The sequence below is a fragment of the Nitrobacter sp. CN101 genome, assembly GCF_055390255.1.
In genome coordinates, this window is sequence record NZ_AP038833.1 from 1,970,697 (window position 1) to 2,192,447 (window position 221,751).

Genomic DNA, 221,751 nt, shown 5'->3' on the forward strand with positions numbered 1-221,751 from the left:
ACCATCGGCGATGTCGCTGCGCGCGGCCGCCACGAGATCGCCGCTCGTTTTGGTATCGCTTTCACAGCGCTCCTGGAACAGGCGCTGGGGCAAGGCGATACGCCAATTAATCCACGCAAGCCGCCGCCGGATTATATCGTCGAGAAGCGGTTTGCCGAGCCGATCACCACCGACGGCGCAATCGCGATGACGCTGGCAGGTCTTGCGCGCACGCTCATCGCCGCGATGGAAAAGCATGGCAAGGGCGCGCGGCATCTGGAAGCGAGTTTTTTCCGCACCGACGGCGCGGTGCGAGTCGTCGCAGTGGAGACCGGCCGTCCCGTTGCGCGCGGCGAAATCGTCGATCGCCTGTTCCGCGAGCGGCTCGATGCGCTGATCGATCCGCTCGATCCTGGTTTCGGATTCGATCTGGTGCGGCTGTCCGCAGTGCGAACCGAGTCCGTTGTGCAGGAGCAGCGCGACCTCGATGCGCATGTTCAGGACAATGACGAAGTGTCGGCGCTGATCGACCGCATTGCCGCGCGCATCGGCAGCCATCGCGTCATCGTGCATCTGTCACAGGATACGCATATTCCCGAACGCGAGTCGCTCTCATTACCGGCGCAACAGCATTTCGTGACGGCCATGCGCGCCGAGTGGCCCGCACGTATCGGGAACGAGCCGCCGCTGCGGCCATTGCGGATGTTTGCGCGGCCGGAGCCGATCGAGGTGAAGTTGGCGGAGGTGCCGGACAAGCCACCGCGTCATTTCATCTGGCGGCGTGTCACTCATACGGTGGTTCGTGCCGAAGGTCCCGAGCGCATCGCGATGGAGTGGTGGCGGACGCAGGAGGCAAGGCCGACGCGGGATTACTTTCGCGTCGAGGACGAAAGCGGATTGCGGTTCTGGCTCTATCGCGATGGTCTTTATGAAGCGGCTGAGAACGGCGATACCGTACCGCCAAAATGGTTTGTCCACGGGCTGTTCGCATGAAGCATCCGCGCGACATTCCACCCTATGCCGAAATCGGCATTGCCACCAACTTCTCGTTTCTGTACGGCGGGTCGCACCCGCAAGAATATGTGCATCAGGCGAGCGAGCTGCGGCTGCCTGTCATCGGCATTGCCGATCGCAACACGCTGGCGGGGGTGGTGCGCGCCTATACGGAGCTGGGAAACCCCGAGGTTCGTTATAAGCCGCGGCTGCTGATCGGATCGCGTCTCGTTTTCATCGATGGGACGCTGGACATCCTTGTCTATCCCAGTGATCGCAACGCCTATGGCCGGCTCTGTCGGTTGTTGACCCGCGGCAAGCGGGCGGCGGAGAAGGGCGAATGCCATCTGAGGCTGGATGATCTGCTGGAATTTTCCGAAGGCCAGCTTTTGGTTCTGATCTTGCCGCATCGTTTTGAACCGGCGAAAGTCCTGAAGGTGCTGGACCGGTTGCGGCAGAGTCGCGCGGACGGTGTCTGGCTCGCGGTAAGTCTGCTCTATCGCGGTGACGACCGGCGCCGTTTGCTGCGATTGCAGCGGATCGCGGCTGCCGCCCGCGTGCCGCTGCTTGCGACCAACGAGGTGCTGTACCATCACCCTGCACGCCGTCCGTTGCAGGATGTCCTCACCTGCATACGCGAAAAGATCACGATCGATGCCGTCGGACGACAACTCGAAGCCAACGCCGAGCGGCATCTGAAACCGGCGCATGAGATGGCGCGGCTGTTTCGTGATCTCCCGGAAGCGATCGCCGAAACGGTGGCGTTCGCCGCGCGCATCGCATTCACCCTCGATCAGCTTCAATATCAGTATCCCGACGAACCGGTGCCGCCCGGAAAAACGGCGCAGCATCATCTCGAGGATCTGACCTGGGCGGGCGTCTCAAAATATTTCCCGGAAGGGGCGGACGAGAAGTTGCGTGCGGTGCTGCGCAAGGAACTCAACCTGATCGCCGAACTTAAATACGCGCATTACTTTCTCACCGTGCATGACATCGTGCAGTGGGCGCGCAGCCAGAATATCCTGTGCCAGGGGCGCGGCTCGGCGGCGAATTCGGCCGTGTGCTATGTGCTCGGCATCACCGCGGTTAATCCGGCTGAGACCGATCTTCTGTTCGAACGGTTCATCTCGAAAGAGCGGCTGGAGCCTCCGGACATCGACGTCGATTTCGAGCATTCGCGCCGCGAGGAGGTGATGCAGTATGTCTATCGCCGCTATGGCCGCCATCGCGCCGCGATCATCGCCACCGTCATTCATTATCGGCCGCGCAGCGCCATCCGCGATGTCGGAAAGGTGCTGGGGCTGACCGAGGATGTCACGGCGGCGCTCGCCGACACGGTGTGGGGGAGCTGGGGCGATGATGTCAGCGACATGCAGATCAGGCAGGCCGGGTTCGATCCACAAAACCCGATGGTGCGCCGCGCCATTGCGCTTGCTACCGAGTTGATCGGATTTCCGCGTCATCTATCGCAGCACGTCGGCGGCTATGTGCTGACGCAGGATCGGCTCGATACCTACGTGCCGATCGGCAATGCCGCGATGGACGACCGCACCTTTATCGAGTGGGACAAGGACGATGTCGACGCCATGCGGATGATGAAGGTCGACGTGCTCGCGCTCGGCATGTTGACCTGCATCCGGAAATGCTTTGATCTGATCGCCGAGCACAAGGGGAAGCGTTACGAGCTTTCGGACATCAGGTCGAAGGATGACGACGAAGTCTATCAGATGTTGCAGCGAGGTGAATCCCTCGGTGTGTTCCAGGTCGAAAGTCGTGCCCAGATGAACATGCTGCCGCGGCTGAAGCCGCGCACGTTCTATGATCTCGTGATCGAGGTCGCCATCGTCCGTCCCGGGCCGATCCAGGGCGACATGGTGCATCCCTATTTGAAGCGGCGAGCCATGAAGCCGGAGGATATCGACTATCCCTATCCGAAGGGCGGCGACAGGAATGAACTGCGCAACGTACTGCACAAGACGCTCGGCGTGCCGTTGTTTCAGGAGCAGGCGATGCGGATCGCCATCGAAGCCGCGAAATTCACATCTGAGGAGGCCAATGGCCTGCGTCGCGCCATGGCGACGTTCCGCAACGTGGGGACCATTGGCTCCTTTCAGGAGAAGATGGTCGGCAGCATGATTGCGCGCGGCTACGATCCGATATTCGCGAAAAACTGTTTCGAACAGATCAAGGGATTCGGGTCTTACGGCTTCCCCGAGAGCCACGCGGCGAGCTTCGCGCAGCTCGTCTATGTCTCGTCATGGCTGAAGTGTTTCCATCCCGACGCGTTTTGCTGCGGTCTATTGAATTCGCAGCCGATGGGCTTTTACGCGCCGGCGCAGATCGTCGGCGATGCTCGCAAGAACGGCGTCGAGGTGCGGCCGATCGACGTCTCGTTCAGCCATTCGCAGAACACTCTGGAAGAGCGTGTGGGCGCGCATCATGCGGTGCGGCTCGGATTCCGTCAGATCGACGGATTCAAGTGGGTTGATAGGGATGAGGAGTATTTGAAACGAGACAAGATTCGGTCCCGGAATAGCGAGTTAGACGACTGGGGCGAGCGGATCGTCGCCGCGCGGCGGCACTGCCCCTTCGCCTCCATCGAGGATTTTGCCCGCGACACCAAACTGCCAAAGCGCGCGTTGATCCTGTTGGCCGATGCCGATGCTTTTCGCTCGCTCGGGCTCGACCGTCGTGCGGCGCTGTGGGCGGTGCGCCGCCTGCCGGACGACGTGCCGCTGCCATTGTTCGAAAGCGCCGTCGCGCGCGAGCTGCCGGACGAACATGCCGCGCCGTTGCCCGGGATGCCGCTGCCGGAGCAGGTGGTTGCCGATTATCAGACCGTGCGGTTGTCGTTGAAGGGCCATCCGATGGAATTCCTGCGCGCGATGTTCACCCGCGAACGCCTGGTGAGTTGCGCCGAGATTTGCCATGCCAATGACAGGTGTCGCGTCAAATGCGCGGGCGTGGTGCTGGTGCGGCAGCGGCCGGGCAGCGCCAAGGGCGTCGTCTTCATGACGCTGGAAGACGAGACCGGAATTGCCAATATCGTGGTGTGGCCGAAGATCATGGAGCGTTACCGCAAGGAGGTGATGGGCGCGCGGCTGATCGAGGTGGAAGGCCATATCCAGAGCAGCCCGGAGCAGGTCGTACATCTTGTCGCAAGCAAGCTGACCGATCGCTCAACCGAGCTGATGCATCTGGCGAACGATGCGCTCGTGCCCAGACATCCGCTGCCGCCGCCGGTCACACCGGCTGAGCCGCTCAACGACGACCGCCGCGAACACCCCAACAATCCGGCACAGAAAGTTCGTCACCCGCGCAACGTGCGCATCCTGCCGCGCTCGCGGGATTTTCATTGAGCTATTCGTTATGCCGGGCATAGCCGCCCGGAAGGAGAACGACGTTGCTTCGCTTGCCTATGACCCCGGCATCCATCATATGGATTTGCCGCTTCAAGTTCGGCAAATGACGGCCTCAAGCCTGATCGTGCCCTCACTCCACCGACGCGCCGACAGGCGGTCCGCCCGGTGGGCGATGCAGGAAGGTGATCGTCGCGAATGCGCCGAGCCGGGAGCCGACCGCGGCGAAGGCCACATAGACCCAGTTCTCTGTATAGCTGATCACGGCGAAGGACGAGAGCAGGTACCAGATGCTGCTCCAGGTCGCCGCCGGAACGCGCCGTCGCGCCACCACGGCCGAGGTGAACATCACATAAACGGCATCAGTCGCCGCGGTAGCGAGTACGACACCCACGGCGGTCAAGGGATCAATAGCGGCCATGACAGCTCCTTCCATTCGCATAAACATGAAATAGGGCGCGGTGCGCTGTCCCGCGCCGTATCGCATCGGCAGTTGACGTTGGATGGCAAATATTAATGCGCCGGTATGCATTTTTCTGGAAATCAACGTTGCGATCGGCGCCGATATTATCCGTGTCTCTATGATCCGGCTGAGAACGTTATTGATTATCGTCCGCCTTATGCCGGAAAACGAAGACGCTGCCGGTACAAATAACGTATTTCATTTCTTGCGACGGGTGACATAACCCGCAGTCGGACCATTTACGGAGAAGCAGGTATGAGTGAGGCGGAGCAGGGCAAATCCATCGGAATGGCGGAACTGAAGGCTGCCGCCGCTCGGCTCGCCGGACGAGTGATTCGTACGCCGCTGGTTCATTCGCGCACGCTGTCCGAAATCACCGGGGCCGAGGTCTGGCTCAAGCTGGAAAATCAGCAGTTCGTCGCCTCTTTCAAGGAACGCGGCGCGGCCAACAAGCTGCTCACGCTGTCACCTGAGGAGGCGCGCCGCGGCGTCATCGCCATGTCCGCCGGCAATCACGCCCAGGGCGTTGCCTATCACGCTCATAATCTCGGAATCGCCGCCACGATCGTGATGCCGAAATCAACGCCTTTTGTGAAGGTGTCGCGAACCAGGAAGCTCGGGGCGCGGGTGCGGCTCGAGGGCGAAATGCTGGCGGAGTCCGCCGCGTTTGCCCGGCAACTGGCCGCGGACGAAAATCTTGTCTTTGTCCATCCCTACAACGATCCGGCCGTGATCGCCGGGCAGGGCACGGTGGCGCTCGAGATGCTGGAAGATAAGCCGGCGCTGGATTGTATCCTTACGCCCGTCGGCGGCGGTGGACTGGTCGCGGGTTGTGCGATCGCGGCGTCGGGTCATGCGTCGGCGGTCGAGGTGATCGGCGTCGAGGTGGAGTCGTATGCTGCTGTGGCGCAGCATCTCGCCGGGCATCCGATCTCGGTCGGCGGCGCGACCATCGCCGAAGGCATCGCGGTGCGAGACGTCGGTTCGCTGCCGCTGGCGATCCTGCGCGAGTATGGCATCGAGGTGATGACGGTGGCGGAGCGTTTGATCGAGAAGGCCGTCATCCAGATGCTGGAGATCGAGAAGACCGTGACGGAAGGAGCGGGCGCGGCCGCGCTTGCGGCGCTGATGAGCGATCCCGGGCGGTTCGTCGGGCGCAAGGTCGGCTTGATCGTCTCCGGCGGTAACATCGATACGCGGACACTTGCAAATGTGTTGATGCGCGGGCTGGTGCGCGACGGCCGGCTGATCGATCTCGTTGTGGAGATTTCTGATAAGCCCGGAGCGCTGGCCGAACTCGCGTGCGTCATTGCCGAACTCCGTGGCAACATCGTCGAGGTGCAGCACCAGCGTCTGTTCAGCGCTTTGTCCGCCAACATGACCGAGGTCGAGCTGGTGATCGAGGCGCAAGACACCGCGCACGGCAGCGCCATCGTCGCCGGCCTGGAAGCCAAAGGCGTGAGAGCGCGCCGCCGCGACCGGCTGGTGCTATCAAGGGATTGAGAACGCCATTACATTGGATCGTTGCGGCCTGCACCAGAACATGGAAGTGCATGGAGGCGTATCATACATGACGGACGTGCGGACGACGGTCTGATGCCCAGGATTTTCACCGATCCCGCCGCAATTGTTGATGACATCATCCGCGAGAACGGTTCTCGTCTGGTGGTGGGACTGCCGCTTGGGCTCGGCAAGGCCAATCACATCGTCAATGCGCTGTATCGCCGGGCGGAAGCCGATCGCAATCTCGACCTCACATTGTTCTCGGCGCTAACGCTGGAGAAGCCGCGGCCATCGAACGAGTTGGAAAAGCGTTTCATTACGCCAGTGATCGATCGCCTGTTCGACGATTGGCCGGACCTCGATTACGCCGCCGCTTTGCATAAGGGTGCGTTGCCGCCGAACGTCAAGGTCACCGAGTTTTTCTTCCTGGCAGGAAAATGGCTGCGCAACAGCTATGCCCAGCAACACTACATCGCCGCCAATTACACTCATGCCGCATCCTATATCCTCGACCGCGGCCTCAACGTCATCACTCAACTCGTGGCGAAGCGCGTCGTCAACGGCGAGACGCGCTACAGTCTGAGCAGCAACACGGATACCACGCTCGACCTTCTGCGCGCACGCGCTGCGGGCCGCGCGTCGTTCAAACTGGTGGGACAGGTCAACTCGCAATTGCCGTTCATGCCAGGGGCGGGAGATTTGCCGGCCAGTGAGTTCAGCGCGGTCCTCGATAGCCCCGCCACCGACTTTCCTCTATTCGCGCCGCCCTCCGAGCCGGTATCCGACACCAAGTATGCTATCGGCTTGCACGCGGCCGGGCTGATCAAGGATGGCGGCAGTCTGCAGATCGGCATTGGTCAGACTGGCGATGCGCTGGCGCAAAGCCTGATCGTTCGTCACCGCGACAACGCGCGCTTTCGTGAGATCGCCGCACGGCTTGCGCCGGACAGTGCAATGGCGGAGACCGCGCCGTTTGCAACTGGCCTTTATGGCGTCAGCGAAATGGTTTTCGAGGCGTTTCTCGGGTTGATTGCAGCGGGCGTATTGAAGCGCGAGATCGACGGCGCGGTGCTGCACGGCGCGTTCTTTCTTGGACCGCAATCGTTCTATCGCGCGTTGCGCGAGATGACACCGGACGAGCGCGCCCGCATCCAGATGACAGCGGTGTCCTTTACGAATGAACTTTACGGCGATGAGGCCGCCAAGCGTCGCGCCCGCGTTGACGCGCGCTTCGTCAACAACGCGATGATCGCAACCTTGATGGGGGCTGCGATCTCCGATGGTCTCGACAACGGTCAGGTGGTGAGCGGCGTCGGTGGACAATACAATTTCGTGGCGCAAGCTTTTGCGCTCGAGGGCGCGCGCTCGATCCTCACTCTGGAATCGACCAGACGAGAGAAGGGCGGCGTGGTGTCCAATATCCGCTGGACCTACGGCCATGCCACCATTCCGCGCCACCTGCGCGATATCGTCGTCACCGAATATGGGGTGGCGGACCTGCGCGGAAAAGCCGATGCCGATGTGATCGCGGCGATGCTCAACGTAACCGACTCGCGTTTTCAGGATCAGTTGATGCGGCAGGCGATCGACGCCGGAAAACTGCCGCGCGATCATCGGATTCCCGCAGCGCATTGCGACAACACGCCGGCGCGCATCGCAGCCGCGCTGAGCCCCGCGCGCACCGCTGGACTGCTGCCGTCGTTTCCGTTCGGTAGCGATTTCACCGAGGTCGAGCAGCGGCTGATACCGGCGCTTGAAATGTTGCGCGACGCGTCACGCTCGCCATTGACGCTTATCGGGTTGCTGATGAAAGGATTGCGCCCCGGCGATGCATCGGTGCAACCGGCGCTTGCGCGTATGGGGCTTGATCATCCGAATACGTTTTCGGATAGGCTTTATCGTGCGCTTCTCAACGGCGCGCTGAAGGAGAGCAAGAAGTAAAACACAGCGCCACCATCGTCTCGCACCGAGCGATGACGCTGGGTCATCGGTTCTTGTTGTTCGGCTTGCGCTTCTCGATGAACGCTGCCATGCCTTCGGCGCGATCTTCCAGCGCGAAGGTCGAACGAAACAGGTCGCGCTCGACGTCCACGCCTTCCGACAGCGTCGTCTCGAAGGCGCGATTCACGGCGTTCTTGGCCATCGCCGCGGCAGGACGCGACATCGAAGCGATTTTTTTCGCCGCAGCCATCGCCTCGTCCATCAGTTTGTCAACGGGCACGACCCGGCTGACGAGGCCCGAGCGCTCCGCCTCGGCAGCGTCCATCATTCGGCCCGTGAGGCAGAGGTCCATCGCCTTCGCTTTGCCGATGGCGCGGGTCAGGCGCTGCGTGCCGCCGATGCCGGGAATGGTGCCGAGCGTAATTTCGGGCTGGCCGAATGTCGCGGTGTCGGAGGCGATGATGATGTCGCACATCATGGCAAGCTCGCAGCCGCCGCCGAGCGCATAGCCGCTGACCGCCGCGATAGTGGGCTTGCCGCAGGTGGCGATGCGGTCGCCCCCGATCGCTTTGAAGTCTTCGTTGAACATGTCGATGAAGCTTTTCGGCTGCATCTCCTTGATGTCGGCGCCGGCGGCAAAAGCCTTTTCGTTGCCGGTGATCAGGATGCATCCGATTTCGCATTCGGCTTCGAATTCATCTACCGCAGCAGCGATTTCGCGAAGCACCGCGAACGACAGCGCATTGAGCATTTTCGGGCGGTTCAATCTGATGACACCGACCTGGTCCTTACTCTCGACGATGATGTGTTCGAAACTGCGCATGGTCCGTCCCGCGTTGTCATTAGCCGGTCGTGAGGGGACGCGGCGGCTGACAATGTGCCTGCGCTCCAGTCGCGCGGCAAGCTTGCGGCAGCGAACACGAGGTCCACACCACCAGCAGGTCAATATACGCCGGCTTGAAAATCGGCGGCCCGCCGTCGGGACGACGGACCATAAAGTCTCGGAGAACGGAATCCTGGCGGCTGTATGTCGGATCAGGCCATAAACATCCGGGCGGCGGACCCGATCGTGAGCAAGCCGCCGAAGGCGATGAAGATCTTGCCGATCAGAGAGGTATGGTTCCAGGCGGAGCTGTCGCTTGATGCCGCCTGGCCGGTATCGCCACTAGAGGGCGACGTGATGTCAATCGAGGCCAATGCCAGGCGAGGTGCGTCCTCATGGCTGTCGGCCAGGGCGCGGTCAATTTCGTTGAGTTCATCTGAGGGAACGATATCCACGGCGGCCGCAAGGGAGGGGGTGTTGTCGGCATGTGACGCTGCATCCCCCTGATTAGCCAGCATCTCGCCGGCGCTATTGGCTAGTGCGCTCGCTGGGACTTTTGGTGACTCGTCCTTGGACAAATCTTCCGTGGTGCCAGGGGAGATATTGGTGCTGGCGTTTGCGTTGGCGACCGTCGGCGGCAGCGGTATGTGCTTGTTGCTATCCTGGATTGCAGAGGCAGTTGATTCCTCCGCTTTTTTATCGGTTTTTGATTCGGGCTTGGTCGATTTCCGCGTCCGTGTGGCTTGCCGCTTGTGCGATGGGTGTTTGGCAAGTTTGCCGGACTTGACCGGCGCCACCGCTTTTTCGGTTTGGGCGGCGGCTACTCCGGCGGGTTCCGCCACGCCGTCTGTCGCGCGCATTGGCCCTGCGAAACCAAGTAAAAGTCCGGCTGCGATGATCAACGCCGAGCGCCCGCTAGCCCCAATGCTCATGACGATTTCTCTCCGGTTTGTCGGTTCCCTGACCGGCAAAAGAAACGTCCGGAGTGGCCACACCGGGGCAAAAAAAGGGAATTTTTCGACCACAAAGGCCAAATCGCGGTGAAACCACCAAAATGAGGTGGCGGATGCCTGTTTTTGGCCTTGGGGCCCGCGGCAGGTGCGCCCGGTTATCGGTCTGGCTGGCCGTGTATCCCGGAAGAAGGAACCGGCTTTCGGATACTCGATCAAAGGATACGGGTATCGAAGATACGGCTAAAGATTAACGCAACTCTATCCGGTTCTAGCCGTCCGCAGCGGCCGCTTGTTGCGTTCGATGAAAGCGCAGTACCTGTTGCGCAGTGGACAGGCGCAGACATTCATAGGTCCGCTTCGCTGCATCGATGTCCGTCATCTCAACATGAGTCAGATCGCGGCGCATATCGATGATGGTTTTCACTGTTGCCCAGGAGAGGCCGCCTACCTTAGCCAGAATAAGTAAGCCCTCGGTTTGGGATTCGATCATCATTTTTTCGGCGTCTGCGATTGAGACATTGGCGAGACAGGCAATGGCGGCATTCGTTTCATCGAACTTTCTGGCTTCCGCAAACGAAGCGACTTCGTGCTCGTCCAGCCTCCCATCTTCGTACAGCGACCTGACCAGCCCATGTGCGATCGTCGTTTCCCTGCTGATGGCCCCGGGCGCCGAGCGTGCTCGCCGCGTTACCTCGCTAACGGCGACCGAAACGTCGTTTGCCCGATCTGGGTTAGCCGCCGCGAGACGCGCCCGCACCGCGGCGGAGGCCTTCGCGATCAGCTTCAAATAGTGATGCCGCGGGATCGACCGCCGCATTCCGACGCAGGTGGCGATGTCGTCGTTGCCTTCGGCGCGTTCGACCAACTGCGTGAAGCCAAGTTCGGAAAAATCAGCGCCCGGATTGCTAACGGTGCTTTTGACGACTTCGTCGTTGCCTCGCTCGATCAGAATATCGGTGACCGCGACGCTTAAAACCCTCCGCGTGGAGATCGCCAGCAAATGAGCCTGGCTTTTGCTGCGGACGCTCTCGATAAGCACCTCATCGCTGAGCCGCTCGGATTGCGACAGCACGGGTGCGGCGACTTCGATCAGATCGTCGAAGGCGAGGACGTGAATGATCTGCGGCGGAGCCTTGGCGACGGGAGCCAGGCGTCTGGCAAGTAGCGCTTTCGCCGAACTCTCGATGTGATGAATCAAGCAATTAAAAACGTCATCGAAGAGCGTGATTTGATCGTCGGAATAGTCGACCGTGTTGTTCAGGAAAAGGTCGGTGACTCGCTGCAGTGTTTCGATCCGCCGCGCGATTGTGCCATGGGTGAGAACGGTCTGGAGTTCCTCGAGCAGATTTGCCGACCCCGCCGACTTGGAAAGCATGGCTCTATCCTAGAGTTCTGCAGTGACGTTCCGATCGCGCTGATCCAGGATGGCTGCCGCGGCAGACCACTGCGGAATCGAGCGATCGGAGCCAAACTATTCAAATGGCCCGTCGATGAGTAGCTGGGCGGGGAATTTACGGCGAAAAGCCTTTAAGTTTGGTGTGTTTTTTTAACGGGATGTGGCTCGGGCAGGTTGTTCTACACGGAACGCTGCTCTTTATCAGATACCCATGGCGCTTGCCCTTTTCACCGATTCGGGCACAACCTAGCCGCGGCCGAACGGCTGATTGCTTGTAATTTGAGAAGATTTTACTTTGCCATTCGAACCTTCTTCCCCGCGAACCCGACCAATTCTACGAGACGGCAAGTGAGTACGACTCAGGCGGCTTCCGATGAAGCTCTAATTGCCCGGATCGCTCAAGGCGACCGCCTCGCCATGCAGGTGCTGTACGGGCGTCATCACGTCAGGGTCTTTCGTTTTGGACTGAGACTCGTGCGGAACGAACAGATCGCCGAAGACCTTATCAGCGAGGTTTTTCTCGATGTGTGGCGTCAGGCCGGCAAATTCGAAGGGCGATCCGCGGTCTCCACCTGGTTGCTGGCAATCATGCGATTCAAAGCCCTCTCTGCGCTTCGCCGCAGGAAGGATGCCGAACTCGATGATGAGACGGCCAATGAAATCGAGGATCAATCCGACGATCCGGAGGTGACGGTACAGAAGAAGGATACGGGAAACGCGCTCCGCAAGTGTCTGATGCAGCTTTCAGCCGAGCACCGAGAGATCGTCGATCTCGTCTACTACCACGAGAAATCGGTGGAAGAGGTCGCTGAGATTGTCGGAATACCCGAGAACACTGTTAAGACGCGACTGTTCTACGCGCGCAAGAAACTGGCCGGTCTGCTGAAGGCAGCCGGAATCGAACGAGGTTGGCCATGACAGCGGCGAAGAGGGTCACGGACGACGAGCCGGGAGATGTCGAGGCGCTGCTACCGTGGCATGCTGCCGGCACGCTGAGCACGCGTGACATACGCCGGGTTGAGGAAGCGCTCGCGCGCGATCCCGATTTGGCGAAGCAATATGCGGTGATCCGGGATGAATATGTTGAAACCATTTCACTCAATGAAAGCCTCGGCGCTCCGTCTGTAGGCGCGCTGCAAAAACTGTTCGCCGCAATCGACGCCGAGCCGGCACTGAGCGTTCCGATAGCGCGCCTCGGCCTGTGGGCGCGGGTTTCGCAGTTCTTTAGCGACCTGTCGCCGCGCACATTGGCGGCGGCTGGTGCGGTCGGAGCGCTCGTGGTTGTGCTCCAGGCCGGCGTGATCGCCGCGATGCTGGCGAAGGACGATGGCGGCCAATCGTTTCGCACAGCGTCTCACAGCGCGCCGGATGCACCATTGACCCGCGGACTGGCCGTGGAAGCGGGACCGAAGGCGTTGGTACGGTTCGCGCCGGATGCGCGCATGTCCGACATTAGTACTTTCCTGGACACCTACCAGGCCACGATTGTTTCGGTGTCCCGCAACGGCCTGTTCCAGCTGCGCTTCGATCAGCACAAGGATTTTCCTGGCCTGTTAGGCAAGCTCCAGAGCGAAGCGATCGTCAATCTGGCGGTTCCTGCCGAGTAGTGGACGTGAACTTTTTCTGACCGCACTCGGTTTCCGCTTTGCGACGCCAGGGGAGCTACAATGGAGCGCAGTGCGATGCGCCAGCGCATGACGGGCATAACGAAATGGCGCACCGCGCTCTTAGCCCTCACAAGCCTTTGCTGGATCGCATGCGATGCTTCGCCGGCACATGCGCAAGGTTATATGCAAGGATCCAGGGGCTCTCCGGGCTTCGGTACGCAAGGGCGCGCGCCGATGCCCTCGCCGGGCGGTGGACCGCGTGGCATGGGGCTAGGCTCCGGCCTGGGCTTGGGCTTGGGTTACGGGCTAATGCTCGGTGCTATCGGGACTCCCAGCAGGGCACCTTATGTCGAAGCACCTTACCGTGCCATCGAGCGCGACGGCGGTGTGAACAGCCGGCCATCGCGGCCCCGGCCCCGCAAAACAGTTATCCGTGAAGAGAAACCGCGGAAGCCGGTCATCGGGGTCACGGCGTCAGGCATTTCCTATATTCGCTACGCGCCTAATACATTTCCGGTTTGCACAGGCGGCAATGGCGCGATGAGCGGCGATTGCAACGGCCGTCCGCTCGTGGCCGACCTCGGAGGCAATGGTCCGCCAGCCCAGAGTCAAAACAGCGGGCCTCGCCGCAATGCGAGTCAGGCCGCAGTGACGCGCAACTATCTGCCCGGCGAGATTGTTGCTGAGACGGCCGCGATGCCGGATGCGCAACTCACCGCGCTGGCGCGGCGGCATCGATTGCAGCGTGTCTTCTCTCAGAGTTTTTTACTGACGGGCAGTACGGTCAGTCTGTTCCGCATCGTCGGCCGCCGGCCGGTCGAAGATGTGCAACGTGAACTGCGCGCCGATGCGGCCGTGCGTTCGGCGCAGCCAAATTTCCGTTATATTCTCCAGGATCAGAAGACGGCGGGAGTGACCGAAGGCGATCCTGCGCAGTATGCACTGGCAAAGCTGCGGCTGCCGGAAGCGCATGGGTTGGCACACGGCAACGGCGTCATTGTAGCGGTGATCGATTCCGCAATCGATGCGGATCATCCAGAACTCGCCGGTTCGATAGCGGCGAGTTTCGATGCACTCGACAGCAAGGGCGAGCCGCACGTGCACGGCACCGGTATTGCCGGCGCGATCGTCGCCCACGCGCGGCTGATGGGGAGCGCTCCGTCCGCCAAGATTCTCGCGATCCGTGCCTTCGGTGTGACGCAGGGCACGGCCGAGAGCGCCTCGTTCACCATCCTCAAGAGTCTTGACTACGCGGCGGCTCATGGTGCGCAGATCATCAACATGAGTTTTGCCGGCCCGAAGGATGCGCTGGTCTCGCGCGGCATTGCTGCGGCCGCGGCGAAAAGCATCGTCATGGTGGCCGCGAGCGGTAATGCTGGTCCGAAATCACCGCCGCTCCATCCGGCCGCCGACGCGCAGGTGATCGCGGTGAGCGCGACCGATGCCGACGACCGGCTGTTCGCAGCCTCCAATCGTGGCAGCCACGTTGCAGTCGCTGCCCCCGGCGTTGATATTTTTCTTCCTGCACCGAACGGCAAATATCAGATGACGTCGGGGACTTCGTTCTCCGCAGCTTACATCAGTGGTCTCGCGGCACTGGTTCTGGAGCGTCGTCCAACGCTGACACCCGCCGAAGTCCGCGCCATTCTGACGACAAGCGCGCGCGATCTCGGTGTGCCTGGCCGTGACGATCTGTTCGGTGCTGGTGAGGCGGATGCGTGTCGCGCTGTGCAAGCTGTTCCGGAAAACGCGGTTCCGACCGCTGACAAAACCGCGCCCGTCACGGCCGTGTCTGATCCGGTGCCTGCCGCATCCAGTGCTGTTCCTGTGACGACCAGTGAGGCCGCGCCTTCAAGCGAACCGCAGCCAGCGCCGGCGAGTACGAATCCAGGCGACACTGATTCGCCCGCGAAATAGCTAGAGCGTTTTGAGCGAATGTTGGTTCGCGTGAAGAACACGCGTCAAATCAAAATCATAAAGCTCTGCTTCTGATTCCATCAGAGTCTTTCCAGATCGTTAAAAAAGTTTCTGTCTTCCTTGAACGTTTTCAGGGGACTCGACGACAGAATGAGTGTGGGAGGCCAAACTCCCCTGAGGCTATATTAGGCGCGAGCGCCCATCCACCCCAGCGCCCATATGGCTTGACCCGCCCGGTTGTCCCCCCGGGCGGGTCTTCTCATTTCTGTGTCCTTTTGATCTGCCTGTGTTTGTTCTGCTCTCCTATGCACAAAAGACACATAGGAACGGTCGAGTTGTTTCCGCGTTTCACCCCCGCAACAACAGGAGATTTGCGATGGATTGGAACCGTGTCGAAGGAGGCTGGAAGCAACTCAAAGGTGCGGTCAAGGAGCAATGGGGTAAGCTGACCGACGATGATCTTGATGTCATCGGTGGTAGGCGCGAACAGCTTGAGGGCAAAATTCAGGAACGCTACGGTTATCAGAAGGACCAAGCGAAGAAGGAAATCGATGATTGGTACGGTCGCCAGAAGTGGTGATCCTCAGCCCCGCCAAAAGGCGGGGCTTTTTGTTGTGATCAGCGTTTCGGCGTGGGTCGGCAGCTGCCATTCATCGCCGGAGCGAGCACAGTTTGTTTCGATCGCACGTTTGTGATCCCGCCACGTAGCATCTCCTTGCCGTTTGCGAGGCCGCCTGTAACACCCGTCCTGTGGACTGCTTCCACAATGGCGTCATATTCACGCCACAAAGCGCTGGACTTCGCACAGGTTTTCCACAGAATATCCCGCAAGCTTGAATGATTCGTTCGTTGCGTCTGCGTCCGTTTCCCTCCCTGCGGACTGTCCCCCAATGACTCAACGATACGATGCCGGGCGTGCGCCCGACCACGCTCAAGATGTCCTCAATCGCTGGTGTGTACTTGCCGAACAGCGGCTCGATTTTCTGATTGAGCTTTATGAAAGCGGCAGGTGGCGACGTTACCATTCCGAAAATGCTTTCATGGAAAACTTGCGGGAGGCAAAGACCGTCGTCGAAGTCTGGCGAATGCTGGCGCGGCGTGAAGCCATGCCGGATAATCGGGCAGTCGACTGGTCGTGGCTCAATCGACCCTCGGACTCTCCCGTTATTCAGGGTAACACCGGGCAGTCGCCGGCTGGAGCTGCGGTGCCGCATGCAGCGCTGGCGATTGCCGAATCACAAGACGACTCGATGCTTCGAGCGAACAACGATGTGCCGGCTGGAAAAGCGGCCTAGAGCCTTTCCGTTTCTGTTGGAATCAGAAGCGGGGCTCTGAGGTGAGACTTACCGAGGCACGTGTGGCTTGAATCGTCGCCATCACCGCTTCGTTTGCCATCTCGATTTCAACGCACCGCGTTGGCGCCGATAACGATCTGCGCGTATTTCGCAGCGCCATTGGCTGTGAGGTCAGGCGTCACGGGCTTGGCGTGGTCAAGTCCCACCACCGCGCCGCGCGGCGTGTCCGAAATCACATTGGTGTTGACCAGCGCGGTACCAGCGCCGTCCGCGACCGAGACTCCGATGCCAATGAAGGTTTTGCGGATCACGTTGCCTGTGATCGCGACATCGCGAAGATATTTGCCCCAGCCTGCCATGATGCCGAACGACGGCGCGTTCTCGATGACGTTTCCGGTCACTGACGTATCTGCCTCGACGTAGATGCCGATGCCGGCATCGTCGTCAGGGGCGGTGCCGATCGGACGCTTCGGCAACAGGTTGCGGATGATGTTGCCCTGAACGACCGCAAGCCGTCCGCCCTCGTTGAAGTTGCAGACGGAGACGCCGACCGCCGCGCCGTCCACGGTGTTGTTGGCGATCACGGCGCCCTCGAAGGCAAACTCGGAGTACAGTGCCACCTCTCGCACACCGGTGATGCTGTTGCCGGTAATTTGAATGTTCGATGCCGAGTTGCCACGCACGGCGGAGTAATCGCAGTCGCTGATGCGGTTGCCGCTGACAATGACATTGCCGGCCCGGAACGCGTTTATGGCGTTGCCGTACTGGCCGGAGCCGCCTTTACCGGCCTTGATGTTTTCGATCCGGTTGCCGGTGACGATCGAACCGTCGTCGCCGATGGCCGTGCGCAGGATCTCGATGCCGTTGTCGTTTGTCCCGAGAATGGTGTTGCGCGCGATCGTCAGCCCGAGCGCGTCGAAGGAGACAATCCCCGTCGTTTCAATTTTATCGATGACATTGCCGCTAATCTCACCGGCGACATTTTCGAGCCAGATGCCGTTGCCGCCGCTGCCGGTGATTGCGCAATCCAGAATCCGGACATCGCGCCCGCCAAGGCAATGGATCAAGCCGCGCCGCCCGGGGAGGGGAATGCCGTCTCCATCAAGGGTGAGGTTGCTGAGGCCGATGTGGTCGGCACCCTCGGCTGCCAGCAGCGAAGCGCCGCCGGAGAACATCAGTGTGGTCGCGCCGCGCACGCCGATGAGTTGCGAGCCTTTGGCAAGTTGCAGCGGTCCGGTGCGGTAGACGCCGGGGGGCAGCGCGAGCGGCGCGTTGGCGCGGGTCGCCTCATCGATCGCCCGTTGCAGCGCGCGGGTCTGGTCGCCGGTTGCGTTCGGCCGTACGCCATAATGAGTGGCGTCGCGCCCGAGCGTCGATGTCAGCGGTGCCGCACGGACTGCATCCGCCGGTATCGCCACTGCACCGGCGACGCCCGCGGCGGAAGCTCCGAGGATATGGCGGCGATGGATATCCATGGGTTGCTGATCCCTTTGAGCCAAGCAAACGCTCTAGAGCGTTTTCGAGCGAAGTGGATACCGGTTCGCGTGAAGAAAACGCGTCGAAATAACAATCCAGAGCTTCGTTCTGATTCAATCAGAAGCGAAGTTGCTCTGCGTCTGGATGTAACCCGGAAAACGGGGATGACGGCTGGCGGGCGACGACGAAGGTGGGCGATTGTTGGCGACAGGGTTAATGCGGCGGCGTCGGGACCATTGGATTGTGCGGCACGAACAATCGTCCGCGCTCGACGACGACCACCACGACGAAAGCGGCGATTGTGCAAAGGAAAGCGCCGGTCGCGAACGGCAGCATAGTGCCGTTGAAATCCTGCCCGATCAGGGCGCCGACGCCGCTGCCTAACAACGTTGTGATCGAGCCGAACAGGGATGATGCGGTTCCCGCGATATGGCCTTGCGGTTCCATCGCGAGCGCGGTGAAGTTCGAGAACATCAGCCCGAAAGCAAACATCGTCCCGATCGCGAACATCATATAGATCGGAAACGACAGCCAGCCCTGCCACGCGGTGAGCAGCGTCAGCGCTGCGATCACCACCGATCCCGTCAGAGCGCCGTGCGAGATCACCCGCATGCCGAACCGGCCGACGATGCGCGCGTTCAGGAAACCCGCCGCGGCAAGGCCGGTGGCGATGGCGGCGAAGGCGAGCGGAAAAGAGTCGCCGAGGCCGTAGATTCCGGTGAAGATCTGCTGTGAGCAGAACACATAGGCGAACAACACGCTCTGGATGCCGCCGGCGGCGAGTGCATATCCAATGGTCTGCCGGTTGGTTACAGTCTGGCGGAATGCGTCGAACACGCTTGCAGCGGTCAGCGGCTTGCGTCCCGCGGCCGGCAGGGTCTCCGGCAATCGGATTGCGCACCACGCCAGGGCGAGCAAACCGTAGGCGGTCAGCACCACGAAGATGCCGCGCCACTCTGCGAACAGCAGAATCGCTTGACCGAGTGACGGCGCAAGGATGGGCACCGAGATGAAAATCATCATCGCCAGCGACATCACGCTCGCCATGCGCCGTCCGGCATAGCAGTCGCGCACGATCGAGGTGGCGATGACGCGGCCGGCCGAACTTCCAACGCCCTGCAGCACCCGCGCCAGCAGCATCATTTCAAACGAGGATGCGATCACCGACAACAGGCCCGCGGCGCTGTAGAGCAGCATTCCACCGATCAGGATCGGACGGCGGCCGAACCGGTCAGACAGCGGCCCCATGATGAACTGGCCTGCGCCGAAGCCGGCCAGATACACCGAGATCACGGCCTGGACGTGGTTGGGATTGGCGATCCCGTAGGCATTGCCGACGTCCGGCATCGCCGGCAACATCATGTCTGTCGCAATTGGATTTAGCGCCATGATGCAGGCGACGAGGGCGACAAACTCAGGAAACCCTCTCGGCTGATGGGCTTGTGATACCCACCCGTCCATATCGGTGTCGGTCATCGATTTGTCTCGGGAGATCGGTAAGCAGCCATATCGATACCGCTGTTGCGCTGCACAATGCCCGTTTCGGACATGGCTGTCCATCGCCGAACGCAGGGGACCATGAGTTTTCGAGATTTACGCGCGGCGTACCTCCTTCACTAGCTCCAGCAATATAGCCTCGCCGGCATCGGCCAGATGCTCCAGCGTAATGCCGCCGGGGACGCGAGCCGAGCCGTCGCGCTTCAGCGGTGGAACATGAATGAACGCAGCGAGGCGCGGTCCCGTTTGATGATCGGCGGCCTCGATGGCGCGCCAGCAGAGGTAATTGCAAACATAGCTGCCGGCATCGCGCGAGGCGCGGGCGTCGATACCGGTCAGGCGTGCCGCGCGCAGCAGTCTGAAAACATGCGGTCCGAACGCACGCGCATTCGCTATGCCCGCGATCGAGCCCTTACGAACCCGCGTGCCGCGCCGGTCCGGCCAGATCGTCGTCACCGCGTTTCGCGCGCGCGTTTCGATCCGCAGCCAGGGTGTGCGCGCCGCGAGACCGAACATCAAGAGCGCGTGCGGACGATGCGTTGCAAGAAGCTGCGGCAGTTCAAGATCCACCGCGGCGTACGCGACATCGAAGACGTGGGTTGTGATCGTGACGTCGCTCAGCGCGGATCGACGCAGCTTTGCGAGTCGTTCGACCAGCGGTGGGGTTGGATTGAAGGGCGCGCCCGGAAACGGGCCGAATCCGGTGACGAGAATGCGGAGACCTTTGCTCATTCCAAACCGGGTCCATTTGTTCTTTTCCTTCTCTCCTGCGGGAGAGGGTAATCCGTCATCTCAGCAGTTCCGCGATCTGACTCGCCCCCAGCCCCGGCGTGACGCGACCTTCGGCGACCGCGGTCTCGGTCGCCTTCACTTTTGCGCGGACCGAAGCATCATTGCGCAGGCGCGTTGTCATGCGATCCTCGAACATCGACCACATCCACTTCACCTGTTGCTGGCTGCGCCGCTGCGTGAACTCGCCGGAGGCGTTCATCGCGGCGCGGTGCTCGACGATTGTCTGCCACAGCTCCGGGATACCTGACCCGGTCAGCCCCGAGTACGTCACGACCGGCGGAGACCAATGCTGTGAGCGGGGCGCGAGAATTTTCATCGCGGAACGGTAGGACGCGGCCGCGGCATTGGCGCGCGGCAGATTATCGCCGTCGGCCTTGTTGATCGCGATCATATCGGCGAGCTCGACAATGCCCTTCTTGATGCCTTGCAATTCGTCGCCGGCGCCGGGCAGCATCAAAGCGAGGAAGAAGTCCGTCATGTCGTACACGGCGGTTTCGGACTGTCCGATTCCCACCGTCTCTACCAGGATCACGTCGAAGCCCGCCGCTTCGCACAAAAGCATCGCCTCGCGCGTCCTCGCCGCAACACCCCCAAGCGTTCCCGCGGCGGGCGAGGGCCGGATGTAGGCCGCCTCGCATGCTGCCAGTCGCGCCATCCGCGTCTTGTCGCCCAAAATCGAGCCCCCGCTGCGCACCGAGGACGGATCAACCGCCAACACCGCGATCCGGTGACCACGCGCGATCAGGTCCATGCCGAGCGCGTCGATGGTGGTGGATTTGCCGACGCCGGGTGAGCCAGTGATGCCGACGCGAAGGGCATTGCCGGTCGCTGGCAGAAGTTCCTGCACCAGTTCGCGCGCGGTGGCCTCGTGATCGGCGCGACGGCTTTCGATCAGGGTGATGGCGCGCGCCAGCGCTGCGCGATTGCCGGCGCGGATGTTGGTAGCGAGAAGCTCGGGATTTCCGGCTAAGTTCATCCCGCGAGTCTATTCGCGCGGTATGAAGCGATTGGGAATGCGTTGGCGCGGCAACATTTCAAACATCCGGTTTCGCACGATGGAGGAGAGAATCCACTACGCGCTCCAACGGATCAAGATCGTCTGTGTAAATCGCCCATAAAACGTCGAGGTCTATTCGATGATAGACATGGCGGATAAAGTTGCCGAGATCGGCAACTTGTCGCCACGGAATATCCTGATGTTCACTCTTCCAGTTTTCGGGAATGTGACGCGATGCCTCGCTGAGTATTTCAAGGAATCGTTCGAATGCTGCACGTGTTGCCATATCTGTGGCGACAGCATCGGGAGTCTTGTCGGTTAACAGTTTCCTGATTTCCAGAATTGCATTCTTCATATCCATCAGGCGCCAATAAGTCCGGTCAGTCATTGAATACCTCAATGATTTCCGGTCGAATGGTATTTGCCAGTCCGGGCTCTAAGCTGCGCCGCATAAACATATTTGCGGAGAGACCAAGTTCGTCGCCGATGATATGCGATATACCGACAAGATCGATTAACGAAAACTTCGTCTCGGGTTTGATATCGACGAGAACGTCAAGATCGCTATCGGGCCTGGGGTTGCCTCGTGCACGTGAACCGAAGATCGCTAGGCGGCTTATCCCACGCTCCCGGAGCTGCGGTTGAAGCCTTCTTAGGCTAAGGATAATTTCTTCGCGATCGATCTTCGATACTGTGTTCATTTCACTCGTTTATCACGATTCCGCTGAATCGTCTCCCTCACTCCGTCGTCGCGCTATGGCCGAGCCGCGCGGTGAGCTTGCGGATCAGGTCTTCGGCGGCGTCTGCGATCACCGTTCCGGGTGGGAAGATAGCCTCCGCGCCGGCCTGGTAGAGCGCATCGTAATCCTGCGGCGGCACCACGCCGCCGACGATGATCATGATGTCGTCGCGGCCGTGGCTTTTCAGTGCGGCTTTCAATTCCGGCACCGTAGTCAGGTGCGCGGCGGCGAGCGAGGACACGCCGAGAATGTGCACGTCGTTTTCGACCGCCTGCCGCGCGGCTTCTTCCGCTGTCGCAAACAACGGTCCGATATCGACGTCGAAGCCGATGTCGGCGAACGCGGAAGCGATTACTTTCTGGCCGCGATCGTGGCCGTCCTGGCCGATCTTGGCGACGAGGATGCGCGGGCGGCGTCCCTCGGCCTCATCGAAGGCGTCGATAAGCGCCTGCACCTTTGAAACCTTGTCGGACATGGCGGCAGCCTCGCGCTTGTAAACCCCGGTGATGGACCGGATTTCGGCGCGATGCCGGCCGAACACCTTCTCCATCGCGTCGGAAATTTCGCCGACGGTTGCCTTGGCGCGCGCCGCGTCGATGGCGAGCGCCAGCAGGTTGCCGTTGCCTTCGCCGGCCGAGCGCGTCAGCGCCGCGAGTGCGGCATCGACATCCTCCTGCCTGCGCTCGCCGCGCAACCGTTTCAGCTTCTCGATCTGCAAGCCACGCACCGTCGAGTTGTCGATCCTGAGCACGTCGATCGGCGTCTCGTGTTCGGGCTTGTACTTGTTGACACCGATCACAACCTGCTTTCCGGCATCGATCCTGGCTTGCGTCCTGGCGGCCGCTTCCTCGATGCGTAGCTTGGGCACGCCGGCCTCGATCGCCTTGGCCATGCCGCCGAGTTCCTCGACTTCGCGAATGTGGCCCCAGGCCTTCATTGCGAGATCATGCGTGAGCCGTTCGACGTAATACGAGCCGCCCCAGGGATCGACGATGCGCGTGGTGCCGCTCTCCTGCTGCAGGAAAAGCTGAGTGTTGCGGGCGATGCGGGCAGAGAAGTCGGTCGGCAGCGCCAGGGCCTCGTCGAGCGCGTTGGTGTGCAGCGACTGGGTATGACCTTGCGTCGCCGCCATTGCTTCGATCGTGGTGCGGATCACGTTGTTGAAGACATCCTGCGCGGTCAGCGACCAGCCGGAGGTCTGGCAATGGGTGCGCAAGGAGAGCGAGCGCGCATCTTTCGGATTGAACGGCTTCATGAGCTTGGCCCACAATAGCCGCGCGGCGCGCATCTTGGCGACTTCCATGAAGAAGTTCATGCCGGTCGCCCAGAAGAACGACAGCCGCGGCGCGAACCGGTCGATGTCCAGGCCGGCCTTAAGGCCCGCGCGGACATACTCGACGCCGTCGGCGAGCGTATAGGCGAGTTCGAGGTCTTGCGTCGCGCCTGCTTCCTGCATGTGGTAGCCGGAGACCGAAATCGAATTGTACTTCGGCATCTTTTTTGAAGCGTAGGCGAAGATGTCGGAGACGATCCGCATCGAAGGCGCGGGCGGATAGATATAGGTGTTGCGCACCATGAATTCTTTGAGGATGTCGTTCTGAATGGTGCCAGAGAGTTTTTCCGGCGGCACGCCCTGTTCTTCGGCTGCCACAACGAACAGTGCGAGAACCGGGAGCACCGCGCCGTTCATGGTCATCGACACGCTTATCCGGTCGAGCGGGATGCTGGCGAATAGCGTGCGCATGTCGTAGATGGAATCGATCGCCACGCCCGCCATGCCGACGTCACCCGAAACGCGAGGATGATCCGAGTCATAGCCGCGGTGGGTGGCGAGGTCGAAGGCAACCGACAGCCCCTTCTGGCCGGCGGCAAGATTGCGGCGATAGAAGGCGTTGGAATCCTCCGCCGTCGAGAACCCGGCATACTGCCTGATGGTCCAGGGCTGGTTGACGTACATGGTCGGGTAGGGGCCGCGCAGGTAAGGTGCGATGCCGGGCCATGTGTCGAGGAAGTCGATGCCGTCGAGATCGGCTTCGCTGTAGGCGGATTTGACTGGAATGCCTTCTGGGGTCAGCCAGAATTCCGGAGATGGTTCGAAGCTGCCAGCGACAAGAGGCGCAACCGGCGCGAACGCGACGTCGGCGAAATTGGGGATGCGGGTCATGAGTGACCTTCCTTCAATTTCGCAATTCGCGCCTCGCAATCGGCGAGACGCCGACGAGTCTCAGTTTCTCCAGCCGACGGTCTGCCGGGACTCAGAGTAATGATCGCAATCACAGGAATGGTAATACCGAAAACCGTTACCTTTCGTGTGAGAATGTATCCCGAGAGGCCAACGAGCCCTATGAATAAAATCAAGCCCGAAACGGAGTTTTGAACGGAAGCGATAGCCGCCACGGTATAAATCACGCCGCCGCCCAATAACCCGAGCGCAGCCACCTTAAGCCACGGCGGAGACAGTGGCCGGTTGTGATAGGCAATCATCGACAGCAAACGCGCACGCTCTGCTTCCAGTCCGGCAAGTTCATCATGATCGGTCATATCTTAGACCCATGATATCCGTTCCGATCTGGTCATACTCAGTCTTGGTCCGGGTGCTGGTGGCTGATAATGGTCGCCATCTTTTCCGGTCCGTAATTTTCGGTCGTGGTATGGCTCGGCAGGTTGACGATGGTCGCAATCCAGCCGAGCCGGGACTCCGTTCCGTATTGTCCGGTCGGCATCAGCAGGTCGGGCCGGTCGAATGCGCCGGTCATGATCTCGATGCAAGGACCGCCGATGCGGCTGAAACCCAACGGTGTGCCGCAGGCGGCGCAGAAAGCGCGCTCCGCGATGGAGGATGACCGGAACGTCGCCGGAGTACTCTTGGTCCAGCGAAAGTTCTCGCGCGGGATCTCGGCAAAAGACGCAAATGGCGCGCCGGCGGCTTTCTGGCACATGCGGCAGTGACAAATGCTGATGCGCACCGGGGGGGCCGTCAGCGCGAAGCGGATGGCGCCACACTGGCATCCGCCGGTCAGCGACGGTTTCATCTTCTCGGCCATGATCGCTCCAATCGCAGCCAGACGTCGTTCAGCGCCGCCAACGCATTGGTCCCCGCGAAGATGAAATCGCACGCGCCTGCCTGGCGCAAGGCGGGTTCCAGCTCGTTTGGTTGGCCCGCCAGATAGATATGGCTTGCACCTGCGGCATGAAAGGCCTGCACCGCGAGAGCAGCCTGTTCGGCATAGACCTGATCCGAGGAACACAGGCAGACCATTTGGGCTCCAGACACCTTGAAGGCTTCGGCGAGCGGATCTTTTGCGTTCCCTCCGGCCAACCCTGAATCGACCGCCTCGATGCCGCCGGCCTCGAAGAAGCTTCGGGCGAAGGTCACGCGCGCGGCGAAGTCGGCAGGGGCGCCGAGAGTGGCGAGGAAGATTTTCGGTCGCGCGCCGGTGGCCGTGAGCCAATCGTCGGAACGGTCGCGCAGCTTTTCGAAGGGGACAGCGAGTCGTATCGGCGCCAGCGCCTCGAAGATAATCCCTGCCTTGCCGCAAGGCTTGGGCGTGACCGGCCTGAGGTCGAGCACGTCGGCCGGCTTCTCATGCAGGTTAGGAAATTCGCTGGTGCCGGTGAGCACGTCGCGCCGTTTTGCGACATTCATTTCGCGTGCAGCGCGCGTCATGGCAACGCTGCGCTGGATCAGGTTTTGTTCGAGGGCGGCGAAACCTCCGCCGGCTTTCTCGATGTCCTGAAACAGCGCCCAGCTCCTCTGACAAAGCTGCTGCGTCAAGGCTTCGATGCCGCCCGAGCCTGCCGCCGGATCTGCGACTTTGGCGAGGCTAGCTTCCTCCAGCAGGATGAGTTGCGTGTTTCGCGCTATGCGTCGCGCGAAGTCATCGGGCAAGCCGAGTGCTTGCGTATGCGGGAGCACACAGACGCTGTCAGCGCCGCCGAGACCTGCCGAAAATGTTGCGACGGTAGCACGCAGCATATTCACGTAAGGGTCGCGCCGGGTCAGCATCCGCCATGCGGTTTCAGCGGCGATGAGCAAGGGCTTTGGCATGAGACCACAAGCCTGCTCGACCCGCGCCCACAAGAGCCGCAGCGCGCGGAACTTGGCCAAAGTCAGGAATTGGTCGGCATCGGCGCTGAGCCGCGCGTAGATCAGGCAGCGCGCCTCATCGAGGGCAATGCCGGCGCTTTCAAGAGCCCGAAGATAGGCCACCGCAGACGCCAGGACGAAGGCAAGCTCCTGAGCTTCCGATCCGCCGGCGTCGTGGATCACACGGCCATCGGCGACAAAGAATGGCCCCTTGAAGCCCCTGTCGGCGAGCATCTTAGCGGCATCCGTCACCGCCGGAACGATCTCAACCCACGCGCCCGTGCTGAATCCGGATGTCGCGCAGGCGCCGAGCGGATCGAAACCAAAGCGGATATAGCAAGTGGTCGGACTCATTCCCTTCGTTCTGATGTAGTCCGCGATTTGGAACGCGACCGCGCGCGATTGCGGGCCGATCTGCAACTCCATGGAGATGCCTGCATCGAGAAAAACACCGTCCAGCACCTTGGCAACAGCTTCTGCGGTCGGCGGCAGTCCGAAGCCACGCGCGCCGTTGGCGCCCGCGAACACCAGCGTCAGGCCGCCAGCGCCGTTTTCGAGGTCATGCAGCGCCTGTGCGTTGGCCTGTGCGGGATCAGGATGATCGATCCGCTGCATGATCTGCCATGGTGCCGCCGCGGCGCGGCCGCCAATCGCGGACGCGCCTTTCGCCCGGGTATAGAGCGGTTCGATCCTAAGACCGTCATAGGTCTTTCCAACCAGCTTCTCGAAGGGTGTGCCCTTCAACACGTCATCGACCAGCTTGCGCCAATCGGCTGCTGTAGCCGGCGCGAAATCGGCTGCCAGCGGCAGATTGGTGACCTCGTCGTGAGCAGCGGGCATTCGTGTGCTCGTTTCCGAGAAATCTACAGCGTTTTCGAGCGAAGTGGATACCGGTTCGCGTGAAGAAAACACGTCAGAACAACATCTAGGCTCAGGACCCATTAAATCTGTTGCGAGAGGACTGGCGGGTTGATTCAATGGCGATGTTTGGGGGACATCGCCATGGCCGATTTGTTGTTGCTGTCGGAGGCTTAGATGCGCCGGATTGAGCCGTATTTTCCGCTGTCGCACGGGATTGCGAGGGTTGACGATCGACGGGTGATCAGCGGCATCGTCTTCGTCATCAGAAACGGTCTGCGCTGGCGCGATGCGCCGCCCGGCTATGGTCCGCATAAGACGATCTATAACCGGTTCGTGCGCTGGAGCCGGCTCGGCGTGTTCAACAATATCTTTGCCGAGCTGGCACGCAAAGGTGGCAAGCCCTCTCTCCTGATGATCGATGCGACGCATCTGAAGGCGCATCGCACCGCCGCCAGCCTTTTAAAAAAGGACCTGTTCCCCGATGTATCGGGCGCACGAAGGGCGGCTTGAACTCCAAGCTGCACGCCGTCTGCGACGGTCAGGGACGCCCTGTCATCATGCTGCTCAGCGAAGGCCAGATGAGCGATTATAAGGGGGCGGCCTTGATGATCGATGCGCTGCCGCCCGGGAAGCAGTTGCTTGGCGACAAGGGCTACGACGCCAACTGGTTCCGCCAGCCGCTCGCGGCCCGCGGCATCACGGCCTGCATCCCATCGAAGGCCAGCCGCGCAAAGCCGATCGAACATGACCGCATGCTCTATCGCCAACGACACAAGATCGAAAATGCGTTCGGCAGGCTCAAGGACTGGCGCCGCATCCACACCCGCTACGATCGATGCTCACATACCTTCATGTCTGCCATCTGCATCGCTGCAGCCGTCATCTTTTGGCTCTGATCAATGAGTCCTGAGCCTAGAGCTTCGCTTCTGATTCAATCAGAAGCGAAAATGCTCCGGGTTTTCAAAATGCCACGCGGCGGCTGACAAGCCAAACGGTCGTTGCGGATCGGTCAGTGGAGGTCGGGGAGGCGCTCGATTCCGGCGGTGGATATGTTGGCCAGCTCCGTAGCCGCCGTTCGCCCTGCAATCACGCGGTCCGGCGCGATTTCGGCAAGCGGAACCAGAACGAAGGCGCGCTCGAACAGGCGAGGATGTGGCAGCGTCAGTTCCGGTTTGTCGAGGACGGCGTCGTCATAGGCGATCAGATCGAGATCCAGCGTGCGCGGTCCCCAGCGCTTTTCGGTGCCGCGGTCGCGACCGAATTTCTTCTCGATCTTGTGCAGCGTGAACAGCAGCGCGTGCGGGTCGAGGCGGGTGTCGATCTCGATGCAGGCGTTGATGAAGTGAGCCTGGTTCTCGTCGCCCCATGGCGGCGTGGTGTAGTCGGACGAACGGGCAAGAAGTTCGGCCTGCGCCATGCCGCAGATGTTGGCGATGGCCTTGCGAAAGGTCTGTCGCACGTCTCCGACGTTTCCCCCGAGTGCGATCAGGACACTGGCCATCGCGACAGCTATTCCCTGCTGCGAGTGAGCGAAATGCCGACGTCGTCGAAAATCGCCGGGATCGGCGCGTGCGGCTTGTGCACGGTGATCTTGATCGTGATCACGCGCGGAAAAGCAGCCAGAACTGCATCGGCAACGGCCCCTGCGGCACGTTCGAGCAGCTTGTAGTTGGCATCCTTGAACGCGGCGCTGGCTGTTGCCACCACGCCGGCATAGGACACCGTATCGGCGAGACGATCGGTGCGGGAGGATTCGGAAAGATCAGTCGATAGTTCGATGTCCATCACGAAGCGCTGGCCGACTTCGGTCTCGTGCTCCATGACGCCATGCTGCGCGTGAATTACGAGGCCGCGGATAAAGATCGTGCCGGTCATGGTCCGGTCATCCCGACTGTTGTGGACTCGATGGCGTGCGCCACCCGCAGCGCCTGCACCGTGTCCGCCACGTCATGTGTGCGGATGATGCGCGCGCCGCCTCTTGCCGCGATCAGATGCGCCGCGAGCGAGCCGCCTAGCCGTTCGTCCGGCTCTGACGGTACCACCGTGCTGATGAAGCGCTTACGGGACGCGCCCACGAGAATCGGCAGGCCGAGCGTCCGCAGTTCGTCGAGCCGGGCCAGAGTAATCATGCTCTGTTCCGGCGTTTTGCCGAAACCGATGCCCGGATCGAGGACGATGTGGCCGGCAGGTATGCCGGCTTTCGCCGCGATCTCCAGCGATCGTTGGAAGAACGCCGCGATGTCCTGGATGATGTCGAGCGTATCGTCGGGCTTGTCCCGGTTATGCATGACAATGACGGGCGCATTATGCGTGGCGACGACGCGGGCCATGTCCGGATCGCGCTGCAATCCCCAGACGTCGTTGGCGATTGCGACCCCGTTCTCAAGCGCCCACTCGACCATCGAGGACTTCATGCTGTCGATGGATATGGGGGCTCCAAGCGCGACCACTGCCGCGAGCACCGGCTTCAGCCGCCGCATCTCCTCATCGTGCGAGACCGGCTGAGATCCGTAGGGGCGAGTGGATTCCGCGCCGATATCGATGATGTCGGCCCCTTCCGCGATCATGCGGCGCGCCTGCGCCAAGGCCCGGTCGGGCGTCATGAACTGACCGCCGTCGGAAAATGAGTCGGGGGTGATATTCAGGACCCCCATGACCGCCGGATATGGCCGCGACAGGAGCGCGTCAAGCATAGGATGACGGGTATCATCCGCCACAGGTCTGGACATTGAATCTGCCGACGCCATGCGGTGGCTTTGCGCGGTCCAGCACATGCTGTCAAGGCGCGAAAAGCCCCTTCAGAGGGGCGGGCCGTGCAGCAGCGGGCGGCTTAATAGGTGATCTTGAGTGGAAGCTTCCGCGCTTGCGCAATCAGCGTGCCGATCGACTTCTCCGAAGGAAGAACGCTGACAAGTCTGCGCTTGGTATTCACATCTTTCATGGCTTGAGCCAGACGGGCCGGGTTACGATGCGTCAATTCCCGCACAGTGGTAACGCCGGCCGCGCGCAGCAGCTTGGTCTTCCCGTTGCCCATCCCCGGAATACGCATGTAGTCGGCAAGATTGGCCCACTCCAGGAGCTGCTGTTCGCTGATGCCGGTCTTGGCGGCAAGCGCCTTGCGGCCTTTCGGCGTGCGCGCCGCTTCGAGGTAGGCATCGGTCGTTCTAATGCCGATAGATCTCAGCTTTTTGGCGTCGGGGGCGCTCAGCCCTTCGAGCTTGGAGATTGGATATGTCATGACGTTCGGCGGTCTAACGGTGCGTATTGAGGGCTGGCGAACGCTGAGCGGCCTATCCAGTTACGGGAAACCACAATCGAGCTTTTCGTGTCGGTTTTCGTAACGACCGCTGATAGAACCTTGTCGCCAGCCCCTTCTTTGCTGCGAAAGTCCGGGATCGTGCCGACGACTGCTTCCGCGACAGCGGTGCCAACTGTCGCGGCACGCCGCTCCACCAGTTCGTTCATGGTACCCCGCCTCCACCGGTTGCTCGCCGGCTCGTTATTTATGCTTTCATCTTGATACCGTCGGGATGCGAAAGACAAGTCAGCAGGCAGAACAAACGCTCGTTGATCTGCAATCGCACGACGAGTGTTGCCGAGATGCAAGACCTGCGTACTCGATTATGCCGAAAACATCGCGATCGCCGGTCATTTGCGAGTTAGAAAGCTTCTGCTCCGTTGGAAGATTTCGAGCGCCGCGTTGGGGTTCGCCGGTTTCAATCGGCGCGGAACTTGAAGTAGAATGATGGTTCGACGACGGGATCACGAAGAGGTGCTCATGGCGAAGACCGCGACCGGGATCGGCGATACCGATCAAGGTATCTTCATCGGCAAAGGTGAGCAGCCGGTGTGGCTGACGCTGGGCCTCGCCAACCGACACGGTCTTGTCACCGGCGCCACTGGAACTGGAAAAACCGTGTCGCTCCAGGTGATGGCGGAAGGATTTTCTCGCGCGGGTGTGCCGGTATTCGTCGCCGATATCAAGGGCGATCTGTCCGGCATTTCAGAGCCTGGCGTAGCCAAGGACTTCATACTCGAGCGCGCCAGGACGATGGGCCTTGGGTTCCAGCCTGATCAGTTCTCGACAATTTTCTGGGATGTTTTCGGTGAGCAGGGCCATCCGGTACGCGCCACCGTGTCTGAAATGGGTCCGCTGCTGTTGTCCCGCATGATGGATTTGAGCGAGGCTCAGGAGGGCGTGCTCAACATTGCCTTTCGGGTCGCGGACGAACAGGGGCTGCTTCTGCTCGATATGAAGGATCTTCGTGCCATCCTTTCCTTCATTGCCGAACATGCGGCAGAATTGACGACGCAGTACGGCAATGTGTCGAAGCAAAGTGTGGGAGCCATCCAGCGCCAGCTTTTGGTGCTCGAAAATCAAGGCGGCGACAAATTTTTCGGTGAGCCGGCACTGGATTTGAACGATTTCATGCGCACCGATCGCGACGGCCGCGGCATGGTCAACATCCTGGTCGCCGATAAGCTGATGCAGAGCCCGCGGCTTTATGCGACGTTTCTGTTGTGGATGTTGTCGGAGCTGTTCGAACAGTTGCCAGAGGTCGGCGATCCGCCAAAACCGAAGCTTGTGTTCTTCTTCGACGAAGCCCACCTTCTGTTCAATGATGCGCCCAAAGCGTTGATGGATAAGATCGAGCAAGTGGTGCGGCTGATCCGCTCCAAGGGCGTCGGGGTTTATTTCGTCACTCAGAATCCGATCGATGTCCCGGACAAGGTGCTGGCCCAACTAGGAAACAGGGTTCAGCACGCGCTGCGCGCATTCACGCCCCGCGACCAGAAGGCCGTCGCGGCCGCGGCGCAGACGTTCCGGCCAAATCCGAAGCTGAACACGGCGCAGGTCATTACCGAACTCGGCAAGGGCGAGGCTCTGGTGTCGTGCCTTGAAGGCAACGGAACGCCGGCTATGGTCGAGCGTGTGATGGTACGGCCGCCGTCTGCGAGGATCGGTCCGATCACTCCTGAAGAACGTAAAGCGATCATTGCCGGCAGCCCGGTGAAGGGAAAGTACGACACCGCGATCGATTCCGAATCGGCTTACGAGATGCTTCAGAAGCGGGTCGGGGGCACCGCGGCGACTACGGATGGATCGAACGGCGGCGTTCTTGATCAGATCGGATCGATCGTCGGCAGCGTATTCGGGACCAACACGCCCCGCGGCAGATTGTCGACCGGGCAGGTGATCGCACGCAGCGTCACCCGCTCCGTCACCAACAAGGTTGTCGGGGGGGTCGTGGCTGATATCGGCAAGTCGCTCGGCGGCTCGCTTGGCGGTTCGGTCGGTCGTGCGCTGGTGCGCGGTGCGCTCGGAGGGCTGCTGCGGCGGTGATCGCCCAGGCTGCTCTCTGGCTTTATGGTTGCGCCTTGGCAGGAGTGCGAGACAGTTTGCAGCCTGAAGCTCATCTGATAACGCAGTGAGCGCGGACGATGCCGCCGCGTGACAACGGAAAAATGCTCGTGCTGAGATGGCCATCGCTGCGACGCCCGCTGGATGTCCTGTTTCTCGTGGCCTGCATCCTGCTGACTGCCGACGTTCTTGTTCCGGAAATCTGGGGACACGGCAAGACGAAGGATTATTCGTTGTGGTACTGGGCCGGGCAGCAGATACTGCACGGCGGCGATCTGTATCCGCAAGGGCCGAGCGAGGGCTTCGCCTTCCTTTACCCGCCATTGTCGGCCATTCTGCTTGCCATACCGAGCACCTTCGGAAAGATTCCGCTGTATCTTGGACTGTGCCTTCTCAATGCCGTCGCATGGTGGATGACGGCGCAGCTCTCCAACGCGATGACAGGGGCGGGCACGACGCCTGGTCCTTGGCTCGAGGCGTTGCCGGGCATCGTGACGATCCCCTTCGTCTTCGATATGTTCGATCTCGGGCAGCCCAACCTCGTTCTTCTCGCGGTGATGCTGTTCGGATTTTGGTGTCTGTGGCAGGGGCGCGGGTGGCTGTCGGGAAGCATGTTTGCGCTCGCGGCGGCCATCAAGGTCTTTCCCGTCGCCGTGCTGCCGTATCTGCTTTGGCGCCGTCATTGGACGAGCGCGATAAGCATGGTCGCGTTCCTGGGCGTTTTGCTTTTTCTGGTGCCGGCTCCGATCCGTGGCTTCGACCGCAATGTTTCTGAGCTGACCACGTGGTACCGCGGAATGATCGGATCGAATTCGGAGCATGGGTTCGGGCAGCGTGACGCCCAGAACTGGTCCTGGGTCAATCAGTCCATCATTGCCGTCACGCATCGGCTTGTGCGTCCGGTCAATTATAACCAGATCGATCCCGCCAAACCGGCGCAATACATGAACGTGGCCAATGTCGATTACAGGACGGCGAACGGAATCGTGCTGGCTGTCTTCGCTGCGATAGGGCTGGGCTTTATCGCCATCATTCCGGCGCGGGCGAAAATGACGCAGCGATCGATCGCCGAGGAGGTCGGGATTCTGTTCTGCCTGATGACGCTCGCATCGCCGCTGGCTCGTCAGTACTACTTCGTTTGGCTGTTCTTTCCATTAACGATTCTGTTTCATCGTGCCGCGCTCGATTTTCGGCCAAAGGCGCGGGTGATCTCGCGTCTGGCGCTCGGCGCATCGTTTGCGCTGATGGCGCTGTCGTTGCCGGTGTTTCCGAAAATTCTTCAAGCCGCCGGAAACAACCTCGCGGCGACGTTCATACTGATCGCCGCATTGGCGTGGCATATCCGTCACCCGTCACTGGCGAGTGGTCCGCATTCGGTCGCTCCGCCAGAAAAAGTTTGAACGGTCGTTTAACCCGCAACTCAGGGGACAACAAAAATGTCCGGCACGCCGCAACTGCAAGCCATCCTCGATCACATCGACGCCGACTTCGACAACAGCCTGAACCGGCTGTTCGCGCTGCTCCGCATCAAATCGATCTCAGCCGATCCGGCATTTGCCAGCGATTGCAAGGCGGCGGCCGATCATCTCGCCGCCGATATCGCGACACTGAAATTTTCCGCGGAGGTCCGCCCGACGGCTGGCCATCCCGCGATCGTCGCCAAAAGCAACGGCAACACCGGATCGCGGCCGCATGTTCTGTTCTATGGCCACTATGACGTTCAGCCGGTCGATCCGCTGAATTTGTGGCATCGGCCGCCGTTCGAACCGGTGGTGACGAACCACGCGGATGGCCGGAAGATTATTGTGGCGCGCGGCGCGGAAGACGACAAAGGTCAGTTGATGACGTTCGTCGAGGCTTGCCGCGCCTGGATGTCGGTGACCGGTTCGTTGCCGCTCGACGTGACGATCTTGATCGAGGGCGAGGAGGAGGTGGGCTCGAAAAACTTCGTGCCTTTCCTCGAGCAGAACAAGAAGGATCTTGCCGCGGATTTCGCTTTGGTGTGCGACACCGGCATGTGGGATCCCGACACGCCGGCGATCACCACGTCGCTGCGCGGTTTGGTCTATGAGGAAGTGATCATCAGAGCCGCGAACCGCGACCTGCATTCCGGCCTTTTCGGCGGCGGCGCTCAAAACCCGATCCGGGTCCTGACCCGAATCCTTGGCGGCCTTCATGACGATGACGGCCGCATTACACTTCCCGGTTTCTACGATGGCGTGAAGGATTTGCCGTCCGACATCCGCGCTCAGTGGGCTCAGCTCGATCTAACGCCAGATCGATTCCTGAAACCGATCGGACTCTCGATTCCTGCCGGTGAAAAGGATCGTTTGCTGATCGAGCAGGTCGTGTCGCGACCGACCTGCGACATCAACGGAATTGTCGGCGGCTACACGGGAGAGGGGTCCAAGACGGTGATTCCGGCGCAGGCGTCGGCGAAAATTTCGTTCCGTCTCGTCGAGGGTCAGGAGCCCAAAAAAATACGTGACGCTTTCCGTGCGTTCGTGAAGGAGCGCGTGCCGGCGGACTGCTCGGTCGAGTTTCTCGATCATGCCGGCGCGCCCGCGATTGCGCTCGACTGGAACATGAAGCCGCTCGCGGCCGCGAAGCAGGCGCTGACCGATGAATGGAATAAGGAGGCGCAGCTGATCGGCTGCGGTGCGTCAATTCCGATCGTTGCCGATTTCAAGACCTCGCTGGGTCTCGACACGGTGCTAGTCGGTTTCGGCCTCGAGGACGACAATATCCATTCGCCCAACGAGAAATACGACCTGAAAAGTTTTCACAAAGGTATCCGGTCGTGGGCGCGGATTCTCGCTGCGCTTGCGGAAGCGCCGCGCTGAAGCCAGCTTCGGCCTTCATGTGCAAACGCCGCCCGGAATTGAGCGGCGTTGGATTGAGGTGTAGAGGATGATGACTAAGCCTTACACCAAATCCGACGTCAGACAAGTTCGAACAGATCTGCTGGCCTGATCGCTGGATTCTAGCGCTCCTTTGCCGTTGAATTGAACCATTTCCGTCGTTTGCAGTTGACCTCATCGCCATCGTGTTGTCGGTAATGGGGGACCGAATTGGCGGGCGGCGAGGCCGGATAGCTTTGCTATCAGGCGCTGTCGTCTCCTTTGGGGGGCGGAGCTTTTCGATGAGCGTGCTTTTAGTCGCCGGGTTCGTTGTATTCGTGGCCGGTCTGGTGACGATCGCCTTCGGGATTCCCATCAAGGAGTTCAGCTTCGGCGATACCCTGGTCGTATCCGGCGCGGTCGTGACCTGCACTGGCCTGATTATGATCAGTCTGTCGGTCGTCGTCCGCGAGTTGCGAAGGGTCGCGGACCAACTCGGCTCCGGAGCGGTTGCCGATCGCGATGATAGTGCCCACACGCCCATTCTGTCGGGCAGGCACATCGAAGAGCGCCCACTTCCGCTGCCTGACAGCGATCGGGTTACGCCAAACCTGGGAAGCGATCGGAACGCCACGCCCTCTGTCCTTTCGCCACGTCGGCAAGCGGACGTGTTCGACCGTGACCGCGAGACCGTTGTCGCGGTCGAGGATGCGGAGTTTCCGGCATCCTCCGACGAGCCATCGCAGCCGAAACCACGACGCAATCTTCTGTTTGCGTCCATGATGAAGGAGCGCGAGCGGGTGGTCGTGGACCAATCCGGGCCGGTCGGCTCCTCCGCGTCTGCGAGACATGCTCGTGATCCTGAGGCGCCCCGGCCAGCATCGAGAGCCGATCGCCCGTCCGCCCCTCCGGATCACAACGCGTCCTCCGTCACCGTGCTGAGGTCCGGTGTGGTCAACGGAATGGCCTATTCGCTTTATTCCGACGGTACGATCGACGCCCAACTGTCGGAGGGCACGATGCGCTTCGCCTCGATTGATCGACTGCGCGCCCATCTCGATCAAGGCTCCGACCGCCCGTCTCCCAAATAAAGTTCCGCGTGCGCGCCCTCCGTTCTTGTCATGCCGGCAGCAATCCGGTCATATTCCTTGGGGCGCAAAGGCCGATTCTGATCGCATTCCGAGCGTATCGATGCTTTACGATCCGGAAAATTTGAGATCATGAGCGATTCAGCGGGTAAAAGTTTTCTCGACCTCACGGCGGAGATCGTGTCCGCTTATCTTAGCAACAACACGACGCCGGCCTCGGAAATTCCCGCCCTTATCAGCCAGGTGCATGCCGCGCTGTTGCGCGTGTCGTCCGGGCGGGGCGAATTACCGTCGGAACCGACCAAGCCCGCCGTGCCGGTCAAGAAATCGATGACGGCCGACTACCTGATCTGCCTGGAGGACGGGAAGCGCTTCAAATCGCTCAAGCGCCATCTGCGGTCTCAGTACAACATGAGCCCCGAGCAGTATCGGGACAAATGGAAGCTCCCCGCGGATTATCCCATGGTGGCCCCCAACTACGCGGTCACGCGGTCGCAACTGGCCAAGAACATGGGCCTTGGCCAACAGCGCCGGCGCCGAAAATAGCGCGAGCGGTTGAAAGGCGTTTATCAGCATTGCGGTGAACAACATCTGCACCGCTACCTTGCCGAGTTTGATTTCCGTTGCAGCACCCGAATTTCAGTTGGTTACAACGACACGATGCGCAGCGAAGCCGCGCTTAAGGGTATCGTTGGCAAACGCCTAATGTATCGCAGACCTGACGAAGCCAAGATGTCGTAAGCAGATGGCGCTAAAGTTTTGGCGGTAGCGAAAAGCAAAGGGATAATATGCGCTATCTTGTTATTGTTCAGCTTGGACAGGCAACCGTCTCTCACGTCTCCAATCTGGTTCCTAGTCTGCAAGCCGAATTAGGTGCGATGTCAAAGGAGCCTGTTGAACTCGCTTTTCGGTCGGCTACAGCAGACTTATTCGGCTTTTTTGTCGATACCGACTTGGCACCACAGCAAATCAGAGCGCGCATTGAGTCCCCCGGAGGAGTTTCATCTTTAACGAGCAAAATGCCAATATTGGAGGGCAATGACGCGCTGCTAATAATCCAACTCGGCGCGGAGGCTGACAGCACCAAGGGATTTACGCGCGCCTTGACGTGGCTTCAGCGTCACTAAAGATCGCGGCCACTTGTTTTTTCTAATCCATATTTCGATTGTGGCTATCGCTACTGCAAAGGGAGAAAACAGTAGCCATTGCCGCATTCAGGACGCCCCTCTCTTAAGGACAGATTTTCTTGCTGGCTTAGCTGGCGGCTTGGTCGCCGTATGAGGCTTCGGCTTCATCTTGAGCATCCGCTTCAAGACTTCATCCCGTTCTCTTTATTTTGCTTCGTTCCCGTCAAAAACCTCTGGATTCCAGTAGCAAGCAGGCTCTGTCGTTTGCCCGCGTTTTTGGTGTTTTTTTCGGGAATTACCCCGGGAAACTGGCGGGATTGGTTTTTGCGAATCGTCTCGGGAGCCCTACAATATGAATTGTCAGAGAAAAGCGGGACCGATCCGCCCTCGAAAAGTAGATCGGCCCTGCAACATCTTCTGACTGGCGATCCCTCCGGTTCGAGCCGGGGACCACACCATCCTCGCAGTTCGAAATGCGAGGCTCGAAGCAAAGGCCGTTTCCGGGTCCAGCCGGGGCGGCCTTTGTGATTCTAGGACTCATCATCCTCAAAAGAGGATAAATCCTATTTCACGTTTTGTGAACTTCCAAAGCCTTTGGAAGCTCAACTCTCAACTGTGTTGCTGCCCTGTCACGGACCCACGACATACTGATCAATAGAATGGTACTTCAAGTATAATTAGGAATATTATCCAAATCCATTCCCCGACGATACCCTGAGCTTCAAATTTTGCTAAAAAATGCTATCCCCGGGTAGAGAACAACCTCTAGGATATGTGATTATTTTCCTAGAGGGGCCTGTTCCATGCTTCTGATCTATCCGTCCACTTTACCCGCATCCCGCCGGCGGTCGCGAACCTCGGCAAGGCTGGTCTGTCACGATATCGCGCGACTGGTCGCCGGAGAGTTTGGTCTCGATGCTGCGGCGATGATATCGCCGACCCGCGGTGCGCCGCACGCCGCCTATGCCCGGCAGGTCGCCATGTATCTGGCGCACGTCGGTTTTGCGTTGAGTTTCGAGACAATCGGCCGTGCCTTCGATCGTGATCGCACCACGGTCTCGCATGCATGCCGCGTCGTGGAGGACAGCCGCGATGACCTTAGACTTGATCGCCGGCTCGCAGCGCTCGAAGCGATGTGCACGGTTTGCGGCGAACGACTCGATGGACCATCCGATGATGGCCTCTAATCGCGGCGGCCCTAAATCGCCGCGTCGCCCGAAAGAGCGGCCGGTTGAAATCGTGGACCGGTTTCGCGCGCAGCATCTCTCGCTTGCCGAGCGCGAGATCGTGACCGACGCAGGCGTTGCGACCGTGATGGCCAATGACAGCGAGAGCCCTCTCGCCTGGCTGGCGCGGCGCAAGGGTCGCGATGGACGCGCCATGATCAGCCCCAATCAGTTCGCGGCCGGCGAAAGATTGCGCGCGGATTTTACGCGGGGGAATCTCACGCCGCGAGTGACCTCGAACTGGTCGGCGCCGACCGGAGGACGCGGGTCCGGAGCCGGCGCCTGTGAGATGACCGATCTGATCGTGGCAGCGCGGCAGCGCGTACGGCTGGCGCTGGAAGCGTGCGGACCGGAATTTTCCGGCCTGTTGATGGACGTCTGCTGCTTTCTTCGCGGGCTCGAAGATGTCGAGCGTGAACGCGGGTGGCCCCCGCGATCGGCGAAAGTCGTGCTGCAACTGGCGCTGGACAGGCTGGCGAGGCACTACGGTCTCCACGCGCGTGCGGAAACGAGTGCCCAAGTGCGGACGTGGCTGGCAAGCGATGCAAGGTTCACGAGCGGCTAGAGCGTTTTTGGAATCCGTTCGCGTGAAGAAAACGCTCCAGGTGGGATCGCGCGTCGTTCGCGCGACCCACATTCCCTCTTGCCCGAAACTCGAAAGGCGAAAACCAGCCTCAGGCTGCGGCAGCCAGCGCTTCGCGCGCGTCCCTGCGAATGCGCTCAACCATCGCGCGCAGCCCGTTGGAGCGTTGCGGCGTGAGATGCTCGCGGAAGCCGAGGTCATCGAAGACGGCGATCGCGTCGGTGTCCAGAATGTCCTGTGGCTTTCTGCCGGAAAAAAGCGTCAGCAGGATCGCAATCAGCCCGCGCACGATATGCGCGTCGCTGTCGCCGACATAGGTCAGCACCGGGTGGCTGTCAGCGCCGCGACCGGCTTTGAGCGACAGCCAGACCTGACTGGCGCAGCCCTGCACCTTATTCGCCGCGGAGTGCTCGGCCTCGCTCATGGGCTCAAGGGTGCGTCCGAGTTCGATGACGTACCGGTAGCGGTCGTCCCACTCTTCCAGAAGCTCAAAGTTGTCCCTGATCTCGTCGATCGTCGTCATCACGGCTCATGTGTAATGTGTCCCAGCTGGCTAATATAAGGCCATGGAGACATAAAATCGATATGGACCCGGCGATCTATGGGAATTGTTCCGGGACGGTTTTCGGAGCAGCGAGACGCCATTCCGCCTGCAGATCCGCCGGCGTCAGGGTGTCATGCTGCGTGTCGCCGGAATCCGCCGTTTCGACGGAGGGAATGCCGTCGATCGACCCCGTATGGTCGGGAGGGCGCTTCTCGGTGATGATCCGGTAGAGTTTTCTCGCGCCGTCCTGCGCGCGCTGGCCGATTGCGGAGGCAGCCTGGCCCCCGACCTCGCAGACGCCCGGCTGACGTGTGCAGAATTGACTCATGTCCGATACGGCGGCTGTGGCGGCCGATACGGCGTCGGAAGCCCCAATCTTGGGTGCCTTGTTCGCCTCGGGCGCCTCATCCCTCGGCAGCAGCACGAGCACGAGCCCGAGCCAGAATGCCATGCGAAGCAGGAAAAACATGTCGCGTCCCTATGCGTTTTTGATCTTCGTCACGTTGCGTTGAATTCCGCAATCTGTCCTTTCCCTATCAAATGGTCCTGAATCCCCCGTATGCTCGGCGCCTTCGGGCAAACAAAATCCCGCAAAACGGCGGCCGAATTTGATTCGGCGTAAATTTTCGATTGATGCGTGTTGCGGACCGCGGTCGCCGACGCGACGCCGGTCCTCGGCGTCATCGGTATATGGTGGCGGAAACCTTGCGTTCACCATTCGCACCGATGACGGCGTTGCAAGGCGACAAAGAGCCATCCGTGTGTGCTGTTTCGTGACGAAGTGAGCTTCGCCTTAGCGTTCGCTTAAGTTCACTCTGACACGTTGAGCCCGCAAATGGAGGCGTTCCGGCGCGTCGGATACGACGTTAGCTGAAGCGCAAGCAACGTGACCGCATTGACCATCATCCAGGACCGTCTCGACGCGTTGCTGCATCCATCGGCGCGATACGACGCGTTGACGCGGGCACGCCATCGAACCTTCATGGGGCCGCGGCTGCTCGGCAGCCTCGTCGCGCTCGCGGCGTTTCCGATGTATCTGGCGATCCGCGGTGCACCGACGGCACTGGAAGTGGTGGCTTTCGCCTGGCTCGTCGTGCCGATCTTGCTGTCCTATTTCCTGTCACGCACCGGCCGCTACGAAGGCGCCCACGTGCTGTCGTCGATCGCGCTCGCCGGTCTCGTCATGATGATCGCGCTCCCGACCGGCGGGATTGAATCGTTCGCTGCCGTCTGGCTCGTTGTGATTCCGCTGGAGGCGGCGCTGTCCGCGTCCCGCCGTGTCGTCGTCTTCGCCGCGATGCTTGCAGTGTCGTGCGTGCTCGCGCTGATCGCGATGAGCTATTTTGATGTTGTGCCACTGCCCGATGCCGGCGCGGCGGCGCATAGCGTCTTCATGGCGTTCGGTATTGCGTCCGCCATGCTCTATGCCGCCGGGGTAGCGTTCGGTTACGAAGCGCTGATGCGTACCGGCGCCTCACTGCTGAATGTCGAGGAAGACCGGTATCGTCTGCTGGCGCGCCACATGTGCGACGTGATTTCGCGTCACCGGCGCAATGGCGCCGTGCAGTTCATTTCGCCGGCCGCGGAAGCCCTGCTTGGCGTGCCGGTGTCGGAGTTACAGGACCATGGTCTGTTCGACCGGGTCCACGTCGCTGATCGCCCGGCCTATCTCACTGCGCTCGCGGCGGCTGCACTTGGCAAGGATGCCCAAAGTGTCGAATTCAGACTCAGGCGCGAAGTCGCATCTGGTGCGAAATCAGAGGCGCGGTCTTCGGGGGATTTCATATGGGTGGAAATGCGGTGCCGACCGCTTGAGCCGTCCTCCTTGGCCGAACCCGAAGTCGTCGCGGTGATGCGGGACGTCACCGACCGGAAGCAGCAGGAGCACGCGCTGGATCTGGCGCGCACCACGGCCGAACGTGCTGACGCTGCCAAGACACGGTTTCTCGCGACCATGAGCCACGAACTGCGAACGCCGCTCAATGCCATCATCGGATTTTCAGAGATGATCGTTCAGGAAGCGACGCTGCCGCTCGATGCCAAGCGCCGCAAGGAGTATGCCCAGCTCATTAACGACTCCGGCCAGCATCTATTATCGGTGGTCAACAGCATTCTCGATATGTCGAAAATGGAGTCCGGGAATTTCGAGATATTGCCCGAGCCGTTCACGCCGCGCGAGGTGCTGCTCAACGGGAGCAATCTGCTCGCGCTCAAGGCGCGCGACAACGGTATCGAACTGGTCACGCGTGTTCCGGAAAATTTGCCGCAGATGATTGGCGATCCGCGCGCGTTCAAACAAATCGTTCTGAATCTGGTATCGAATGCCATCAAGTTCACGGAGCGGGGCGGCCGCGTTACGATCTCGGCCCGCGTCGAAGGATCGCGCATGGCGCTGCGCGTGATGGACAACGGTGTCGGCATCGCGCAGGAAGATCTTAAGCGGATCGGGGACCCCTTCTTCCAGGCGGGGAAAACCTATCAACGACGTCAGGAAGGGACTGGACTTGGATTGTCGATCGTCAAGAGTCTGGTTGCGTTGCACCAGGGCGAGATCGACGTGCAGAGCAAGGTAGAAGAGGGGACCACGGTAACCGTCATGTTGCCGCTGATACTCGTGCCCGACGCGGAGTCGTCATCGAATAACATCGCGACGCTGACGCCGGCCTCCCGCTCCGGCAAGCAGGATCAAGATTACCGGGTGAGGAAGAGTGCCTAGAAAAATTGTTGAAGAGGGCGTGATGCGGCCACGCCGTCGCAGCGTGGCAACCAGGAAGAGCGAAGTTGACGAGGAGCGCGGTCTCGCGATGCGCGTGCTCCTGCATAGCCCGAAAGATCTCGTTGCCGGGTGCCTAGCTTTTACCGCCATCGGTGCCATCGTCACGAACGCCATGTTCATGCAGGCCGGCCATCATCCGTCGCCGATGTTCGGATCGGCTGTCACCATGCCGCTGGTGCAACAGAGCAATCCGCTGCCGCGGCCTCGACCGGTCGAGGCGGATCAGACGGGGGCGACAGAACAGCACGCGAGTGCGGGAGAAGCGCCCACCAATCCTGTCAAAACGACTGGGTCGCATAGCGATCCCGTGGCCGATCTTATCAATGCGAATCGTCGCGTCGCCGCCGTGCAGCGGATATTGACGGAATATGGCTATGGTCAATTTAAGCCGACAGGAACGGCCGGACCCGAAACCCAGGCAGCGATCCGGAAATTCGAGCAGGCTCGCCGGATGCCGGTGACCGGCCAGATGTCCGACCGTCTCGTGCGCGAGCTCGTTGCCCTGACCGGACGGCCGATCGATTAGACTACAGCGTTTCGAGCGAAACATATCCTCGGGCTTGACCCGAGGATGGATGACCTGTTCGCGTAAAGAAAACACGTCAAAACAAAAAGCTAAAGGCCCGGCTTTGATTCATCAAAGCCGGAAATAGCTTTAGCGAGCTCTTTTGTTGCGTGGACTCGCGCTGCCTTCCACTTTTCTCCGTCGGGGAGAGGTCAAGAACTATCGCACCCCGTAACTTGCCACCCGGATGCCGCCAAAAATCGCGAGGCCTGGCGCAAGGAACCCGGTCGGGTTTTGGTAGCGGGCATCAAAGAGATTATCGATCCGCCCGAATATCTTGACCTGGTCATTGACGGCGTAGTCGCCACGCAAGTTCACCAGCGTATAGCCCGGCGCTACAATTCCGGAGATTGAACCGTCGCGGGTGACATCAATCCAGTCGTTGACGCGGAGCACGGTCGCCGACAGTGTCAGTGCATCGAGGGGGAGCCAGGTCGCGGTTGCGCTCCACTTTTCCTTCGGTCGGCGCAGCAGCTGCATACCGGTGGCGGCATTGACGGCACGGGTAAAGGTGTAATCTGCGCGAATTCCGAAACGCTCGGTGATCTGTGCCGAAACGAAAGTTTCGGTGCCTTCGGTCGTCGCACTGTTCACGTTCACCAACGATGTGAACGTGGCATTGTAGTCGATCAGGTTGGTGATGTCGTTATGGAAGTAAGTCGAGCCGAACCGTACGCGATCGTTGAACAGAGGTTGCTCGAAACCGGCATCGTAGCCGCGGCTATCTTCCGGTTTCAGGTTGCGATTGGCGAAGAAATTGAAGGTTGGAAAGTCCCGGAACAGCTGGCTCAGCGAAGGCGCCTTGAATCCCGTGCCGTAGCTTGCTTTCAGTTTCGTTTCCGTGATGGGAACAATGATCGCCGGCGCGACCCGGTAGGTCATACGCTCGCCGAACAGGTCGTTGGAGTCTTGGCGGACATTCGCAACGAGGAAAAGGCGGTTCGCGAGAGCTGATTGCAACTCGATGAAGCCTGCCTTGTTGCCGTTCTTGGCGGCAAGATCGGTGGTGTCGATGCGATCGGTCTGATGCTCGGCGCCGAAGACCAGATGGTTGTCACGCGCAATTTCGGCCACCGTGCGCCAGTCAAACTTGAGGCGCTCGCCCGTGGTGGTCGTGACCGGACTGCCGGGACCTGCGTCGTAGCCTCTGCTGTTGGTGTAATTGACACCGAAGTAGCTCTGGACGCGCCCGTCGAACAGAGACCATACGGCTTCTTCGCGGTTGAAGAGTTGCTGGACGGCGTGTGTGCTCTGGGTGGCGTTGGGAGTGCTTGGAAATCCACCGTCGCCCGTGAACAACAGCGTCGCGTCAGTATAGCGGACCACCGAATTGACGGTCAGATTCTCATTGAGATCGACGCCGAGCTTGGTCGAATAGGTCATGTTGTCATAGTTGTTTCCGATCGCTTGCCGTCCGGGCGGGAGAAGCTCCGGCGGTGTGACAGGAACATCTCCGGCATGGAGATGGGCGACGTTGACCGCATAGTTGAAGTTCTTTTCGGAGCCGCTCAATCCGAGGGTCTGGTTGAACGTTTTGAACGAGCCGGACTCGATTGACGCGGTAGCGCGCGGCGGACCTTCGCCCTTTTTTGTAATGATGGAGATCACTCCGCCGATTGCGTCGGAACCATAGAGTCCGCTTTGCGGACCCCGGAGAATTTCCATCTGCTGAATGTCCGCCGCAAGAAGATGCGCATAGTCGAATGCGCCATTCGCGTTGCCGGGGTCGCCGATGTCGATTCCGTCGAGGATCACCTTGGTGTGGTTGGCGTTCGTGCCTCGCATGAAAACCGAAGTCTGGGCGCCCGGTCCGCCGGCTTGCAACACATTCAGACCGGGAGCCGTCCTCAGGATATCCGGAACGGTGCGGTACTGCTGGGTCTGTATATCCTTCTCGGTGACGATGGTGATGGAGCTTGCCAATTGCCTTGCAGGCGTCACAACCCCCGTGGGGCTGACCACGGTCGAACCCATCGTGCCCGGAACAGGAGTCTCAGTGACAGGAGGTTGTCGAGGAGCGGAACGGGCCGCACGGCGCGATCGCGACGCCGCGCGGTGCGATGGCGGCCGTGAATCTGTTGTTCTATCCGGCGGCGGCGCGATCCGGATCGGAGGCAGCAGATTGGGAGAGGCGGATTGTTGCGCGTTCGAAGGCGTAGTCAGGCCGACCGATCCCAGCGAGGCGAGGACGGTGGATGCAAGCAGGCTTCTGCGATAAACCCCGGACAAGGAGGAGCCAAACATTAAGAAAACCTCGGCAGGACGTCGGTGGCACGTCACAGCGAACGAGGTTTCACGGGAGCCTACGTTGGCGCCGATGAAGCGGATGTCTGTAGTCCCCGACTGACATCTTCGCGTGTGACCACGGGTTGACGGCAGGTCTCCTGGCTCGCGGGTCGTTACCTGGCGTCGCCTTCCCGGGGCCGAGATATCCCAGTGGCGTGTGACGCAGATTCACCGCTTACAGTTGCGGGGGCAGCCGTGGCGTTAGGATGATCCCGCACCACGTTCCCTTTTGATCTCCCGAGGGAGAACCGTCGCCGATCTGTTTGGGGGGGAACAAAGTCGATGTCAATCGACGGAACGACTCAGCTACGGCTTTTCCTCGTGGCGTTGCATATCCGCAGCAACAAGTTGCCGCCGGCGAGATATGCTTTGTCTGCATTCTCGAGGCTGTATGTTGCCGATGCGAGCAAGCCGCCGGGGCAGGCGGACTTGCAACCTTCCTGCTCCGGGCGCGGGCGAGAACTATACGCTGCCGGTACCGGCGTTTGCGTCAGACCACCTCGCCGCGCGCTGCAGCGGCGGCGTTGCGGATCGCGTCCATGTTCGCCTTGTAGGACTCCATGGTGCCGCCCTTGAAGACCGCCGACCCTGCCACGAAGGCATTGGCGCCGGCGGCGCCGAGTTCGCCCGCAACGTCGGGGCCGACTCCGCCGTCAACCTCAATGTCGATCGGTCGCCCTGCGATCATCGTACGCAAATCCCGAATCTTGCCGACCGCCGAGGAGATGAACTTCTGGCCGCCGAAACCGGGATTGACCGACATCACCAACACCAGATCGACCATGTCGAGCACGTATTCGATGGTGGAGAGCGGCGTTGCGGGATTGAGTGTGACCCCCGCCTTCTTGCCGAGCGCGCGAATGGCCTGCAACGAGCGGTGCAGGTGCGGTCCCGCTTCGACGTGAACCGTGATGTGATCACAACCGGCCTTGGCGAAGGCTTCGAGGTAAGGATCGCACGGCGAGATCATCAGATGGGCATCGAAGATCTTCTTCGTGTGCGGGCGCATCGCCTTGATGACATCGGGACCGTAGGAGATGTTCGGCACGAAATGGCCGTCCATCACGTCGAGGTGGATCCAGTCGGCCCCCCCCTGATCGACGGCGCGAACCTCCTCGCCAAGCTTCGAGAAGTCGGAGGCCAGGATCGACGGTGCGATAACGAGAGGACGCGGCACAAAAGTCTGGGACATGAACGTTTCCGAAAATTTCTGCGGAGCTTGAGAGAGCCCCGCGTATCATGAGCCGCGTCCGGGGGCAATGAGTGGCGTCAGCACCGGGGCGGGGGACGGAACGCGAGCACGGCAGGAGCCTGGCTGCGGTTAGCCGGATCCCGGCTCCCTCGGCCGACCGGACGGCAAGCTCGTTCGATGAGGCGCATTGGGCGGTAGTCCCCCTGAGCGGTAGCTTCTTGGGCGGTAGCCTTGGGTTCGCCACATCCGCATCATTGCGCACCCGGCGTCGATTTTCATGATCCGATAACCATACGATCAAAGTATTCGTTGTTTATTCGACGTATTACGTGAGGTCGTATGTATATACCTAAAGTAGTTCTTCTCGTCGGATGCCTCGGTCTCGTCAGCTCCCAGGCCTGCGCCGAAGACGACTTCACCGCTTCGCTCCGGTTGCGTGGCGGATTCGATTCCAATCCGCTATTTTCACTCGGACAGGCCGGCGGCAGCGCGTTCGTCGCCGCCGACACGGCATTGGCTGCGGGGACGAAGGCCGACGGCTACACGCTGGGCGTCGCGGCAGAAGCCAATGCAATGCATTATGCGCAGCCGCAGGTGACGCCCGCTCGCGGCGGCAAGGTGATCCTGCGCGCTGGATTCCACATCGACCATTGCCGACGTCAGCACCTACGCTCTGCGCTCAGCCGAATTGGTCCAATCGGCCAGGGCCGAAGCCAGGCGCGGGCCGATCAAGCTATTCGCGACCGCGGAGGGAGGCCGGTCGAGCCTGAATCAGACCAACGCGATCTTTCAGGATTTTCTCCCCGACCCGCAGCAATATCTGCGAGGTACGCTGATCCCCGGTGTTGGTCTCGTCAGCGGAAAGTTCGAAATCGGCACGTCCGTGAACCTGTCGGCACGACGCTACCTGCAAGAGTTCGATGTGTTCGGCTATCGTCGCGACAACGAGAGGGTGCAGCCGTTTCTGTTCGCAAAGTATGGCGGCGATGGCGTGACCGCCTTTGTTTCCGTGTCGCGGTTGTATGGAACGTGGCACGATCCCGATTTTACTAATGTCGATCGAATGCTATTCGATGCGAGTTTAAGCTGGCGCGCAACGCCTTTTCGAATTGATCTGACGGCATGGCGGCGCGCGAGTGAAACCACGTTTCCCATTTCGCCGATCACCATCGATACCGCATATTCGGCGATGGTTTTCTGGAATGTAAAGCCGGAGGTGACGTTGACGGCTTCTGCGGGCTATTCGATGTCCGAATATCTGGATTCGCCCTTTCGTGCGCAAACGTTGACTTGCGGTATCGGCGCGACCCGCGACTTTGGCGACGACCTGACCGTCGGTGTCGATGTAGCCTATGCAAGGGGCTCGCTGATTTCGGGTGATGACTTGAACGGGCTTGTGGTGACGTCGTCGATTACAAAGCGCTTTTCTGCGGCGTCGTCGAAGTCAAACAAAGGTTCGGCTGCGGGATCGGCGGCGTGCGGACGGGGATGCCCCGTCCGCCTTCCATCAACCTAGTGGCAGCCGCATCCGCCGCCAAGCAGTCCGCCCAAAGCGTGGCTGCGGCCGAGCACCGCGCCGAGCACGCCGTTCTTGCCCGTGGTGACCGAGGTGTTGACAACGAGCGCGCCACGTCCATCAAGCAGCCCAATCACGCCGCCGCGGCCGGTCAGCACGTTCGCGCCGATACCGATGCCCTGGCCCTTGGCGAAAGCTGGCGCGCTCATGAGCGCGCTGACGACTGTGGTGAGAACGAGGATTCTCTTCATGACGTTTCTCCCTTGAGATGCGCGACATTGCGCACGGGGAGAGCATCCGTCGGTCAGAGGACTGTCTCAAGTTATACTGTAAAATAATCTTAAATCAGGCGGATAATACAAGTATATATGCATACTATACCTGAATTATATACCGTTCTGTGTATGGAAAAACCTGTGACCCGACTAACAATCCCGGATGGGCAATTATCGTTCAAACCGGTCCTTCCATGCCGGCAATGCGTTCGGAAACGGAAGTGCTTTTGCTTCATAGACGCCGCGTGCGATCGCGCGAGCCACCGTGTTGGCTGCGATCATTCCGAGTTCGGTCAATCCGACAAGCGGATCGATTCGCTTGGCTCCGGTGGCGGCAGCGAACACGATATCGCCGTCCAGGGGAGCGTGAACTGGATAAATCGCCCGCGCGAAACCGGTTTGGGCGATGATCGCAAGCCGTCTGGCTTGCGGTTTGGTAAGCACCGCATCGGTGATGACGATGACGAGCGTAGTGTTTTCGCCAGCGTTTGCTGTCCCGCCGCCCTTCAATCGCATCGCCAGCATCTCCGGCGTGAACGACGGCGGCAACCCGCGTCCGCCGTATTCGTCACCGGATTCAAATGGCGCCGCCCAGAACCAGGGGCCGTCTCCGACTGTGACGCAGCCGACCGCGTTCACCACGGCGAGCGCCGCCACCCGCACGCCACTTGGTGTGGCGGCCGAAGCGGAGCCGACGCCGCCCTTCAAATTGGCGGTCGTAGCGCCGAGCCCGGCGCCGGTGCTGCCGAGTGCGAAATCGTTTCCCGCCGCCGCTGCGGCGGCGTAACCGAGATCGCGATAGGGCGCAAAACGACCCCACTGCTTGTCGCCGCCGTTCAAGAGATCGAACACGACCGCGCCAGGCACAATGGGGATGACCGCGTCGCCGATCGCAAAGCCGCGCCGCTGTTCGGCGAGCCAGGCCTGAACGCCGCCGCCGGCCTCGATCCCGAAAGCAGAGCCGCCTGACAGCGCGAGAGCGTCGATCCGCTCCACCGTATTGACCGGGTCGAGCAGGGTGCTGTCGCGCGTACCCGGGCCCCCACCACGCACGTCCATCGCCGCGACGACTGGGGTATCGAAAAGCACCGCCGTGACGCCTGACGCCAACTTCGTGTCGTCTGCGTGGCCGACACGGACCCCGGAAATGTCGGTAAGAAGGTTCTTCATGGTTCGGTCTCGTTTGCGGGCGATGGGAAACGGCCGACCGTCAGATGACGGCACGGGCGAGCCCGGGTCAACCGATCACGCCTGATCACAAATGTCGCGGAAGGAAGCGAAGCCCTTGCATCGTGGCGCGAGGGCAGGGCAAGTAGCCGCATGATTCACGACGTTTCCTTTCCCGCCGCCATGGTCGCGGGCCTTGTCAGCTTCCTGTCGCCCTGCGTTCTTCCGCTGGTGCCGCCTTATTTGATCTATCTCACCGGCACTACCATCGAGCACGTTTCTCACGACGAGACAGTGAAGGCCTCGAAGCGGGCCGTGATGCTCGCCGCGTTGATGTTTGTGTTCGGCTTTTCCACGGTCTTCGTCGCGCTAGGCGCCAGTGCGAGCTTCATCGGCAGCCTGATCCGGGCTTGGTCGGCGCAGTTGTCGATCGTTGCCGGCATCGTCATCATCATCATGGGCCTGCACTTTCTCGGGCTGACGCGAATCGGCTTTTTGATGCGCGAAGGACGGCTCACGGCGCCGAAGCCGGTCGGGTTATGGGGCGCCTATGTGATGGGGCTCGCGTTCGCGTTCGGGTGGACGCCATGTATCGGGCCAATCCTGGCGGCGATCCTGTCGGTGGCGGCGGCGGAGGACACCGTCGTGAAGGGAGCGGGTTTGCTTGCGGTGTATTCGGCCGGGCTCGGCCTTCCGTTTCTGCTGGCGGCATTCATGGTTGAACAGTTTTCTTCGCTGCTCAATCGGATGAAACGTCATCTCGCTAAGATCGAGCGTGGAATTGGCGTACTCATGGTGCTGACCGGCATCGCGTTTCTCACCGGAACGATCTCCAACGCTAGTATCTGGCTGCTGGAGACCTTTCCGGCGTTGCAGAATTTCGGATGATTGGACGAGGCGCCTGACTTTACTCTCTCGCTCGGTAGGATGACGCGCGCAGGTCTTCCCCGCGTTCGCGGGGAACGATGCCAAGGATGAGATGAATGTCGCGGCTCAGATGGCGGGGTCGATCTCGGCATAGTTGCCCTTGTCATCCCATTTGTAGATGACATAGCCCATCTGCTTGATGTCGCCCTTCGCATCGAATTCTAGCTTGCCGAGAATGGTATCCCACGCGCCTGCCTTGATGACTTTCATCACCTTCATAGGATCCGTCGTGCCCGCTTTGGCAGCGCCCTGTGCCCACACCTGCATCGCCGCATAGGTGTAGAGCGTGTAACCTTCCGGATCGACGCCCTTGGCCTTGAATTTCTCGACGATCGCCTTGGCTGTCGGCTTCTTGCGCGGGTCCGGGCCGAAGGTGAACAGAGTGCCCTCGGCAAGAGGGCCGGTAATGGATGCGAACTTCTTGTCGTTCATGGCGTCGCCCGCCATCAGGATGGTCTTGAGGCCCTGATCACGCATCTGGCGCAGGATTAGTCCGGCCTCCTGATAATAGCCGCCGACGAACACAAGATCGATGCTGTCGCGCTTCAGCCGCGAGACGATGGAGTTAAAGTCCTTGTCGCCCTTATTGTAGGACTCGAACATCTTCTCCTGAAATCCGGCCTTGTTCAGCGCCTTCTTGGTCTCGTCGGCGAGGCCCTTGCCGTAGGTGGTCTTGTCGTTAAGGATGGCGATGTTCTTGCCTTTGAAGTTTTCGACGATGTATTCAGCGGCGGCGACGCCTTGCTGGTCGTCGCGGCCGCAGACACGCAGCACGTTCCACAGCTTGCGTTCCGTGAACAGCGGGTTGGTCGAGGCCGGCGTGATCTGCAGTACATTGCCGTCGGCGTAAGCTTCGGAAGCCGGAATGGATGACGACGAGCAGAAATGCCCGGCGACGAACGGAATACCCCGGCTTGCGATTCTTTCTGCGATGGAGCGCGCTTGCTTCGGTTCGCAGGCATCGTCACTGACGAACAGCTTCAGCTTCTTGTTGAGCACGCCACCCGCATCGTTGGCATCGGCGACGAACTGTTCGGCGCCGTTCTGCAACTGGCGGCCGAAGGCGGACTCGCTGCCCGTCATCGGGCCGGCCACCGCCACTGTGATATCCTGGGCGAAGGTCGTGGCCGAAAGCGCCAGCGAGGCGAAAAGGGTCAGACCGATCAGCTTCAATGATTTCATTCGAGCAGTCCTCGCGGCGGATCAGGTGCCATGTTTGCCATTGTGCAGGCATTGTCCGATGATTTGCGGTCGGTGTCATGGACAAATTTCGAGCGCCACTCCGTGACCGCCACTTGGTCTCATCGGTCAGAAGAGCGATTTGGCATGCGCGCCATCGCCCAGCAAACTCGCGCTCACCTCAGGCGTGGCGGCCGCCTTCGAGATAGGCCGCGCGTATTTCCGGTCGTTGCAGCAATTCCATGCCGGCGCCGCTCATCGTGATCAACCCGTTGACCATCACATAGCCGCGATGGGCGAGGCGAAGGGCGTGATTGGCGTTCTGCTCGACGATCAGTACTGTGAGATGGTCCTCGCGGTTCAGCGTATGGATAGCGCTGAAAATCTGCCGGGTGATCAGCGGCGCAAGACCAAGTGAGGGCTCGTCCAGCAACAACAGGCGAGGTCGGCTCATCAGCGCGCGGCCGATTGCCAGCATCTGTTGCTCTCCGCCGGACAGCGTGCCGCCCCGCTGCGACATACGCTCCTGCAAGCGCGGGAACAATCTAAGCACGCGCTCCTGGCTGGCAGCTCGCTCAGCCTTGCTGCCAGGCGTGGCGTCCGCGCCCATCTGCAGGTTCTCCGCGACTGTCATGCGCGGAAAAATGCGCCGTCCCTCCGGGGATTGCGCGATGCGCAACCGGGCCACCTCGTGCGTCGGCATGGAGCTGATGTCCTGGCCTTCGAACAGGATCTGGCCGGCGCGGGCGCGGGGGCGACCGAAGATGGTCATCATCAAAGTCGATTTTCCTGCGCCGTTGGCGCCGATCAACGCGACGATCTCGCCGGCCTTGATGTTGAGATCGATGCCCTTCAGTGCCTCGATCTTGCCATAGGCGGCGTGAAGCCCTTGAATGGCGAGCAGGGGCGTCGAGTCGGCGCTCATACGCCGCCCTCCATGACCGCGGTAGCCGTATCCTCGTCGGCGCCGAGATAGGCCGCGACAACCTTCGGATCGTCGCGCACCGCGCGTGGTGTGCCGTCGGCGATCTTGACGCCGTGGTCGAGCACAACGATGTGGTCGGAGATTTCCATCACCACGCTCATGTCGTGCTCGATCAAAAGGATCGAAGTACCGAAGTCGCTGCGGATCGATAGCAAGAGCTCGCTCAAACTGGCACTCTCGTTGGCATTGAGCCCCGCGGCCGGCTCATCAAGGCAGAGCAGCGCAGGGCCCGTGCACATTGCGCGCGCGATCTCCAGACGGCGCTGGTCGCCATAGGGCAGATTGCCCGCGGCGTCATCGGCGCGTTGCAGCAGGCCAATGCGGTCGAGCCAGTCGCGAGCAGAATTGATCGCCTGCTTCTCCGCGGACCGGAACGACGGAGCGCCGATCAGGCCAAGCAGACCGAAGCCGGACGCCCGCATCAGGGCATTGTGCTGCGCGACCATCAGGTTTTCCAGCGCGGTCATGCCGGGAAACAAGCGGATGTTCTGGAAGGTGCGCGTTACCTTGGCATATTTGCAGATGCGAAAGTTGTGCAGGCGATCGAGCCGGAAGGTCGCACCGTCGTCGTGCACCAGGCGCATGGTGCCTCGCGAGGGCCGATAGAATCCGGTGACGCAGTTGAATACCGTGGTCTTGCCGGCGCCGTTCGGTCCGATCAGCGCAGTGATGTGGCCGCGCTGCGCGGCGAACGACAGTTCGTTGATGGCAAGGATACCTCCGAAGCGCATCATCAGTCCATCGACGGCGAGGATGGGAACAGGCGTCGTCATCCCTGACCTTCCTTCACCAGCGACGACGATATCTCTGTCCGTTTTTGCAGGAACACGGTTGGAGCGCGATGGCTGACCAGACCTCGCGGCCGCCAGACCATCAACAGCACCATGACTCCGCCGAACACCAGCATGCGAAACTGGTCAAGGCCGCGAAACAACTCAAATCCCCCGATCATTGCGATCGCGGCGAGCGCCACGCCGAGTTGCGAGCCCATACCTCCGAGCACGACGATGGCGAGAACCAGTGCCGATTCCTGAAAGGTAAAGGACTCAGGACTGATGAAACCCTGGCGGGTTGCGAAGAACGCGCCCGCAAAGCCGCCGAACATCGCGCCTATGGCGAAGGCCGAGAGTTTCGTCGTGGTGATGTTGATGCCGAGCGCCCGACAGGCGATCTCATCCTCGCGCATCGCTTCCCAGGCACGACCGATAGGTAGCCGTCGCAGGCGGATGGTGACCCAGTTCGTAAGCAGTGCCAGCGCCAGGATAAGGTAGAACAGGAAAACCAGGCGATGCGTTGGCGAGAACGGCACGCCGATCAGCGCCGCGAAACCATCTTCGCCCGGCGTCAGTGGAATGCCGAACACAGTAGGCCGCGGGATGCCGCTGATCCCGTTCGGTCCGCCGGTGAGTTTCTGCCAGTTGAGGATGACAAGCCGGATGATCTCGCCGAACGCCAGCGTAACGATCGCAAGATAGTCGCCGCGAAGCCGCAACACCGGGAAGCCAAGCAGCATGCCCCAGAATGCGGCGAGTAGGCCGGAGACAGGAAACAGCACCCAGAACGCCCACGGGCCGAGTTGCAGGAAATCGATCGCGAGATAGGGATAGGTTTCCATGAAATATGGAAACGGCAGGCCGCTTTGCGCCAGCAGCGCATAAGAATAGGCGCCGACCGCATAGAACGCGACGTAGCCGAGATCGAGTAGTCCGGCGAGACCGACCACGATGTTGAGGCCCCAGCCCAGCATCACATAGGTCAGTACGAGGATCCCAAGGTCGAGCAGGTAGCGCTGATTGTAGAAGATGACCGGCACCAGCAAAGCGAAAATCAGAAGCGCGGGCGTCAGCAGGCGACCCAGCATCGAGAATACACGGCGCACGGTTGCTGGCAGTTCGACACTGCCGGCGGGTCCAATCCAGTGTCTTAGCGTTTCGACAATGATGCTGCCGACGAACACCGCGCCGACTGTGGTCGCGAGTTCGCCGAACCGGGTCCAGTAGGTCAACTGTCCCGAGGAGCCGGATTCTGTACGAATGCCGATCATGAGCGAGAACAGCACCAGCGCCAGGACCGCGCTCACGACCGCTTTCTTCATGACGAAGACGACACCACGATCGCGCGCCGCGGTTTGTTGGCTCAGAGCGGGCGCTGACACGTCCGGGCCGTCAGACTTTTTCGACTTCGGGACGGCCGAGCAGGCCGGTCGGCCTGAAAATCAGGACGACGATCAGGATCGAGAAGGCGGCGACATCCTTGTACTCGATCGAAAAGTAAGCTGACCAAAAGGTCTCGATCAATCCGATCGCGAGACCGCCGAGCATCGCGCCAGGAAGCGAACCTATGCCGCCAAGAACCGCGGCGGTAAATGCCTTGATGCCGGCGACGAAGCCCATGAAGAAATCAACCAGACCATAATACAACAAGTACATCATGCCGGCGACGGCAGCGAGCGCCGCCCCGATCACGAAGGTCATTGAGATGGTGCGATCGACGTTCACGCCGAGCAGCGCCGCCATGGTCTGATCCTGTTCGCACGCGCGCATATCGCGGCCGAAGCGCGTGCGCGACACAATGAAACTGAAGATCGCAAGCAGAACGATGGTGGTAACCACCACCACGATCTGGACGTTGGATAGTTGAACCGCAAAATTTCCGGAATCGTGAAGCGTGTAGCCGCCGGTGATGAGCGGCGGGATGGGCTTAGCCTGTGCGCCTTGCGAAACTTGCGAAAAATTGAAAAGCACGAACGACATGCCGATCGCCGACAAGAGCGGCGCGAGTCGAAACGATTGACGCAGGGGCCTATAGGCAAGGCGCTCGACAACCCAGCCATACACGGCAGTAACGGCCATTGAAACGAGGAGCATAACGAGCAGGATCAGCGGCACGGCGGAGAGGCCCATCGATATCAGGATGAGGAAGGTGATCATCGCGATGAAGCCGCCGATCATGAAGATGTCGCCGTGAGCGAAATTGATCATGCCGACGATGCCGTAAACCATCGTATAGCCGATCGCGATCAGCCCATAGATCGAGCCGAGTACGACGCCATTGATGAGTTGCTGGGCAAAATAGTCCATGCGCTGCCGTGATCTGCGTATCCGAATGCGACTATATTCAGACGCGATGCTAGGCTCCGGCAGCCGGACCGGCGCGTCTTGAATCAATGTCTAACAGTGGGAATCGAGGGCGGCAACCGCGGCAATTTCAGCGGGGCCGGCGGCTGTGTATTTCTCCGGCGCCGCTCGCTCAGCGGAAGCAGCTCGTCGCGGGGGTGGGCGTTAAAAAGGCCAGTCTAACGGCAATTTGGCGGGCAAGCCGGCTGGAAAGCCGTCAAATCATAGTTCCCAGCCCCCCCGAAATCCAATCGATGCGGCCGGATTGTGCCTCCGTTCGCGTCGGCGTTGTCCACAGGGCTGGCGGGCTTGTTAAGGTAAACAAAGGGTTTCCGTTGCGCCGCTCGGTTTACCCGACGTTAATCACCGTCAAGGCCGCGCTGGTTCCCGACGCGGCGGCCACGCGATTAGCGGGATGGCGCATGACCAATTCCTGGCGCATCAGCACCGTCAACGGAGCGTTGCTGGCGCTCTATTTCATTCCTGCCTGGACCTTCGTCACTTTCAAGATCGTGGCGTCGCCGGTGCACGGACTTTACGACCTGGCCAATGTGTCGGTCGCATTGTTTCTCAGCGACCACCTCCATTTCGCGGCGATGGACCTTGTGCGTTTGGCCTGGCTCCTGGCGCTCGGCAAGATGACCGTCGTCGCGTTCTTCGCGGTGTTCCTGGTGATGACCACGCGCGCTTCGGTCCGGAAGTCAGGCAGCTTCGATGAGGTACTAGCGCTCGCGCTCGGCATCGGCAGCCTCATCGCCTTCGCCAGCATGGTGATGGCGTCACGAGTAGGCGAAATGGCCGCGGTGCGCCTGCATGCGACCGAACTGCTATTGCTACTTGGCGGTGCCATCCTGATGGCGGCCGAGCCGCCGTTCCAGCGCGATCCGCCGCCGGTGAGGCAATGGCCTTCGCAGCCGGAAGTCTATCCTTCAACCAATGCCAGTTCCTGAAACGATCGTGCTGGCTTCCTTGACCGCGTGATCGGTTGCAGGGCGTTCATTTGACTACTGCTGCATCAGGAAACCGGCCACTGCCTCTGTGAAAGCGTGTGATTGTTCGACGTTAGAGATATGTGCGGCGTCAAGGATGGTCATGCTGGCGGAGGAAATCTGGCTACGGATGTATTCACCGGCCGCGACAGGCGTCGACAGGTCGTGCCGTCCGGCGATGACGAGCGTAGGGCTTTTAATGCGCGGCAACAACGCGCGCTGATCCAGGGTACTCAACGCCTGACAGCAGGCGATGTAACCTTCCACCGGAGAAGCGCTCAGCATGGCTTTAATTTTCGCCGTGACCTGGGGTTCGCGTTCGCGAAAGCTTGCGGTCAGCCAGCCGCTGATTACGGTGTCGGCGATTGCAGCGAGACCGCCATCCTTCACCGCATTGATGCGGGTGTGCCAATTGGTCGGATCGGGATAGTAGCAATTCGTATTGGCGAGAATGATTCGGTCGAACCGCTCCGGCGCATTTGCTCCGAGCCATTGGCCGACCATGCCGCCCATGGATAGTCCGCACCAGTGTGCTCTCGCGATGTTGAGGTCATCCAGAATTGCCAGCACATCCCGGCCAAAGCGCTCCATCGAATAGGGGCCGGGTGGCGCACCGGACTTGCCGTGGCCGCGCCGGTCATAGCGGACGACTCGGAACAGCTTCGACAGCGTCGCCATCTGCGGCTCCCACATCTGCAGCGTGCAGCCGAGCGCGTTCGACAGCATCAGCGTCGGGCCGCTGTCGCGCCCGTCGACGGAAACATTCAGCAGGCAGCCGTCGGCATCGATCATGGGCATTGTCGGTTCTCCTGCCAGACTCAAGCGTTTTAGTCGGGAGCGATCGGTTTCACCATCGAAAATCGCCACGCTTATGCGTGAGCTCTCCACCGCTGTCCTCTTTCTTTTGCGGCCGTCGTACTCTAAGTCAGGGGTGAGCACTTTCGAACAGTGTGGCGGCCGATCAAGGAGGCAAGCTCATGGCGATGACAATGAGCGGCGAAGTCGAGCTCGCAGCCTCTCGCGATCGTGTATGGGCCAAGCTCAACGATCCCGAGGTCTTGAAAGCTTGCATTCCCGGTTGCGAGGACTTGATCAAGACCGACGCGAACCAATTCCATGCTGTCGCCAAGATGAAAATCGGTCCGGTATCCGCCCGCTTCAAGGGCAAGGTGACTCTTAGCGATCTCGACCCGCCGAACGGATACAAGATTGCAGGTGAGGGGGAGGGCGGCGTCGCCGGATTTGCAAAGGGTGAAGCAACCGTGGTGCTGGTCGATCACAATGGCGGCACACTTCTGAAATACGAAGCCGCGGCGCAGACTGGTGGCAAGCTGGCGCAACTGGGTCAGCGGTTGATCGGCGGTACGGCCAAAAAGCTGGCCGACCAATTCTTCGCGAACCTCGCCGAAGTCGTTCAGGGATAAAGGCGGTTCAGGGATGGGCCTATGATCCGCTTCGGCGTGACCGGCGTTGCCGTGTATGAACCCATTCTCGGCATGGCTCATATCGTGTATTGTAAAGAACGACTTTCCGACGTGCGACCGTAGAGAGTGTCAAATGGCCAAGATTTCGCTGATCGTGAACGGCAGGCCGGCCACTGCAGATATCGATCCCCGCACGCTGCTGGTGCAGTTCCTGCGCGAGAACCTGCACCTCACCGGCACCCATGTCGGATGCGATACCTCGCAGTGCGGCGCTTGCATTGTGCATCTCGATGGGAAAGCGGTGAAGTCATGCACTACGCTGGCGGTGATGGCCGATGGACACGAGATCAAGACCATCGAAGGTCTCGCAGCGGACGGGGGCTCCCTGCATCCGATGCAGGAGGCGTTTCGCGAGCATCACGGCTTGCAATGCGGCTTCTGCACACCGGGTATGATCATGACCGCGATCGATATGGTCCGCCGCAAGGGTTACGATCTTGACGATCGTACCATTCGCGAGGAACTGGAGGGCAACCTCTGCCGCTGCACCGGCTATCAGAATATCGTCACATCGATTGCGGCCGGTGCGATGGCGATGGCCAAATCGGATCTCGCATGAGCTTGGAGTTACACGCCGCGAGACGAGACCAGAGAACCTGAGCGATGTACGAATTCAAGTATCATCGACCGGCGACCTTGCAGCAGGCTGTCAACCTCCTGGCCGAGAGCGAGGACGCCATGTTGATCGCGGGCGGCCACACGCTGGTGCCGGTCATGAAGCAGCGGCTCGCAAGCCCCGCACATCTGATCGATCTTACGCATATCGAAGGTCTTGATAGCATCGAGATGAGGGAGGGCCTGCTGGTGATAGGTGCGACCGCGAAGCACGCCGATGTCGCCGACTCGCCGATCGTGGGCGAGGCTATCCCGGCGCTCGCCGAGCTCGCCGGGATGATCGGCGATCCCGCTGTACGCCACAAGGGTACTATCGGGGGCTCGCTTGCCAACAATGATCCCACCGCGGATTATCCGGCAGCCTGTCTGGCGCTCGGCGCCACCATCGTCACTAATAAGCGCCGTCTGAAATCAGATGACTATTTCCAGGGAATGTTCTCCACCGCGCTGGATGCGGATGAGATCATCATCCAGGTGATGTTTCCGCTGCCGACGAAGGCAGCCTATCAGAAATTTCGCAATCAGGCTTCTCGCTACGCTCTGGTGGGCGTGTTCGTTGCCAGGCGGCCGTCGGATGTGCGTGTCGCTGTTACGGGTGCCGGGGCCGACGGCGTGTTCCGCTTGGCGGCGTTCGAAGAAGCTCTGAAAAAAAGCTTCACATCGAAATCGCTTGAAGGGCTGTGCGTTCCCTCCGACGGCCTCAACAGCGACTTGCACGGCAGCGCGGAATATCGCGCGCATCTGATCGGGGTGCTTGCGCGGCGAGCAGTCGATGGCGCGAACGGTAAGGCATGACATGCGGATGCTCGCCGCGCTGGGCCAGATCTCATGACGACGGTACTGCCATCTTCCGTCGATGCAACGCTCGCTCTGCTGGCGAGGCATGGCTATTTCGCCGAGCGTTCCCTGGCGACTGTCGTGTTTCTTTCGCTGCGCATGGCGCGGCCGCTGTTTGTCGAAGGCGAGGCAGGCGTCGGCAAGACCGAGATCGCGAAAGTGCTATCTGCTGCACTGGGCCGCAGGCTGATTCGGCTGCAATGTTACGAAGGATTGGATGTTGCCTCCGCCGTCTATGAGTGGAACAGCCACGCTCAGATGATTGCAATTCGGCTGGCCGAAGCGGCGGGTGATACCGATCGCGAGCAGCTTTCCAGCGACATCTTTGCCGAGAGATACTTGATCAAACGGCCGTTGCTCCAGGCCCTGGAGCCGGATGTCGGCGGCCCGCCGGTGCTCCTGATCGACGAACTCGATCGCGCCGACGAAGCTTTCGAAGCCTTTCTTCTGGAAATCCTCAGTGATTTCCAGGTGACGATCCCCGAATCCGGCACCGTCAAGGCGGTGACACCGCCGATCGTTATCGTGACTTCGAACAGGACGCGTGAAGTTCATGATGCGTTGAAGCGCCGCTGTCTCTATCACTGGGTGGACTACCCTTCCGCCGAGCGCGAGCTTGCGATCGTCCGGTCACGGGTAGCAGGTATTTCCGCCGCATTGTCGCAACAGGTCGTCGGCTTTGTGCAGGCGCTGCGCAACCGGGATTTCTACAAGAATCCGGGCGTCGCCGAGACCATCGACTGGGCGACGGCGCTGACCGAGCTCGATACCCGTTTGCTGACGCCGCAGGTTGTCGGCGATACCATCGGCGCGCTCTTGAAATATCAGGATGATATCGGCCGGATGCAGGGCGACGCTTTGCAAAACCTATTGAAGGAAGCCGCCAGCAACCAATAAAAGCAGGATTCGCATGGCCATCCATCATCTCGATTCGCCGACTGGCCGTATTGCGGACAACGTTATCGGCTTCGCCCGCACGCTGCGTGCCTCCGGTCTTCCCGTGGGTTCGGCCGCCGTCATCGACGCGCTGAACGCATTGCGCTTGATCGACATCGGCAATCGCGCGGACGTTTTCAGTACGCTTCAGGCGGTTTTGCTGACTCGCCACGAACATGCGCTGATATTCGCCCAAGCCTTCGAGCTTTTTTTTCGTATCGCGGAGCAACGGAACAACATGCTGGACTCGGTCCCGCTGCCGGACCAGGCCAGGAAACCGCCGTCGTCTGCGTCTCGGCGCGTTCTCGAGGCATTGTCGCGGCCTGAGACCACGAGCGAGCGCGGGGCCCAACAGGAGCAGGAGATTGGGCCTTCCGTCTCCGACCGCGAGGTGCTGCAAAGGAAGGATTTCGCCCAGATGAGCGCAGCCGAGATGGCCGAAGTGACGCAGCTGATCGCGAAGATGGAACTGCCGCAAGCCAAGCTGCGCACGCGACGCACCCGGCCCGATTCACGAGGATCGTCGCTGGATCTGCGCCGCACGCTGCGCGGCGGCCTACGCACCGGGGGCGAGATCGTCGATATTCATCGCCTCGGCAGGGCCGGCAAGTCGGCGCCGATCGTAGCCCTGCTCGATATCTCAGGCTCGATGAGCGAATATACGCGACTATTTTTGCATTTTCTCCATGGTCTCATAAATGAGCGCAAGCGCGTTTCGGTCTTTCTGTTCGGAACGCGGTTGACTAATGTGACGCGCGCGTTGCGTGCGCGCGATCCCGACGAGGCGCTGGCCGCTTGTTCCTCGGTGGTGGAGGACTGGGCGGGGGGAACGCGGATCGCGACCTCGCTGCACAACTTCAACAAGCTGTGGGGCCGGCGCGTGCTGGCGCAGGGCGCCATTGTACTGCTGATCACCGACGGGCTGGAGCGGGAATCCGACTCCAAACTAGCGTTCGAGATGGATCGGCTGCACCGATCCTGCCGTCGGTTGATCTGGCTCAACCCGCTATTGCGCTATGACGGCTTTGAGCCCAAGGCGCAAGGAATTAAGATGATGCTGCCGCACGTTGACGAATTTCGCCCGGTGCATAGTTTATCATCCATCGAGGGGCTGGTTGCTGCGCTTTCCCGGGCGTCGAGACCAACGGTCGCGGCCCCTTCGCCCCGCAGCTTGAACGAGTGGCATCATGCTGGATCGCGATGAAGACATTCTGAGGGCGGCGGAAAACTGGAAGAAAGCGGGCAAGGGCGTCGCGCTGGCAACGGTCGTTGAAACCTGGGGCTCCGCACCGCGTCCAGCCGGTTCGAGTCTCGTCATCAACGAAGACGGCACGTTTCTGGGCTCGGTCTCGGGCGGCTGCGTCGAAGGCACCGTGGTGACCGAGGCGCTGGACGTGATCTCCAGTGGGGCGCCCAGGATGCTGGAGTTTGGTGTCGCGGATGAGACCGCGTGGACTGTCGGCCTGTCATGCGGGGGCAGGATCCGCATCTTTGTTGAGAAAGTCGTTTAGTGTCATTGGTGTAAAGTTCTTTCGTTATGATGGGATATGATGGGAGGCCCATCCGGGGACTTCGATCGAAAGGGCACTAGTGGTCCGATTCTAACATTTGGTTCGTGGACTCGCGTGAGGTGGGCACCAAATGTCAAATCCACTCCACTAGTCTTGTAGTGCGAGAGTACCCCTGTTTTCCGAGTTCGAACGGGGGGCTGTGGATGTTTACGATCTCGGTCTCAGGCGTTTGTCGTGAAGCTTGCCACACTTTCAGCGATCAATATCGAGCGGGCCGCGCGGAGGCCGGTGATCGTGGTGACCGATATCGATAATGGCGAGCAGCGCCTTATAAACACCGCTGACATTGCCAGCGATCCTTTGCATATCGAATTGGAACGACATCTGCGTATGGGCAAGAGCGGCACCATTGAAGTCGCGGGCCGGAAGCTGTTTCTGAACGTCTATGCGCCGACCGCCAAGCTTGTGATCGTCGGCGCGGTTCACATCAGTCAGGCGCTGGCGCCGCTGGCGCGTTCGCTCGGCTATGATGTCATCGTGGTCGATCCGCGCTCCGCATTTGCAAGTCCTGAACGGTTTCCGGACGTGACGCTGATCGCCGAATGGCCGGACGTTGCGCTGCCGCCACTTAAGATGGATCATTATACAGCCTTCGTTGCTGTAACTCACGATCCGAAGATCGACGATCCTGCGTTATTGCATGGGCTGAAGTGCGATTGCTTCTATATCGGGGCATTGGGCTCGCGGAAGACCCACGTTCAGCGTGCCCTCCGCCTGAAAGCACAAAACATTTCTAGTGCCGACATCGAGCGCATTCACGCGCCGATCGGCTTGGAGATCGGCGCGATTTCGCCCTCCGAGATCGCCGTGGCCATCATGGCGGAAATCACGGCGCAGCTACGGCTACCGAAAGCGAGCGCGGCATGAAATTTGGTCCCGCTACCCCGGACGATGCCATCGGCGGTGTCACTGTTCACACCCTGCGGCAGGGTACGTTTGTACTCAAGAAGGGCACCATCATTGGGCCAGTGGAGGTCGAGGCGCTCAACAGGGCGGGCGTGAAGGAAGTTGTCGTCGTTCGCCTCGATGAGGGAGATGTATCGGAGGACGAGGCGGCGGCGGATGTCGCGAAAGCGGTTGCCGGCGATGGTGTCACGGTGGAACGGGCGTTTACCGGCCGGGCTAATCTGTTCGCGTCGCGGGCTGGCGTGCTGGTGATCGATCGCGTGGCCGTCAACCGCATCAACAATGTCGACGAAGCGATCACCTTTGCGACGCTTTCGGCCTACAAGCCGGTAGTCCAGGGCGAGATGATCGCCACCGTCAAGCTGATTCCGTTCGGCGTTGAAGCGAAGCTGCGGGATGCCGCGATTGCGGCGGCAGGCGGTGGTGTGTTGCGGGTTGCGCCTTACAGCATCAAGCGTGTTGGCATTGTCTCGACCATGCTCCCTGGCCTTGCGCCGAAGGTGATCGACAAGACATTGCGCGTCACCGCCGAGCGTATCGCGCCAGCGGGTGCGACGATCATCGCCGATCGTCGCGTGACGCATGACCAAACCGTATTGTCGGCGGCGATCACGGAGATACTCGATCTCGGCGCCGAATTGGTTATCGTATTCGGTGCATCCGCGATTGCGGATCGCCGCGATGTCATTCCCGCGGCCCTCACCGATGCGGGCGGCGTGGTCCAACATTTTGGTATGCCGGTCGATCCGGGCAACTTGCTTCTGATCGGAAAAGCGCGTGGCGTGCCGGTGCTGGGTGCCCCGGGTTGCGCGCGGTCTCCCGTTGAGAACGGGTTCGATTGGGTACTGATGCGGCTGCTCGCCGGATTGAAGGTCGCGCGACGTGACCTGACCGGCATGGGAGTCGGCGGCCTGCTGATGGAAATCGTGACGCGACCGCAACCGCGTATCTCGCCTGCGACCGACACCAACAGCAATATTGCAGCGGTGCTCCTCGCCGCAGGGCGATCAACCCGCATGGGCGGCCCCAACAAGCTTTTGGCGGAGCTGAACGGCAAGCCGCTGGTCCGTATCGTGACCGAGCAGGTGCTGGCGTCAAAAGCATCGAGCGTTACGGTCGTAACCGGCCATGAAGCAAGGGAAGTCGAGCGCGCACTGCGGGGGCTCAACGTTACCTTTGTGTACAATCCGGATTTCTCTGCGGGTCTTGCCGGCTCGGTCAGAACCGGTATCAGCACGGTTCCTAAAGAGGCCGGCGGCGCCTTGATCTGTCTCGGCGACATGCCGCTGGTCGATGCGCAACTCCTCGATCGGCTGATCGCAGCGTTTGCTCCGGATCGGGGTATGCTAATAGCCGTCCCTGTCAGCGACGGCAGGCGCGGCAATCCGGTCTTGTGGTCGCGGCGCTTTTTCGGCGAGCTGATGTCGCTCGAAGGTGACGTCGGCGCGTGCCATCTGCTCGCGCGTCACGCCGAGGCGGTGGCGGAAGTCTCAGTCGATGCTCACGGCGCCTTCTTCGACATAGATACGCCTCAAGCATTGGCGGCGGTTCAACGCGGCTGACGATGAGCTCCTGGACCGGCGTGCTGTCCGGACTTCAGAGAGGGCGCTGACGGGTGACGTCAGGCCCACGACCTGCATCGGAGAATTGTTCAGGACGCATCGACGCTGCAAGGCGGTGCGGTCCCGCTTTCAATCCGGTTGGCTTGCGATGCATCAATGAAATTTCCGCTCCAGACTGGGTCCGACGGCACTTCGACTTCTCCAGATTTGCAAGCTAATTCATATAGATATGTTACATCACGGCAGATTGACTGCCTGGGGCAAAGTTTTATCTTTATTATGACTGACTGGTCAGTCATAATAGTCCGATGAAAGCTGCAAAACCCAAACGACCAAACGCCGCCACAGCGAACCTCGCCAAAGGCCGATCTGCCAAAAGCAGAGCCGGTGCGACCTCCTCGCAGACGGGTAGGGCGGCCACCCCCCCGAACCGCGCAGTACGCGCAGCGCAGCGACGCGCGGCGATCATCGCGGCGGGACTCGATGAATTCACCGCGCGTGGTTTTGCCGCAACCCGTCTGGACGACGTGGCAAAGCGGGCAGGCGTCGCCAAGGGTACCATCTATCTGCACTTCAAGGACAAGGAGGCGCTGTTTCAGGAGCTCGTGCGCACGGCGCTCGTGCCGCTGATCGAAAATCTGATGACCGTGCCTGCCGCTGGCGGATCGGTACGCGAGATCCTTGAACGCTTCGCTGAGACCTTTGTGCGCGACGTTGCCGGGACCAAGCGCGGCGATATCGTTCGCTTGATCATGGCGGAGGGCACGCGCTTTCCGTCGCTCGCCGACTTCTACTTTCGTGAAGTCGTTTCGCGTGGCCTCGCGGGCATGCGCAAGCTTATCGAATACGGTATTGAGCGCGGAGAAATCCGCAATGCGCGCCTTGCCGACTTCCCCCAGATCGTCATTGCGCCTGCCATGGTCGCTGTGATGTGGCAAGGCCTGTTCGGCCGGCATGCACCGCTTGATGCCGTGGCAATGTTGAAGGTCCATCTCGATCTGATCTTTGGCGAACGGAGAGCTTCATGACCGCGCTGCGTACAGTCGCGCGTGCTGGCACCGCGTTGGCGCTGGCGGTTCTCGTTGCCGGCTGCGGCCAGAAGTTGCCGCCCGGCTATCAGGGCTGGGTCGAGGCCGACATGATTTTTGTCAGTCCCGACGAGAGTGGTCGCGTCACCAAACTGAATGTGCGCGAGGGCGACGCTGTCGAGGTCGGCGCGCAGCTCTATTCGGTCGACGATGACCTGCAACAGGCTGATCTCAATCAGAACAAAGCGACGCTGGCGAATGCGCAGCAGACTTACGATCGTGCGGCCTCGCTGAGGAAAACCGGGGCCGGTACGCAGGCGACTCTGGATTCCGCTGTCTCGGCGTTGCGTGTCGCCGAGGCGCGGGTCAACACCTCGCAGACGCGGCTGTCGCGGCGCAAGGGCTTTGCGCCGGTCGCAGGGACCATCCAGCAAATCTATTTCCGCGAAGGCGAGATGACGCCGGCGCAACGGCCGGTGCTGTCGATCATGCCGCCGGGCAATATGAAGATCCGGTTTTTCGTGTCGGAGCCGGATTTACCGAAACTTAGGATCGGGCAGGATGTTCACATCACCTGTGACAACTGTGCGCCCGATCTGACGGCAAAGATCTATTTCATCGCCACTCAGGCCGAATACACACCGCCGGTGATCTACAGTCTCGAGGAGCGCAATAAGCTGGTGTTCTTGATTCAGGCGCGGCCCACCAGGCCGGACAGTCTCCGCGTCGGGCAGCCGGTCACCGTGCAGATCGATGCCACGCCACCCGGAGGGGTAGCACCATGAGCCAGGCAGCCGTGAAAGCGTCCGACATCGCGATCGAGGTTTCCGGCCTGTCCAAGTCGTTCAATGGCCGCGAGGTTGTGCACAACCTGTCCATGCAGGTGAAGCGCGGAATGATCTACGGCTTCCTTGGTCCCAACGGGTCGGGCAAGACCACCACCATCCGCATGCTCTGCGGACTGCTGACGCCCGATAGCGGCGAGGGCACCTGCCTCGGCTACGACATCCGCCGCGACGCCGACAAGATCAAGCGCCGGGTCGGCTACATGACCCAGCGTTTCAGCCTGTATCAGGATCTGTCGGTGCGCGAGAACCTGGAGTTCGTTGCACGGCTCTACGGCATGCGCGGTGCGCCCGGCGCGGCGCGGGCCATGATCAATCGGCTCGGTCTTAACGGCCGCGAGGAGCAGCTTGCGGGTGAACTGTCCGGTGGCTGGAAGCAGCGCCTCGCGCTTGGCGCCTGCACGCTGCCGAACCCGCAACTTCTATTGCTCGACGAGCCGACTGCCGGTGTCGATCCGAAGGCGCGGCGTGAGTTCTGGAATGAGATTCACGCGTTGGCTGCGGACGGCCTGACGGTACTGGTCTCCACCCACTACATGGACGAGGCCGAACGCTGTCACGAGATCGCCTATATCGCCTACGGTCATCTGCTTGCGCATGGCACCGTAGATGATGTGATCGCCAAATCGGCGCTCTCCACCTACACAGTCACGGGCGGCGACCTCAATGGGCTGTCGGCTGAGCTCGCAGGCAAGCCGGGCATCGACATGGCCGCGCCGTTCGGTACCAGTTTACATGTCTCCGGCCGCGACAAGGCCGCGCTCGAACAGACGATCGCGGCCTATCGCAGTCGTGGCGACCTGCATTGGCAGCAGAGCGAGCCATCGCTGGAGGACGTGTTCATCGAACTGATGAGCCGTTCGAAGGACAATTTCCAATGAGTGCTGCGAACGACCACTCCTCCGAAAGGGAAATGCCGTTCGGTTTCTGGCGGCGCAGCTACGCCATGCTGGTCAAGGAGTTCATCCAGCTCCGGCGCGACCGGGTATCGTTCGCGATGATCGTGATGATTCCGGTGATGCAGCTCATGCTGTTCGGCTATGCGATCAACACCACACCGCGCCATTTGCCGACCGCGGTTCTGCTGCAGGAAGACAGCGACCTCGCGCGCTCGATTCTGAAGGCATTGGAAAATACGTCCTATTTCCGTTTCACGCAGGAGGTGCATGACGTCGATACCTTCGACAATCTCCTGAAATCCGGCACGGTGCTGTTCGGTGTCGAGATTCCGCGTGGCTTCGAGCGCGGGGTGCGGCGTGGTGATCGTCCGGCGCTGCTGGTTGCCGCTGATGCCACCGATCCCGTCGCCGCCGGTTCCGCGTTGAGCGCACTCGGCCCGGTCGTGCAGACCGCGCTCGCGCACGATCTGCATATTGGCGATCTACCCGATCCGCCATTCGAAATCCGGGCGCATGCGCGGTACAATCCCGCGGCGTCGTCGCGGCTGAACATTGTGCCCGGGCTCGTCGGCACCATCCTCACTATGACCATGCTGATTTTCACGGCCTTGTCGGTCACGCGCGAGATCGAACGGGGCACCATGGAGAGCCTGCTGTCGATGCCGATCACGCCGGTCGAGGTGATGATCGGCAAGATTTTGCCTTACGTGCTGGTTGGATTTATTCAAGCAGCCCTGATCATCGGCATTGGCGTGCTGCTATTCGGCGTTCCCATCGATGGCAGCCTGACGTTGTTGGCGTTGCTCTCGACGCTGTTCATCACAACCAATCTCGCCGTCGGATACACATTCTCGACCATCGTGCAGAATCAGCTCCAGGCCATGCAGATGTCGATGATGTTCTTCCTGCCAAGCATCCTGTTGTCCGGTTTCATGTTTCCCTTCGCCGGTATGCCCGTGTGGGCGCAGCGTGTCGGGGAGTGCCTGCCACTGACGCACTATGTCAGGATTGTCCGCGCCATCATGCTGAAGGGTGCGACCATGCAAAACCTGAAGTACGACACGCTCGCGTTGCTGGCGCTGATGCTGGTGGCCATGGCGATCGCGGTGACACGATTCCGTCGCACGCTGGATTAGCCGAGGCTAATGGAAACATCACTTTCGAAGCAAAGCACTGACGCGCCCGTAGACGCCACTGCGGTCGAAACTGTCTTCCACCAAGCCGGCGCCGACCGACCATTCCAGCATCCCCGTTTTGAAGCCCGTGAGGTGTGTGCCGATCCGGTATTGGGTGCTGAATCGATCGGTGGATACGGAGACCTCGGGCCCGATCCAGAACCGGTCGAACAAACGCCAGCCGGCTGCGGCGCGGGCGCTATACACCGAGTAGATGGTGGTGATCGCGCCGGAAGCAGCCACCATCATCGCAGGCGTGGGCTCCCACCATAGCTCGCTCGCTAGCTGGCCGCCGAAGCGGCTTCCGCTCAGCTTGCCGGTTTGAAAGTCGGGTTTGACCCCACGAATTTCCAGGGTTGGACCGGCAAACACCCTGATCTCGAGGTCACCGCGCTTGGTCCGCCAGCCGGGCAGAGCCGAGGCGCGGAAGATGTTGGTGGTGAAGCGCTGCGTCGCGGTGTCGTACCGTTCGAGATTGTCGGACATAAACAGACGAACGAGAAAACCATCGTTGTTCAAATCACCTTTCGGCGCCAGCAGCATTCCGTTGTAGCCGGCCAGTCCGTTGCTCCAGAGATCAAGGCCGCTGAAAAACAGGAATCGTTCGGGTCTAGAGCCACCGCTGAGATTATCGGTCAGCGGCGGGGTTACCGCAGGCTGGGCCATTGACCGACCAACGGCCGCCCACACCAATAAGGCGGCCATGCCAAATGCGCGCACGCTCCCCAACGTACCCGAGCCCCCACAAGCCCCAAACGCCCATGCGTACAACTACTGATAGCAGGCGGGCAGGCAGTCGCGTAGGGAACAATATGGAAACACCCTCAAGGTTTTTTTAACCAACCGGTCTCCGTCACCTCACCCGTGCGATCAATTCCATCGCGCCCGCAGGTGCGCGAACCTTCCCTTCGTGGATCACGTAGGCGAACACGTCGCGCGCCACTTTCTCCGGCTGGGCCTCGCCCACGCGCGGCAGATCGTCGGGTTCGCCCCCTGTGGCCCAGCATTGAAAGCGCTTCGCCCAGGCATCGAGCTGCTTCGGAGGATAGCAAGTCTTGATCTCGTCGCTGCCCCTTTGCAGGCGCGCATAGACGAAATCCGCGACGGTATCGGCGATCGCCGGATACTTGCCGTGTTCGGCGAATACGACCGGCACTTGGAACTGCCGAAGGAGCGAAATGAAGGCCGGTGCGCAGAAGCTGTCGTGGCGAACTTCGACCACATGCCGCAGCGCACGTCCGTCCAGCTTCCTCGGCAAGACTTCGAGAAACTTGCCGAAATCGGACTCGTCGAAAGTCTTAGTCGGCGCAAACTGCCACAGCACCGGTCCGAGCCGGTCGCCCAGTTCCAGCACGCCCGAATCATAAAAGCGTTTTACCGAATCGCCGGCTTCGGCCAGCACCCGGCGGTTGGTGGCGAAGCGCGGACCCTTCAGAGAGAATATGAAGCCATTGGGCACCTCCCGCGCCCATTTGCGAAAGCTTTCGGGCTTCTGCGATCCGTAATAGGTGCCGTTGATCTCGATCGAGGTGAGCCTGGAGGCGGCGTATGCCAGCTCCTTCGCTTGCGCCAGCTTGTCCGGATAGAAAACGCCTCGCCAAGGCGCGAAAGTCCAGCCGCCGATTCCGATGTAGATATTGCCTGCTTTGCCCGTCATATGGGACCTGCCTCTTGCGGATGTTCCGACCGTACCTACCTTAATGACAACGGCGATGTTGAAGCCCGCTCCGTCGCCGGAACGACCACGGGATAACTGGGCTGCGCCGGATGTACGCGCGCCCCGTTGTTCGTGGTCGTTGACTTTGGTCTGTTTCCATACATTTCCGGCTTTTAGCAGGATTTCCGGCTCGCGCCTGTAAGGGCTTCGCGCCGGCTACCTTGATGCGGTCATCTTGGCATCGGCGGTCGCCACGGATATATGCTGGCGCCATGAATGAAGCCATGAGACCGGAGCCGGTCGAGCTATCAACCGGAATGCCGCGTCAGCTTTCGGTTGTCGTGCCCACCTTCAACGAGCGCGACAACGTGGTTGCGCTGTACCGAAAACTGTCCGCTGCGCTGAAGGGAATTGCGTGGGAGGTCATCTATGTCGATGACAATTCCCCGGACGGAACTTCGGACGTCGTGCGCGAGCTGGCTGCGGCTGATCCGCGTGTTCGCTGTATCCGGCGCATCGGCCGGCGTGGGCTGTCCGGCGCATGCATCGAGGGCATTCTGGCATCGAGCGCGCCGTGCACCGCGGTGATGGATGCCGACCTTCAACACGATGAAACCCGGCTGCCGGAAATGCTCGCGCTTCTGGAAAGCAACGTCGTCGACCTCGTCGTCGGTAGCCGCTACATCGAAGGCGGCAGTGCCGACAGCTTCGACAAGCAGCGCGCAGGCTTCAGCATGCTGGCAACCTCGGTCGCGAAGAAGTTGCTGCGCATCGAAACCGCAGATCCTATGAGCGGCTTTTTCATGATTCGCCGCGACCGCTTCGAACATCTTGCGCCCGAGCTCTCAACCCAGGGATTCAAGATCCTGCTCGACGTGATCGCAACTGCGCGCGGCGCATTGCGTGTCAGAGAGATTCCCTACACCTTCGGCTCGCGGCTGCACGGTGAGAGCAAGCTGGATTCGATGGTCGCGCTCGACTTTCTGGGCCTCGTGCTGGCGAAGCTGACGCATGATGCGGTATCGCTGCGGTTTCTGTTGTTCGCGCTGGTGGGATCGGTCGGTGTCGTCGTCCATTTCGCTGGCCTGTTTGTCGCGCTCGAAGTGCTGGGATGGCCGTTTCCGCACTCGCAGGCCTTTGGCGCGATCCTGGCGATGACCAGCAATTTCCTGTTCAACAATTTCCTGACCTATCGCGACCTGCGCCTGAAAGGGCTCGGGATCTTGCGCGGCCTCCTCGTTTTCTATCTCGTGTGCAGCGTCGGCCTGCTCGCCAATGTCGGCGTCGCATTTTCGGTCTACGATCAGAAGCCGATCTGGTGGCTGGCAGGCGCGGCCGGCGCGCTGATGGGCGTGGTCTGGAATTACGCGGTATCCAGCCTGTTCGTCTGGCGCAGGCGATAGCAGGGCGATGCATCCGGCCGAGACGCGGTCCGTCCGCGCCGTTGTTCTCACAGTCCTTGCGCTGGTGGCGCTGCGGCTCGTCTGCGCGGCGCTGACGCCGCTGACATTCGACGAAGCCTATTACTGGACGTGGTCGAGGCATCTGGCCGGCGGCTACTACGATCATCCGCCGATGGTGGCGGTCGTGATCCGTCTCGGCACCATGATCGCTGGCGATACCGAATTCGGCGTCCGGCTGGTGTCGGTCCTGTTGGCGCTGCCGATGAGCTTTGCGCTCTACCGCACAACGGTGCTGCTGTTCGACAGTGCGCGCGCGGCGGCGTCGGCAGTCGTTTATCTCAACCTCATGTTGATGGTTGCTGCGGGAACCGTGATCGTGACACCGGACGCGCCGCTGATGGTGGCATCGAGTTTCGTGCTGCTGTGTCTCGCGAAACTATTCGTGACCGGGCGCGGGGCCTGGTGGCTCGGTGTGGGGGCAGCCGTCGGCGCGGCGCTGCTGTCGAAATATACCGCGCTGTTCTTCGGTCCGGTGATTCTGATCTGGCTGTTGGCCGTGCCGGAGCTGCGCCGCTGGCTGCGGACGCCGTGGCCTTATCTCGGGGGTCTGGTGGCGCTGGCGATCTTCTCGCCGGTCCTGATCTGGAACGCCGAACACCATTGGGTGTCGTTCGCCAAGCAGTTCGGCCGCGCGCGTGTCGACCAATTGACCCTTCGCTATATCATTGAGTTGATTCCGACGCAGATCGCCTTCGCGACGCCGCCGGTGTTCGGTCTCGCCGCGATGGGGCTGGTTGCATTGACGAAACGCGGCGAGGGCACGCTGGCGGCGCGAGTGCTGATCAATGCGACAGTGTGGACGCTGACGATCTATTTTGTCTGGCATTCGCTGCATGGTCGCGTCGAGGCCAACTGGTTCGGACCGATCTATCCGGCGCTGGCGATCGCGGCGGCGGTGGCTTCCGACGTCGCGCGCTGGCAGCCGCGTGGTAGGCACTTCGCAGATGCCTGCCGGCGCTGGGCGCTGCCGGTGGGTGTTGGAATGTTCGTGGCGCTGGTGGTGCAGGTGAACACCGGCATTCTCTCGGGCTATCGGCGCGATGCTTCGGTGCGCAGCATTGGCGTTGGTTTTCCAGAGCTTGCCGCGGAGATTGAGGCGATGCGCGCGAAAAGCGGCGCGCGCTGCGTGCTCGCTCAGGGTTATGGCGTAACGAGCTGGCTTCGCTTCTATCTGCCGAAGGGCACTTGCGTGGCGCAGCATTTCGAGCGCATTCGCTGGATCAACGCTCCGCCGCCAAATGCGGACCAACTCACGGGCAGGCTGCTTTATGTCGATGACGGATCGGCCAACTGGCCGCCGGTCGCGCAGTCTTTCAATCACGTCGAGAAGGTCGCGACCCTCGAACGCAAGCGCGGGCCGCTGACGATCGAGACCTTTCAGATCGATGTGGTGGCGGAGCCTTCGGGCGATGTGCTTGCGCCGCTGCCGCCGGAATTGAAGTAGCTGATTCAGTTACTAGGTGGTGCAACCACAAACCTGTTGACCGCGTCGGAACCACGCTGCGCGCCAGCCGTTGTCGCTCAACGAGCGCTCCGGAACCGTGATTTCGTCATGCGGCCGAGCGGGGGCTGTTCCACACACAACCAAAAAGGATCCGCGACATGAAAAAGATTCTCATCGCTCTCGCCGCCACCACCATGCTGACTGGAGTCGTATCAGCCCAGTCCATAAGCGAAAGAACCGGCGTTAACTCTGTGCTCGGCGTCGCGCCGTCCACGGCCGATTTCGTCAAGGAGGTCGCAACCAGCGACATGCTGGAAATCGAGGCTGCCAAGATCGCGCAGCGAAAGGGCAACGATGCGGAAAAGAAATTTGCCGAACGGGTGATCGCCGATCACACCCAGACCTCGAACGACCTCAAGGGTATGGTGAAAAGCGGCGACCTGAAGGCCGAATTTCCGACTGCGCTCGACAGTTCCGCGCAAAGCAAGCTCGACAAGCTTAGAGTCGCGACACCTCAGGAATTCGCCGCGCTCTACGACCCGATGCAGGTCGATGCCCATGAGGATGCTGTGTCGCTGTTCGAGCGCTATTCCAAGAGCGGCGATAACGCCAATCTGAAGAACTGGGCCGGCAAGACACTGGAGACGCTCAAGAGCCACCTCGTTATGGCAATCAAGATGAATGAGGATCGGCGTTCGACGGTTGGCAGTTCGAAAACGGCGCCTGCGCCGATGCGGATGGACCGCAAGTAGGCGGCACGACCGCCTCGCATGTTGCGTTTGGTTATTGTGTGAGCAGCGCCGCGCGCGCGACGTGCGCGCGGCCGGACACGCGTCATCGCCCCTGTTATTTATCGGCGCGGGGACGCCGTCGTGTTACGCCTCAAGTTCGCGCCATCGAAGAAGCGCGCTTGAGGTATTCCTCATTCGCGCCATCAAGCGCGCTTGAGGTGTTCCTCATTCGCGCCGTCAAAAGAGGGCGCGCGGAACGCCGGGTGCCCGATGCACCCGCGGCCTCGTGTGCAAAAGTGAAATGCACACGAGCGTAGTCACCACGGTCACACCGGTTTCATCCGGCGTTCCGCGCGCGATGGTTTTTTTCGGCTTGCTTCGCATGTCCCCCGGTGGGAGATCCTTTGTTACCCACCGTTGTCGTGGACCGGGCTGGCTCCGCTCATCCGTAGAGAAGGCGTTGCGCTGCCGTGCCATGCTATGGCGTGAGGCATCACGCTGGGAGCACGCGACTTGGGCCGACGCGCGAAGCGATGTCAGTGAGGCGCATCTCCGCCCCGGCCGCATCGCACAGCGTGGTCGTTAGCCGAAGGTCCGGTCTCCTCAACGTTTCTCCGCGCCTCGGACGCACCCTTTGTACAAGGCGCACGTCCTCAATGCGGGCTCGCGCCCTCAAGACCTTATGCCTCCGGCCCGGCGCTGCCGCGTCCACCGCATCCCGCCCTGCGTATCGTGACGATCGCGAGCCGCCCTCATCAGTGTGTTTGATTATTGAGAATAGACTTCGTGAAACCTGATGTTGCGGACATTCCGAATTGTCCTAATGTAATCGCGATATTTCTCGTCGAAGCCATAGATGCACTTATGCCATTCAGCCATGCCAGAAAGGTAATCCAAGTTGTTAGCGCCCCACTTCAGGTCTTTCGAAGCTTTAAAAAACGCGGCTCGGAAGTTACGTTTTGCTGCACGGGATATGGCCTGCCCCTATGAGGTGGTCCGGTTTCAGTCTTAATGCATAATCGGCTTTTCGGCCATTGCTTGCGCTGCTGGCGGAAGCGATCCGGCTGGCTTTGAAGGCCAGGCGATGGCCTCTGGCGCCGGCGGTTTATATCCGAGCGATGAGTGTGGTCGCTCGGTGTTGTAGTAGCGCCGCCATGCCTCGATGATGACCTTGGCCTCGGCGAGGCTGTAGAAGATCTCACTGTTGAGCAGTTCGTCGCGAAGCTTCGAGTTGAAGCTCTCGCAGTAGCCGTTCTCCCAAGGGCTTCCGGGCTCGATGAACGCGGTCTTGGCGCCGACAGCTGCAATCCACTCTCGCACTGCCTTGGCGATGAACTCCGGCCCGTTATCAGAACGAACGTGGCCGGGCACGCCGCGTAGGATGAACAGGTCCGACAAGACGTCGATGACGTCGGTCGAGTTGAGCTTGCGATCAATCCGGATCGCCAGACATTCTCTGGTGAACTCGTCGATGATGTTGAGCATGCGGAACTTCCTGCCATTGTGGGTCCGGCCCTCGACGAAGTCATAGGACCAAACATGGTTTGGATGCTCGGGCCGAAGCCGGACGCACGATCCGTCATTCAGCCAGAGTCTGCCTCTCTTCGGTTGTTTCTGAGGAACCTTCAGCCCCTCCCGCCGCCAGATACGCGCGACACGCTTGGCATTCACCGTCCAACCCTCGGACCGCAGCATCGCCGTGATCCTGCGATAGCCATAGCGGCCGTAGCGTGAGGCCAGACTGATGATGTCGGTCGTCAATGCCTCTTCATCCGGTCGGCTTTGCGGTTTCTTGCGCTGGGTCGAGCGATGCTGGCCCAGAACCTTGCAGGCAAAGCGCTCCGAGACGGAGAACTTCACCATGACATGGTCGACGCAGCGGCGACGGCGGGAAGGGCTCAGAAGTTTCCCGAGGCAGCCTCTTTCAGGATCAGCTTCTCGAGCGTCAGGTCCGACACTGCCTTGCGCAGCCGGTCGTTCTCTTTCTCAAGCTCTTTCAAGCGCTTTACCTGATCGCCCTTCAGGCCACCAAACTCCTTGCGCCACCGGTAATACGTGAACTGCGTCACGCCGATCGAACGAACCGCTTCGCCAACCGATCTGCCTTGTGAAAGCAAAACATCGACCTGGCGCAGCTTCGCGACGATCTCTTCCGCCTTGTGCTTCTTCTGGGGCATTCCAATGTCCTCTCTAACGGCTAATAGCCTAATTCAGGGAGGACCACTTTTCAGGGGGCAGACCACTCCGAACGAGGAGCTGATATTTTCCGTTTACCTCCAGTCGCTTTATTGATCTCAAACTCAAAGTACATCTTGTCGGCTAGTTGCACCAAATAAAAGATATGCTGTGGCGCAAATCCCAGAAACGCACTCAGCGTATTCAGATCATTTGCAACCACAGCTATTCGCTCTTACTGACTTATCAATTCGAAGGACGATTGTTCCGGCCGAAAGCGAGAGTCTGAGCTTTCGGCCGGAACTACGGCCAGGTTTCTACGTTCTATGCTTGCCCACGACGAAGCGTCGTGGCCCGTATGAGGGATTACTAAGAGCGGTTGTAGCGTAATTTGCTGCAACCGTTTTAGTCAAGCTGCTGCTATAAAATTTGCTTTCAACTTACTCAGATAAGTTGAATTCGCTTCTGCCAGAAGAGGATCATGAAATCCTTTTAGTGGCTCTCCAACTATTTCCATTTCGTTTTATAGCTTGCTTACGGATTAATCGTCCGATTGTGTCGTTGGTGTCTCGAGGGTTCAATCTTGTGAGTGCCACGATCATCGGAAATGTTGGAGTCTCCAACATATTTATTCCAACCAGCACTGAAAATTCTAAGAAGCGAAATTTTGCTCGTGTAAAGGCGCGTAGATATTTCTCCGGAAAATCTGCGCTGTTCGCGCTAAACTCTCCAAAAAACGAATCGATCAATTTCGCATATTTAAAAAGAGCAATTGGCATTCGAAGCGTATGAATAGCTTCCTCTTGTCTCTTCTCGTCAAAGTAGATGACGTTATTCAAGTGCTCTTTTGCAAGAACGCTTAGTGGACAGCGCGCGATATAGCTTTCCGAATTGTAGAACCGGTCCGGCACCATAACGAACAGCCGAGGACGGATATTTTCCATCATGCTGAAAGTAGAAAGCTCTGCAATCGCTCCGGGCGATTCAAGTAGCAATACTGTAAAATCCGCTTTTTGAGCAAACGCAAGTTCGGCGGTCTGCAAATCGCTTCGTTTTAATCCGTGTTTTTTAGGATCAAGCTCTTCGCCAAGTATTGTTTTTGTGTTTGGAAACGATTCCATAAAGTTTCGAAGATTTTCACGAAACTTGTATCGTGAACTTTCATAGCCGGGCCCACATAGAAACACTCGCAAGCTTTTTTCGATACCCGCCTTTTTTAAGATTCTAGGATCGTAAGGTGATACGAAGTTCATCTCTGAATTAGAGCAGCGGTTCGATTCCTTCACAATAGGAGGGTTAGTATTTACTAACAAAAAAGCCTGGCGTGAGCCGCAGGCTTTTTTTGTATTCTGTGTTCACGGCGAGCCAGGGGAGGCGTGGATGGCCGGACCAACACGTCGGCATGACGTTTGATCGGTTTTTGCGGGAGCGGCCGATCGCCTGACAACCGGCTGAACCCAAGACGCCGCTCGGCAGACCCATGTGGATACTCTTGGCCATGGGGAAACCGGAACGAACGTCATGCCATACATCCTGCTCATCGCCGTGGTCGGAATCCTGCTGCTGTACGTCAGCGACGCGATCCCGCTCTCGAGTGTCGGCGGGCCGATGGTGATCGCGCTGGCTGTCTTCGTTGCGGCGCTGGCCGTCGCGATCCACGAGGCATGGACGAAAAGGCGGGGTGTGCTCGGCTGGATCGTGAATATCATTATCTCATTTCTAGCGACGTTTGTGGCTGCCCAGGTTGGCGGCATGATAATGGTCATGATCCTCAGCCCGTTTATGGATGGGTCGTCGCTCGCGGCTTCGGGAGGGGCCGTGATGGCCGTCTCGCTGGCCGGTACCATGGCCGCCGTGGTGCTGGGATCGTGGGGTGCGTTGGCGATCGTGAACCGCTGGCGGTAAGCATCACACCTCGCGCGCGTATAAAAAAGTCGAGCCAGACAAATTCGCGGGTTTGTACCGCAAACAAAAACCCCGGCATCGCTGCCGGGGGTTTGCATTTCGTAACTGACTGAGAGGCGTGGATCAGAAATCCATGCCGCCACTGAAAGCCGGGCTTGCCCGGCTTTCAGCATATATAATTCAGGGGCGGCGATTTCTGACGTTGTGCGTCAGAAATCCATCCCGCCCATGCCGCCGCCGCCCGGCATCGCCGGGGCAGGGGCAGCCTTCTTCGGCAGCTCGGCGACCATCGCCTCCGTGGTGATCAGCAGCGCCGCGACCGAAGCCGCGTTCTGGATCGCGGTGCGAACGACCTTGGTCGGGTCGATGATGCCCTTGGAGATCAGGTTGCCGTATTCGCCGGTCTGCGAGTCGAAGCCGTGCGAATACTGCTCCTTCTCGAGGATCTTGCCGACGATGACGCTGCCGTCCTCGCCCGCGTTGATCGCGATCTGGCGGGCCGGCGCGGACAGCGCCTTGCGCACGATCTCGACGCCGGTCTTCTGGTCGTCGTTCTGGGTCTTGATGCGCTTGAGCTGCTCGGACGCACGGAGCAGGGCGACGCCGCCGCCCGGCACGATGCCTTCCTCGACGGCCGCGCGGGTGGCGTGCATCGCGTCATCCACGCGATCCTTGCGCTCCTTCACCTCGACCTCGGTCGCGCCGCCGACGCGGATCACCGCGACGCCGCCGGCGAGCTTGGCCAGACGCTCCTGCAGCTTCTCGCGGTCGTAGTCCGAGGTGGTCTCCTCGATCTGCGCCTTGATCTGCGCCACGCGCGCCTCGATGTCAGCCTTCTTGCCGGAGCCGTTGACGATCGTGGTGTTTTCCTTGTCGATCATCACCTTCTTGGCGCGGCCGAGCATCTGCAGCGTGACGTTCTCGAGCTTGATGCCGAGATCTTCGCTGATCGCCTGACCGCCGGTCAGGATAGCGATGTCCTGCAGCATGGCCTTGCGGCGGTCGCCGAAGCCCGGCGCCTTGACGGCCGCGACCTTGAGGCCGCCGCGCAGGCGGTTGACCACCAGCGTCGCAAGCGCTTCGCCTTCGACGTCTTCGGCGACGATCACCAGCGGCTTGCCGGTCTGCACCACGGCCTCGAGCAGCGGCAGCAGCTCGTTCAGCGAGGAGAGCTTCTTTTCGTTGATGAGGATGTAGGCGTCGTCCATCTCAACGCGCATCTTTTCGGCGTTGGTGACGAAGTAGGGGGAGATGTAACCGCGGTCGAACTGCATGCCCTCGACGACATCGAGTTCGGTCTCGAGCGACTTGGCTTCCTCAACCGTGATGACGCCCTCGTTGCCGACCTTCTTCATGGCGTCGGCGAGGAATTTGCCGATTTCGGAATCGCCGTTGGCCGAGATGGTGCCGACCTGGGCGATTTCCTCGTTCGAGGTGACCTTCTTGGAATTCCGGACGAGGTCAGCGACCACGGCGTCGACGGCCAGATCAATGCCGCGCTTCAGGTCCATCGGGTTCATGCCGGCGGCGACCGACTTGGCGCCTTCCCTCACGATCGCCTGGGCCAGAACCGTCGCGGTGGTGGTGCCGTCGCCAGCCGCGTCAGCGGACTTGGAGGCGACTTCGCGCACCATCTGCGCGCCCATGTTCTCGAACTTGTCGTCAAGCTCGATTTCCTTGGCGACGGTGACGCCGTCCTTGGTGATGCGGGGCGCGCCGAATGACTTTTCGAGCACCACGTTGCGGCCCTTCGGACCGAGTGTCACCCTCACCGCGTTGGCGAGGATGTCCACGCCGCGCAGCATCTTGTCGCGAGCTTCGACGCCGAATTTGACATCTTTTGCTGACATATTGGATATTTCCTTTGAATGATTTTGAAGGGGGTGGCGCTCAGGCGGCCTTTTTCTTGGCAGGTGCGGCGTCGGTGAGAACGCCCATGATGTCGGACTCCTTCATGATGAGGAGATCCTGGCCGTCGATCTTCACCTCGGTGCCGGACCACTTGCCGAACAGCACCTTGTCGCCCACCTTGAGATCGATCGGGATCAGCTTGCCGGACTCGTCGCGGCCACCGGGGCCGACGGCTACGACCTCGCCCTGCGAGGGCTTTTCCTTGGCCGTGTCGGGAATGATAATGCCGCCTGCGGTCTTCTCTTCAGCGTCGATGCGCTTGACCACGACGCGGTCGTGAAGCGGACGGAATTTCATGCAGTCCTCCTAAGATATTGAAAATTTGGGATGTTCTGAGTTTTAGCAGTCAACACAAGCGAGTGCTAGCTAACCGGACAGGACATAAGCCCGGTGCAAGACGCGGGCAAGGGTCCGAGACGTGTTTTTTAAGCAATCAAAGACCGAGACTGCCAGCGCCTGGTTCGTCAATCTAACCTACCGTGCAGAGCATTGTTAGCACATGCAGTAAGCTGCTGCTAGAACTTGGTTAATTGCTGGTTTCTTTATTTTTTTCATTTGTGATTCCGGTTTCGTGTGTCACATTTTCCAGATGATCCGTGCATCAAAACCAGTCCAGACCGCGGATTACGGAGGAATGGAGCGTTATCGGGGAACCGGCCCGTCACTTCGCCGATAGCGCAGCCTTCTCAAGGAGGTTGAGATGGTCACGAAGCATGACGTGCAGTTCCGCGGCGTTTCGGATGATTTTCGCAAGCAAGTGCTCGGCTATGGCTTGACGACGGCCGAGATCCTGTACCGCCGTCCTGATCGGCAGTGGTTATTACAGAGCTACGTCTGGCAGAATTACGACATGTTCCCGAAATTTCCGGTGCTGTGCGACTTCCTCGCCTTTTGGGAGAAGCAACTCGATGGACCGCTGGTTTCGGTGACGGTCGCGCATTCGAGGCTGATCAAGCCTGCTGAATTGCGCGCGGTGGATGGCGTGTTCTGTCTGCATTGAGGGCCTTGACGATGGAGCGCTGCGGCCTCTGTTGTTGCGCAGTCAAGGCGCACGTCTTGACGCTGGCGCGGCTGCGCGTCATGTGATGATCCCGAATGCGCGCGGCGGGCTCGCCATGACGCGGCAGGTTCCGGGCGAGGGACAAGTACCTGCTGACGGCGAGGAGAGGTGATGGGTGATATTGTCACCGCGGGCGTTTTAGTGATCGGAGACGAAATCCTGTCCGGCCGGACGAAGGACAAGAACATCGGATTCATTGCGGAATACCTGACCAATATCGGAATTGACCTCAAGGAGGTGCGCATCGTCGCAGACGATGAGTCCGATATCGTCGCGGCGTTGAACGCGCTTCGCGCGCGTTACACCTACGTCTTCACGACCGGAGGTATCGGCCCCACGCATGACGACATCACCGCCGACAGTATTGCGAAAGCCTTGGACGTCAGCATCGATTATCATCCCGAGGTGGTGGCGCGTTTCAAGGAGCGTTACCAGAAGCCCGGCGAGTTGAATGAGGCGCGGTTGCGGATGGCGCGGCTTCCCCGAGGGTCCGAACCGATTCAGAGCGCAACCATTCTGGCGCCCGGTTTCAGGATCGGCAATGTCATTGTCATGGCGGGAGTGCCATCGATCATGCAAGCGATGATGGATATCGTCGCGCCGTCGCTCCAGGTAGGCGAGCGGATGCTGTCGGAATCGGTGCGCGGCAATTGCCGGGAAGGTGACATCGGCACGCCGCTGCGCGAGATCGCCGAGGCGCACCCGGACACCACCATCGGCAGTTATCCCTTCCTCGACGAAAACGGCAAGCCGAACACGAGCCTTGTGGTGCGATCCCGCGATCAGGCCAAGCTGACGGCGGCAATGGACGCAATCAGAACGATGCTGACGGCACTCAAAGTGCCTCAGTAATGGCCCATCGGTTTGGCGGCTCGCACTCAGACCAAAAATTCTGGATATGATGAGCGAGATTTCTGCTCTTGCAAAAATACTTGTGACGGAAACCACCAAGTGACTGCTAACAAAACGCCCAACAAGGCTTTTCCGGTGTCCTGGGACCAGTTTCATCGCGACTGCCGCGCGCTGACTTGGCGGCTGAACGAGACAGGACCCTTCCATGCAGTGGTCGCGATCACCCGCGGTGGTCTCGTCCCGGCAGCGATCGTGGCGCGCGAACTCGGCGTCCGCGTGATCGACACGGTGTGTGTCGCAAGCTACGACCATATCCGCAAAGGCGAACTGAAAGTGCTGAAAGGCATCTCAGATGCGACCGCGAAACTCGGCGGCGGCACCGGCAAGGATCTTCTGATTGTCGACGATCTTGTCGATACCGGCGCCACAGCACGAGTCGTGCGGAGCATGATTCCGGACGCACATTTCGCTACCGTCTACGCCAAGCCCCTCGGCAAACCGTTGGTTGACACGTTTATCACCGAGGTTTCGCAGGACACCTGGATTTATTTCCCCTGGGATCTCGACCTTGCCTTCGCCCCGCCGTTGCGTGACGGCGCAGCATAGAATTCTTCATCGTTCCCGCCGGCAACAGGTCAAGAAAACTCACGTCATGGCTCGAAAGGTTCATGCATCCTTTGCAAAACCGTGTCATGCCTTCAGGCGACATTGTCGCGGTGTCGCAGCGCGGCGCCTTCACCGGCAACCGTGGAATCATTCACGATCCGGCGACTCGGATGCTGCTGAAGCGGCGCTGGACCACCAAGGCGTGGATCGTCTGTGTCTGCGAGTTTCGTGGCCGCCGCCGTGATGTGATGGCGACGCGAAGCTGGACCGAGTTGTTCTTTCTCGATGAGGCGACAGCGTTCGCGGCAGGACACCGCCCGTGCTTCCATTGCCGGCGCGCGGATGCAAATGCGTTTCGTGCCGCGTGGAAACGGGGCAATCGCGCCCGCGATGCGTCAGCGCCTTCAATAGACGCAGTTCTTCACGTGGAACGGCTCGACGGCCGCACGAAGCGACTGCATTCGCTTTCGATGCCGATCGACGAATTGCCGGACGGAGCGATGGTGCGCGCGGGTGAACAGAATTATTTGATTGTGGGTGCGCGACCGTTGCTGTGGAGCTTTGATGGCTATTACGAGGCGAGCTTGCCGCTTGCAGGCCCCCGGTTGATCACGCCACCATCCACCATGCGCGCATTGCAGGCCGGCTATCGTGTGAAGCTGCATGAAAGTGTGACGATTCAATCCTATTGATCAATGTTGTGACATCGTGTCCGTCTTCACGTTGATCTTGAGCCATAGTTGACAAGACAGGGATGGCCGGGCCAAGCCGTGGCACGAAAATAAAGGAAGCAGTCCATGATCGAATTCTTCTTCGATTGCTCCAGTCCCTGGACCTATCTCGCTTTCCACAACATCCAGCCGCTGGCAAAGGAGTTCGGGGAGCAGGTTTCGTGGCGGCCGGTTTTGGTCGGCGGAATATTCAATGCCATCAACCCGAGCGTCTATGCCTCGCGGGAAAATCCGGTGGCGGCGAAGGTTCGCTACATGAAGAAAGATCTCGCGGATTGGGCGCGGTTGGCGGGACTCGCGATCAAGATACCGCCGACTGTGTTCCCCGTAAACAGCATCAAAGCCATGCGCGGCTGTCTCTGGCTTGGCAACGACGCGATGGTGCCGTTCGCCAGATCGGTGTTTGAAGCCTATTGGCGCGATGACAAGGACATCTCGCGTGAGCCGGTTCTGGCCGAGATTTGCCGGTCCCTCGACATCGATCCTGAAAAGCTTCTGACCGGCATCGGAGATGAAGGCATCAAGAACGAACTCAAGGCTAATACCGACGAGGCGATCGCGCGTGGCGCGTTCGGATCGCCGACGATCTTTCTTAGCAAGACCGATATGTATTTCGGCAACGACCGGCTGCCGCTTGTCCGCGAGGCGCTGCAACGAAAGAGCGCTGCGTAACACCCGCGACGCTTTTTTTGTTATTTTTGCTTCTCCGTTGGAGCGAGAAACGTGCGAGCGCGCGTAACCAGTCGAATCTGCTCGGAGTTGTTAATTCGCATCGCCGCGACCAACTCGATCACCTTCTCGGCCTCCTTCAGCCTGGTTTCGGCGGCGATGCGACGCCTTCCTTCGTGGCCGAGTTGTTCGCCGATAGATCGGTGAGATTGATCCAATGCATCCCATTCCGCTTTGGCATCGCTCAGTGCCTGGATCTGGGCTTCGATGAGGTCGGCAGCTGCTTCACAAGCTTTTGCGGCATCCTTCACGACGACGCCGTGCCAAAGCTCGGTGAGGTTGCTCTGGTAGCCGTCCTTGAGCATCTCGGCGTCTTGCCGCAACCGCTCCACCAGGTTGTTCACATCGTCGGTTGGGATCATGGGTTCATCTCCTGCCTCATTTCATCACCGAGTGAACGCATTTGCAGAACGCGCGAGCTGTTTTGCAATACCGCCATTGCATTTCCTCACTAAGTATCTGAAAAGAAAGCGCGCAGGCATGGCGGAATCGGTAAACGCAAGGGACTCAAATCACTGCCCCCATGGCGAAACTGGTAGACGCAACAGACTTAAAATCTGTAGTCCCGTCAGGGACGTACCCGTTCGACTCGGGTTGGGGGCACCACTTCTTAGACCCGCGTTGGCTCTGCTAAAAGAAGGACGCCCCGGTGAGGGTGGGGATCGATGGTTGACGAAATTTTACTCTGCCCCTAGGCGCGCCGGTGACAGCGAAAATCTGGAGATAGGACAGTGACCGATTATCGAGTCTACATCCTCAACGACAAGGGCCACATCCAGAGCGACGCGCTCATAGTGAGCGCGGATGACGCTCAGGCGATCGAAGCTGCGAAGAGAATAGTGGGCGTTCGTCACGTGGAAATATGGGAGGGGGAGCGCTTGGTTGGCCGCTTCAAAACAACGCCTGATAGTTAGTCCGCGGCCCTAGTCAGGCCGCTCTGTTGCTTAGGATAAATTCGCATGACCCAGCATCAGCGTCATATCGTTACGCCGATCGATCCGGTGAAGCTGGATCGTCTCGCGGAAGTCGCGGTCAAGGTCGGCCTGCAACTTGCGCCGGGACAGGATCTTTTAATCACCGCGCCCGCGGTGGCGCTGCCTCTGGTGCGGCGGATCGCCGAACATGCCTACAAGGCAGGGGCGGGGCTGGTGACGCCATTTTTCTCCGATGACGACCTCACGTTGTCACGCTACAGGTTCGGGCCGGACGCGAGTTTCGATCGCGCCGCCAGCTGGCTCTATGAGGGCATGGCGAAAGCATTCGCGGCCAACACCGCGCGGCTCGCCGTGGTCGGCGACAATCCGATGCTGCTGTCGGGTGAGGATGCAGCGAAAGTCGCTCGCGCCAACAAGGCGAATTCCATGGCCTACCAGCCGGCGCTTGAGAAGATTGTCGGTTTTGACATCAACTGGAATATCGTCGCCTATCCGGGCACAGCGTGGGCAAGATTGATGTTTCCGGATGACAGCGCAGACGGCGCGGTGGCAAAACTTGCGGACGCGATTTTCTCCGCCTCGCGCGTCGACAACGATGATCCGATCGCGAACTGGACCGCACACAATGCGGCCCTGCGCCAGCGCACGGATTGGCTCAATAGCCAGCGCTTTCATGCTCTGCATTACTCCGGGCCAGGCACCGACCTCACGGTTGGCCTGGCCGACGGCCATGAATGGGTGGGCGGCGCTTCCGCGGCCAATAATGGCATCGTTTTCAACGCGAATATCCCGACCGAGGAGGTTTTTACCACGCCTCATGCATTGCGGGTCGAGGGGCACGTCCGAAGCACCAAGCCGCTGTCGTATCAAGGCACATTGATAGACGAGATCGCCGTCCGCTTCGAGCAGGGCCGCATCGTCGAGGCCAAGGCGTCGCGCGGCGCCGACGTGCTCAACAAGGTGCTGGATACGGATGAGGGCGCGCGGCGGCTCGGAGAGGTCGCGTTGGTGCCGCATTCCTCGCCGATTTCGAAAAGCGGCTTGTTATTCTATAACACATTGTTCGACGAGAACGCGGCGTGCCACATCGCACTCGGCCAATGCTATTCGAAGTGCTTCGTCGATGGCGAGAAGCTGTCGCCAGAGCAGATCGCGGCGCAAGGCGGCAACAAGAGCTTCATTCACATCGACTGGATGATCGGGTCAGGCCAGACCGATATTGATGGCATCAGCAGCGACGGCAGTCGTGTTCCTGTCTTTCGCAAGGGCGAGTGGGCGTGAACCGCCCACGCCTGATCGCACGAGCGGCCTCAATGCCGTCACGAGCCGGTGCTTTTTGGCAGTTCAGCGGGCGCTTGGCTCGGCTTGAATGGGGAACAATGCCGGACCGGATCGTTAGTGGCCGTCGTCTGCGGCTACCCGTGTTCATTGCTCTGCTGGTCATGGGCGGCGGTCTTGGCGGTTGCGCCAATCTCGGCGACGGTGCCGTCTCGGGCGCATTCGTCGATCCCGCGACGTATGATCTCTATGATTGCCCGCAGCTCGACGCGCAACGCAAATCCTTGGCGGTGCGCACAGCAACGTTGCAGGGGTTGATCGAAAAGGCTCATACGGGTGTCGCGGGTGCCGCCGTTGCCGAAGTAGCGTATCGCAACGACTACATTACCACTCGTGCCTCGGCTAAACTTGCCGACGAAACGTGGCGACGGAACGGGTGTGACGCGGCTTCGACCGCGCAGCAGACGCCGGCGAGCGAGCCCCGCGTTGCACCGAGGCGCTCCGACGGCGCCGTTAAATGATCTCCGACGATCGGCCCAACGACGGACAGCGATGAGCTAGAGTCCGCTCGGTTCAGGGCTGCCAGCTATAGATCCACTCCTGACGCGCCAGCATACGCTGCGGTCCCATCGCTCTGATGGCAAGATCGCGCGCCACAGCGGCGACACCCCGGAGATGGTAGATTCGCCCATTCAGTTGTGCGGTCTCTTGGACACGCGCAACGCGCGCGCGACGCAGCCTGGAATAACGCGCAAGTGCAGCCGCGACGCATTCGGCGTTTTCGTTCGTGGCTTCGCCGAGACACTGCGCCAGAACCGCGGCATCCTCGATCGCCATGCCCGCACCCTGCGCAACGAACGGCAGCATCGCATGGGCTGCATCGCCAAGCAGGGCGGTTGTATCGCGGTGCCACGCAGCCATCGGCGGAATTGTGAACAGCGCCCATTTGTGCCAGCGGTTCACGGCGTCGATCATCAAGTGCGCCGGTTCAGGCCAGTGCGCTTGTGCGAACGTGCGTTTGATATCCGCAGTATCTCCGGCAGCGCTCCCGCCGGGCTGGTTCCAGCTGCCCGGCACGATTGCGATCAAGTTGATCTGGTCCCCGCCTGACATCGGATATGTCACGAGATGCGCATCCGGACCCATCCAGAGCTGTATGCGCGGCGCGGTCATGTCGTATGGCAACTGTGCTGCCTCCACGGTCCCGCGCCACGCAATTAGGCCGGAAAACAGCGGAGCAGCGGCCGGAAAAAGCCGACTGCGCAAAGCGGACCACACGCCGTCGGCGCCTATAAGCGCCCACGCGGTCTCCTGAGCGCCAGCTGCGAACGCGGCTGCGTCTTCAACCCTGGCGCCAAGACGCAATTCGATATTTGGATGGTCGTGAACCTGTTCCAGCAGAGCGGCCTGCAGGTCGGCGCGATGCACCACCCAATAAGGCGCGCCGGCGCGCAACGCGGCTGTCTCGCCAAGCGGGATACGGCAGATCTCGCCGCCGTGCCGCGCACTCATGATGCTGACAGCTTCTGGCGCGAGCGCGCGGGCGGATAGCCGCGCATGCAAGCCGAGTTCGATCAAAACGCGGGTTGCGTTCGGCGAAAGTTGCAGCCCCGCGCCGACCCCTTCGAGGCGTTCAGCGGTTTCGATGATAAGAACACGACAACCCTTCGCCGCCAGCGCAAGCGATGCCGTCAAGCCTCCGATTCCGGCACCGGCGACAACGACCGTGCGTGACCGTGACCGTGTCACAGGCGGATCAGGCCGCCTTGTCCCTTACCACGCACTCTGGGGGACGGGACTGTCCGGCGCCGAGATCGGCCGCGAAACGGTACAGTGTCGAGCAATACGGGCAGATGACTTCGCTATCGTTGCCGAGATCAAGAAAGACGTGCGGATGATCGAATGGTGGATTGGCCCCGACGCACATGAATTCCTGCGAGCCGATTTCAATAACGGCGACGCCGGAATCGTTATGGAAATGGGGGACTACGTGATCAGACATGCTTTCCACCTCAAGTCGTTGCGAGACATTGACGCGCCCATAACGCAACGAGATCGCGCGGCACCATACTGGCCGGCGCTTCGAATTCCTAGAGCATTTTCGCTTTTGATTGAATCAGAAGCGAAGCTCTAGATTGTTGTTTTGACGCGTTTTCTTCACGCGGACCGTGATCCATGTCGCTCGAAAACAGCGCTTGCCGGAAACAGATTTGCAAATTTTGGCAGTCCGTTATCCATGCAAATTCGACATATTCCTGTCGTTTGAGAGAAGCCCTTTTTTGATCGGAAAAGCTGTGCTTGAAAGGCGGCATGCGACGGCAAATTGGCAGCGCGATAACGGCAGCCGCGGTGTGTGCAACAGCGTTCGCTGTGTTGTTGCCACGTGCCACGGACGCCGGCGCCATGCTGATAGCGCAGGATGACCCTGTGCAGCTTGCCGATCTTCAGCTGGAATCCGCACTTCGAAACGATCCTGCGCTGATCGGGCGGAACGTCGAGGCGGCGCTAGCGGCGCAGGATCCAGATCTTGCAAACAGCTTCGTCGATCTTGCGGCGGCCAAGGGAATGCCGATCCCGGACAAACTGTCTCAACGTGTCACCGAGGCCGTCGGAGAAGAAAATTCCAGCCAAGGTATCGCAACGAGATTCTTCTCTGGGCTTGTCACAGGCAATGCCGTCGACGGGGCCAGTCTTTCGGGCACGCTCACCGGCGACCTTTGCGTATTTGGTGATGTCCGGGACATCGTGCGGGAGGGCAGGCATCTGGCGATGGGCGAGGATACCGACCGGCTGCTGCTGGGGCTCGCCGCAGCAGGCGTCGTTGTGACGGGGGCCACCTTCGTGACCGTTGGCGGCGTAGCACCGGCCCGAGTCGGACTGACGCTTGTCAAGGATGCCAGGAAGGCTGGGCGGCTGGGTGAAGGCCTGAGCCGATGGGCAGGTCGTTCGGCGCGCGCGATGGTCGACATGCGGCAACTGCAAAACGCGGTCGCTGCGGGGTCGCTGGCGCGGCCGCGTCAGACAGCCGTCGCGATCAGGGCCGCGATCCGCGCCGAGAAAGCCGGTGGACTGGTGCGGCTCGCCAAGGATGTTGGCCGCATCGGTGAAAAGACCGGGACGCGCGGCGCGCTCGACATGTTGCGGATCGCTCAAGGGCCAAAAGATGTCACCCGCGCTGTGCGGCTCGCCGAGGCCAAAGGCGGACAGACCCGAGCTATCATCAAGATTTTGGGGCGGGGTGCGCTGCTACTCACGACCGGCGCGTTCAATCTGGCGATGTGGGTGCTTAGCGCGGTGTTCGCGCTGTTTGGTTTTCTGTCATCGATCAAGGCCACGACCGAGCGCCTGACGCTCTCATGGCTGCAACGTTCAAAAATCAGGCGTCTGCGCCGGCTGTCCGCCGCGCCGTCGCCGACGTAAACGTCTCATCGATCGTTGCTAGCCATCCCGTCTCCATCCAGATCACGGAAGCGCTGATGCCGAGCTTTCATCACGGCGATGTTGAAATTGCCTACCTCGACGAGGGCAATGGCGATCCCATCGTTCTTGTGCACGGCTTTGCGTCGAGCAAGAACGTGAACTGGGTGTATCCGACCTGGGTGTCGGAATTGCGCAAAAACGGTTTCCGGACAATCGCGTTTGACAACCGCGGCCACGGCGATTCCAGCAAGCTCTACGATCCGGAAGACTATCACATCGGCACGATGGCGAGCGACATCACGGCGTTGATGGATCATCTTGCCATCGCGCGCGCGGACGTCATGGGATATTCGCTCGGCGCCAGGATGATGGGAATTCTGGCGCGGACTCGGCCTGAACGGGTGCGCTCCGGAATTTTCGGCGGTCTGGGTATCGGATTGATCAAGGGGGGCGGTCCGGGCGAAAGCGTAGCCAGGGCGCTGGAGGCACCGTCGCTGGATGACGTGACCGATCCGTTCGGCCGGACGTTCCGGGTCTTTGCCGATCAGACCCGATCTGATCGGCGCGCCCTGGCGGCGTGTTTGCGCGGATCACGGCGGCTGATGACGGAAGCTGAAGTCGCCGGCATCGAGGTACCAACGCTGATAGCGGTCGGCACGAAAGACGAGATCGCGGGATCGGCGCAGGAGCTCGCGGACGTTATCCCCGGTGCGGAGGTGTTGAACATTCCCAACCGCGACCACATGCGTGCTGTGGGAGACAAGGTCTACAAGGAAGGCGTGCTGAGATTTCTGTCTCGTCGGCCGTGAAGCCATCCGTAGCGACTGGCGAGGAACCTCGCCGCCGCGATCAGCACCACGAACGTCGCGATCCAGACCATGCGCGCGCCGTAGCGGTCATGGGGGCCTGATATAACGCCGCAGATGAACGCGTTACCGAGCAATGCCAAGCAAACCGTCGCGGCAAGAAGTTCGACGTCATCGATACGCCGCCGCCATATCGCCGCCAGGGCGATCACGGCGGCCAACAGCATCGAGGCAAGCGCGACCGGAACGTGAATCCAGTTGATAGCCGTAAACTTGATATTCCAGTGCTGCTGCTGCGCAGCGCGCATGGTCTTTGCCTGTTCCGGCAGATAGCGTTCGATGATGCCGTAGGTGTGTGGAATCCATCCGGTGGTGCCTTCGCCGGTGTCGACACTCACGAGTTGCTCTGCCGTTGCTTCGGCTGCAGCTTCGGCCTGCCAAAGAGGGTAGGCGACCAGTGCGTGCGTGGCGATGAACTCCATCTCGCCGTTCATGCCGGCGAAGCGTCCCAGTTTGTCGAATATGGTGTCATTGCCCCAAAGGAAATCATCCGCTGTTGCCGGCAGTTGATTGCGGTAGGGGCAAAGCTTCAACTTGATCTTGTCGCAGTGGTCGTTGAGATAGCGCGCGACGATACCGTCCTGCATCATGCGTCCGAACGAGACGGAGGCGCCACCGGGTGTCCAGGCAAGCCGGCCTGTCAAAAAGACATTGGCAGCCAGCAGCATGGCCGCGCCGGCAAGGATCGTCAGGGAACCCTGAACCAGCCCTGTGATCTGAAGCCTTGGGCCGAGCAATGGCTTGACGATCCACCCCGCACAACACAGTCCCAACAGGACCCCGAACGTGGCCGTGTGGCTCGCCGCCGCGAAGGACGTAAACAGAAACAGCGAGATTTTCTCGGCGATCGAAAGCTTGCCGTTATGCACCACGAGGATGTATAGCGCGAGCACCGCCAGCCCCGCGAAAATGTCGGTTAGCAACATGCTGGCGAGCCACGGTAGCGCGGTGGCCGTGATGAGGATCAGGGCGATTGTGAGAAGCCGCAATGGCTGCGCCATGTTGAGCACGCGCAAGGTCAAATGCAGGATCCACAGCGTCAGCAGCGCCTGGCATACCAAATTGATCCAGAAGTACGAGCTCTGTCCCAAATGAAGGTAGATGCCATAGGCGTTCGAACGGCTGATCTCGAGATGGCCTTCATACCATCGCGCCAGATAGCCGCCCGTATCATATTGAAGCAGCGGATAGCCGTTCCAGATCGCTGGAGCGAGCAAAAGCACGGGAATGACGACGGCCGCGATCCAGCCCCACGGTATTTCCGCGTCACGCGTGTGTAAGACCGGGGTCGAAATGGACGTGTTCTCCGGTGGGCGGCGCACCATTCCGCCTATTGAGTGTTCCGTCGCACATGCATAATTTATTTGACGTAAATTAGTCCGACGTTGGCCTGAACGATGAAGATTTCCGATCCGTTTGGTGGCGCCGGGCCTCTCTCAGGGACCGAATATAGTACGAAGATTCAAGCCTTTAGATCGGTTAACCCTAGACGGGCTAAATGAATATTCTCTGAACATCAAGGACAACGACCTCGCAACATGTTAAACTGCGGGGCAAAATCGAGGTTGCGAGACGACCATGGCGATCCAGCACGTCAATTCGCAGAATCCGACACTAGCTGCGCTCGATCCGATCTGGGATCGCATCCGCAGCGAGGCCGAAGACATCGTTCGCCGCGAACCTGAGCTGGCGGCCTTTATCTATTCGTCCGTTCTTCATCATGATCGGCTTGAGGCTGCGGTGGTGCATCGCGTCGCAGGGCGGCTGGACCATTCGGCCTTGTCAGGCGACCTGATCCGCCAGACCTTCGATGAGGCGCTCCGCGACGATCCCGATATCGGCAACGCGTTCCGTGCCGATCTGGTGGCGGTGTTCGACCGCGACCCCGCGACGTCGCGGTTCATCGATCCGCTGCTCTACTTCAAAGGCTTTCATGCCATCCAGACCCACCGCCTCGCGCACTGGCTCCAAAAGAAAGGCCGCAAGGATTTTGCCTATTACCTGCAGAGCCGTTCTTCCTCGGTGTTCCAGGTCGACATCAATCCTGCCGCCAAAATCGGCCGTGGAATTTTCCTCGATCATGCGACCGGTTTTGTCGTCGGTGAGACCGCGGTCATCGAGGATGACGTGTCGATCCTGCATGGCGTGACACTCGGTGGTACCGGCAAGGAAAATGAGGACCGCCATCCGAAGATCCGCCACGGCGTCATGATCGGCGCGGGCGCGAAAATCCTTGGCAATATCGAGGTCGGACATTGCGCGCGCATCGCGGCCGGATCGGTCGTCGTGAAACCGGTGCCGCACAATGTCACCGTCGCAGGCGTTCCAGCCAGAACGGTCGGTCCGGCCGGCTGCTCGGAGCCCTCGCGCACGATGAATCAGATGCTGAATGCGACTCCAGAATCATAAGCTTGCCAGCGTTCTTTCGAATCTGAAGTTCCCGGGGGCGCAGTGCAGCGGCGAACTGGGCTGCAGACACCGACGACCTAAAAATAGGAATCGATTTTCAGACGAGATAATGCGTGATTAAAAGGATATGGCGAGAGTAATGATCCCAATCCGAAAGGCCGCGCCAGCGCAAAGTGGAAACCGGTTTCGGACAAGATCGTGCCCAATCGAAAGATTTAAAACAAAGTTTATTCAGCGCGGTTGATCGGACCCCGGAGTCAGAACTCTGCGGAGTTGAATGAGACTCTAGAACCCTGCGACCCCTCACATTTGGAGACTGCCGTGAACGTTCAGGAAGTCAGGAAACTCGACGCCTACCTCAAGCGTGTGTTCGGAAACCCCAGGATTCGTGTGGTGCCGCGTCCAAAGAAGGACGACTCGGCCGAGGTCTATATCGGCGAGGAGTTTATTGGCGTGCTATTCGTCGACGACGAGGACGACGATCGTTCGTTTCAGTTTCAGATGGCTATTCTTGAGGAGGATTTAGCCGACGTCGGTTAATTGTCGAAGCTAGTTTTGCAGCGGGTGCAGTTGCTGCACGAGCTGCTCCATCCCACCGGCAACGTCGCGCCATTCTGTTAGCCATTGCCGTGGAAAGCGGAACGTCAGGTCGGCGCTCCCGATCCGGCGTTCGCTCAGGCACATGCCCGGCGTCATGGCATCGCGGGTACATCGCGCCACTAGCGCGGGCGTCTGCGCCATGAGCAGATCTTCGCCCGCATACGGCGTTCCGTCGCGGAATGCACGTATCGATAGTCCGTCCTGAGACGGTGCGTGAGTGGCATCAAGATAACGCGGATAGATGTTACGCACGAGGATATCCGGTGCCAGCGAATCGTGATGGGCGGCAATCGATAGGAAAACGCGGTCGATCGGCTGCGGTCCATCTTCGACGGTCTCGGCGGTGACATGTCTCGGCGCATCCTGCGTTGCCAGCGAAGGATAAAGGAAATTCAGATCGATGCGCTCCTGCGGCCCCGAATGTCTCTGAATTTTCACACGGAAGGCGCGCTTCGGCACATTGAACACGGTTTGCCCGATGCTGACCGGCAATCGCTCATTGTTGTCAGGCGCTTTGGGAGTCCAGGTTGGCCACAACAAATAGGCGACTGCGGTGATCGCGGGCATCGCGATCATCACGGCTGCGAGTAGCGGGATCAGATGACCGGCCGGCGGTTTCCCGCGCGACCGGCGCGGGGCGGACGACAGCATGGCCATGCGACAGACATTTCCGAAAGGACGAATCAGCCGCGACTATGCCACGCAATGTGGAGTTTGCATGCGAGGTCAGCCGTACTGTGCCAGCGCGCTAGGTTGGCGCGCGTGCGTCGCGTTAACCCTTTCTTAAGGATAAGGTGGCGAGGCAAGCGGCATTTTGCGAAGGAGGGGACGCCGTAGTCGTGAACGGATGTCCTTTTCGATGTCGCCGGATGCGTTGAATTCCTTCTTTTCCCTGTGCATCGGATTCGCCATCGCTGGCGCGCTCGCCAGCGGTTATCAGGCGTTCGTCAAACACCCCGCGGGCTTTGGATTGCTGCAGCAGGGTGTTGTTGCCAGGGCATTTGCTGCGGTGCCGTTCCTGATCTTCGCTGCGCCCTTCATCATCATGCGCAACACACTTCGCGGACGACGCATCGAGCGGCGCCGTTTTGAGTTCGTCATGATGGCGACCGTGATCGCGGGTTTCTGGAGCCTGATGTCTGGCACCTGCGTGGTCATGACGCTGAAGGCGGTCGGGTTGCTCGCCTAAGCGCCGCCGTGGCACTGTCGCCGCTAGCTGGCAGGGAGGCGTGATGGCGATTTACGAACTCGATGGGCAGGTGCCCGACCTGCCGGAAAGCGGGCGCTATTTCATCGCCGAAACCGCCGCGGTAATCGGCAGGGTTCGCCTCCGCGACAATGCGAGCGTGTGGTTCGGCGCGGTGCTGCGCGGCGATAACGAATGGATCGAAGTTGGAGAGGGTTCCAACGTTCAGGATGGGTGCACCTGCCATACCGATGAGGGATTTCCGCTGACGATAGGAAGCAACTGCACGATTGGCCATAACGTTATTCTGCACGGCTGCACCATCGAAAATGGTGCGCTGATCGGTATGGGTTCGATCGTTATGAACGGCGCGCGGGTAGGTCGCGGCTGCATCGTCGGCGCCGGCGCGCTCATTACCGAAGGCAAGCAGTTTGCAGAGTACTCTTTCATTGTCGGCGCGCCGGCGCGCGTGACCCGCACGCTTAAACCTTCCGAGATCGAGGCGATGGGAAGCGGCGCGAAATTCTACGCTGCGAACGGCCTGCGCTTCGGAAAGGGCCTGAAGCGAATCGGCTGAAATCCTCGGTGGAACCCGCTGACGAAAGTTGCAAAAAGCCGTGGTCGTCGCCTATTCCTTGGGCTAGATGTGGGCGCCGATAACAGGCTGGAGAATGCAGCGATGCGGGCGTTTCGATGTGCGGGTGTTTTGACATTTGCAATTGCGATTGCGTCGGGCGGAATCGTTCTGATCGATGCTCCGGCCACAGCAGCGGCCCAAACCGCGGAGAAAACCATGACAACAGCATCGGGTTTGCAGATCACGGACACCAAAGTTGGGGAGGGCCCTTCGCCTCAGCCGGGCCAGGTTTGCATCATGCATTACACCGGCTGGCTCTATAAGGACGGGCAGAAAGGTGACAAGTTCGACAGTTCGGTGGACCGCAACGAACCCTTCGAGTTTCCAATCGGAAAGCGTCGCGTGATAGCAGGCTGGGACGAAGGCGTCGCCTCTATGAAGGTCGGCGGCAAGCGCACGCTGATCATTCCGCCGGAGCTCGGTTACGGAGCACGCGGCGCCGGTGGAGTCATTCCGCCCAATGCAACGTTGATTTTTGACGTCGAGCTGCTCGGCCTGAAAGGCTGAGCCGCTCCGCGCGGCCGTCGTTTCGCGCGGTAGCGCACTGATCCGTTCTTGGCCTTATAACGCGCGCTGAAGCTTTCCTGAAAAGGGGTGCGGCCAGCCTTTTGGGGGAAGGCTGGCCGCGCGCGAGCCGGTCTGGGGACGGGGAGGGGTATGACCGGGTCGCGGGTCTCTTAGTTGTTGTTTATCGAGAACTGGCCGTCGCGACCGCCGGGTGGTTATCGTCCAGCGCAACCCAGACATCGGGGTCGCTTTGCGATTGTCGTTTCATGAAGCGGTAGCCGGTCTTCATCCAGGCCAGGACGTCTTCATTCTGGTTGTCGAGAATGAACTCCCCCTTGTCTGTTTTAACGGTTAGGACGGCATGGCCATCGCCCTGCTTGTCGCGGACCACCGTGACCAGCAACGCCTCACGCGGCCACCCAGCGTCGATCAGCATCTTGCGCTTCAACAGGACGTAGTCTTCGCAATCCCCGTGGCCGTCGGTGGGAAGCGACCACTTTTCGACGACGCCCCAATGATCCTTGTCCGTCATCGGCTTGACGGTTTCGTTGACCCAGCGGTTGACCTTCAGGAGATCGCGCCAGGCGTCAGGCGTTAAGACGATATCACGCGGCTGCGTTGCGCCGGCGTGGCATTCCTTCGGATTATCGCTGCAGAATTCAACCCAACCGATCGGCGCCCGTGTGGTGTCGCCGAGACTCGCATAGAGTTTTTCTGCTTCCGCGGCTCCCGCTGGCGTTGCCATTCCCCACAGGATGGCGCCAACCACCGCCAGTCCCACTCCCTGACCCCTGTTGAGCATTGTGGCCCCCGTTTCTTGTTGGGACCACATTTCGCACAAAGGATTTGCGCCGGCGCTAAATGCTCGAAGTGCATTCGATGCAAATGCGAGTAAAGTTCGCCGCTAATTGAATCCGTACTTGAATCGAAATTGACTCAAATTTTAGCGATCATCATCGATTCAAATTTTAGATATTAGCGATTGAAACCCGATTGAATCGCGGTTTTTCGTATCGGAACGCGCCTGCCGTTAACCCTGAGATCGCGGGCTTCTGCTGTGGCAGAGGCGGACAACGAGGATCGCAAGGCGGGGGTTTGCGAGAATGGCCGTTTACCGGGCGGTGACGTTATCTTCGAGAGTCCTGCTCGTGAATAAAATCGAGCGCGAAGGGCGGATGGCGCTGCGCCTCGGACAGCGTCGAGTAAAGCGTGTCAGTAACGCAACTCCCGAAAGCGTCGAGTATCAGTAATTCCATTGGAGCTGGCCGGAGAAAAAAGGGAAGTACCGAGAATCAATCCCGAGAATGGCCGTTTACCGGCCGCTGACGCTGGCTTCCAGAGTATCGGGATGTTGCTCGTGAATGAACTCGAGCGCGAAGCCCTCTTCCAGATTGCGGACAACGCGGGCGAGCACCTTGCCGAGTGCGACCTTGGACTGTAGCGGGGGTCGTTTTTCGGCCGAGACGGCGGCCCCCGACATCGAAAGGTCGATGATTCGGCAAGTCAGCCTTGTGCCGTCTTCAAGTGTGAGGGTCGCGATGGGGTTGCGCGGCACGATGCGTTCGTGGCGGCGGTCTTCCGGAAGATTGAGGATGTCGCGATTGGCGAGCCAGGTGAGTTGCGACGCCAGCTTGTCTCGTTTGCGGGGGGTCGCGCTGACGCTCATGGCGAACCCGCTGTCGATAATCCGGGTAATCTTGCCTTCGACCCGGCCGATGTGGTCGAGATAGACGATGACCCGGTCACCGACGTTGCCGATACCGGGGGCCAGCATGGCCAGCCCGCCGGGGGACATGTTGATAACCTGGCAGGGGAATTCGCGCCGATCCGGCAGCATATAGCGACCCAGCAGGTGAATCTTGACCCGCTGAAATCGCCGGCGCTCAACCGGCAGGTTCGAGATTTTCTGCGCCAACGCCATAAATCGATCGGTCCGCGGGTCGACCAACGGTCGGTATGAATAAACCTTAAGGTTGTCAGGGTTAACGCGGCGTTAGCGTTTCTGAGTGGTATAGCCCGAACGCGACTGCACAAACTGGCCTAGATCGACACCAAAACGGCTCATGCCGCGTCTACAAGAGGCGCGACAAGGCTCGCTTCTTCGAGCACGGGCATATCTGGCGCGCTTACGATAGAGGATTGCGGTACGCTCACGCGTTTCCGAACACCCGTTTAAAGATCGTATCGACGTGCTTCAGGTGATAGTTGAGGTCGAACTGCTCGGCGATCTCAGCGGCGGTGAGATATTTCGTCACATCGGCATCGTTCTTCAAAAGCGTCTGGAAGTCGCCTTCGCCGCGCCACACCGGCATGGCATTCCGCTGAACCAGCTTGTAGGCATCTTCGCGGCTCGCGCCTTTTTGGGTGAGCGCGATCAGCACGCGCTGCGAATGCACGAGCCCGCCAAGCCGGTCGAGGTTCTTTTGCATGGTGGCGGGATAGATCAACAGCTTGTCGATGACGCTTGCGAGGCGGTTGAGCGCAAAGTCCAGCGTCACAGTGGCGTCCGGGCCGATCATGCGTTCGGCCGAGGAGTGCGAGATGTCGCGCTCGTGCCAGAGAGCGACGTTCTCCAGGGCTGGTGTCACATAGCCGCGCACCATGCGGGCAAGCCCGGTGATGTTCTCGGTCAGCACGGGGTTGCGCTTGTGCGGCATCGCTGACGAACCCTTCTGCCCCTCGGAGAAGAACTCCTCGGCCTCCAGCACCTCGGTGCGTTGCAGATGGCGGATTTCGATAGCGAGCCGTTCCATCGAGGAGGCGATGACGCCCAGCGTCGCGAAAAACATTGCGTGGCGGTCGCGCGGGATCACCTGCGTCGACACCGGCTCGGGGATTAATCCCATCGCTCGGGCAACGTGCTCCTCCACGCGGGGATCGATCTGGGCGAAGGTGCCGACCGCGCCCGAGATCGCGCAGGTCGCGACCTCCCTGCGGGCCGCGGTCAGGCGTTCCTTGGCGCGTGTGAACTCCGCATAGGCGTAAGCGAGCTTGAGTCCGAAGGTCACGGGCTCGGCATGAATACCGTGCGAGCGGCCGATGGTCGGCGTCATCTTGTGTTCAAACGCGCGGGTTTTCAGCGCCCCGAGCAGCCTATCGATATCGGCGATCAGGATGTCGGCAGCGCGGGTGAGTTGTACGTTGAAGCACGTGTCGAGCACGTCCGATGACGTCATGCCCTGATGCACGAAGCGCGCCTCGGGACCGACGATTTCGGCAAGATGAGTCAGAAAGGCGATAACGTCATGCCTGGTCTCGCGCTCGATTTCGTCGATGCGCTCCACATTGAACGTCGCATCCTTGGCCTTGGCCCAGATGGTTTCAGCAGCTTGCTTCGGGATCACCCCGAGTTCGGCCTGGGCGTCCGCCGCGTGAGCCTCGATCTCGAACCAGATCTTGAAACGGGTCTGCGGCTCCCAGATCGAAGCCATTTCCGGACGGGTGTAACGAGGAATCATCGACGATCCTTGAGGTTTTCAGGGATTATGCCGCGCTTTAGCAGAGCTCTCGGAAGGAAACAAACGGTGCGAATGGAAGGTCGAACCAGGACGTGTATTCATAAATCCGGGATCGTCCGCTTGTAAGGAGTAGAGCAGACACAGCCTGTGAACCGCCCCGGGTTTGCCGGAGGCTATTTCGTTTGAGTCACGCCGCCAGTTTCTGCTCATTGAGCATAGCGTAGTAACGTTCCTCAGCTTCGGCCGGCGGGATGTTGCCGATTGGCTCCAGCAGCCGGCGATTGTTGAACCAGTCGACCCAGGTCAGCGTCGCGAACTCGACGGCTTCGAAACTCCGCCAAGGTCCACGTCTGTGGATGACCTCAGCCTTGTAGAGCCCATTGATCGTTTCGGCGAGCGCATTGTCGTAGCTGTCGCCGACGCTGCCGACGGAAGGCTCGATGCCCGCCTCAGCAAGGCGCTCGGTGTATCGAATACTGACGTATTGCGAACCCCTGTCGGAATGGTGCACCAGGCCACCACGTGCTGGTCGCCGTTCGTGAAGCGCTTGTTCCAGCGCGTCGAGCACGAAGCTTGCATACGCCGTTCGGGAGACGCGCCAGCCGACGATGCGACGAGCGTAGGCGTCGATCACAAAAGCGACGTAGATGAACCCGCTCCAAGTACTCACATAGGTGAAGTCGGAGAGCCAGAGCATATTGGGCGCCGGCGCATGGAATTGGCGGTTCACATGGTCCTGCGGGCAAGCCGCGGCCTTGTCCTGCATCGTTGTGCGGACTGGTTTGCCGCGGATCACGCCCTGGAGGCCGAGGTCGGCCATCAGGCGCTCGACCGTACAACGCGCGACAACGACGCCTTCGCGGTTGAGCTGCCGCCAGACCTTCCGTGCGCCGTAGACTTCGAAGTTCTCGGCGAAGACACGTTCGATCTCCGGCTTCAACACCAAATCCCGGTGCGCCCGAACCGATAACTTCGAAGGATCAACCCTCTTGGCGACGTGGTCATGGTAGGTCGAGGGGGCAATCGGCAGAACCTTGCAGATCGGCTCGACCCCATAGACCTCGCGATGATCGTCAATAAACGCGATCATGTCTTTGACCGGCGGTCAGGCTCCGCCTGGGCAAAATACGCGGATGCCTTGCGCAGGATCTCATTGGCTTGCCGGAGTTCACGGTTCTCGCGCTCCAAAGACTTCATCTTGGCGGTCATGTCCGTCGATGCGCCAGGACGCTTGCCGGTGTCGACCTCCGACTTCTTCACCCAGTCGTTCAATGTCTGGCCTGTGCAGCCGATCTTCGCGGTAACCGAGGTAATCGCAGCCCATCGCGACTGACGCTCATGCTCGTGATCAAGGACCAGTCGGACAGCGCGGTTGCGGACCTCAGGCGAAAACTTGTTGGTCGTCTTACTCATGGTGGCTCCATCCTCTCAAGAGTTGGAGCCTCCGGCAAACCCAGGGCGGTTCACTAAGGCCATCGTTCCCCGCTCAGCCTAAATATCCTGAGGGCAGCGATTGAGATACACTTCTCCCACGGCATCCAACCTTGGGAGACTTGATTTGACCTATATGTCACGGAGAGAATTCATGTCAGCATTGGCGGTGGCCGGCGTCCTCACGGACGAAAACGGAAAGAAGTATAAGTTTTCTCTTGAAGAGATCGTTACTCAACAGCCGCAGCCGAAACCGCAACCCGATCCTGAGTCCCAGCCCAAACCGGTGGTGTCGAGTATTCCTTTATCGCCAGAGGACGTCCGCTTTGCCAAGAATACCAAGTCGGGGCCGACTGGAGTGGCGAAAGGCGGCACCCTTGCGAACAAGACCATCGTCGACGCAAGCGATGCGGTTTCGGTATACTTCGGTAGTAACGGAACCGTAAAGGACACCTGCATCCAGTCGCGCGAAGGCATCCGAGTTGCCGGCGGCGGCGAGGTCGTGATTGATGGCTGCTACATTGAGGTCAATGGCATTGGCGATGACCACGCAGACGGACTACAAACATACGCGCCTGGAAAACGCGGCGTAATCAAGGTGCGTAATTCGACATTCAAGTGCGGAATGAATGCGGCCACCGCTGGATTCTTTGTCGCCGACAATTGGACCGGCACAATTGATTTCGATGGCGTCGTTTTTTGTGGAGGCCCCTACGGCGCTCGTATTCATCCTGACACGGGCGGCGACAACATTCTTCGCTTCAAGGACGTATTCTTCGTCGGGCCGTTTAAGTACGACGCAATGAGGATGGAGGGCGCGGGCGGCCACAAGAATAGGATCGAGCTTTGGGAGAACGTGTGTGAGGCTACCATCGTTAATGGCGCGCTGGTGCCAGGTAAGGCGATCCCTAAGCCGTTCTAGTATCTCTTTATAAGGCTTGAACTGATGGGCATTGTACCCGGTTCGGTCAGTAATACGCCAACTCTGGCCACCCGAACCAACACAACCATCACCGCGCCGAGTGGTATCACCAACGGTGATCTGCTCGTCGTGGTCCTGCACGTCGGCGACGGGTCGTCAGTCCCGGCTCTAGCCGTGACACCTCCGGCAGGTTTACGGAGGTAACTAACAGCCCGTCCGCCATCGACAACACCGACCCTTACACGGTCGCGATGCATGTCTATTGGAAGGTGGCTTCCGGCGAGTCCGGAAGCTACGTTTTCACACACTCCTCGGCAGACACCGAAGGATATATGTATCGGCTCACGGGAGCCGATACGACGACTCCGATTGATGTCACGCCGGTTGTTCAGAATTCTGGAACCTCCCCCGGTTCTGGGGCCCCTAGCAGGCTGTTGAAGAAGTGTTCGGTCTGGCTTTGGGGATGGCTTGATCGCCGTTGTGATAGGCGAATGCGATCTGGATTGAGCCGCCGTCGAGCAGTTTGGCGTGGCCGTGAGACGGCGGGTCATGCTGGCACCGCCATGAGCTTCGGCAATCGCACCAGATTGTAAGCGGCGGCTGCGAAGGTGAAGGCCCATCCGACGCGGTCGCGGCCACGGAAGCGGGTCTTGTCCTGGCGGGCAACCATCTTGATCCAGCCGAACGCTTCCTCAATGCGCTTGCGGAGACGCTGGCTGATGGCATAGCCGCGGTGCCGCGTCGTGCGCCCGTCGATCGCCGAGCTTCGGCCGCTTGTGTTCTGCGCCACGTGCGGCGTCACCTTCATCGCGCGCAACTCGTTGACGAAGTCCTCCGTGTCATAGGCCTTATCAGCGCCAAGTGTGATGGCCAGGGGCCGGTCGGCGCGAGGTTCGATCATGTGCAACGCCGCCACCCGCTCGGCATGTCCGCCGGCCAGCGTCAGGCAGGCGTCGACCAACAGGCCATGGCGGTTCTCCATCAGCCCATGACCCATGAAGCATAGCTTCGCCTCCTTGCCCTTGCCCTTCTTGTAGAGCCTTGCGTCCGGATCGGTGGTCGAAGCATGCGTGTCGTTAGTCCGCTTCTCGCCGTGGAAGTCGGCTTCGGCATTGCGCCCGACGCCGCCGGCCGGCGGCTCGCCAGAGCCGTCCTTCGGTTTGACGCTCTTCGTCGAAGCCCAGGCCTCGATCAGCGTGCCGTCGACCGAGAAGTGATCGCTCGACAGCAGCTTCTCCACCTTGGGCTGGGCCAGCACCGCACTCAGGAACTTGGCCGCGATGTCGCCCTCAAGCAGCCGGTCGCGGTTCTTCGAGAACACCGAATGGTCCCAGGCTGGATCGTCGACGCCGATGCCCACGAACCAGCGGAACAGAAGGTCGTATTCCAGCCGCTCCATAGGCAACCGCTCCGAGCGGATCGAGTAGAACGCCTGCAACAGCATCGCCCTGAGCAACTTCTCGGGTGGGATCGACGGCCGCCCGAGTGGCGAATACAGCGCCGCGAACTCCCGCTCCAAAGCGACAAGCGCTTCATTCACAATTACCCGGATGGCGCGAAGCGGGTGATCGCGCCGAACCCGCGCCTCCAGATCAACGTAGCTGAACAACTCGCCAGTCAGATTGTCACCACCGCGCACCCATCAGATCCAAATCGCTTCAAAGCCAATGAATCATGCTCACAGCTCGGCCGCGACTGGCCTTTTTCAACAGCCTGCTAGCAAGCAAATAGGCCGCTATGAAAAATGCCCACATCAAGGCTTCGATTTCAGGGGTTACGATGCGCCAAAGATGCCATGCAGTAATCCCGCCGGAATGGTTCATTGCATTCATAGCAACTAGGACGGCAACGCCGCTAATTGCGAGCCACATGGTAGGTTTTTCGTGAATTGCCTTGATAACGCGGCCGCCAGAGTAGGATAAGTACGCCAAACCGATGCCGATCAAGAATTGGTTAATGCGCCCGACAATCGTGAAATAACTTAGGCGGTACATTTCTGCGGGACTATTTGTGCATCGGCATCAGCACAATCATTCGAAGTAGCCAAAATAGACAGATAGTGGCGAATAGAAATCTGAGTCCATTTCGCCCGGCTAGCGTGAATAAAAATGGGGCGATCAGGTAGAATTGAAATTCGACGGATATCGTCCAGATCGTTCCGGCCAGTCCCGCAGGGTCCGAGAAGGCGGCACCTGTATTTGCGAGCAATAAGAATGGCGCCGCGATTTTCCCGAGGTCTAGATTCTGGACGGAGTACGTCGCGAAAACGATGACGACGAACATTAGAGGGAAGATGCGGAGCGCTCTGTTACGTATGAACTGCCAGTACAAAATTTTACGGTCAAATGTTCCTGTCGCAAGAATATAGCCGCTGAGTACCATGAACCGCCATGCGAGGAGCGACCTCGCGCTGCTACTAACGGGTATTCTGGGAGCCACCCGGCATAAGCCGCTTAATCTCTGATGCTTTCGGTGCGTTAGCGGATTTCAGGCCGCCAACACGCCGCGGACCGTATCACCACAACCGAGCCGAGTGAACCCCGGCTCAATCGCCCAAGAAGAAGGACACAACCAATGACCAACCTCGATTCCGGGGACGCCCCCGCTATGCCTGCTGCTCCCCTTGTAGCGCGCTCAACAATACGCATGGGCGCAACCGGCGACGCTGTGCGTCAAATCCAAATTGCGCTCAAAGTGATCGGCTACACACACGATTCGATCCCGTGGTGCGCATTGTTCGCAAACCACTGCCTGACAAAGGTTGGTCTCAAGGGCACCGGGACGCTTTCAGGATGTCCGGGTTTGCCAGGAAGTCGTCATTCGCGATCTGGCTGGTGCCTTTCCATGTGATCGTGACCCGACACGCGGTCGCGCGGCGGGCGTCGATGTAGCGCGACGGGTCGATCTCATATGTTCCGTCGCCCTGCCCGCCCTTATCGAGAATGTCCGGTTCGTTGAGAAAGTCCTCCGAGGACAGGATGTCGCTCGCGCCGCCGGTTCGGATTAGATCGCCAGACTTTGCAACCGTACCGGTGAAAACGCCCGACCAGCCGTCCGCCACCTCGTCACGCACGGCGATGACGTTGGTAACCAGCGACGCGCCTGCAATCTCTACCGCCGCCGCATTGCGACTGTAGATGCGATCGCCATCCGGCCCAGTGTAAGCCTTGACGAAGTAGAGCCCGTTGCCGTGGGTCGCAAACGGTGAATGCGCGATGGTTCCGAGCTCGAGTCCGGCCGCCCAGCTATCCCCTTTACGGATCGCGTAGCGGATGGTGCGAACGTCAGCGATCTCATCCCATGAGATTGAAGTGTTACTGTCGACATAAGCAACGCCGCGAATGTTCTGAACGTCCACCGGCGGCAGTCGCATGCCTTCAAGTTCAAAAGCCTCGATTGTGACCCACAACGACGGTCGGCCGAACCCATCGAGCGAACGAACTCGAAAACCCCATGTGCCGGCCGCGAGGTCGAGTAGATCAATCGAGTTGAGACTCGAAAACTGCGGCGATGACGGTTGCCAGTTAAGACCTGGTGGCTTGACCTGCGCCTCATAGTTGATCACGCGCGGATCGGGTGACAACTCCCATGACAAGATCACTTCCGAATGCGGCGCGGCACTGATCAGAATAATGCACTCGACAGCCATCAACGCGCTGGGCGGCAGGATCGGGCCAGTCGGCAACGCCGAATAGTTCGGCGGTTCTAGGACCAAGCCCTGCTCGATACGCGGGAATTTGGTCGGATCGTGCAGGATGCCGGTGAGCGAGTAATTCCCCTTGTTGGTTTCGTCCTCGTCACGTTTGATGACCTTGATCAAGCGCGGCGCGAGATCCGAGGCCGTCAGCACCCAGACGGCGTTGACGATCGGCGCCGGCGCGAGCTCGGCGCCGAAGGAGAGCGTATCGGTCGTTCCCGCCGCCGTGGTCACCTGCCGCGCCGCGACGGTGCCGTCGGCTAGCGCCACACTGATGTCGTAACTCTTGCCCTCCTCGAGCGTGACCGGCCGGTCCAGCACCAGCAGCCCCATCACGCCGGACGTTTCACCCTGCGACGCGTCCGCCGAATTCGACGCCTGCATAGGATGGATCCTGCACGACGATTTCGCCGGGATAGACGTCCGAATGGTCCCATGCCGCCTGCCAACTGCAGGTCTCGGCCTCGCTCTTTTCCGTTTCCAGCGCCCACCGCCCCATGCGATTGGCCTGGCCGCGCGAGGTGCAGCCGATCGCGACCACTTCCATGGTGCGGTAACCGAAGCGAGCGATGTCGGCGGGATCGCCCTCGACCACCTTCATAGGCCGGCTGGCAGAAATCGTCCGGGTCATACCAGGTGACGATCGCAACGGTATGGCGCGCCTTCAGGCTGCCGCCGCCCCAGTTGATGATGCCGCCGATCACGTTGGCCGGCGTCACAAGCTTGACCGGATCGAGCGGCCGATCGGCGCTGGCGGTGACGCTATCCCAATAGGTCTTATCCGCGGTGACCCGGCGGACCCTAATAGCCCAATCGCCAGCGGATGGCCTCGGAATACGGAAGCTGCGCTGATAGGCGCTTGATGTTTTGCCTGAGAAAAAGCAATTCCCAGGCGAGACATCAACCCACGCCCCGCCGTTCATCTGCACATCGATCGCGATCTGAACCGTGGTCGGCCCGATGTTGCCGGTCGAAGTGTCTACCGACTGCAGCCCATTGAGACGGATGGTGACAAGCGCTGCCGTTGCGTCCGGATTGGGCTCTCGACTTCGCGGGGAAGTGGCCGGCGATAAAGCTCGCTGGGCCGGCCGTTGGCGCCTTCGCGCCTATGCTGAGAGATGGTGGTGGCCACATTGCGATCGTGGTTGGCCGGGATCAGCACGGCAACATCATGGGCCTCGGAGGCAATCAATCAGACGCTGTCGTGTGTCTGATATCCCAGTATGCGCATGCCGAGCGCTATACCTGCACTTGGCATCAGTATGAACGCGGCAAGTGCCTTCCGATTTTGAAAGACGTTGGGCCTATGCCGCCAAGCATTCGTCGCCTCCTGGCCGAAAGAGCTGGAAGGGTTGTCAATCCAACCTGTGACGATGTGCGGGCTGTAGTGGCGTGGATTGGAGAGGCGAGGGCCGTGGGAATGGCTCGGGAAGCCGGGGCGACGGAAAAGAAAATCAAAGACGCGCGACGGTGCTTGAGAAACTGATGGTGCGGGCGAGGGGACTCGAACCCCAAGGCAGGGCCGTCATGTGCCTGCACATAACGGGAGCGCCAGCCAATCCAAATGGCCAAGGCCCGCAGCAAGCCAGATCACCTTATCGCATCTCGCGCCGGATCGGAATCCTCATGTCTAAAATCCTCCTCCCGATAGGCGAGCTAATGCTCTTCCTCGGCCTTTGGATCGCCCTATGGGACATCCGCAACGAGTTCTTGCTGTGGCTGCTAGGGGTAGGGTTGTTGCTCCTCAGTGTTGGGCTGGCGTTGGAGTGACACTACCTTAGCCACGAGGCGTTTGCTTTGGCTATGTCTTCAGCGCGGTGCCAGCCTTCGATCTGCTCCGGCGTCAGAGTTGCAGAGAACCGCTCCCACGCATCCTTAAACTCGCTCTTGGCTTCATCCAGACTAGCGGCGGTGCCATTGCACCATGACGGGATCGGGAGCAGCGGGGTTACGTGCCACTGCCATACGACACCTTGCCAAGACCGTTCGTCGGCAAGCCTGATCCTCCCGATGCATCGATCCTTATGGAAGACGCAATAATCGTCCTTCAGCTGGTCGCCGGCGATGACGGTGGGGCGGAGCAAGTAATCCATATCTCCATCTTAAGGTGGCAGGCGCAGAATCCTAGCCCTTCTTCAACGGCCTCAGTTTCGATCCATGCTCCTTCACGAAGCCGAGACGGGGTTCGTTGAGGATCTTATCCTGCCAGCTCAACCAACCGCCTCGCAGATCATACGTTTCGCCTGCTCGGCTCTGCGCACGTCCGAGAACTTCATCCGCTTGTGCTTCGTGCATTCCTGCCGCTTCCATGGCTTGCAGAGCAAGCATCCGGACCGAGTTGACTTCGGCCGGCGTCGTTTATGGTGTGCCATCTCTCCATCCTAGTCCAAACCGGAGGCGGGGGGTGACTCGATTGCGCGCGCAGGGCGAACTTCTATCTTGTCGATAGCATCTTCTAGAAGTTCGCGATGAATTCGCAACCAAATCAAGACCACATCGATGCAGTCATCGGTACTCCACACAGGTCGATCAGCCATCTCACCGCCCTCCTTCACGGGGAGGGGAGGGAGCCTGCTCGGTCGGCACATCGCGCCATTCTTGGCGCACGCCGCACGGGCTAGAGCCGGCATATTCGGTGACGCGAAATAGCTGCTGTAGCTTCCCTTCTGTGGACCAGCGAACCTTGCCGGCGCACTCCTCCATAAAGGATCGTTGTGGTTCCATCGGATCGTAACGGAAATGGGTCTCGCTCATGCCGCCTCTCCCTGTGAGGCGGGGATGGATTTGCTTCTTATCTTATCTAAGACCGCTAAATCTCTCTCTCGTTCGCATATCGCGCAAAACGGGCCGATGGGCATCCCATGCTCACAATGCTCTCGCGGGCTGCATCGCGGCGGGGTGAGCTGCACCCGGTTCGGTTGACACCCGCTTAAGCTAGACCAGCCTGCCGCTCGAACTCCATAGGACTCATGTATCCGATCGTCGAGTGCCGGCGTTTTGGGTTGTAGAAACGCTCGATGTAATCGAACACATCGGCCTTGGCCTCGTCGCGGGATCGGTACACCTTGCGCGCTGTTCGCTCGGTCTTCAACGACGAGAAGAAGCTCTCCATCGCGGCGTTGTCCCAGACGTTGCCAGACCGGCTCATTGAGCAGACGCCGCCGTGATCGGCCATCAACCTCTTGAACTGTTCACTGGTATATTGGCTGCCACGATCGGAATGATACAATAGAGCGTCCGGTTTGCCGCGCCGCCAGATCGCCATCACTAGGCTCAGGACTCATTGATCAGAGCCAAAAGATGACGGCTGCAGCGATGCAGATGGCAGACATGAAGGTATGTGAGCATCGATCGTAGCGGGTGTGGATGGCGGCGCCAGTCCTTGAGCCTGCCGAACGCATTTTCGATCTTGTGTCGTTGGCGATAGAGCATGCGGTCATGTTCGATCGGCTTTGCGCGGCTGGCCTTCGATGGGATGCAGGCCGTGATGCCGCGGGCCGCGAGCGGCTGGCGGAACCAGTTGGCGTCGTAGCCCTTGTCGCCAAGCAACTGCTTCCCGGGCGGCAGCGCATCGATCATCAAGGCCGCCCCCTTATAATCGCTCATCTGGCCTTCGCTGAGCAGCATGATGACAGGGCGTCCCTGACCGTCGCAGACGGCGTGCAGCTTGGAGTTCAAGCCGCCCTTCGTGCGCCCGATACATCGGGGAACAGGTCCTTTTTTAAAAGGCTGGCGGCGGTGCGATGCGCCTTCAGATGCGTCGCATCGATCATCAGGAGAGAGGGCTTGCCACCTTTGCGTGCCAGCTCGGCAAAGATATTGTTGAACACGCCGAGCCGGCTCCAGCGCACGAACCGGTTATAGATCGTCTTATGCGGACCATAGCCGGGCGGCGCATCGCGCCAGCGCAGACCGTTTCTGATGACGAAGACGATGCCGCTGATCACCCGTCGATCGTCAACCCTCGCAATCCCGTGCGACAGCGGAAAATACGGCTCAATCCGGCGCATCTGAGCCTCCGACAGCAACAACAAATCGGCCATGGCGATGTCCCCCAAACATCGCCATTGAATCAACCCGCCAGTCCTCTCGCAACAGATTTAATGGGTCCTGAGCCTAGTGCATCGGCCACGAGCTGAGTGGTCATTGCCGTGTTCATCGACCAGCCAACCACCCGGCGGGAGAACAGGTCGATCACAGCGGCCACATAGAGCCATCCCTCTGCCGTCCAGACGTAAGTAAAATCTGCAATCCATTTACGGTTCGGGGCTGCTGCATCGAAGCTGCGATCGAGCGCGTTGGCAGCGACGGTGAAGCCGCGCCGCTCCCGAAGCTGATTGACCCATTGGTTATTGAGGTCTGTCTTGGATGGCGCCGTCCGGACCACAGCTCTGGCGCCGTGAACGAGCAAGCTGCGCAGATGCTGGCTCCCGCGCTTGGAAATGCCCATTAACGTGGTGCGATCGCCACTGGAGAATTGCCGCGGCACGAGACCGATCCAGGCGGCAAGATGACGGCCGTTCTTGAATTCCGAGCCGTCCCCGATGGCAGCGACAATTGCCGTGGCGGTCTTAGGTCCAACACCTTTGATCGTCGCGATGCGCTGGCAACGCTCGCTGCCGCGGAAAACCGCATCGATCTTCTTGTCGAAGATCGCGATGCGGCGGTCGAGATCTCGGAACAGGTCATGCAGTTCAGCGATTGCCTCCCGCGCCAGCGGCGTCAGTTCGTTCTCCAGATCTGACAGGATCTCCGGAACCAACCGCCGGGCGCGGGTAATGCTCTTGGCAATGGCGAAGCCTCGATCGAGCAAGGGACCTCGGATTTGGCTGACCACGGCGGTGCGATGATTGACCATGCGCTGGCGAGAGCGATGCAGGGCCTGGATGTCCTGCTGCTCGACCGTCTTCTTTGGGACGAGCGGAATGTGCGGTTGGCGTGCGGCGGTGCAGATGGCTTCGGCATCGTTGCCGTCGTTCTTCTGCCGGCGCACAAAGGGCTTCACATATTGCGGGCTGATGATCTTGACCTGGTGGCCTAGCGCCTCGAACTTGCGCGCCCAGCAGAACGCGCCGGTGCAGGTGCAGGCTTCGACCACGATCGTGCAGCGCTCGACTTGCGCGACAATGTCGAGAAGCTGATCGCGCATCACCCGCCGCTTCAGCACGACGCAGCCATGATGATTGACCCCGTGAAGTTGAAACACGTTCTTGGCGATATCGATACCGAGCGTCTCGACGGCCATTGCAGCTCTCCTTCCCGTTGCAGGCTCTCAGCCTGAATGGTGGAGGGAGAGCCGTCCATCCCATTAGATGGAAGAAAGTCTATGCCGGCATGGGCGTGAGCGAGATCCGGCGGCTGAAGCAGCTTGAGGACGAGAACGCGAAGCTGAAGCGTGTGGTGGCGGATCTGACGCTGGACAAGGCGATGTTGCAGGACGTCCTGCGAAAAAAATGGTGAGGCCCGCCGTCCGACGTGAGGTCGTATTCCATCTGCAGAAGGTCTACGATATTGGCGAACGACGGGCCTGCAAAGCGACCGGCTTTCATCGCTCTTCACAACGCTACAAGTCGCGCGGCGATCCGCAAACCGAGCTGCGCATTCGGCTTAAGGACCTGGCGGCCAGCCGGGTGCACTACGGCTATCGGCGTCTCCACGTCCTGCTGCTGCGCGAGGGCTATCGCTTGAACCACAAACGCACTTACCGGCTGTATCGCGAAGAAGGCCTGTCGATCAGGATAAAAACGCCGAAGCGCAAACGGGCCTGGCGCTATCGTTCCGATCGGCCAAAGATCGCCGCCGTGAACCACTGCTGGGCGATGGACTTCATGTCGGATGCGTTGTTCAACGGCCGCCCGTTCCGGCTTTTGACCGTTGTCGATTGCCACACCCGAGAATCACTTGCGATCGTTCCGAGAACGAACTTCAGGGCCTTCCAGGTCGTCGAGGTTCTTGAGCGGCTGGCAAGGGAGCGCGGCAAGCCAAAGACCCTTCGCTGCGACAATGGCCCCGAGTTCGCCGGCAAGATGCTCGACCAGTGGGCCTATCACAATGGCGTCGAGATCGACTTCTCGAGATCCGGAAAGCCAACGGACAATGCGTTTTGCGAGGCCTTCAACGGTCGCGTCCGGGCGGAGTGCCTGAATGCCTCATGGTTCCTGTCGATGGCCGACGCTATCGAACGGATCGAGGAATGGAGGTGCCACTATAACAATGATCGGCCCCACACCTCGCTCGGCAACTTGACGCCGAACGAGTTCGCACGACAAACTCAAACAGCTCGAGAAATTGCCTGACATCTGGACCACAAAACGGGGCAGCTCCAGTAACGCTACATGCGTTTGTTTTCTGTATGTTCATGAATCCATACCTTGCCTGGGTAGTGGTCTGAAAACCTAACCCATTGATTTTGTTGAAGGGCAATAAGTGAGACTAAAATCGAGCATTTGGGTCGCCGCCTATCTGCGCCGTTGCCAGTCCGAGGGCGTTTTCGGAGCGGTATGCCGCCGGGGAGCTGATGAGGCCGGCGCTGTCTTCATCAAGCTCGCGCTTCTCGACGGCAATGCGATGCTTTACGGCCCTGCGCCGCAGGCCGTATACGACGACAGCCGTCCCATTGAGCGTGTATTCGCTCCGTCTTCAGCCGAGCCCATCGCTGAGCAGGCGGTCGATGAGCGCCTGGAGAGAGAAGTTCGATTCGATCCGGATGCCTGGATCGTTGAAATCGAAGACAAAGCAGGGCGGCACTTTCTCGATCTGGCATCGAAATGACGAATTGCTTACCAAATGTTCCCGCGACGGTGGGCCGCAGCTTTGTGACTCGATAAGACTTTTCTTTTGACCGGCGCTACCCATTTTAAGGGCCAGATCCTGCCGAAAAGAAAAAGGAACAACTTATGAAATTGGCTAAGTGGGCGTCGGGCGCGATGAAGGCTTTTGCCGTCGCCCTGTCGTTGGCGCTTCCCTTGATGTTAGCGGTTTCTGCAGCGGACGCGCGTGTCGGCGGAGGTAGCAGCTATGGATCGCGCGGCTCGCGGACGTTCTCCGCGCCACCGGTCACCAATACCGCGCCGAACGCGGCGCGTCCGCTCGATCGCACCATGAGCCAGCCCGGCCGTCCGGCCGCCGGTGCTGCGGCTACTGGCCGTTTTAACCGGCCGGGCATGGGGATGCTCGGCGGTCTCGCTGCCGGCTTCCTCGGTGCGGGACTATTGGGTTTGCTGTTCGGCGGTGGCCTGTTCGGCGGCCTCGGAGGCCTGTCGTCCATCCTCGGCCTGGTGCTTCAGATCGGCCTGATCTATCTCGTTGTCCGCTTTGCGATGTCGTGGTGGCAGCGGCGTAATGCGCCGGCTTATGCCGGACCGGCGCCGGGGCCGGCTGCTGCTCAAACGAACGCCCGCAGCGGTCTTGGTTTCGGTTCGATGTCAAGCGCCGCGCCGCTGGAAATCACGCCGTCCGACTACGAAGCTTTTGAGCGCCTGCTCGGAGAAATCCAGGGCGCGTGGTCGAACGAGAACGTCAACACCCTGCACACGCTGGCAACGCCGGAAATGGTGTCATATTTCACCGAAGATCTCCGGGCTAACGACGCCCGTGGCGTCGTCAATAAGGTGTCGGATGTCAAGCTTCTGCAGGGCGATCTCGCAGAAGCTTGGCGCGAGGGGGTTACCGATTATGCCACGGTGGCGCTGCGCTACTCGTTGATCGACAAGACCATCGAGCGCGCCAGCGGCCGCATCGTCGAGGGCAGCGACCAGCCGCAGGAGGCGACCGACGTCTGGACGTTCGCGCGTCGGAGCGGAGGAAAATGGGAGTTATCGGCGATCCAGCAGACCTGACCGGTCGGACGGTCATTCAAAAGAAGGCGCCGCGATAACCTCGTGGCGTCTTTTTGTTTGCGTTGAACGAAGGGCCTTGGCTTGGGCAGGTTTCACGCGAACCGGAAGTTACTTCGCTCGAAAACGTTGTAGCAAACGTGCAGCGTCTCAGAGGCTGCGTCCGTCGATCGGTGTCAATGTGAGACGGGACAGATCGAGGCCGTCGATGCAACTCACATTGAGAGCGATCACTTCAGTCCCGTCCGGCTTTTTGCCGCGCGCGAATACCTCAACACCGCAGTCGATGCAAAGCTGATGCCGGATCACGTGCTTGTTGAACAGGTACTCCTTGAGATTATCTTCGCCCGCCCTGAGTTGAAAATCTTGTGGCGCAAGAAAGGTGATGTGCAGTCCCTTCTTGGTGCAGATCGAGCAGTTACATGCGGTCACCATGGCAAGATCTGTCGTGCACTCGAAGCGCACCTGACCGCAATGACAGCCGCCGGTGTATGTTTTCACGTCGGGCATTTGGCTCTCCGGTCCAGAACGAACGGATCAGACTACCAGATTCCGGGCAACAATCGGTAGCGGACTTGCTCGGTGTAATCCCGATAGTTCGGCAAGCCGGCGAGCAGGGTGCTTTCCTCGATCACCACACGCCCTGCGAACAGCCCGATGAAGATCGGCGTGATTGTGGCGCCCCACCATGATCCCAGCAGCAGCGAAACCCCGAGGAAAAAGAAGATCGCCCCGCTATACATCGGATGCCGGACAAGCGCGTAGGGGCCTGTGCGGATCACCTGATGTCCGCGCTCGGCCTGTATCTTCACCACCGGCGCTGCGAATGCGTTCTCCCGCATCGCCCAGAACGAAATAGCGAGCGACAGCATGAACAGCACGAAGCCGAGAACCTGAAATCCGGCACTCATGTCCGACCACTGATAGCGTTGATCGAGGCCCATGACGATCAGCCAGATCATGCTGACCAGTCCCATTGCCAGAATGAAGACCTTATCCGCCTTCGGCTGGTCCTTCTGGATCATTGGGCGCATGCGTTCGGCCAGCAGCCCGGGATTGATCTTCACAAACCAAAATCCACCGACGATACCGAGAAAACCGAGCGTCGCGAGAAACAGCCACGCGGCAGGCCAGTCCACGCTGCCTGCGGGGACGAACAGCAGCACAGTGTAACGATCCACACCGTGTTCTGGGTCATCAACCGGCGGATCAGGTTGCGCTCTTCATCCATGCGTCCACATTACCACATTTCGCGGTGAACCTGCGACAGGAAGCAGAGAATTGGTTCCATTTCGGGAAGGCTGGAAATCGTTGGTTCGTTATTCGTCGTTGCCGCGGGATACCGCGATGGCGGCGCTGGTTTTGGTGCGGGTGCAATGCATGTTCAGCCGCCGATAGCGCATCTGCACGTCGTCACCGTGTAACAGGCCCATGCGCTTCATGCATCGGGTGACGCCTTTCAACGTATCCGCGATCGGGATCGTGAAGATAATGGCAGAGGCTCGCGCCACCAGATCGTAAAACTCAGGTTTCGGCTTGCGGCTATCTGTGCCGGCGATCAGTTCGTTGGAGAACTTGCGGTTAGGGCAACCGAGGATCAACTGCGTGGTCGCGGAATGCGATAGGAAAATAGCGTTGGCGGCGGTCTTGCCGACATGCAAGCCATCGATCTGACTTTTAAGTTGTCCGGCTAGATCGTCACAGCGATCAGCAAGGGCCGGCAAAGGGGCAAGCATCGTTGCTGCGGCAAGATAAAAGCTGGTGAGGCAGCGGCGCAGGCTTGTCATTCAACGATCTCCCGAAGGAAATAATTCAAGCTGGTTGGTGCATGCGAATAATTGGCTCGGCTACATCGGTGATCATAGTCGAGATGGTTTGGGATCGAGAAATACGATCCGATCTCGGATCGTCCTGGATGTAGATATCATCGAAGACCGTTTCTGGCCTGATTGATCCGAGAGAATTCTACCTCTAACAATGCTCTGCGAGAGCGCAATTGTCATTCAAGCCTCTAAACGCGAGTTGCTTATTGCAGAAACCAAGGCGAAGATAAACCCATATGCGGTGGGGAAGGGTAACTCGTATGGACGGAGACACACCTGACAATAGGTGTGGAATCATGCAAAATCGGCGTATCCACGAAGCCTGCCATCATTATTGAGCATTCAGTTTAGCCCATCATGCCCGACATATCTCTGAACAAGCCTTATCGTATTGGCCGTTCCCGCACGGGGCTCGGTCTCTTCGCCACAAAGCCAATCAAGAAGGGCACGACGATCATACGGTACATCGGGCCGCTGCTCGACTGCAACAAAGAGAAGGACGACGCGGTCGAGAACAAGTATCTCTTCCAGATCACCAGCCGCTGGACCATCGACGGCTCGCTGCGCAAGAACATCGCGCGCTATATCAACCACTCCTGCAAACCGAATGCGGAGTCGGACGTCCGCAAGATCAAGCGGCGCGTCGATATTCGCGCCATCAAGGACATCGCGCCCGGCGAGGAAATCAACTACGATTACGGCACCGACTACTTCAAGGAGTATTTGAAGCCGATCGGCTGCAAGTGCGACTCCTGTGAAAAGAAGCGCAAAAAGTTGCGTGCGGCGGCGCGCGAGGAAAAGAAGCATTCACGGGCGAGGGCCGAAAAGCGCGCAAGCGTCGGAGGCAGTCGCAGAAAGCTGAACGGGCATAAGGCACGCTCCGCCGCTCCAAAGAACTCGAAGGCGGTGTCGACAGCTAAGGGCGGAAGATCAAAGAAACGTTCATAAAACGGCCGCTGATCATCCTGTTATCGCTTTCAGTCGGCCATCTTAATCTTGCGGTGACCGGGTATTCAAAGCCGTCTAGTTGTGCCGTTGAGAACGGACAAGGAGCGCGCGGCCATGTAAAGCGCGCAGCCGCGACGGCAGGCTCGTGAATGACCGCTCCGCCGGGTTGGTTCCGGTTTGTTTCGCAAGGCGCCGCTCTGTTCCGCCACCCAGCTTGGAACGCATGATCAGTCATGTGTTGGGGAATGGTGAAAAATCCCACTATCGCCCTGAAACCTGCGTTCCCGACAGACTATATCTCGGCATACGACCAGAGCGGGAAGAGGAATGTGCGTGGTGACGATCCGCTCGCATCCCGCTTTAAAAGAGATACGGGCCAGCACATGGGAGCAGGACCATGACCGCCAACATCGTGGGATGGGCGCATACGCCGTTCGGGAAACTGGACACCGAGACGGTCGAAAGCCTTGTGGTGAAGGTGGCAACCGACGCGTTGGCCGATGCCGGCGTTTCCGCAGGCGAGGTTGATGAGATCTTGCTCGGGCATTTCAATGCCGGTTTCTCACCACAGGATTTTACCGCGGCTCTCGTCCTGCAAGCTGATCCCGAACTCCGCTTCAAGCCGGCGACGCGCGTGGAGAATGCCTGCGCCACCGGGTCGGCGGCGGTGCATCATGGTGTCCGCGCGATTGCGTCCGGTGCGGCGAGGATCGTGCTGGTGGTCGGCGTTGAGCAGATGACGCGGACGCCCGGTCCGGAGATTGGCCGCAATCTGCTGCGCGCCTCCTATCTGCCCGAAGACGGCGATACCGTCGGCGGTTTTGCCGGCATTTTTGGCAAGATCGCGCAAGCCTATTTCCAGAAATACGGTGACTCTTCGGACGCGCTGGCGATGATCGCAGCGAAGAACCACAAGAATGGCGTCGCCAATCCTTACGCGCAAATACGCAAGGATTTCGGTTACGACTTCTGCCGTTCCGAGAGCGAGAAGAACCCGTTCGTGGCGGGGCCGCTGAAACGCACCGACTGCTCGCTGGTTTCGGATGGCGCGGCCGCGTTGGTGCTGATGGATGCTGACATGGCCAAGTCGGCGCGCAAGGCGATCAGCATCCGCGGGACCGGCCACGCGCAGGATTTCTTGCCGATGTCGAGGCGCAACATTCTCGAGTTCGAGGGTTGCACGGTGGCTTGGCAGCGGGCGCTGGCGAAGGCCGGCGTTGCGCTGTCCGATCTCTCTTTTGTCGAGACTCACGATTGCTTCACCATTGCCGAACTGATCGAGTACGAGGCCATGGGTCTGACGCCCAGGGGGCAAGGGGCGCGCGCCATCAAGGAAGGCTGGACGCAGAAGGATGGCAGATTGCCGATCAACCCGTCGGGCGGCCTGAAGGCCAAGGGTCATCCGATCGGCGCCACCGGAGTTTCCATGCATGTGATGAGCGCAATGCAACTCGCAGGCGAGGCACCCGATGGCATGCAGATCAGAGGCGCCAAACTCGCCGGCATCTTCAACATGGGTGGCACGGCAGTTGCGAACTATGTTTCGATCCTTGAGCCGGTTCGATAGTTTCTAAAGCGCGCATCGTTCAAGACGCGCAGCGAATGGGAATATACGGATCAGGATGTCACGACTGGACTCTTGCAAACGAGCCGGGAGGGAGCATGCGTACCATCGGGCACTTTATCGGCGGCAAGAATGTCAAGGGTGCATCGAAACGTTTCGCCGACGTGTATCAGCCGATGACGGGCGAGGTGCAGGCCAGGGTCGCATTGGCATCGAAAGCTGAATTGCGCGAGGCCGTGGAGAATGCCAAGGCTGCGCAGCCGGCGTGGGCAGCGACCAGTCCACAGCACCGCATCCGCGTGCTGATCAAGTTTCTCGAACTGGTGGCGCGCGACAATGATGCGATGGCAGAACTGCTCGCCCGCGAACATGGCAAGACCATTCCCGACGCCAACGGCGACATCTTCCGCGGCGTGGAGGTCGTTGAATACGCCATCGGCATTCCCGAGCTGATGAAAGGCAGTTTCACCGAGAACGCCGGTCCCGGTATCGACAGCTATTCGATGCGCCAGCCACTCGGCGTCGTCGCTGGAATCACGCCGTTCAACTTCCCAGCGATGATTCCGATGTGGAAGTTTGCGCCGGCCGTCGCCTGTGGCAACGCCTTCATCCTGAAACCCTCCGAGCGCGATCCAGGTGTGCCCATGCGGTTGGCCGAACTTATGTTCGAGGCCGGTTTGCCGTCCGGCATTCTTAATGTCGTGAATGGGGATAAGGAGGCGGTCGACGCTATTCTTGACGATCCCGATATCGCTGCCGTCGGCTTTGTCGGCTCCTCCTCAGTCGCGCATTACATTTATTCTCGTGCCGCCGCGACGGGAAAACGGTGTCAATGTTTTGGCGGCGCCAAGAATCACATGATCATCATGCCTGACGCTGATATGGATCAGTCGGTGGATGCGCTGGTGGGGGCGGGCTATGGCGCAGCCGGTGAGCGCTGCATGGCGGTATCGGTCGCGGTGCCCGTCGGCAAAACAACTGGCGACCGGCTAATGGAGAAGCTGATCCCGCGCGTGGAGAACCTGAAGATCGGACCGTCCACCGATGCGTCCGCCGATTTCGGTCCGCTCGTCACCAGGTCGGCGCTGGAGCGTGTCAGGAACTATGTCGAGATTGGCGTCGAGGAAGGCGCCACGCTGGCGGTCGATGGTCGCCGCTTCAAAATGCAAGGTTACGAGAACGGCTTCTACATGGGTGCTTGCCTGTTCGACAACGTCACCAGGGACATGCGGATCTACAAGGAAGAGATTTTTGGTCCCGTGCTCTCGGTGGTGCGCGTCAATGATTTTGACGAAGCGGTGGCGCTGCCGTCGCAGCACGAATACGGTAACGGCGTGGCGATCTTCACGCGCGATGGCGACGCTGCGCGCGAGTTCGCCTCGCGCGTCCAGGTGGGCATGGTCGGCATCAACGTGCCGATCCCGGTGCCGGTCGCCTACTATACGTTCGGTGGCTGGAAGCGCTCGGGCTTCGGCGACCTTAATCAGTACGGTCCGGATTCAATTCGGTTCTACACCAAGACCAAGACCGTCACTTCGCGCTGGCCTTCCGGCGTCAAGGAAGGGACGCAGTTCGCGTTCCACAGCAAGTGACCGGCAGGGATCGCGTATGCAGTTCGCGCTGACTGAGGAGCAGATCGCTGTCCGCGATATGGCGCGCGATTTCGCCGCTGAGAAGATCGCGCCGTTCGCGCTCAAATGGGATGAGGAGAAGCACTTTCCGGTCGCGACGATGCGAGAGGCAGCGGCGCTCGGTATCGGTGGCATCTATATTAGGGATGATGTCGGCGGCTCAGCCTTGAGCCGGCTTGATGCCGCGCTCATCTTCGAGGCGCTGGCGCAGGGTTGTCCCACCGTATCGTCGTTCATCTCGATCCACAACATGGCGTCGTGGATGATCGATGCCTATGGTTCAGACGAGCAGCGGCGCAGATGGCTGCCGAAACTCTGCACCATGGAGCTGCTGGCGAGCTATTGTCTGACTGAACCTGCCGCGGGATCGGATGCGGCTGCCTTACGGACCGGCGCGACGCGCGACGGAGATCACTATGTCCTCAACGGACAGAAACAGTTCATATCGGGCGCCGGCGCGAGCGACCTTTACGTCGTGATGGTGCGCACCGGAGATGACGGGCCTGGCGGCATCTCGACGCTCGTGGTCGAACGCGATACGCCGGGTGTCTCGTTCGGCATCAACGAACGCAAGATGGGATGGAACGCGCAGCCCACGCGGGCGGTGATTTTCGAGCGCGTGCGGGTGCCGGTCGTAAACCGTCTTGGCGACGAGGGCGTCGGGTTCAAGATCGCGATGGCAGGACTCGACGGCGGGCGGCTGAACATCGCCGCGTGTTCGCTCGGTGGCGCGCAATCGGCGCTCGACAAGACGCTCGTTTACATGAAGGAGCGCCAGGCTTTCGGGAAGCGGCTTGACGAATTCCAGGCCTTGCAATTCAAGGTCGCCGACATGGCGACCGAGCTGGAAGCGGCGCGAACGTTTCTGTGGCGTGCGGCTTCCGCGCTGGATCGGGAGGATACTGACGCCACCATGCTGTGCGCGATGGCAAAGCGGCTCGCCACGGATGTTGGATTCGATGTCGCCAATCAAGCGCTGCAACTCCACGGCGGTTACGGCTATCTCAGCGAGTACGGCATCGAGAAGATCGTGCGCGATCTGCGCGTCCATCAAATTCTCGAGGGCACCAACGAGATCATGCGCGTGATCGTGTCACGCAAGCTGATCGAGGGTGCGCGATGAGGGGTCTTGCAGACGAGCCGGATCTGATCGTACGTCGCGAGGGGAGCGTGGGCGTTGTTCGCCTCAATCGTCCGAAGGCGATCAATGCCGTCACCCTGGAAATGTTTCGCCAGATGCACAAGGCGCTGGACCAGTTCGAGGCACACCCTGCCGTTGGTTTGGTTCTTCTTGAGGGTGCCGGCGAGCGCGGCTTGTGCGCGGGAGGCGATATTCGCTCGCTCTGGGAGAGTGCGAATGTCGGGGGCGATCTCGGCAAGGAGTTCTGGCGCGAGGAATACTTGCTCAATGCCCGGATTGCAAAATTTCCAAAAACCTATGTCGCCTTCATGGACGGCATCGTGATGGGCGGCGGCGTCGGATTGTCGGCGCATGGTAGGCACCGCGTCGTCACCGAGAGAACCAGGCTCGCAATGCCGGAGGCTGGTCTCGGATTCTTTCCGGATGTCGGAGGAACCTGGCTGTTGTCGCGTGCGCCTGGTGAAATCGGGACCTATTTCGGGTTGACCGGCCAGAACATGAACGGGCCAGATGCGATCTACGCAGGATTCGCCGATGTGGTTGTGCCGTCGCGAAAACTTGCCGCGTTGCGCGAAGCGCTGATCGATCTCGGCGCTAGTGCGGATTCAGCCCGCGTGAAAGCAACGATCGCAGTCTTTACGAATGGCGATGCTGGCAGTTCTGTCGCGGCCATCCGGCCGCGGATCGATGCATGGTTTGCCCATGGTCGAATGGACGATATCATGGCGGCGCTGCAACGCGACGGGTCCGAACTCGCGCGGTCGACCCTCAAGACTCTCAACGAGAAATCGCCGCGCGGCCTTACCGTGACGTTAAAGTTGCTGCGGCTTGCGCGCGCCTCGGCCACGCTGGAGGAATGCCTTGCACGAGAATATCGTGCCGCGCTCGCAGTCTTTACGAGCGACGATTTTCGCGAAGGCGTTCGCGCTGCGATCATCGACAAGGATCGAAATCCAAAGTGGTCGCCGTCGACGATCGAGGAGATTACACCGGAGATGATTGCGCCGTACTTTGCGAATGTCGGCGGGGACGAACTTGTGTTCAACTAGATATAAGAACAAGCAACTTCGACTGGAGGCAGTATGGCGGCCATTGCGTTCATCGGTCTCGGCAACATGGGTGGACCCATGGCGGCCAATCTCGTCAAGGCCGGCCACAAGGTAGCCGGTTTCGATCTCGTTCCGGCGTCGAGAGATGCGGCAAAGGCGAATGGCGTGATGATTGCCGGCAGCGCAAGGGCTGCGGTGACAAACGCGGACGTCATCATCACCATGCTGCCGATCGGGAGGCATGTGGTGTCGGTTTGGACCGATGTTATGCCCGCAGCCACCAGGGGTGCGCTGATGATCGACTGTTCGACCATCGATGTCGAAAGCGCCCGGCGGGTCCATATGCTGGCGGCCAGGGCTTCTCTGCATTCGGTCGATGCGCCGGTCTCGGGAGGCGTCGCGGGCGCCCGCGACGCGACGCTGACCTTCATGGCTGGCGGGGAAGTTGAGTCCTTCGAGGCGGCGAAGCCGTTTCTTGAAGCGATGGGCAAGAAGATCATCCATTGCGGCCGTGACGGAGCGGGGCAGGCCGCCAAAATTTGCAACAACATGATCCTGGGCGTTTCGATGATCGCAGTGGGCGAGGCCTTCGTGCTTGCGGAAAAGCTCGGCCTGTCTCATCAGGCGCTGTTCGATGTCGCCTCGACCGCGTCGGGCCAGTGCTGGTCGCTCACGAGCTACTGTCCGGTGCCGGGGCTGGTTCCGACCTCGCCCGCGAATAACGACTACAAGCCGGGCTTCGCTTCGGCGATGATGCTCAAAGACCTGACGCTTGCGCAGGAGGCGGCGAAATCCGGCGGCGTGGTGACGCCGCTTGGACAGCACGCGCAGGACATCTACAAGGCGTTCGATGCGGCCGGAAACGGGGGGGTCGATTTCTCCGGAATCATCCGGCATATCCGCGCCCTTGCGGAAAACTTGGGTGGCCGATGACGACGCGAGGGTGACTTTCTAAAACTTCGAGAGCTCAGGGCTCGGGTCAAATGCGGGGGAGGCGTAAGCTGTGAACGAGGTCTGGAAGCAACCATCGGTCTCGCTCGAAGCCTACAGGCAAATGATCGGCCAGGAGATCGGCGTTTCGTCATGGCACCTGATCGATCAGAAGCGGATCGATCTCTTTGCCGACGTGATCGAAGATCGTCAGTTTATCCACGTCGACCCCGAGCGGGCCAAGGAAACAGTATTCGGCACGACCGTTGCGCATGGTTTCCTGACCATGTCGCTGCTCAGTGTCATGTCGCATGAGGTGATTCCGCCGGTCGCTGGTGTGACCATGCGGGTGAACTATGGCTTTGACCGGCTCCGTTTCATATCGCCGGTCAAATCTGGATCGCGCGTCAGGGGCCGTTTCACACTCACCGAGGCGACGCTTCGCAAGCCCGGCGAACTGCTGTCGCGCACCGCCGTCAGCGTCGAGATCGAGGACGAGAAGCGGTTGGCGCTCGCCGCCGACTGGCTTGCTCTCCTGTACTTTTCCTGACGGCGCGGAACTAGGGCACATCTTTTTTCGATGCGTGACGTCCTCCAAACCCAAGCTGCGATTTTGGGCGCTGGTCCCGCCGGCCTGATGGCTGCGGAGGTTCTCGCGCGCGGGGGCGTGCGCGTGACCGTGTTCGACGCCATGCCGTCGGCGGGCCGCAAGCTTCTGATGGCAGGCCGCGGCGGCCTCAATTTGACGCACAGCGAGCCGCTGCCGCAATTCCTCGCGCGCTATGGCGGAGCCGTACCCTATCTCAAGCCGGTCATCGACGCGTTCACGCCCGAGGCGCTGCGAAAATGGGCCGACGATCTCGGACAACCGACTTTCGTTGGGTCAAGCGGCCGCGTGTTTCCGAAAGCGCTCAAAGCGTCTCCGTTGCTGCGTGCGTGGCTTAAGCGGCTTGATTCTCTTGGCGTGACGCTGGCGTTGCGGCATCGCTGGATTGGCTGGGACCACGACGACCGCCTTAAGTTTCAGACGCCTGATGGCGAGCGCGTGGTGGCAGCGGATGCGACGATCATGGCGCTTGGTGGCGCGAGTTGGCCGCGACTTGGCTCTGATGGCGCGTGGGTCGAACAGCTCGAGTCCAGAGGGATCGCCTTGTCGCCGCTACGACCGGCCAACTGCGCGTTTACCGTGGCATGGAGCGGTATCTTCCGTGATCGCTTCGAAGGCCAGCCGCTGAAGAACGTCGCGCTGTCGTTCGGTCCGCACACGGTGCGCGGCGAGGTGCTCATCACGCGTGACGGCATCGAGGGTGGAGGAATCTATGCCCTCTCTGCGATGCTGCGCGAACACATCAACGTTGCGGGGAACGCCGTTCTGCACATCAACCTCCGGCCTGATGTACCGACGGATCGACTCGCCGTACGGTTGAACGCGCCGCGCGGAAAACAGTCCATGTCTAATTGGCTACGCAAAGCCGCTGGCCTTGCGCCGGTCGCAATCGGACTATTGCAGGAAGCGGCGATGGTTCAGCATCCGGGATCAACGCAGCCAGCATCGCTTGCCGCGTCGATCCGTGCCGTTCCGATCACGCTGACGGGCATCGCGCCGATCGCGCGCGCGATCTCCTCCGCTGGAGGAATTGCGTTCAGCGAGCTTGACGGCGACTACATGATCCGCAGTTTTCCGGGTGTCTTCGCCGCCGGGGAAATGCTGGACTGGGAAGCGCCGACCGGCGGCTATCTGCTCCAGGCCTCGTTCGCGACCGGTGCGGCAGCCGGGCGAGGTGCGCTGAAGTGGTTGCGGCATTAGTCTGGCTCTCAGGCTTCCTCGATCTCCTCGCGGAGCATTTCCAATTCGAGCCAGCGATCCTCAGCTAATTGCAACTCTGTTTGTGCCTTGGCCAGCGCACCGGAAGCCTTGTCAAAGGCTGCGCGATTCTTCGCATAGAGGTCTGGATCGTCAAGGTGTTGCTGCTGCTTTGCGATCTCGGTTTGAAGTTTTGCGATGGATTTCGGCAGCGTCTCGAGCGCATGTTTCTCGTTGAAGCTGAGCCGTCGCTTGCCAGGGGCGGTGGCTGCAGGTGCGTCCTTTGCAGAACGCTCTGTCTCAGATGCCGGAGCGGATTTCGGCGCCTCGCGCTTCAGATCGGCGCCGCGCTGCGCCAGCATGTCGGTGTAGCCGCCGGCGTATTCGATCCAGCGGCCATTGCCTTCGGGGACGATCACCGAGGTCACAACGCGATCCAGAAAGTCGCGGTCGTGACTGATGAGGATGACGGTGCCCTCGTAGTCGCCGAGCATGTCCTCCAGCACGTCGAGCGTTTCCAGATCGAGATCGTTGGTCGGCTCGTCCAGCACCAGCAGGTTGGATGGCTTTGCCAGCGCGCGTGCCAGCATCAGGCGTCCGCGCTCTCCGCCGGACAACGCCTCAAGCGGAGTTCGCATCTGCTCCTGGGCGAACAGGAAGTCCTTCATGTAGCTGACGACGTGCTTCGGCTTTCCACCAACCATGACGTGATCGCTGCGCCCCCCGGTCAGCGCCTCCATGAGCGTCGATTTCGGGTCGAGGCTTTCTCGGTGCTGGTCAAGCGTCGCCATTTCGAGATTGGCGCCGAGCCGGATCGTGCCGCCATCTGGCATCTCGGCTCCAGTGAGCATGTTGATCAGCGTGGTCTTGCCTGCGCCGTTAGGGCCGACAATGCCGATACGGTCGCCGCGCTGGATGCGGATTGAGAACTGATCCACGATCGTTCGCTCATAGGACTTCCCGATGCCCTTTGCCTCGATGACGAGCTTCCCGGACTTGTCGGCCTCGGCCGCGGCGAGGTTCGCGCTGCCGGCCGTGCCGCGATAATCGCGGCGTTGCCGGCGCAGTTCATGAAGCCCGGCGAGCCGCTTGACGTTGCGCTTGCGACGGCCCGAGACCCCATAACGCAGCCAGTGTTCCTCGGCTACGATCTTGCGGTCGAGCTTGTGCTGGTCGCGCTCCTCTTCGGCCAGAAGCTCGTCGCGCCATTCCTCGAAATTCCCGAAGCCCCGGTCGATCTGCCGGACCCGGCCGCGATCGAGCCATGCGGTGCTGCGCGAAAGATTGGCCAGGAAGCGCCGGTCATGGCTGATGAGAACCAGCGCGCCGCGCCGCGCGCCGAGTTCACCTTCCAGCCATTCGATGGTGGTGAGATCGAGATGGTTGGTCGGTTCATCAAGCAACAGGATGTCGGGCGAGGGCGCCAGCACGCGCGCCAGCGCAGCGCGCCGGCCTTCTCCGCCGGAAAGATGCGCGGGATGATCCGCGCCAGTGAGGCCGAGCTGTTCGACCAGATAGCGCGCTTGATAGGGATCGTCGCCGGGGCCCATCCCAGCCTCGACATAGGCGAGCGTGGTTTCAAAGCCGGAGAAATCCGGTTCCTGCGGCAAATAACGTACGGTGGCGCCGGGCTGCACGAAGCGGCTGCCGCCATCAGACGCCATGAGGCCTGCCGCGATCTTCAAGAGTGTTGATTTGCCGGAGCCGTTACGACCGACCAAGCAAAGTCGTTCGGATTCCGATACCGTGAGTTCGACGCCGGACAGCAGCGGCGTGCCGCCAAATGTCAGTGCGATATCTTTCAGCTGAATCAGCGGCGGCGCCATCGTCTCAGCTCTGCTGTGTCGCGCAGGTGCGCTGGATACGGCGGATGGCTTTGTCGAGCTCCGACAGGAATGCGGAGCGGTCGCGTGGCTGGAACGAGCGCGGGCCGCCCGTCACTTCGCCGCTCGCGCGTAGGTCGGTCATCAGGTTGCGGACTGCGAGCGTCATCCCAATCGACTGCTCCGTGAATGGCTTTCCGTTCGGCGCGATCACGCTCGCGCCCGCCTTGACGCAGCGGCTCGCCAGCGGAATATCCGCGGTGATGACGATATCATTCTTGCCGGCGCGTTCTGCGATCCAGTCATCGGCAGCATCCATGCCCGGCCCGGCCGCAATTCGCTCGATCAAGGGGTCGTCAGGCACACGGATATACGTACCTGCGACCACGACGACAGGTACGTTGTGACGTACCGCGACGCGATAAATTTCGTCCTTCACCGGACACGCATCGGCGTCAACGTAGATGCGAATGGAGGTCAATGGCGGATCATCGGCTGCGCGGACATCATGGCAGCGCGTGTTACTCCATGTGAGGGAGGATTGCGAGCGGGCGAGCCAAAGCCTCCGATTGGCGCACAAGAGGGTGCATGCTGCCGTCAACGATATATCTGTGGTTGTACAAATTGATTTTGCGACGCAATAGAGCGGGGAAGTTGTAAAATTGCGCTTGGCTTTTGATGTTTTCCTGTTTGCTGCCGGTCAAATCGTCCGGGCGATCCGAAAGACCTTGATCTAGGAGGTATGGGCGGTTGCGCTCGCGGTTTGCGCTGCTAAACTTCCGGGAAAAATATTGTCTCGTAGGCCGCTCGAGTGGCCGCGGAATGACGGATACATGGATGATGATATCCAGCGTTGCGTTGATACCGGATCGCGCGACAGCTTTCTGGGATTGGAAGCCGCGATGACCGCGGCGAGCGCTATCCGTTTTTCGCCGAGCGCCGATGCCGGCGTTTATGCTGCCCTCGATCTCGGCACCAACAATTGCCGGTTGCTGATCGCCTCTCCGACAGGCGGCAGTTTTCGTGTGATCGATTCGTTTTCGCGAATTGTCCGGCTAGGCGAAGGCATCTCATCGACCGGGCATATCAGCGAGGCGGCGATCGAGCGGACTATTGCCGCGCTCGCTATATGCCGCGACAAGATCCGCGTCAGGAAAGCGGGCCGCCTGCGGCTGATCGCGACAGAGGCGTGCAGGGCGGCGTCGAACGCCGAGAATTTTCGCAGCCGCGTTGCTGCCGCCACGGGCATTCAGCTCGAGGTGATCGATCGGGAGACGGAAGCCGCACTTGCGGTAATCGGCTGCTCGCCGCTGGTTCATCCGAAAGCGAGCGGCGCGATCCTGTTCGACATCGGCGGCGGCTCGACGGAGCTCGTTCGCATAGAACGCCGTCGCGAAGGCGACCTGCGCACCATGGCTTGGATGTCGCTTCCGGTTGGTGTCGTAACGCTAGCTGAGCGTTTTGGCGGGCACGACATAACGCCGCAATCTTACGCTTCCATGGTGAATGAGGTCACCGGCCATCTTGCGGTGTTTGCGGCTGCCCATGGCCGCGATCTCTATGGAATGCACCTTCTCGGCACCTCGGGCACGGTGACGACGCTTGGCGGTCTCCATCTCGGCCTGGCGCGCTACGATCGCCGCAAGGTTGACGGTATCTGGATGAACGATATCGAGGTGACCCAGGTCATCGCGCGGCTCTGCGGCATGGATTATCAAAAACGGGTGGCAAACGGCTGCATCGGGATTGAGCGTGCCGATCTGGTTCTGGCGGGCTGTGCCATTCTGGATGCCATTCGACGAGCCTTTCCCTTGCCGCGTCTGCGGGTAGCGGATCGTGGTCTGCGGGAGGGTATGCTGGTCGAAATGATGCGCGAGGATGGCGCACTCAACGGAGCTGACAACCAAAAGGATGTTTCTCCGGATTGCCGGGCGTGACCCGGTAATCTATCCCGAGCGGCCGCCACCGATCTGAATTCTATCGATCGAAGTCGAGAGTGTCGTCTAGACACTTGAATTCGGGCATGATAGTTCCCGGCAGCGAAAGGCTGGGGATTATGCGTCGGCGGCTGGGGCGATTTCTTCCGATCGTCATGTTTGCGATGCTGGTGCAGATATTTGCACCCATTGCCGCATGCCTGGCGTTTAACAAGACCACGGCCGACCCGCTGGCGGGTGCGATATGTTCGCATGCCGCCGCGGATGCGAGTTCTCCGCAAAACCGCGAGACCGACCCGCAGCAGACGCAAGGCGTCTGCTGTACATTGTGTGTCGTCCACGCCGCGACCCCACCTCCCGACCCGCAAGCGGCTGCTGTCAGCTTCGCACGTGACGCAACCGCCGTCGTCTGGCGCGGCCAGGGATTCGGGTTGCCGCCATTCGCGGTTGCCTCCCACGCGCAGGCGCGTGCTCCTCCGGCTATTTCCTGATTCAGCAAATCCGCACGATCGCCGTGACTGCGGCGGTGATCCGGTCTGTTTGATTAAATGCTCAGGGCGATCGCCCGCATCGGGAATATCCTATGTTTTGCTCTCGTTTCTTTTCGGGCGCTGGCGCGCTCGCATTGCATTCGGCGTTGCTCGCTGTTTGCAGCGATGCTGCCGCTCAGACTGCCGCCCAGACACTGCCGGGCATCACGGTCGAAGCGCCGCGCCGTGCCCAGGCCAGTCCGCGCAAAAAGCGGTCGGTCGCCCACCGCGACGCTTCGAGATCATCTCCCCGGCCGCAGCCGGCCGTCGTAGTAAGGCCGTCGCCAGTCTCCACAGATGCGCAACTTGCGATCCTTCATCAGGCGCCGACCGGACAGCCCCAGACAACGATCGGCCGCGATCTGTTTGACAACAGGCCCGCGTTCTCCGTGGCCGACGTGTTGCGTGACAGTCCCGGCATTTCCATCAAGCAAGGAAACGGTCCCAGGGACTTCGGCATCTCGATTCGCGGATCGAATGCGCGCAACGGCTTCGCCATTCGAAATCTGGTGATCTTTGATGACGGCTTCCCGGTCACACAGCCTGACGGACTGTCCCGCAGCGACCTGATCGATCCTCGCGCCTACGGGGCCATCGACGTCATTCGGGGGCCGTCGTCCGCGCTTTACGGCAACTACGCGACCGGTGGCGCGCTGAACTTCAGGACCCGCCGTGGCGCCGAGATCAACGGCGTCGAGTACGGCGTCGATGCCGGGAGCTACGGATACCTCAACAACTATCTGACTGCCGGCAAGAAAGTCGGAAACTTCGAAGGCTCTCTGTTCGCAAGCGACGCGCGCAGCGATGGCTTTCTGGGCAACAGTTGGTTCAACACCCAGACCGTGAATTTCCTCGGAACATTACAGGCGACGCCGGACGATCGTTTCACATTCAAGCTGATCAACAACACGCTGGATACGCGCCTCCCGATCCGGTCCTCGCTCAATCAATTCTACATCAATCCCTTTCAGCGAGGCTGTGAAACGGCCGCAACGGCCGCTCCCGGCTGCGGCACGATCACGTTGTTCAATAACGGCTTCAACGCAGCCAACGGGATCAGCCGCCAAACGGCCGAGCAGGCCAGGCTCGGCCGCGACGATCGCCGGACGATCGTGGGCGGACGCTGGGAGCATGATTTCGATAACCAGACCACCTGGCGCAACCAATTCGTGTTCGACGATCGCAATATCAACCAGCCGACCGGCGCCACGAGCGCGATCGGCGATTACCCATCCTATAACTTCATGAGCGACCTCGTCAGGCGGAGCGATCTCCTGGGAATGGATTCCACCAGCTACCTTGGCGCGTTTTACAACACCCTGAGTTGGTCGGGTGACACATACAATGTGGCGCCTGGAGGAACGCGCGGCCAGCTACAGTCGAACGTCACCGGAGAGCACACCAACTATGGTGTCCGTGCGCGCGAAGAACTGCGGCTCACCAACGCATGGACCGCTATTGCCGGGATCGGGTGGGAGACAACCCATTTAAACGGCGTCAATACAGCTTACACCTATACCGGGCCGACGGGTATTACGACCACGACCATCAGAAGCACGGATCGCCAATTCCAGAACACCGCGCCGGAATTCGCGCTGCAATACCGCGCGGACAAAGACTGGCTTCTCCGTGCGCGGGTCGCGACCGGCTACGGAACGCCACAGGTCGGCAACCTGTTCGTGCTGCCAAATGGTCAGAACGGCAACAATACGCAACTCAATCCCCAAAGGAATCTCGGCTACGATCTCGGCTTTGACTGGACGCCGGACCCCACGATCAGGGTAAGCGCGACAGGTTTCTACGAGTTTTTCCGCGACGAACTGGTCACGCAGGCAACGCCCCTCAACTCGCCCAACTCAAGCTATACGTTCAACGCCCCGAAATCCGAGCACCGTGGCTTCGAACTCTTGGCGCAATGGCGTTTCCTGCCAAGTTGGCGTGTGACCACTGCCTATACCTATCTCGACCAAGTCTACACGAGCTACACCGAGAATATCACCAATGGCGCCGTTTTTGGTTTCAATCGCGCGGGCAACAAGATCCCCGGTATTTCGCCGAACGAACTGACGGCACGGCTTTCCTATGACCAGCTCTCGGGCGCGCTGAAAGGCGTTGGCGCGTTCGTCGAGTTTCAGTGGAGGGACGCATTCTATATGGACAATGCCAACCTCCTGAAAGCGCCCGGCTACGAACTCGTCAATCTCAATCTGCACTACGACACGCCCCTGCAATCGGAGTATCTTAACTCGCTTCATGCTTATTTCGAGGTGCGGAACGTCTTCGACAGGACATATGTAGCGTCCGCCAATAACATCGCGAACACGGTAACCGGAGCGGGCGTTCAAAACCCCGCGAGCGTTTTGGCTAACACCGGCGGCTCCATCTATGCCGGGTCGCCGCGCATGTTCATCGCCGGAATGAGATTTGCGTTTCGATAGCAAAGGTGGCCTGACCATGATCAGAACAGCAATCATCGTTGCGATCGCGATCCTCTGGCAGGGCGTGGCAAACGCGCAGATGAGCCATCACCACGTATCAGAGGCCGCCTGTGATACGACCGAACTGCGATGCGCGACCAAGGTCACGCCAGCATTTGCCCCCGACGGGACCTTGTGGCTGGCGTGGATGGCAGGCGGGCGCATACTGGTGGCGAGCTCCAAGGATCGTGGTAAAACCTTTTCAGCGCCAGTCGCGGTCGTTGATCGGCCGCTTGAGCTCGATTGGGGACCCGATGCGCGTCCCAAGATGGTCGTTGACCAGCACAACCGGATCGCCATCGCCTTTTCGATTTTCAGGGACAAGAACTTCAACGGCGAGGTGCTGTACACACGCTCGGTCGATGGAGGTCACAGCTTTAGCAAGCCGGAATCCATTACATCGAACAAGGAAAGCCAACGCTTCGAGCAGCTCGCACTGGATGCCGACGGTTCGGTCTTCGTGGCCTGGCTCGACAAACGTAACCGGGCGCAAGCGCGCGCGGCCAATCAAACATATAAGGGAGCGGCTTTATTCTTCGCATGGTCGAAGGACGGCGGCGGGTCGTACACCGAGGCTCGCATGTTGAAGGACAGCACTTGCGAGTGCTGCCGGATCTCCGTCGCGTTTGCGGGCTCTGGCCGGCCCGCCGTACTGTTTCGCAATATCTTCCCGGGCAGCGTTCGGGACCACGCGATCGTCACCCTCGGGGATCCAGCTACGCCGGGAGATATCCATCGCGTCAGTCAAGACAACTGGAAGACCGAGGCGTGTCCGCACCAGGGGCCGAGCCTCGCCATTTCGCCGAAGGGAATCTATCACGCGGTCTGGTTCACCAGCGGCGAAGCGCGAAAGGGTTTGTTCTATGCGCGTTCGACGAACGGCGGACAGACGTTTTCCGAGCCCATGGCTATTGGCAGGCCGGACCGGAGCGCGTCACGCCCCTACGTTTTAGCGAGCGCCTCTGGCGACGCGATCGTCTGGAAAGAATTCGACGGCGAGAAGACAACCGTGAAGCTTATAAGGTCCGGCGATGATGGGGAAAGCTGGTCGCAACCGCAGGTCGTCGCTGAGACAGTTGACGCGTCTGATCATCCTTTGCTTGTCGGGAATGGACGCGAGGTTTTCTTGTCCTGGATGACCAAGGCCGACGGCTACCACATCATGCCGATCGAGGGCGCACCATGAAGCGTCACTTGTTGCTGTTCGCGTTCGCTCTGACACTTCTCTCGCAACCTCTCGCGGCGAACGATCAATTGCGCTCGTTCCAGCGCGGAAGCTGGCAAACCATCCTCGATGCGCATGCCGGCCGTCCAATGATGGTCAATTTCTGGGGCGTCACTTGCGGCCCTTGCAAGGTCGAGTTGCCGCTGCTCGGGAAGTTCGTCAGAGACAATCCGGGTGCCGACGTCGTAACGGTCAATGCCGATCTCGTTCCGAACCCGCGCGAAGCCGCACTCTCAATGCTGCATAAGGCCGGACTATCTTCGGTCGAGAACTGGACCTTCAGCGACGGTTTCGTCGAACGACTACGTTATGAGATCGATCCCAGCTGGCAAGGCGACATCCCTCGAACGATGTTGATTGCACGCGATGGAAAAGTCACGACGATTGAGGGCATTGTCGATCTCGCCAAGGTAAAGAAATGGTTCGGAAGCCAGATGATCGAAACAAGATGAGGGAGATCTGCACTGAACTCTCAAGAAACCTGAGCGGGCGGCGGAAAGGCTAAGGGATTATGCGTCGGCGGCTGGGATCAGGCAATACTCGATCTTTTTTATTGGCAGTTCATCATGAGTGAAACAGGTCAATGACATCGAAACTCTTCTGCGTTGCGGTAGCCTGCGCTTTGCTGGCAACCGCGAGAGCCGCCTCGGCGGAGGAGTTCAAAGCAGGTGATATTGTGATTTCACACCCGTGGTCGCGAGCGACTCCGACGGGAGCGCAAGTCGGCGCTGGCTATCTCGTCATTGAAAACCGTGGGAGTTCGCCTGACCGCTTCCTCGGTGGCTCGGTGGAGGCTGCAACGGGTTTCGAGCTTCACGATGTCGTGCTCGAGGGCGGCGTCATGAAAATGCGTCAGCTGACGGGTATCGATCTGCCACCAGGAAGTTCCATTGAAGCAAAGCCGGGCGGACTTCACATCATGTTCGTAGGCCTGCGGCATCCGCTGGCTGCGAGTGAGAAGGTCCGGGGCGCCTTGCAGTTCGAGCACGCCGGTAAAATCGAGGTTGAATTCAACGTAATCGGGATGGGAGCGCCGCCGCCGGGTGGCCGCGGCGATTGAGAAAACTCATTTGGCAGGCTCGATCACTTTGATATCGCGAATTGTATAGGTCTTGCCTTCGAGCTGGAATTCGACCTTGTCGCCCGGCTTCACGCGATCACTCAATGTGCGGGGATCGACCTGAAACAGCATTTCCATCGCCGGCATTAAACCCTCGATTTTTTGGTGGTTGATCGTCAGCGAACCGGTCGCCGGATTGATCGCCGTCACAACTCCAATCCCTCGATAAAAACCATTCGACGGTTCTTGAGCCTGAACCGGCAATAACCGTGTGTGCGAAACCCGGGCGGCCGGATGGTCGCCGGGAGAAAAAGCTTCAACCCTCTGGAGATGGAGGATCACCACCGTGGTCGCGGCTGCGACGGCACACCTGAAGACAAGTTTTTTCACGACCATATTCCGTTCCGCAGGCATGGGTTTCCGCGCGTGCGTTTCGCGGGCCATCGAGACTTACATGAAAACCGGTGGTATGGGGAAGTGGCGGATCCGCCGGTGACCTCCTTCCGATCGCATCTGCTTGAATGCGAGGCGGCCGGGACTATGCTATCGTCAGGTACGAGAATGACAACTGATTCAATCAGCGAGGAGACAATCATGCACCGTCGTGAGTTCGTGGCTACTATCGGGACTGCGGCGGCAGTCTTATCGGCATCGAAGGCTTTTGGTGCCCCGGCAAATACAGCGCCAGCCGAATCGATGCATCCCGCGAAGTACAAGGCTCTCGAGGATGCGACCAATCATTGCGTTTCCAAGGGTGATGCGTGTATGCGGCATTGCCTCGGCATGTTGAGCATGAAGGATGCGAGCATGGCCGGTTGTACCAACGCGACCTATCAGATGATGGCCGCATGCGGTGCATTGCGAACGCTGGCAGCCGTCAACTCGTCCTACGTTCCCGCTCTTGCCAAGGTCATCGCGCAGGTGTGCGTGGACTGTCAGAAGGAATGTGAGAAGTATCCGGATGTGGCGGAATGCAAGGCATGCGGCGACTCATGCAAGACCTGCGCCGAGGAATGCCGCAAGATTTCCGCTTAACGCCGTCCAGCCTGTCGGCACGCGGAGCTCGTGCGATGTCCGGGCAGGATGGTTAGACATGGCGAAAGATACCACCGGCCGGCTACACGTAACCGTCAAAACCGGCGGCAGACGCAAGCTGTCGTCCAAGCTCTGGCTGGAGCGGCAGCTCAACGATCCCTATGTGGCGCAGGCGAAGCGTGAAGGCTGGCGTTCCCGCGCGGCCTTCAAGCTGATCGAAATGGACGACAAACATCACATCCTCAAGCCTGGCATGACGGTTGTCGATCTCGGTGCGGCGCCCGGCGGCTGGAGCCAAGTGGCTGCAAAGCGTGTCGGTGTCGCCGAAGGCAAAGGCAGAGTGATTGCCATCGATCTTCTGGAGATGTCGGAGATCGTCGGCGTGACGTTTGCCCGGCTCGATTTCCTTGACAACAGCGCCCCGGACAAGCTGCTCGCGATGATGGACGGGGGCGCGGACGTCGTGCTTTCCGATATGGCCGCCAACACCACTGGCCATCGCAAGACGGATCAGCTCCGGATTGTGGGTCTCGTCGAGAGCGCGGCGGCATTTGCGGTCGAGGTGCTGCGGCCCGGCGGGACGTTTATCGCAAAAGTCTTCCAGAGTGGGGCGGACGCCGGTCTGCTTTCGCAGCTCAAACGCGACTTCCATACGGTCCGGCATGTGAAGCCCGCCGCGAGCCGGCAGGATTCATCTGAACGCTATGTCATGGCGACAGGCTTTCGCGGGCGACCGCCTATGACGGCCGCTGATCGAGCTTAAAGCGGGTCAGAGCCGCAAACCTGTGGTGCTTCAGCTCAGCTTCTGATCGCGGGCGGTAACTGTTTCGCGAGAGGTTTCCTCCTCAGCCTCGGATTCCCGGGTAGGGTCGGAAATGACCACCATGCGCCGACCGGAAACCTGATGGCCGGAATCGGCGGGCATTCGCACGAAATAAAAGGTGGACATCGCTGAAAGCACGGAGACGACGAGAAAGCCAGGGCCGAAATCGGCGGCAGTCAATTCCGTGCTGTGATGGTACAGCATCGTGGCTTCAACCGAGAACGCGCCGATGGCGACGCCCGTCGAAATCGCCAGTTGCTGACTGACGCTGGCGAGCGTGGTCGCGCGGCTCATTCGTTCCGGCTCGACGTCCGCGTAGGCGAGGGCGTTGATCGCGGTAAATTGCAACGAGCGGAAGAAACCGCCGACGACGAGAATGATCATGATCAGCAGCAGTGGCGTTGTGATAGTGAACAGCGCGCAGGCGGCGAGAAAGACGGAACTGACGACCGCATTGACGGTCATGATGTTACGAAAGCCGAAGGCGCGGATGATGCGAGCGGCGAGCGTCTTCATGCCCATGGCGCCGACGGCCGATGAAAATGTCACGAGCCCAGAGCCGAATGGCGACAGGCCGAAGCCAACCTGCATCAGAAGCGGTAGCAGAAATGGTAGCGCGCCGACGCCCACGCGAAACAGGAACCCGCCATACATGCTGGCCCGGAACGTCGGCAGGCGCAGCAGTGTGAGATCCAGCACGGGAGAGTCGGTGCGTCTTGCGTGCATCATATAGGCCGCCATCGAGACTGACCCGACCCCGATCAACGCGGCTACAACGATCCATGGCAGGAGGTTGAGACCGGCGACCGACAGGCCGAAGGCGATGCCGCCGACCCCCACGCCCGCCAGCACCATCCCGTAAAGGTCGAAGCGTTCGGGATTGTCGCTGCGGATCGGGTCGATGTAGCGCTGCGCCATGAAGATGCCGACCAGGCCGACCGGAATGTTGATCAGAAAAATCCAGTGCCATGAGAAATAGGTGGTGATGAAGCCGCCCAGCGGCGGACCGATCACAGGCCCGATCAGGGCGGGCACCGTCACCCATGCCATCGCGTTGACGAGCGCGCTCTTGTCGATCGAACGCAGCAGCACCAACCGGCCGACCGGCGTCATCATCGCGCCGCCCACGCCTTGCAGCGTCCGCGCGATCACAAAATCCGTCACCGATGACGATAGCGCGCAGCCGATTGAGCCAATCATGAACACGACGATGGCCGCGCTGAAGACGGAGCGCGCTCCGAACCGGTCCGCGGTCCAGCCGCTTGCCGGAATGAATATCGCCAGCGACAGAAGGTAGGACGTGATCGCGAGCTTCAGCGTCAGCGGGCTGGTGCCGATATCGGCGGCGATCGCCGGCAGCGATGTCGCGATTACCGTCGAGTCCATGTTTTCCATGAACAGGGCGGCGGCGACGATCAGCGGGATTAGGCGTTCCTTGTTCATGCGAGTTCGCTGAGGGCAAGCGGACGGGAGGCGGGCTGTAGCATCGATTGGGGCCGGCGCGCTATTGCGGAGCGGCCAAGCCTACCTAAATCCTTGGTGTATTTTGGGAGGGCCAACGATGATCTATGTGCTCGCTGCCTTGCTGCCGCCGCTCGGACTGCTGCTCAACGGCCAGCTATTCTCGGCCATCCTGAACGTGGTCGTGATCGTGTTTTGCTTGATTTTCGGGTGGATTTTCCCCGTCCTTTTCCTGGTGCCGTCAGCGCACGCCGTGATTGCTGTCTACATGAAGCGGGAGGATCGCCGGCACCGTGAGGTGGTCGACGCGATCAGGGAGCATGGGCCGCCTCCGAACTATCCGCGTTGAACGGACGGGAAAAGCCCCTGCATGGCAGCCAGACGCTTTGATTCCCGGAATTGCCGTGCTATCGACCACCGCCAATCCATTCGATGGAACTTAATTCGTCGGCGACGCTAGGGCGTCGCCGACCGGCCATTCCATCCTGATGGGTTTCGCGGCGACCGCGCCGCCCAATGGAGTTGGCGATGGCGCTTGGAAACGGATTTCGGGATATCAAAGAAGCCTACACGTTCGACGACGTCCTGCTCAAACCCGGTGCGTCCGACATCCTGCCCTCCGAAGCGGATATCAGCTCCCGCGTTACCCGCGCTATTCCGCTCAACATCCCGATCATGGCTTCCGCCATGGATACCGTTACCGAGGCGCGCATGGCGATTGCGATGGCGCAGGCCGGAGGCCTGGGTGTCATCCACCGCAATTTCGATGCGGAGGGCCAGGCCGCGCAAGTGCGACAGGTGAAGAAATTCGAGTCCGGCATGGTGGTCAATCCGCTGACCATCGGCCCGGACGCGATGCTGTCCGACGCGCTGGCCCTGATGAACGATCACGGCTTTTCCGGCATTCCGGTGGTGACAGGCGGCAGCGGGGCCTCTCCGGGCAAGCTTGTCGGCATTCTCACCAACCGTGACGTCCGCTTCGCGACTGACCCGCGGCAGAAAGTTTCCGAACTGATGACGCACGAAAACCTCGTGACGGTGCGTGAGGGCGTCAGCGAGGAAGAAGCCAAGCGGATGCTGCACCAGCATCGCATCGAGAAATTACTGGTCGTCGACGAGCAGTACCGCTGCGTCGGTCTCATCACCGTCAAGGACATGGAAAAGGCGGTGGCGCATCCGCTGGCTAGCAAGGACGCGCAGGGCCGGCTGCGGGTCGCTGCGGCAACCACGGTCGGCGAGGGCGGTTTCGAACGCACCGAGCGACTGATCGATGCCGGCGTTGATCTGATCGTCGTGGACACCGCGCATGGTCACTCCAGCCGCGTGCTGGAAGCGGTCAACCGCATTAAGCGGCTGTCGAACGCCGTACAGGTTATCGCGGGCAACATCGCCACGACGGAAGGCGCGCAGGCGCTGATCGATTCCGGTGCCGACGCCATCAAGGTCGGCATCGGTCCGGGCTCGATTTGCACCACCCGCATCGTTGCTGGCGTCGGCGTGCCGCAACTCAGCGCCATCATGGATGCGGTGGAGGCGGCGAGTAAGGCCGACGTGCCCGTGATCGCCGATGGGGGCGTCAAGTATTCCGGCGATCTCGCCAAGGCGCTTGCCGCGGGTGCGGACATTGTCATGGTCGGCTCGCTGCTGGCGGGCACCGACGAAACGCCTGGCGAGGTGTACCTGTGGCAGGGGCGCTCCTACAAGGCCTATCGCGGCATGGGTTCGGTGGGAGCGATGTCGCGCGGCTCGGCCGATCGCTATTTCCAGCAGGACATCAAGGATACGCTGAAGCTGGTTCCGGAAGGCATTGAGGGACAGGTGCCTTATAAGGGACCCGTCGGCAACGTCATGCACCAGCTTGCTGGCGGCTTGCGCGCGGCTATGGGGTATGTCGGCGCGCGCAACATCGCCGAATTTCATGACAAGGCGCGGTTCGTCCGCATCACCGGCGCGGGCTTGCGCGAAAGCCACGTCCACGATGTGACGATCACGCGCGAAAGCCCGAACTATCCAGGCGGCAGCTAGCATCCTCAATTTGAAGTTTGCATGCGGCACTTGCAGAGAAAATGAAGCGAACTTCGCACTACGCCGAGACAAATCGCCAAAATTGAGCCGCACAGCGACGCGAAAACGGGTTACTGTCCGTACTGCCGCGATTTTCTGCGCCGGGATAGCGCTTTGATTGCGCCGTTCTCCGGAAATGACATTACGGGCCACACAAGAGAAGCTGAAAACATGGTCGATTGGACAGACGAAAGAATTGAAGCGCTTTCGGATTCCGGCCTCAAGAACCTGCTGGCGAATGCGGAGCGGAAATCGGTCGATGATCTTGTCGCGCGATGCCAGGCGGAGCTCGAAAAGCGAAATGCCCTGAAGCCGCGGAAGGCTGCGAAGGCGCGCACCGGTCTGAAGGATTTCGAGCACGAGATGTCGTCGCAGCTTGCTGCCATCGGCCGGCGAATGGCGGAGAAATACGATCTGTCGGAAGAAACCGCGAAGGCGAAGTCGGCCGGAATCAAGGGTTTCCGGGCGCACAAGCTGGTTGGTGGCGATGGCCAGGCCAAGCTCGGCGGATTGCAGCGCGCGGGATTCGTCGCGGTCGATCGCTACATCTCCTATCGGTGCGGCAACGATATCGTCTCCCTCGGTGTATTCCTGCCCAAGAATCAGGATATGTCCGAACACAAGTTCTTCGTGATCGCGCCGCAGGCGATGCTCGACGGTGGCGCACCGGTTGATGCCGTCCGCGATAACCATGGCCAGAAGCAGTCCGCCGACGGCGCGCTCATGTTCGATGATCTGGAAGCCGCTACCGCTGCTTTCGACAATGTTCTGGCCACGATTGCGGCCTGATTCATCCCGTCCTTGCTAGGTAGCGGCGCAATCCAGAGGCAAACGAGATGTCTGTTCAAGCGGTGCTTTTGCCCGTTTTCGTGTTGGTCGGGCTGGCGTTCACCTTGCTGATGGGAATGGCTGTTGCACGGACGAGGTCTTTGAGGTTGGGGGAGACCCGGTTCGAAGATATCGCGCTGCGCGAGCCGAACTGGTCCGCGCGCCCCACGCAGATCGCAAACTGCTTCAGCAACCAGTTCGAAATACCGGTACTGTTTTACATCCTGATCGCGTTGGCGCTACCGCTGCGTCACGCCGATCTTGTCATCGTGGTGTTGTCGTGGGTATTCGTCATCACCCGGTTCGTGCATGCCGGCATCTTCGTAACCTCGAACAATGTGCCACAGCGGGGATTGGCGTGGTTCGTGGGCGTGGTGGTGCTGCTGGTCATGTGGGTTTATTTCGCGCTCCGCATGATGCTCGTGTAGGCGCCGCCGCCAAGATCGGAAGTCGACCATGACACCCGCCGCGCGGCTCTCCGCAGCAATCGAAGTGATTAAGGCTATCGACGACCAGCGGGTACCGGCCGCGAAGGCGCTCAAGGAGTGGGGCACTGCGCACCGCTTCGCGGGCTCCGGTGATCGTGCCGCTGTCTCCGGCCTAGTCTACGACATGTTGCGCCGTCAGGCTTCCAGCGCCTGGATCATGGATGACGACACCCCACGCGGGCGTCTGTTCGGAATGCTGAAGCTGGAACGCGGCATGAATGCCGACGCTATCGCGTCGCTATGCGACGGCAGCCGTTTTGCGCCCGAACCGCTGACCGATGGGGAGCGGCAGGCGTTGACCTTGCGTTCGCTGCAGGATGCGCCCGCTCATATCGCTGGCGACTATCCGGAATGGCTCGACGCATATCTGGTTCAGGCGTTCGGCGACGATCGTGCCACGGAGACAGCCGCGATGGCGCGCCGCGCGCCGCTGGATCTGCGGGTCAACACGCTGAAAGCAAAACGCGAGAAGGTTTTGGGATCTCTGCGACATCTCGGCGTGACGGCGACGCCATGGTCGCCGTTCGGCTTGAGAATTATGCTGGGCGCAGATGCGCGCAATCCCGGCATTCAGGCCGAGGAAGAATTCGTCAAGGGTGCCGTCGAGGTGCAGGACGAGGGCTCACAAATCGCGGCGCTGCTGTCCGGAGCCAAGCCAGGCGAGCAGGTGATTGATCTCTGCGCCGGCGCTGGTGGCAAGACGCTGACACTGGCCGCCATGATGCAGGGCAGGGGCCGTCTTATCGCGACCGATCGCGACAAGCGGCAGCTCGCGCCGATTCATGAGCGGCTATCCCGTGCTGGGGTGCATAACGCCGAGATCCGGACCCCGAAAGGGGAAGCAGAGCCGTTGTCCGATATCAGGGAATCGGCCGATCTGGTGCTGATCGACGCGCCCTGTACCGGGACCGGCACCTGGCGGCGCAATCCCGACGCGAAATGGCGGATGCGGCCCGGTGCGCTCGACATACGTTTGAAGGATCAGGCTGAAGTACTTGATCGAGCAGTCGCTTTTGTCAAACCTGGCGGACGCATCGCCTACGTGACGTGTTCGGTATTACCGCAGGAAAATGGCGAGCAAATCCTCAGGTTTATCGACCGACATTCAAATTTTACGGTGATACCGCCTTCGCAGACAGCCTCGATGTTGTGGGATAGGACAGACGATTTTCTCGCCACGGTTTATTCGTCGGACGAGGGACTTTTGATGACGCCGCGCCGCACCGGAACGGATGGGTTTTTCGTTTCGGTGATGCGACGACAGGGATAGGTAGCGCGCTCCCTCCTGCTCGCATGGGGAGAGGCGAAAGCGTGTGTGTTCTCTTCCTTTCCCCGTTGCGACCCTGCAGCCGCTCGCGTATCTGCTTGCCATGACAGCCTCCAGAACCGCCGCCCCATTGCCGGGCCCGTCCGCCCATGGCGCCTCGGCGCACGACAAGATTCTCATCATTGATTTCGGTAGCCAAGTCACGCAACTGATCGCGCGGCGCGTGCGTGAGGAGGGCGTCTATTCGGAAATCGTCCCGTTCCAGAAGGCGGAAGCCGCCTTTCTTGAGATGAAGCCGAAGGCGGTGATCCTGTCTGGTGGGCCGGCCTCAGTGCTCGACAAGGAGGCGCCTGCGGCACCGATGGCGATCTTCAAGGCCGGCGTGCCCGTGCTCGGCATCTGCTACGGCGAGCAGACCATGGCCCAACAACTCGGCGGCACGGTCGAAGCTGGCCACCATCGCGAATTCGGCCGCGCCGTGATCGAGGTCACCGACGCCTGCGCGCTGTTCGACGGCGTCTGGGAGAAGGGCGGCACACACGATGTCTGGATGAGCCATGGCGACCGGGTAACAAAGCTGCCAGAAGGCTTCAGGGGTGTGGCGAAAGCGCCGGGCTCGCCGATCGCGGTGATCGCCGACGACGCGCGCAAGTTCTACGCGATGCAGTTCCATCCCGAGGTGGTGCATACCCCCGACGGGGCAAAACTGATCCGCAATTTCGTCCGCAAGGTCGCCGGGTTGAAAGGCGACTGGACCATGCGCGCGTTCCGCGAGGAGGCGATCGAAAAGATCAGGGCGCTGGTCGGTCAGGGCCGGGTGATCTGCGGCCTGTCCGGCGGTGTCGACTCCTCGGTGGCGGCGATCCTGATCCACGAGGCGATCGGCGACCAGCTCACTTGCGTGTTCGTCGACCACGGCATGCTAAGAAAGGACGAGGGCAAGACGGTGGTGGATCTGTTCCGCCATCACTACAATATTCCGCTGGTCCACGTTGATGCGTCGAAGAAATTCTTGGGTGAACTCGTTGGCGTTACCGACCCGGAAGCGAAGCGTAAGACCATAGGCCGTCTCTTCATCGACGTGTTCGAGGCAGAAGCGAAAAAGATCGCAGCCTTGGGAAAAGGATCGGCTGACTTCCTGGCCCAGGGCACGCTCTATCCTGATGTAATCGAAAGCGTGTCGTTCACCGGCGGCCCGTCGGTGACGATCAAGTCGCACCATAATGTCGGCGGCCTGCCTGATCGCATGAACATGAAACTGGTCGAGCCGCTGCGCGAGCTGTTCAAGGATGAAGTGCGCGTACTGGGGCGCGACCTGGGGTTGCCGGAGATTTTCGTCGGCCGTCATCCGTTCCCGGGGCCGGGTCTCGCGATCCGTTGCCCCGGCGAGATCACTCGCGAAAAGCTCGATATCCTGCGCGAGGCCGACGCCGTCTATATCGACCAGATCCGCAAGGCCGGGCTTTATGACAAGATTTGGCAGGCGTTCGCGGTATTGCTGCCGGTGAAGACGGTCGGAGTGATGGGCGACGGCCGGACCTATGACTATGTCGTTGGCCTGCGCGCTGTGACGTCGACCGACGGTATGACCGCGGACTTCTATCCATTCGACATGCAATTCCTCGGTGCGACCGCGACAAGGATCATCAATGAGGTCAAGGGCGTGAATCGCGTGGTGTATGACGTGACGTCAAAGCCGCCCGGCACAATCGAGTGGGAGTGATTCACGTCTGGCAAGGATTGTCAGATCTCGTGATCACGGTGCGTCAAGGTGAAGGATCGTGGAGCGCTGGCGACCGCGCTCAAGCCGGTTTACGGCCCTTTCTTCCCTGCCGATCAATCAAGACTGCCTGTTGCCATGGGCTTGGCGCTTTGTCGGTACGATGAATGCAGCCTGTCCAGCAGCAAGGCCGTTTCTTGCCCTCCAACAGTTCGTCACAGGTCCGCTCGATGCGACGCTGGCGCGTCTTTGGTTGTTTTGCATCATCCACCCAGCAGATGAACTCATTCCGACCGAGCGGCGTCAGGCTTTCCCACAGCGCAAAGACTTTTGGATCCGATCGCAACGCTGCTTGAAGGTCTTCACGTGCTTCGTGGACAGTGCCATGTGGGAAAGCGTTCGCCATGCAACCTCCAACGATGCGGCCGGCCGCCTGGTTCACCCGCTCCAATAGCTCCAATAGAATGGCAGCTTCCGAGCGTGGGTGCTGGACGATAGATAGAATGTCCACGGTAAAGTCTTCTCCCCGACGCCGGTCGATCCGCAGCATGTGGCGGGGTGACTGTTCCCTGTTTTTGCGTTTGCCCGGTTCCGGTTTTCTGCCGGGACATCGTCGGCTTGGTCAGGAAGGCTGACCGGTCATGGAAAAATCGCAACCTGATATTGAGCCGGCGCGAGCAGTAAAGGCCCGGCGACGAAGGCATCTACGCTACAAGGTGCGGTTATTTGTCGTACTTGATATTTCAAATGTAAAGTAAGATACATTACGAATGTAAAATAGAGTACATTAAGCCGGGAGAGCGAGCCTGATCACCTCCACGCAAATGCGTGCTGCCCGCGCCTTGCTCGGCGTCGACCAGAAGCAACTGGTCGAGATGTCCGCGGTGTCGCAGCCGACGATCCAGCGGATGGAGGCCAGCGAGAGGAACGTGTGCTGGGTCGTCCACACGCTCACCAAAATCGTCGAGAACGCGAGAAGCGAGGGGACGGACGTAGAGCCCGCTTCACGCACCCAGCTCTACCGCTGGGCGATAACGCCTTCTAACCAAAAGCAAAAATTACCGGATGGCGGCTACCTGCCCCCGATCCCTCCACTCAAGCGGCATAAATCATAAATAAGGGATGGCTATGACTGCGCGATCGGTTGAACCGACCTTTGTTGAAGCATTCACACCCAAGCTCGTCACGGTTCTCCGGGAAGGCTACCACTTTAGGGATTTCCGCGCAGACGCTCTAGCCGGGCTGACTGTCGCTATCGTGGCGGTGCCGCTCTCCATGGCGATCGCCATCGCCTCCGGGGTGACTCCGGACCGTGGTTTGTACACTGCGATCATCGGCGGGTTCATCGTCTCGCTTCTTGGCGGCAGCCGATTTCAGATCGGCGGCCCTGCTGGCGCGTTCATCGTCCTTGTCGCCACGACCGTCTCGCTTCACGGCGTGGATGGACTGATCCTTGCCACCATGATTGCGGGCGTCGTGCAACTCGTGGTGGGACTGCTGAGGCTCGGGACCTTCATCAAATATATTCCCTTCCCGGTGACGATTGGGTTCACGGCGGGTATCTCCGTGATTATCTTCGCCAGCCAACTTACAGAATTGCTCGGTCTCACTCTTGCGGGCAAAGAGCCGGGGGAGCTGATCCACAAGCTGACAGCCATTAGCGCGGCATTGCCGACCATAAACGTGGCGGCGGTGGCCGTCTCCGTACCGACGATCGCGTTGATCGTCGCGATACGTTACTTCCGTCCCTACTGGCCTGCGATGCTGATGTCGGTCGGTGTTGCCTCGGTCGCGGTTTGGTTGCTCGGCCTGCCGGTAGAGACCATCGGTACCCGTTTTGGTGGTATTCCCCAAACGCTGCCAGCACCCATGCTCCCCGTGATCTCGCTGGAGAAGATCACTGAGGTGCTGCCCGCTGCCCTGTCATTCGCGCTGCTGGGGTCTATCGAGAGCTTGCTATCGGCGGTGGTGGCCGACTCCATGAGCGGAGAGCGGCACCGTTCCAACTGCGAGCTTGTGGCGCAAGGTATTGCCAACATCGTTTCCCCGTTTTTTGGCGGATTCTGTGTAACCGGCACGATCGCCCGCACAGCGACGAATGTGCGCTCCGGTGCGCACGGCCCGGTCGCGGGCATGCTGCATGCGGTGTTTTTGTTGCTGTTCATGCTCGTCGCCGCACCACTCGCTTCGTACATCCCGCTGGCCGCGCTCGGCGCCGTGCTAGCCGTGGTCGCGTGGAACATGGCCGAAAGGCACGCATTCGCAATGCTTCTGCGTGCCTCGCGCAGCGACGCGGTGGTATTGGTGGTTACGTTCTTGCTGGTGATCTTCAGCGGCCTCATCGAAGGCATTCTTGTCGGCTTCGGTATCGCGGCGCTTCTGTTCCTGCATCGCATGGCGAAGATGGTGGAAGTCGAGAACGCGCGTTCGCTGACCGACGGGGACGAGTCGGACAGGGTCAATGGCAATGGCCGGAAAGCGTATGATGTCGCCCTCGCCACTGATCCCGATGTGGCTGTTCACCGGATTTCCGGGGCGTTCTTTTTCGGGGCGGCGGCGAATGTCGGCGCGGCGCTCGACAGTATTGGCAACCATCCGAAAGCCTACGTCATCGATTTCTCGACCGTGCCGGTAATAGATTCCTCCGGCGCTGCAGCGATTGAGGGCTTTGTGCACAAGACGCATCGCCGGCGGGTGCCCGTCTATATTACCGGAGCGACTCCTGCGATCCGGCGCACGCTTCTGATCCATGGCGTGAAGCCGCCTTACGTGCGATTTCGCAGCGATCTGGCTGAGGGCGTCAAGGCCGCGCATAGCAGGGTCGCGCACAGCAGGGTCGCGCATAATAAGCTCGCGCAGAGCGAGGTAGTGCGGCGCGACGCGGCGGCGGAAGAGGAAGAGGAAGAGGCGCTGACGTGAGCAGCCTCCGGTGACAGGGAGACGGCATGTCCGCGCAGGCGATAAAAGGACAGGACGCGGCTAGGCTGCCCTAGCTGCGGACGGGCGGGACGTTTTCGATCCTAACGCAAGATGGATCATTGTCGTCCTACGGATCGTCCTACCGGGAGGCGCTGCATCCATCACCCCACCGACGACATTCCGCCAATGTGTCTGTAGTACGCAAAACACTCAGCATGGCGGATAAGGCTTCTTGCAGGGGCACGTGTTGGCACACCCGGCCCATGCTTTATCGACCAGCAGGTTCCGCACGCGCGACGATCTAGTGCTCTGGCATCTCTGAGATGGTGCCCGCTGCCGGACTCGAACCAGCGACCTGAGGTTTACAAAACCACTGCTCTACCAACTGAGCTAAGCGGGCGAAGAGGCGCTATTTAACGCAGTCTTCCGCTGACGGCTATGGGTTCTTATCCGATGGCAGTTGGAAAATGCACTCGAACGTGGACGATATGATCCAAGCCTGCCGCGGGCATTCGCCCGCCTATTCAACCTGACCATCGAAGAGATATTTAGCGTGAGCGACTAACGCGTACGATGGGAGCAGCCACAACCCGCGTTAACAATTCGATGGCGGGATTGTTCGCATTTGAACCTCGGCGCATCCCGAGACGTTAGGCTTACCGGAAGTTTCGGCGGCGGCCTTAACCCTTGCCGGCGTTGGTTCGATTAGGCTCTGCCATAATCCGGAGTCCAGTGATGCGTATCGGACTTGTGCTGGCCATTTTGATCGGGACTTCGTTGACGGCTCTGGCCGACAGCGGTCCGGTGTTTGTGATTCCCGGACGTCCCGGCGTTCCCATCATCATCAATGGTGTCGATGCGTCCTATGCCGTCGTCGAGGGCGATTGGGGACTTTCTCGGAGGATACAACCGCAGCCCACGGTGTACGGCGGACGCTACGTCTATGAACCGCATGTCGGTCATTATTATCCGAGTCTTGGCCGCGCGCCCGGTTACGGCCGCCTCGAAATCGAGCCGCCGCCCAATCGGAAGCCACCGCGGCGAGCCGAAAGCTTTCATCAGTCGTGGTCGGCCCGTTCAAACCCAACTCCCGCGCAATCCGACATCCCGCAGATGCCGCCTCCGGTGATCCTCGCGCCCAAGATCGGACCCTCGGGTTTGCCTCCAAACTTTCGTTGAGATCAACACGACCTAAATCGAACAAAAAAACAGCGGGAGAAAGTAGATGCGTCAAATGATTTCCGGGATGGTCGCGGCTGCGGCCATTGTGGCCGCAAGCGCTGCGCCCGCAACGGCATGTGGAGGGTTGTTCACGAGTGGATGCTCTCCATGCCTGTCGTACAGCCCCTGCGTATCGGGTTATTATCCAGGCTATTACGGTGGTTACGGCTTCGCTGGCTATGAGAGCCTGCCGTCTCCGACGCAGTATTATTATGTCAATCAAGGGCCGGTGTTCAGCGGTCCCGGCAACTTCGCACCGGTGCCGACCTATCAGGAAAGTGCCGTTGCCGGATGGAATGCCTACAGTCGTCCTTATTTCTATCCTTACGACGGCGGTCGTTATGCCCATGCCATGCATCACTACTATGATGGCGCGCCCGCGATTGGCCCGGTCGTGTACAGCTATCGCTGGAATCGTACCCGTCATCACGGCCATGTTTCGCGCCATGGCGATCACGCCGCTCTTCCGCGCGTGATTTACGGATCGGGACAACATCATGACTACCGTCATTCAGCGCGGTATCATGAGAACTGATCGGCGCGCCTGAAAAACAAACCCGCAATGCCCGGTGCGAGCGGGCGTCTTCGTGCCGTCAGTGCATGAGTCCGAGACGGCTGGCGCCGATATAAAGCGCCAGCACCGCGGCATTCGAGACGTTAAGGCTCTTGATGTGGCCAGGCATGTCGAGGCGCGCGACCGCGCTGCATGTGTCCCGCGTGAGCTGCCGCAGACCTTTGCCTTCGGCGCCGAGTACCAGAGCCAATGGCTGCTGCAACTGGATGGCGGCGAGATTCTCGTCACCGTTGCTGTCGAGGCCGACGGTCATGAAGCCCCGGTCGTTCAGTCCGGTCAACGCCCGCGCCAGATTCTGCACCAGCACCAGCGGTACAACCTCCAGCGCGCCAGAGGCTGATTTTGCTAGCACGCCGGTGGCCTCGGGACTGTGGCGCGCCGTGGTGACGATCGCCTTCACCGCAAAAGCGGCGGCCGATCGCATGATCGCGCCGACATTGTGCGGGTCCGTGATCTGGTCAAGCACCAGCACGATGCCCTCCTGCGTCAGCGTCTCGATATCAGGCGAGGGGAGGGGATCGGCTTCGGCAAGCAGTCCCTGATGCACCGCGTCGGGGCCGAGGCGCTGATCGATCGCACTCGGACGCACGATTTCAGGCGTGATCCGGGTATTGATGTTCTCATGCGTGAGCCGCAGCGCAGCGTTTTCCGTTAGGAGCAATTTTCGGATACGGCGGTGGGGATTCGCCAGCGCGGCTGTCACCGTATGCCAGCCGTAAAGCACCGCTGGGCCATCGGGGCCGGTCTCGCGAGCCCTCCGCACCGAACCATGCCTTGGTGGGCCCTTCCGGTGGGAATCCTTGACGTGGCCACCCCCAGGCCGTGAACCCCTCCGGAATCGCGGTTCTCGATCACGATCGCTCATGCGTGTCTGTCTCGGGCGGTGCAGGATCTATCGAGAAAATCGTAGCAATCGGAGACTTGAGAATGGTGGGGGAGGTAGGACTCGAACCTACGAAGCCATAAGGCGGCTGATTTACAGTCAGCTCCCTTTGCCACTCGGGACACTCCCCCGCAACGCCATCGGATGTCAGTTGAAAGTGGCCCGACTGACCATGGATGACATTAAAGGCACCTGCCCGGATGCCGAGCGCGCGGTTGCGCGCGTTTATGAGCGAAGCGCCCCGGCAAAGTCAACCGAGCGCTGGCCAAGAAGGTGCACTTCCACGCATCCAATGGTGGAAATGGTCGGCCGTTGCTTAAGGCTCATGACGCGGGTTCACCGCGCATATTCGAAAATTACGAATATTGCGGCCAAAACAACGAACAGGCCCACGCCGATGATCAGACCGAGTTTACCCCTTCTGGTGCGGTCACTCCCGTGACCTCCAGCGATATCGTCAGGTTTGCCATCGAATTCTCGCGAAGAACTGCGCCATTCCCAAAAATCATTCATCGTTCGCCTCCGTCGTCTCGATCGCCTGTTTCAAGCATGCTCCTTCCTGAAGCCAGGCCGGTGTTGAGGAATTTGGACCGGAGCGCGATCATTGAAGCTTACCACGAAGGATGATGGTGGAATGGCTTATGCACCTCGCTCAGGACTGTGTTCCATCAGCCTAAGAAGGAGTTGGGTCAACATGCAAGTTGACCCTACTTATGCGCGAAGAAGAGAAACCGCTAGCGAGTTGGTGCAAGGCGGCCGCGCCTGGTCGGCGAGTGCGCCGTGTCTACAAATTTTTGGACGCCGGTCTTGGCGCCGGCTCGATTGGCCGATTGACCGTTCATGTCTTAAACTGGATTGGATGGGACGCGCGCGGCTGGCGGGAGCCTAGACTTCATGGGCCAGATCTTCTGGCTCGCACGAGCCGTGATTAGGTGTGTTTCCTGCCAGCAGCCTTTTCTAATTGATTCGGCTCGACTTTTTGTCGCAGGATCGACGTCGTCGTGCTGCTCATTCAAGCAATTTAACCTCGACCGTCAATCTTAATTCATTCGCCTGTTCGCGTCTAGCTGGACAGGGCATGGCTGCCCGTCCTAGGTACCGCTACCATGACCAGCGGTTCCGTGCCGGACATTTCAGAGCAGGGGCTTAGTTCCCGCGTTCCCCTCACTCCAGCATGCCGGGAGATACGATGATCCGACTGCTTATTGCATCGGCGATGATTTGCATTGTTGCCACACCCTCATCGGCCAGACCTTCTTCTAAGAAATGGCAGATTGCCAACGCGGGCTGCGATGCGATGCGCCCCTGCTATGGCAACTGGAGCCCGCTGTATGGCTCGGCGGAGCACGCCGGCTGGCATTCCCATCATGTTGCTGTCCGGTACTGGGGCCGTCACAAGTGGCACAGACGAATTCCCGTCGGGCTTGCGCGAGTCATGGCCGAGGGCGCGGGGAGAGCGGTTGGTTTGATCCGTTCGGCCTCGGGTGCCAGGGCGCATGTTGCCAACCGCGCCACTGGTGCTTTTCAATGTCTGGTGTCGGCTCTCGACCGGCAGGGTTATCCGATCCGTTTCATGGGAGGCTGGCGAGCCCACGGAAGTGTGCATGGCTCTCTGCATCCGGCGGGATTGGCGCTCGATATCAACCAGTACGGACGCAACGTCACGCGGCCACGCATGCCCGGCAACGAAATCGCGCTGGCGAACTCCTGCGGGCTAGTTGCGGGGGCGCAATGGGCACATGCTGACAGCGGCCATTTCCAACTTGGCGGCTGGAGCGGAGGACGGCATGAGGCACGCCGTCAACATCGACGCCGTGCGCACTATGCCAATGCGCGATGGTGATGTCGGTTCAACGTCACTCGTGGCGTACGGCCACGCTGGCGGCGCGGATCGGTCAGCGTGAACATCATATGCTGAGAGGGCCAGCTGCGCTGGTATGGCTGACCGCATCTGCCTGTTGCAGCGAAAAGGCGCGGCGAGCTGTCCCGCCGCGCCCCGATGTTTATTCTCGCTGGCCCGGGCGCTGAGTCGCCCTCCACGAGGCGAAAAGCCTAGCGGGCGATCCCAGCGAGGTGACAGCGCTCTGAACAAGACACTGGATCACCTCCTTTCGTTTGTTGTTGGAAATTAGATCATAGGCACGAACTCGCGGCATGTTAAGACCCTTGCTCGTCCGTTCGGGGATGCCCGTTGCGCTGAGGATGGTTGAGGGTGCCGGCGCGACGTGATAGGTGATCGGCGGGCGCGGGTGTAGCTCAATGGTAGAGCAGCAGCCTTCCAAGCTGAATACGAGGGTTCGATTCCCTTCACCCGCTCCAATGCTTTCAAACACTTGTCGCCTGCGTTGATTTTCGTTCTGACAAACCCGGCTGTTTCATTCTGACAAATGTTCACTGTCTGGCCGCGTTTTTGCGCCGCTTTATGCGCTTCAATTGAGCGTCCTGCTTGGCTTCATCATCATCGTGCAGATAGTGCCCCATCGCCGCCGTTGATGACCATTGACCCTTCTGCATTAACTGCGTTTCAGTAAGGCCCGATGTGCTCGCTTCGGTGGTCCCACCGTGACGCCCGGATGACGTGAACGTCAGCTCGGGACGTAGGCCCGCCGCCAAGATGATCTTCTTCGAGATGCGCTCGACCTGCGTCAGTGTCTCCCCCCTGCCGCCCCACGGCAGGGCGCTGCTGTCACGGCGCAGCATAAGGCCGCCCGTCGGCCGCAGCGCCTTCATGGCATCAAGCTCGGCCATCAGGAGCGGATAGAGCGGCTTGCCCTTTTTATCGAACAGCGGCTCCCATGAGCCGCTCGAGGTTTTGTAGTTGATGACGTAGACGTGGTTCGGGCGGCTGTCCGGACGATAGTGATCGGCCATGAACCGGATGAAGATGTGAGCCTTGCGCTGTAGCAGCTCCCAACCGATCAGGACGCTCGTCGCCAACGACGGATATCCCATCTCGAACGCCTTGGCGCGGAACGCAGCCAGTTCAGCAAAGTTCGCGTGCGGGGTTTCGCGCGAAGTCGACTGCAACCCCATCTTCTCGAACGGGTTTTTCGTGGGGAACATACCGGGGTGCGCCCGCGAAACCACATTCCACGCCCCGCGAGCGGTTTTCATGGCGTGGTTGACGGTGGTGCGGCGCTCAATCTTTTCGCCCTTCACCACTTTGTAGAGCAGCTTTTCAAACAGATCATCGGCGAACGCCGTGTCAATGCTCGATGCCCGTCGAGCCCCGAGCCGCTTTCCGTCCTTCAGTTGATATTCGCAGATCATTCTGATGCCGGTCTCATGCACTCGGCATTGGCCCGGACTTAGCGGCTGCAGCCGTTTCGCGGTTTTCAGTGGCCAAGTTCGGCGATACTCATGAAACATCCAGTCGAGCGTTCCGATAACTACGCCTGTCCCACCCGGAACCGCGTCATCGCCGGCCGTGCGCCAGCTATCGAAAGCGGGCAACAAAACCTTTTCCACGCGGTCCACAGCCATGTCGTAGTCGGTGCCAAGGGGTTCGTTGGGGACCGTGCAGCCTTTCCTCCGTGCCCAGGTCGGCACGTTAAAGAAGTAGCCCCAGCCGCCCTTAAGCGGCTTGCGAAGGGTGTAGCGGGGCAGGGGTAGGGGGCGGGGACCGTCCAGCTTTCAAAGCAGTCTCCTTGAGACCTCTGGGTCATCCTCAGGGTCGATCAGGGGCTTCTGGCTCAAATTAGCTTTGACACATATTCGCCCGTCAGGCCAAATTTCGACGCTCGCTACCGCAGCGCCGCCGTCTATGACGCCTTTGACTGCCCGCTTGATGTCAGCTTCGGTGAACTTAGTTTTAGACATCTTGGCGCTTTGTTGCTTATTGCTCTCGGAGCCGCGAGTTGACCGCGCCCACGATGGCTTGTCCGCCTTCGTTGACCGTGACGTGCTTGACGATGATCTTCTGCTCGCCGCCGGCGCGCAGGCGCCGGAGCGTCTCGATTTGGGTGCTGTAGGCGCGCAGCAGCTTAGCGGCCGTAGCCCCCAAGCCTGGCAGTCGGTGGGGCCCACCATGGCCGCCGCCGATCCGGGCGAACATCACCATCGCCACCATGTGGGCACAGGCCATCTGGACGGCCAATGCAGCTTCGATTTCGTTGGCAGGCTTAACAGCTGCGATCATTGCGATTGCGGCATTGATCGCCAGTTCTGACGGTCCGTCACCGGGTATGCGGGCGGCGAACTGCAACTGGCGCAGCGATACCTCGACGAAGGCGTCAGACGCTGTGCCGAAGGCCGCCTTGAGGTGCTTCCGCCAAGCCTCGTCGCTTGTGGAAGGTGAACCAAACGTCGGAACGTTGCCTTGGATGCCTGCCAGTCTGACCCGGACCGGTGGTCGGCGCTCACGCGACTGTGCCGCCAAGTTCTTGGTTCGGCTCACGGGCTCCCTCCTGTCGTGCCCTTCAATAGCCAACGCACAAATCGCCGTTCTTCGACCGCTTCGCAGGTCCAATAACCGTCGCGATAACGGCCGTTTGCACTCCCACGGGGCGCGCCGGGGCTGAGGCCGCCGTGGAGGCCGCATTTCCCGTTGGGCTTCGCCGGGCACCGGCATGGCGAACCCGCTCTCGTCTTAGCGCCGCAGCGTGGTGTGTCGTTCATCTGGGCCAGACGTTGGGACAGCTCTCGGTTCATAGGGTTGTCCTCGAAATTTTTGACCCCCCCCCCCCGCTGTAAGGCAGGGTAAAACGTATCTTCTGCACTCATGCGCGTCGCATCCCAATCAGCACCCCACGACCGCTTTCCGAATTGACCTCGGGCGCGATCGGCGAGGGATCCATTGCCCGTTCGATGGAGATCGCCTCCAGCAGCCGCCTGAGTTTCAGAACCTGATCCTCATACGGCTCCAATTCGAGCTTACAAATCTTGCGTAGGATCGCCGGGGCCGGCGCAAACGTGAAGTTCAGTGAGCCCATTCTCAGATCGGGCACGTCACCCTTTCCCCATCGCTTGATAGCGGCTTCGATGGCCCAGGGCGGGATGTCTGAAAGCGCATCGTCGTACATGTCGGCCCGGGATTCTGCCGCCGCCTCAGACAAACTGCCGCCCATCGGCAGAGCCAGCAGCATTCTGGTCAAGAGAGCCAACCTCGCCTTCGCTGCCTGGTTGGGAGTCAGGTTCGAACCCGTAATGATCTCCATCAGCCCGTTGAGGCGCGCGCGAATTTCCGTTCGGTCTTGATTCGATAGAACTACTCCTGAGGGCAAATCCAGCCTCACTGGCTGCCCTGGCCATTGCGTCGTTCCGATCGAGTTCACGAGCTTTGCGAGACGCAACGGTAAGGATCGCATCAACTCCAGATGTTTTGGGGCTATAAGTTCGGTTGCCATTGTTCGCCGCTGGCTGATCGAGCCAACGCTCCTGGTTTAGCCATGTTGCGGGATTGCAAAATGGTCGGTCGTCGGCCTTGTTCGCGTAACGATGAAGCGCAGGAAACAGGACATCCGGCGTGACCGTGTTCGATGCTCTGTCGAGGGCTTTCATGGCCTCTGCTTTGCCGATCTTGTTTGGAAATGCTGCCCAAAACCGTTCGCGATCGGCCTCGGTCCAAGGGGAGGCAAGCGCGCGTGCGCGCGATCTTCCTTTCTGGATTCTGGATTCTGGATTCTGAATTCTGGCTTCTAGCTTCTGGTCTCTGGGCTTTATCCCGGGGGTTAACCCCCGCGTTAAGCTGGGGGTTACCGCCGGCCTTACCGTTGGCCTTATCTTGCGCGGCTTTTTCATCGTCGCGTTTCATACGGCGAGAGAAGATTGTCCCGTCCTCGGCGCGGCTAAAAACGCCGGCGGCTTCTAGTTCGTGTAAGAGTGCTACCGTTTCGCGGAGGGGCGCGCCGCACAAGCTGGCCAGTTGCTTGAAACCAACGGTGTTTCCGTTGATGAGCAACGAGCCGCGCGGGTTGGCCTCATGCATTATGGACAGCATCTCCATCCATAATCCGCGCGCGGCAAGCGAGCACATGCGTAGGGCAGGGTCTGCGCGCCAATCCGCCGGGTAGAACTTCATCCAAGGCAGCTTGCCTTTCTCCGGGGACCTCATGTTGCACGACTAAGGTATTCGTGGACCTCGACGGCGCGCCAAAAACTGGTACGACCAATTGTGAGATGCTTGGGAAGCTTGCCATCTCGCTCCCAACGCCGAAGGGTCATGTCGGAAACCGGCAGCAGCCTGCGTAGCTGTTTGCGGGTGATCAAGTGATGGCGTGATAGTTCGGAGTGAAGCTGGTCATGTTTCAAAGTAGCACCCTAGAATGATCCAATTTGAGAGAACGTGTGTTCTCTTGATCATCATCAACCTAGGGCCTGTGCTGCGCGGCGATAGGGTACAGGGACATGCGAAATGTTAGGTCGCTGTACCCTAGTGCTCTGATTCATTCGGACGATTCCCAAACCGACCGAAGCAGTTCAATCTCCCGGCACGAGGGCAGGAATTGTCGTGAACGTCACTCGATCGGACCGCCATCGACTTGAGGCGATCGTCTCGGATCGCAGCGCGCCGCAGAAGCACGTGTGGCGCGCCAACATCATTCAGCGCCATCGCCACCAGGAGTTCATTCGCTTCCTCAACACGATCGAGAAGCAGGTCCCGGCAGGGAAAGTAATCCACGCCATCGTCGACAACTATGCGACCCACAAGCATCCGAGGGTCCACCAATGGCTGGCCCGGCACCCCCGCGGGACATTCCACTTCACCCTGACCTCCGCATCCTGGCTTAATGCGGTTGAAGGCTTCTTCGCTAAGCTCACGCGCCGTCGCCTCAAGCGAGGCGTGTTTTGATCCGTCGTTGACCTGCAAGCCACCATCAACCACTTCGTCGCCGAGACAAACGCCGATCCCAAACCCTTCGTCTGGACCGCGGGACCCAAGGCGCGTCTTCGCCGCGGTCAAACGCGAGAAACAAGCGTTAGAGTCGATCCACTAGCCTCGGAAAAACCCGTCGCGCGACTGCGATAGGCTTTGATTGTTCCCGCCTTATACGACTTACCAGCGCCAGTCCGAATATTGGCAGCTTTCAATACTGCCTTCACAAAGCGGAAACCCGACCCGCTCTCTCCCTTGCCGTACTTCCTGCCGAAAATCCGTTCAAATATTTTTGGTAGTTCCTCTCCAATGAGCCAGACCGAAGGTGAAAGCTCCGCCGCTCTTTTCGGCGGAGTGAAGCTCACGGTTAACCAGGACGAAACCTGTCTAACGAGACTACAAAATTCATCGAGCCGTTCTTCGGAACGAAATATGAGCCAGTGATCGGCGACACATCCTTCTTCGTCGGGCGAAGATATGCCGGCCTTGTACGGATTCAGCCCCGGATGCGGGCCCGCGTTCCTCGCAAAGTCGTCACCCTTGTCGGAAATCGCCCAAAAAAGGGAGTCGCGACTTTCTGGTAAAGATTTCTCAAGTGCTTTTACTATGTCATGAAAATCGTCATAGGCTTTCGTAAGCTGCTTTGGGGTCCGTGAGGAGGTTTCGACGACGCGGCTTCTAGTGAAATATAGCAGCGCATCATTCAATAGGATGTCGAGCGTCTCAATTTCGGCTTCCGAAAGCTCGTGGCATTTCGTCTGTGCTGCGATTGCCCTGATTTGCTCGACCGACAATTGTCGTTCAGTTGGCTTGGGTCGGAACTCGCGCAGGTCCGGTACCAGGCCCCCCGGCGGCTCCGGAAGGGTAAGGGCATCAGACCTGATTTGAGTCCAATTGGGTTTGGATGATTTGTCGCGAGCCATCATGTTACGATGGTCGACAAAATCGGAAATTGACAGTCGAAATTTAGGATGAACGTCCTCGTTTTACTGAGACGGCGGCACGGTGGCTGCCAGCCAGTTACAACACCCGCTCAACATGTGCACTAACGCTTGCTCAAGACCCGTTACAACCGCGGCTACAGGGTAGAGTTGGTTTAACTGCCGTTGGAAGGTTGGTTAGACCGCCCGTGATGGGTCTAACGACTGTTGAAGCGTTCGGTTGGTCGCGGGGAAGTGTCGCGATTATCACCCAGCTATTCGAGGTCCGAAATGGATGAGACAACCGAGGCCAAAGCAGATTGCTCCTTTGCCGCGCTGACCGAGTTATTCTCGAAGCCAATCAAGAACGGGAAGCCTCACCGCACATACGATCTAAAATTTGAGAATGGCGAGCTCGTGTTCACGCTAAATGAAATTGACCGCTGATTTGACGAGATTCGTGAGGCATCTTTGGGCCGACTCCCGGGGATTGAAGGGCCTATGTTCGCGTCAATTTGGCCCTCGCTTATTGAGATTGGCTAGGTAACTCTCTTTCGTTGGAAACTTAGTCTGCTAGACTACCGCATGCGATATTGGTGGGTGAACCAGAACCAGACTTGCCGCCACGAAATCACAGGCGGGTATTTATGGTCGCCCAAGCGCAACGCCAATGGCGCGCGAAATCCGTTTTACGAGTCGATGCGTGAGGTTGCCCCGGGCGACTTGATCTTCTCCTTCATGGATGCGCGGATACTCGCTCTAGGTATCGCGCAATCGTATTGCTGGGAAAGCCCTAAGCCTCTGGAGTTTGGAACATCCGGCCAGAATTGGGAGAATATTGGCTGGAGAGTGAGGGTGCGGTTTGCAGAGCTTGGCAACAAAGTGCGCCATAAGGATCACATCGATGTTCTGAGACCGCTGCTTCCTGCTAAGTACTCGCCGCTCCAACCGAACGGGAATGGTCTCCAATCCGTATATCTTGCCGAGGTCCCCACGACACTCGCCGAAGTGCTAGTAGGGCTGATCGGTCAAGAAGTTGCCCCGATTGCCATGGCGGCGGCGAACATGAAACAAATTTCAGCCGATGACTTGGATGTTTGGGAAAACAAGCTGGAGCAGGGGGTGGTCGACGATACCTCGATCCCCGACACAGATCGGGTAGCAATCGTCCGTGCGAGGATAGGGCAGGGGCTGTTCAAAGAGCGGGTCGGAATGATTGAGTCGAAATGCCGGATCACTGGCGTGGAAAATCCGGTTCACCTTGTCGCAAGCCATTGCAAGCCGTGGCGTGACTCGACCAATGAGGAGCGATTGAATGGCGAGAATGGATTGCTGCTGACGCCGAGCGTTGACCATCTATTTGATCGCGGATTTATTGGATTTGAGAACAATAGTGCTCTCATCATTTCGCCGGTCGCGCACCGTCCCTCACTTCAACTGATGGGTGTCGACACACAAAAGTCGTCAACGTTGGCGTGTTCACTAGCGGCCAAAAGCAGTTCCTCGATTTTCACAGGAGTGCCGTTCTTCTGCAATCTATCCGCAGCTAAGGAACGTTTGGAGGATGTCCGATTTTGCGCGCATAGCAGACTCAACTCAAACATCATGCCACGTCCGAAAAGGGCCAGCAACGGACGCCACGGAATCCCAGATTTCATTTGGAGCCTGATATCGGCCAAGGCACTGGCCATTACATAGACGTTGCTCGGCCATGGCGGGTAAAACATGCGAGACGTTGGCGATAGAACAGACCGACATTATGATGGGGTGCTACGGCCTCGTCGGAGGATCATGCTTCCTATGATGGCTAGCAGGGCGACTATCCGGGCCCTCTTCCGCGTGATTGCAGGGTCAGGAGATTATCGTCTTCGCCGCTGCGCAGACTACCGCTCAGGCACCGGATCATCTGGAACTGAGTTCAACCGCGTCAGTCTTGCGCGAGTGTCCCGGCGGACGGTGACGTGAAGCTGGAAGCCTTCGCGTCCAAGACGCTCAAAGTGGTCTTGACGTTAGGGGTGTGACTTCCTCTCCAAAAAACGACTCATCTGAATCCACTTCTGTTGCTGAACACGAGTTTCGCAGACCGTGCTGCCTAGCCTTTTCTATCTGACAATATCTCTCTGAGTATTTGTTCGATCGAGCGCGGCGATATTCCAAGGTCTCCGAATCCGGGCATTTCTGGGGATGATACGTTGTCGATCTGCATCAGCTCCACTTGATTCCGAGTGATCGGTGGGTTTGGCATCACTTCTGCGAACCAAGCCAGAGCTTGCCACGCAGCAAACGGGATTGGAATCAACTTTGTTTTGAGGCTGGCTTCGTCTGCAATAGTTCTGAGCAATTTCTCATAGGTGTAAATGCGAGGGCCGCAGCACTCGAACGTGGTGACATACCTTTCTGCTTCTTGCAGAGCCCTTGCTATCGCTTCCGCCACATCCTCCACATAGGCCGGCTGCAGTCTCGTCAGGCCGCGACCGAACATTGGATAGACTGGAAGCCGGGCGAGTAGTTTGAGAATGATGGTGAGAAACTCGTCAGCCGGACCAAACATCACCGCCGGGCGAATGAGTGTGGCATTGGAAAACGCAGTCCGGACCGCCAGTTCGCCCTCGCCCCGCTTGCGGATATAGCGCGATGGTGAGGCAGCATCGGAGCCGATTCCTGAAACATGAGCGAACCGTTCCACGCCAGCGCGGCGTGCTTGAGCAGCTACCCGGTGGGCAGACTCTACATGTACGGAATGAAAGGTCTCCTGCCCGTGCTCGACGTAAAGACTGACCGCATTCACCACACCATAAGCGCCGACAACGGCATCGGCGACGGACCGTTCATCGTGGATGTTGGCCTCGACCGATTGGAGATGCGGATCATCGAACGCGAACAGACTAGCTCCCCGATCAGGATGCCTTGATGCAATGCGAATGGAAAACCTATAGTCACGGAGATGCCGAACGATGCGCCTGCCGAGAAACCCGGTCCCGCCGAACACGGTGATGGTGCGCTCGTTCGTGACCACCATGCGGACCCGCTGTTGATTGAATTTTGCCTTCTCAATGCTGGCGGTCGAGAACTCGGTCGATCTTGGTCGCGATGATAAAATCGTTCTCGTGCAGCCCCTTGATTTTCTTAGTGCTCAGGGAGACGGTGACATAGCCCCAACCGAAACTGATGTCAGGGTGATGCCCTTCGGCCTCGGCGAGCTCGCCAATTTTCTGAACAAAAGCCAGCGATTCTCGGAAATTGCCAAATCGAAAGCTGCGCTCGATGCGGTGGGCATCATCAACGAGCTCCCAATTGGATACCTGTATCTGCAAGCGTTGGGCTTCCTCGCGCGTGAGTGGCGGAACGCCACCGCGACAAGGTGTGCATGTCTTCTCGGCGAGAGTGTCGATCATATCCGCGTTCTCCATCAGCTCGCCAAGGAGAAGAAGCCGGCGGTACTCATCGAGTTCGGCCCGCCAGGATCCCGCTCGCGAGGGCTCGCCCGCCGCTGCGCACTGCCGGACGGCGCGCGGTGGCCGATCAAAAATGGCCATCACCGTTTTGTTGGCCTCGCGATCTGGCTTCCGGAAAAGAAACTTGCCAAGTCTTGCGCCGACTTCAGTGATCTCGAGATAGGTCCGGATGGTGAGCTCTATCTGCTCAGCGACAAGTCATCCACGATTGCGCGGCTCGATGATCTCCCGCCAGGCGGCGGAACTGCCAAGCTTATCGAAACGTGGCATCTCGGCGATTTGGATGGCAAGCCAGAAGGCTTGGCATTCACCCCGCAGGGTCACCGCCATCGTCGGGCTTGATAGCCCCAAGGCGCGTCAAAACCTCGCCCTGCTTGAGCCGGCGGTTGCGGAGTTACGTCCCCGTCGCGTTAAGCGCAAGTTGCGGTCGACAACGACCCAGCCATCTTACTAGGCCGTGAACCCATAAATCAGTCGGGCGGACGACTTGCCAGAGTCCGCTCTGCGCCGATAGCGACCAAAGCTTGTAGCGCAGCTAAATGACGCGATGGGCCACAAGCTGACTTCGCGAGACGAGGTTGATTATCTAGTTAGGCGCGCCCTTGGCGCCCGGCCACGATGCCATAAAGGAACAGCAAAATTATTGCGCCGACGACACTAGCAAGGAAGCCAGCGTTCTCTCCGACTTTGTACCATCCCACAGCTTGGCCAAGGTAAGTCGCAACGAACGCGCCGACAATTCCCAAAACAGAGGTCAGAATAAAGCCCTTTGGTTCAGTTTTATCGCCGGGCATAATGAACTTGGCAATCACTCCAACAAAGAACCCTATGATGATAGTCCAAATGACACTCATTTCACTGTCCTTTCGGCGAAAGACGGCACAATTGAGAAACGAGTAGCCCTCAAAGACCTTGACGTAGATCAACATTGGCCGTCCTCCCGCTGGCGCGTCGGCAGCGACCAAGGTCCGCCGCGCGGCGAAATGATGCGCGTCTACTATTGCCCGTGCGTTACATGGTCCGCGTTAACGCTTGCGTGCGCCGGTCAACGCGGCGTGGCAGGAGTAGCCGCAGGTTGCTGCGTCGTAGGTGGCACCGCGGCTGGGGCCGCAGCAGGTCGCGCCCGTGGTTCACAGCGACCGTTCACCATGCGCATTTTTTTAGTCCCGCACTTGCGGACTGCGATAAGCGCCGCGGAGTTTTTTACACAGATGCCATCGACTAGTTGACGCCCCACGCCACATCCTTGGCGAACTTGAATGACCGACTTGTTCGGCTGCTGAAGTGGGACGTGCGGCATACTCTGTGCTGAGGACACAACGCACAGTGCGAGCGCAACGACGGTGGGTTTGATCATTGCTTCCTCCCCAGTTGTCACAGGAAAGCTATGCCGGTGACTTCACCATCGGCTTCGAGCACCGTGACGATCAGCGTGGCTAGGACCGCCGAAGCGATGAGCACTCGACGCGTACTCCTTCTTCGGGCGAGGAAAGCCGCACGAACATATTCGCGCCGAACCGCGGATCTGTTCGAAGCCTCGCGCGCAGGGCGCTTCGCACCCTTGATCTAGGTCAAAGCTCGCTCCCTCCTTTGCGGCCACGTAGTCGTCGATAGTTGCGAGCAGAAAATTGAACTGTCTCAGTCTTCTATTGGCTGTTGCCGTGACGCTGTAGGGCCAAAATGCCTTCACCAAAAGCCGTCTCACTGACCCCTGCAAAGATAGCTCGGGACTGCAAGAGCGAGGTCGACCTTTTGTGCAAGGGAGTGCGTCCCGGCGGCCAGCGAATGGTGAATTGCCTCAAGAAAAATACGGGAATTGTCGATCCCGTGTTCGGCTGCCCTCAAGTCGGCGGAGCCATTCTAACGCTCCACCGTGGAGCAAAGCGATGTGGATCTTGATGTATGTCTTCTCCTACTCAGTCAACCCGGCCGCAACGAACGACAGGGCGGAATGGAGGCTCTTTCCCCATGTGGTATTTCAAGAATTCTCGAACGAAAAGCGATGCAGGTCGGCCAAGTCGGCACTTGAGGGCAGCTTGAAGGAGGCAGGGGCCAAGCTGAGAAGTGGTCTCGAAGAGTTGAAAACCGTAGGTAAGGCTGACCCCACCCAACTTATCATTGCCTATAATGTGGAATGCCTTCCCAAATGAAGCCTTGGCTCTCAACGAAAGAAGGTCACGATGTCGGAAGCGACTGATGTCATAATGGGCGCGTCGTTCATTTGCCTTTGACAACTACCCGAAAGGCAGTCCCGGAGTGGAAAAGCCCCAAATGGATCAGTGGATCTCATGACGGTGGCAGCGCAGTCTTCCCTTGTGGGCAGGCGACGGACATCCAGCCGACCTTGCACGCCCATTCATTGTAGGCAGCGAAACTCTGAACCACAAAGAGGCGACCAACTGAGCATCTCAATGTGGTATACCGCTCAGGAGCCAAATTTCGTGGTGAATGGGGGTGCGATATGATCGGCGATCCATTCCTGAACTACTTCGCACTTGGTTTGCTCATTTTCGTGGTCGTTGTGATCTTCTACGGGATCATCGCGATCCATGATATTCCGGCTAAGATCGCTGAGAAGCGTCATCATCCTCACGCCGATGCCATACACGCGGCTGGCTGGGTCAGCCTTTTCACGCTCCATGTGTTGTGGCCATTTCTTTGGATTTGGGCGATGGCCTACCGCCCCGAACGCGGTTGGGGGTTCTCCCACACAGGAGCTGGGCCACCTATCACCGCAAACGAAATAGAAGATTTGCGGCGCAGAGTTGCCGAACTTGAAAAGAACAGAACCAACGCGGGAGGCTAATCATGGAGCTTCTGCTCGCGCTTATCTACGTTTCCTTCTGCGTCCTCATCTTCAAGCTCTTCAAAATCCCGGTTAACCAGTGGTCGCTTTCCACCGCTGTGCTGGGCGGGATTATAGGTATTTTTGTTCTCCTACTCGTTATGAACTACAATCATCCTTTCACGACCAATGCCCGAATTTACTTTCCCGTGACCCCGATACTGGCGACAGTCAAAGGGCGCGTCGTTGAAGTGCCAGTGCGGTCGAACACTCCCCTGAAAGAAGGAGACGTCCTTTTCCGTATCGATCCTCAGCCTTATGAGTATGTGGTCGACGAGAAGAAAGCTGCGCTTGCGGAAGCCGAGCAGAACGTCAGCCAGTTGAAGGCATCACTCGATCAAGCAACTGCGGCCGCGGAAAAAGTGAATGCGCAGCTTAGTTTGGCGCAGCAGAATTATGATCGCCAAGCCTATCTATTCGAAAAAAAAGTTGTCGCCCAGGCGGCCCTTGATACGGCAACCCGTAATCTCGATGCCGCCAAACAAGGCTATACGGGAGCCAAGGCCGAAGAAGAACGCGCGCGGCTCGCTTACACATCGAACATCGGGGGCGTCAATACATCTATCGCGAGGGCGCGTGCGCAGCTTGCTGATGCCCAGTTTGATCTCGATCAAACGACGACACGAGCGGCGGGTCCTGGATTCGTGACACAGGTCTCTTTGCGACCTGGAATGTACGTCATCCCGACGCAACTTAGGACCGCGATGCTTTTCGTCAATACCGGCAGACGTGACCATGAGTTGGGGGCAGCCTTCCAGCAGAATTCACTACAGCGCGTCGATGCTGGCGATGATGCCGAGGTCGCTTTTGACGCAGTACCGGGTCGCGTATTCAGTGCCAAGGTGCGCTCGCTGGTGGACGCCATCGCAGCGGGACAGTTGGCGACTACGGCGACACTCGTAGAGCCTGCGACCTTAACGACCGCTGGCCGGGCTGTAGCCATTATCGATGTCAGCGAAGAGATGTACAACTATCAGATACCGCTCGGTTCTACCGCCCAGGTCGCCATCTATACGAAGCACTGGCATCATCTTTCGCTATTGCGCAAAATTCTGCTCCGAATGCGCAGTTGGGAGAACTACGTATTCTTAGAGGGGCACTAGTCGTCGCTCCTCTTTGGCTAAATGTCGTCGTTGGGTCATTCGCTACAGGTCGTTTTTCGCCGGGCCAGCGACGAAGTCCGCCTTCGTCCGAGAACCGACCTGATTTCGAAGCGAAGATTTGTGGCTCATGTTTGTCGGCTCTGTAACCGAGCCGAGGAGATGGCCCCATGCACAATCAAGTAAATGCAGCCCAGCGAGTGCCCTGGAATAAGGGAAAGCTGACGGGAGCAAAGCCACCGCTGCAACCCAAGCACGTCTGGTCGATCCGGACGAAACTCCAGATCGAAGGTCGCGCACGCGATCTTGCGATGTTCAATTTGGCGATCGACAGCAAGCTTCGCGGCTGTGACGTCGTAGCCATACGAGTCGAGGATGTCGCTGCCGGCGGATACACAGCGGATCGCGCAATAGTCCGGCAAAAGAAAACCGGGCGGCCTGTCAGATTTGAATTGAGCGAACAGACCCGCCAAGCGGTCGATGACTATCTGAGGGTCACCAGAAAACGGCCAGGCGAGTTCTTGTTCACCGGTCGTCGCGGTCACGATCGCAGTATGACAACGCGCCAATATGCCAGGCTCGTGTCTGAGTGGATCGGAAGCGTGGGGCTAGACCCGAGGCTTTTTGGGACGCACTCACTGCGACGAACAAAAGCGACCTTGATCTATCGGCGGACCGGCAATCTGAGGGCTGTCCAACTCCTGCTCGGACATACCAAGATAGAAAGTACAGTCCGGTACCTCGGCATCGAGGTCGATGACGCATTGGCAATAGCGGAACAAGTTGATGTCTGAAACACCAGGGCAGAGCGGACGTGTTCTGCCCACCTTCCTACCGCCGATTTGGGCCGATAACGGGCATGCTAGTCGCTGAGCGCTAGTGCAATCGTGCCAACCAGAATGAGGCTAACGGCCCAGGATGTATCTAGATTGAACCAACTCCGCGATATGAATTGCAGACCAAAATAGCGGTAAACGAGCCAGGCTGAACATCCGCCGGCGGCGATCATTGCGGTCGCGTGGACGATGGAGACCAGCACGGCCATCCCCAAATTGGCGTTCATGAGGGTCCCAGTCGCCTCATGCCCTGTGTCGAGGTCGACTTGCCTACAGAGTCCGAGATAGATCGGCACTAGCATTAATCCGGCACCATGAGCGATCGCCACTGCGAAAGACCAAAGCCCCAGTTGCGTCGGTCTTATTCGTGACAACGCGCGTGGATGACGCCGGTCGAGAAGCCGGAAGATACCGAATCCGATGACAAGGAAACTGGCGCCGATCTGGATCTGGCGCTGCCATTCGACGAGGGCGACCAAGAGCGCGAAAGGAAGCATCACTAGGAGCATCGCCAGCAGATGACCGACCGCCAGCGGCCAAAGCGCGGCCATCAACGCACGAGAACTTCGTTCTATCAAGCCAGCCGAAACGGCGAGCGGCCACCCCATTCCTGGATTTACCCCATGGTAGAGGCCACTCACAACGATAGCCAGCCAGAGCCAGGCAGGTGTCCAATCGACTTCGCTCAAGTTCAAACCGACGGATAGCAGAACGAATCCGTCGAACAATCGCCACCGTCGAGTCGAATCTGATGTGCCCGGTATCCGTCGGCAAACTTCACCCAGTAGTCCCTTGTCAATTCGAGGCCGCCGTTCGGGTTTGCATTGGCCATTACCTCGGCCCCCGGTATTCCCTTAGGATAGAATTGGTCATCCCACGTAGAGTAGAGCGAATTGGTCCAGTACACTCGCTTGCCGTCGCGACTGATCTCCACCATCTGCGGACCGCCTGCGTATGCTTTACCGTTTGGATGAGGCATGCGGCGGACAATGCCGCCGATGTGGACCGAGCCCGCAAGCTTCGGCTTCCTGGGATCGGTGACGTCGTATTGGCGCATCTCGCCCGTGCCCCAGCAAGCGACATACAGAAACTTGTCGTCCATCGACAAGTCGATGTCAGTTACCAGCGGTGGCACCGCGCCGAAGCCTTGCAGGAGCGGTGGCAACTGGTCCTTGGCCGCGGGCTCAGGAGAGATTGTCGCTGTTTTCTCGATCTGGAACTTTCCACCCTCGCGCCACCAGGTCCAGATCGATCCTTCGAGGTTCGTGGTGTCTACCACAACACCCAGGAAACCGTGTTCGCGGACGGGGTCGTGAGCCGGACGAACCTCAAGCGCCATTTGATAGTTGGCACCGAGATCGATCGTCTGGACATTTCGCCGAGCGCGGAGATCCCAGAAGTGGATCCGATGGCCGTATTTATTTGACAGCAGATCCTCCGGCACGATCCCGTTCTCGAACTGCGGTGGCAACGCCCACTCGCTCGACACCATGTAGTCGCGCGGCAGATTCCACCAGAAGTCATAATGCAGGGTTTGGGGACCACGATCGATCTCCCAGCGTCCGCGGACCTCAAAGGTCTCGCAGTCCATGATGAAGATACCGGGCGGCCCATCGGTACCGTCCTTGCCACTTCCACCGAGAGTGCTGACATAAACGCCTTCCGGCCCGCAGTGCACTGTATGGGGCCGCGAGTAGCCGGTCTTTCGGAAGATCTCCTCCGGTTCGATGATTTTGTGAATCCTCGCCTTGGTGGGATCGGGTTTGGTATCCACGATGTAAATTCGAGAGGACCGGATCCCGGGGATGATGAGGTAGCGCCTTTCCAAAAAAGTGTGCCCTGTGAGCGGCGACAACGCCGACGAACATGCGTTCCACCCGAAATGGTGAAACTCGTCACCTTTGTTGGGCATCACCACTGTGTGGACTATTTGACTGAAAGTCGGAGAGCCAGGTTTTACGTCGATTACCGCGAGCGCATCGGGCTGTGAGAAATCGGGACTAAGCAGCAAAGTATACGCGAAACTCTCTGGCGGAGCTTCCATTGCCAACTTCGGCGATGCATGAAACGTCGGGTCGGGCCTCATCGTCATGGTACAGCCTCCCTGTTTGCCTGACGTTGATTAGTTGCATGGTCGCTCACGCGCCCCTAGGCAGCCCTGGTTCGAAGATTGTCTTGCCGCCCTAGTAGTAATGGCGACGCACAGCGCGCCTTGTCGTCCGCCGCGCTACTCCAGCCGCGCTTCTAGGTGTCGCTGGACGGCCTATCACGGCTTCGGCTTGCGAGATGAGAGTGCCCGACTGCCAGACAGCTGGCGAGACGTCTACGGTGAAGCCTACGAAGAAAGCAAATGCGACCGCGGTAGCGCGGACCAGTTGGAAACTGCTTCTGGTCATGCGACCCTCCCTACACAAATTGGTCCTCCGAAAGGATCATGTTCATGTTCAGGACCCGAACGTTGATCTGAATCAATCCGGGCGAGGCGAGCTTCCGAAGCCGCCGATGAAACGGCGTCTTCACGTAATCGGCAGAGTTCCGTTGCGGGCCAATAAGAAACATGGCCCATCGGGCTGATTCGAGCTCCATGTTATTGATCTAAGCAATAGAGACCACGCTGCACGAGTCTCCCTGACCTCTGCTTGGGGCAGGGGGAGATGCGTGTTTTTCCTCGTTCTCTTTGCGCTGGCGTTGGTGCCGGCTACCTACCTACCTACCGACGACGCGCTTGACCACCATGGCCGCGATGCCCGCGAGCACGGCCTTGGCCATCGGGGATGACAGGATGTCGGTAATCGGACTTGACCCTGCCGCTTGCTGAGGCTGGGCGGCGTCACCGCCGAGCATATCCCGGAGCTGCCCCGGCTTTTCATGCAGGTCGGTGAGCACTTGGCCCAGTTCCTTCGGTTCGGGCGCTACCTTTCCCGGCAGCGTTACGCCATGCGCCGCGGCTCGGTCCTGCAACATCTTCATGAACAGCGCTCGTTCTTGCGGCGATAGCTTGCTCAGCGCCTCCTGCGCAGCCTGAGCGTAATGGTCTGGCGGCACGGCGTGTGCTACTTCACCGTACCGCTTCAGAACCTCTTGATCGGAGTAGCCTTGGGACGGGTGTCCTTGTTCGTACCGATCAACGAAATCGCTGTACTCTTTCTGGCGTTGCCCACCGGCAAATAACTCATCAAGGAATCCCATGTGCAGCACTCCTTTGCGCATCGGTCGCCCCCCGCGACGACCCTACGTTCGCGCCGCACGACGACGGTTCCTGTTGATCTAGATCAAAGGACGCCCGCAATGGGGCATTCGCGTCGACTTTGCCATGTCCGCGCCATGTCCGCTTTGGGTCAAACTCGGAAGTGGCGTTCGCCAGAAGTCCGTTCATCCCCCAACAACGGACATCTATATGCCTCCGTGCAAAAATTATGAATTACGCACACAATCATTGACCCCATAAAAATGCGACTTTATGCTGTGCATATTATATGTGCGAAATTGGAGGACGATATGACGGTTTACGCGCGCGTAAGCACCGACGGTCAATCATTGGTGACCCAATTAGCCGAGCTGAAGGCCGTTAAATGCGAGAAAATATTTCAGGAGAAAATCAGTGGAGCTCGTTCCGACCGCAAACAGCTAGCGAGATTGATGACGCTACTTGCGAAGGGTGACGTGCTGGTCGTCACCAGGCTCGATCGGTTGGCACGATCCACGCGAGACCTTCTAAACCTGCTCGGAACGATCGGGGAAAAAGGCGCAAGCTTCAAATCGCTCAGAGATACCTGGGCTGACACCACGACGGCGCATGGTCGTTTGATGCTGACCGTATTGGGTGGTCTTGCCGAGTTCGAACGAGAACTGATCCGAACACGGACTGGGGAGGGCCGCGAGCGGGCTAAGGCCCGAGGGGTTGTTCTTGGGCGGAAGCCGAAGCTGACAAAGCATCAACGACGGGAGGCGATTGCGCGTCGGGATGCAGGGGAGGTGCTAACCGAAATTGCTCGCTCATATAATGTAAGTCACTCTACGATTTCGCGTCTCCAAGCATGAACGGGGCAGCGAAGTTGGATCGTGGAAAGGTCTATAGCCTTGATTTTATCAGCTTAGCATTTGGCCAACCTAATGCCCTGAACTATTACTCCAGCTTTTTCTCGAGCACCGCCGGCTTGCTGGAGTCCTTGAACGGAAAATCTGATGAACTTCATCCGGAGACACTGGTATGATGTCGGGCTTGGGCTCGCTTTGATCGCGTCGTGGTATTCGGCGAACGCCATCTGCGCCACGTGCTGCTCTCGTACATGAGCTACTACAACGGCACGCGCACCCATTTGTCATTGAACAAGGACGCGCCGATATTACGTGCCGTCGAGACAGCCGGACGCATTCTCTGTCGACCGATTCTGGGCGGACTGCACCATCAATATGCCCGGATTTGATTTGCGGTAGGCACAGATAGTAATTGTCGAGCAGGATGCAGTTGTTCAGCCCGTCATGCCCCCAACGCAGCGGAATAGAGTTTTCGCGTCACGCAGCGAGCTGCCCACGAAACAGCACATCAACGCCGTAGCTCGTCGAGTTGTAGCTGTTAGTCGGGAACAGGTTGCCAGTACCGTAGGCATACACGCCGTTGCCGCCGCTGGAGGCGGATGACGGAGCCGTCAACGGTCCGTTAGTGACGGCGTTCGCAAATAGATTCGGATCGGCCGAATAGTTTCCCGCGGTGTGATAGGACGCGATGTAAGTGGTTCCCGCGCTAACCGTGACCGGCGTGGCGAAATTAACCTGCTGCCAGCCGTTCGCCGTCTCGTTGGTGAAGTTGGCGGTGGCGAGCAGGGTGCCGGTGGAACTCCAGAGATTGGCGACGTGGGTGCCGGTGTTGGACGCGCCTTTATAGAACCGGATTCCGGTGATGTTGCCTGCGCTAGAGCTTTGGAATTTGAGACCAAGCTCCACGGACCGCGGATCATTCACCGATACAATGCTCGGTGTCGGGTTGGAGCTAAACAGGCTCACCGTCGAGGACGATGAGGGGTTTACCGTCAGACTGACGGAAGCACTGGCGGTTCCGCCCCGGCCGTCGGAGATGGCATAGTTGAAGGACGCCGGTCCCGTATAGCCCGTCGTCGGCGTGAACGTCACGGTGTTGTTCTGGGCGTTGAAGCTGGCGGTGCCATTGATGCCGCCGCTTGCTCCCGTAATCGTCAAGGCGTCGCCGTTTGGATCGGTGTCGTTGGCAAGCAGCGCCGATGCTGCGATGCTGAGCGGGGTGTTTTGGGTGGCGTTGAATCCGCTGTCGTTTGCTGCGACCGGTGGCTGGTTGGCGCCACCGCCGCTGGTGCTAAACATTACATCCACCCAGTAGTTGGTCGAGTTGAATGTGCTGGTCGGGAAGAGATTGTTGTTGCCGTAGGTGTAAACACCATTGTTGCCCGCGAGCGCGGTCAACGGGCCGTTGACACGAGCGGTGGTGAAATAGTTGGCGGTGCTCGCGTAATGACCATTGCTGTGGAAGCTCGCCACGTAGGTCGTGCCAGCGGTGATCGATACCGGATTGCTGAACGTCACGGTCTGCCAGCCGCTGGTGGTCCCGTTAGTGAAGGTTGCAGTCGCCAGAAGCGTGCCGGTGCTGCTCCACAATGAGCCGGTATGGGTACCGGTGTCGTTAGCGCTCTTGTAGTATTTAATGCCGGTAATGGTGCCGGCCGCCGATGACGTGAACCGTACGCCGAGATTGACTTGTGACGTATCGGAATCCGATAGCACCGCCGGCGTGTCCGAGCTTGAAAACAGGCTCACGGTTGAGGACGAGGCGGGGTTGACGGTCAGACTGACGGAAGCACTGGCGACTCCGCCCCTGCCGTCGGAGATGGCATAGTTGAAGGACGCCGGTCCCGTATAGCCCGTCGTCGGCGTGAACGTCACGGTGTTGTTCTGGGCGTTGAAGCTGGCGGTGCCATTGACGCCGCCGCTTGCTCCCGTAAGCGTCAAGGCGTCGCCGTTTGGATCGGTGTCGTTGGCGAGCAGCGCCGATGCTGCGATGGTGAGCGGGGTGTTCTGGGTGGCGTTGAAGCCACTGTCATTTGCCGCAACCGGCGGCTGATTGGTGCCTCCGCCGCTGGGGTTGAACAGGACGTCGACCCAGTAGTTCTCGGCGTTGAAAGTGCTACTCGGGAAGACGCTGGCTGAATTGTACGTGTAGACGCCGGCATTCGCCGGTGCGGTAAGGGGACCATTTGTTACGGGAGACGCGAAATAGGGTCCCGTTGCCGCATAATACCCGTAGTTAGTGTGGTACGAAACCACATAGGTCGTGCCGGCGGTGATCGCGACCGGAGTGGAAAAGCTCGCCGTCTGCCAACCCACTCCTGATTCGTTGGTGAAGGTGACTGTCGCCAGTCGGGTCCCCGTGCTCGACCAGAGCGAGCCCGTATGCGGGCCGATGTTCAAGTCGCTCTTGTAGTATCGCAAGCCCGTTACGGTGCCGGCCATCGAAGACTGGAATTTCATCCCTACTTCGATTGGCTTGGCATCGGCCTCCGGCACGATGGGCGGTGTGGCCGACGCCAGAAAAAAATTATTGCCGGTAACCGTCACGGTCCGGCCGGCACTGGCAGTCTCAAGGTTCACGCTGTCGTCTACCGCCCGCGACTTGATCGTAAACGTGCCGGCTGTGGGAGCGACCCAGCTATAGCTCCAGGTTTCATCTCCCACGGCCCGGTGCCAGGTCGTGCCGCCATCGGTCGAGACCTCGACCGCGGCGACGACGCCGCCGACATCGGAAGCCGTTCCGCTAATGGTAACGGCGGCTCCTACCCTTAGGGCTGTCCCGTTATTCGGTGAGATGATTGTGGACACCGGCTTTGTGATATCCGTTGACTGGGTTGCCGACACCAGTCCGGCCTCCAGCGTGCCGGGCTGAATCCCCATGTCCGCCAGGAGATTGACCATCGCCTGCTTGACCCGCGGATCAACCGGAGTGGCTTCGAGGTCATGGTTGGCATCAAGACCCCATGCCCAGTAAACCGTGCCGGCACCAAACACCAAGGCACCGCTGGGAGCGCGGTAAAGCGTTAGATTGTGCGTTGCCGTGGCCGATCCCGTGGCTGTGCCGTAGTCCAATAGGTATTGGTCCACGGGCAAAGTCGTCGACGACAGTTCGATAAGACCGGCAGGACGGAAGCCATTGTCGGGCGACTCATCCCATTCGTAGCCTAAATAGTTTCGCGGCAGCGTTGCCGTCTGCCCCGGCTGTAGGTTTGCTACGCTCGTATTACGCCAGAAGCGCAAATTAGCGTCGTCATACGGGATGGTGATTGCGTCGCTTCGGTATGAGTCGACCTGGAACATGGTGCCGGTCAGCGCGTTCTCCGGCCGCCCTCCGCCAACGGCGGTCGGCGAGACGAACCGCGGGTCCCGGTAGGTCCCGGTCCATTGATTGCTCGGATCGATGGGGCCGGCCCTGGTTTCCTTGTAGGATACCAGAGTGCGATAGGGCTGCGCGCCGGCGCTGATACTGGGTGCAAAACGTGTCTCCCAATAGACTTCGTTGCCGCTCCAGAACGAGAGATTCACGCCAGCATCCCGCGCTGCCTCGACGTTGGTGCGCTGTTGTCCCGACCAGTACTCGTCATGGCCGACGCTCAAGAACATCTTGTGATTCTGAATCAGATTGCCGAGGCGATCGGAGTCCATTCCGGCCATGTAGGAAACGTCATAGCCGTTCTTCTCCAGCCACTGGATGGCCGGGAACTCGACACCGAAAATATAATCCTGCGGACCAGCTTGCAGGCCGCCGCCTCTCGTGGTGATCGGGCGATTATAACTGACTGCATAGGCTCGTCCGGGAGAGGAGTCACCGGCAGGTCCGTTACCTTGATAGAGATTGGCGCCACCCCAGGGGTTGTAAGCCTGCCAGGTCTCGTCCGAGGTCTGGAAAATGATGTCACTATGACTGCTATCATCCCGCACGATGAATGGGATCTGATTTGAGCCGGCGGTCCCGTCCTGGCGCACGAGCTTGGCAATGTAGATGCCCGAGACAGCATCGGCCGGCACTGCCCAAGAGGCCGAAACTGACCAGTTACCGGCGTCCACCAAACCAGTGGTGCTATCGCGCAATGGCGTGGGCTGGCTTTGGACGCCGGTATGTTGGATCGTGTCGACCTTGCGAGCTCCCATGCCGCCGTAATAGCCGAGCCGGTAGATGTCGATACGATAGTTGTTAGAATTCGTGTTGATCTTGAAGTTGACGGTCTGGCCACGATTGGTGCTGATGTCGGTGGCGAAGCCTTCAATGTTGGAGCTGCCCGCGTCGTCGATGCCCCATTCGCTCTCCGGATTGCCAGGCTTTTGGTTCTCGAGTACGATTTCGCTGGAAGCATCAGAGAACGTCGTGGTGGCGGTCTGGCTGCCCCAGACGGCCGTAAGCTGCAACACGGCACCAGTGGCGCGGCCATCAGCGGGCACCTGCCATTGCGCAACGACCGTGCCGTTGACGACGCCGTCTGAATCGCCCGTGCCCCCGTCGGTAATTTTGAACGGCGTATATACGTCGGCAATACCGTTAACGCCGGTGGCGTTCGACATGTCGGCGAGCCGGAATTTGACCGAGCTTCCAGATGCGATGCCTGTAACGGTGAATGTCGCGGTGCTGCCGGGCGCGTAATCCGTCTTGTCGGTTGTGACCGAGAGCGAGCCATTTGCAAAGGGTTTTGCAACCGATCCGGCGCCTGCGTTGTAACAGAGGAGCGATGCGATTCCGGTTGAGGCTTCAACCGCGTCATCGGCGCTGGTTCTCTCGTCGGTCCGCGGCCAGAGTGTCGTGCCTGCTGCTCTGGGGTCATTGAGGTCGCTATCGAATCCTTCGCGGCCCCGCGGCCAAAAATCCGGGGCCCAGGTCGCGATGCTGGCCGATGTTTCGTCTTCACGTTCAGCGAGCGAAAAGGCCGTCCCACCATCCGCTTTGAATGTAGTACCTCCCGGACTTGTCGAGCGCACCAAACGAGCCAGCGAATTTCGAAACCTCCCCAATAAGGACAAGGTTCCCGACGTCCGTTGCAAGTCTTCCGGCGTGAGGGTGGCCTTAGAGTGTGTGGCTGGCATGACAAGCCCTCCAGACTGTTGGAAAGCCTCGTTCGTCGAATAAATATAAATCTTTTGCGGAGCGAGTTTGATATAAATCAATGAAATTGTGTTGGTCTCGAAACGTTCATTATCTCCTTCGACTGCGGGCAGACATATGCTCGTTGGACATCGGCTATTCGGTTACGGCCAACAAGCCAATCGATCCGATCAAAGGCTCAATTCGGCTCGAGGTTGAGGCTGAAGAACAGAGCAGTTGATTGATCATAAAGGATTCCGGTCGAACGTCGCCCGCCCGGCGGGTGCAATGCACTTCCTCGCGAACCGCAATCGAGCCGAACCCGAAAAGGTGATAGGATCAGATCAGGACATTGCGCTCCGGGCCGCCGCAGCAATGTGATCCGGACGCGCGTTCATCCCGGACACGACGACCATGCACAATCTCACTCTTTTTTCCGGCTTCATCGGCGGCGCGCTGATCGGATTGGCGACTGCGCTCTTGATGCTGCTGACCGGCCGCATCGCCGGCATCAGCGGCATCTTCGGCGGACTGCTGCGTAGCCGCGACCGTGGTTGGCGGATCGCCTTCATCGCAGGTCTGATCGCAGCACCGCTGCTGGCGACTCTCGCGGGGCGGCCGCTACCGGTGCTCGCGATGCCCGCGAACCTTGTCGTGGTCGCGTTGGGCGGCCTATTCGTCGGCATTGGCACGCGCTTGGGCGGTGGCTGCACCTCGGGTCATGGCGTCTGCGGCGTCGCACGGCTGTCAACGCGCTCGATCTTGGCCACCGCGATCTTTATGCTGGCGGCGATCGCCGTGGTGACGATTTTGCGTCATGGCATCGGAGGCTGATGCCATGCCGATGCTGCTCGCCAGTTTTCTCTGCGGCCTGATCTTTGGTGCTGGCCTTCTGATCTCCGGCATGACGCAGCCGGACAAGGTGCTCGACTTCCTCGATCTCTTCGGCGCGTGGGATGCGACGCTTGCTTTTGTGATGGCGGGCGCGGTCGCGGTGACGGCGGCCGGATTCGTGCTGGCACGGCGGCGCGGCACCCCGCTGCTGGCGGAAAAACTGCGATGGCCCGACCGCAGCGATATCGATGCATCGCTGGTCACGGGCGCGATGCTGTTCGGCATCGGCTGGGGGCTGGTCGGCCTGTGTCCGGGGCCGGCGCTGGTCAATCTCGCGAGAGCAAGCGGGCCCGTGATCGTCTTCGTGGTTGCGATGGCGGCGGGAATGGCCGGGCACGATCTGTCGCGCGATGCGTTCAATCGACGAAGCGATTCGCCGCGGCATGGTGCCAAAATCGATGATTGTGATGACCGGGAACACACTTCTCGTTAGCGTCATGAAGTCTTTCAGCCGGCAGAACACGCGCTCGATGGCGTTCCGGTTGCGATAGAGAAACAGCGAGAAGCAGTTTTCCATTTGCGAATGGCATCACGCCTCTCTCCTCGATCGCGTTGGTGTCGTACCCCTTGTCGGCATGCAAGATGTCGCAATCCGGAAGACTTTCGAGCAGCACTGCGCTCGCCGTGCAATCTGCGACTTGGCCGCCGGTGAGCATCATAAAGGCGAGGGCCACATTGAGTGTCGGTCAGCGCGTGGATTTTCGTCGTACGACCGCCGTGCGAGCGACCGATGGCCTGATTTCTTTTCCCCTTTCCTCCCGCAGCCGAGCGGTGCGCTTTGACGGCTGAACTATCAATCAAAACCTGCGCGGGCGGTCCACCGGCCTGCGCGAGCGCGTTTCCGCCCAGCGAACAAAGCGATTATAGAGCTTCTTCCTCGGGCCGTAGTCGAACGGCGCATCGACCCAGCGGCCGCCCGACTTCAGCACTTCAACGATGCCGCTGATCACACGCCGATCATCAACGCGCGCTTTTGCCGCGCGTGTCGGTCGGCAGGTGGGATTCAATCTTCGAAAACTGCACGTCTGTCAGCCAGAACTGATCGTGATTCATCCCTGCTCCCCTTCGGGGGACGTGAATCACAACGCGCTGACTCGGCCAACACCTTTATGGGGCCTGACCCTAAGGCATTGTAACGGGCCGCTCGCAGGCATTCTGACGGCAAAAAGTTCTGTAATAATCTCAGTTGACCGAAAAGCTGCCGAATGTCAGAAAAGCCCATGATAACATTGATATGATTTGGAGACTTCCAAGCTGAATACGAGGGTTCGATTCCCTTCACCCGCTCCAGAAGGATTTCAATGCAGGAAAACGAGTTACCCCTTCCGGCGCGTGGGTGACGCTCGTGATAACATGAAGGTGATCGCCGAATTGCTCCCTTGACCACATATGGCGAACCGTGAGCCGGAGCAGCCTTATCGCCTGATCCTCCCGGAACACGGCATGTGATTAGCCGATGCGAGATGCTCGGCGGGAGAGCATCACAATAGAATAAAGAGCCGCCTCACCTACATATCGCACAGACGGTGTGGTCTGCCTTCGTATAACGCCGCCTGGGTTGCTGGAATCGCAGGCCGAATTGCCAAAGTAATCGAGGAGGTTTGAGATGACCAAAAACAACACCAATCGTTGCGCTCGCCAGATCAGTTTTGCCGGCAAGGTTCGTACCTTCAATTTGAACGACCCCAAGGTTCTCGCCATGATCGCAGGCGGAGCAAAATTGAAACAGGTCTCGAGGATGATCACGATTGCCCGTCTCGGCATAGGCAGGGCACCGCTGGCGGGGCAATACGGCGACACACCGGCGGCTTGCCACAGACGCTTTCTTGAAAAGATCTATTCGGCGACCGATGTGGAGAACGTCATCACCCTCGGGCTGATTGGTGGCGGGATGGCCGAAGATGAAGCTTTCGCGCTTGTTGATGAGCACGTCGTCGGTAAGCCCCTCGAAGCCAACGCGTTGATCGCATCGGAAACCATTGCCGCGCTGTTCGCTGATGCAGGTGATGCGAAAGCATAACGGAAATGGTTGCTTGAATCCCGGTCTTTGCTGATAGCTCAAGTTTCGGCAGGGTTAGGAATAAGGCGTCCGGCATCACCATCGATGGTCCGGCAATCACAAAGGGCGATGCACGATGAAACATCGCGCCAGACGTTTGAATGGGTCTCAGCCTAGTCGCGAGCATGACTGATGAGCCTTGCAACCGATGGTTTCAGCCCATCTGTTCCAGAAGACGACCCGCCGCATCTCGAGCCGGTTCTGTCATTTTCACCGCGCCACCACGCGTAAGCGGATATCGTTGCTTGCCGACGCCCTTTGATTGATCCCAACCAGCAAACGGCTCGGCGATGCTCCCAGGCTCCGCAATCGCTCGCGAAATATTCTGAGTCGCTCCGACCGCATCGCGGAGAGAAGCCCTCATTACTTTCGAGGTATTCAAGTTTGCTGGCTCTTGCAACGCCTTGAAGGCGGCGCATGCCCAGCCTAGGTAGCTGCCATGCCCTGTGAGGAACGCGCGGCTGCGTATGCGCGAGGTTGTATTATTCGCAGGCCGGAGAGCGAAGAATGCACGCCATCATGCGAACGGTGTCCGCGCGGCTGATGGTCATTCTCTTTGTGCGTCCATCGTCATGGCCGTTCCGCAACGTGGTGTCACCATGCTGACCTGCGCCGATGTCATTCATCACCGTAAATCCCTGGTCGCGGACAGCGCGTGATGGGAAACCCCACCGCCATCATGCAAGGCGGTTGGATGCCTCGCCTTGTTGCGCGGAAAATCCCAACGTGTATCGCGCTCACTGCACATTTCGTTATCTTGTATACGCTGGTTTACGATCCGACGGTCAAGCTGGTCGTCGGCGAACAGCCTGGTCCGGCCCTTGTCGAGATCGTCGTTGTTCCCTCACATGGCTCAACCTTCGTCGAGCAGGGTGAGGTTGCCGAACCAACGTCGACGGAGCTCGCTGAATTACCCCCGCCGACGCTCGCCGAGGATCCTCCGCCGGAGATTTCCGAACAAGGAGAAGCGGTAGAAAAGCCGGTGGCATTGCCGGTGCCGAGTCCGAAGCGGGCGGTAGTTCACAGGGCGAACGCATCTCTTGTTCCGCCAGCCGCAAGCTCCGCGCCGCCTCATACGAGTTTGCCGATTATGGGCGCGTCCGGCGTGCCTGACCAACCCGAGATGGGAGTGAGCGATACCGATCAAGCGTCCCTCGGGGTCTCGCATGCTTGGAAAGCGAGGCTGCTCTCTCACCTGGAGCGCTACAAGCGCTATCCGAGCGAGGCCCGCATGAAAGGAACTGAAGGGACGGCGCTTTTGAGCTTCGGCATGGATCGCGACGGTCGGGTGCTCCAATATCATCTGGTGCGCTCTTCGGGTTCTCCTGAACTCGACGACGAAGCCTTTGCGATGATCGTGCGCGCATCTCCTTTGCCCCCTGTGCCGCCGGAGATCACCGCGCAGGTCGTGCAACTCGTGGTTCCCGTGCGTTTCAGGATGTGAACTCGTCTCGGCAATTGCGCCGTTTGGAAGGTTCGGGATTCGTGCATATGTTCGATCGACGGGGCCGAAAAAGGTGAACCATGCGCTGGAATCTTGGCATCGCTGCGGTTCTCGCAGTCATCATTCTTTCGCCGGCATCGAGCCACGCTGGCGTGAACGTGCGCTTCGTCAATTCTGACCGCTATACCGATGCAGGCTCATACGATACTTCGAGCGCGTCGGTAGAGGCGGCCTTTCGTGCTCATCTGGATCGTCTCGGCAAGCGATTTCTCGCGCCTGGGCAGAATCTCAAGATAGATATCGTCGATATCGATCTTGCTGGCTATCAACAGCCGTTTCGTTTTGCTCCCAACAACGTCCGGATTGTTAGTGGCGTCACGCCGCCGAGGATCGTACTGCGTTATGCATTGACCGAAAGAGGCCAGCGTAGGCGCAGTGGCGAAGAGACGCTCACCGATATCAACTACCAGATGAATCCGTCGGCGCGCTTTTCGGGCGATCGGTATGTATACGAGAAAGCACTGCTGGACGACTGGTTCCGGCGTACCTTCTCCACTAGTCGCCAGGGTTTCTGAGGCGGCTGTGCCTTTTCGCTTTCGCCGGTGACACCTTGAATACGTTCTATGCGCCCGCCTATACGCTGGTGGATGCGATGGCACGTTACGAGATCGACAACTGGCGCTTCTCCGTCAACGTCACCGACCTGTTCGACGCGCGGTATGTCTCGGGGTACGGCCGTATCAATCAATGCAATGTCGGGCGCGTGCGCACTGTGATCGGCACCGTGACTTATCGCTGGTAGCTGACGTCGTTTGCGGTGGCTTTCTCCGGAAGACCGCTACCACCAGACTCGCAAGTTATTTCGAGCGCGAGCGATTGATTGCGGCCGCATCGCGGGTTGCGATCCGATAATCCGGCAGCGCCGGTCGTTGTAACCTGGAACCCGTCAAAAAATTTTGCAGAGAGGGGGTTCAAAAAGCGGTTGCTCGAACGTCTCTAACTATAGGGCCGCCATTGCTTTGACCTGCGGATGTCCCGTGGCGGGACAACCAGCGCGCCGAGGACAGCAGGAGTGAATGGAACCGCATCGCGTAAAACCTCAGGTGCCCGCCTGTGGTTCGTAATTCACGGTTGGCTTGCGCTGCCGATCTGGGCGTTTTTGTTCTTCGTTTGTCTGACAGGGTCGATCGCGACCGTCAGTCAGGAGATCATGTGGTTGGCATCCCCGATGGAGCGGGCCAATGCTCCCGCGAACGACGCGCGGCTGCTCGATTATGACGAGATACTGGCGGCGGTTGAGCGCGAAGTGCCCGGTGCGCGGGTGCGATTCATCTCGCGGCCAGTGAAGTCGATCTTCGCCCTGGGGGTGCAAGTGACACGCCCCGACGGCAGTTCCGCCAAGTTGTTCGTCAATCCATACACCGGCGCGGTGCAGGGCGAGCAGGGCACGTTCGATTTTCGTGATTTTACGCGCGCCTTGCACGGCTGGCTGCTGATGCCGTTCGACAGCAGTTTCCCGATCGGGTGGTACTTTGTCTCGGCCTTGTCGGTTCCACTGCTCGGCTCGCTGATCACAGGAATCGTCGTCTACAAGCGGTTCTGGCGTGCCTACCTGCAGCCCCGCCTTCGCATCGGCAAGGGCAAGCGCATCTTCTGGGGCGACCTGCACCGGCTGGCTGGGGTGTGGTCGATCCCATTCATCGCCATTATGGCGGTAACGGCGAGCTGGTTTTTGATCCAGGCGATCCTCTTCGACAGCCACATCACGATCTCGACGGCGGGCGTGCCGCCGGTGCTGGCGCGCACCGACGTGCCGGTGGTAGCCAAGGGCGCGCCGGCGCCGCGGATCACGCTGGGGCAGGCGGCCGGGATCGTGCATGCTCAGCTGCCTGATCTTGAGTCCAGCTTCGTGGAACTCCCAGACAGCGCCTACGGCCAAATCAGCGTCGGTGGGCGCGGCAACTATCCGCTGATTTTCGAGACGGTGGAGGTCAATCCCTACAACGGCAAGGTGGAGCGGACGCGGCGCGTGTCCGACCGTTCCGCGCTCGAGCTCGTCACCGGCTCGATGCGGCCCTTGCACACCGGCGATTTCGCCGGCGTGTGGCTCAAGTTCATTTATCTGCTGTTCGGTCTGACGCTGACCACACTGGTGTTTTCCGGGATGATGGTGTGGACCAGGCGCACCGCGATCGAGACAGTGAAGATCGTCCGCGACCGCAGACATATGCGGTTGGGGCTGGAGGCCGCTGAGTGATGGCGGCGCTCGTATCCCCATCGCGCGATGCGTCGCTGTGGCAGCGCTGGCGATTCCATCTCAGCGCCTTGATGCTGATCGTGCCGATCGTTTCGGCGCCGGCCTTCTTCCAGGCAGATGCATTGTTCGGTGGCAAGAAGGGCCTCGGCGAGCGCGATATCGGCGAGGTTGTGGTCGGTCCGTGGACCGCGCGGATGGCCGAGTTCAAGCTGATCGAACCGGAGGCCGAAGGGCGTGCGGGTTACACCAAATCTTTTGTCATGGCGCTGTGCCCGGCCTGCGTCGATCAGGTGAAGGCGGCATATTTGCGCGTCGGCAAGCCGCGCAACGTTCGTACCGCGGGCGCGCTCTTCTCGGGCACCCCTTATCGACAGTTTGCGGAAGTGCGGATTCCGGAGAAGGCCAGTGCTGACGGTGTGTTGTGGCTGACGCTCGAAGGCTGGGACGGCGCGCTATACCAGACGTCGATCCCGATCCGCACGGCGTCGCCCTTGACAGCGGCCTGGCTCGAGAAGAGGGGGCGGATATGAAGGGGCTCTGGAAAGGCGGGTTGACCATCGCCGTTATCGGCGCCGTGTCCTTGTTTATCGGTGCTGCCTGGGCGCATCCGCCGTTCTGCGTTTGCAAGATGATCGATGCGACGACGGTGGGTTGCGAAGGCGGATTCGCGGACGGAACCGGCGTTCCCGGGGTGAGGCTCGACGTCGTTCGCTACGACGAGTCGATCATCCTGCAAACAAGCTTCGGGACCGACTCGACCGTCAGCTTCCGCAAGCCTGACGGCGAGTTCTATTTGCTGTTCGACGCTGGCCCCGGCCAGTCGTTCGACGTCGACTACAAAGACATTCAGTGAGCGGATGCCGACGATGAACGCCCCGGTGCCTCCTGACGATGTCGATGGCCTGACGCTGCTGCCGGCCTGGACCGCGCCGGCGCGGCGAACGCGCGGTTCCCGGCGGCTCGTCCTGGGGGTGAGTGTTGTCACACTGGCTGTGCTCGGCACCCTTGCTTTCATGGGATTCCGCGCGCCGTCACCGGACAGCCTTTATGAGACCGTTACCGTCACACGGCAGGACATCGAGAGCACCGTTGCCGCGACCGGCAAAATACAGCCGCGCGCTTATGTCGATGTCGGCGCGCAGGTGTCCGGCCAGTTGAAGCGTCTTCACGTTGCCGTTGGCGACGAGGTGACCGCGGGGGCGGTCGTAGCGGAGATCGACGCCGAGATGCAGGCGGCCAAGGTCGAGGGCATTGAGGCGGACGTCGCGCGGTTGACCGCCGAACTCGCCGAGCAGGAAGCTGGGCTTGCGTTTGCAAAACGCAATGCCGAGCGCCACCTGACGCTGTCTCAGAGCAGCGCGGTGTCGAAAGTGGCTCTTGAGACGGCGGTGCGCGACCGCGACATCTTGATCGCCCGTATCGACGCTTCCAAAGCCCGCATCCATCAGATGCAGGCCGATCTTCACGCGCAAAAAACAGCATTGCGCTTTGCCCGTATCACCGCGCCGATGGCGGGCACCGTGGTTTCGTTGGACGCGAAGGAGGGGCAGACCCTCAACGCGAACTATGATACGCCGCTGGTGCTGCAAATCGCCGATCTCGATACCATGACGGTGTGGACAGATGTGTCCGAAGCCGACGTCGTCAAGCTGCGTGAAGGCATGCCGCTGTGGTTCACCACATTGGGCCGGCCGGACCGCAGGTGGCATGCAACGCTCCGGCAAATCCAGCCGGCGCCGCGCCGGCCCGACAAGAAGGTCGAGGCCAAGGCTGCGACGCAATCGAGCAGTGTCGTACTCTACACGGCGCTGTTCGACGTTCCCAACAAGGATGGCGGCTTGAAAGCCGGAATGACCGCACAGGTATTTTTCGTCACCGCTGCGGCACAAAACGCTCTGGTCATTCCAGTGTCGTCGCTCAACGAAAAAAGCGAGGTTCGCGTTCTTCAGGGAGACGGGACCATCGCCGTCCGCAAGGTCGAGACTGGCGCCCGGACCCGCTTCCTCAGTGAAGTCACGAGCGGCCTCGCCGGTGGCGAACGGATCATCACGGGCGTGAAGGCGTCCGGTCCGCCCGCCAAGCTGAGGGTGGAGTCATGAGCGCATCGCATGTCCCGCTCATCGACCTGACGGGCATCTGCCGCTCCTATCGCAGCGGCGATGTCGTGACTCGCGCGCTGCGCGGCGTCGAGCTGTCGATCTATTCCGGCGAGTTCGTCGCCATCGTCGGCGCCTCCGGGTCCGGCAAGTCGACGCTGATGAACATCATCGGTCTGATCGACCGGCCGACGCAGGGCGTCTATCGTTTTGCAGGACAAGATGTCGCCGAGCTTGATCGTGACGGTCTCGCCGCGTTGCGTCGCAATTCCTTTGGTTTCATCTTCCAGCAATATCATTTGATCTCGACAGTGAGCGCGCTTGGCAATGTCGAGATGCCGGCGGTTCATGCCGGCGCGCCCCGCGCCTATCGTCATCGCCGCGCGTCCGCACTGCTGGCGCGGCTCGGCCTTGCCACGCGCATGTTCAATCGGCCGTCGCAGCTCTCGGGCGGCCAGCAGCAGCGTGTCTCGATCGCGCGCTCGCTGATGAACGGTGGCGCGGTGATCCTCGCCGACGAGCCAACGGGCGCGTTGGACAGCAAAAGCGGCACGGAAGTACTGGGGATCCTGAAAGAGCTTGCCGGCGCCGGGCACACGATCATCCTCATCACTCACGACTCGAACGTAGCCGCCGCGGCTGAGCGCATCATCCGGATCGAGGACGGACTGATCGCCTCTGACAGCGGTCGCGATGCTGGAAGGGTTCCGCGCTCCTCGGTTGCCGTTGCTGCACGGCATGCGAATGGCACCTCGCCGCCGCTGTGGGCCTGGCTGGAAGAAGCGGCCCGCTCTGCCTTCGCCGCGCTGGCGGTCAATCCGGTTCGAACGGCGCTGACCCTGAGTGGCATCGTCATCGGCGTTGCTTCCGTCGTCGCCATGATGGCAATCGGGCGCGGCGCGCAGGCGTCGTTCATGGAGCGGGCCTCCGCCATCGGCACTAACTGGTTGGTGGTCAGCCGTGCGGGCGAATCCGCAGCGACCAGCATGCCGCTGACTCTCGCCGATGCCGAGGCGATCAAGGATCTTGCCAACGTGTCCGGATCGATGCCTGCCTTGTGGGAAGCGGGCATATTGCGGCACGCCAACACGGATATGAACGCCGAAGTGATCGCCACCACGGCCGAGTTTCGGACGGTTCATAACTGGGATACAGCGAAGGGAATGTTCTTTACGAAGGAGGACGAGGTCAGCGGCAACGCCGTGATGTTGCTCGGTACGACCCTCGCATTAAAACTGTTTCCCAATATCGCCGATCCTTCCGGCAGCCACGTTTTGGTCAACAACATTCCATTTCTTGTCACCGGCGTGCTCGAATCCAAGGGCCTTTCCGAGAAGGGCATGGATCGGGACAATAATGTGGTGATGCCGCTTCGGACGGCCGCGATGCGGCTCTATGGTAAGGACGAGCTGTCGGAGATCGTCGTCTCCATCGCCGACATGTCCCGTCTGCAACAGACCAAGGACGCCATCAAGTCGCTGTTGATCCGCCGCCATGGTCGCGAGGATTTTTGGCTGCACGATGCGGCGTCCGCCTTCCGCAAGGCCGAGGATGAGCGCCGCTCAAGCAATCTTTTGCTCGGCGCTATCGCCGCGATTTCGATGCTGGTTGGCGGTATCGGCATCATGAACATCATGCTGATCACCGTGGCCGAGCGCACCAGGGAAATCGGAGTCCGCGCCGCGATCGGGGCCAGGACCGCGGACATCCTGGGCCAGTTTCTCACCGAGGCGATCGTTTTGTCGGCAATCGGCGGCGTGTTCGGGTTATTGCTCGGCGTGCTAATCGGAATAGCCGCAGCCACACTGTTCGGTATGACGGTAATTTTCTCGATCACGGCAGCGATCGGCGCGGTGACGGGTGCAGTGGTTATGGGAACGCTGTTTGGCTTCATGCCGGCGTTTCGCGCGGCGCGGCTTGATCCTGTCGTGGCGCTGTCAAGTCAATAGGAACAAGGAGCGGGGAATCATGACGGGATTTGTAACAAGGGCGACACGTCTTGGGTTTGTCGTCGCGCTCGCCGTTCTGGCGATTGCGGCACCGGCGGCTGCGCAGCAGCAGGGGGAGCACTCGGCTGCGGCTGCGGCGGGATCTGGGCCGTCGGCGCATCCCGCGACCCAGCCTTCACCGCGGTCGGCGTTACCGACGCAGCCATCATCGTCAGTGCCGGTGTCTTCCCAAGCAGCATCGACGCCGACGCAGCCGTCCGCGCTGCCATCGTCCGCATCGCCAACGACACCGTCGTCGTCGGTGACATCGCCCACGCCGTCTTCTTCTTCGGGTGCGCCTGCGGCTGAATCTTCGTCCGGGGAGGCGGCGGCTGCATCGCCATCTTCTGAGACGGCTACGGCCGCGCCGTCGGATCAATCCGCTGCGCCAGCTGCCGCGCCAGCACCGGATGCCTCGTCCTCCACGCTTCCGCAAGACCTATCGCCGTGGGGCATGTTCATGCAGGCCGACATCATTGTGAAGGCGGTGATGATCGGGCTTGCGTTTGCGTCGCTGGTGACGTGGACGATCTGGCTGGCGCGGGGGCTGGATCTGGCGGCTTCGCGGCGGCGTGCACAGAGCTGCTTGCGCAAGCTGGAGCGTGCTGACACTCTTGCGGCGGCACGGGCAGAGATTTCTGAGGGGTGGACCGGCAAGGGTCCGGTGTCTGATTTGATGGAGGCGGCGGAGAACGAATGCAGGCGCTCGAACGATCTGTCCTCTGAGGGCATCAAGGAGCGTCTGGCCATCGCGCTGTCGCGTATCGAGGCCAAGTCGGGGCGCGACATCGCCCGCGGCACGGGCTTGCTTGCGACGATCGGGGCCACCGCGCCGTTCGTCGGGTTGTTCGGCACGGTGTGGGGCATCATGAACTCCTTTATCGGCATCTCGCATTCCAAGACCACCAATCTTGCGGTGGTGGCGCCGGGCATCGCCGAAGCCTTGCTTGCGACCGCGCTCGGGCTCGTCGCCGCGATTCCGGCGGTGATCATCTACAACGTGTTCGCGCGTGCGCTTTCGAGCTACCGGGCGCTGCTGTCGGATGCCTCCGGCGAGATCATTCAGCACATCTCGCGCGACCTGGAACGTCAGGAGCGGGGGCTTGGACCGTCCGTGGTGCCGCTGTCGCGCGGCCGCTCCGCTGCGGAGTGAGCCCTCATGGCGGTATCTCTGAAGAACCCGCAGGACGGCGGCATCGACGAGCTGAGCGAAATCAACGTCACCCCGTTCATCGACGTGATGCTGGTGCTTTTGATCATCTTCATGGTGGCGGCGCCTTTATCGACGGTGGATATCGCGGTCGACCTGCCGGTGTCGAATGCACAGCCGCAGCCGCGTCCCGACAAGCCGGTATTTTTGACGGTGAAGCAGGATCTGACGCTGGCACTTGGCAACGACGAGGTGCCGCGCAATACCCTTCAGGCAACGCTCGATCAGCAGACCAGCAATGACCGCGAGCAGCGGGTGTTTCTGCGCGCCGACGGGACGGTGGCTTACAACGAACTGATGAAGGTGATGAACCTGTTGCGCGAGGCCGGCTATCTCAAGATCGCGCTGGTTGGGCTGGAGGATACCGGACAGGTGCAAGCAGGTAGCGTGGCCGCCGGTAGCAGCGCGCCAGCGGCGGCGACCAAGCCATGAGGATCGACTGGCACGATCCGGACGGGCGGCCGGAAGGCGCGGTGACCAGGGCCGCGGCGCTGCGCTGGACCGCGGCCGGGCTTGCGGTGGTCGCGGTGCACGCCGGCGGCATCTGGCTGGCGTTGCACTGGCCGGCGCAGGCCGAGACGCCGGGCGATCCGCCGGCCGCGATCATGATGGAGCTGGCGCCGCTGGCGGTGGCGCCGGAGGTGCCGCAGCAGGACATCGCGCCGGGGCCGCAGATGGAGGAGGCCGAGGAGGAGCAGCCCGAGCCGGAGAAGCCGGTCGAGGAGAAGCCAGATCCGACGCCGCCGGAAGTGAAGGAGGCCGAGCTCAAGCCGCCGCCGACGCCGAAGGTGGAGAAGGCGGAGGTGGTGCTGCCGGCCAAGACGGAGCCGCCGAAACCGAAGCCGAAGAAGAAAAAGAAGAAGGCGCCGCGCACCACCGCGCCGCAGAGTTCACAGGCGCAACGCGCCGATCGCGCCGCCGCGCCGGCGGAAGGTATGGCCTCGTCGATGTCGCCGAGCTCCTGGCGCGGCGCGCTGATGGCGCACCTCAACCGCCACAAGCGTTTCCCGTCCGGTGCGGCGGGTGCAGGTGTTGCGACGGTCGCGTTCACGATCGACCGCTCCGGCCGCGTGCTGTCGGCACGCCTGGTGCGCTCGGCCGGCGATGCCGCGCTCGACGCAGAAGCCGCCTCGCTGCCGCGCCGCGCCAGTCCCGTTCCCGCCCCGCCGCCCGATGTCGGCGGCGGTTCAATCACACTCGCCGTTCCAATCAGGTTTAGTCGATGATCTCAGAAAATCTCACACGAACACGTCTGTTCACCCTTGCCGCCGCCATCGCAATAACGATGACTGCGGCTCAAGCCCAGCAACCGGCGGTGCAGCAGCCGGCCACATCAGCGGCAACGCTGCCGAACGGGGCCTCGTCGGTGAACGAGACCTTCGGCGACTGGACCGTCGATTGCCGGATCGTCGAGCGGCGCAAGCAATGCTTGTTGTCGCAAGCGCAGGGCAACAAGGAAACCGGCAGGCGCGTCTATGCCATCGAACTGAACCCTGCCGTGGGCGGCAAGGTCGATGGCACCATCCTGATGCCGTTCGGGCTCAATCTCGATGCCGGCGCGGTGCTTAAGCTCGATGACAAGGACCTCGGCAAGGGACTGCGCTTCTCCACCTGCGTGCCGCAGGGCTGCCTGTTGCCAGTGAATTTCCCGGCCGCCGCCACCGACGCTATGCGCAAGGGCACGAAACTCGTGGTCGCCTCCCTCAACCTCTCAAGCAACGAGGCCGTCACCTTCAACGTCTCGCTCAACGGCTTCGGTCCCGCGCTGGCACGCGCAACAGAACTCGCAAAATAGCGACAGTCGAGAGAACCGGGTTTGACGAGATCATGCTCAATCAAAAGACAGGCCAGGGTTGCAACGCAGTTGAGTCAAACATCCACCAAATCAGGAGATTGCCCATGCTGACGCTGGTTAAGGATGATCTCTCCGTCCAGCAGGATTCGCCGCCTCAACGCGATTACAACCGGCGTCGCTTCCTCTCATGGCTCCGCGACGAGGTGGCGATCCTGCGCACGCTCGGTATGGATCATCGCCGCATCGCCGCGCAGCTCGATATCGAGGAGCACGACGTGCGGGCGTTCTGCCCTAAGCCGAGCGAGAAAACTCCGCGCCGCAACCTGCCGCGTCGGGCCGTGGAGGCGTTGCTTCATGGCCGCCACGCCTCGCTCGGCGGCAGGACGGTCGCCAAACGCAGCCGCCATCTCGACGTGATCGCAACCACCTACACTTGGGAGGAATTGTTGTCCGAGCCAGGCGTCGGATCTGTCACCGCAAACCAGATCGTGCTCTGGCTCGAAGAACGAGGCAAGACACTCAAAAGATCGGAAACGGTGTGATCGGCCGACGCCCCCACGAGATGCGAATGCTCGAACCGCTAGAATCGGGTGACGATATCCGACAGGGCTGGACGAGGCCTGTCCTTGTTGGGCTTGGTCGGCGTGCCGATATGAATAAAGCCCGCGAATCTTTCGTCCGACTTTAACCCGAGGCCGTCGAGCACGTCGCGATCGTAGGCGAACCAGCCAGTCAGCCAGTTCGCTCCATAGCCGAGCGCGGTGACGGCCGTGACGATATTCATGGCGCTGGCCCCTGCCGACAGCACCTGCTCCCATGACGGCACACTGGGGTGTTGCTTTATGCAACTCACCACACCGATCACCAGTGGCGCTTCCATCAACTGGCGCTTTTCGATTTCGACTTCCTCCTGCGGTGCCGACGGATTCTTGCTCGCGTAGACACGGGCGATAACGTCGCCGGCGCGGGCGCGTGCATCGCCTTCGAACACGATGAATCGCCACGGCGTGATCTTGCCGTGATCAGGCACGCGCGCGCCGATGGTGAGGATGGTATCGATCTCCTCAGCCGAGGGGCAGGGACCGCTCATGTCGCGTGGCTTGACCGAGCGGCGGGTGCGCAGGAATTCGATAATATCGGACATAAGTGCTCTCGTTGAACTTGGTGCCGCCCGCTTGGCTCGCGCAAGGGACGACGCGATTGTAATCGATCTATTTGCGGACGGGCGCGTGTTCCTTGGCAAAGCTTGCCGGCATGCAATTGATACGTCTCTTTTTCGAAGCCCGCAGCTACCGTGCTATCTTGCTGCGTTGGATGTCCGGCGGCATGGCTTCCTCCACAAGCGCGGCAATGGCTTCATCGGTTGGCATCACCTTCTGCCCATCGCTACCGAGACGACGAATGGAAACCGATTTGGTCTCAGCTTCCTTCTTGCCGACCACGAGCAAAGCAGGAATTTTCGCTAGCGAGTGCTCCCGCACTTTGTAGTTGATCTTCTCGTTGCGTAGATCGATTTCGACACGAAGTCCTGCACGCCGCGCTGCGGCTGCGACTTCCCTGGCATACTCGTCACCATCCGAAGTAATGGTGGTGACGACCGCCTGCACCGGCGCGAGCCAGAGCGGAAAGTGACCGGAAAAGTGCTCGATCAAGATGCCGATGAAGCGCTCGATCGATCCGCAGATCGCGCGATGCACCATCACGGGTGCCTTCTTGCCGCCATCGGCGTCAATGTAGAAGGCGCCGAACCGCTCTGGCAGATTGAAGTCCACTTGCGTTGTGCCGCATTGCCAGTCGCGACCGATGGCGTCGCGCAGCACGTATTCGAACTTCGGTCCGTAGAATGCGCCTTCGCCGGGATTGGTCTCAGTCTTGACCCGGTTGTTTGATGCGGCGATGCGTTTGAGTACATCCGCCATCACCGCTTCGGCGTGATCCCACGCCGCGTCCGAGCCCACCCGCTTCTCGGGACGTGTCGAGAGCTTCACCGTCAGATCGCCGTCGAAACCGAAATCGGCATAGGTTGAAAGGATCAGTTCGTTGATCTTGAGGCACTCGTCGGCGAGCTGCTGCTCGGTGCAGAAGATGTGCGCGTCGTCCTGCGTGAAGCCGCGCACGCGCATCAGGCCGTGCATGGCGCCCGACGGCTCGTAGCGATGGACCACGCCGAACTCGGCGAGCCGCAGCGGCAGGTCGCGGTAGCTTTTGAGACCGTGCTTGAAGAGTTGCACGTGGCCCGGACAGTTCATCGGCTTGATCGTGAACCAGCGCTTGTCCTCGGCCTCGTCGCCGGCCGACTGCGCCGCGAACATGTTCTCGCGATACCATTCCCAGTGGCCCGAGGTCTCCCATAGCGACTTATCGAGCATCTGCGGCGCATTGACCTCGTCGTAGTCGCCGGTGAGGCGGCGGCGCATATAGGCGATCACGGCTTGGAAGATGGTCCAGCCCTTGGCGTGCCAGAACACCACGCCCGGACCTTCCTCCTGGAAGTGGAACAGGTCGAGTTCGCGGCCGAGCTTTCGGTGATCGCGCTTCTCGGCTTCCTCGATCTGCTTCAGGTAGGCATCGAGGTCTTCCTGCTTGGCAAACGCCGTGCCGTAAATGCGCGTCAGCATGGGATTGTTGCTGTCGCCGCGCCAGTAAGCGCCCGCCACCTTCATCAGCTTGAAAGCGTTGCCGATCTTGCCGGTGGAGGTCATGTGCGGGCCGCGACAGAGATCGAACCAGTCGCCCTGGTAGTAGATCTTGATCGGCTCGTTGCCGGGGATGGCGTCGACCAGTTCGACCTTGAAGGCCTCGCCCTTGTCGCGGAATACCTGCTTGGTCTTTTCGCGATCCCAGACGTCCTTGGTGAAAGGCTTGTCGCGCGCGATGATCTCGCGCATTTTTTTCTCGATTGCGGCGAAATCTTCGACCGAGAACGGCTCGTTGCGGAAGAAGTCGTAATAGAATCCGTTCTCGATCACGGGGCCGATGGTGACCTGCGTGCCCGGCCAAAGTGTTTGCACGGCTTCCGCCAGAACATGCGCGGCGTCATGACGAATTAGTTCCAGCGCGCGAGGGTCGTCGCGGCTGATAAATTCGATCTTTGCATCCTGTTCGATCGGATCCGCAAGATCGCTGACCACGCCGTCGAGCGCCATTGCCACCGTTCGCTTCGCTAGCGATGGCGAGATTCCCTTGGCGATTTCCAGGCCAGTGATGCTTCTGGGAAACTCACGTTCCGCACCGTCGGGGAAGGTGAGAACAACGTTGTCGGTGGGCGAGGCGGGTTTCAAGTTGGCGAGGCCATACCGGAATCCCGACGAGGGGTCTTGTTTGTCGGACATCAGTCTCTCCTGTGGCTCACTCCTGCGAACGAGCGCAGGTAAGCGGGATGCTGCGGTATAGCAGCCGATTTGCGGCATGCAACCGGTGAAAGCCGCCGCCGCCAAATCCCGAGGCCAGCTGGCTTGGTCCCGTATCGTTGATCAGTGCGCCCGATCATGAGCCGGAGGGTGGTTGCCCGCCTCGTCCATCCGCAGCAGCCCCTCAAACCGGGCAAACATTGCAAGCCGGTCGGCCGGAACCGTTTGCTCGGCTTTCACGAGCGCCTGGGCGAGTGCGTTTGCGACGTCAGGGGCAATGCCGGCATGCTGCAATGCCTCGGCGCTCCTGATTTCGTCTCCCGCGCAGAGGATTATGGTCCAGCGTCCGTGCTTGTTACGGAGGAGCGCGCGCCCACCGGTCTCGCCCTGCGTCCAGCCCGCAATCGCATAGCCCGCCAGGGCGACCACAGGCGCGACATCCAGCTTTGCTTCAGGCTTGTCGAAGGTCGAATGGAGCAAATCGCGCACAGCGTCCTCGTCAGGCCCCGCGATCGCCGATCCGGCGAGGCTCCAGAGTACGATGAGTGCGGCAAGTAGTTTCGTCAGCACCGAAATCTCCTTATACATCCGCTTCATAATACAGCAATCTCCGGAGCGCCTTGCGTTGACCAACACCATCTACGGCATCAAGAACTGCGACACCATGAAGAAGGCGCGCGCATGGCTCGACGATCATGGCATCGGCTACAACTTTCATGACTACAAGACGGCTGGCATCGATGACGCCCGGCTCAAAAGATGGGTCGCAAAGCTCGGCTGGGAAACATTGCTCAACCGCGCCGGCACCACGTTTCGCAAATTGCCGGATGTGGAGAAGGCGGGATTGACGGAAGCCCGCGCATTGGCACTCATGATTGAACAGCCCTCGATGATCAAACGACCTGTGCTGGAGGCTGGCGGCAAGCTGCTCATCGGCTTCAAGCCTGAGGTCTATGAAAAAGAGCTTCGACCGCCGAAGGCGAAGTGAAAGCACTGCTTCGCTACACGTCGCCGGCGTGAATGGGTCACGGTGATCCAGTCGCGATTTTCGTCGTCTGCGCGTTGGTCCTCTGCTGCGGTGTAGTCAGCGAAATTGCTCATGATTTCAAGCAATCGTTGTGAATCACTCATCCGGGGCAGGAGGCCCATAAACCGGTGGATGATCCCGGCGGTTGCGATGCCGATTGCCCACCTTTGCCGGAAATGGTTTATGACATCCCTGCGATCCGGACTGGCGGCCCGGTTCTTGTCTGCAAAGTGGATGTTGCGATGCTGCGTTTGTTCCGGTTCTTTCTGCCGAAAGAGGAGCGCTTTTTCGACTTATTTGCCCGTCATTCGCAGACAGTTGTGCAGGGGGCAGCTGCGCTTCAGGGAATGCTGAAGGGTGGTGAAGAAACGCCGATTTTTTGCCAGCGGGTCAGCCAGCTTGAAAACGATGCGGACGGCATCACGCGCGAGGTGCTGACGGCGGTTCGGCGCACCTTCATCACGCCATTCGATCGCGTCGACATTAAAAACCTGATCACTTCGATGGATGACGCCATCGACCAGATGCAGCAGACGGCGAAGGCCGTGGTGCTGTTCGAGGTGCTCAGCTTTGAGCCGCCGATGCGCGAGATAGGTACGCTGATCGTGGAATGCGCCAATCTGGTCCATCGGGCGCTACCGTTGCTGGAGTCGATCAGCAACAACGTCGCGATGCTGATGGCAATTACCGAGGAACTGGGCAAGCTGGAAGGCCGTGTCGATGATCTGCACGATATCGGCCTGAAGGAGCTTTTCTTGAAGCACCGCAACGCCAATGCCATGGACTTCATTGTCGGTGTCGAAATCTACGATCATCTGGAGAAGGTCGCCGACCGCTTCGATGACGTAGCCAACGAGATCAGCAGCATCGTCATCGAGCAGGTATAGGGCAGGGCCGCACCGTGGACGCCATTGGTCTTCCGGTCCTTGTCGGCCTGATCGCCGTCGCGCTTCTGTTCGATTTCCTGAACGGACTGCACGACGCCGCGAATTCGATCGCGACCATCGTCTCCACCCGAGTGCTGCGACCGCAATACGCGGTGTTTTGGGCAGCCTTCTTCAACTTCATCGCCTTCCTGATATTCGGTCTGCATGTCGCAAATACCATCGGCACCGGAATCATAGATCCGAATGTGATTGACGCGCAGGTGATCTTCGCTGCGCTGGTTGGCGCGATTGTCTGGAACCTGGTCACCTGGGGACTCGGGATTCCGTCAAGCAGCTCGCACGCCCTGATCGGTGGTCTGGTTGGTGGAGGCATCGCCAAAGCCGGCCTCTCGGCGGCGGTCTGGAGTGGGTTGTCGAAGACGTTACTTGCGATCGTATTGTCGCCGCTGATTGGTTTTCTGCTGGCGCTGGTGCTGGTCGCCATCGTCTCATGGCTATCGGTGCGCTCGACGCCCTTCGCGGTCGATCGTGCATTCCGCATTTTTCAGTTTTTTTCCGCTTCGCTTTATTCGTTGGGGCACGGTGGGAATGACGCGCAGAAGACCATGGGCATCATTGCCGTGCTGCTGTTTTCGCAGGGTTATCTCGGCAGCGAATTCAGCGTGCCGTTCTGGGTGGTGTTATCCTGTCAGGCCGCAATGGCGCTGGGAACCCTCATGGGCGGCTGGCGGATCGTGCGGACGATGGGTCTTCGTATCACCAAGCTGACGCCGATGCAGGGCTTCTGCGCGGAGACCGGCGGCGCGGCCACACTATTCATGGCGACGTTTCTCGGCGTCCCGGTTTCTACGACCCACACCATCACCGGCTCCATCGTGGGCGTCGGCGCGGCGCGGCGGTTGTCCGCGGTACGCTGGAACGTCGCCAGTTCCATCGTCTATGCGTGGGTCATCACAATTCCCGCATCGGCAATCGTCGCCGCGCTAGCCTATTGGGTCGTGGCGTTCGTCAAGTAACGAGCTTTAGCCCGGCAATGCCGGCGACGATGAGACCGATACAGGCGAGCCGCGCCATTGTCGCTGGATCACCGAATAGCACGATGCCGAGAATTGCGGTTCCGACCGCGCCGATGCCGGTCCAGACCGCGTAGGCGGTACCGATCGGTAGCGTTTTGAGCGCTAGTCCGAGCAACGCCATGCTGATCGCCATGGCTGTCAATGTCAGCACCGACGGCATCAGCCGCGTGAATCCTTCAGTGTATTTAAGGCCGATCGCCCAGCCAACTTCCATCAATCCGGCGGCGAGCAACAAAAACCAGGCCATAGGACCCTCCCAAATCATGAGGCAGGGCCGTCCCCGCGGTTGTCGTATGAGATGGAAGGTCGTCCTTCCCCAGCCTTGATATGGGGCAGGCGGGAGCACGCGGCAAGCTCCCGGCGGCGCTTGAGGTGCGGGATGGAAACCCCTTGATCCGGCCGATTTTCCCTGCCACACAGCTCGCTGATGTCCGACCTCGCTTTGCAGACTGACACGTCTCCGCGCTCGCCATTGGCGACCGAAGTCGCGCGCCGGCGCACTTTCGCGATCATCTCGCATCCGGACGCCGGCAAGACGACGCTGACGGAAAAGCTCCTGCTGTTCGGCGGCGCCATCAATCTCGCCGGACAGGTGAAGGCAAAAGGGGAGCGACGCAATACCCGTTCCGACTGGATGAAAATCGAGCGTGATCGCGGCATTTCGGTGGTCACATCGGTGATGACGTTCGAGTTCGATGGCCGGGTATTCAATCTGCTGGACACGCCTGGCCACGAGGACTTTTCCGAGGACACCTACCGCACACTGACCGCGGTGGATTCGGCGGTTATGGTGATCGACGCGGCCAAGGGCATCGAGGCGCGCACCCGAAAGCTGTTCGAGGTCTGCCGTCTCCGCGATATCCCGATCATCACCTTCATCAACAAGATGGATCGGGAGAGCCGCGATACCTTCGAGTTGCTGGACGAGATTGAAAAGACTTTGGCGCTCGATACTACGCCGATGACATGGCCGGTCGGACGCGGCCGCGATTTTCTCGGCACCTACGATATCGCGACCGGCGGCATCCGCCTGCTCGAGGGCAGCGGCGCCAAGACCGGCGCGGCCGAACGGATCGACATCGCCGATCTCGCAGCGCGTAACGCCAATCTGAATGTCGACGAGGTCAGGGATGAACTGGCGCTGGCAACCGAAGCCTGCAAACCGTTCGAGCTTGAAGCATTTCGCGAGGGGCACCTAACCCCGGTGTATTTTGGCTCGGCGCTGCGCAATTTCGGCGTCGGCGATCTTCTGGAAGGACTCGGAAAATTCGCGCCCCCTCCGCGTGCGCAGGAGTCCAACCTGCGCAAGGTCGAGGCCGACGAACCGCGCATGACCGCCTTCGTGTTTAAGATTCAAGCGAACATGGATCCCAATCATCGCGACCGCATCGCCTTTGCGCGTCTATGTTCTGGCAAGCTCACGCGCGGCATGAAGGCGAAGCTGGTGCGCACCGGAAAGCCGATGCCGTTGTCGTCGCCGCAGTTCTTCTTTGCGCAAGATCGCGCCATTGCGGATGAGGCCTTCGCCGGCGACGTGGTCGGCATTCCCAATCATGGTACGTTGCGGATCGGCGATACCCTGACCGAAGGTGAGGATGTCACCTTTGTAGGTGTGCCGTCGTTCGCGCCGGAAATCGTGCGGCGAGTGAGGCTAACCGATGCGATGAAGGCGAAAAAGCTGAAGGAGGCCCTGCAGCAGATGTCGGAGGAGGGCGTGGTGCAGGTTTTCCGCCCGCGCGACGGCGCGCCCGCTCTCGTCGGCGTTGTCGGGATGTTGCAGCTCGATGTGCTGAAAGCCCGCCTCGATGCCGAGTATTCGCTGCCGGTGGATTTCGAGATCTGCGAATTTCAGCTTGCGCGCTGGATTTCATCCGACGACCGCAAGAAGCTCGATGCCTTCATCGCCGCCAACGGCTCCGGCGTCGCTGACGACGTCGATGGCGATCCGGTATTTCTGGCCAAGAACGAATTCTATCTTGGCTACACACGAGAGCGTGCCGATGGCATCGTCTTTTCCAGTGTCAAGGACGTGAAGAAGACGTCATAATTCCGCAACGAAAAACGGCCGGTGCGGGACCGGCCGTTTCCCGAAACGTGGAGTTAGCGCATCGAGCCGCCAGTGCGGGCGCTACCGTTGACGTTCGCCGGCGGTGCGTCTACCGAGCCGGAGGCGCCAGCATCGACGCCGCTGCCGCTGCGCCCAGGTGCCGCGCCGACCGTGCCCTTAGCCGATCCTTTCGGGTGAACTTTCTGAGTATGCGCGGACCCGGCCGCTCCTGCGCTGCCACGCACGCTGTCGTTCTGCTGTACTTGACCCTGGGGTGAGAGCTGCTGGGCCTGGGCGCCGGCAACGCCGAAGACTGTGATAGCGATGGCGGCGACGAGAAGTCTGACGTTCATTGAAAGCTCCATCTGGTTTGGTGGAGCGGCGATCGTGTGCTGGCGTTCTTCGTTTTTTTTGGGTGATTACTAGGTGTTGTTGCGACAAAAACGTGTTTGCCTTCGTTATTGCGCCATGTTGCCTGAAACTCCTCGAAAATGTTAATCGAGACCAGTGCTCATAGGAGGATGCGATGGGACTACTCGTGATGATTGCTGGCCTTGTTTTGTCCCTCGGCGTTCATCTCGCCGCGACACGACGTGAGTTTCGCGCGCGCTTGATCGCGTCCTATGGCGAAGGACCATACAAAATCGGGTTTTCGCTCATATCAGCGGTTGGCGTCGCGCTGACCCTCTGGGGATTTCTGCACTATCGCGCCACCGGCTGGATCGACGTCTGGTATCCGCCGCGCGTGATGAAGCACATCGCCGAAGCGCTGATCCTGCCCTCCATCATTCTTGTCGTCGCGTCCTATATCCGTGGTCGCATCTATGCAAAGCTGAAGCATCCGATGCTAGCAGGGATCAAGCTGTGGGCGACGGCGCATCTGCTCTCCAACGGTGATCTCGGCTCGATGATCCTGTTCGGATCGATCCTGGCGTGGGCGGTTATCGACCGCATTTCACTCAAGCACCGCACTGATCCAAGCGGCCTGCAGATCCCGGTCGGCGGGGTTCGCAACGACGTGATCGCGGTTGTCGTCGGCGTCGCCGTCTATCTCGCGCTCGGCGCTCTTTTCCATCCGCATGTTGTCGGCGTTCCCGTCTTCGGAGCCTGAGATGTCGGTCCAGTCGACCATCAGGCGCAGGACAGCACCCGACATTCGCGCTCGCAAGAACGGCGATCCGATCGTGATGCTGACCTCGTATCATGCTCATACCGCGGCGCTGGTCGACCGCTATTGTGACATCATCTTGGTCGGTGACAGTCTGGGCAACGTGATGCACGGTTTCGAGACCACCGTGCCGGTCACGCTCGACATGATGATCCTGCAGGGCCGCGCGGTGATGCGCGGCTCGCAACAAGCATTGGTCGTGGTCGACATGCCGTTCGGTTCCTATGAGGCTTCCAAGGAGCAGGCGTTTCATTCCGCCGCGCGCCTTCTCAAGGAGACGCTTTGCGGCGCGGTGAAGCTCGAAGGCGGCGTGAAGATGGCGGAAACCATCGCGTTTCTCACCGCGCGCGGTGTTCCTGTGATGGGGCATGTCGGCCTGACACCGCAATCGATCAACACGCTCGGCTCATTTCGTGCGCAGGGACGCGAGGAAGGAACTTGGCAGCCGATCGAGGACGATGCGCGGGCCGTGGCGGAGGCGGGCGCGTTCTCGATGGTGATCGAAGCGGTCGCGGAGCCGTTGGCGCGCAAGATCACGGAAACGGTGGCGATCCCGACGATCGGCATCGGCGCCAGTCCCGCCTGCGACGGCCAGGTGCTGGTGTTGGAGGACATGCTCGGCTTGTCGCCGCGAGCGCCGAAATTTGTCCGGCGTTATGGCGAACTCGGCCCGATGATCGAGGCCGCGATCGAAGGCTATGCACGCGACGTGCGCAGCCGCGCCTTTCCCGGCCCCGAGCACGTTTATGCGATGAAGCCGAAGAGTTAGATCGCCATGGCCGGTTCGAACTCCCCATCAACTTTATGATCGCTTGACTAGAATTTTCTTGTTGTCGCAACTGTTGCGAGAACACGCTATCCGTGCGAAGTAATGTCCACCGCTCGCTTGCGGTGTGTCAACAACAACATGGCAGCCCTAAATGGCTGTGCGCTCGGAGCACAGATGCGAACCCTTATTCTGGCCCTCGTCCTCCTGAATTTTCCTCTCGCCACCTCATCCTTTGCCGACGAGTCTGGTCCGGTATTCGTCGACCAAGGCTCAGCTTGGGATATGCCCAGCCGCACCGATTTCTATACGCGCGATCAAGGTTCGCGCCTCATTCCGTTGGCGTGGCTCAAGGCGCTCAAGCAAGCTGACGGGGCTCCCTTTCTTTCCGGCGGGCTGACACGATACGGATATTTGCCGGCGCTCGATGCTTCGCAGGAGCTTCCTGTCGGTTTTTATGCATCAGGCCCGACGGGCGCGAAGGTTGTCGGGATGACGTGCTCCGCCTGCCACACCCGCCAGATCAAGGTCGCAGAACGGCAGTATCGTATCGATGGCGGGCCGGCGCTCGTCGATTTCCAAACGTTCTTGAGCGATCTCGATAAGGCGATGGCGCGGGCAACGTCCGACGATGCCGCGTTCAATGCATTTGCAGCGTCTGTCCTTCAGACGGCCAAGCCCGATAGCAATAAAGTCGCCGCGCTGCGGAGCGACGTCGATGCATGGTACGTGCGATACCACACCATCATTGATCGGTCTCTTCCGAACCCCGCCTGGGGATTGGGGCGCCTCGATGCAGTCGGCATGATCTTCAATCGCGTGACGGGGTTGGGCATCGGCCCGGAGCCGACATTTTTGATCCCCGAAAACATTCACAGAGCCGATGCGCCGGTACGCTATCCTTTTCTCTGGAACGCGCCCAAACAGGACAAGACGCAGTGGCCCGGATTTGCGGATAACGGGAGCGATATCCTCGGGCTGGCTCGGAACGTTGGCGAAGTGATGGGCGTGTTCGGCAACTTCCAGCCGACGCACGATGGCCTGTTTATCGACTTCCTGAACAATAACTCGGTGAATTTTGACGGGCTGCAAAAGCTTGAGGATATGGCAAAGAAAATCGGGCCGCCGAAATGGCCATGGTCCGTCGACACCGCGCTGGCGGCCAAGGGCAAAACGATCTTTGACCGGTCGGCGGCTGACGGCGGCTGCCAGGAATGCCATGGCCAAAAAGCCGGCACGGAGCGTTTTCCATTTCAGCAGACCTGGGCGACGCCAATTCAGAACGTCGGGACGGACACGCGTGAATACGATATCCTGGGATGGACGGCCAAATCGGGAGTCCTGAAAGGTGCTTACATTCCGTTCGCGACCAAGCCTCTGAAAGAAACCGACCTCGCATTCAACATCCTTTCGACCTCGGTGATCGGCACGATCGGAGAGCACGTCCTGAGCTTTTCGAAAGGCACCTCACCACGAGCCCTTGGTGTTTCTGCCAAGCCCGAGGTCGCGCAGGGCGCGTCCGAGCCCGTCGATGCCACTCGACTCCCAACAGTCTTGCAGGACTTGCCGGGTGCATTCAGGTTTCCCGACGCCGCTGCAACTCCCGAAACCCGTCTTCGACTCGACATGGATGCTGGAAGCTCAAGCTCGAAAACGGACGCTGCAACCCCAACGCCCCCGAAGGGTGCCTATGAATCGCGAGTTCTCTACGGCATATGGGCGGCCGCTCCGTACCTGCACAATGGCTCGGTCGCAAGTCTTGCCGAGTTGCTCAAGCCTGCAAGCCAACGGCAGCAGCGTTTTGCGATCGGTCCCGACTATGACGTGAATAACATCGGCATTTCTTCAAATCAGGCCCAGGCCGGCAATGTTCGCGAAACAACCGGTTGTGACGATCTGAACTCGGGCAACAGCCGTTGCGGTCACGAATTTGGGACGAGCCTGCCGGATGCTGACAAGAAAGCTCTTCTCGAATATCTGAAAACGCTTTGACGGTTGGCCTGCTTTATTGGCCAGCGAAAGCTCGTAACCGTTTCCACCTGTGCAACGGATCGCTCGTTTGATAATCGGGTGCCCCCGCTGTTCCGAAGCCGAAGTTGCCACTACGCTCCTTCGGATTCGGGACAGAAGATCAGGAAGTTGACCTGAACGCTTGCGTTACATCGGCGGGTTAGAGCGTTTTCGTGCGAAGGGGATGGCTGTTCGCGTGAAGAAAAACGCGTCAAAACAAAAATTAAAGCCATTCCGGCTCGGATAGATTCAAGACCGGAATGGCTTTAGCCCATCGGACTCGCTTTTGCCTTGTCGGTGCCATATCGCTACGATATCGCGATCGCTATTGGTGGGGACGCGCGCGGCGCGGCGCTGTGGTTTGGGGAAGCGGGGATAGCAGTAAGTGACTGAGATATTTAGTGAAATTGATGATGAGCTGCGTCGCGAACAGGTTCAGAGAATTTGGAGCCGCTATTCGGCGCTAATCATTGCCGCCATCATTCTCGTGATTGCCGCTGTCGGCGGTTGGCGTGGATACCAATATCTCCAGACCCAGAAGGCCGCCGAGGCCAGCTCGACCTTTGAAGCGGCGGCTGCGCTGGCCGATCAAAACAAGCATGCCGAAGCGGAAGCGGCTTTCACCAAACTGGCGGAGGCCGCACCGCCCGGATATCGTAATCTGTCGCGGCTTCGCGCCGCTGCTGAAGCCGCCAAGCATGACGTCAATGCAGCGGTGAAGCTTTATGATGCGATTGCCACCGACAGCGGGTTCAGCAGCGCCGAGCGTGATCTTGCGCGGGTGCGCGCCGCCGGATTGCTGGTGGACACCGAAACCTACAACAACATGCTGCAGCGGCTCGAGCCGACGACTGCGCCCGAGGCGACCTTTCGCCATACCGCGCGCGAGCTTTTGGCGTTATCCGCTTGGCGCAACGACGACACCACGGCTGCACGGAAGTGGCTCGACATGATCAGCGAGGACGGACAGACGCCGTCCAGCCTGCGCAACCGCGCCGAAGCCCTGCAAGCTTTGCTGCCGCCGGTTGCGAAGAGCTGAGCAGGTTTGTCGAACTCAAGCTTGAACGAGAACCGTCGATGCGCCGCTCGCAACGCCTATTGACTTTCGCTGTTCTGATTTCGCTGTGCGGCGTGCTGGCTGGTTGCGGTAGTGGCGGCCTGAACAATTGGGATCCGTCCGATTTGCTCGGCTTCCTCGATACGAAGAAGAAGATGCAGGGCAACCGCCAGCCGGTTTTCCCGGGTGGCGTTCCGGGCATCGAGCAGGGCGTGCCGAAGGATCTTTACAAGAGCGACGGCGAGCTTCAGCAAGCTCAGCCTGCCACGGCACCGGCGCCAGAATCGAGGCGGGCGCGACAACAGGGCGCAGCAAACGGCTCGTCCGGTGGCGCCGAGGCCGCCGCCGCTGATGCTGGTACTGCCGCCGCCGCGCCCAGCAAGGCCAAGCGTCTCGTTCATCGGCGGGCCACGTCCCTGCCAAAAGAAGAGTCCCCGTCGGCGCAGCAAGCCGCACCGCCGCCGCCTGCCGCACAACAGACCGAGCCGGCAGCGTCGCCATTCCCGGCACCGATGCCCAGCGGCAGCTTCTCACGCTGACAGCGGTATCGGCGCTGCTGAAACACTGGTATTGAGACGCCGCCCGGAACGGGCGCGGAGCGTCGATGCCCTTCACCATTGCCATCATAGGCCGACCCAATGTCGGCAAGTCGACCCTGTTCAACCGTCTGGTCGGGCAGAAGCTGGCGCTGGTTGATGACGAGCCGGGCGTGACGCGTGATCGCCGCGAAGGACAGGCTCGGCTCGGTGACCTCGATTTCACGGTGATCGACACCGCTGGTCTCGATGAAGGTCCGCGCGGCTCGCTGACGGCGCGAATGCAGGAGCAGACCGAAGCTGCGATTGCAGCTGCCGATGCCCTCATGTTCGTATTCGATGCGCGTGCGGGCCTGACGCCGACCGATCGGTCTTTTGCCGATTTCGCGCGCCGCGCCAACAAGCCGGTTGTGCTCGTTGCCAACAAGAGCGAGGGCAGGCACGGGGACGCCGGCGCGCTGGAATCCTATGCGCTGGGCCTTGGCGATCCGATCGGGGTGTCCGCCGAGCACGGCGAGGGCATGAGCGATCTGTATGACGCGTTGCGTGCCGTGATGCCGGAGCCAGCCGAAGAAGCCGAGGAATTCGACGATGACGACATCATCGAGTCCGACGATATCTCGCAGCGGCCGATCCGCGTGGCGATTGTCGGGCGCCCCAATGCCGGTAAATCGACACTGATCAACTATCTGCTTGGGGAAGAGCGGCTGCTGACCAGTTCCGAAGCCGGTACCACGCGGGATTCCATTTCGGTCGAGCTGGACTGGAAGGGACGGGATTTCCGGATCTTCGACACTGCCGGGCTACGGCGCAGGTCGCGGATCGAGGAGAAGCTCGAGAAACTGTCGGTGGCGGACACCTTGCGCGCCGTCAGGTTCGCCGAAGTCGTCGTGCTGATGATGGATGTGCAGAACAAATTCGAGGAGCAGGACCTCCGCATCGCCGACCTGATCGAACGTGAAGGCCGCGCTCTGGTGATTGCCGTTAACAAATGGGATCTGATGGATCGGGGATCCGGCCGGATCGCGTCGCTGCGCACCGATGCAGATCACTGGCTGCCGCAGGTCAAGGGCGCGCCGATTGTCGCGGTCTCCGGCCTGACGGGCGACGGGATCGACGGCCTGATGACGGCGATCCAAAGCGCCTACGCCGTCTGGAATCGCCGTGTGCCGACTGCGGCGCTTAATCGCTGGTTCGAACAGGCGGTCGATGCCAACCCGCCGCCAGCTGTTTCGGGTCGGCGATTAAAACTCAACTATGCAACCCAGGCCAAGGCGCGGCCGCCGAGTTTCATTGTGTTCTGTTCGCGGGCGGACGCGGTTCCGGAATTCTATCTGCGCTATCTCGTCAACAGCCTGCGCGGCTTTTTCGATCTCCCCGGCACGCCGATCCGCGTCACGCTTCGCGAAAAAGCCAATCCGTTCGCGCATAAGCGCAAGCGCAAGTCATAGCGCGCACCGCCAATCGATTTGTCCAGAAGCAGGATGCCGTCAGCGGCTGCAAGGAGGCTGTGCGCGCTGCAGAAGATGCACTCTGTAATTCTCCAACAAGTCGGCGGCCAACCCGGCCGGAGTTCGGCAATCGCCGTCGGCCTTTTCGTCGGACGGTGAGTTCCTGAGAGTAAAGGCGCGTATCACGCGCTCGACAACGGCTTGCATCGACAGCTCCTGACCCGCCCGACACCATCCATCGCGTACTTCCAGTCATTTGTGAGGCGGCCGTCCCAAACGATTCAATACGCCGGCGCTGGCGGAACGCGACCGATGGCGGCCAATCGTCGGCACGCCCATAGCGTTTTCGAGCGAAGTGGAGACCGGTTCGCGGGAAGAAACGCGTCAGATCAAAATCATGGAGCCATGCTTTGATTCCGATCTGAAGCGGAACGGCTCTAGGCCGGCGGCGAGCCGAAGCTCATAACCTCGCCGCTGGCGTAGTCGTATAGTTTTCCGGTCTCGCCCCAGGAAGGAAGGCACATCGGTATAATGAGATCCGCAACCTGTTCCGGTGTGTCCAGCGTCATGGGATCCTCGCCGGGGAACACTGTGGCGCGCATCCGGGTCCGGATCGGTCCCGGATCGAACAGGTTGACGCGGAGCGGAGTGGAGGCGGTCTCGTTTGCCCAGCATCGTACCAGCGTGTCCAGCGCCGCCTTCGAGGCTGCATAGGGACCGCGATAAGCGTTGGCCTCGCCAGCAGCGCTGGCGGTAACGAATACCGCGCGTCCGGCATCCGATTGCTGCAGCAACGGTTCCATGCACCGGATCAATTGAAAATTCGCGGTGACGTTGATCGCCATCACGTCCTGCCATGGCTTCATCTCGATGTGGCCGAGCGGGGAGGATGGACCGGCGATGCCCGCGTTGCCGACGAGGATATCGAGTTTGCCGTGACGCTCATTCAGGGCCGCACCGAGCCGTGCGATTCCATCGAAGTCGGTGAGATTGAGCGGCACCAGCGTCGCGGTGCCGCCGTCCTTGCGGATGTCGTCGTCGAGTTCTTCGAGCCCGCCTTGCGTGCGCGCAACCGCGATGACATGCGCGCCGGCTTTGGCAAGCGCGCGTGCGGTGGCGTAGCCGATGCCGCGCGAGGCGCCGCTGACGAGCGCTATGCGGGAGGCGAGCGGTTGTGTCATGGACGGATGCTTTTGTGTTAGGATTGGAAGAGCTCGAGTTTTCCGTGTCTTATGCCTGAATTATCTGGCGAAGCCAAAGGCCAATGGCGACCGATGCCGGCCGCCGACGGTTACAGTAACGCGGCGGCCTTCATGGTCGGGTGGTTCTAGGCCGAAGGTTTGTCGATGGATGTGTCCTCGGAACGGATTGTCGAGCTCTACGAACGGCACGCACGTGCCTTCGATCGAGAGCGCGGCAGGAGCCTGTTCGAACGAGGTTGGCTTGACCGATTTCGTGCGGTCGCGGGCGCCGGAGTGGCCATTCTGGATGTCGGTTGCGGATCGGGTGAGCCGATCGCTCGCGCGCTCATCGAGGCCGGGCACAACATCACCGGCATCGATTCGGCAGAAACGATGATCGCAATTTGCCGGGAGCGCTTCCCGACGCAATCGTGGGTGGTCGCCGACATGCGGAGTCTCGCCCTCCGCCGCCGGTTTAGCGGCATTCTCGCGTGGGACAGCTTTTTCCATCTCACACAGGCCGATCAGCGGGCGATGTTTGCAATCTTTGCCGCGCATGCTGCGGAAGGATGTGCGCTAATGTTTACCAGCGGCCCGCGTGCGGGCGAAGCGATCGGAACATATCAGGGGGAGGCGCTGTACCACGCGAGTCTTGATCCCCACGAATATCGGGCGCTGCTGCAGGCTAACGGATTCGACGTCGTCGACCACGTTGCCGAAGACGCAGCATGCGGTGGCCACACCATATGGTTGGCCCGATCAGATGGGAGCGGTGCTGGCGCTTGCTAACTCGATCCGGTCAGCTCGCTTCCGCGAGCAGCGACAACTGATGGGGTTGCGGTTCGACGTCAGTATGGTCGGTAAGATTGGTCGGATAGGCGCCAGTAAAGCAATGATCGGAATATTTCGGGTTCGCCGGATCGCGTCCGGGTTCGCCCATGGCGCGGTACATGCCGTCGATGGAAAGGAAGGCAAGCGAATCCGCGCCGATCATGTCACGCATCTGCTCGAGGCTGTGGGTCGCGGCCAATAGTCCACTCCGGTCGGGCAGGTCGATGCCGTAGTAATCGGGATGGATGATCGGCGGCGAGGCCAGGCGGAAGTGCACCTCCGTGGCTCCGGCATCGCGCATCATGCGAACGATCTTTCTTGAAGTCGTGCCGCGCACCAGCGAGTCGTCGATCAGGATGATGCGTTTGCCGGCGATCGCGGCGCGGTTGGCGGAATGCTTCATCCGGACGCCAAGTTCGCGGACGCTTTGGGCCGGCTGGATGAACGTGCGGCCGACATAATGGTTTCTGATGATCCCGAGTTCGTACGGCACGCCGGAAAACTGGCTGTAGCCAAGGGCGGCAGGCACGCCGGAATCGGGCACCGGTACCACGACATCGACCTCGGCGTGACTCTCACGGGCCAGTTGTGCGCCGAACGCCTTGCGAACTTCGTAGACCGAACGGCCTTCGACGATCGAATCTGGCCGTGAAAAATAGATGTATTCGAAGATACACGGCCTTGGCGGCATCGGCGGAAAGGGCTTGTGGATTTCGGTCTGGATGGTGCCATCGACACGATGGAACACGATGACTTCGCCGGGTTCGATGTCACGGACATACTTTGCACCGATGATATCGAGCGCACAGGTTTCCGAGGTAAGGATCGGACAACTGTCGAGTTCGCCGAGCACGAGCGGACGGATGCCCCGCGGATCACGCGTTCCGACCAGCTTCTTGTTAGTCAGCGACACCAGCGCATAGGCGCCCTCGAGAGCCCGAAGCGCTTCGATATAGCGCTCGATGAAGCGGCCGCGCCTTGACTGTGCGACCAGATGAAGGATGGCCTCGGTGTCGGTGGTCGATTGCATCAACGCGCCGCGGCCTACCAATTCGCGACGCAGCGTCAGTCCGTTGGTGAGGTTACCATTGTGGGCAACGGCGAAGCCGCCTGCGTTGAGTTCGGCGAACAGCGGTTGCACATTCCGCAGGATGGTGCCCCCGGTGGTGGAGTAGCGGGTGTGGCCGACAGCGGCGCTGCCGGGGAGACGTTCGATGACCTCGCGGCGGGAGAAGGCGTCACCGACAAGTCCGAGCCGGCGTTCAGAGTGAAAGCGATGGCCATCGAAGGTCACGATGCCGGCCGCTTCCTGACCGCGATGCTGGAGTGCGTGAAGGCCAAGCGCAGTGATCGCTGCGGCTTCTGAATGGCCGAAGATGCCGAACACGCCGCATTCCTCACGGAGCATGTCGCCGTCAAGATCGAAATCAGGTTCGGGATCGTGCGAGGACGCGTCGCTGGAAAGGCTCTGCTGACAGTCCATTGCGCCTCACTATTCGGTCGGACCTGAATAAGTCGTGAACGTCAAGTCCGCGTTCTAACTACTGTTCCGCCGGTTTGCCGTCGATCAGCTTTTGCAGGCCGTCTCGGGCAGGTTTGGAATAGCCATCGGAACCCGGTGACGCAGGTTCCGCATCCGGCTGCTCCTCTTCGGGCTTATTCTTCTTGAGCTTGTTTAAAATGGTGTTCTCGGGATCGTCCGGCAAGAGCGACTGTAGCCAGACGCCAGTGGAATTGAGCACCGTGAGCGATTTTGCCGCCGTGACCCAATCGGGCCGCTGCTTGTCCGGAACCAGCCAGGTGAAAAACAGGAAGGCAACGACGACGATCAGCAGCCCCCGCGCCAGTCCGAACAGGAAACCAAGGGTACGGTCGAGTGCGCCGATCCTGGAATCGAGGACCATGTCGGAAATGCGTGTCGTGATGAGGGAAATCACGATCAAGGTGCCGATGAAAACGCCACCGATGACGGCGGCAGCCGCGATCGTATCGTTGTTAATATAATTCTTGGCGAACGGCAGGAGCTTCTGGAACGAGTAAAGGGTGGCCAGCGCGGCTATGCCCCACGAGGCAATTGACAGGATTTCGCGCATGAAGCCGCGGATCATCGCCAGCAGCCCCGAAATCAGCATTACGGCTAGCAGAACGAGGTCGAGGATGGTTATCGGCATCGGCTGGTCAGGTCCGCTCGTAAAATCTCAAACCACGAATCGTTGCTTATTGCTGGTCTCGCAGACGATCATACAGCGCGTCCAGCAGGGACATTTTCGCACAACACTATCATTGGCCTTGCGGCCGCCGAATGTATAGCGGCGGGCGGTCGCAAGGTCACGCCGCTTTAGCCGTCCTGACGACGGAATCGGGCAGGTGTGGCATTTTTCTCCGGATCGGTGGTTTTGCCAGAGCGGCTTTGTCCGCGCGCTGCGATATCCGCCACCAGCGTCGTCAATCCGGCGACGGTATTGAGCGACAGGCCGGCATCGCCGCCGACATCTCCACGGGCCGATTCCGGCAGCACGGCACGCCCGAATCCGAGCTTGGCGGCTTCTTTCAGCCGCGCCGAGGTTTGGGCTACCGGTCTGACCGCGCCAGATAGCGAAATCTCGCCGAAATAGACCGCGTCGGTCGGGAGTTGGGCGTTTGTCAGCGAAGACACGAGCGCCGCAGCCGCGGCAAGATCGGCGGCTGGCTCGTTGATTCGCAGACCACCCGCCACATTGAAATAAACGTCGTGACCCGAGAGCTTGACCCCGCAGTGAGCTTCGAGAACCGCTAGCACCATGGACAGCCGGCTCGAATCCCAACCGACGACGGCGCGTCGCGGTGTGCCGAGCGAGGTCGGCGCCACCAATGCCTGTAGTTCCACCAGCACCGGCCTGGTGCCCTCGATGCCCGCGAAGACCGCCGTGCCCGGACTACCGAGATCACGTTCCGACAGGAACAGTTCGGACGGATTGGAGACCTCGCGCAAGCCGAGTCCTGTCATCTCGAAGACGCCGATCTCGTCGGTGGGGCCGAACCGGTTCTTCACCGCTCGCAGAATACGGAATTGTTGAGAGCCTTCACCTTCGAACGACAGCACGGCGTCGACCATGTGCTCGACCACGCGGGGGCCAGCGATCTGGCCGTCCTTGGTGACGTGGCCCACCAGAATCAGCGCCGCCCCGGACTTTTTTGCGAAACGAATGAGGGCCTGCGCCGAAGCGCGCACCTGGGTTACGGTTCCCGGCGCGGATTCCACCGTGTCGGTCCACATGGTCTGGATCGAGTCGATCACCACGAGGCGCGGCACCGCACCTTCGGACAGCGTGGCGACGATATCCTCAACAGAGGTTTCCGCTGCCAGTTGCACCGGTGCGTCGGCAAGCCCAAGGCGTTCGGCGCGCAATCGCACTTGCGCGACCGCTTCCTCACCCGAGATATAGACGGCGCGATGGCCGGCGCGCGCCAGCAGGCTCGTCGCTTGCGTGAGTAAAGTCGATTTGCCGATCCCCGGGTCGCCGCCGACCAGCAGCACCGAGCCGCGGACAAAGCCGCCGCCGGTGACGCGATCAAGCTCAGTCATGCCGGAGGAAAGGCGCGGTGCATCCTGCGTCTGGCCTGTCAGCGTTTCCAGTGTGAACAATCGGCCCTTGCGCTTGGAGCGGATGCTGACCGGCATCGTCGTCGCGCCGGTTATGTCCTCCTCGGCCAGCGTATTCCATTCGCCGCAAGCGTCGCACTTGCCCTGCCAGCGGTTATACGCCGCGCCGCAGTTCTGGCAGACAAAGGAGAGGGTGGATTTGGGCATATGGTCGGTTGACTTTTGTTCTCATTTTGTTCTACAACGAACGTTCGATGAAGTCAAAGCAATCGGAATCATTAGTAAGAATTTTTCGCTATTTTGGACGACAGAGTAACTGAGTTTGGTGAGGGTTCCAAATGGCCGAAACACAGATCGAATGGACCGACGCCACATGGAATCCGGTAGCAGGTTGCACAATCGTCAGTGCCGGCTGCACCAACTGCTACGCCATGGAAATGGCGAGGCGGCTACAGGCGATGGACGTCGCGAAATACAAAGGTCTTACTCGTCGAAGCGGCAAGCGAGCAGTCTGGAATGGCGTTGTTCGAGAAGATAAGAACTCGCTTAACATCTCGTTGCGATGGAAAAAGCCCAAAAGATTTTCGTCAATTCAATGAGCGACCTTTTTCATGAAAGTGTCAGTGACGCTTTCATTTCGAAGGTGTGGAATGTCATGCGTGCGACGCCACATCATCACTATCAAATCCTGACTAAGCGCCCGGAGCGAATGGGCGTTCTTGTCAAAAAGATTTCCGATGTGCTTCCTAGGCTCAGGACCCATTAAATCTGTTGCGAGAGGACTGGCGGGTTGATTCAATGGCGATGTTTGGGGGACATCGCCATGGCCGATTTGTTGTTGCTGTCGGAGGCTCAGATGCGCCGGATTGAGCCGTATTTTCCGCTGTCGCACGGGATTGCGAGGGTTGACGATCGACGGGTGATCAGCGGCATCGTCTTCGTCATCAGAAACGGTCTGCGCTGGCGCGATGCGCCGCCCGGCTATGGTCCGCATAAGACGATCTATAACCGGTTCGTGCGCTGGAGCCGGCTCGGCGTGTTCAACAATATCTTTGCCGAGCTGGCACGCAAAGGTGGCAAGCCCTCTCTCCTGATGATCGATGCGACGCATCTGAAGGCGCATCGCACCGCCGCCAGCCTTTTAAAAAAGGACCTGTTCCCCGATGTATCGGGCGCACGAAGGGCGGCTTGAACTCCAAGCTGCACGCCGTCTGCGACGGTCAGGGACGCCCTGTCATCATGCTGCTCAGCGAAGGCCAGATGAGCGATTATAAGGGGGCGGCCTTGATGATCGATGCGCTGCCGCCCGGGAAGCAGTTGCTTGGCGACAAGGGCTACGACGCCAACTGGTTCCGCCAGCCGCTCGCGGCCCGCGGCATCACGGCCTGCATCCCATCGAAGGCCAGCCGCGCAAAGCCGCATGCTCTATCGCCAACGACACAAGATCGAAAATGCGTTCGGCAGGCTCAAGGACTGGCGCCGCCATCCACACCCGCTACGATCGATGCTCACATACCTTCATGTCTGCCATCTGCATCGCTGCAGCCGTCATCTTTTGGCTCTGATCAATGAGTCCTGAGCCTAGAAACAATTTCGGATATCATTGCATCGTTCACATCAGCTGAAATTTTCTATACGTTCGGAATTACATCGCTCCTTACATTCTTGCGCAAATCAGATCCGGGGCGATTGGCTAAAGCGCTTGATCCGCTAGGAGTGCGCGTAGCTGATCTCGCACAACTCGATGCGGTGATGAATAAAAATGCTTGGCTAGGCTCAGCGGAGCGGTTGGTATTTGAGTCCTTCGAGCGTTGCTCAAAATTTCACAGTCCATTTTCAATCAACAATCAAGAGGGCTGGCGTTACTGGCTGATCCATTTCGCCAGTTCCTACCGAGCGCGCCAAGAATATAACGACATCTTGCATCAGAATAAATCTGCGCAGGCTCATTTCGGTCGTTCCGGCTTAAACATGCTCTCGTACGACGCGCATGACGACAGCACCATGCTATATCTTTTCGACGAGCCGGGCCGTATCGAGGCTAAGAAGCAACTCTATGATGACATTCCGCGTCTGATTTCTAGTTACGGTGACGCCGTCAGCGTTGGCGACTTTTATGCAAGCATTTATAATGCGACGCCGGCTCATACTGACGACGTGCATTTTGCCATTATTGAAAATCCAGACCTTGAAGTGATTACCGCTGATGGCGGCGGAGAGCGCCGCAAGGCTAATACAATCAGAGTGAGCGATACTCTGCGTATGAAGAAGCAATTGAGCTTTCCGAAATTTTTCGGGGCACTCACCAAATCAACAAAATGACCGCAAACTTGCAGCTTCAGCCGGCGGTCAGGCCCTTTAATCCCATATCCCAAGTCGGCGCGCCAAAGCGTTCGAAAATCACCGACTTGCTGAAATAAAGTTCGAGAGAACTAGCGGAGAGCCTGGCAACTTCCGCGCCCGCGGGAACGCTTGATCGCATTCGGCGCAGGGTTCACGACTCGGCTGGGCCGCCCTTGTAGATTCGGTTGTAGCGGCCGCCCAGGCTGGTCAGCACCTCGTAACCGATGGTGCCGAAATGGTGCGCAAGTTCGTTCACGGTGATGCCTTCGCCGATAAGCGTCGCCAGATGGCCGCGCCGGACCATCGCATGGGACGGCAGGTCGGTGATGTCGACCGCCAACAGGTCCATGGAAATTCGGCCTGCCACCGGGCATCGCGTTCCGGCGATAATGACGTCGGCTCCGCGCGTACCGTCATTGCTGCCGCCGGCACGGAAATATCCGTCGGCGTATCCCGCCGAGACAACGGCAAGCCGGGTCGGCCGCCGCGCGGTCCACGTCGCGCCGTAGCCGACGCTTTCGCCTTTGTCGATCGAGCGGGTTTGCAAGATCCGCGCCTTCAACTCGACCACTGGCTGCATCGGATTGGTGGCTTCCGGCGTGGGGTTGACGCCGTAGAGCGCGGCGCCCGGACGCACCAGGTCAAATTGATACTGCGGCCCGAGAAAAATACCAGACGAGTTCGCCAGCGAAGACGGAGCGCCGGAAAACAGCCTAGCGGTCTCCCGAAACGCCGCGACCTGACTGGCATTGAGAGGATGATGGAGGCTTTCCGCGCACGCCAGATGACTCATCACCAGCGTGATACCATGATCGCCAGCGTCGATCCTTGGAAGGATGCCTTGCGCTTCATCGATGGTGAGACCGAGGCGGTTCATGCCGGTGTCGATGTGGATGGCCGCGCCGCCCGCCCAGCCGGTATGACGGCAAAACACGTCCCATTCCGCAAGTTCGTTGAGATCGCCGATCACGGGGCGGCAATTGATTGCCGCGAAAGCGTCACCGCAATTCTGAAAGAAGCCGTCCAGCACATAGATGTCGGCCCCGGCCGCGGCGGCGCGCACCACGCGCGCCTCATCGAGCGTGGCAACGAAAAACGTTTTGCATCCGGCGGCGCTCAGCGCGCGCACCACGGGCCGGGCTCCACAGCCGTAAGCGTCGGCCTTGACCACCCCCGCACATTCGGCGGGCACCGCGGTCTTTTCGAGCTTGCGCCAGTTGGCGACTATGGCGTCCAGATCGACGGTGAGGGTGCCGATCGCCGCAGCCGGCGCAATAGCCGCGCCGGCATCGGCGGGCACGCTGCTGGAGGTCATTTTAGAATCGGGCATGAGATTCATGCCGCATGGTACGCCCGGCTGTGCGGCGGTTCAACAGCGCGAGTCGTATGCTTGGAAAGGCTGTAAATCGAGCCTGCTCATGTTGTGGCGCGCCGCATCGTGAGGCGACTGTCGGAACCGACGCTAGGCTCAGGACCCATTAAATCTGTTGCGAGAGGACTGGCGGGTTGATTCAATGGCGATGTTTGGGGGGCATCGCCATGGCCGATTTGTTGTTGCTGTCGGAGGCTCAGATGCGCCGGATTGAGCCGTATTTTCCGCTGTCGCACGGGATTGCGAGGGTTGACGATCGACGGGTGATCAGCGGCATCGTCTTCGTCATCAGAAACGGTCTGCGCTGGCGCGATGCGCCGCCCGGCTATGGTCCGCATAAGACGATCTATAACCGGTTCGTGCGCTGGAGCCGGCTCGGCGTGTTCAACAATATCTTTGCCGAGCTGGCACGCAAAGGTGGCAAGCCCTCTCTCCTGATGATCGATGCGACGCATCTGAAGGCGCATCGCACCGCCGCCAGCCTTTTAAAAAAGGACCTGTTCCCCGATGTATCGGGCGCACGAAGGGCGGCTTGAACTCCAAGCTGCACGCCGTCTGCGACGGTCAGGGACGCCCTGTCATCATGCTGCTCAGCGAAGGCCAGATGAGCGATTATAAGGGGGCGGCCTTGATGATCGATGCGCTGCCGCCCGGGAAGCAGTTGCTTGGCGACAAGGGCTACGACGCCAACTGGTTCCGCCAGCCGCTCGCGGCCCGCGGCATCACGGCCTGCATCCCATCGAAGGCCAGCCGCGCAAAGCCGATCGAACATGACCGCATGCTCTATCGCCAACGACACAAGATCGAAAATGCGTTCGGCAGGCTCAAGGACTGGCGCCGCCATCCACACCCGCTACGATCGATGCTCACATACCTTCATGTCTGCCATCTGCATCGCTGCAGCCGTCATCTTTTGGCTCTGATCAATGAGTCCTGAGCCTAGTTGCGTTCGGGTAGGTGGCCGTCATGCGCGAGATCACTGAAGCGGGTGAACTGCCCCTCGAACTGCAGTTCGACGGTGCCAGTGGGCCCATGGCGTTGCTTGCCGATGATGACTTCGGCTTTGCCGTGCACCAGATGCATTTCGAGTTGCCATTTCTCGTGTTCAGGCGTGCCGGGCCGAGGCTCCTTGTTCTGGAGGTAATATTCTTCGCGATAGACGAACATCACGACATCGGCGTCCTGTTCGATCGAGCCGGATTCGCGCAAATCTGAGAGTTGCGGGCGCTTGTCGTCGCGATTTTCGACCTGACGCGACAATTGCGACAGCGCGATGATCGGAACATTCAGCTCCTTCGCCAGCGCTTTCAGGCTGGTGGTGATCTCGGTGACTTCCTGCACGCGGTTGTCGCTGCGCTTGCCGCTACCCAGCAGAAGCTGGATGTAGTCGATCACCAAGACGTCGAGCCCTCTCTGCCGCTTCAGACGGCGGGCGCGCGCGGTTAGTTGTGAAATCGAAAGGCCGCCGGTTTCGTCGACGAAGAGCGGCAGGTGCTCCAGCTCGATGGTGTGATCGCGGATCTTCTCGAAATCGTTTTCAGTGATGCCGCCGCGCCGAATATTGCTCGAGGGAATGCAGGTCTGCTCGGCGAGAATACGAGTCGCCAGTTGCTCCGCCGACATTTCGCAGGAGAAGAAGCCCACGATCCCGCCATTGACGGTCTTCATCGTGCCGTCAGGCTGAAGCTCCGACTCATGAGTCTTGGCAATGTTGTAGGCGATGTTGGTCGCGAGCGCGGTCTTGCCCATGCCCGGCCTGCCGGCCACGATGATCAGGTCGGACTGCTGCAATCCGCCCATTTTCGAGTCGAGATCGCGCAGGCCCGTCGCGATGCCGGAAAGCTTTCCATCGCGGCGGTAGGCATTGGCCGCCATGTCGAGTGCGATCTTCATCGCCTGCGAGAATTTCTGGAAGCCGCCTTCATAGCGGCCGGATTCGGCCAGCTCGTAGAGTCGGCGCTCGGCGTCCTCAATCTGTGCTCGCGGCGCGAAATCGACCGGCGCGTCGTAGGCGACGTTGACCATGTCCTCGCCGATGTGAATCAGGTCGCGGCGTAACGCCTGCTCATAGATTGTGCGTCCGTAATGCAGGGCGTTGATGATCGTGGTCGCTTCCGCCGCCAGACGGGCGAGGTACTGACTTACGGTCATTCCGCCGATATCGGTTTCAGCGGGAACGAACGTCTTGACCGTGACAGGCGTTGCGATCTTGCCAGCGCGGATCAGGCTGCCTGCGGTCTCAAAGATGGTCCGATGCATCGGGTGGAAGAAGTGCTTCGGCTCAAGGAAATCCGAAACCCTGTAAAATGCGTCGTTGTTGACCAGAATGGCGCCGAGAAGACCGCACTCCGCTTCGATGTTGTGCGGCGGGGTGCGATAGGCTGGTGTCGCGTCAGGCGCAAGCTTCAGGATGTTCGAATCAGCCATGGCTTTCGGATTCTGACCTGGATTATTTGTGGGATACAGGCCCCGCATAAAGCGCCGCTCCGGTGGACGGCGAAAGCAAGGTCCTGTCCCTTATGCCCGATTCCCACATGATCTTGAATGAAACTTGAGTCGAAAATGCAAGGAACTTGACTGTCGCCAGCGACAAATCTCCGCCCGACTCGCCGAGCCGGGATGACGCTCAAAACGAAACTTCGAATGGATCACGGAGCGACTTTGCATATCGGCCCATATTCACAGCACTAAGGATCGCACTTAGCCTTCGAAACTGAAATTTCCCGATTTGAGGCGGCTCATTCGCCGGCGATTTGAAACCGCGGCCGCTGTTTTTGCTCAAGACTGCGCAGTTTCGCTTCCCTATGTTGGATATAGTCGCGTGTTATAGGTGCGGTGCCTTGCCGTTTCGTGATCTGAACTTGGAAATTCATCAGGTTCTGCTTCCGGAACGACATTTCCGATGCCGCCAAATAAAACTCCCACATGCGCCCGAACCGCTCATCGTAGAGCCACACGGCTTCTTCGCGTCTCGCCATGAAGCGCTCGCGCCATGCCTTCAGCGTCTCTGCATAGTGCAGACGCAGGATTTCGATGTCGCAGATGAGCAGTCCGGCGCCCTCGATGGCTGACAGGACTTCGGACAGCGCGGGGATGTAGCCGCCCGGAAAGATGTACTTCGCGATCCAGGGATTGGTAATGCCCGGGCCCTCGGAACGGCCGATCGAATGCAGCAGCATTATGCCGTCGGGTTCAAGCAGCTCGGCGCAACGTTTGAAAAAGGTATCGTAGTGGTCGACGCCGACATGCTCGAACATCCCGACAGATACGATGCGATCGAACGATCCGGGAATATCGCGATAATCCTGGAGCAGGAATTTCGTCGACCGCGTCATGTTGTTCTCAGCTGCGCGGGCTTTCGACACCTGAAGTTGTTCGGTCGAAAGCGTGATGCCGGTGACGTTGGCGCCAGTCATTTCCGCGAGATAAAGGCTGAGGCCGCCCCAGCCTGAGCCGATATCGAGGACGTTGTGGCCGCGCTCGACCAGAATCTTGGCGGTGATATGCCGCTTCTTTGCAAGCTGGGCATCGTCCAGCGTCATGTCCGGAGTTTCGAAATACGCGCAACTGTATTGTTTGTCGGCATCGAGAAACAGTGAGTAGAGACGGCCGTCGAGATCGTAATGGCGCGAGACGTTGTTTATTCCGCGAGGATTGAATTGCTGGAAGTTGCGGACAAGATAGCGGAGCCACCATTGCAGCTTCGCCCAGCGCGGCATGATGTCGGGCTGGTCGAGGATGATCGCCAGAACGTCGGCAATCGATCCCCGTTCGACGAGCATTGTGCCGTCGGTATAGGCCTCGCCGAAAGACATTTCAGGATCGAGCAGAAGCTGGCGTGCGACGTCTTTCGTGGTCAGCCGGACCCGAACCGGTTCCCCGGTGCCATCGCCGCAAGTGAAGGCCATACCGCTTGCGGTTACGAATGTGATCGAGCCGCGCCGGATAAATTGGTTCAGAAAAAACCGTAACAAACGGTCCATCGAAACCACCATCATCACCAGAACGCATCAGCCGCCATAGCGTCTGGGAATGGCGTCCAAGTTCCATCAGCAATAATAATGTCGCGGAAGCCGGTTCACCAATGTTCTGATCGCAAGGCCGATATCCGGAATCGATCTGCGGTCATGTGTTTGCGTCCATCTCTACGCTTCCATTCGCAGCATAATGAGCTAAAAGGTGTGCCGCCGCGGCGGCCGTGCAATTTCCGCACCCGGAGGATGAGAATGTCGAGCCGAGCGCTCAGTTTAGCGACGATGCTTATGATCGTTGTTTTCGCGAGTGATGCTGGAGCGCAAAATCTCGAGGCAGGAAAGTCGGCTGCCCAGATGTTTTCGGGGAACTGCGCCTCCTGCCACAAAGCGGTGCGCGGGCTGCTCAGGACGGTACCGCCCGGATCGTTGCCAGGCTTCCTGCGCCAGCATTATACCACCGGCCCCGACATGGCCGGGATGCTTAGCGCCTATCTGATTTCCAGAGGCGCGACCGATCAGCGGTACCACCCTGAACGACCCAGGTTATCTCCGGGTGATGTGAGACCGGAACCGAGGCAGGCGGAGGGACAGGGCAGGACGCCGCTTCCCCAGGCGGCGCAGCCCGATCCTTCCGCGCAGAATGAGCCACAGGCAGGTAAGGACCGGTATGGAAGGCGCATCATGCGGCCGGCCGGAGAGAATCCCGAGACTGCGAGACCGGCTTCGGAGGAGGCCAGCCAGCAGGATAGGCGGAAGCCTCGAGACAGGAAAAAGCTCAGCAAGCAAAAGCCGGCTTCGGACGAATCGGCGAAAGCCGGCGCCGCAGGGCAGGGCGCGTCTCAGAGCGACGCTGCGACGAAGCCCGAGGCTGCGAAGACTGAACCGTCCGACGTGACGCCAGCCAAGGAAAAAGAAGCGGTCAAGGAAGAACCAGCTAACGGACAGGCGCCCAAGGCACAGCCCGGCAAGAAAGGAGCGGCCGAAGAAAAGACGGTCAAGGACGAAACGCCAAAAACGGAGCCTGCCAAGGAACAGGCCGGCGAGAAACAGCCTGCTCTGGAGCAAGCCGCAAAGCCGCAAGCGGTCAAGCCGGACGCATCGAAGCCTGATCCAGCCAAATCCGAGAGTGATAAGGCCGACGTCGGTAGAAGCGAAACGGGAAAACCTGGCGTTGATAAATCTGAAGCCGAGAAACCCAGCGCTTCCGCAAGTAGCAAGGCGGACAGCACTCCGACCGATGCTGCGCCTTTCGGTGAACCCAAAGCGGTGCCTCTGCGCGCCGATCCCGTTCCGGCGGTGACGCCTGCGCCGAAGGTCGGCAAGAGCGAAGCCCTGCCGCCGTCGGAAGCAGCGAGTTCGACGCTGGCGCCAACTCCCTCCGATTCTGTCGTCGTATCGTCGCCATCGAACTCCGTAGCGCCGTCGCCATCAGCTTCGCCTAGGACGGAGCCGGCATTGGCGCCATTGGAGCCCGCCGCTTCTTGGTCCGCGCCGCCGCCATCGGCTCCCGTCCAGTAGTCGCTTTGAAGACGCTACAATCGCTGCAACTTCGAATCGAGTCGAACAGACCGTCAGATCATTGATACCAAACCGCCGCCATGGCGCTCCAGTCGTCCGGCCAGTTCCAGTTCAAGCAGGACCGTGCGCACGACGGCCGGTGGGGCATCCGCCATCCGAATCAGATCGTCGAGCCCAATCGGCGCGGGACCAAGCAAGGCGACGATGCGCGCACGGTCGCTTGCGGCAGGCTCTTCGGTCCAGGTGCCGCCGTGCTCCGGTTCTTCAGCGGGTAGATCGACCGGCCGTCTCATGATCGGCCGGACGGCATTGATGACGTCGGATGCCTCGGTAATCAGAGTCGCGCCCTGCTTGATAAGATCGTTAGTGCCGGCAGCACGAGGATCGAGCGGCGAGCCCGGCACGGCGAAAACCTCGCGGCCTTGCTCGGCAGCGATGCGGGCGGTGATCAGCGAGCCAGATCGATGCGCGGCCTCGACCACTACAACACCGATCGCGGCGCCCGAGATCAGGCGGTTGCGCCGCGGGAAATCACGGGCTCGTGGCACATGCCCCATCGGCACTTCAGAAATGGCGCCGCCTCCTTCCAATATTGCCGCTAGCAGATCCTCATGCTCCGACGGATAGATACGGTCGTGGCCACCGGCAAGCACTGCGACAGTACCGCGAGCCAGGCTTGCACGATGCGCCGCCTGATCGATACCGCGTGCCAGTCCCGATACGATGACGAAACCGGCATCGCCGAGATTATGCGCCAGCGTTTGCGCGAACTTGTGACCGGCACCGGATGCATTGCGTGAGCCGACGATCGCGATCATGGGACGCTCCATGACATCGAGGTTGCCGCGCGCACCAAGCAGCGGCGGCGCGTCGTCGATCATTGCAAGGTGCGGGGGATAGCCGGCCTCTCCTGGCGCTAGCAAACTGACGCCGATCCGCCGGGCAGCCGCCAACTCGTTCCGCGCCTCGGTTTCCGCACAAAGCCGGCCGGGACGCGAAGCTCCGCCACGTCGCGCCAGATCGGGTAGCCGGATGAGGGCCTCACGGGCGCTGCCGAAATGGTTCACGAGGGAACGAAAGGTCCGAGGCCCGACGTTTTCGGACCGGATAAGCCGCAGCCAATCGATCCGCTGCGCTTCGTTCAGCCGCCTGTCTGGATTCCGGATGTTCACGCCTGCCCCCAAAGCTAGAGCGTTTTCGAGCGAAGTGGATACCGGTTCGCGTGAAGAAAACGCGTCAAAACAACAAACTGGAGCTCGCTTCCAATCAGTAAAAAGCGGAAAGGCTCCAGGTGAGCTTTGCCCAAGTTGTCGCGAGGGAGCAACCTTGGATGCGGCGTTGATCAATGTGATCCCAGATCGCCGTTACGCTTTCGCGCCAATCCTGCCTTCGCTGCCCGCGGAAAGACGCCGGATGTTGTCGCGGTGTTTGAACCACAACAGCACGGTCAGCACCGCAAACAGCAGCGCTAGCGGCGGGTGTCCGAGCCACCACAACAGCAGCGGAGTGAGGAGACTGGCGATGAGTGCCGACAGTGACGAGTAGCGTGTCGTGAACGCCACGAGCAGCCAGATCGCGCAGAAGGCGAGCGCTGTCGTCCAGCACAGGCCGAGCAGCACTCCGATATAGGTTGCGACGCCCTTGCCGCCATGGAATTTCAGCCACACCGGAAAAAGGTGGCCGAGAAATGCACCGAGTGCCGCAGCTATGGCGGCCGCAGGTCCCCATAGCGATCCTGCAACAAGTACGGCGGCAGTGCCCTTGAGCATATCTCCAACAAGCGTTGCCGCGGCGAGTCGCTTGTGTCCGGTCCGCAGCACGTTGGTTGCACCGATATTGCCGGAGCCGACCGAACGCAGATCTTGCGTTCCGGCGATCCGCGTCAAAATCATCCCGAACGGGACTGAGCCGAACAGGTAGCCGAAGACGAAGGCGATCACGGCAATGATGGACGAAGACATCGTGAGGGGCTCCGGGCTTCACTTCGCAGATGTAAACCATAGATCGGCGTCATCGCGCCATAACCGACATGTCGGGTAGAGAATGAGATTCGCGTCCATCCGCCTGCGCAGCGGGTGTTCCTTGGTTCGGATACCTTCGCTGGCCGCCGTTATTGTGGCGTCAGACGTGTTCGAAAACCGTGCGTCCGCCGACGATTGTGCGGACGACACGGCCCAGGAAGCGCGACGCGTCAAATGGCGTATTCTTACATTGCGATTTGAGATCGGCGGGATCGAGAATCCAGGGAACGTCAGGATCGATCACGATCACATCGGCGGGTGCCCCCGGTTGTAAGGATCCGCCCGGCAAACCCAGCAATTCTGCGGGCCGCGTCGACATTGCCCGGATCAGGGTTTTGATATCGAGTTCCCCGTTGTGTACAAGCCGCAGCGCCGCCGTCAGCATGGTTTCTAACCCTATCGCGCCGGACACAGCTTCCGCGAAAGGCAGGCGCTTGGTTTCCACGTCCTGCGGGTTGTGGTCGGACATCACCACATCGATCAGGCCTGACGCCAGCGCTGCGATCAGCGCGCGGCGGTCGTCCTCGCCGCGCAGTGGCGGCGACAACTTCAGAAACGTGCGGTATGGACCGATATCGTTTTCATTTAGAGTCAGATGATTGATTGACGCGGACGCGGTGACAGGAAGTCCGGCCTCGCGCGCGCGATTGAGAATATCGAGAGATTCCGCGCAGGTGAGCGACGCCGCATGGTAACGGCCGCCGGTGAGTCCCACGAGCCGCATGTCGCGCTCCAGAACTACCGCTTCCGCGGCCGTCGGGACGCCCGTCAATCCGAGACGGGCAGATAGCTCACCTTCATTCATGACGCCTTCGCCGACCAAAAAGGCATCTTCGGTGTGATGGACGATCAGCGCGTCGAAATCGCGGGCATAGGTGAGGGCGCGGCGCATCACCCCGGCGTTCATCACGCTGCGGGCGCCATCGGTGAAGGCGACCGCGCCTGCCTCCTTCAAGAGGCCGATCTCGGTCATTTCCTTGCCGGCAAGACCCTTGGTCAGCGCCGCCATCGGATGAATGTTGACGATCGCGGTGTCCCGCGCGCGGCGCAGCACGAAATCGACGGTTGCGGAATTGTCGATCACCGGCGAAGTATCAGGCTGGCAGACAATGGTGGTGATCCCGCCGGCAGCGGCGGCGCGGCTCGCGGATGCAAAGGTTTCGCGATGGCCGGCGCCCGGCTCCCCGACGAAAGCGCGTATGTCGATCAGGCCGGGCGCGACGATCTTGCCGGCACAGTCGATGATGTCGGTGCCTTCGGGCACGCCTGCGGCGCCGATGCCGTGGCGCGCGTCACGAACGACCCCGTCAGTGATGAGCACGTCCCCAAGACCATCGAGATCGAGGGCAGGGTCGACGATGCGAGCGTTGGCGAGCAGGATGGGGCGGGAACCGCTTAGCATGTGCTGCACCTTCGCAAATCGAGAGCGCTCGCTAATGCTCGCCGTGCAAATCGGCCGGAACGGTCGGGTTCATGCATTCGGCAGATTCCTCGCCAGCGCCTCCAGCACCGCCATCCGCACCGCTACGCCCATTTCGACTTGTTCGCGGATCAGAGACTGTGTGCCGTCCGCGACGATTGAATCAATCTCAACGCCGCGATTCATCGGCCCCGGATGCATGACCAGCGCGTCAGGTTTGGCGTATGCGAGCTTTTTCTGATCGAGGCCGTAATAATGAAAATACTCGGAGCTCGACGGCACGAACGAGCCGCTCATCCGTTCGCGTTGCAGCCGGAGCATCATCACGATGTCTGCGCCGTCCAGCCCCTCGCGCATGTCGCGGGCGACTTCGACGCCCATGCGCTCGATGCCCGGCGGCAGCAGCGTGGAGGGTGCAACGACGCGGACGCGCGCGCCCATGGCGTTGAGCAGGATGATATTGGAGCGTGCGACACGCGAGTGGAGCACGTCGCCGCAAATCGCGACCAGAAGTCCCTCCAGCCGTCCTTTGTTTCGGCGGATGGTCAGGGCATCCAACAGCGCCTGGGTCGGATGTTCGTGGGCGCCATCGCCAGCATTGATAACGGAACCGTCAACCTTGCGCGCCAGAAGCTCCACCGCGCCGGAAGCTGAATGTCGCATCACCAGAATGTCCGGGTGCATGGCATTGAGCGTCATCGCGGTGTCGACCAGCGTCTCCCCCTTGCGAGTCGACATTGACGATACCGACATATTCATCACGTCGGCGCCGAGCCGCTTCCCGGCTATCTCGAATGACGATTGGGTTCGGGTCGAAGCCTCGAAGAACAGGTTGATCTGGGTGCGCCCGCGCAAGGAGGTTCGTTTCTTGTCCACCTGGCGGTTCAATTCGACGTATTCTTCGGAAAGGTCGAGGAGGCCGGTAATGTCGGCGACGGAAAGGCCCTCGATGCCCAGCAGATGCCGGTGTCCAAGGACAAAGCTCGATTTGGTTGACGATGTCATTAAAGCCAGAGCTATAGGCAGAGTTTCCCCGTCGGGCAAGGCCGAACAGCGCGCAGGCGGGTTATCCCCCGCCGAAGCGGAGGTCACGGTAAATGAAGTGGAGACCGTCGGCGTGAACTCGCCGCGGTTCCGGCATAAAGTCGCATGGGCATCAGCGCCGGCGGAGGTGGTTCATGACGCAACCATTCAGGACGCACGAGGTCTTCAACCAGTCGCCGCCGTTCGAGGACGTCGATCTATTCACGCTCGACCGTCCGTTGGCGGAGGCGGCAGCTGCGAACGGCGGAGCCACAGCCCGCGACGAAATGGAGGCGTTCGGAAAGCATTGGGGCTCGGCGGCGATGGCCGCGCGCGGCCGTCTGGCCAACGAAAAC

217 protein-coding genes, 4 tRNA genes, 14 pseudogenes, 1 riboswitch and 1 other annotated feature (2 of these 237 running past the window's edge) are annotated in these 221,751 nt (G+C 60.1%); of the genes and pseudogenes, 132 read left to right on the top strand and 103 right to left on the bottom strand.

Features of this window, described 5'->3' with window-relative positions:
- Together ACZ5IL_RS09750 and ACZ5IL_RS09755 are read left to right on the top strand one after the other, a co-directional pair.
- A protein-coding gene (locus ACZ5IL_RS09750; RefSeq protein WP_464596884.1) for a DUF6504 family protein crosses the window boundary here: on the top strand, positions 1-972 show its 3' portion. The gene continues 636 nt to the left of window position 1, outside the view; only the last 972 of its 1,608 coding nucleotides appear in the window; the start codon falls outside the window, past its left edge; its stop codon occupies positions 970-972.
- Positions 969-4,331, top strand: coding sequence for an error-prone DNA polymerase (locus ACZ5IL_RS09755; RefSeq protein ID WP_464596552.1), 3,363 nt, complete (start codon positions 969-971; stop codon positions 4,329-4,331). The genes ACZ5IL_RS09750 and ACZ5IL_RS09755 overlap by 4 nt, the downstream gene beginning before the upstream one ends.
- Positions 4,332-4,464: 133 nt before the next feature.
- Here the strand turns inward: ACZ5IL_RS09755 and ACZ5IL_RS09760 are convergent, their stop codons facing one another.
- Complete coding sequence (locus tag ACZ5IL_RS09760) at positions 4,465-4,752, bottom strand: hypothetical protein (protein ID WP_464596554.1); 288 nt, start codon at positions 4,750-4,752, stop codon at positions 4,465-4,467.
- A 297-nt stretch (positions 4,753-5,049) separates the two neighbouring features.
- Between ACZ5IL_RS09760 and ACZ5IL_RS09765 the strand changes: the two genes are divergently transcribed.
- The gene (locus ACZ5IL_RS09765) at positions 5,050-6,297 is read left to right on the top strand and encodes a threonine ammonia-lyase (protein WP_464596555.1); all 1,248 of its coding nucleotides are present in this window, start codon (positions 5,050-5,052) and stop codon (positions 6,295-6,297) included.
- Positions 6,298-6,390: 93 nt separating this feature from the next.
- On the top strand, positions 6,391-8,238 hold the full coding sequence (locus ACZ5IL_RS09770) for an acetyl-CoA hydrolase/transferase C-terminal domain-containing protein (RefSeq protein ID WP_464596557.1): 1,848 nt from the start codon (positions 6,391-6,393) through the stop codon (positions 8,236-8,238).
- A gap of 43 nt (positions 8,239-8,281) precedes the next feature.
- Here ACZ5IL_RS09770 and ACZ5IL_RS09775 read toward each other — a convergent pair whose 3' ends face one another.
- The 3 genes from ACZ5IL_RS09775 to ACZ5IL_RS09785 all read right to left on the bottom strand — a co-directional run bounded on the left by ACZ5IL_RS09775 (position 8,282) and on the right by ACZ5IL_RS09785 (position 11,389).
- Positions 8,282-9,061, bottom strand: a complete 780-nt coding sequence (locus tag ACZ5IL_RS09775) for an enoyl-CoA hydratase (RefSeq protein ID WP_464596559.1) — start codon at positions 9,059-9,061, stop codon at positions 8,282-8,284.
- Positions 9,062-9,273: 212 nt separating this feature from the next.
- On the bottom strand, positions 9,274-9,963 hold the full coding sequence (locus ACZ5IL_RS09780) for a hypothetical protein (protein ID WP_464596561.1): 690 nt from the start codon (positions 9,961-9,963) through the stop codon (positions 9,274-9,276).
- Positions 9,964-10,282: 319 nt separating this feature from the next.
- A complete protein-coding gene (locus tag ACZ5IL_RS09785) occupies positions 10,283-11,389 on the bottom strand; it encodes a DUF2336 domain-containing protein (protein WP_464596563.1) in 1,107 nt (368 codons plus the stop codon).
- Between the two features lie 369 nt (positions 11,390-11,758).
- On the opposite strand from ACZ5IL_RS09785, the gene ACZ5IL_RS09790 reads away from it, so the two are divergent.
- From ACZ5IL_RS09790 to ACZ5IL_RS09810, 5 genes are all read left to right on the top strand, one after another.
- A complete protein-coding gene (locus tag ACZ5IL_RS09790; RefSeq protein WP_464596565.1) occupies positions 11,759-12,328 on the top strand; it encodes a sigma-70 family RNA polymerase sigma factor in 570 nt (189 codons plus the stop codon).
- Complete coding sequence (locus tag ACZ5IL_RS09795) at positions 12,325-13,017, top strand: hypothetical protein (protein ID WP_464596567.1); 693 nt, start codon at positions 12,325-12,327, stop codon at positions 13,015-13,017. Before ACZ5IL_RS09790 ends, ACZ5IL_RS09795 begins: the two co-directional genes overlap by 4 nt.
- 60 nt (positions 13,018-13,077) lie before the next feature.
- Positions 13,078-14,934 (top strand): S8 family serine peptidase, encoded by a 1,857-nt coding sequence (locus ACZ5IL_RS09800; RefSeq protein WP_464596569.1) that lies wholly within the window; start codon positions 13,078-13,080, stop codon positions 14,932-14,934.
- A 376-nt stretch (positions 14,935-15,310) separates the two neighbouring features.
- Positions 15,311-15,514: a CsbD family protein gene (locus ACZ5IL_RS09805; RefSeq protein ID WP_464596571.1), complete on the top strand. Its 204-nt coding sequence runs from the start codon at positions 15,311-15,313 to the stop codon at positions 15,512-15,514.
- 310 nt (positions 15,515-15,824) lie between these two features.
- Positions 15,825-16,229: a TIGR03809 family protein gene (locus ACZ5IL_RS09810; RefSeq protein ID WP_464596573.1), complete on the top strand. Its 405-nt coding sequence runs from the start codon at positions 15,825-15,827 to the stop codon at positions 16,227-16,229.
- A gap of 107 nt (positions 16,230-16,336) precedes the next feature.
- On the opposite strand, the gene ACZ5IL_RS09815 is transcribed toward ACZ5IL_RS09810, so the two are convergent.
- The 10 genes from ACZ5IL_RS09815 to ACZ5IL_RS09860 form a co-directional block, all read right to left on the bottom strand.
- Positions 16,337-17,704, bottom strand: a complete 1,368-nt coding sequence (locus ACZ5IL_RS09815; protein WP_464596575.1) for a TIGR03808 family TAT-translocated repetitive protein — start codon at positions 17,702-17,704, stop codon at positions 16,337-16,339.
- Between the two features lie 214 nt (positions 17,705-17,918).
- A complete protein-coding gene (locus ACZ5IL_RS09820) occupies positions 17,919-19,181 on the bottom strand; it encodes a multidrug effflux MFS transporter (protein WP_464596577.1) in 1,263 nt (420 codons plus the stop codon).
- Between the two features lie 117 nt (positions 19,182-19,298).
- The gene (locus ACZ5IL_RS09825) at positions 19,299-19,934 is read right to left on the bottom strand and encodes a pyroglutamyl-peptidase I (protein WP_464596579.1); all 636 of its coding nucleotides are present in this window, start codon (positions 19,932-19,934) and stop codon (positions 19,299-19,301) included.
- A 55-nt stretch (positions 19,935-19,989) separates the two neighbouring features.
- Positions 19,990-20,970 (bottom strand): methylmalonyl Co-A mutase-associated GTPase MeaB, encoded by a 981-nt coding sequence (gene meaB, locus ACZ5IL_RS09830; RefSeq protein WP_464596581.1) that lies wholly within the window; start codon positions 20,968-20,970, stop codon positions 19,990-19,992.
- Between the two features lie 58 nt (positions 20,971-21,028).
- Complete coding sequence (locus ACZ5IL_RS09835) at positions 21,029-21,379, bottom strand: HepT-like ribonuclease domain-containing protein (protein ID WP_464596583.1); 351 nt, start codon at positions 21,377-21,379, stop codon at positions 21,029-21,031.
- Positions 21,372-21,692, bottom strand: coding sequence for a nucleotidyltransferase family protein (locus ACZ5IL_RS09840; protein WP_464596585.1), 321 nt, complete (start codon positions 21,690-21,692; stop codon positions 21,372-21,374). Before ACZ5IL_RS09840 ends, ACZ5IL_RS09835 begins: the two co-directional genes overlap by 8 nt.
- A 37-nt stretch (positions 21,693-21,729) precedes the next feature.
- Positions 21,730-23,895, bottom strand: a complete 2,166-nt coding sequence (gene scpA, locus ACZ5IL_RS09845) for a methylmalonyl-CoA mutase (RefSeq protein ID WP_464596587.1) — start codon at positions 23,893-23,895, stop codon at positions 21,730-21,732.
- Positions 23,892-24,272, bottom strand: coding sequence for a hypothetical protein (locus tag ACZ5IL_RS09850; RefSeq protein ID WP_464596589.1), 381 nt, complete (start codon positions 24,270-24,272; stop codon positions 23,892-23,894). Before ACZ5IL_RS09850 ends, scpA begins: the two co-directional genes overlap by 4 nt.
- 38 nt (positions 24,273-24,310) lie before the next feature.
- A complete protein-coding gene (locus ACZ5IL_RS09855) occupies positions 24,311-24,775 on the bottom strand; it encodes a GFA family protein (protein WP_464596591.1) in 465 nt (154 codons plus the stop codon).
- Positions 24,760-26,658, bottom strand: a complete 1,899-nt coding sequence (locus ACZ5IL_RS09860) for a methylmalonyl-CoA mutase family protein (RefSeq protein WP_464596593.1) — start codon at positions 26,656-26,658, stop codon at positions 24,760-24,762. Before ACZ5IL_RS09860 ends, ACZ5IL_RS09855 begins: the two co-directional genes overlap by 16 nt.
- Before the next feature lie 195 nt (positions 26,659-26,853).
- On the opposite strand from ACZ5IL_RS09860, the gene ACZ5IL_RS09865 reads away from it, so the two are divergent.
- Positions 26,854-27,575, top strand: a protein-coding gene (locus ACZ5IL_RS09865; RefSeq protein WP_464596595.1) for an IS5 family transposase whose coding sequence is annotated in 2 segments (ribosomal slippage) — positions 26,854-27,139 and positions 27,139-27,575 — 723 coding nt in all. Because the reading frame shifts where the segments join, the coding sequence is not laid out codon by codon here.
- A gap of 113 nt (positions 27,576-27,688) precedes the next feature.
- Here ACZ5IL_RS09865 and folK read toward each other — a convergent pair.
- From folK to ACZ5IL_RS09890, 5 genes are all read right to left on the bottom strand, one after another.
- Complete coding sequence (folK, locus tag ACZ5IL_RS09870) at positions 27,689-28,180, bottom strand: 2-amino-4-hydroxy-6-hydroxymethyldihydropteridine diphosphokinase (protein ID WP_464596597.1); 492 nt, start codon at positions 28,178-28,180, stop codon at positions 27,689-27,691.
- 8 nt (positions 28,181-28,188) lie between these two features.
- Complete coding sequence (gene folB / locus ACZ5IL_RS09875; RefSeq protein WP_464596599.1) at positions 28,189-28,554, bottom strand: dihydroneopterin aldolase; 366 nt, start codon at positions 28,552-28,554, stop codon at positions 28,189-28,191.
- Positions 28,551-29,426, bottom strand: a complete 876-nt coding sequence (folP, locus tag ACZ5IL_RS09880) for a dihydropteroate synthase (protein ID WP_464596601.1) — start codon at positions 29,424-29,426, stop codon at positions 28,551-28,553. The genes folB and folP overlap by 4 nt, the downstream gene beginning before the upstream one ends.
- Before the next feature lie 83 nt (positions 29,427-29,509).
- Positions 29,510-29,917 carry a DUF4332 domain-containing protein gene (locus tag ACZ5IL_RS09885; protein ID WP_425905116.1) on the bottom strand — a complete coding sequence of 136 codons (408 nt, stop codon included), beginning with the start codon at positions 29,915-29,917 and terminating at the stop codon, positions 29,510-29,512.
- On the bottom strand, positions 29,914-30,144 hold the full coding sequence (locus ACZ5IL_RS09890) for a hypothetical protein (RefSeq protein ID WP_464596603.1): 231 nt from the start codon (positions 30,142-30,144) through the stop codon (positions 29,914-29,916). Before ACZ5IL_RS09890 ends, ACZ5IL_RS09885 begins: the two co-directional genes overlap by 4 nt.
- Positions 30,145-30,457: 313 nt before the next feature.
- Here ACZ5IL_RS09890 and ACZ5IL_RS09895 point away from each other — a divergent pair, with 313 nt between their 5' ends.
- From ACZ5IL_RS09895 to ACZ5IL_RS09930, 8 genes and pseudogenes are all read left to right on the top strand, one after another.
- On the top strand, positions 30,458-32,023 hold the full coding sequence (locus ACZ5IL_RS09895) for a helicase HerA-like C-terminal domain-containing protein (RefSeq protein ID WP_464596605.1): 1,566 nt from the start codon (positions 30,458-30,460) through the stop codon (positions 32,021-32,023).
- 122 nt (positions 32,024-32,145) lie between these two features.
- Positions 32,146-33,441: a glycosyltransferase family 87 protein gene (locus ACZ5IL_RS09900; RefSeq protein ID WP_464596885.1), complete on the top strand. Its 1,296-nt coding sequence runs from the start codon at positions 32,146-32,148 to the stop codon at positions 33,439-33,441.
- A 36-nt stretch (positions 33,442-33,477) separates the two neighbouring features.
- Positions 33,478-34,884 (top strand): M20/M25/M40 family metallo-hydrolase, encoded by a 1,407-nt coding sequence (locus ACZ5IL_RS09905; protein WP_464596607.1) that lies wholly within the window; start codon positions 33,478-33,480, stop codon positions 34,882-34,884.
- Positions 34,885-35,183: 299 nt separating this feature from the next.
- Entirely contained in the window at positions 35,184-35,972 is a 789-nt protein-coding gene (locus ACZ5IL_RS09910; RefSeq protein WP_464596609.1) for a hypothetical protein, read from the top strand.
- A 129-nt stretch (positions 35,973-36,101) separates the two neighbouring features.
- The gene (locus ACZ5IL_RS09915) at positions 36,102-36,515 is read left to right on the top strand and encodes a Ros/MucR family transcriptional regulator (protein ID WP_079447268.1); all 414 of its coding nucleotides are present in this window, start codon (positions 36,102-36,104) and stop codon (positions 36,513-36,515) included.
- 9 nt (positions 36,516-36,524) lie between these two features.
- Positions 36,525-36,710 (top strand): annotated as a pseudogene (locus tag ACZ5IL_RS09920) (IS1595 family transposase); the annotation flags it as partial.
- 1,189 nt (positions 36,711-37,899) lie between these two features.
- Positions 37,900-38,283 carry a helix-turn-helix domain-containing protein gene (locus ACZ5IL_RS09925; protein WP_464596611.1) on the top strand — a complete coding sequence of 128 codons (384 nt, stop codon included), beginning with the start codon at positions 37,900-37,902 and terminating at the stop codon, positions 38,281-38,283.
- Entirely contained in the window at positions 38,270-38,887 is a 618-nt protein-coding gene (locus ACZ5IL_RS09930; protein ID WP_464596886.1) for a DUF6456 domain-containing protein, read from the top strand. The genes ACZ5IL_RS09925 and ACZ5IL_RS09930 overlap by 14 nt, the downstream gene beginning before the upstream one ends.
- A 109-nt stretch (positions 38,888-38,996) precedes the next feature.
- On the opposite strand, the gene ACZ5IL_RS09935 is transcribed toward ACZ5IL_RS09930, so the two are convergent.
- Both ACZ5IL_RS09935 and ACZ5IL_RS09940 read right to left on the bottom strand, forming a co-directional pair.
- A complete protein-coding gene (locus ACZ5IL_RS09935) occupies positions 38,997-39,428 on the bottom strand; it encodes a SufE family protein (RefSeq protein WP_309773818.1) in 432 nt (143 codons plus the stop codon).
- Between the two features lie 76 nt (positions 39,429-39,504).
- Positions 39,505-39,918, bottom strand: coding sequence for a DUF5330 domain-containing protein (locus tag ACZ5IL_RS09940; protein ID WP_464596613.1), 414 nt, complete (start codon positions 39,916-39,918; stop codon positions 39,505-39,507).
- A gap of 417 nt (positions 39,919-40,335) precedes the next feature.
- Here ACZ5IL_RS09940 and ACZ5IL_RS09945 point away from each other — a divergent pair, with 417 nt between their 5' ends.
- Together ACZ5IL_RS09945 and ACZ5IL_RS09950 are read left to right on the top strand one after the other, a co-directional pair.
- Positions 40,336-42,165, top strand: a complete 1,830-nt coding sequence (locus ACZ5IL_RS09945; protein WP_464596614.1) for a PAS domain-containing sensor histidine kinase — start codon at positions 40,336-40,338, stop codon at positions 42,163-42,165.
- A gap of 22 nt (positions 42,166-42,187) precedes the next feature.
- Positions 42,188-42,751: a peptidoglycan-binding domain-containing protein gene (locus ACZ5IL_RS09950; protein ID WP_464596615.1), complete on the top strand. Its 564-nt coding sequence runs from the start codon at positions 42,188-42,190 to the stop codon at positions 42,749-42,751.
- Positions 42,752-42,949: 198 nt separating this feature from the next.
- On the opposite strand, the gene ACZ5IL_RS09955 is transcribed toward ACZ5IL_RS09950, so the two are convergent.
- The gene (locus tag ACZ5IL_RS09955; protein WP_464596617.1) at positions 42,950-45,034 is read right to left on the bottom strand and encodes a TonB-dependent receptor plug domain-containing protein; all 2,085 of its coding nucleotides are present in this window, start codon (positions 45,032-45,034) and stop codon (positions 42,950-42,952) included.
- Positions 45,035-45,147: 113 nt separating this feature from the next.
- Positions 45,148-45,342: riboswitch (cobalamin riboswitch) on the bottom strand.
- 224 nt (positions 45,343-45,566) lie between these two features.
- Positions 45,567-46,268 (bottom strand): ribulose-phosphate 3-epimerase, encoded by a 702-nt coding sequence (gene rpe / locus ACZ5IL_RS09960; protein WP_464596618.1) that lies wholly within the window; start codon positions 46,266-46,268, stop codon positions 45,567-45,569.
- Positions 46,269-46,607: 339 nt separating this feature from the next.
- Between rpe and ACZ5IL_RS09965 the strand changes: the two are divergent.
- A pseudogene (locus ACZ5IL_RS09965) lies at positions 46,608-47,784 on the top strand (outer membrane beta-barrel protein).
- Here ACZ5IL_RS09965 and ACZ5IL_RS09970 read toward each other — a convergent pair.
- Together ACZ5IL_RS09970 and ACZ5IL_RS09975 are read right to left on the bottom strand one after the other, a co-directional pair.
- Positions 47,781-48,035, bottom strand: coding sequence for a hypothetical protein (locus ACZ5IL_RS09970; protein WP_464596619.1), 255 nt, complete (start codon positions 48,033-48,035; stop codon positions 47,781-47,783). The pseudogene ACZ5IL_RS09965 and the gene ACZ5IL_RS09970 sit on opposite strands and share 4 nt — an antisense overlap.
- A gap of 195 nt (positions 48,036-48,230) precedes the next feature.
- On the bottom strand, positions 48,231-49,229 hold the full coding sequence (locus tag ACZ5IL_RS09975) for a P1 family peptidase (protein WP_464596620.1): 999 nt from the start codon (positions 49,227-49,229) through the stop codon (positions 48,231-48,233).
- 150 nt (positions 49,230-49,379) lie between these two features.
- Between ACZ5IL_RS09975 and ACZ5IL_RS09980 the strand changes: the two genes are divergently transcribed.
- Positions 49,380-50,114 (top strand): cytochrome c biogenesis CcdA family protein, encoded by a 735-nt coding sequence (locus ACZ5IL_RS09980; RefSeq protein ID WP_079447254.1) that lies wholly within the window; start codon positions 49,380-49,382, stop codon positions 50,112-50,114.
- A 105-nt stretch (positions 50,115-50,219) separates the two neighbouring features.
- Here ACZ5IL_RS09980 and ACZ5IL_RS09985 read toward each other — a convergent pair whose 3' ends face one another.
- The 5 genes from ACZ5IL_RS09985 to ACZ5IL_RS10005 form a co-directional block, all read right to left on the bottom strand.
- A complete protein-coding gene (locus ACZ5IL_RS09985; RefSeq protein WP_464596622.1) occupies positions 50,220-51,335 on the bottom strand; it encodes a branched-chain amino acid ABC transporter substrate-binding protein in 1,116 nt (371 codons plus the stop codon).
- Between the two features lie 178 nt (positions 51,336-51,513).
- Entirely contained in the window at positions 51,514-52,257 is a 744-nt protein-coding gene (locus tag ACZ5IL_RS09990; protein ID WP_464596624.1) for an ABC transporter ATP-binding protein, read from the bottom strand.
- Positions 52,254-53,090: an ABC transporter ATP-binding protein gene (locus ACZ5IL_RS09995; RefSeq protein ID WP_464596625.1), complete on the bottom strand. Its 837-nt coding sequence runs from the start codon at positions 53,088-53,090 to the stop codon at positions 52,254-52,256. The genes ACZ5IL_RS09990 and ACZ5IL_RS09995 overlap by 4 nt, the downstream gene beginning before the upstream one ends.
- On the bottom strand, positions 53,087-54,412 hold the full coding sequence (locus ACZ5IL_RS10000) for an ABC transporter permease subunit (RefSeq protein WP_464596627.1): 1,326 nt from the start codon (positions 54,410-54,412) through the stop codon (positions 53,087-53,089). The genes ACZ5IL_RS09995 and ACZ5IL_RS10000 overlap by 4 nt, the downstream gene beginning before the upstream one ends.
- A gap of 70 nt (positions 54,413-54,482) precedes the next feature.
- Entirely contained in the window at positions 54,483-55,397 is a 915-nt protein-coding gene (locus ACZ5IL_RS10005; RefSeq protein WP_464596629.1) for an ABC transporter permease subunit, read from the bottom strand.
- A 458-nt stretch (positions 55,398-55,855) separates the two neighbouring features.
- Here ACZ5IL_RS10005 and ACZ5IL_RS10010 point away from each other — a divergent pair, with 458 nt between their 5' ends.
- On the top strand, positions 55,856-56,383 hold the full coding sequence (locus ACZ5IL_RS10010; RefSeq protein ID WP_464596887.1) for a hypothetical protein: 528 nt from the start codon (positions 55,856-55,858) through the stop codon (positions 56,381-56,383).
- A 54-nt stretch (positions 56,384-56,437) separates the two neighbouring features.
- Here the strand turns inward: ACZ5IL_RS10010 and pcaD are convergent, their stop codons facing one another.
- Positions 56,438-57,220, bottom strand: coding sequence for a 3-oxoadipate enol-lactonase (pcaD, locus tag ACZ5IL_RS10015; RefSeq protein WP_464596630.1), 783 nt, complete (start codon positions 57,218-57,220; stop codon positions 56,438-56,440).
- 179 nt (positions 57,221-57,399) lie between these two features.
- On the opposite strand from pcaD, the gene ACZ5IL_RS10020 reads away from it, so the two are divergent.
- From ACZ5IL_RS10020 to ACZ5IL_RS10075, 12 genes are all read left to right on the top strand, one after another.
- Complete coding sequence (locus tag ACZ5IL_RS10020) at positions 57,400-57,846, top strand: CoxG family protein (protein WP_464596632.1); 447 nt, start codon at positions 57,400-57,402, stop codon at positions 57,844-57,846.
- Positions 57,847-57,979: 133 nt separating this feature from the next.
- Positions 57,980-58,465: a (2Fe-2S)-binding protein gene (locus ACZ5IL_RS10025; protein WP_464596634.1), complete on the top strand. Its 486-nt coding sequence runs from the start codon at positions 57,980-57,982 to the stop codon at positions 58,463-58,465.
- A 44-nt stretch (positions 58,466-58,509) separates the two neighbouring features.
- On the top strand, positions 58,510-59,316 hold the full coding sequence (locus ACZ5IL_RS10030; protein ID WP_464596635.1) for an FAD binding domain-containing protein: 807 nt from the start codon (positions 58,510-58,512) through the stop codon (positions 59,314-59,316).
- 33 nt (positions 59,317-59,349) lie between these two features.
- Complete coding sequence (locus tag ACZ5IL_RS10035; protein ID WP_464596636.1) at positions 59,350-60,255, top strand: AAA family ATPase; 906 nt, start codon at positions 59,350-59,352, stop codon at positions 60,253-60,255.
- Between the two features lie 13 nt (positions 60,256-60,268).
- Positions 60,269-61,498 (top strand): vWA domain-containing protein, encoded by a 1,230-nt coding sequence (locus tag ACZ5IL_RS10040; RefSeq protein ID WP_464596637.1) that lies wholly within the window; start codon positions 60,269-60,271, stop codon positions 61,496-61,498.
- Positions 61,482-61,805, top strand: coding sequence for an XdhC family protein (locus ACZ5IL_RS10045; protein ID WP_464596639.1), 324 nt, complete (start codon positions 61,482-61,484; stop codon positions 61,803-61,805). The genes ACZ5IL_RS10040 and ACZ5IL_RS10045 overlap by 17 nt, the downstream gene beginning before the upstream one ends.
- Positions 61,806-62,039: 234 nt before the next feature.
- Positions 62,040-62,732: an XdhC family protein gene (locus tag ACZ5IL_RS10050; protein WP_464596641.1), complete on the top strand. Its 693-nt coding sequence runs from the start codon at positions 62,040-62,042 to the stop codon at positions 62,730-62,732.
- Positions 62,729-64,333, top strand: coding sequence for an NTP transferase domain-containing protein (locus ACZ5IL_RS10055; protein ID WP_464596643.1), 1,605 nt, complete (start codon positions 62,729-62,731; stop codon positions 64,331-64,333). Before ACZ5IL_RS10050 ends, ACZ5IL_RS10055 begins: the two co-directional genes overlap by 4 nt.
- 308 nt (positions 64,334-64,641) lie before the next feature.
- Positions 64,642-65,361: a TetR/AcrR family transcriptional regulator gene (locus ACZ5IL_RS10060; protein ID WP_464596644.1), complete on the top strand. Its 720-nt coding sequence runs from the start codon at positions 64,642-64,644 to the stop codon at positions 65,359-65,361.
- Complete coding sequence (locus ACZ5IL_RS10065; protein ID WP_464596646.1) at positions 65,358-66,146, top strand: HlyD family secretion protein; 789 nt, start codon at positions 65,358-65,360, stop codon at positions 66,144-66,146. Before ACZ5IL_RS10060 ends, ACZ5IL_RS10065 begins: the two co-directional genes overlap by 4 nt.
- Complete coding sequence (locus ACZ5IL_RS10070) at positions 66,143-67,087, top strand: ABC transporter ATP-binding protein (RefSeq protein ID WP_464596648.1); 945 nt, start codon at positions 66,143-66,145, stop codon at positions 67,085-67,087. The genes ACZ5IL_RS10065 and ACZ5IL_RS10070 overlap by 4 nt, the downstream gene beginning before the upstream one ends.
- Positions 67,084-68,241: an ABC transporter permease gene (locus tag ACZ5IL_RS10075; protein ID WP_464596650.1), complete on the top strand. Its 1,158-nt coding sequence runs from the start codon at positions 67,084-67,086 to the stop codon at positions 68,239-68,241. Before ACZ5IL_RS10070 ends, ACZ5IL_RS10075 begins: the two co-directional genes overlap by 4 nt.
- An 18-nt stretch (positions 68,242-68,259) precedes the next feature.
- Here ACZ5IL_RS10075 and bcsS read toward each other — a convergent pair whose 3' ends face one another.
- Both bcsS and ACZ5IL_RS10085 read right to left on the bottom strand, forming a co-directional pair.
- Complete coding sequence (gene bcsS, locus ACZ5IL_RS10080; protein WP_464596651.1) at positions 68,260-68,946, bottom strand: cellulose biosynthesis protein BcsS; 687 nt, start codon at positions 68,944-68,946, stop codon at positions 68,260-68,262.
- A 187-nt stretch (positions 68,947-69,133) separates the two neighbouring features.
- On the bottom strand, positions 69,134-69,937 hold the full coding sequence (locus ACZ5IL_RS10085; protein ID WP_464596653.1) for a DUF72 domain-containing protein: 804 nt from the start codon (positions 69,935-69,937) through the stop codon (positions 69,134-69,136).
- Between the two features lie 272 nt (positions 69,938-70,209).
- On the opposite strand from ACZ5IL_RS10085, the gene ACZ5IL_RS10090 reads away from it, so the two are divergent.
- The 3 genes from ACZ5IL_RS10090 to ACZ5IL_RS10100 all read left to right on the top strand — a co-directional run bounded on the left by ACZ5IL_RS10090 (position 70,210) and on the right by ACZ5IL_RS10100 (position 73,596).
- Positions 70,210-71,340, top strand: a complete 1,131-nt coding sequence (locus ACZ5IL_RS10090; RefSeq protein ID WP_464596655.1) for a glycosyltransferase — start codon at positions 70,210-70,212, stop codon at positions 71,338-71,340.
- Between the two features lie 7 nt (positions 71,341-71,347).
- Complete coding sequence (locus ACZ5IL_RS10095; RefSeq protein WP_464596656.1) at positions 71,348-72,844, top strand: glycosyltransferase family 39 protein; 1,497 nt, start codon at positions 71,348-71,350, stop codon at positions 72,842-72,844.
- A gap of 158 nt (positions 72,845-73,002) precedes the next feature.
- On the top strand, positions 73,003-73,596 hold the full coding sequence (locus ACZ5IL_RS10100) for a DUF4142 domain-containing protein (protein WP_464596658.1): 594 nt from the start codon (positions 73,003-73,005) through the stop codon (positions 73,594-73,596).
- A gap of 987 nt (positions 73,597-74,583) precedes the next feature.
- On the opposite strand, the gene ACZ5IL_RS10105 is transcribed toward ACZ5IL_RS10100, so the two are convergent.
- Positions 74,584-75,752 (bottom strand): IS3 family transposase gene (locus tag ACZ5IL_RS10105; protein ID WP_464593342.1). Its coding sequence is split into 2 segments (ribosomal slippage): positions 74,584-75,488 and positions 75,488-75,752, totalling 1,170 coding nucleotides; the frame shifts between segments, so codons are not numbered across the junction.
- Between the two features lie 477 nt (positions 75,753-76,229).
- On the bottom strand, positions 76,230-77,003 hold the full coding sequence (locus tag ACZ5IL_RS10110; RefSeq protein WP_464596659.1) for a retron St85 family effector protein: 774 nt from the start codon (positions 77,001-77,003) through the stop codon (positions 76,230-76,232).
- Positions 77,004-77,271: 268 nt separating this feature from the next.
- Between ACZ5IL_RS10110 and ACZ5IL_RS10115 the strand changes: the two genes are divergently transcribed.
- Positions 77,272-77,655 (top strand): hypothetical protein, encoded by a 384-nt coding sequence (locus ACZ5IL_RS10115; protein ID WP_464596660.1) that lies wholly within the window; start codon positions 77,272-77,274, stop codon positions 77,653-77,655.
- Positions 77,656-77,864: 209 nt separating this feature from the next.
- Here the strand turns inward: ACZ5IL_RS10115 and groL are convergent, their stop codons facing one another.
- Together groL and groES are read right to left on the bottom strand one after the other, a co-directional pair.
- A complete protein-coding gene (gene groL, locus ACZ5IL_RS10120; RefSeq protein ID WP_425905057.1) occupies positions 77,865-79,505 on the bottom strand; it encodes a chaperonin GroEL in 1,641 nt (546 codons plus the stop codon).
- A gap of 40 nt (positions 79,506-79,545) precedes the next feature.
- Entirely contained in the window at positions 79,546-79,863 is a 318-nt protein-coding gene (gene groES, locus ACZ5IL_RS10125) for a co-chaperone GroES (RefSeq protein ID WP_079447228.1), read from the bottom strand.
- Positions 79,864-80,266: 403 nt separating this feature from the next.
- Here groES and ACZ5IL_RS10130 point away from each other — a divergent pair, with 403 nt between their 5' ends.
- From ACZ5IL_RS10130 to ACZ5IL_RS10150, 5 genes are all read left to right on the top strand, one after another.
- A complete protein-coding gene (locus ACZ5IL_RS10130) occupies positions 80,267-80,566 on the top strand; it encodes an usg protein (protein WP_464596661.1) in 300 nt (99 codons plus the stop codon).
- A gap of 171 nt (positions 80,567-80,737) precedes the next feature.
- Positions 80,738-81,478, top strand: a complete 741-nt coding sequence (locus tag ACZ5IL_RS10135) for a competence/damage-inducible protein A (RefSeq protein ID WP_464596662.1) — start codon at positions 80,738-80,740, stop codon at positions 81,476-81,478.
- A gap of 99 nt (positions 81,479-81,577) precedes the next feature.
- Positions 81,578-82,084 carry a xanthine phosphoribosyltransferase gene (gpt, locus tag ACZ5IL_RS10140; protein ID WP_425905052.1) on the top strand — a complete coding sequence of 169 codons (507 nt, stop codon included), beginning with the start codon at positions 81,578-81,580 and terminating at the stop codon, positions 82,082-82,084.
- A gap of 62 nt (positions 82,085-82,146) precedes the next feature.
- On the top strand, positions 82,147-82,776 hold the full coding sequence (locus tag ACZ5IL_RS10145; RefSeq protein ID WP_464596664.1) for a hypothetical protein: 630 nt from the start codon (positions 82,147-82,149) through the stop codon (positions 82,774-82,776).
- 105 nt (positions 82,777-82,881) lie between these two features.
- A complete protein-coding gene (locus ACZ5IL_RS10150) occupies positions 82,882-83,487 on the top strand; it encodes a DsbA family protein (RefSeq protein WP_464596666.1) in 606 nt (201 codons plus the stop codon).
- 20 nt (positions 83,488-83,507) lie between these two features.
- On the opposite strand, the gene ACZ5IL_RS10155 is transcribed toward ACZ5IL_RS10150, so the two are convergent.
- Positions 83,508-83,849, bottom strand: a complete 342-nt coding sequence (locus ACZ5IL_RS10155; RefSeq protein ID WP_425905046.1) for a hypothetical protein — start codon at positions 83,847-83,849, stop codon at positions 83,508-83,510.
- A 212-nt stretch (positions 83,850-84,061) separates the two neighbouring features.
- Between ACZ5IL_RS10155 and ACZ5IL_RS10160 the strand changes: the two genes are divergently transcribed.
- The 4 genes from ACZ5IL_RS10160 to ACZ5IL_RS10175 all read left to right on the top strand — a co-directional run bounded on the left by ACZ5IL_RS10160 (position 84,062) and on the right by ACZ5IL_RS10175 (position 86,278).
- A tRNA-Leu gene (locus ACZ5IL_RS10160) sits at positions 84,062-84,150 on the top strand.
- A 125-nt stretch (positions 84,151-84,275) separates the two neighbouring features.
- A complete protein-coding gene (locus ACZ5IL_RS10165) occupies positions 84,276-84,458 on the top strand; it encodes a hypothetical protein (protein WP_464596667.1) in 183 nt (60 codons plus the stop codon).
- A gap of 45 nt (positions 84,459-84,503) precedes the next feature.
- Positions 84,504-85,760 (top strand): aminopeptidase, encoded by a 1,257-nt coding sequence (locus ACZ5IL_RS10170; RefSeq protein WP_464596668.1) that lies wholly within the window; start codon positions 84,504-84,506, stop codon positions 85,758-85,760.
- A 98-nt stretch (positions 85,761-85,858) separates the two neighbouring features.
- The gene (locus ACZ5IL_RS10175; RefSeq protein ID WP_464596888.1) at positions 85,859-86,278 is read left to right on the top strand and encodes a twin-arginine translocation pathway signal; all 420 of its coding nucleotides are present in this window, start codon (positions 85,859-85,861) and stop codon (positions 86,276-86,278) included.
- Between the two features lie 52 nt (positions 86,279-86,330).
- Here the strand turns inward: ACZ5IL_RS10175 and ACZ5IL_RS10180 are convergent, their stop codons facing one another.
- From ACZ5IL_RS10180 to ACZ5IL_RS10190, 3 genes are all read right to left on the bottom strand, one after another.
- Positions 86,331-87,506, bottom strand: a complete 1,176-nt coding sequence (locus ACZ5IL_RS10180) for an FAD-dependent monooxygenase (protein ID WP_464596669.1) — start codon at positions 87,504-87,506, stop codon at positions 86,331-86,333.
- A 7-nt stretch (positions 87,507-87,513) separates the two neighbouring features.
- Positions 87,514-87,759, bottom strand: coding sequence for a zinc-finger domain-containing protein (locus ACZ5IL_RS10185; RefSeq protein WP_079447202.1), 246 nt, complete (start codon positions 87,757-87,759; stop codon positions 87,514-87,516).
- Positions 87,760-87,847: 88 nt separating this feature from the next.
- The gene (locus ACZ5IL_RS10190) at positions 87,848-88,162 is read right to left on the bottom strand and encodes a hypothetical protein (RefSeq protein WP_464597000.1); all 315 of its coding nucleotides are present in this window, start codon (positions 88,160-88,162) and stop codon (positions 87,848-87,850) included.
- On the opposite strand from ACZ5IL_RS10190, the gene ACZ5IL_RS10195 reads away from it, so the two are divergent.
- Together ACZ5IL_RS10195 and ACZ5IL_RS10200 are read left to right on the top strand one after the other, a co-directional pair.
- Positions 88,068-89,177, top strand: coding sequence for a hypothetical protein (locus ACZ5IL_RS10195; RefSeq protein WP_464596670.1), 1,110 nt, complete (start codon positions 88,068-88,070; stop codon positions 89,175-89,177). The two genes, ACZ5IL_RS10190 and ACZ5IL_RS10195, sit on opposite strands and share 95 nt — an antisense overlap.
- A 56-nt stretch (positions 89,178-89,233) precedes the next feature.
- Positions 89,234-89,986 carry an alpha/beta fold hydrolase gene (locus ACZ5IL_RS10200; RefSeq protein ID WP_464596889.1) on the top strand — a complete coding sequence of 251 codons (753 nt, stop codon included), beginning with the start codon at positions 89,234-89,236 and terminating at the stop codon, positions 89,984-89,986.
- On the opposite strand, the gene ACZ5IL_RS10205 is transcribed toward ACZ5IL_RS10200, so the two are convergent.
- Entirely contained in the window at positions 89,944-91,368 is a 1,425-nt protein-coding gene (locus ACZ5IL_RS10205; protein ID WP_464596672.1) for a hypothetical protein, read from the bottom strand. The genes ACZ5IL_RS10200 and ACZ5IL_RS10205 overlap by 43 nt on opposite strands.
- Before the next feature lie 253 nt (positions 91,369-91,621).
- On the opposite strand from ACZ5IL_RS10205, the gene cysE reads away from it, so the two are divergent.
- Both cysE and ACZ5IL_RS10215 read left to right on the top strand, forming a co-directional pair.
- On the top strand, positions 91,622-92,452 hold the full coding sequence (cysE, locus tag ACZ5IL_RS10210) for a serine O-acetyltransferase (RefSeq protein ID WP_464596673.1): 831 nt from the start codon (positions 91,622-91,624) through the stop codon (positions 92,450-92,452).
- A gap of 321 nt (positions 92,453-92,773) precedes the next feature.
- Complete coding sequence (locus ACZ5IL_RS10215) at positions 92,774-92,992, top strand: DUF3126 family protein (protein ID WP_079447176.1); 219 nt, start codon at positions 92,774-92,776, stop codon at positions 92,990-92,992.
- 9 nt (positions 92,993-93,001) lie between these two features.
- Here ACZ5IL_RS10215 and ACZ5IL_RS10220 read toward each other — a convergent pair whose 3' ends face one another.
- The gene (locus ACZ5IL_RS10220; protein WP_464596674.1) at positions 93,002-93,709 is read right to left on the bottom strand and encodes a hypothetical protein; all 708 of its coding nucleotides are present in this window, start codon (positions 93,707-93,709) and stop codon (positions 93,002-93,004) included.
- A gap of 202 nt (positions 93,710-93,911) precedes the next feature.
- Between ACZ5IL_RS10220 and ACZ5IL_RS10225 the strand changes: the two genes are divergently transcribed.
- The 3 genes from ACZ5IL_RS10225 to ACZ5IL_RS10235 all read left to right on the top strand — a co-directional run bounded on the left by ACZ5IL_RS10225 (position 93,912) and on the right by ACZ5IL_RS10235 (position 95,382).
- Entirely contained in the window at positions 93,912-94,241 is a 330-nt protein-coding gene (locus tag ACZ5IL_RS10225; RefSeq protein ID WP_464596890.1) for a DUF6949 family protein, read from the top strand.
- A 43-nt stretch (positions 94,242-94,284) separates the two neighbouring features.
- The gene (locus tag ACZ5IL_RS10230) at positions 94,285-94,815 is read left to right on the top strand and encodes a gamma carbonic anhydrase family protein (protein WP_464596675.1); all 531 of its coding nucleotides are present in this window, start codon (positions 94,285-94,287) and stop codon (positions 94,813-94,815) included.
- 102 nt (positions 94,816-94,917) lie between these two features.
- Complete coding sequence (locus tag ACZ5IL_RS10235; RefSeq protein ID WP_079447173.1) at positions 94,918-95,382, top strand: FKBP-type peptidyl-prolyl cis-trans isomerase; 465 nt, start codon at positions 94,918-94,920, stop codon at positions 95,380-95,382.
- A gap of 181 nt (positions 95,383-95,563) precedes the next feature.
- Here the strand turns inward: ACZ5IL_RS10235 and ACZ5IL_RS10240 are convergent, their stop codons facing one another.
- The 4 genes and pseudogenes from ACZ5IL_RS10240 to ACZ5IL_RS10255 form a co-directional block, all read right to left on the bottom strand.
- Positions 95,564-96,184 carry a transglutaminase-like cysteine peptidase gene (locus ACZ5IL_RS10240; protein WP_464596677.1) on the bottom strand — a complete coding sequence of 207 codons (621 nt, stop codon included), beginning with the start codon at positions 96,182-96,184 and terminating at the stop codon, positions 95,564-95,566.
- Positions 96,185-96,694: 510 nt separating this feature from the next.
- Positions 96,695-97,303 (bottom strand): PilZ domain-containing protein, encoded by a 609-nt coding sequence (locus ACZ5IL_RS10245; RefSeq protein WP_079447171.1) that lies wholly within the window; start codon positions 97,301-97,303, stop codon positions 96,695-96,697.
- 229 nt (positions 97,304-97,532) lie between these two features.
- Entirely contained in the window at positions 97,533-98,840 is a 1,308-nt protein-coding gene (gene purB, locus ACZ5IL_RS10250) for an adenylosuccinate lyase (protein ID WP_464596679.1), read from the bottom strand.
- A gap of 187 nt (positions 98,841-99,027) precedes the next feature.
- Positions 99,028-100,253, bottom strand: a pseudogene (locus ACZ5IL_RS10255) (IS3 family transposase).
- Positions 99,856-99,972 (bottom strand) — a sequence feature (AL1L pseudoknot). (Overlaps the previous pseudogene by 117 nt.)
- Positions 100,254-100,434: 181 nt before the next feature.
- On the opposite strand from ACZ5IL_RS10255, the gene ACZ5IL_RS10260 reads away from it, so the two are divergent.
- Positions 100,435-101,193, top strand: coding sequence for a hypothetical protein (locus ACZ5IL_RS10260; RefSeq protein WP_464596680.1), 759 nt, complete (start codon positions 100,435-100,437; stop codon positions 101,191-101,193).
- A 24-nt stretch (positions 101,194-101,217) separates the two neighbouring features.
- Entirely contained in the window at positions 101,218-101,397 is a 180-nt protein-coding gene (locus ACZ5IL_RS10265; RefSeq protein ID WP_464596682.1) for a hypothetical protein, read from the top strand.
- Positions 101,398-101,740: 343 nt separating this feature from the next.
- On the opposite strand, the gene ACZ5IL_RS10270 is transcribed toward ACZ5IL_RS10265, so the two are convergent.
- From ACZ5IL_RS10270 to ACZ5IL_RS10290, 5 genes are all read right to left on the bottom strand, one after another.
- Complete coding sequence (locus ACZ5IL_RS10270; RefSeq protein WP_464592499.1) at positions 101,741-102,832, bottom strand: IS5 family transposase; 1,092 nt, start codon at positions 102,830-102,832, stop codon at positions 101,741-101,743.
- Between the two features lie 19 nt (positions 102,833-102,851).
- Entirely contained in the window at positions 102,852-103,187 is a 336-nt protein-coding gene (locus ACZ5IL_RS10275) for a hypothetical protein (RefSeq protein ID WP_464596683.1), read from the bottom strand.
- 10 nt (positions 103,188-103,197) lie between these two features.
- Positions 103,198-103,575, bottom strand: coding sequence for an acyltransferase family protein (locus ACZ5IL_RS10280; RefSeq protein WP_464596684.1), 378 nt, complete (start codon positions 103,573-103,575; stop codon positions 103,198-103,200).
- A gap of 385 nt (positions 103,576-103,960) precedes the next feature.
- Positions 103,961-105,274 carry a hypothetical protein gene (locus ACZ5IL_RS10285; RefSeq protein WP_464596685.1) on the bottom strand — a complete coding sequence of 438 codons (1,314 nt, stop codon included), beginning with the start codon at positions 105,272-105,274 and terminating at the stop codon, positions 103,961-103,963.
- A complete protein-coding gene (locus tag ACZ5IL_RS10290) occupies positions 105,237-105,521 on the bottom strand; it encodes a phage tail protein (protein ID WP_464596686.1) in 285 nt (94 codons plus the stop codon). Before ACZ5IL_RS10290 ends, ACZ5IL_RS10285 begins: the two co-directional genes overlap by 38 nt.
- Positions 105,522-105,526: 5 nt before the next feature.
- Here ACZ5IL_RS10290 and ACZ5IL_RS10295 point away from each other — a divergent pair, with 5 nt between their 5' ends.
- Entirely contained in the window at positions 105,527-105,664 is a 138-nt protein-coding gene (locus tag ACZ5IL_RS10295; protein WP_464596687.1) for a hypothetical protein, read from the top strand.
- A 59-nt stretch (positions 105,665-105,723) separates the two neighbouring features.
- Here the strand turns inward: ACZ5IL_RS10295 and gpJ are convergent.
- From gpJ to ACZ5IL_RS10330, 7 genes and pseudogenes are all read right to left on the bottom strand, one after another.
- Positions 105,724-105,897 (bottom strand): annotated as a pseudogene (gene gpJ / locus ACZ5IL_RS10300) (TipJ family phage tail tip protein); the annotation flags it as partial.
- A 765-nt stretch (positions 105,898-106,662) separates the two neighbouring features.
- On the bottom strand, positions 106,663-106,983 hold the full coding sequence (locus tag ACZ5IL_RS10305) for a hypothetical protein (protein WP_464596689.1): 321 nt from the start codon (positions 106,981-106,983) through the stop codon (positions 106,663-106,665).
- A 445-nt stretch (positions 106,984-107,428) separates the two neighbouring features.
- Positions 107,429-107,644 carry a hypothetical protein gene (locus tag ACZ5IL_RS10310; RefSeq protein WP_464596691.1) on the bottom strand — a complete coding sequence of 72 codons (216 nt, stop codon included), beginning with the start codon at positions 107,642-107,644 and terminating at the stop codon, positions 107,429-107,431.
- Positions 107,645-107,819: 175 nt separating this feature from the next.
- Positions 107,820-108,164: pseudogene (locus ACZ5IL_RS10315) on the bottom strand (IS3 family transposase); the annotation flags it as partial.
- A gap of 13 nt (positions 108,165-108,177) precedes the next feature.
- A pseudogene (locus ACZ5IL_RS10320) lies at positions 108,178-108,933 on the bottom strand (IS5 family transposase).
- A 74-nt stretch (positions 108,934-109,007) separates the two neighbouring features.
- A pseudogene (locus ACZ5IL_RS10325) lies at positions 109,008-109,199 on the bottom strand (DDE-type integrase/transposase/recombinase); the annotation flags it as partial.
- A gap of 3 nt (positions 109,200-109,202) precedes the next feature.
- Positions 109,203-110,135, bottom strand: a pseudogene (locus tag ACZ5IL_RS10330) (IS110 family RNA-guided transposase); the annotation flags it as partial.
- A 65-nt stretch (positions 110,136-110,200) separates the two neighbouring features.
- On the opposite strand from ACZ5IL_RS10330, the pseudogene ACZ5IL_RS10335 reads away from it, so the two are divergent.
- The 3 genes and pseudogenes from ACZ5IL_RS10335 to ACZ5IL_RS10345 form a co-directional block, all read left to right on the top strand.
- Positions 110,201-111,186, top strand: a pseudogene (locus ACZ5IL_RS10335) (IS3 family transposase); the annotation flags it as partial.
- A 130-nt stretch (positions 111,187-111,316) separates the two neighbouring features.
- Complete coding sequence (locus ACZ5IL_RS10340; RefSeq protein WP_464596692.1) at positions 111,317-111,661, top strand: DUF1491 family protein; 345 nt, start codon at positions 111,317-111,319, stop codon at positions 111,659-111,661.
- Between the two features lie 125 nt (positions 111,662-111,786).
- On the top strand, positions 111,787-112,728 hold the full coding sequence (locus ACZ5IL_RS10345) for a Tim44 domain-containing protein (RefSeq protein WP_464596694.1): 942 nt from the start codon (positions 111,787-111,789) through the stop codon (positions 112,726-112,728).
- Positions 112,729-112,875: 147 nt separating this feature from the next.
- On the opposite strand, the gene ACZ5IL_RS10350 is transcribed toward ACZ5IL_RS10345, so the two are convergent.
- From ACZ5IL_RS10350 to ACZ5IL_RS10360, 3 genes are all read right to left on the bottom strand, one after another.
- Complete coding sequence (locus ACZ5IL_RS10350; protein ID WP_464596695.1) at positions 112,876-113,235, bottom strand: GFA family protein; 360 nt, start codon at positions 113,233-113,235, stop codon at positions 112,876-112,878.
- Between the two features lie 32 nt (positions 113,236-113,267).
- A complete protein-coding gene (locus ACZ5IL_RS10355) occupies positions 113,268-113,906 on the bottom strand; it encodes a methyltransferase family protein (protein WP_464596696.1) in 639 nt (212 codons plus the stop codon).
- Positions 113,907-114,044: 138 nt separating this feature from the next.
- Entirely contained in the window at positions 114,045-114,512 is a 468-nt protein-coding gene (locus ACZ5IL_RS10360; protein ID WP_464596698.1) for a hypothetical protein, read from the bottom strand.
- A 393-nt stretch (positions 114,513-114,905) separates the two neighbouring features.
- On the opposite strand from ACZ5IL_RS10360, the gene ACZ5IL_RS10365 reads away from it, so the two are divergent.
- The 8 genes from ACZ5IL_RS10365 (at position 114,906) to ACZ5IL_RS10400 (ending at position 123,618) form a co-directional block, all read left to right on the top strand.
- A complete protein-coding gene (locus tag ACZ5IL_RS10365; RefSeq protein ID WP_464596699.1) occupies positions 114,906-115,496 on the top strand; it encodes an SET domain-containing protein in 591 nt (196 codons plus the stop codon).
- A gap of 397 nt (positions 115,497-115,893) precedes the next feature.
- Complete coding sequence (locus tag ACZ5IL_RS10370; protein ID WP_464596700.1) at positions 115,894-117,063, top strand: acetyl-CoA acetyltransferase; 1,170 nt, start codon at positions 115,894-115,896, stop codon at positions 117,061-117,063.
- A 95-nt stretch (positions 117,064-117,158) separates the two neighbouring features.
- Entirely contained in the window at positions 117,159-118,652 is a 1,494-nt protein-coding gene (locus tag ACZ5IL_RS10375) for a CoA-acylating methylmalonate-semialdehyde dehydrogenase (protein WP_464596701.1), read from the top strand.
- A 16-nt stretch (positions 118,653-118,668) separates the two neighbouring features.
- Positions 118,669-119,814: an isobutyryl-CoA dehydrogenase gene (locus tag ACZ5IL_RS10380; protein ID WP_464596702.1), complete on the top strand. Its 1,146-nt coding sequence runs from the start codon at positions 118,669-118,671 to the stop codon at positions 119,812-119,814.
- A complete protein-coding gene (locus ACZ5IL_RS10385; RefSeq protein ID WP_464596703.1) occupies positions 119,811-120,881 on the top strand; it encodes an enoyl-CoA hydratase/isomerase family protein in 1,071 nt (356 codons plus the stop codon). The genes ACZ5IL_RS10380 and ACZ5IL_RS10385 overlap by 4 nt, the downstream gene beginning before the upstream one ends.
- Before the next feature lie 33 nt (positions 120,882-120,914).
- Positions 120,915-121,814, top strand: coding sequence for a 3-hydroxyisobutyrate dehydrogenase (gene mmsB, locus ACZ5IL_RS10390; protein WP_464596704.1), 900 nt, complete (start codon positions 120,915-120,917; stop codon positions 121,812-121,814).
- Between the two features lie 70 nt (positions 121,815-121,884).
- On the top strand, positions 121,885-122,361 hold the full coding sequence (locus tag ACZ5IL_RS10395) for a MaoC family dehydratase (RefSeq protein WP_464596705.1): 477 nt from the start codon (positions 121,885-121,887) through the stop codon (positions 122,359-122,361).
- Between the two features lie 30 nt (positions 122,362-122,391).
- Entirely contained in the window at positions 122,392-123,618 is a 1,227-nt protein-coding gene (locus ACZ5IL_RS10400) for a BaiN/RdsA family NAD(P)/FAD-dependent oxidoreductase (protein ID WP_464596707.1), read from the top strand.
- Positions 123,619-123,626: 8 nt separating this feature from the next.
- Here ACZ5IL_RS10400 and ACZ5IL_RS10405 read toward each other — a convergent pair whose 3' ends face one another.
- A complete protein-coding gene (locus ACZ5IL_RS10405) occupies positions 123,627-125,441 on the bottom strand; it encodes an ABC-F family ATP-binding cassette domain-containing protein (protein WP_464596708.1) in 1,815 nt (604 codons plus the stop codon).
- Between the two features lie 4 nt (positions 125,442-125,445).
- Complete coding sequence (locus tag ACZ5IL_RS10410) at positions 125,446-125,919, bottom strand: YaiI/YqxD family protein (protein WP_464596709.1); 474 nt, start codon at positions 125,917-125,919, stop codon at positions 125,446-125,448.
- 352 nt (positions 125,920-126,271) lie between these two features.
- Between ACZ5IL_RS10410 and ACZ5IL_RS10415 the strand changes: the two genes are divergently transcribed.
- From ACZ5IL_RS10415 to ACZ5IL_RS10440, 6 genes are all read left to right on the top strand, one after another.
- Positions 126,272-127,375, top strand: a complete 1,104-nt coding sequence (locus tag ACZ5IL_RS10415; protein ID WP_464596710.1) for a Ppx/GppA phosphatase family protein — start codon at positions 126,272-126,274, stop codon at positions 127,373-127,375.
- Between the two features lie 119 nt (positions 127,376-127,494).
- The gene (locus tag ACZ5IL_RS10420) at positions 127,495-127,866 is read left to right on the top strand and encodes a DUF2946 family protein (RefSeq protein ID WP_464596711.1); all 372 of its coding nucleotides are present in this window, start codon (positions 127,495-127,497) and stop codon (positions 127,864-127,866) included.
- Between the two features lie 92 nt (positions 127,867-127,958).
- On the top strand, positions 127,959-130,343 hold the full coding sequence (locus tag ACZ5IL_RS10425; RefSeq protein ID WP_464596712.1) for a TonB-dependent receptor family protein: 2,385 nt from the start codon (positions 127,959-127,961) through the stop codon (positions 130,341-130,343).
- Between the two features lie 16 nt (positions 130,344-130,359).
- Positions 130,360-131,568 carry a sialidase family protein gene (locus ACZ5IL_RS10430; protein WP_464596713.1) on the top strand — a complete coding sequence of 403 codons (1,209 nt, stop codon included), beginning with the start codon at positions 130,360-130,362 and terminating at the stop codon, positions 131,566-131,568.
- On the top strand, positions 131,565-132,059 hold the full coding sequence (locus ACZ5IL_RS10435) for a TlpA family protein disulfide reductase (RefSeq protein WP_464596714.1): 495 nt from the start codon (positions 131,565-131,567) through the stop codon (positions 132,057-132,059). Before ACZ5IL_RS10430 ends, ACZ5IL_RS10435 begins: the two co-directional genes overlap by 4 nt.
- A 131-nt stretch (positions 132,060-132,190) precedes the next feature.
- Positions 132,191-132,667 (top strand): copper chaperone PCu(A)C, encoded by a 477-nt coding sequence (locus ACZ5IL_RS10440; RefSeq protein WP_464596715.1) that lies wholly within the window; start codon positions 132,191-132,193, stop codon positions 132,665-132,667.
- A gap of 6 nt (positions 132,668-132,673) precedes the next feature.
- On the opposite strand, the gene ACZ5IL_RS10445 is transcribed toward ACZ5IL_RS10440, so the two are convergent.
- Entirely contained in the window at positions 132,674-133,111 is a 438-nt protein-coding gene (locus tag ACZ5IL_RS10445) for a copper-binding protein (RefSeq protein ID WP_464596716.1), read from the bottom strand.
- A gap of 117 nt (positions 133,112-133,228) precedes the next feature.
- On the opposite strand from ACZ5IL_RS10445, the gene ACZ5IL_RS10450 reads away from it, so the two are divergent.
- Positions 133,229-133,702, top strand: a complete 474-nt coding sequence (locus ACZ5IL_RS10450) for a four-helix bundle copper-binding protein (RefSeq protein ID WP_464596717.1) — start codon at positions 133,229-133,231, stop codon at positions 133,700-133,702.
- 58 nt (positions 133,703-133,760) lie between these two features.
- A complete protein-coding gene (locus tag ACZ5IL_RS10455) occupies positions 133,761-134,465 on the top strand; it encodes an RlmE family RNA methyltransferase (RefSeq protein WP_464596718.1) in 705 nt (234 codons plus the stop codon).
- 30 nt (positions 134,466-134,495) lie between these two features.
- Here the strand turns inward: ACZ5IL_RS10455 and ACZ5IL_RS10460 are convergent, their stop codons facing one another.
- Positions 134,496-135,968 carry a DHA2 family efflux MFS transporter permease subunit gene (locus ACZ5IL_RS10460; RefSeq protein ID WP_464596720.1) on the bottom strand — a complete coding sequence of 491 codons (1,473 nt, stop codon included), beginning with the start codon at positions 135,966-135,968 and terminating at the stop codon, positions 134,496-134,498.
- 118 nt (positions 135,969-136,086) lie between these two features.
- On the opposite strand from ACZ5IL_RS10460, the gene ACZ5IL_RS10465 reads away from it, so the two are divergent.
- From ACZ5IL_RS10465 to guaA, 6 genes are all read left to right on the top strand, one after another.
- Positions 136,087-136,335, top strand: a complete 249-nt coding sequence (locus ACZ5IL_RS10465) for a hypothetical protein (RefSeq protein ID WP_464596722.1) — start codon at positions 136,087-136,089, stop codon at positions 136,333-136,335.
- 179 nt (positions 136,336-136,514) lie between these two features.
- Positions 136,515-138,011, top strand: a complete 1,497-nt coding sequence (gene guaB / locus ACZ5IL_RS10470; protein WP_425904976.1) for an IMP dehydrogenase — start codon at positions 136,515-136,517, stop codon at positions 138,009-138,011.
- Between the two features lie 210 nt (positions 138,012-138,221).
- Entirely contained in the window at positions 138,222-138,839 is a 618-nt protein-coding gene (locus tag ACZ5IL_RS10475) for a hypothetical protein (RefSeq protein WP_464596724.1), read from the top strand.
- Between the two features lie 47 nt (positions 138,840-138,886).
- Entirely contained in the window at positions 138,887-139,306 is a 420-nt protein-coding gene (locus ACZ5IL_RS10480) for an MAPEG family protein (protein ID WP_464596725.1), read from the top strand.
- A 28-nt stretch (positions 139,307-139,334) separates the two neighbouring features.
- Positions 139,335-140,636 carry an RsmB/NOP family class I SAM-dependent RNA methyltransferase gene (locus ACZ5IL_RS10485; RefSeq protein WP_464596727.1) on the top strand — a complete coding sequence of 434 codons (1,302 nt, stop codon included), beginning with the start codon at positions 139,335-139,337 and terminating at the stop codon, positions 140,634-140,636.
- A 100-nt stretch (positions 140,637-140,736) separates the two neighbouring features.
- Complete coding sequence (gene guaA / locus ACZ5IL_RS10490; RefSeq protein WP_464596728.1) at positions 140,737-142,356, top strand: glutamine-hydrolyzing GMP synthase; 1,620 nt, start codon at positions 140,737-140,739, stop codon at positions 142,354-142,356.
- Between the two features lie 79 nt (positions 142,357-142,435).
- Here guaA and ACZ5IL_RS10495 read toward each other — a convergent pair whose 3' ends face one another.
- Positions 142,436-142,903 (bottom strand): YdeI/OmpD-associated family protein, encoded by a 468-nt coding sequence (locus ACZ5IL_RS10495; RefSeq protein ID WP_464596729.1) that lies wholly within the window; start codon positions 142,901-142,903, stop codon positions 142,436-142,438.
- A gap of 256 nt (positions 142,904-143,159) precedes the next feature.
- Here ACZ5IL_RS10495 and ACZ5IL_RS10500 point away from each other — a divergent pair, with 256 nt between their 5' ends.
- On the top strand, positions 143,160-143,468 hold the full coding sequence (locus tag ACZ5IL_RS10500; RefSeq protein ID WP_464596891.1) for a helix-turn-helix domain-containing protein: 309 nt from the start codon (positions 143,160-143,162) through the stop codon (positions 143,466-143,468).
- Positions 143,469-143,481: 13 nt separating this feature from the next.
- Positions 143,482-145,272 carry a SulP family inorganic anion transporter gene (locus ACZ5IL_RS10505; protein WP_464596731.1) on the top strand — a complete coding sequence of 597 codons (1,791 nt, stop codon included), beginning with the start codon at positions 143,482-143,484 and terminating at the stop codon, positions 145,270-145,272.
- Positions 145,273-145,596: 324 nt separating this feature from the next.
- Here the strand turns inward: ACZ5IL_RS10505 and ACZ5IL_RS10510 are convergent.
- A tRNA-Thr gene (locus tag ACZ5IL_RS10510) sits at positions 145,597-145,672 on the bottom strand.
- A 335-nt stretch (positions 145,673-146,007) separates the two neighbouring features.
- Between ACZ5IL_RS10510 and ACZ5IL_RS10515 the strand changes: the two genes are divergently transcribed.
- Positions 146,008-146,451 carry a hypothetical protein gene (locus tag ACZ5IL_RS10515; protein ID WP_309774996.1) on the top strand — a complete coding sequence of 148 codons (444 nt, stop codon included), beginning with the start codon at positions 146,008-146,010 and terminating at the stop codon, positions 146,449-146,451.
- A gap of 46 nt (positions 146,452-146,497) precedes the next feature.
- A complete protein-coding gene (locus tag ACZ5IL_RS10520; RefSeq protein ID WP_464596732.1) occupies positions 146,498-147,028 on the top strand; it encodes a hypothetical protein in 531 nt (176 codons plus the stop codon).
- Positions 147,029-147,086: 58 nt separating this feature from the next.
- Here the strand turns inward: ACZ5IL_RS10520 and ACZ5IL_RS10525 are convergent, their stop codons facing one another.
- The 3 genes from ACZ5IL_RS10525 to ACZ5IL_RS10535 form a co-directional block, all read right to left on the bottom strand.
- On the bottom strand, positions 147,087-147,932 hold the full coding sequence (locus tag ACZ5IL_RS10525) for a TrmH family RNA methyltransferase (RefSeq protein WP_464596733.1): 846 nt from the start codon (positions 147,930-147,932) through the stop codon (positions 147,087-147,089).
- Positions 147,933-147,995: 63 nt separating this feature from the next.
- Positions 147,996-148,081: transfer RNA gene (locus ACZ5IL_RS10530), tRNA-Tyr, on the bottom strand.
- Between the two features lie 205 nt (positions 148,082-148,286).
- Positions 148,287-148,463, bottom strand: coding sequence for a hypothetical protein (locus ACZ5IL_RS10535; protein WP_464596734.1), 177 nt, complete (start codon positions 148,461-148,463; stop codon positions 148,287-148,289).
- A 676-nt stretch (positions 148,464-149,139) separates the two neighbouring features.
- On the opposite strand from ACZ5IL_RS10535, the gene ACZ5IL_RS10540 reads away from it, so the two are divergent.
- The gene (locus tag ACZ5IL_RS10540) at positions 149,140-149,793 is read left to right on the top strand and encodes a hypothetical protein (protein ID WP_464596735.1); all 654 of its coding nucleotides are present in this window, start codon (positions 149,140-149,142) and stop codon (positions 149,791-149,793) included.
- Between the two features lie 402 nt (positions 149,794-150,195).
- Positions 150,196-150,269 (top strand) — tRNA-Gly (locus tag ACZ5IL_RS10545).
- A gap of 72 nt (positions 150,270-150,341) precedes the next feature.
- On the opposite strand, the gene ACZ5IL_RS10550 is transcribed toward ACZ5IL_RS10545, so the two are convergent.
- From ACZ5IL_RS10550 to ACZ5IL_RS10570, 5 genes are all read right to left on the bottom strand, one after another.
- Entirely contained in the window at positions 150,342-151,433 is a 1,092-nt protein-coding gene (locus ACZ5IL_RS10550; RefSeq protein WP_464596736.1) for a site-specific integrase, read from the bottom strand.
- A 352-nt stretch (positions 151,434-151,785) separates the two neighbouring features.
- Complete coding sequence (locus tag ACZ5IL_RS10555; protein WP_464596738.1) at positions 151,786-152,346, bottom strand: hypothetical protein; 561 nt, start codon at positions 152,344-152,346, stop codon at positions 151,786-151,788.
- Positions 152,343-152,672: an HGGxSTG domain-containing protein gene (locus ACZ5IL_RS10560; RefSeq protein ID WP_464596739.1), complete on the bottom strand. Its 330-nt coding sequence runs from the start codon at positions 152,670-152,672 to the stop codon at positions 152,343-152,345. The genes ACZ5IL_RS10555 and ACZ5IL_RS10560 overlap by 4 nt, the downstream gene beginning before the upstream one ends.
- On the bottom strand, positions 152,669-153,043 hold the full coding sequence (locus ACZ5IL_RS10565; RefSeq protein ID WP_464596741.1) for a hypothetical protein: 375 nt from the start codon (positions 153,041-153,043) through the stop codon (positions 152,669-152,671). Before ACZ5IL_RS10565 ends, ACZ5IL_RS10560 begins: the two co-directional genes overlap by 4 nt.
- A 233-nt stretch (positions 153,044-153,276) precedes the next feature.
- Complete coding sequence (locus tag ACZ5IL_RS10570; RefSeq protein ID WP_464596742.1) at positions 153,277-153,894, bottom strand: hypothetical protein; 618 nt, start codon at positions 153,892-153,894, stop codon at positions 153,277-153,279.
- Positions 153,895-154,398: 504 nt separating this feature from the next.
- Between ACZ5IL_RS10570 and ACZ5IL_RS10575 the strand changes: the two are divergent.
- Positions 154,399-154,885, top strand: a pseudogene (locus ACZ5IL_RS10575) (transposase).
- Here the strand turns inward: ACZ5IL_RS10575 and ACZ5IL_RS10580 are convergent.
- The gene (locus tag ACZ5IL_RS10580; protein WP_464596744.1) at positions 154,848-155,687 is read right to left on the bottom strand and encodes a hypothetical protein; all 840 of its coding nucleotides are present in this window, start codon (positions 155,685-155,687) and stop codon (positions 154,848-154,850) included. The pseudogene ACZ5IL_RS10575 and the gene ACZ5IL_RS10580 sit on opposite strands and share 38 nt — an antisense overlap.
- A 288-nt stretch (positions 155,688-155,975) precedes the next feature.
- Here ACZ5IL_RS10580 and ACZ5IL_RS10585 point away from each other — a divergent pair, with 288 nt between their 5' ends.
- A complete protein-coding gene (locus ACZ5IL_RS10585) occupies positions 155,976-156,131 on the top strand; it encodes a hypothetical protein (RefSeq protein WP_464596745.1) in 156 nt (51 codons plus the stop codon).
- A gap of 153 nt (positions 156,132-156,284) precedes the next feature.
- Positions 156,285-157,382, top strand: a complete 1,098-nt coding sequence (locus tag ACZ5IL_RS10590) for an HNH endonuclease (protein WP_464596746.1) — start codon at positions 156,285-156,287, stop codon at positions 157,380-157,382.
- Positions 157,383-157,776: 394 nt separating this feature from the next.
- Here ACZ5IL_RS10590 and ACZ5IL_RS10595 read toward each other — a convergent pair whose 3' ends face one another.
- The 4 genes from ACZ5IL_RS10595 to ACZ5IL_RS10610 form a co-directional block, all read right to left on the bottom strand.
- Complete coding sequence (locus ACZ5IL_RS10595; RefSeq protein WP_464596748.1) at positions 157,777-158,703, bottom strand: complex I NDUFA9 subunit family protein; 927 nt, start codon at positions 158,701-158,703, stop codon at positions 157,777-157,779.
- 31 nt (positions 158,704-158,734) lie between these two features.
- Positions 158,735-159,220, bottom strand: coding sequence for a 4a-hydroxytetrahydrobiopterin dehydratase (locus tag ACZ5IL_RS10600; protein WP_464596750.1), 486 nt, complete (start codon positions 159,218-159,220; stop codon positions 158,735-158,737).
- 117 nt (positions 159,221-159,337) lie between these two features.
- Positions 159,338-159,469, bottom strand: coding sequence for a hypothetical protein (locus tag ACZ5IL_RS10605; RefSeq protein WP_464596751.1), 132 nt, complete (start codon positions 159,467-159,469; stop codon positions 159,338-159,340).
- A gap of 260 nt (positions 159,470-159,729) precedes the next feature.
- Complete coding sequence (locus ACZ5IL_RS10610; protein WP_464596892.1) at positions 159,730-159,993, bottom strand: GlsB/YeaQ/YmgE family stress response membrane protein; 264 nt, start codon at positions 159,991-159,993, stop codon at positions 159,730-159,732.
- Positions 159,994-160,819: 826 nt separating this feature from the next.
- On the opposite strand from ACZ5IL_RS10610, the gene ACZ5IL_RS10615 reads away from it, so the two are divergent.
- The 5 genes from ACZ5IL_RS10615 (at position 160,820) to ACZ5IL_RS10635 (ending at position 163,878) form a co-directional block, all read left to right on the top strand.
- Complete coding sequence (locus ACZ5IL_RS10615; RefSeq protein WP_464596753.1) at positions 160,820-161,038, top strand: hypothetical protein; 219 nt, start codon at positions 160,820-160,822, stop codon at positions 161,036-161,038.
- On the top strand, positions 161,026-161,289 hold the full coding sequence (locus ACZ5IL_RS10620; protein ID WP_464596754.1) for a hypothetical protein: 264 nt from the start codon (positions 161,026-161,028) through the stop codon (positions 161,287-161,289). Before ACZ5IL_RS10615 ends, ACZ5IL_RS10620 begins: the two co-directional genes overlap by 13 nt.
- A 311-nt stretch (positions 161,290-161,600) precedes the next feature.
- Positions 161,601-161,945: a DUF3302 domain-containing protein gene (locus ACZ5IL_RS10625; RefSeq protein ID WP_464596755.1), complete on the top strand. Its 345-nt coding sequence runs from the start codon at positions 161,601-161,603 to the stop codon at positions 161,943-161,945.
- Between the two features lie 2 nt (positions 161,946-161,947).
- On the top strand, positions 161,948-163,087 hold the full coding sequence (locus ACZ5IL_RS10630; RefSeq protein WP_464596756.1) for an HlyD family secretion protein: 1,140 nt from the start codon (positions 161,948-161,950) through the stop codon (positions 163,085-163,087).
- A 167-nt stretch (positions 163,088-163,254) separates the two neighbouring features.
- The gene (locus ACZ5IL_RS10635) at positions 163,255-163,878 is read left to right on the top strand and encodes a tyrosine-type recombinase/integrase (RefSeq protein ID WP_464596757.1); all 624 of its coding nucleotides are present in this window, start codon (positions 163,255-163,257) and stop codon (positions 163,876-163,878) included.
- 68 nt (positions 163,879-163,946) lie between these two features.
- On the opposite strand, the gene ACZ5IL_RS10640 is transcribed toward ACZ5IL_RS10635, so the two are convergent.
- The 3 genes from ACZ5IL_RS10640 to ACZ5IL_RS10650 form a co-directional block, all read right to left on the bottom strand.
- Entirely contained in the window at positions 163,947-164,609 is a 663-nt protein-coding gene (locus ACZ5IL_RS10640; RefSeq protein WP_464596758.1) for a hypothetical protein, read from the bottom strand.
- 2 nt (positions 164,610-164,611) lie between these two features.
- Positions 164,612-166,012, bottom strand: coding sequence for a selenium-binding protein SBP56-related protein (locus ACZ5IL_RS10645; protein ID WP_464596760.1), 1,401 nt, complete (start codon positions 166,010-166,012; stop codon positions 164,612-164,614).
- 614 nt (positions 166,013-166,626) lie between these two features.
- Positions 166,627-167,109, bottom strand: a complete 483-nt coding sequence (locus ACZ5IL_RS10650) for a hypothetical protein (protein WP_464596762.1) — start codon at positions 167,107-167,109, stop codon at positions 166,627-166,629.
- Between the two features lie 261 nt (positions 167,110-167,370).
- On the opposite strand from ACZ5IL_RS10650, the gene ACZ5IL_RS10655 reads away from it, so the two are divergent.
- Positions 167,371-167,961, top strand: a complete 591-nt coding sequence (locus ACZ5IL_RS10655) for a recombinase family protein (RefSeq protein WP_464596764.1) — start codon at positions 167,371-167,373, stop codon at positions 167,959-167,961.
- Positions 167,962-168,164: 203 nt separating this feature from the next.
- Positions 168,165-168,347 carry a hypothetical protein gene (locus ACZ5IL_RS10660; RefSeq protein WP_464596766.1) on the top strand — a complete coding sequence of 61 codons (183 nt, stop codon included), beginning with the start codon at positions 168,165-168,167 and terminating at the stop codon, positions 168,345-168,347.
- An 88-nt stretch (positions 168,348-168,435) separates the two neighbouring features.
- Here the strand turns inward: ACZ5IL_RS10660 and ACZ5IL_RS10665 are convergent, their stop codons facing one another.
- A complete protein-coding gene (locus tag ACZ5IL_RS10665; RefSeq protein ID WP_464596767.1) occupies positions 168,436-173,013 on the bottom strand; it encodes a DUF4082 domain-containing protein in 4,578 nt (1,525 codons plus the stop codon).
- Positions 173,014-173,425: 412 nt separating this feature from the next.
- Here ACZ5IL_RS10665 and ACZ5IL_RS10670 point away from each other — a divergent pair, with 412 nt between their 5' ends.
- Positions 173,426-173,845, top strand: a complete 420-nt coding sequence (locus ACZ5IL_RS10670; protein WP_464596768.1) for a YeeE/YedE family protein — start codon at positions 173,426-173,428, stop codon at positions 173,843-173,845.
- Positions 173,846-173,849: 4 nt separating this feature from the next.
- On the top strand, positions 173,850-174,338 hold the full coding sequence (locus tag ACZ5IL_RS10675; protein WP_464596770.1) for a DUF6691 family protein: 489 nt from the start codon (positions 173,850-173,852) through the stop codon (positions 174,336-174,338).
- A gap of 6 nt (positions 174,339-174,344) precedes the next feature.
- On the opposite strand, the pseudogene ACZ5IL_RS10680 reads toward ACZ5IL_RS10675, so the two are convergent.
- Positions 174,345-174,958, bottom strand: a pseudogene (locus ACZ5IL_RS10680) (IS5 family transposase); the annotation flags it as partial.
- Between the two features lie 553 nt (positions 174,959-175,511).
- Here ACZ5IL_RS10680 and ACZ5IL_RS10685 point away from each other — a divergent pair.
- The 9 genes from ACZ5IL_RS10685 to ACZ5IL_RS10725 all read left to right on the top strand — a co-directional run bounded on the left by ACZ5IL_RS10685 (position 175,512) and on the right by ACZ5IL_RS10725 (position 183,710).
- On the top strand, positions 175,512-175,925 hold the full coding sequence (locus tag ACZ5IL_RS10685; protein WP_079447130.1) for a GTA-gp10 family protein: 414 nt from the start codon (positions 175,512-175,514) through the stop codon (positions 175,923-175,925).
- 697 nt (positions 175,926-176,622) lie between these two features.
- On the top strand, positions 176,623-177,408 hold the full coding sequence (locus tag ACZ5IL_RS10690; RefSeq protein WP_464596771.1) for an energy transducer TonB: 786 nt from the start codon (positions 176,623-176,625) through the stop codon (positions 177,406-177,408).
- Positions 177,409-177,488: 80 nt separating this feature from the next.
- Complete coding sequence (locus ACZ5IL_RS10695; protein ID WP_464596773.1) at positions 177,489-177,983, top strand: DUF3016 domain-containing protein; 495 nt, start codon at positions 177,489-177,491, stop codon at positions 177,981-177,983.
- A gap of 35 nt (positions 177,984-178,018) precedes the next feature.
- Complete coding sequence (locus tag ACZ5IL_RS10700; RefSeq protein ID WP_464596775.1) at positions 178,019-178,210, top strand: hypothetical protein; 192 nt, start codon at positions 178,019-178,021, stop codon at positions 178,208-178,210.
- 270 nt (positions 178,211-178,480) lie between these two features.
- Complete coding sequence (locus ACZ5IL_RS10705) at positions 178,481-179,665, top strand: PepSY-associated TM helix domain-containing protein (protein WP_464596776.1); 1,185 nt, start codon at positions 178,481-178,483, stop codon at positions 179,663-179,665.
- Entirely contained in the window at positions 179,665-180,195 is a 531-nt protein-coding gene (locus ACZ5IL_RS10710) for a thiamine pyrophosphate-binding protein (protein WP_464596778.1), read from the top strand. Before ACZ5IL_RS10705 ends, ACZ5IL_RS10710 begins: the two co-directional genes overlap by 1 nt.
- On the top strand, positions 180,192-180,518 hold the full coding sequence (locus ACZ5IL_RS10715) for a hypothetical protein (protein ID WP_464596779.1): 327 nt from the start codon (positions 180,192-180,194) through the stop codon (positions 180,516-180,518). Before ACZ5IL_RS10710 ends, ACZ5IL_RS10715 begins: the two co-directional genes overlap by 4 nt.
- A gap of 13 nt (positions 180,519-180,531) precedes the next feature.
- Positions 180,532-181,764 (top strand): efflux RND transporter periplasmic adaptor subunit, encoded by a 1,233-nt coding sequence (locus ACZ5IL_RS10720; protein ID WP_464596780.1) that lies wholly within the window; start codon positions 180,532-180,534, stop codon positions 181,762-181,764.
- Entirely contained in the window at positions 181,761-183,710 is a 1,950-nt protein-coding gene (locus tag ACZ5IL_RS10725) for an ABC transporter permease (protein WP_464596782.1), read from the top strand. Before ACZ5IL_RS10720 ends, ACZ5IL_RS10725 begins: the two co-directional genes overlap by 4 nt.
- Before the next feature lie 17 nt (positions 183,711-183,727).
- On the opposite strand, the gene ACZ5IL_RS10730 is transcribed toward ACZ5IL_RS10725, so the two are convergent.
- Positions 183,728-184,087 (bottom strand): hypothetical protein, encoded by a 360-nt coding sequence (locus ACZ5IL_RS10730; RefSeq protein WP_464594000.1) that lies wholly within the window; start codon positions 184,085-184,087, stop codon positions 183,728-183,730.
- A 122-nt stretch (positions 184,088-184,209) separates the two neighbouring features.
- Here ACZ5IL_RS10730 and exbB point away from each other — a divergent pair, with 122 nt between their 5' ends.
- From exbB to ACZ5IL_RS10755, 5 genes are all read left to right on the top strand, one after another.
- Positions 184,210-184,902, top strand: coding sequence for a tonB-system energizer ExbB (gene exbB, locus ACZ5IL_RS10735; RefSeq protein WP_464593998.1), 693 nt, complete (start codon positions 184,210-184,212; stop codon positions 184,900-184,902).
- A gap of 6 nt (positions 184,903-184,908) precedes the next feature.
- On the top strand, positions 184,909-185,391 hold the full coding sequence (gene exbD / locus ACZ5IL_RS10740; protein ID WP_464593996.1) for a TonB system transport protein ExbD: 483 nt from the start codon (positions 184,909-184,911) through the stop codon (positions 185,389-185,391).
- Positions 185,388-186,185: an energy transducer TonB family protein gene (locus tag ACZ5IL_RS10745; RefSeq protein ID WP_464593994.1), complete on the top strand. Its 798-nt coding sequence runs from the start codon at positions 185,388-185,390 to the stop codon at positions 186,183-186,185. The genes exbD and ACZ5IL_RS10745 overlap by 4 nt, the downstream gene beginning before the upstream one ends.
- Positions 186,182-186,754: an invasion associated locus B family protein gene (locus tag ACZ5IL_RS10750; protein WP_464596783.1), complete on the top strand. Its 573-nt coding sequence runs from the start codon at positions 186,182-186,184 to the stop codon at positions 186,752-186,754. The genes ACZ5IL_RS10745 and ACZ5IL_RS10750 overlap by 4 nt, the downstream gene beginning before the upstream one ends.
- A 104-nt stretch (positions 186,755-186,858) precedes the next feature.
- Positions 186,859-187,296, top strand: coding sequence for a hypothetical protein (locus ACZ5IL_RS10755; RefSeq protein ID WP_464596785.1), 438 nt, complete (start codon positions 186,859-186,861; stop codon positions 187,294-187,296).
- Positions 187,297-187,334: 38 nt separating this feature from the next.
- Here the strand turns inward: ACZ5IL_RS10755 and ACZ5IL_RS10760 are convergent, their stop codons facing one another.
- The 3 genes from ACZ5IL_RS10760 to ACZ5IL_RS10770 all read right to left on the bottom strand — a co-directional run bounded on the left by ACZ5IL_RS10760 (position 187,335) and on the right by ACZ5IL_RS10770 (position 190,674).
- A complete protein-coding gene (locus ACZ5IL_RS10760; RefSeq protein ID WP_464591284.1) occupies positions 187,335-187,898 on the bottom strand; it encodes a nitroreductase family protein in 564 nt (187 codons plus the stop codon).
- 145 nt (positions 187,899-188,043) lie between these two features.
- Entirely contained in the window at positions 188,044-190,086 is a 2,043-nt protein-coding gene (gene thrS / locus ACZ5IL_RS10765) for a threonine--tRNA ligase (RefSeq protein ID WP_464591286.1), read from the bottom strand.
- 141 nt (positions 190,087-190,227) lie between these two features.
- On the bottom strand, positions 190,228-190,674 hold the full coding sequence (locus tag ACZ5IL_RS10770) for a copper uptake system-associated protein (RefSeq protein ID WP_464591288.1): 447 nt from the start codon (positions 190,672-190,674) through the stop codon (positions 190,228-190,230).
- Positions 190,675-190,729: 55 nt separating this feature from the next.
- Here ACZ5IL_RS10770 and ACZ5IL_RS10775 point away from each other — a divergent pair, with 55 nt between their 5' ends.
- The 3 genes from ACZ5IL_RS10775 to ACZ5IL_RS10785 all read left to right on the top strand — a co-directional run bounded on the left by ACZ5IL_RS10775 (position 190,730) and on the right by ACZ5IL_RS10785 (position 193,034).
- On the top strand, positions 190,730-191,092 hold the full coding sequence (locus tag ACZ5IL_RS10775; RefSeq protein WP_464591289.1) for an ArsC family reductase: 363 nt from the start codon (positions 190,730-190,732) through the stop codon (positions 191,090-191,092).
- Between the two features lie 281 nt (positions 191,093-191,373).
- Positions 191,374-192,018, top strand: coding sequence for a DUF47 domain-containing protein (locus ACZ5IL_RS10780; protein ID WP_464596893.1), 645 nt, complete (start codon positions 191,374-191,376; stop codon positions 192,016-192,018).
- 14 nt (positions 192,019-192,032) lie between these two features.
- Positions 192,033-193,034, top strand: coding sequence for an anion permease (locus ACZ5IL_RS10785; protein WP_464591291.1), 1,002 nt, complete (start codon positions 192,033-192,035; stop codon positions 193,032-193,034).
- On the opposite strand, the gene sugE is transcribed toward ACZ5IL_RS10785, so the two are convergent.
- Positions 193,027-193,341 (bottom strand): quaternary ammonium compound efflux SMR transporter SugE, encoded by a 315-nt coding sequence (gene sugE / locus ACZ5IL_RS10790; RefSeq protein WP_079447111.1) that lies wholly within the window; start codon positions 193,339-193,341, stop codon positions 193,027-193,029. The genes ACZ5IL_RS10785 and sugE overlap by 8 nt on opposite strands.
- Positions 193,342-193,521: 180 nt before the next feature.
- On the opposite strand from sugE, the gene ACZ5IL_RS10795 reads away from it, so the two are divergent.
- Positions 193,522-195,141, top strand: coding sequence for a peptide chain release factor 3 (locus ACZ5IL_RS10795; RefSeq protein ID WP_464591294.1), 1,620 nt, complete (start codon positions 193,522-193,524; stop codon positions 195,139-195,141).
- 53 nt (positions 195,142-195,194) lie between these two features.
- Here the strand turns inward: ACZ5IL_RS10795 and ACZ5IL_RS10800 are convergent, their stop codons facing one another.
- Entirely contained in the window at positions 195,195-195,494 is a 300-nt protein-coding gene (locus ACZ5IL_RS10800; protein WP_464591296.1) for a hypothetical protein, read from the bottom strand.
- Between the two features lie 173 nt (positions 195,495-195,667).
- Here ACZ5IL_RS10800 and ACZ5IL_RS10805 point away from each other — a divergent pair, with 173 nt between their 5' ends.
- The 6 genes from ACZ5IL_RS10805 to der all read left to right on the top strand — a co-directional run bounded on the left by ACZ5IL_RS10805 (position 195,668) and on the right by der (position 202,129).
- Entirely contained in the window at positions 195,668-196,252 is a 585-nt protein-coding gene (locus ACZ5IL_RS10805) for an NnrU family protein (RefSeq protein ID WP_464591298.1), read from the top strand.
- Position 196,253: 1 nt separating this feature from the next.
- The gene (gene panB, locus ACZ5IL_RS10810; protein ID WP_464591300.1) at positions 196,254-197,078 is read left to right on the top strand and encodes a 3-methyl-2-oxobutanoate hydroxymethyltransferase; all 825 of its coding nucleotides are present in this window, start codon (positions 196,254-196,256) and stop codon (positions 197,076-197,078) included.
- Positions 197,079-197,252: 174 nt separating this feature from the next.
- Complete coding sequence (locus ACZ5IL_RS10815) at positions 197,253-199,067, top strand: di-heme-cytochrome C peroxidase (RefSeq protein ID WP_464591302.1); 1,815 nt, start codon at positions 197,253-197,255, stop codon at positions 199,065-199,067.
- Positions 199,068-199,470: 403 nt separating this feature from the next.
- Positions 199,471-200,124 (top strand): tetratricopeptide repeat protein, encoded by a 654-nt coding sequence (locus ACZ5IL_RS10820; protein WP_464591304.1) that lies wholly within the window; start codon positions 199,471-199,473, stop codon positions 200,122-200,124.
- 38 nt (positions 200,125-200,162) lie between these two features.
- Entirely contained in the window at positions 200,163-200,681 is a 519-nt protein-coding gene (locus ACZ5IL_RS10825; protein WP_464591306.1) for a hypothetical protein, read from the top strand.
- 65 nt (positions 200,682-200,746) lie between these two features.
- Positions 200,747-202,129: a ribosome biogenesis GTPase Der gene (gene der / locus ACZ5IL_RS10830; RefSeq protein ID WP_425904917.1), complete on the top strand. Its 1,383-nt coding sequence runs from the start codon at positions 200,747-200,749 to the stop codon at positions 202,127-202,129.
- Between the two features lie 437 nt (positions 202,130-202,566).
- Here the strand turns inward: der and ACZ5IL_RS10835 are convergent, their stop codons facing one another.
- Entirely contained in the window at positions 202,567-203,310 is a 744-nt protein-coding gene (locus tag ACZ5IL_RS10835) for an SDR family NAD(P)-dependent oxidoreductase (RefSeq protein ID WP_464591308.1), read from the bottom strand.
- 165 nt (positions 203,311-203,475) lie between these two features.
- Between ACZ5IL_RS10835 and ACZ5IL_RS10840 the strand changes: the two genes are divergently transcribed.
- Positions 203,476-204,099, top strand: a complete 624-nt coding sequence (locus tag ACZ5IL_RS10840; protein ID WP_464591310.1) for a class I SAM-dependent DNA methyltransferase — start codon at positions 203,476-203,478, stop codon at positions 204,097-204,099.
- A 10-nt stretch (positions 204,100-204,109) separates the two neighbouring features.
- Here ACZ5IL_RS10840 and purF read toward each other — a convergent pair whose 3' ends face one another.
- The 3 genes from purF to radA form a co-directional block, all read right to left on the bottom strand.
- Positions 204,110-205,624, bottom strand: coding sequence for an amidophosphoribosyltransferase (gene purF / locus ACZ5IL_RS10845; protein ID WP_464591312.1), 1,515 nt, complete (start codon positions 205,622-205,624; stop codon positions 204,110-204,112).
- Positions 205,625-205,682: 58 nt separating this feature from the next.
- A complete protein-coding gene (locus tag ACZ5IL_RS10850) occupies positions 205,683-206,312 on the bottom strand; it encodes a CvpA family protein (protein ID WP_464591314.1) in 630 nt (209 codons plus the stop codon).
- 167 nt (positions 206,313-206,479) lie between these two features.
- Entirely contained in the window at positions 206,480-207,931 is a 1,452-nt protein-coding gene (gene radA / locus ACZ5IL_RS10855; protein ID WP_464591316.1) for a DNA repair protein RadA, read from the bottom strand.
- 131 nt (positions 207,932-208,062) lie between these two features.
- On the opposite strand from radA, the pseudogene ACZ5IL_RS10860 reads away from it, so the two are divergent.
- From ACZ5IL_RS10860 to tcmP, 3 genes and pseudogenes are all read left to right on the top strand, one after another.
- Positions 208,063-208,478: pseudogene (locus tag ACZ5IL_RS10860) on the top strand (DUF5131 family protein); the annotation flags it as partial.
- A 69-nt stretch (positions 208,479-208,547) separates the two neighbouring features.
- Positions 208,548-209,289, top strand: a pseudogene (locus ACZ5IL_RS10865) (IS5 family transposase).
- Positions 209,290-209,350: 61 nt separating this feature from the next.
- A complete protein-coding gene (tcmP, locus tag ACZ5IL_RS10870; RefSeq protein ID WP_464596894.1) occupies positions 209,351-210,046 on the top strand; it encodes a three-Cys-motif partner protein TcmP in 696 nt (231 codons plus the stop codon).
- A 172-nt stretch (positions 210,047-210,218) separates the two neighbouring features.
- Here tcmP and alr read toward each other — a convergent pair whose 3' ends face one another.
- Positions 210,219-211,406, bottom strand: a complete 1,188-nt coding sequence (gene alr, locus ACZ5IL_RS10875) for an alanine racemase (protein ID WP_464591318.1) — start codon at positions 211,404-211,406, stop codon at positions 210,219-210,221.
- Between the two features lie 200 nt (positions 211,407-211,606).
- On the opposite strand from alr, the pseudogene ACZ5IL_RS10880 reads away from it, so the two are divergent.
- Positions 211,607-212,362 (top strand): annotated as a pseudogene (locus tag ACZ5IL_RS10880) (IS5 family transposase).
- A 16-nt stretch (positions 212,363-212,378) separates the two neighbouring features.
- On the opposite strand, the gene ACZ5IL_RS10885 reads toward ACZ5IL_RS10880, so the two are convergent.
- Both ACZ5IL_RS10885 and ACZ5IL_RS10890 read right to left on the bottom strand, forming a co-directional pair.
- Complete coding sequence (locus ACZ5IL_RS10885) at positions 212,379-213,866, bottom strand: replicative DNA helicase (RefSeq protein ID WP_464591320.1); 1,488 nt, start codon at positions 213,864-213,866, stop codon at positions 212,379-212,381.
- A gap of 311 nt (positions 213,867-214,177) precedes the next feature.
- A complete protein-coding gene (locus tag ACZ5IL_RS10890) occupies positions 214,178-215,422 on the bottom strand; it encodes a class I SAM-dependent methyltransferase (RefSeq protein ID WP_464591322.1) in 1,245 nt (414 codons plus the stop codon).
- 672 nt (positions 215,423-216,094) lie between these two features.
- Here ACZ5IL_RS10890 and ACZ5IL_RS10895 point away from each other — a divergent pair.
- The gene (locus ACZ5IL_RS10895) at positions 216,095-216,931 is read left to right on the top strand and encodes a hypothetical protein (RefSeq protein ID WP_464591324.1); all 837 of its coding nucleotides are present in this window, start codon (positions 216,095-216,097) and stop codon (positions 216,929-216,931) included.
- 53 nt (positions 216,932-216,984) lie between these two features.
- Here ACZ5IL_RS10895 and dprA read toward each other — a convergent pair whose 3' ends face one another.
- From dprA to ACZ5IL_RS10915, 4 genes are all read right to left on the bottom strand, one after another.
- Entirely contained in the window at positions 216,985-218,103 is a 1,119-nt protein-coding gene (dprA, locus tag ACZ5IL_RS10900; protein ID WP_464591326.1) for a DNA-processing protein DprA, read from the bottom strand.
- Positions 218,104-218,295: 192 nt separating this feature from the next.
- Positions 218,296-218,892 carry a glycerol-3-phosphate 1-O-acyltransferase PlsY gene (gene plsY / locus ACZ5IL_RS10905; RefSeq protein WP_464591328.1) on the bottom strand — a complete coding sequence of 199 codons (597 nt, stop codon included), beginning with the start codon at positions 218,890-218,892 and terminating at the stop codon, positions 218,296-218,298.
- A gap of 160 nt (positions 218,893-219,052) precedes the next feature.
- On the bottom strand, positions 219,053-220,354 hold the full coding sequence (locus ACZ5IL_RS10910) for a dihydroorotase (RefSeq protein WP_464591330.1): 1,302 nt from the start codon (positions 220,352-220,354) through the stop codon (positions 219,053-219,055).
- A gap of 69 nt (positions 220,355-220,423) precedes the next feature.
- On the bottom strand, positions 220,424-221,377 hold the full coding sequence (locus ACZ5IL_RS10915) for an aspartate carbamoyltransferase catalytic subunit (protein WP_425904898.1): 954 nt from the start codon (positions 221,375-221,377) through the stop codon (positions 220,424-220,426).
- Between the two features lie 173 nt (positions 221,378-221,550).
- Here ACZ5IL_RS10915 and ACZ5IL_RS10920 point away from each other — a divergent pair, with 173 nt between their 5' ends.
- On the top strand, positions 221,551-221,751 hold the beginning of the coding sequence (locus ACZ5IL_RS10920) for an acyl-CoA dehydrogenase family protein (RefSeq protein WP_464591333.1). The gene runs 1,440 nt beyond the window's last position; the window shows 201 of its 1,641 coding nt (coding positions 1-201); its start codon is at positions 221,551-221,553; its stop codon lies beyond the right edge, outside the window.

Bases quoted from the DNA above. Each gene is read 5' to 3' on its own strand.
- ACZ5IL_RS10750 (WP_464596783.1), top strand. From the start codon at position 186,182: ATGATCTCAGAAAATCTCACACGAACACGTCTGTTCACCCTTGCCGCC.
- ACZ5IL_RS09795 (WP_464596567.1), top strand. From the start codon at position 12,325: ATGACAGCGGCGAAGAGGGTCACGGACGACGAGCCGGGAGATGTCGAG.
- ACZ5IL_RS09770 (WP_464596557.1), top strand. From the start codon at position 6,391: ATGCCCAGGATTTTCACCGATCCCGCCGCAATTGTTGATGACATCATC.
- ACZ5IL_RS10405 (WP_464596708.1), bottom strand. From the start codon at position 125,441: ATGGCGCCGCCGCTGATTCAGCTGAAAGATATCGCACTGACATTTGGC.
- ACZ5IL_RS09935 (WP_309773818.1), bottom strand. From the start codon at position 39,428: ATGACGACGATCGACGAGATCAGGGACAACTTTGAGCTTCTGGAAGAG.
- ACZ5IL_RS10760 (WP_464591284.1), bottom strand. From the start codon at position 187,898: ATGTCCGATATTATCGAATTCCTGCGCACCCGCCGCTCGGTCAAGCCA.
- ACZ5IL_RS10420 (WP_464596711.1), top strand. From the start codon at position 127,495: ATGCGTCGGCGGCTGGGGCGATTTCTTCCGATCGTCATGTTTGCGATG.
- ACZ5IL_RS10020 (WP_464596632.1), top strand. From the start codon at position 57,400: ATGGCGATGACAATGAGCGGCGAAGTCGAGCTCGCAGCCTCTCGCGAT.
- alr (WP_464591318.1), bottom strand. From the start codon at position 211,406: ATGAATCTCATGCCCGATTCTAAAATGACCTCCAGCAGCGTGCCCGCC.
- ACZ5IL_RS10245 (WP_079447171.1), bottom strand. From the start codon at position 97,303: ATGGCGTTGGCGCAGAAAATCTCGAACCTGCCGGTTGAGCGCCGGCGA.
- panB (WP_464591300.1), top strand. From the start codon at position 196,254: ATGTCGGTCCAGTCGACCATCAGGCGCAGGACAGCACCCGACATTCGC.
- ACZ5IL_RS10515 (WP_309774996.1), top strand. From the start codon at position 146,008: ATGCGTATCGGACTTGTGCTGGCCATTTTGATCGGGACTTCGTTGACG.
- ACZ5IL_RS10085 (WP_464596653.1), bottom strand. From the start codon at position 69,937: ATGACGGGCAAAGCAGGCAATATCTACATCGGAATCGGCGGCTGGACT.
- ACZ5IL_RS10885 (WP_464591320.1), bottom strand. From the start codon at position 213,866: ATGGCTGATTCGAACATCCTGAAGCTTGCGCCTGACGCGACACCAGCC.
- folP (WP_464596601.1), bottom strand. From the start codon at position 29,426: ATGGCGTCGGCAGATTCAATGTCCAGACCTGTGGCGGATGATACCCGT.
- ACZ5IL_RS10225 (WP_464596890.1), top strand. From the start codon at position 93,912: ATGTCGCCGGATGCGTTGAATTCCTTCTTTTCCCTGTGCATCGGATTC.
- ACZ5IL_RS09775 (WP_464596559.1), bottom strand. From the start codon at position 9,061: ATGCGCAGTTTCGAACACATCATCGTCGAGAGTAAGGACCAGGTCGGT.
- ACZ5IL_RS09925 (WP_464596611.1), top strand. From the start codon at position 37,900: ATGCTTCTGATCTATCCGTCCACTTTACCCGCATCCCGCCGGCGGTCG.
- ACZ5IL_RS09895 (WP_464596605.1), top strand. From the start codon at position 30,458: ATGGCGAAGACCGCGACCGGGATCGGCGATACCGATCAAGGTATCTTC.
- pcaD (WP_464596630.1), bottom strand. From the start codon at position 57,220: ATGCCCATGATCGATGCCGACGGCTGCCTGCTGAATGTTTCCGTCGAC.
- ACZ5IL_RS09825 (WP_464596579.1), bottom strand. From the start codon at position 19,934: ATGAGCAAAGGTCTCCGCATTCTCGTCACCGGATTCGGCCCGTTTCCG.
- ACZ5IL_RS10115 (WP_464596660.1), top strand. From the start codon at position 77,272: ATGCCATACATCCTGCTCATCGCCGTGGTCGGAATCCTGCTGCTGTAC.
- ACZ5IL_RS09820 (WP_464596577.1), bottom strand. From the start codon at position 19,181: ATGACCGACACCGATATGGACGGGTGGGTATCACAAGCCCATCAGCCG.
- ACZ5IL_RS10610 (WP_464596892.1), bottom strand. From the start codon at position 159,993: ATGAGTGTCATTTGGACTATCATCATAGGGTTCTTTGTTGGAGTGATT.
- folB (WP_464596599.1), bottom strand. From the start codon at position 28,554: ATGACCGGCACGATCTTTATCCGCGGCCTCGTAATTCACGCGCAGCAT.
- ACZ5IL_RS10275 (WP_464596683.1), bottom strand. From the start codon at position 103,187: ATGTACCGCCTAAGTTATTTCACGATTGTCGGGCGCATTAACCAATTC.
- ACZ5IL_RS10030 (WP_464596635.1), top strand. From the start codon at position 58,510: ATGTACGAATTCAAGTATCATCGACCGGCGACCTTGCAGCAGGCTGTC.
- ACZ5IL_RS10795 (WP_464591294.1), top strand. From the start codon at position 193,522: ATGTCCGACCTCGCTTTGCAGACTGACACGTCTCCGCGCTCGCCATTG.
- mmsB (WP_464596704.1), top strand. From the start codon at position 120,915: ATGGCGGCCATTGCGTTCATCGGTCTCGGCAACATGGGTGGACCCATG.
- der (WP_425904917.1), top strand. From the start codon at position 200,747: ATGCCCTTCACCATTGCCATCATAGGCCGACCCAATGTCGGCAAGTCG.
- ACZ5IL_RS10495 (WP_464596729.1), bottom strand. From the start codon at position 142,903: ATGCTGCGGATCGACCGGCGTCGGGGAGAAGACTTTACCGTGGACATT.
- ACZ5IL_RS10065 (WP_464596646.1), top strand. From the start codon at position 65,358: ATGACCGCGCTGCGTACAGTCGCGCGTGCTGGCACCGCGTTGGCGCTG.
- ACZ5IL_RS10075 (WP_464596650.1), top strand. From the start codon at position 67,084: ATGAGTGCTGCGAACGACCACTCCTCCGAAAGGGAAATGCCGTTCGGT.
- ACZ5IL_RS09890 (WP_464596603.1), bottom strand. From the start codon at position 30,144: ATGAACGAACTGGTGGAGCGGCGTGCCGCGACAGTTGGCACCGCTGTC.
- ACZ5IL_RS09885 (WP_425905116.1), bottom strand. From the start codon at position 29,917: ATGACATATCCAATCTCCAAGCTCGAAGGGCTGAGCGCCCCCGACGCC.
- ACZ5IL_RS09785 (WP_464596563.1), bottom strand. From the start codon at position 11,389: ATGCTTTCCAAGTCGGCGGGGTCGGCAAATCTGCTCGAGGAACTCCAG.
- ACZ5IL_RS09855 (WP_464596591.1), bottom strand. From the start codon at position 24,775: ATGGCCGAGAAGATGAAACCGTCGCTGACCGGCGGATGCCAGTGTGGC.
- ACZ5IL_RS10805 (WP_464591298.1), top strand. From the start codon at position 195,668: ATGGGACTACTCGTGATGATTGCTGGCCTTGTTTTGTCCCTCGGCGTT.
- ACZ5IL_RS10380 (WP_464596702.1), top strand. From the start codon at position 118,669: ATGCAGTTCGCGCTGACTGAGGAGCAGATCGCTGTCCGCGATATGGCG.
- ACZ5IL_RS10475 (WP_464596724.1), top strand. From the start codon at position 138,222: ATGGTCGATTGGACAGACGAAAGAATTGAAGCGCTTTCGGATTCCGGC.
- ACZ5IL_RS10685 (WP_079447130.1), top strand. From the start codon at position 175,512: ATGACCAAAAACAACACCAATCGTTGCGCTCGCCAGATCAGTTTTGCC.
- ACZ5IL_RS09990 (WP_464596624.1), bottom strand. From the start codon at position 52,257: ATGAGCGCCGACTCGACGCCCCTGCTCGCCATTCAAGGGCTTCACGCC.
- ACZ5IL_RS10205 (WP_464596672.1), bottom strand. From the start codon at position 91,368: ATGGTGCGCCGCCCACCGGAGAACACGTCCATTTCGACCCCGGTCTTA.
- ACZ5IL_RS10400 (WP_464596707.1), top strand. From the start codon at position 122,392: ATGCGTGACGTCCTCCAAACCCAAGCTGCGATTTTGGGCGCTGGTCCC.
- ACZ5IL_RS10310 (WP_464596691.1), bottom strand. From the start codon at position 107,644: ATGAGCGAGACCCATTTCCGTTACGATCCGATGGAACCACAACGATCC.
- ACZ5IL_RS10345 (WP_464596694.1), top strand. From the start codon at position 111,787: ATGAAATTGGCTAAGTGGGCGTCGGGCGCGATGAAGGCTTTTGCCGTC.
- ACZ5IL_RS10730 (WP_464594000.1), bottom strand. From the start codon at position 184,087: ATGCAGCCGCCGCCTCCCCGGACGAAGATTCAGCCGCAGGCGCACCCG.
- ACZ5IL_RS10630 (WP_464596756.1), top strand. From the start codon at position 161,948: ATGGAGCTTCTGCTCGCGCTTATCTACGTTTCCTTCTGCGTCCTCATC.
- ACZ5IL_RS10070 (WP_464596648.1), top strand. From the start codon at position 66,143: ATGAGCCAGGCAGCCGTGAAAGCGTCCGACATCGCGATCGAGGTTTCC.
- ACZ5IL_RS10280 (WP_464596684.1), bottom strand. From the start codon at position 103,575: ATGGTACTCAGCGGCTATATTCTTGCGACAGGAACATTTGACCGTAAA.
- ACZ5IL_RS09835 (WP_464596583.1), bottom strand. From the start codon at position 21,379: ATGACTGACCGGACTTATTGGCGCCTGATGGATATGAAGAATGCAATT.
- ACZ5IL_RS10175 (WP_464596888.1), top strand. From the start codon at position 85,859: ATGCCGGACCGGATCGTTAGTGGCCGTCGTCTGCGGCTACCCGTGTTC.
- exbD (WP_464593996.1), top strand. From the start codon at position 184,909: ATGGCGGTATCTCTGAAGAACCCGCAGGACGGCGGCATCGACGAGCTG.
- ACZ5IL_RS10040 (WP_464596637.1), top strand. From the start codon at position 60,269: ATGGCCATCCATCATCTCGATTCGCCGACTGGCCGTATTGCGGACAAC.
- ACZ5IL_RS09955 (WP_464596617.1), bottom strand. From the start codon at position 45,034: ATGTTTGGCTCCTCCTTGTCCGGGGTTTATCGCAGAAGCCTGCTTGCA.
- ACZ5IL_RS10645 (WP_464596760.1), bottom strand. From the start codon at position 166,012: ATGACGATGAGGCCCGACCCGACGTTTCATGCATCGCCGAAGTTGGCA.
- ACZ5IL_RS10615 (WP_464596753.1), top strand. From the start codon at position 160,820: ATGCCTTCACCAAAAGCCGTCTCACTGACCCCTGCAAAGATAGCTCGG.
- ACZ5IL_RS10185 (WP_079447202.1), bottom strand. From the start codon at position 87,759: ATGTCTGATCACGTAGTCCCCCATTTCCATAACGATTCCGGCGTCGCC.
- ACZ5IL_RS09915 (WP_079447268.1), top strand. From the start codon at position 36,102: ATGAGCGATTCAGCGGGTAAAAGTTTTCTCGACCTCACGGCGGAGATC.
- ACZ5IL_RS10285 (WP_464596685.1), bottom strand. From the start codon at position 105,274: ATGCAGGCGTCGAATTCGGCGGACGCGTCGCAGGGTGAAACGTCCGGC.
- ACZ5IL_RS10195 (WP_464596670.1), top strand. From the start codon at position 88,068: ATGCGACGGCAAATTGGCAGCGCGATAACGGCAGCCGCGGTGTGTGCA.
- ACZ5IL_RS09905 (WP_464596607.1), top strand. From the start codon at position 33,478: ATGTCCGGCACGCCGCAACTGCAAGCCATCCTCGATCACATCGACGCC.
- ACZ5IL_RS09950 (WP_464596615.1), top strand. From the start codon at position 42,188: ATGCGGCCACGCCGTCGCAGCGTGGCAACCAGGAAGAGCGAAGTTGAC.
- sugE (WP_079447111.1), bottom strand. From the start codon at position 193,341: ATGGCCTGGTTTTTGTTGCTCGCCGCCGGATTGATGGAAGTTGGCTGG.
- ACZ5IL_RS10570 (WP_464596742.1), bottom strand. From the start codon at position 153,894: ATGGAGATGCTGTCCATAATGCATGAGGCCAACCCGCGCGGCTCGTTG.
- ACZ5IL_RS09980 (WP_079447254.1), top strand. From the start codon at position 49,380: ATGATTCACGACGTTTCCTTTCCCGCCGCCATGGTCGCGGGCCTTGTC.
- ACZ5IL_RS10220 (WP_464596674.1), bottom strand. From the start codon at position 93,709: ATGGCCATGCTGTCGTCCGCCCCGCGCCGGTCGCGCGGGAAACCGCCG.
- guaA (WP_464596728.1), top strand. From the start codon at position 140,737: ATGACAGCCTCCAGAACCGCCGCCCCATTGCCGGGCCCGTCCGCCCAT.
- ACZ5IL_RS10540 (WP_464596735.1), top strand. From the start codon at position 149,140: ATGATCCGACTGCTTATTGCATCGGCGATGATTTGCATTGTTGCCACA.
- ACZ5IL_RS10695 (WP_464596773.1), top strand. From the start codon at position 177,489: ATGCGCTGGAATCTTGGCATCGCTGCGGTTCTCGCAGTCATCATTCTT.
- ACZ5IL_RS10800 (WP_464591296.1), bottom strand. From the start codon at position 195,494: ATGAACGTCAGACTTCTCGTCGCCGCCATCGCTATCACAGTCTTCGGC.
- ACZ5IL_RS10755 (WP_464596785.1), top strand. From the start codon at position 186,859: ATGCTGACGCTGGTTAAGGATGATCTCTCCGTCCAGCAGGATTCGCCG.
- ACZ5IL_RS10690 (WP_464596771.1), top strand. From the start codon at position 176,623: ATGGGAAACCCCACCGCCATCATGCAAGGCGGTTGGATGCCTCGCCTT.
- ACZ5IL_RS10835 (WP_464591308.1), bottom strand. From the start codon at position 203,310: ATGACACAACCGCTCGCCTCCCGCATAGCGCTCGTCAGCGGCGCCTCG.
- ACZ5IL_RS10745 (WP_464593994.1), top strand. From the start codon at position 185,388: ATGAGGATCGACTGGCACGATCCGGACGGGCGGCCGGAAGGCGCGGTG.
- ACZ5IL_RS10480 (WP_464596725.1), top strand. From the start codon at position 138,887: ATGTCTGTTCAAGCGGTGCTTTTGCCCGTTTTCGTGTTGGTCGGGCTG.
- ACZ5IL_RS10435 (WP_464596714.1), top strand. From the start codon at position 131,565: ATGAAGCGTCACTTGTTGCTGTTCGCGTTCGCTCTGACACTTCTCTCG.
- ACZ5IL_RS10150 (WP_464596666.1), top strand. From the start codon at position 82,882: ATGATCGAATTCTTCTTCGATTGCTCCAGTCCCTGGACCTATCTCGCT.
- ACZ5IL_RS10375 (WP_464596701.1), top strand. From the start codon at position 117,159: ATGCGTACCATCGGGCACTTTATCGGCGGCAAGAATGTCAAGGGTGCA.
- ACZ5IL_RS10715 (WP_464596779.1), top strand. From the start codon at position 180,192: ATGAAGGGGCTCTGGAAAGGCGGGTTGACCATCGCCGTTATCGGCGCC.
- ACZ5IL_RS09800 (WP_464596569.1), top strand. From the start codon at position 13,078: ATGGAGCGCAGTGCGATGCGCCAGCGCATGACGGGCATAACGAAATGG.
- ACZ5IL_RS10145 (WP_464596664.1), top strand. From the start codon at position 82,147: ATGCATCCTTTGCAAAACCGTGTCATGCCTTCAGGCGACATTGTCGCG.
- ACZ5IL_RS10005 (WP_464596629.1), bottom strand. From the start codon at position 55,397: ATGGACTATTTTGCCCAGCAACTCATCAATGGCGTCGTACTCGGCTCG.
- ACZ5IL_RS10580 (WP_464596744.1), bottom strand. From the start codon at position 155,687: ATGGCTCGCGACAAATCATCCAAACCCAATTGGACTCAAATCAGGTCT.
- radA (WP_464591316.1), bottom strand. From the start codon at position 207,931: ATGCCCAAATCCACCCTCTCCTTTGTCTGCCAGAACTGCGGCGCGGCG.
- ACZ5IL_RS10655 (WP_464596764.1), top strand. From the start codon at position 167,371: ATGCGACTTTATGCTGTGCATATTATATGTGCGAAATTGGAGGACGAT.
- ACZ5IL_RS10055 (WP_464596643.1), top strand. From the start codon at position 62,729: ATGAAATTTGGTCCCGCTACCCCGGACGATGCCATCGGCGGTGTCACT.
- ACZ5IL_RS10600 (WP_464596750.1), bottom strand. From the start codon at position 159,220: ATGGCCATTTTTGATCGGCCACCGCGCGCCGTCCGGCAGTGCGCAGCG.
- ACZ5IL_RS10230 (WP_464596675.1), top strand. From the start codon at position 94,285: ATGGCGATTTACGAACTCGATGGGCAGGTGCCCGACCTGCCGGAAAGC.
- ACZ5IL_RS10725 (WP_464596782.1), top strand. From the start codon at position 181,761: ATGAGCGCATCGCATGTCCCGCTCATCGACCTGACGGGCATCTGCCGC.
- ACZ5IL_RS10670 (WP_464596768.1), top strand. From the start codon at position 173,426: ATGCACAATCTCACTCTTTTTTCCGGCTTCATCGGCGGCGCGCTGATC.
- ACZ5IL_RS10385 (WP_464596703.1), top strand. From the start codon at position 119,811: ATGAGGGGTCTTGCAGACGAGCCGGATCTGATCGTACGTCGCGAGGGG.
- ACZ5IL_RS10595 (WP_464596748.1), bottom strand. From the start codon at position 158,703: ATGGTGGTCACGAACGAGCGCACCATCACCGTGTTCGGCGGGACCGGG.
- ACZ5IL_RS09995 (WP_464596625.1), bottom strand. From the start codon at position 53,090: ATGACGACGCCTGTTCCCATCCTCGCCGTCGATGGACTGATGATGCGC.
- ACZ5IL_RS10430 (WP_464596713.1), top strand. From the start codon at position 130,360: ATGATCAGAACAGCAATCATCGTTGCGATCGCGATCCTCTGGCAGGGC.
- guaB (WP_425904976.1), top strand. From the start codon at position 136,515: ATGGCGCTTGGAAACGGATTTCGGGATATCAAAGAAGCCTACACGTTC.
- ACZ5IL_RS09840 (WP_464596585.1), bottom strand. From the start codon at position 21,692: ATGAACACAGTATCGAAGATCGATCGCGAAGAAATTATCCTTAGCCTA.
- ACZ5IL_RS10675 (WP_464596770.1), top strand. From the start codon at position 173,850: ATGCCGATGCTGCTCGCCAGTTTTCTCTGCGGCCTGATCTTTGGTGCT.
- ACZ5IL_RS09910 (WP_464596609.1), top strand. From the start codon at position 35,184: ATGAGCGTGCTTTTAGTCGCCGGGTTCGTTGTATTCGTGGCCGGTCTG.
- ACZ5IL_RS10425 (WP_464596712.1), top strand. From the start codon at position 127,959: ATGTTTTGCTCTCGTTTCTTTTCGGGCGCTGGCGCGCTCGCATTGCAT.
- ACZ5IL_RS10780 (WP_464596893.1), top strand. From the start codon at position 191,374: ATGCTGCGTTTGTTCCGGTTCTTTCTGCCGAAAGAGGAGCGCTTTTTC.
- scpA (WP_464596587.1), bottom strand. From the start codon at position 23,895: ATGACCCGCATCCCCAATTTCGCCGACGTCGCGTTCGCGCCGGTTGCG.
- cysE (WP_464596673.1), top strand. From the start codon at position 91,622: ATGGCGATCCAGCACGTCAATTCGCAGAATCCGACACTAGCTGCGCTC.
- ACZ5IL_RS10915 (WP_425904898.1), bottom strand. From the start codon at position 221,377: ATGACATCGTCAACCAAATCGAGCTTTGTCCTTGGACACCGGCATCTG.
- ACZ5IL_RS10290 (WP_464596686.1), bottom strand. From the start codon at position 105,521: ATGACCCGGACGATTTCTGCCAGCCGGCCTATGAAGGTGGTCGAGGGC.
- ACZ5IL_RS10365 (WP_464596699.1), top strand. From the start codon at position 114,906: ATGCCCGACATATCTCTGAACAAGCCTTATCGTATTGGCCGTTCCCGC.
- ACZ5IL_RS09900 (WP_464596885.1), top strand. From the start codon at position 32,146: ATGCTCGTGCTGAGATGGCCATCGCTGCGACGCCCGCTGGATGTCCTG.
- ACZ5IL_RS10620 (WP_464596754.1), top strand. From the start codon at position 161,026: ATGTGGATCTTGATGTATGTCTTCTCCTACTCAGTCAACCCGGCCGCA.
- ACZ5IL_RS10200 (WP_464596889.1), top strand. From the start codon at position 89,234: ATGCCGAGCTTTCATCACGGCGATGTTGAAATTGCCTACCTCGACGAG.
- ACZ5IL_RS10010 (WP_464596887.1), top strand. From the start codon at position 55,856: ATGACCAATTCCTGGCGCATCAGCACCGTCAACGGAGCGTTGCTGGCG.
- ACZ5IL_RS09755 (WP_464596552.1), top strand. From the start codon at position 969: ATGAAGCATCCGCGCGACATTCCACCCTATGCCGAAATCGGCATTGCC.
- ACZ5IL_RS10060 (WP_464596644.1), top strand. From the start codon at position 64,642: ATGAAAGCTGCAAAACCCAAACGACCAAACGCCGCCACAGCGAACCTC.
- ACZ5IL_RS09850 (WP_464596589.1), bottom strand. From the start codon at position 24,272: ATGACCGATCATGATGAACTTGCCGGACTGGAAGCAGAGCGTGCGCGT.
- ACZ5IL_RS10650 (WP_464596762.1), bottom strand. From the start codon at position 167,109: ATGGGATTCCTTGATGAGTTATTTGCCGGTGGGCAACGCCAGAAAGAG.
- ACZ5IL_RS10525 (WP_464596733.1), bottom strand. From the start codon at position 147,932: ATGAGCGATCGTGATCGAGAACCGCGATTCCGGAGGGGTTCACGGCCT.
- ACZ5IL_RS10625 (WP_464596755.1), top strand. From the start codon at position 161,601: ATGATCGGCGATCCATTCCTGAACTACTTCGCACTTGGTTTGCTCATT.
- ACZ5IL_RS10720 (WP_464596780.1), top strand. From the start codon at position 180,532: ATGAACGCCCCGGTGCCTCCTGACGATGTCGATGGCCTGACGCTGCTG.
- ACZ5IL_RS10485 (WP_464596727.1), top strand. From the start codon at position 139,335: ATGACACCCGCCGCGCGGCTCTCCGCAGCAATCGAAGTGATTAAGGCT.
- ACZ5IL_RS10460 (WP_464596720.1), bottom strand. From the start codon at position 135,968: ATGAACAAGGAACGCCTAATCCCGCTGATCGTCGCCGCCGCCCTGTTC.
- ACZ5IL_RS10235 (WP_079447173.1), top strand. From the start codon at position 94,918: ATGCGGGCGTTTCGATGTGCGGGTGTTTTGACATTTGCAATTGCGATT.
- ACZ5IL_RS09975 (WP_464596620.1), bottom strand. From the start codon at position 49,229: ATGAAGAACCTTCTTACCGACATTTCCGGGGTCCGTGTCGGCCACGCA.
- ACZ5IL_RS10360 (WP_464596698.1), bottom strand. From the start codon at position 114,512: ATGACAAGCCTGCGCCGCTGCCTCACCAGCTTTTATCTTGCCGCAGCA.
- ACZ5IL_RS10840 (WP_464591310.1), top strand. From the start codon at position 203,476: ATGGATGTGTCCTCGGAACGGATTGTCGAGCTCTACGAACGGCACGCA.
- ACZ5IL_RS09765 (WP_464596555.1), top strand. From the start codon at position 5,050: ATGAGTGAGGCGGAGCAGGGCAAATCCATCGGAATGGCGGAACTGAAG.
- ACZ5IL_RS10520 (WP_464596732.1), top strand. From the start codon at position 146,498: ATGCGTCAAATGATTTCCGGGATGGTCGCGGCTGCGGCCATTGTGGCC.
- ACZ5IL_RS10110 (WP_464596659.1), bottom strand. From the start codon at position 77,003: ATGAACTTCGTATCACCTTACGATCCTAGAATCTTAAAAAAGGCGGGT.
- rpe (WP_464596618.1), bottom strand. From the start codon at position 46,268: ATGTCCCAGACTTTTGTGCCGCGTCCTCTCGTTATCGCACCGTCGATC.
- ACZ5IL_RS10170 (WP_464596668.1), top strand. From the start codon at position 84,504: ATGACCCAGCATCAGCGTCATATCGTTACGCCGATCGATCCGGTGAAG.
- ACZ5IL_RS10130 (WP_464596661.1), top strand. From the start codon at position 80,267: ATGGTCACGAAGCATGACGTGCAGTTCCGCGGCGTTTCGGATGATTTT.
- ACZ5IL_RS10350 (WP_464596695.1), bottom strand. From the start codon at position 113,235: ATGCCCGACGTGAAAACATACACCGGCGGCTGTCATTGCGGTCAGGTG.
- ACZ5IL_RS10585 (WP_464596745.1), top strand. From the start codon at position 155,976: ATGGATGAGACAACCGAGGCCAAAGCAGATTGCTCCTTTGCCGCGCTG.
- ACZ5IL_RS10095 (WP_464596656.1), top strand. From the start codon at position 71,348: ATGCATCCGGCCGAGACGCGGTCCGTCCGCGCCGTTGTTCTCACAGTC.
- ACZ5IL_RS09860 (WP_464596593.1), bottom strand. From the start codon at position 26,658: ATGCCCGCTGCTCACGACGAGGTCACCAATCTGCCGCTGGCAGCCGAT.
- ACZ5IL_RS10445 (WP_464596716.1), bottom strand. From the start codon at position 133,111: ATGGCCCGCGAAACGCACGCGCGGAAACCCATGCCTGCGGAACGGAAT.
- groL (WP_425905057.1), bottom strand. From the start codon at position 79,505: ATGTCAGCAAAAGATGTCAAATTCGGCGTCGAAGCTCGCGACAAGATG.
- ACZ5IL_RS10890 (WP_464591322.1), bottom strand. From the start codon at position 215,422: ATGGACCGTTTGTTACGGTTTTTTCTGAACCAATTTATCCGGCGCGGC.
- exbB (WP_464593998.1), top strand. From the start codon at position 184,210: ATGCAGGCCGACATCATTGTGAAGGCGGTGATGATCGGGCTTGCGTTT.
- ACZ5IL_RS10155 (WP_425905046.1), bottom strand. From the start codon at position 83,849: ATGCTCAAGGACGGCTACCAGAGCAACCTCACCGAGCTTTGGCACGGC.
- ACZ5IL_RS10100 (WP_464596658.1), top strand. From the start codon at position 73,003: ATGAAAAAGATTCTCATCGCTCTCGCCGCCACCACCATGCTGACTGGA.
- ACZ5IL_RS10560 (WP_464596739.1), bottom strand. From the start codon at position 152,672: ATGAGTGCAGAAGATACGTTTTACCCTGCCTTACAGCGGGGGGGGGGG.
- groES (WP_079447228.1), bottom strand. From the start codon at position 79,863: ATGAAATTCCGTCCGCTTCACGACCGCGTCGTGGTCAAGCGCATCGAC.
- ACZ5IL_RS09815 (WP_464596575.1), bottom strand. From the start codon at position 17,704: ATGGATATCCATCGCCGCCATATCCTCGGAGCTTCCGCCGCGGGCGTC.
- ACZ5IL_RS10135 (WP_464596662.1), top strand. From the start codon at position 80,738: ATGGGTGATATTGTCACCGCGGGCGTTTTAGTGATCGGAGACGAAATC.
- ACZ5IL_RS10370 (WP_464596700.1), top strand. From the start codon at position 115,894: ATGACCGCCAACATCGTGGGATGGGCGCATACGCCGTTCGGGAAACTG.
- ACZ5IL_RS10415 (WP_464596710.1), top strand. From the start codon at position 126,272: ATGGATGATGATATCCAGCGTTGCGTTGATACCGGATCGCGCGACAGC.
- folK (WP_464596597.1), bottom strand. From the start codon at position 28,180: ATGGCCAGTGTCCTGATCGCACTCGGGGGAAACGTCGGAGACGTGCGA.
- ACZ5IL_RS10090 (WP_464596655.1), top strand. From the start codon at position 70,210: ATGAATGAAGCCATGAGACCGGAGCCGGTCGAGCTATCAACCGGAATG.
- thrS (WP_464591286.1), bottom strand. From the start codon at position 190,086: ATGTCCGACAAACAAGACCCCTCGTCGGGATTCCGGTATGGCCTCGCC.
- ACZ5IL_RS09940 (WP_464596613.1), bottom strand. From the start codon at position 39,918: ATGTTTTTCCTGCTTCGCATGGCATTCTGGCTCGGGCTCGTGCTCGTG.
- ACZ5IL_RS10710 (WP_464596778.1), top strand. From the start codon at position 179,665: ATGGCGGCGCTCGTATCCCCATCGCGCGATGCGTCGCTGTGGCAGCGC.
- ACZ5IL_RS10665 (WP_464596767.1), bottom strand. From the start codon at position 173,013: ATGCCAGCCACACACTCTAAGGCCACCCTCACGCCGGAAGACTTGCAA.
- ACZ5IL_RS10190 (WP_464597000.1), bottom strand. From the start codon at position 88,162: ATGGCGCCGGCGTCCGTGGCACGTGGCAACAACACAGCGAACGCTGTT.
- ACZ5IL_RS10910 (WP_464591330.1), bottom strand. From the start codon at position 220,354: ATGCTAAGCGGTTCCCGCCCCATCCTGCTCGCCAACGCTCGCATCGTC.
- purF (WP_464591312.1), bottom strand. From the start codon at position 205,624: ATGGACTGTCAGCAGAGCCTTTCCAGCGACGCGTCCTCGCACGATCCC.
- ACZ5IL_RS10265 (WP_464596682.1), top strand. From the start codon at position 101,218: ATGGGCATTGTACCCGGTTCGGTCAGTAATACGCCAACTCTGGCCACC.
- ACZ5IL_RS09930 (WP_464596886.1), top strand. From the start codon at position 38,270: ATGATGGCCTCTAATCGCGGCGGCCCTAAATCGCCGCGTCGCCCGAAA.
- ACZ5IL_RS10305 (WP_464596689.1), bottom strand. From the start codon at position 106,983: ATGGATTACTTGCTCCGCCCCACCGTCATCGCCGGCGACCAGCTGAAG.
- ACZ5IL_RS10850 (WP_464591314.1), bottom strand. From the start codon at position 206,312: ATGCCGATAACCATCCTCGACCTCGTTCTGCTAGCCGTAATGCTGATT.
- ACZ5IL_RS10450 (WP_464596717.1), top strand. From the start codon at position 133,229: ATGACAACTGATTCAATCAGCGAGGAGACAATCATGCACCGTCGTGAG.
- ACZ5IL_RS10825 (WP_464591306.1), top strand. From the start codon at position 200,163: ATGCGCCGCTCGCAACGCCTATTGACTTTCGCTGTTCTGATTTCGCTG.
- ACZ5IL_RS10635 (WP_464596757.1), top strand. From the start codon at position 163,255: ATGCACAATCAAGTAAATGCAGCCCAGCGAGTGCCCTGGAATAAGGGA.
- ACZ5IL_RS10815 (WP_464591302.1), top strand. From the start codon at position 197,253: ATGCGAACCCTTATTCTGGCCCTCGTCCTCCTGAATTTTCCTCTCGCC.
- ACZ5IL_RS10440 (WP_464596715.1), top strand. From the start codon at position 132,191: ATGACATCGAAACTCTTCTGCGTTGCGGTAGCCTGCGCTTTGCTGGCA.
- ACZ5IL_RS10025 (WP_464596634.1), top strand. From the start codon at position 57,980: ATGGCCAAGATTTCGCTGATCGTGAACGGCAGGCCGGCCACTGCAGAT.
- ACZ5IL_RS10455 (WP_464596718.1), top strand. From the start codon at position 133,761: ATGGCGAAAGATACCACCGGCCGGCTACACGTAACCGTCAAAACCGGC.
- ACZ5IL_RS09810 (WP_464596573.1), top strand. From the start codon at position 15,825: ATGACTCAACGATACGATGCCGGGCGTGCGCCCGACCACGCTCAAGAT.
- ACZ5IL_RS10605 (WP_464596751.1), bottom strand. From the start codon at position 159,469: ATGGCGGTGACCCTGCGGGGTGAATGCCAAGCCTTCTGGCTTGCCATC.
- bcsS (WP_464596651.1), bottom strand. From the start codon at position 68,946: ATGGCCCAGCCTGCGGTAACCCCGCCGCTGACCGATAATCTCAGCGGT.
- ACZ5IL_RS09760 (WP_464596554.1), bottom strand. From the start codon at position 4,752: ATGGCCGCTATTGATCCCTTGACCGCCGTGGGTGTCGTACTCGCTACC.
- ACZ5IL_RS09985 (WP_464596622.1), bottom strand. From the start codon at position 51,335: ATGAAATCATTGAAGCTGATCGGTCTGACCCTTTTCGCCTCGCTGGCG.
- ACZ5IL_RS10535 (WP_464596734.1), bottom strand. From the start codon at position 148,463: ATGAATGATTTTTGGGAATGGCGCAGTTCTTCGCGAGAATTCGATGGC.
- ACZ5IL_RS09970 (WP_464596619.1), bottom strand. From the start codon at position 48,035: ATGAAGAGAATCCTCGTTCTCACCACAGTCGTCAGCGCGCTCATGAGC.
- ACZ5IL_RS10465 (WP_464596722.1), top strand. From the start codon at position 136,087: ATGATCTATGTGCTCGCTGCCTTGCTGCCGCCGCTCGGACTGCTGCTC.
- ACZ5IL_RS10505 (WP_464596731.1), top strand. From the start codon at position 143,482: ATGACTGCGCGATCGGTTGAACCGACCTTTGTTGAAGCATTCACACCC.
- ACZ5IL_RS10895 (WP_464591324.1), top strand. From the start codon at position 216,095: ATGCGGCCGGCCGGAGAGAATCCCGAGACTGCGAGACCGGCTTCGGAG.
- plsY (WP_464591328.1), bottom strand. From the start codon at position 218,892: ATGTCTTCGTCCATCATTGCCGTGATCGCCTTCGTCTTCGGCTACCTG.
- ACZ5IL_RS10240 (WP_464596677.1), bottom strand. From the start codon at position 96,184: ATGCTCAACAGGGGTCAGGGAGTGGGACTGGCGGTGGTTGGCGCCATC.
- purB (WP_464596679.1), bottom strand. From the start codon at position 98,840: ATGATTCCTCGTTACACCCGTCCGGAAATGGCTTCGATCTGGGAGCCG.
- ACZ5IL_RS09805 (WP_464596571.1), top strand. From the start codon at position 15,311: ATGGATTGGAACCGTGTCGAAGGAGGCTGGAAGCAACTCAAAGGTGCG.
- ACZ5IL_RS10000 (WP_464596627.1), bottom strand. From the start codon at position 54,412: ATGAAGAAAGCGGTCGTGAGCGCGGTCCTGGCGCTGGTGCTGTTCTCG.
- ACZ5IL_RS10550 (WP_464596736.1), bottom strand. From the start codon at position 151,433: ATGGCTGTGGACCGCGTGGAAAAGGTTTTGTTGCCCGCTTTCGATAGC.
- meaB (WP_464596581.1), bottom strand. From the start codon at position 20,970: ATGAACTTAGCCGGAAATCCCGAGCTTCTCGCTACCAACATCCGCGCC.
- ACZ5IL_RS10045 (WP_464596639.1), top strand. From the start codon at position 61,482: ATGCTGGATCGCGATGAAGACATTCTGAGGGCGGCGGAAAACTGGAAG.
- ACZ5IL_RS10035 (WP_464596636.1), top strand. From the start codon at position 59,350: ATGACGACGGTACTGCCATCTTCCGTCGATGCAACGCTCGCTCTGCTG.